Annotated in this window: 220 protein-coding genes, 3 tRNA genes and 1 pseudogene (1 of these 224 cut by a window edge); 125 read left to right on the top strand and 99 right to left on the bottom strand. The window is 36.8% G+C overall.

Translation table 11 applies throughout. The features are described from left to right. Window positions 1–1,418, bottom strand: the 5' portion of a protein-coding gene (locus T432_RS0101125; RefSeq protein ID WP_028883831.1) for a Sau3AI family type II restriction endonuclease. The gene continues 265 nt to the left of window position 1, outside the view; only the first 1,418 of its 1,683 coding nucleotides appear in the window; it begins with the start codon at window positions 1,416–1,418; its stop codon lies off the left edge, out of view. A gap of 35 nt (window positions 1,419–1,453) precedes the next feature. Here T432_RS0101125 and dcm (T432_RS0101120) point away from each other — a divergent pair, with 35 nt between their 5' ends. The 7 genes and pseudogenes from dcm (T432_RS0101120) to dcm (T432_RS0101085) all read left to right on the top strand — a co-directional run bounded on the left by dcm (T432_RS0101120) (window position 1,454) and on the right by dcm (T432_RS0101085) (window position 9,469). Next, window positions 1,454–2,737, top strand: a complete 1,284-nt coding sequence (gene dcm, locus T432_RS0101120) for a DNA (cytosine-5-)-methyltransferase (protein WP_028883830.1) — start codon at window positions 1,454–1,456, stop codon at window positions 2,735–2,737. 98 nt (window positions 2,738–2,835) lie between these two features. Continuing rightward, window positions 2,836–3,582 (top strand): annotated as a pseudogene (locus tag T432_RS08630) (alanine racemase). A 23-nt stretch (window positions 3,583–3,605) separates the two neighbouring features. Continuing rightward, window positions 3,606–3,920 carry an alanine racemase C-terminal domain-containing protein gene (locus T432_RS08625; protein ID WP_028883827.1) on the top strand — a complete coding sequence of 105 codons (315 nt, stop codon included), beginning with the start codon at window positions 3,606–3,608 and terminating at the stop codon, window positions 3,918–3,920. A 243-nt stretch (window positions 3,921–4,163) separates the two neighbouring features. Next, on the top strand, window positions 4,164–7,127 hold the full coding sequence (locus T432_RS0101100; protein ID WP_028883826.1) for a TonB-dependent receptor domain-containing protein: 2,964 nt from the start codon (window positions 4,164–4,166) through the stop codon (window positions 7,125–7,127). 48 nt (window positions 7,128–7,175) lie between these two features. After that, window positions 7,176–7,601: a MarR family winged helix-turn-helix transcriptional regulator gene (locus tag T432_RS0101095; protein WP_015551698.1), complete on the top strand. Its 426-nt coding sequence runs from the start codon at window positions 7,176–7,178 to the stop codon at window positions 7,599–7,601. Further along, window positions 7,591–8,475 (top strand): pirin family protein, encoded by an 885-nt coding sequence (locus T432_RS0101090; protein WP_028883825.1) that lies wholly within the window; start codon window positions 7,591–7,593, stop codon window positions 8,473–8,475. Before T432_RS0101095 ends, T432_RS0101090 begins: the two co-directional genes overlap by 11 nt. A 7-nt stretch (window positions 8,476–8,482) precedes the next feature. Next, window positions 8,483–9,469 (top strand): DNA (cytosine-5-)-methyltransferase, encoded by a 987-nt coding sequence (gene dcm / locus T432_RS0101085; protein WP_028883824.1) that lies wholly within the window; start codon window positions 8,483–8,485, stop codon window positions 9,467–9,469. Between the two features lies 1 nt (window position 9,470). Here dcm (T432_RS0101085) and T432_RS0101080 read toward each other — a convergent pair whose 3' ends face one another. Further along, window positions 9,471–10,292: a PDDEXK family nuclease gene (locus tag T432_RS0101080; RefSeq protein WP_028883823.1), complete on the bottom strand. Its 822-nt coding sequence runs from the start codon at window positions 10,290–10,292 to the stop codon at window positions 9,471–9,473. An 80-nt stretch (window positions 10,293–10,372) separates the two neighbouring features. Between T432_RS0101080 and tadA the strand changes: the two genes are divergently transcribed. The 4 genes from tadA to T432_RS0101060 are packed head-to-tail and all read left to right on the top strand — an operon-like array spanning window position 10,373 to window position 14,121. Next, window positions 10,373–10,840, top strand: coding sequence for a tRNA adenosine(34) deaminase TadA (gene tadA, locus T432_RS0101075; protein WP_028883822.1), 468 nt, complete (start codon window positions 10,373–10,375; stop codon window positions 10,838–10,840). A 1-nt stretch (window position 10,841) separates the two neighbouring features. Beyond that, window positions 10,842–11,918 (top strand): LD-carboxypeptidase, encoded by a 1,077-nt coding sequence (locus tag T432_RS0101070; RefSeq protein ID WP_028883821.1) that lies wholly within the window; start codon window positions 10,842–10,844, stop codon window positions 11,916–11,918. After that, the gene (locus tag T432_RS0101065; RefSeq protein WP_028883820.1) at window positions 11,915–13,519 is read left to right on the top strand and encodes an ABC-F family ATPase; all 1,605 of its coding nucleotides are present in this window, start codon (window positions 11,915–11,917) and stop codon (window positions 13,517–13,519) included. Before T432_RS0101070 ends, T432_RS0101065 begins: the two co-directional genes overlap by 4 nt. Further along, complete coding sequence (locus tag T432_RS0101060; RefSeq protein ID WP_028883819.1) at window positions 13,519–14,121, top strand: IMPACT family protein; 603 nt, start codon at window positions 13,519–13,521, stop codon at window positions 14,119–14,121. The genes T432_RS0101065 and T432_RS0101060 overlap by 1 nt, the downstream gene beginning before the upstream one ends. Here T432_RS0101060 and T432_RS0101055 read toward each other — a convergent pair. Next, entirely contained in the window at window positions 14,111–15,406 is a 1,296-nt protein-coding gene (locus T432_RS0101055; protein WP_028883818.1) for an NCS2 family permease, read from the bottom strand. The genes T432_RS0101060 and T432_RS0101055 overlap by 11 nt on opposite strands. Before the next feature lie 139 nt (window positions 15,407–15,545). On the opposite strand from T432_RS0101055, the gene tsaD reads away from it, so the two are divergent. Continuing rightward, window positions 15,546–16,580: a tRNA (adenosine(37)-N6)-threonylcarbamoyltransferase complex transferase subunit TsaD gene (tsaD, locus tag T432_RS0101050; RefSeq protein ID WP_028883817.1), complete on the top strand. Its 1,035-nt coding sequence runs from the start codon at window positions 15,546–15,548 to the stop codon at window positions 16,578–16,580. On the opposite strand, the gene plsY is transcribed toward tsaD, so the two are convergent. Beyond that, complete coding sequence (gene plsY / locus T432_RS0101045; protein WP_028883816.1) at window positions 16,564–17,151, bottom strand: glycerol-3-phosphate 1-O-acyltransferase PlsY; 588 nt, start codon at window positions 17,149–17,151, stop codon at window positions 16,564–16,566. The two genes, tsaD and plsY, sit on opposite strands and share 17 nt — an antisense overlap. A gap of 64 nt (window positions 17,152–17,215) precedes the next feature. Here plsY and surE point away from each other — a divergent pair, with 64 nt between their 5' ends. The 5 genes from surE to rlmD are packed head-to-tail and all read left to right on the top strand — an operon-like array spanning window position 17,216 to window position 21,600. Continuing rightward, window positions 17,216–17,986 (top strand): 5'/3'-nucleotidase SurE, encoded by a 771-nt coding sequence (gene surE / locus T432_RS0101040; protein ID WP_014111404.1) that lies wholly within the window; start codon window positions 17,216–17,218, stop codon window positions 17,984–17,986. After that, complete coding sequence (locus tag T432_RS0101035) at window positions 17,987–18,760, top strand: protein-L-isoaspartate(D-aspartate) O-methyltransferase (protein WP_028883815.1); 774 nt, start codon at window positions 17,987–17,989, stop codon at window positions 18,758–18,760. Between the two features lie 27 nt (window positions 18,761–18,787). Continuing rightward, complete coding sequence (locus tag T432_RS0101030) at window positions 18,788–19,477, top strand: LysM peptidoglycan-binding domain-containing M23 family metallopeptidase (RefSeq protein WP_014111406.1); 690 nt, start codon at window positions 18,788–18,790, stop codon at window positions 19,475–19,477. A gap of 56 nt (window positions 19,478–19,533) precedes the next feature. Then, window positions 19,534–20,235, top strand: coding sequence for a hypothetical protein (locus tag T432_RS0101025; protein ID WP_028883814.1), 702 nt, complete (start codon window positions 19,534–19,536; stop codon window positions 20,233–20,235). 42 nt (window positions 20,236–20,277) lie between these two features. Next, window positions 20,278–21,600, top strand: coding sequence for a 23S rRNA (uracil(1939)-C(5))-methyltransferase RlmD (gene rlmD, locus T432_RS0101020; protein ID WP_028883813.1), 1,323 nt, complete (start codon window positions 20,278–20,280; stop codon window positions 21,598–21,600). On the opposite strand, the gene T432_RS0101015 is transcribed toward rlmD, so the two are convergent. Then, window positions 21,597–22,316 carry a DNA alkylation repair protein gene (locus T432_RS0101015; RefSeq protein ID WP_028883812.1) on the bottom strand — a complete coding sequence of 240 codons (720 nt, stop codon included), beginning with the start codon at window positions 22,314–22,316 and terminating at the stop codon, window positions 21,597–21,599. The genes rlmD and T432_RS0101015 overlap by 4 nt on opposite strands. Window positions 22,317–22,401: 85 nt before the next feature. Here T432_RS0101015 and T432_RS0101010 point away from each other — a divergent pair, with 85 nt between their 5' ends. The 12 genes from T432_RS0101010 (at window position 22,402) to T432_RS0100955 (ending at window position 35,021) form a co-directional block, all read left to right on the top strand. Beyond that, the gene (locus tag T432_RS0101010; RefSeq protein WP_028883811.1) at window positions 22,402–23,184 is read left to right on the top strand and encodes an SDR family NAD(P)-dependent oxidoreductase; all 783 of its coding nucleotides are present in this window, start codon (window positions 22,402–22,404) and stop codon (window positions 23,182–23,184) included. A 134-nt stretch (window positions 23,185–23,318) separates the two neighbouring features. Further along, window positions 23,319–25,013, top strand: coding sequence for a gamma-glutamyltransferase (gene ggt / locus T432_RS0101005; protein WP_044970989.1), 1,695 nt, complete (start codon window positions 23,319–23,321; stop codon window positions 25,011–25,013). A 79-nt stretch (window positions 25,014–25,092) separates the two neighbouring features. Further along, window positions 25,093–25,626: a DUF2889 domain-containing protein gene (locus tag T432_RS0101000; protein ID WP_028883809.1), complete on the top strand. Its 534-nt coding sequence runs from the start codon at window positions 25,093–25,095 to the stop codon at window positions 25,624–25,626. 80 nt (window positions 25,627–25,706) lie between these two features. Next, complete coding sequence (sucC, locus tag T432_RS0100995) at window positions 25,707–26,867, top strand: ADP-forming succinate--CoA ligase subunit beta (RefSeq protein WP_028883808.1); 1,161 nt, start codon at window positions 25,707–25,709, stop codon at window positions 26,865–26,867. Window positions 26,868–26,880: 13 nt separating this feature from the next. Next, window positions 26,881–27,762: a succinate--CoA ligase subunit alpha gene (sucD, locus tag T432_RS0100990; protein ID WP_028883807.1), complete on the top strand. Its 882-nt coding sequence runs from the start codon at window positions 26,881–26,883 to the stop codon at window positions 27,760–27,762. Window positions 27,763–27,862: 100 nt separating this feature from the next. After that, the gene (locus T432_RS0100985; RefSeq protein WP_028883806.1) at window positions 27,863–28,600 is read left to right on the top strand and encodes a TerC family protein; all 738 of its coding nucleotides are present in this window, start codon (window positions 27,863–27,865) and stop codon (window positions 28,598–28,600) included. A gap of 12 nt (window positions 28,601–28,612) precedes the next feature. Continuing rightward, on the top strand, window positions 28,613–29,554 hold the full coding sequence (gene hemC, locus T432_RS0100980; protein ID WP_028883805.1) for a hydroxymethylbilane synthase: 942 nt from the start codon (window positions 28,613–28,615) through the stop codon (window positions 29,552–29,554). Then, window positions 29,529–30,311 (top strand): uroporphyrinogen-III synthase, encoded by a 783-nt coding sequence (locus T432_RS0100975; RefSeq protein ID WP_028883804.1) that lies wholly within the window; start codon window positions 29,529–29,531, stop codon window positions 30,309–30,311. The genes hemC and T432_RS0100975 overlap by 26 nt, the downstream gene beginning before the upstream one ends. A gap of 19 nt (window positions 30,312–30,330) precedes the next feature. Then, the gene (locus tag T432_RS0100970) at window positions 30,331–32,583 is read left to right on the top strand and encodes a uroporphyrinogen-III C-methyltransferase (RefSeq protein WP_028883803.1); all 2,253 of its coding nucleotides are present in this window, start codon (window positions 30,331–30,333) and stop codon (window positions 32,581–32,583) included. Between the two features lie 9 nt (window positions 32,584–32,592). After that, complete coding sequence (locus T432_RS0100965; protein ID WP_028883802.1) at window positions 32,593–33,927, top strand: heme biosynthesis HemY N-terminal domain-containing protein; 1,335 nt, start codon at window positions 32,593–32,595, stop codon at window positions 33,925–33,927. Window positions 33,928–33,935: 8 nt separating this feature from the next. Next, a complete protein-coding gene (gene ppa, locus T432_RS0100960) occupies window positions 33,936–34,463 on the top strand; it encodes an inorganic diphosphatase (RefSeq protein WP_028883801.1) in 528 nt (175 codons plus the stop codon). 129 nt (window positions 34,464–34,592) lie between these two features. Next, window positions 34,593–35,021, top strand: a complete 429-nt coding sequence (locus T432_RS0100955) for a DUF5339 family protein (protein ID WP_028883800.1) — start codon at window positions 34,593–34,595, stop codon at window positions 35,019–35,021. A gap of 45 nt (window positions 35,022–35,066) precedes the next feature. Here T432_RS0100955 and T432_RS0100950 read toward each other — a convergent pair whose 3' ends face one another. Next, window positions 35,067–37,937, bottom strand: a complete 2,871-nt coding sequence (locus tag T432_RS0100950; RefSeq protein ID WP_028883799.1) for a valine--tRNA ligase — start codon at window positions 37,935–37,937, stop codon at window positions 35,067–35,069. 99 nt (window positions 37,938–38,036) lie between these two features. Between T432_RS0100950 and ndk the strand changes: the two genes are divergently transcribed. The 16 genes from ndk (at window position 38,037) to dnaG (ending at window position 53,710) form a co-directional block, all read left to right on the top strand. Further along, the gene (ndk, locus tag T432_RS0100945) at window positions 38,037–38,444 is read left to right on the top strand and encodes a nucleoside-diphosphate kinase (protein ID WP_028883798.1); all 408 of its coding nucleotides are present in this window, start codon (window positions 38,037–38,039) and stop codon (window positions 38,442–38,444) included. A gap of 11 nt (window positions 38,445–38,455) precedes the next feature. After that, window positions 38,456–39,598 (top strand): dual-specificity RNA methyltransferase RlmN, encoded by a 1,143-nt coding sequence (rlmN, locus tag T432_RS0100940; RefSeq protein WP_028883797.1) that lies wholly within the window; start codon window positions 38,456–38,458, stop codon window positions 39,596–39,598. After that, on the top strand, window positions 39,595–40,077 hold the full coding sequence (locus T432_RS0100935) for a helix-turn-helix domain-containing protein (RefSeq protein ID WP_014111426.1): 483 nt from the start codon (window positions 39,595–39,597) through the stop codon (window positions 40,075–40,077). The genes rlmN and T432_RS0100935 overlap by 4 nt, the downstream gene beginning before the upstream one ends. After that, window positions 40,074–41,345, top strand: a complete 1,272-nt coding sequence (ispG, locus tag T432_RS0100930; RefSeq protein ID WP_028883796.1) for a flavodoxin-dependent (E)-4-hydroxy-3-methylbut-2-enyl-diphosphate synthase — start codon at window positions 40,074–40,076, stop codon at window positions 41,343–41,345. Before T432_RS0100935 ends, ispG begins: the two co-directional genes overlap by 4 nt. Further along, complete coding sequence (gene hisS, locus T432_RS0100925; protein ID WP_028883795.1) at window positions 41,338–42,672, top strand: histidine--tRNA ligase; 1,335 nt, start codon at window positions 41,338–41,340, stop codon at window positions 42,670–42,672. Before ispG ends, hisS begins: the two co-directional genes overlap by 8 nt. 2 nt (window positions 42,673–42,674) lie before the next feature. Further along, window positions 42,675–43,319 (top strand): YfgM family protein, encoded by a 645-nt coding sequence (locus tag T432_RS0100920; protein WP_028883794.1) that lies wholly within the window; start codon window positions 42,675–42,677, stop codon window positions 43,317–43,319. Beyond that, window positions 43,319–44,473, top strand: a complete 1,155-nt coding sequence (gene bamB / locus T432_RS0100915) for an outer membrane protein assembly factor BamB (protein WP_028883793.1) — start codon at window positions 43,319–43,321, stop codon at window positions 44,471–44,473. Before T432_RS0100920 ends, bamB begins: the two co-directional genes overlap by 1 nt. Then, complete coding sequence (gene der / locus T432_RS0100910; protein ID WP_028883792.1) at window positions 44,473–45,852, top strand: ribosome biogenesis GTPase Der; 1,380 nt, start codon at window positions 44,473–44,475, stop codon at window positions 45,850–45,852. Before bamB ends, der begins: the two co-directional genes overlap by 1 nt. 124 nt (window positions 45,853–45,976) lie before the next feature. Further along, the gene (gene hfq, locus T432_RS0100905; protein ID WP_028883791.1) at window positions 45,977–46,258 is read left to right on the top strand and encodes an RNA chaperone Hfq; all 282 of its coding nucleotides are present in this window, start codon (window positions 45,977–45,979) and stop codon (window positions 46,256–46,258) included. 54 nt (window positions 46,259–46,312) lie between these two features. Further along, the gene (hflX, locus tag T432_RS0100900) at window positions 46,313–47,380 is read left to right on the top strand and encodes a GTPase HflX (protein ID WP_028883790.1); all 1,068 of its coding nucleotides are present in this window, start codon (window positions 46,313–46,315) and stop codon (window positions 47,378–47,380) included. 12 nt (window positions 47,381–47,392) lie between these two features. Continuing rightward, on the top strand, window positions 47,393–48,712 hold the full coding sequence (hflK, locus tag T432_RS0100895) for an FtsH protease activity modulator HflK (protein WP_028883789.1): 1,320 nt from the start codon (window positions 47,393–47,395) through the stop codon (window positions 48,710–48,712). Between the two features lie 11 nt (window positions 48,713–48,723). Beyond that, the gene (gene hflC / locus T432_RS0100890; protein WP_015551660.1) at window positions 48,724–49,605 is read left to right on the top strand and encodes a protease modulator HflC; all 882 of its coding nucleotides are present in this window, start codon (window positions 48,724–48,726) and stop codon (window positions 49,603–49,605) included. Window positions 49,606–49,614: 9 nt separating this feature from the next. Beyond that, window positions 49,615–50,904 (top strand): adenylosuccinate synthase, encoded by a 1,290-nt coding sequence (locus tag T432_RS0100885; RefSeq protein ID WP_028883788.1) that lies wholly within the window; start codon window positions 49,615–49,617, stop codon window positions 50,902–50,904. Between the two features lie 2 nt (window positions 50,905–50,906). Further along, window positions 50,907–51,458: a phosphoribosyltransferase gene (locus T432_RS0100880; RefSeq protein WP_014111437.1), complete on the top strand. Its 552-nt coding sequence runs from the start codon at window positions 50,907–50,909 to the stop codon at window positions 51,456–51,458. Between the two features lie 171 nt (window positions 51,459–51,629). After that, complete coding sequence (gene rpsU / locus T432_RS0100875) at window positions 51,630–51,842, top strand: 30S ribosomal protein S21 (RefSeq protein ID WP_013522669.1); 213 nt, start codon at window positions 51,630–51,632, stop codon at window positions 51,840–51,842. Between the two features lie 86 nt (window positions 51,843–51,928). Then, on the top strand, window positions 51,929–53,710 hold the full coding sequence (dnaG, locus tag T432_RS0100870) for a DNA primase (protein ID WP_028883787.1): 1,782 nt from the start codon (window positions 51,929–51,931) through the stop codon (window positions 53,708–53,710). On the opposite strand, the gene T432_RS08620 is transcribed toward dnaG, so the two are convergent. After that, window positions 53,707–54,231, bottom strand: coding sequence for a hypothetical protein (locus T432_RS08620; protein ID WP_028883786.1), 525 nt, complete (start codon window positions 54,229–54,231; stop codon window positions 53,707–53,709). The two genes, dnaG and T432_RS08620, sit on opposite strands and share 4 nt — an antisense overlap. Here T432_RS08620 and rpoD point away from each other — a divergent pair. Further along, the gene (gene rpoD / locus T432_RS0100860; RefSeq protein WP_028883785.1) at window positions 54,197–56,518 is read left to right on the top strand and encodes an RNA polymerase sigma factor RpoD; all 2,322 of its coding nucleotides are present in this window, start codon (window positions 54,197–54,199) and stop codon (window positions 56,516–56,518) included. The two genes, T432_RS08620 and rpoD, sit on opposite strands and share 35 nt — an antisense overlap. 9 nt (window positions 56,519–56,527) lie before the next feature. Here rpoD and T432_RS0100855 read toward each other — a convergent pair whose 3' ends face one another. Together T432_RS0100855 and T432_RS0100850 are read right to left on the bottom strand one after the other, a co-directional pair. Then, window positions 56,528–57,142, bottom strand: coding sequence for a tetratricopeptide repeat protein (locus T432_RS0100855; protein ID WP_028883784.1), 615 nt, complete (start codon window positions 57,140–57,142; stop codon window positions 56,528–56,530). 5 nt (window positions 57,143–57,147) lie between these two features. Further along, window positions 57,148–57,224 (bottom strand) — tRNA-Val (locus T432_RS0100850). A 34-nt stretch (window positions 57,225–57,258) separates the two neighbouring features. On the opposite strand from T432_RS0100850, the gene ung reads away from it, so the two are divergent. The 12 genes from ung to rplS all read left to right on the top strand — a co-directional run bounded on the left by ung (window position 57,259) and on the right by rplS (window position 67,832). Continuing rightward, window positions 57,259–57,936 (top strand): uracil-DNA glycosylase, encoded by a 678-nt coding sequence (gene ung / locus T432_RS0100845; protein WP_044970983.1) that lies wholly within the window; start codon window positions 57,259–57,261, stop codon window positions 57,934–57,936. An 87-nt stretch (window positions 57,937–58,023) separates the two neighbouring features. After that, window positions 58,024–58,335: a Flp family type IVb pilin gene (locus T432_RS07845; protein WP_014111442.1), complete on the top strand. Its 312-nt coding sequence runs from the start codon at window positions 58,024–58,026 to the stop codon at window positions 58,333–58,335. Continuing rightward, on the top strand, window positions 58,335–59,609 hold the full coding sequence (locus T432_RS0100835; RefSeq protein ID WP_028883781.1) for a Tad domain-containing protein: 1,275 nt from the start codon (window positions 58,335–58,337) through the stop codon (window positions 59,607–59,609). Before T432_RS07845 ends, T432_RS0100835 begins: the two co-directional genes overlap by 1 nt. A gap of 2 nt (window positions 59,610–59,611) precedes the next feature. Next, window positions 59,612–60,232 carry a hypothetical protein gene (locus T432_RS0100830; RefSeq protein WP_248646249.1) on the top strand — a complete coding sequence of 207 codons (621 nt, stop codon included), beginning with the start codon at window positions 59,612–59,614 and terminating at the stop codon, window positions 60,230–60,232. Then, window positions 60,219–60,896, top strand: coding sequence for a hypothetical protein (locus T432_RS0100825; RefSeq protein ID WP_028883779.1), 678 nt, complete (start codon window positions 60,219–60,221; stop codon window positions 60,894–60,896). The genes T432_RS0100830 and T432_RS0100825 overlap by 14 nt, the downstream gene beginning before the upstream one ends. 8 nt (window positions 60,897–60,904) lie before the next feature. After that, entirely contained in the window at window positions 60,905–61,885 is a 981-nt protein-coding gene (gene cpaB / locus T432_RS0100820) for a Flp pilus assembly protein CpaB (RefSeq protein WP_028883778.1), read from the top strand. Then, window positions 61,875–63,386, top strand: coding sequence for a type II and III secretion system protein family protein (locus T432_RS0100815; protein ID WP_028883777.1), 1,512 nt, complete (start codon window positions 61,875–61,877; stop codon window positions 63,384–63,386). Before cpaB ends, T432_RS0100815 begins: the two co-directional genes overlap by 11 nt. Beyond that, window positions 63,383–64,972 (top strand): TadA family conjugal transfer-associated ATPase, encoded by a 1,590-nt coding sequence (locus T432_RS0100810; RefSeq protein WP_014111448.1) that lies wholly within the window; start codon window positions 63,383–63,385, stop codon window positions 64,970–64,972. Before T432_RS0100815 ends, T432_RS0100810 begins: the two co-directional genes overlap by 4 nt. Window positions 64,973–64,974: 2 nt before the next feature. After that, complete coding sequence (locus T432_RS0100805) at window positions 64,975–65,820, top strand: type II secretion system F family protein (RefSeq protein ID WP_028883776.1); 846 nt, start codon at window positions 64,975–64,977, stop codon at window positions 65,818–65,820. A gap of 71 nt (window positions 65,821–65,891) precedes the next feature. Beyond that, complete coding sequence (locus T432_RS0100800; protein ID WP_248646248.1) at window positions 65,892–66,620, top strand: type II secretion system F family protein; 729 nt, start codon at window positions 65,892–65,894, stop codon at window positions 66,618–66,620. A 4-nt stretch (window positions 66,621–66,624) separates the two neighbouring features. After that, on the top strand, window positions 66,625–67,035 hold the full coding sequence (locus tag T432_RS0100795) for a DUF192 domain-containing protein (RefSeq protein WP_028883774.1): 411 nt from the start codon (window positions 66,625–66,627) through the stop codon (window positions 67,033–67,035). Window positions 67,036–67,451: 416 nt separating this feature from the next. Continuing rightward, on the top strand, window positions 67,452–67,832 hold the full coding sequence (rplS, locus tag T432_RS0100785) for a 50S ribosomal protein L19 (RefSeq protein ID WP_028883773.1): 381 nt from the start codon (window positions 67,452–67,454) through the stop codon (window positions 67,830–67,832). Here rplS and rsgA read toward each other — a convergent pair whose 3' ends face one another. Beyond that, window positions 67,833–68,753: a ribosome small subunit-dependent GTPase A gene (rsgA, locus tag T432_RS0100780; RefSeq protein ID WP_028883772.1), complete on the bottom strand. Its 921-nt coding sequence runs from the start codon at window positions 68,751–68,753 to the stop codon at window positions 67,833–67,835. Between the two features lie 39 nt (window positions 68,754–68,792). On the opposite strand from rsgA, the gene orn reads away from it, so the two are divergent. The 7 genes from orn to T432_RS0100745 are packed head-to-tail and all read left to right on the top strand — an operon-like array spanning window position 68,793 to window position 74,882. Further along, a complete protein-coding gene (orn, locus tag T432_RS0100775) occupies window positions 68,793–69,338 on the top strand; it encodes an oligoribonuclease (RefSeq protein ID WP_015551014.1) in 546 nt (181 codons plus the stop codon). Window positions 69,339–69,340: 2 nt separating this feature from the next. Continuing rightward, window positions 69,341–69,754 carry a holo-ACP synthase gene (gene acpS / locus T432_RS0100770; protein WP_028883771.1) on the top strand — a complete coding sequence of 138 codons (414 nt, stop codon included), beginning with the start codon at window positions 69,341–69,343 and terminating at the stop codon, window positions 69,752–69,754. Window position 69,755: 1 nt separating this feature from the next. Further along, entirely contained in the window at window positions 69,756–70,814 is a 1,059-nt protein-coding gene (gene nagZ / locus T432_RS0100765; RefSeq protein WP_028883770.1) for a beta-N-acetylhexosaminidase, read from the top strand. Beyond that, window positions 70,780–72,603, top strand: a complete 1,824-nt coding sequence (gene uvrC / locus T432_RS0100760; protein ID WP_028883769.1) for an excinuclease ABC subunit UvrC — start codon at window positions 70,780–70,782, stop codon at window positions 72,601–72,603. The genes nagZ and uvrC overlap by 35 nt, the downstream gene beginning before the upstream one ends. A gap of 3 nt (window positions 72,604–72,606) precedes the next feature. Continuing rightward, on the top strand, window positions 72,607–73,185 hold the full coding sequence (gene pgsA, locus T432_RS0100755) for a CDP-diacylglycerol--glycerol-3-phosphate 3-phosphatidyltransferase (RefSeq protein WP_028883768.1): 579 nt from the start codon (window positions 72,607–72,609) through the stop codon (window positions 73,183–73,185). Window positions 73,186–73,203: 18 nt separating this feature from the next. Further along, a complete protein-coding gene (locus tag T432_RS0100750; protein ID WP_028883767.1) occupies window positions 73,204–73,953 on the top strand; it encodes an electron transfer flavoprotein subunit beta/FixA family protein in 750 nt (249 codons plus the stop codon). Further along, a complete protein-coding gene (locus T432_RS0100745) occupies window positions 73,953–74,882 on the top strand; it encodes an electron transfer flavoprotein subunit alpha/FixB family protein (RefSeq protein WP_028883766.1) in 930 nt (309 codons plus the stop codon). The genes T432_RS0100750 and T432_RS0100745 overlap by 1 nt, the downstream gene beginning before the upstream one ends. A gap of 15 nt (window positions 74,883–74,897) precedes the next feature. Here the strand turns inward: T432_RS0100745 and T432_RS0100740 are convergent, their stop codons facing one another. Next, entirely contained in the window at window positions 74,898–75,665 is a 768-nt protein-coding gene (locus T432_RS0100740; RefSeq protein ID WP_028883765.1) for a BPSS1780 family membrane protein, read from the bottom strand. Window positions 75,666–75,671: 6 nt separating this feature from the next. Beyond that, window positions 75,672–76,652, bottom strand: a complete 981-nt coding sequence (locus T432_RS0100735; RefSeq protein ID WP_028883764.1) for a homoserine kinase — start codon at window positions 76,650–76,652, stop codon at window positions 75,672–75,674. 72 nt (window positions 76,653–76,724) lie between these two features. On the opposite strand from T432_RS0100735, the gene T432_RS0100730 reads away from it, so the two are divergent. The 5 genes from T432_RS0100730 to yfaE all read left to right on the top strand — a co-directional run bounded on the left by T432_RS0100730 (window position 76,725) and on the right by yfaE (window position 83,419). Next, on the top strand, window positions 76,725–78,491 hold the full coding sequence (locus T432_RS0100730; protein ID WP_028883763.1) for a chloride channel protein: 1,767 nt from the start codon (window positions 76,725–76,727) through the stop codon (window positions 78,489–78,491). Further along, window positions 78,488–79,468 (top strand): tRNA dihydrouridine(20/20a) synthase DusA, encoded by a 981-nt coding sequence (gene dusA / locus T432_RS0100725; protein WP_028883762.1) that lies wholly within the window; start codon window positions 78,488–78,490, stop codon window positions 79,466–79,468. Before T432_RS0100730 ends, dusA begins: the two co-directional genes overlap by 4 nt. 252 nt (window positions 79,469–79,720) lie before the next feature. After that, complete coding sequence (gene nrdA / locus T432_RS0100720) at window positions 79,721–81,997, top strand: class 1a ribonucleoside-diphosphate reductase subunit alpha (protein ID WP_028883761.1); 2,277 nt, start codon at window positions 79,721–79,723, stop codon at window positions 81,995–81,997. A gap of 23 nt (window positions 81,998–82,020) precedes the next feature. Continuing rightward, on the top strand, window positions 82,021–83,154 hold the full coding sequence (nrdB, locus tag T432_RS0100715; RefSeq protein ID WP_028883760.1) for a class Ia ribonucleoside-diphosphate reductase subunit beta: 1,134 nt from the start codon (window positions 82,021–82,023) through the stop codon (window positions 83,152–83,154). Window position 83,155: 1 nt separating this feature from the next. Then, window positions 83,156–83,419, top strand: a complete 264-nt coding sequence (yfaE, locus tag T432_RS08245; protein WP_081462454.1) for a class I ribonucleotide reductase maintenance protein YfaE — start codon at window positions 83,156–83,158, stop codon at window positions 83,417–83,419. On the opposite strand, the gene T432_RS0100710 is transcribed toward yfaE, so the two are convergent. Next, window positions 83,390–84,733 carry a YihY family inner membrane protein gene (locus T432_RS0100710; RefSeq protein WP_028883759.1) on the bottom strand — a complete coding sequence of 448 codons (1,344 nt, stop codon included), beginning with the start codon at window positions 84,731–84,733 and terminating at the stop codon, window positions 83,390–83,392. The genes yfaE and T432_RS0100710 overlap by 30 nt on opposite strands. A 60-nt stretch (window positions 84,734–84,793) precedes the next feature. Here T432_RS0100710 and T432_RS0100705 point away from each other — a divergent pair, with 60 nt between their 5' ends. The 9 genes from T432_RS0100705 to T432_RS0100665 all read left to right on the top strand — a co-directional run bounded on the left by T432_RS0100705 (window position 84,794) and on the right by T432_RS0100665 (window position 93,124). After that, window positions 84,794–85,225: a DUF2069 domain-containing protein gene (locus T432_RS0100705; protein WP_049959884.1), complete on the top strand. Its 432-nt coding sequence runs from the start codon at window positions 84,794–84,796 to the stop codon at window positions 85,223–85,225. After that, the gene (leuC, locus tag T432_RS0100700; protein WP_028883757.1) at window positions 85,218–86,639 is read left to right on the top strand and encodes a 3-isopropylmalate dehydratase large subunit; all 1,422 of its coding nucleotides are present in this window, start codon (window positions 85,218–85,220) and stop codon (window positions 86,637–86,639) included. Before T432_RS0100705 ends, leuC begins: the two co-directional genes overlap by 8 nt. A 10-nt stretch (window positions 86,640–86,649) precedes the next feature. Beyond that, window positions 86,650–87,297: a 3-isopropylmalate dehydratase small subunit gene (gene leuD / locus T432_RS0100695; protein ID WP_028883756.1), complete on the top strand. Its 648-nt coding sequence runs from the start codon at window positions 86,650–86,652 to the stop codon at window positions 87,295–87,297. Next, window positions 87,290–88,378, top strand: coding sequence for a 3-isopropylmalate dehydrogenase (gene leuB, locus T432_RS0100690; protein ID WP_028883755.1), 1,089 nt, complete (start codon window positions 87,290–87,292; stop codon window positions 88,376–88,378). Before leuD ends, leuB begins: the two co-directional genes overlap by 8 nt. An 8-nt stretch (window positions 88,379–88,386) precedes the next feature. After that, a complete protein-coding gene (gene asd, locus T432_RS0100685) occupies window positions 88,387–89,508 on the top strand; it encodes an aspartate-semialdehyde dehydrogenase (protein WP_028883754.1) in 1,122 nt (373 codons plus the stop codon). Continuing rightward, window positions 89,508–90,314, top strand: coding sequence for a tRNA pseudouridine(38-40) synthase TruA (gene truA / locus T432_RS0100680; protein WP_028883753.1), 807 nt, complete (start codon window positions 89,508–89,510; stop codon window positions 90,312–90,314). The genes asd and truA overlap by 1 nt, the downstream gene beginning before the upstream one ends. 69 nt (window positions 90,315–90,383) lie before the next feature. Beyond that, entirely contained in the window at window positions 90,384–91,415 is a 1,032-nt protein-coding gene (locus tag T432_RS0100675) for an ABC transporter substrate-binding protein (RefSeq protein WP_028883752.1), read from the top strand. Window position 91,416: 1 nt separating this feature from the next. After that, complete coding sequence (locus tag T432_RS0100670; protein ID WP_028883751.1) at window positions 91,417–92,346, top strand: ABC transporter permease; 930 nt, start codon at window positions 91,417–91,419, stop codon at window positions 92,344–92,346. Next, on the top strand, window positions 92,339–93,124 hold the full coding sequence (locus T432_RS0100665; protein ID WP_028883750.1) for an ABC transporter ATP-binding protein: 786 nt from the start codon (window positions 92,339–92,341) through the stop codon (window positions 93,122–93,124). The genes T432_RS0100670 and T432_RS0100665 overlap by 8 nt, the downstream gene beginning before the upstream one ends. Here T432_RS0100665 and abc-f read toward each other — a convergent pair. From abc-f to T432_RS0100615, 10 genes are all read right to left on the bottom strand, one after another. Next, entirely contained in the window at window positions 93,113–95,026 is a 1,914-nt protein-coding gene (gene abc-f, locus T432_RS0100660; RefSeq protein WP_028883749.1) for a ribosomal protection-like ABC-F family protein, read from the bottom strand. The two genes, T432_RS0100665 and abc-f, sit on opposite strands and share 12 nt — an antisense overlap. Further along, a complete protein-coding gene (gene prmB / locus T432_RS0100655) occupies window positions 95,010–95,927 on the bottom strand; it encodes a 50S ribosomal protein L3 N(5)-glutamine methyltransferase (protein ID WP_028883748.1) in 918 nt (305 codons plus the stop codon). Before prmB ends, abc-f begins: the two co-directional genes overlap by 17 nt. Beyond that, window positions 95,927–97,072, bottom strand: coding sequence for a succinyl-diaminopimelate desuccinylase (gene dapE, locus T432_RS0100650; RefSeq protein WP_028883747.1), 1,146 nt, complete (start codon window positions 97,070–97,072; stop codon window positions 95,927–95,929). The genes prmB and dapE overlap by 1 nt, the downstream gene beginning before the upstream one ends. Before the next feature lie 3 nt (window positions 97,073–97,075). After that, window positions 97,076–97,891, bottom strand: a complete 816-nt coding sequence (gene dapD / locus T432_RS0100645; protein ID WP_028883746.1) for a 2,3,4,5-tetrahydropyridine-2,6-dicarboxylate N-succinyltransferase — start codon at window positions 97,889–97,891, stop codon at window positions 97,076–97,078. A gap of 94 nt (window positions 97,892–97,985) precedes the next feature. Beyond that, entirely contained in the window at window positions 97,986–98,759 is a 774-nt protein-coding gene (locus tag T432_RS0100640; protein ID WP_015551040.1) for an acetoin reductase, read from the bottom strand. 16 nt (window positions 98,760–98,775) lie between these two features. Then, window positions 98,776–99,774, bottom strand: coding sequence for a membrane protein (locus T432_RS0100635; RefSeq protein WP_028883745.1), 999 nt, complete (start codon window positions 99,772–99,774; stop codon window positions 98,776–98,778). Window positions 99,775–99,784: 10 nt separating this feature from the next. After that, entirely contained in the window at window positions 99,785–100,237 is a 453-nt protein-coding gene (locus T432_RS0100630) for a hypothetical protein (RefSeq protein WP_028883744.1), read from the bottom strand. Between the two features lie 2 nt (window positions 100,238–100,239). After that, window positions 100,240–101,124 carry a DUF3298 domain-containing protein gene (locus tag T432_RS0100625; RefSeq protein ID WP_028883743.1) on the bottom strand — a complete coding sequence of 295 codons (885 nt, stop codon included), beginning with the start codon at window positions 101,122–101,124 and terminating at the stop codon, window positions 100,240–100,242. A gap of 218 nt (window positions 101,125–101,342) precedes the next feature. Beyond that, window positions 101,343–101,427 (bottom strand) — tRNA-Leu (locus tag T432_RS0100620). Between the two features lie 98 nt (window positions 101,428–101,525). Further along, on the bottom strand, window positions 101,526–102,689 hold the full coding sequence (locus T432_RS0100615; protein ID WP_014111486.1) for an AI-2E family transporter: 1,164 nt from the start codon (window positions 102,687–102,689) through the stop codon (window positions 101,526–101,528). A gap of 54 nt (window positions 102,690–102,743) precedes the next feature. On the opposite strand from T432_RS0100615, the gene T432_RS0100610 reads away from it, so the two are divergent. The 3 genes from T432_RS0100610 (at window position 102,744) to T432_RS0100600 (ending at window position 107,102) form a co-directional block, all read left to right on the top strand. Beyond that, window positions 102,744–103,340 (top strand): transglycosylase SLT domain-containing protein, encoded by a 597-nt coding sequence (locus T432_RS0100610; protein WP_014111487.1) that lies wholly within the window; start codon window positions 102,744–102,746, stop codon window positions 103,338–103,340. 83 nt (window positions 103,341–103,423) lie between these two features. Then, entirely contained in the window at window positions 103,424–104,404 is a 981-nt protein-coding gene (locus tag T432_RS0100605; protein WP_014111488.1) for a TAXI family TRAP transporter solute-binding subunit, read from the top strand. An 88-nt stretch (window positions 104,405–104,492) separates the two neighbouring features. Continuing rightward, the gene (locus T432_RS0100600; RefSeq protein WP_028883741.1) at window positions 104,493–107,102 is read left to right on the top strand and encodes a TRAP transporter permease; all 2,610 of its coding nucleotides are present in this window, start codon (window positions 104,493–104,495) and stop codon (window positions 107,100–107,102) included. 34 nt (window positions 107,103–107,136) lie between these two features. Here the strand turns inward: T432_RS0100600 and lexA are convergent, their stop codons facing one another. After that, on the bottom strand, window positions 107,137–107,838 hold the full coding sequence (gene lexA, locus T432_RS0100595; protein ID WP_028883740.1) for a transcriptional repressor LexA: 702 nt from the start codon (window positions 107,836–107,838) through the stop codon (window positions 107,137–107,139). A gap of 105 nt (window positions 107,839–107,943) precedes the next feature. Then, window positions 107,944–109,140 (bottom strand): amino acid aminotransferase, encoded by a 1,197-nt coding sequence (locus T432_RS0100590; protein WP_028883739.1) that lies wholly within the window; start codon window positions 109,138–109,140, stop codon window positions 107,944–107,946. 76 nt (window positions 109,141–109,216) lie between these two features. Between T432_RS0100590 and uvrB the strand changes: the two genes are divergently transcribed. Beyond that, on the top strand, window positions 109,217–111,229 hold the full coding sequence (gene uvrB, locus T432_RS0100585; RefSeq protein WP_028883738.1) for an excinuclease ABC subunit UvrB: 2,013 nt from the start codon (window positions 109,217–109,219) through the stop codon (window positions 111,227–111,229). On the opposite strand, the gene T432_RS0100580 is transcribed toward uvrB, so the two are convergent. After that, complete coding sequence (locus T432_RS0100580; protein WP_248646247.1) at window positions 111,221–111,727, bottom strand: hypothetical protein; 507 nt, start codon at window positions 111,725–111,727, stop codon at window positions 111,221–111,223. The genes uvrB and T432_RS0100580 overlap by 9 nt on opposite strands. After that, a complete protein-coding gene (locus tag T432_RS0100575) occupies window positions 111,708–112,619 on the bottom strand; it encodes a recombination-associated protein RdgC (RefSeq protein ID WP_028883736.1) in 912 nt (303 codons plus the stop codon). Before T432_RS0100575 ends, T432_RS0100580 begins: the two co-directional genes overlap by 20 nt. Before the next feature lie 111 nt (window positions 112,620–112,730). Between T432_RS0100575 and recA the strand changes: the two genes are divergently transcribed. From recA to T432_RS0100560, 3 genes are read left to right on the top strand one after another with little or no spacing between them, the layout of a single operon-like run. After that, window positions 112,731–113,795 (top strand): recombinase RecA, encoded by a 1,065-nt coding sequence (gene recA, locus T432_RS0100570; RefSeq protein ID WP_014111495.1) that lies wholly within the window; start codon window positions 112,731–112,733, stop codon window positions 113,793–113,795. Window positions 113,796–113,798: 3 nt separating this feature from the next. Next, window positions 113,799–114,227 (top strand): regulatory protein RecX, encoded by a 429-nt coding sequence (locus T432_RS0100565; protein WP_028883735.1) that lies wholly within the window; start codon window positions 113,799–113,801, stop codon window positions 114,225–114,227. A 1-nt stretch (window position 114,228) separates the two neighbouring features. Then, window positions 114,229–115,332, top strand: coding sequence for a glycosyltransferase family 9 protein (locus tag T432_RS0100560; RefSeq protein ID WP_028883734.1), 1,104 nt, complete (start codon window positions 114,229–114,231; stop codon window positions 115,330–115,332). On the opposite strand, the gene argH is transcribed toward T432_RS0100560, so the two are convergent. Continuing rightward, complete coding sequence (gene argH, locus T432_RS0100555; RefSeq protein ID WP_028883733.1) at window positions 115,304–116,710, bottom strand: argininosuccinate lyase; 1,407 nt, start codon at window positions 116,708–116,710, stop codon at window positions 115,304–115,306. The two genes, T432_RS0100560 and argH, sit on opposite strands and share 29 nt — an antisense overlap. A 71-nt stretch (window positions 116,711–116,781) precedes the next feature. Between argH and T432_RS0100550 the strand changes: the two genes are divergently transcribed. The 4 genes from T432_RS0100550 to T432_RS0100535 all read left to right on the top strand — a co-directional run bounded on the left by T432_RS0100550 (window position 116,782) and on the right by T432_RS0100535 (window position 120,212). Beyond that, a complete protein-coding gene (locus tag T432_RS0100550) occupies window positions 116,782–118,419 on the top strand; it encodes an NAD+ synthase (RefSeq protein WP_028883732.1) in 1,638 nt (545 codons plus the stop codon). A 2-nt stretch (window positions 118,420–118,421) separates the two neighbouring features. Then, window positions 118,422–118,760: a P-II family nitrogen regulator gene (locus tag T432_RS0100545; RefSeq protein WP_015551057.1), complete on the top strand. Its 339-nt coding sequence runs from the start codon at window positions 118,422–118,424 to the stop codon at window positions 118,758–118,760. A 1-nt stretch (window position 118,761) separates the two neighbouring features. Continuing rightward, window positions 118,762–119,487 carry a pseudouridine synthase gene (locus T432_RS0100540; RefSeq protein WP_015551058.1) on the top strand — a complete coding sequence of 242 codons (726 nt, stop codon included), beginning with the start codon at window positions 118,762–118,764 and terminating at the stop codon, window positions 119,485–119,487. A gap of 92 nt (window positions 119,488–119,579) precedes the next feature. Continuing rightward, window positions 119,580–120,212, top strand: a complete 633-nt coding sequence (locus T432_RS0100535; RefSeq protein ID WP_028883731.1) for a SecDF P1 head subdomain-containing protein — start codon at window positions 119,580–119,582, stop codon at window positions 120,210–120,212. A 4-nt stretch (window positions 120,213–120,216) separates the two neighbouring features. Here the strand turns inward: T432_RS0100535 and xth are convergent, their stop codons facing one another. The 4 genes from xth to T432_RS0100515 are packed head-to-tail and all read right to left on the bottom strand — an operon-like array spanning window position 120,217 to window position 123,960. Then, entirely contained in the window at window positions 120,217–120,996 is a 780-nt protein-coding gene (gene xth / locus T432_RS0100530) for an exodeoxyribonuclease III (RefSeq protein WP_028883730.1), read from the bottom strand. Further along, window positions 120,990–122,297, bottom strand: coding sequence for a sigma factor (locus T432_RS0100525; RefSeq protein ID WP_028883729.1), 1,308 nt, complete (start codon window positions 122,295–122,297; stop codon window positions 120,990–120,992). Before T432_RS0100525 ends, xth begins: the two co-directional genes overlap by 7 nt. A 5-nt stretch (window positions 122,298–122,302) precedes the next feature. Beyond that, the gene (locus T432_RS0100520) at window positions 122,303–123,271 is read right to left on the bottom strand and encodes a Bug family tripartite tricarboxylate transporter substrate binding protein (RefSeq protein WP_028883728.1); all 969 of its coding nucleotides are present in this window, start codon (window positions 123,269–123,271) and stop codon (window positions 122,303–122,305) included. A gap of 2 nt (window positions 123,272–123,273) precedes the next feature. Continuing rightward, window positions 123,274–123,960, bottom strand: coding sequence for a hypothetical protein (locus tag T432_RS0100515; RefSeq protein ID WP_028883727.1), 687 nt, complete (start codon window positions 123,958–123,960; stop codon window positions 123,274–123,276). A gap of 91 nt (window positions 123,961–124,051) precedes the next feature. Between T432_RS0100515 and T432_RS0100510 the strand changes: the two genes are divergently transcribed. From T432_RS0100510 to T432_RS0100485, 6 genes are all read left to right on the top strand, one after another. Then, window positions 124,052–124,981, top strand: coding sequence for a DMT family transporter (locus tag T432_RS0100510; protein WP_014111508.1), 930 nt, complete (start codon window positions 124,052–124,054; stop codon window positions 124,979–124,981). A 3-nt stretch (window positions 124,982–124,984) separates the two neighbouring features. After that, window positions 124,985–126,073 carry an efflux RND transporter periplasmic adaptor subunit gene (locus tag T432_RS0100505; protein WP_028883726.1) on the top strand — a complete coding sequence of 363 codons (1,089 nt, stop codon included), beginning with the start codon at window positions 124,985–124,987 and terminating at the stop codon, window positions 126,071–126,073. An 11-nt stretch (window positions 126,074–126,084) separates the two neighbouring features. Beyond that, a complete protein-coding gene (locus T432_RS0100500) occupies window positions 126,085–129,159 on the top strand; it encodes an efflux RND transporter permease subunit (RefSeq protein ID WP_028883725.1) in 3,075 nt (1,024 codons plus the stop codon). A 1-nt stretch (window position 129,160) separates the two neighbouring features. Further along, window positions 129,161–132,247 carry an efflux RND transporter permease subunit gene (locus tag T432_RS0100495; protein ID WP_028883724.1) on the top strand — a complete coding sequence of 1,029 codons (3,087 nt, stop codon included), beginning with the start codon at window positions 129,161–129,163 and terminating at the stop codon, window positions 132,245–132,247. Continuing rightward, the gene (locus T432_RS0100490) at window positions 132,231–133,622 is read left to right on the top strand and encodes an efflux transporter outer membrane subunit (protein WP_081799287.1); all 1,392 of its coding nucleotides are present in this window, start codon (window positions 132,231–132,233) and stop codon (window positions 133,620–133,622) included. The genes T432_RS0100495 and T432_RS0100490 overlap by 17 nt, the downstream gene beginning before the upstream one ends. Before the next feature lie 64 nt (window positions 133,623–133,686). Next, window positions 133,687–135,135, top strand: coding sequence for an NAD-dependent succinate-semialdehyde dehydrogenase (locus T432_RS0100485; RefSeq protein ID WP_028883722.1), 1,449 nt, complete (start codon window positions 133,687–133,689; stop codon window positions 135,133–135,135). Window positions 135,136–135,293: 158 nt separating this feature from the next. On the opposite strand, the gene T432_RS0100480 is transcribed toward T432_RS0100485, so the two are convergent. Genes T432_RS0100480 through T432_RS0100465 form a run of 4 tightly spaced genes read right to left on the bottom strand, consistent with a single transcriptional unit; the run spans window position 135,294 to window position 137,734 of the window. Continuing rightward, on the bottom strand, window positions 135,294–135,596 hold the full coding sequence (locus tag T432_RS0100480; protein ID WP_044970976.1) for a hypothetical protein: 303 nt from the start codon (window positions 135,594–135,596) through the stop codon (window positions 135,294–135,296). A 1-nt stretch (window position 135,597) separates the two neighbouring features. Beyond that, window positions 135,598–136,200 carry a nitroreductase family protein gene (locus T432_RS0100475; protein WP_081799286.1) on the bottom strand — a complete coding sequence of 201 codons (603 nt, stop codon included), beginning with the start codon at window positions 136,198–136,200 and terminating at the stop codon, window positions 135,598–135,600. 1 nt (window position 136,201) lies between these two features. Then, window positions 136,202–136,936, bottom strand: a complete 735-nt coding sequence (pdxJ, locus tag T432_RS0100470) for a pyridoxine 5'-phosphate synthase (RefSeq protein WP_028883719.1) — start codon at window positions 136,934–136,936, stop codon at window positions 136,202–136,204. 6 nt (window positions 136,937–136,942) lie between these two features. Then, window positions 136,943–137,734 carry a class I SAM-dependent methyltransferase gene (locus tag T432_RS0100465; RefSeq protein ID WP_248646246.1) on the bottom strand — a complete coding sequence of 264 codons (792 nt, stop codon included), beginning with the start codon at window positions 137,732–137,734 and terminating at the stop codon, window positions 136,943–136,945. A gap of 47 nt (window positions 137,735–137,781) precedes the next feature. Between T432_RS0100465 and T432_RS0100460 the strand changes: the two genes are divergently transcribed. From T432_RS0100460 to mnhG, 6 genes are read left to right on the top strand one after another with little or no spacing between them, the layout of a single operon-like run. Continuing rightward, a complete protein-coding gene (locus tag T432_RS0100460; RefSeq protein WP_028883717.1) occupies window positions 137,782–140,634 on the top strand; it encodes a monovalent cation/H+ antiporter subunit A in 2,853 nt (950 codons plus the stop codon). Window positions 140,635–140,643: 9 nt separating this feature from the next. Beyond that, window positions 140,644–140,976 carry a Na+/H+ antiporter subunit C gene (locus tag T432_RS0100455; RefSeq protein ID WP_014111520.1) on the top strand — a complete coding sequence of 111 codons (333 nt, stop codon included), beginning with the start codon at window positions 140,644–140,646 and terminating at the stop codon, window positions 140,974–140,976. Window positions 140,977–140,979: 3 nt separating this feature from the next. Beyond that, window positions 140,980–142,644 carry a monovalent cation/H+ antiporter subunit D gene (locus T432_RS0100450; RefSeq protein WP_014111521.1) on the top strand — a complete coding sequence of 555 codons (1,665 nt, stop codon included), beginning with the start codon at window positions 140,980–140,982 and terminating at the stop codon, window positions 142,642–142,644. Continuing rightward, the gene (locus T432_RS0100445) at window positions 142,644–143,129 is read left to right on the top strand and encodes a Na+/H+ antiporter subunit E (RefSeq protein WP_028883716.1); all 486 of its coding nucleotides are present in this window, start codon (window positions 142,644–142,646) and stop codon (window positions 143,127–143,129) included. Before T432_RS0100450 ends, T432_RS0100445 begins: the two co-directional genes overlap by 1 nt. Continuing rightward, window positions 143,126–143,410, top strand: a complete 285-nt coding sequence (locus tag T432_RS0100440) for a K+/H+ antiporter subunit F (protein ID WP_014111523.1) — start codon at window positions 143,126–143,128, stop codon at window positions 143,408–143,410. Before T432_RS0100445 ends, T432_RS0100440 begins: the two co-directional genes overlap by 4 nt. After that, window positions 143,407–143,727: a monovalent cation/H(+) antiporter subunit G gene (gene mnhG, locus T432_RS0100435; protein WP_014111524.1), complete on the top strand. Its 321-nt coding sequence runs from the start codon at window positions 143,407–143,409 to the stop codon at window positions 143,725–143,727. Before T432_RS0100440 ends, mnhG begins: the two co-directional genes overlap by 4 nt. A gap of 13 nt (window positions 143,728–143,740) precedes the next feature. Here mnhG and T432_RS0100430 read toward each other — a convergent pair whose 3' ends face one another. The 5 genes from T432_RS0100430 to mltG are packed head-to-tail and all read right to left on the bottom strand — an operon-like array spanning window position 143,741 to window position 147,882. Continuing rightward, the gene (locus T432_RS0100430; RefSeq protein WP_014111525.1) at window positions 143,741–144,397 is read right to left on the bottom strand and encodes an ankyrin repeat domain-containing protein; all 657 of its coding nucleotides are present in this window, start codon (window positions 144,395–144,397) and stop codon (window positions 143,741–143,743) included. Between the two features lie 8 nt (window positions 144,398–144,405). Then, the gene (locus tag T432_RS0100425; RefSeq protein WP_028883715.1) at window positions 144,406–145,182 is read right to left on the bottom strand and encodes a TatD family hydrolase; all 777 of its coding nucleotides are present in this window, start codon (window positions 145,180–145,182) and stop codon (window positions 144,406–144,408) included. Window positions 145,183–145,191: 9 nt separating this feature from the next. Continuing rightward, window positions 145,192–146,232, bottom strand: a complete 1,041-nt coding sequence (holB, locus tag T432_RS0100420) for a DNA polymerase III subunit delta' (RefSeq protein ID WP_028883714.1) — start codon at window positions 146,230–146,232, stop codon at window positions 145,192–145,194. A 5-nt stretch (window positions 146,233–146,237) separates the two neighbouring features. Then, window positions 146,238–146,852 (bottom strand): dTMP kinase, encoded by a 615-nt coding sequence (tmk, locus tag T432_RS0100415; RefSeq protein WP_014111528.1) that lies wholly within the window; start codon window positions 146,850–146,852, stop codon window positions 146,238–146,240. 1 nt (window position 146,853) lies between these two features. Continuing rightward, window positions 146,854–147,882 (bottom strand): endolytic transglycosylase MltG, encoded by a 1,029-nt coding sequence (gene mltG / locus T432_RS0100410; protein WP_028883713.1) that lies wholly within the window; start codon window positions 147,880–147,882, stop codon window positions 146,854–146,856. A gap of 113 nt (window positions 147,883–147,995) precedes the next feature. Here mltG and ygfZ point away from each other — a divergent pair, with 113 nt between their 5' ends. Continuing rightward, complete coding sequence (gene ygfZ, locus T432_RS0100405) at window positions 147,996–148,883, top strand: CAF17-like 4Fe-4S cluster assembly/insertion protein YgfZ (RefSeq protein WP_028883712.1); 888 nt, start codon at window positions 147,996–147,998, stop codon at window positions 148,881–148,883. Here ygfZ and T432_RS0100400 read toward each other — a convergent pair. From T432_RS0100400 to ppsA, 6 genes are read right to left on the bottom strand one after another with little or no spacing between them, the layout of a single operon-like run. Then, window positions 148,880–149,215: an RnfH family protein gene (locus T432_RS0100400; protein ID WP_081799285.1), complete on the bottom strand. Its 336-nt coding sequence runs from the start codon at window positions 149,213–149,215 to the stop codon at window positions 148,880–148,882. The genes ygfZ and T432_RS0100400 overlap by 4 nt on opposite strands. Continuing rightward, window positions 149,196–149,639 (bottom strand): type II toxin-antitoxin system RatA family toxin, encoded by a 444-nt coding sequence (locus T432_RS0100395; protein ID WP_014111532.1) that lies wholly within the window; start codon window positions 149,637–149,639, stop codon window positions 149,196–149,198. Before T432_RS0100395 ends, T432_RS0100400 begins: the two co-directional genes overlap by 20 nt. Before the next feature lie 7 nt (window positions 149,640–149,646). After that, complete coding sequence (smpB, locus tag T432_RS0100390) at window positions 149,647–150,096, bottom strand: SsrA-binding protein SmpB (protein ID WP_014111533.1); 450 nt, start codon at window positions 150,094–150,096, stop codon at window positions 149,647–149,649. Further along, the gene (locus T432_RS0100385) at window positions 150,096–151,031 is read right to left on the bottom strand and encodes an SPFH domain-containing protein (protein ID WP_014111534.1); all 936 of its coding nucleotides are present in this window, start codon (window positions 151,029–151,031) and stop codon (window positions 150,096–150,098) included. The genes smpB and T432_RS0100385 overlap by 1 nt, the downstream gene beginning before the upstream one ends. A gap of 11 nt (window positions 151,032–151,042) precedes the next feature. Further along, window positions 151,043–151,486, bottom strand: a complete 444-nt coding sequence (locus tag T432_RS0100380; protein ID WP_081799284.1) for an NfeD family protein — start codon at window positions 151,484–151,486, stop codon at window positions 151,043–151,045. Between the two features lie 2 nt (window positions 151,487–151,488). Continuing rightward, on the bottom strand, window positions 151,489–153,858 hold the full coding sequence (ppsA, locus tag T432_RS0100375; RefSeq protein WP_028883709.1) for a phosphoenolpyruvate synthase: 2,370 nt from the start codon (window positions 153,856–153,858) through the stop codon (window positions 151,489–151,491). 152 nt (window positions 153,859–154,010) lie between these two features. On the opposite strand from ppsA, the gene ppsR reads away from it, so the two are divergent. Then, window positions 154,011–154,841, top strand: coding sequence for a posphoenolpyruvate synthetase regulatory kinase/phosphorylase PpsR (gene ppsR / locus T432_RS0100370; protein WP_014111537.1), 831 nt, complete (start codon window positions 154,011–154,013; stop codon window positions 154,839–154,841). Here ppsR and T432_RS0100365 read toward each other — a convergent pair. The 17 genes from T432_RS0100365 to rpsB form a co-directional block, all read right to left on the bottom strand. Next, window positions 154,831–155,553, bottom strand: coding sequence for a TrmH family RNA methyltransferase (locus T432_RS0100365; RefSeq protein WP_248646245.1), 723 nt, complete (start codon window positions 155,551–155,553; stop codon window positions 154,831–154,833). The two genes, ppsR and T432_RS0100365, sit on opposite strands and share 11 nt — an antisense overlap. A 119-nt stretch (window positions 155,554–155,672) precedes the next feature. Further along, on the bottom strand, window positions 155,673–156,779 hold the full coding sequence (locus T432_RS0100360; protein WP_028883707.1) for a fatty acid desaturase: 1,107 nt from the start codon (window positions 156,777–156,779) through the stop codon (window positions 155,673–155,675). 112 nt (window positions 156,780–156,891) lie between these two features. Beyond that, complete coding sequence (rnhB, locus tag T432_RS0100355; RefSeq protein WP_028883706.1) at window positions 156,892–157,530, bottom strand: ribonuclease HII; 639 nt, start codon at window positions 157,528–157,530, stop codon at window positions 156,892–156,894. Then, window positions 157,520–158,701: a lipid-A-disaccharide synthase gene (gene lpxB / locus T432_RS0100350; protein ID WP_028883705.1), complete on the bottom strand. Its 1,182-nt coding sequence runs from the start codon at window positions 158,699–158,701 to the stop codon at window positions 157,520–157,522. The genes rnhB and lpxB overlap by 11 nt, the downstream gene beginning before the upstream one ends. Before the next feature lie 3 nt (window positions 158,702–158,704). Continuing rightward, entirely contained in the window at window positions 158,705–159,499 is a 795-nt protein-coding gene (gene lpxA / locus T432_RS0100345; RefSeq protein WP_028883704.1) for an acyl-ACP--UDP-N-acetylglucosamine O-acyltransferase, read from the bottom strand. Between the two features lie 9 nt (window positions 159,500–159,508). Continuing rightward, window positions 159,509–159,961: a 3-hydroxyacyl-ACP dehydratase FabZ gene (fabZ, locus tag T432_RS0100340; protein ID WP_028883703.1), complete on the bottom strand. Its 453-nt coding sequence runs from the start codon at window positions 159,959–159,961 to the stop codon at window positions 159,509–159,511. Window positions 159,962–160,005: 44 nt separating this feature from the next. Next, entirely contained in the window at window positions 160,006–161,130 is a 1,125-nt protein-coding gene (gene lpxD, locus T432_RS0100335) for a UDP-3-O-(3-hydroxymyristoyl)glucosamine N-acyltransferase (RefSeq protein ID WP_028883702.1), read from the bottom strand. After that, window positions 161,127–161,756 (bottom strand): OmpH/Skp family outer membrane protein, encoded by a 630-nt coding sequence (locus tag T432_RS0100330; protein WP_028883701.1) that lies wholly within the window; start codon window positions 161,754–161,756, stop codon window positions 161,127–161,129. Before T432_RS0100330 ends, lpxD begins: the two co-directional genes overlap by 4 nt. Window positions 161,757–161,774: 18 nt before the next feature. After that, window positions 161,775–164,159 (bottom strand): outer membrane protein assembly factor BamA, encoded by a 2,385-nt coding sequence (gene bamA, locus T432_RS0100325; RefSeq protein ID WP_044970974.1) that lies wholly within the window; start codon window positions 164,157–164,159, stop codon window positions 161,775–161,777. Window positions 164,160–164,224: 65 nt separating this feature from the next. After that, the gene (gene rseP, locus T432_RS0100320) at window positions 164,225–165,559 is read right to left on the bottom strand and encodes an RIP metalloprotease RseP (protein ID WP_028883699.1); all 1,335 of its coding nucleotides are present in this window, start codon (window positions 165,557–165,559) and stop codon (window positions 164,225–164,227) included. Then, window positions 165,559–166,743 (bottom strand): 1-deoxy-D-xylulose-5-phosphate reductoisomerase, encoded by a 1,185-nt coding sequence (gene dxr / locus T432_RS0100315; protein WP_028883698.1) that lies wholly within the window; start codon window positions 166,741–166,743, stop codon window positions 165,559–165,561. Before dxr ends, rseP begins: the two co-directional genes overlap by 1 nt. Window positions 166,744–166,746: 3 nt before the next feature. Beyond that, entirely contained in the window at window positions 166,747–167,655 is a 909-nt protein-coding gene (locus tag T432_RS0100310; RefSeq protein WP_081799283.1) for a phosphatidate cytidylyltransferase, read from the bottom strand. Window positions 167,656–167,658: 3 nt separating this feature from the next. Next, window positions 167,659–168,405 (bottom strand): polyprenyl diphosphate synthase, encoded by a 747-nt coding sequence (gene uppS, locus T432_RS0100305; protein WP_028883696.1) that lies wholly within the window; start codon window positions 168,403–168,405, stop codon window positions 167,659–167,661. Between the two features lie 4 nt (window positions 168,406–168,409). Continuing rightward, window positions 168,410–168,970, bottom strand: a complete 561-nt coding sequence (gene frr / locus T432_RS0100300) for a ribosome recycling factor (RefSeq protein ID WP_028883695.1) — start codon at window positions 168,968–168,970, stop codon at window positions 168,410–168,412. Window positions 168,971–168,982: 12 nt separating this feature from the next. Then, window positions 168,983–169,696: a UMP kinase gene (gene pyrH, locus T432_RS0100295; protein ID WP_014111552.1), complete on the bottom strand. Its 714-nt coding sequence runs from the start codon at window positions 169,694–169,696 to the stop codon at window positions 168,983–168,985. A 113-nt stretch (window positions 169,697–169,809) separates the two neighbouring features. Beyond that, window positions 169,810–170,688: a translation elongation factor Ts gene (gene tsf / locus T432_RS0100290; RefSeq protein ID WP_028883694.1), complete on the bottom strand. Its 879-nt coding sequence runs from the start codon at window positions 170,686–170,688 to the stop codon at window positions 169,810–169,812. A gap of 103 nt (window positions 170,689–170,791) precedes the next feature. Continuing rightward, entirely contained in the window at window positions 170,792–171,583 is a 792-nt protein-coding gene (gene rpsB / locus T432_RS0100285; protein ID WP_028883693.1) for a 30S ribosomal protein S2, read from the bottom strand. 238 nt (window positions 171,584–171,821) lie between these two features. Between rpsB and map the strand changes: the two genes are divergently transcribed. The 5 genes from map to ocd all read left to right on the top strand — a co-directional run bounded on the left by map (window position 171,822) and on the right by ocd (window position 177,606). Continuing rightward, entirely contained in the window at window positions 171,822–172,622 is an 801-nt protein-coding gene (gene map / locus T432_RS0100280; protein WP_028883692.1) for a type I methionyl aminopeptidase, read from the top strand. Between the two features lie 3 nt (window positions 172,623–172,625). Further along, window positions 172,626–175,178: a [protein-PII] uridylyltransferase gene (gene glnD / locus T432_RS0100275; RefSeq protein WP_028883691.1), complete on the top strand. Its 2,553-nt coding sequence runs from the start codon at window positions 172,626–172,628 to the stop codon at window positions 175,176–175,178. 14 nt (window positions 175,179–175,192) lie between these two features. Beyond that, window positions 175,193–175,870 (top strand): MarC family protein, encoded by a 678-nt coding sequence (locus T432_RS0100270; RefSeq protein WP_028883690.1) that lies wholly within the window; start codon window positions 175,193–175,195, stop codon window positions 175,868–175,870. A gap of 28 nt (window positions 175,871–175,898) precedes the next feature. Continuing rightward, a complete protein-coding gene (locus tag T432_RS0100265; RefSeq protein ID WP_015551102.1) occupies window positions 175,899–176,399 on the top strand; it encodes a disulfide bond formation protein B in 501 nt (166 codons plus the stop codon). 112 nt (window positions 176,400–176,511) lie between these two features. Beyond that, entirely contained in the window at window positions 176,512–177,606 is a 1,095-nt protein-coding gene (gene ocd / locus T432_RS0100260) for an ornithine cyclodeaminase (RefSeq protein WP_028883689.1), read from the top strand. A 71-nt stretch (window positions 177,607–177,677) separates the two neighbouring features. Here ocd and purF read toward each other — a convergent pair whose 3' ends face one another. From purF to aceE, 8 genes are read right to left on the bottom strand one after another with little or no spacing between them, the layout of a single operon-like run. Next, the gene (purF, locus tag T432_RS0100255; protein ID WP_028883688.1) at window positions 177,678–179,135 is read right to left on the bottom strand and encodes an amidophosphoribosyltransferase; all 1,458 of its coding nucleotides are present in this window, start codon (window positions 179,133–179,135) and stop codon (window positions 177,678–177,680) included. Between the two features lie 8 nt (window positions 179,136–179,143). Further along, a complete protein-coding gene (locus T432_RS0100250) occupies window positions 179,144–179,653 on the bottom strand; it encodes a CvpA family protein (RefSeq protein WP_028883687.1) in 510 nt (169 codons plus the stop codon). Further along, window positions 179,653–180,486 carry an SPOR domain-containing protein gene (locus T432_RS0100245; protein ID WP_028883686.1) on the bottom strand — a complete coding sequence of 278 codons (834 nt, stop codon included), beginning with the start codon at window positions 180,484–180,486 and terminating at the stop codon, window positions 179,653–179,655. Before T432_RS0100245 ends, T432_RS0100250 begins: the two co-directional genes overlap by 1 nt. 6 nt (window positions 180,487–180,492) lie before the next feature. Further along, window positions 180,493–181,773 (bottom strand): bifunctional tetrahydrofolate synthase/dihydrofolate synthase, encoded by a 1,281-nt coding sequence (folC, locus tag T432_RS0100240; RefSeq protein WP_028883685.1) that lies wholly within the window; start codon window positions 181,771–181,773, stop codon window positions 180,493–180,495. Window positions 181,774–181,811: 38 nt separating this feature from the next. After that, window positions 181,812–182,375: a cytochrome b gene (locus T432_RS0100235; RefSeq protein ID WP_014111565.1), complete on the bottom strand. Its 564-nt coding sequence runs from the start codon at window positions 182,373–182,375 to the stop codon at window positions 181,812–181,814. Window positions 182,376–182,424: 49 nt separating this feature from the next. Next, on the bottom strand, window positions 182,425–184,245 hold the full coding sequence (lpdA, locus tag T432_RS0100230) for a dihydrolipoyl dehydrogenase (RefSeq protein ID WP_028883684.1): 1,821 nt from the start codon (window positions 184,243–184,245) through the stop codon (window positions 182,425–182,427). A 9-nt stretch (window positions 184,246–184,254) separates the two neighbouring features. Next, the gene (gene aceF / locus T432_RS0100225) at window positions 184,255–185,667 is read right to left on the bottom strand and encodes a dihydrolipoyllysine-residue acetyltransferase (protein ID WP_028883683.1); all 1,413 of its coding nucleotides are present in this window, start codon (window positions 185,665–185,667) and stop codon (window positions 184,255–184,257) included. An 11-nt stretch (window positions 185,668–185,678) separates the two neighbouring features. After that, window positions 185,679–188,363 carry a pyruvate dehydrogenase (acetyl-transferring), homodimeric type gene (gene aceE, locus T432_RS0100220; protein WP_028883682.1) on the bottom strand — a complete coding sequence of 895 codons (2,685 nt, stop codon included), beginning with the start codon at window positions 188,361–188,363 and terminating at the stop codon, window positions 185,679–185,681. A 196-nt stretch (window positions 188,364–188,559) separates the two neighbouring features. On the opposite strand from aceE, the gene T432_RS0100215 reads away from it, so the two are divergent. From T432_RS0100215 to T432_RS0100195, 5 genes are read left to right on the top strand one after another with little or no spacing between them, the layout of a single operon-like run. Beyond that, the gene (locus T432_RS0100215) at window positions 188,560–190,224 is read left to right on the top strand and encodes a PAS domain-containing sensor histidine kinase (RefSeq protein WP_028883681.1); all 1,665 of its coding nucleotides are present in this window, start codon (window positions 188,560–188,562) and stop codon (window positions 190,222–190,224) included. A 3-nt stretch (window positions 190,225–190,227) separates the two neighbouring features. Continuing rightward, window positions 190,228–190,848 (top strand): response regulator transcription factor, encoded by a 621-nt coding sequence (locus T432_RS0100210; RefSeq protein WP_028883680.1) that lies wholly within the window; start codon window positions 190,228–190,230, stop codon window positions 190,846–190,848. 9 nt (window positions 190,849–190,857) lie between these two features. Beyond that, window positions 190,858–191,733 carry a bifunctional methylenetetrahydrofolate dehydrogenase/methenyltetrahydrofolate cyclohydrolase FolD gene (gene folD, locus T432_RS0100205; RefSeq protein WP_028883679.1) on the top strand — a complete coding sequence of 292 codons (876 nt, stop codon included), beginning with the start codon at window positions 190,858–190,860 and terminating at the stop codon, window positions 191,731–191,733. Next, window positions 191,733–193,799, top strand: coding sequence for a M3 family metallopeptidase (locus T432_RS0100200; RefSeq protein WP_028883678.1), 2,067 nt, complete (start codon window positions 191,733–191,735; stop codon window positions 193,797–193,799). Before folD ends, T432_RS0100200 begins: the two co-directional genes overlap by 1 nt. Then, entirely contained in the window at window positions 193,796–194,416 is a 621-nt protein-coding gene (locus tag T432_RS0100195; protein WP_028883677.1) for an SCO family protein, read from the top strand. The genes T432_RS0100200 and T432_RS0100195 overlap by 4 nt, the downstream gene beginning before the upstream one ends. Window positions 194,417–194,510: 94 nt before the next feature. On the opposite strand, the gene T432_RS0100190 is transcribed toward T432_RS0100195, so the two are convergent. The 8 genes from T432_RS0100190 to xseA all read right to left on the bottom strand — a co-directional run bounded on the left by T432_RS0100190 (window position 194,511) and on the right by xseA (window position 202,524). Continuing rightward, window positions 194,511–195,212 carry an ABC transporter ATP-binding protein gene (locus tag T432_RS0100190; RefSeq protein ID WP_015551116.1) on the bottom strand — a complete coding sequence of 234 codons (702 nt, stop codon included), beginning with the start codon at window positions 195,210–195,212 and terminating at the stop codon, window positions 194,511–194,513. Window positions 195,213–195,215: 3 nt separating this feature from the next. Next, window positions 195,216–195,983 carry a high-affinity branched-chain amino acid ABC transporter ATP-binding protein LivG gene (livG, locus tag T432_RS0100185; RefSeq protein WP_028883676.1) on the bottom strand — a complete coding sequence of 256 codons (768 nt, stop codon included), beginning with the start codon at window positions 195,981–195,983 and terminating at the stop codon, window positions 195,216–195,218. Continuing rightward, window positions 195,980–197,212, bottom strand: coding sequence for a high-affinity branched-chain amino acid ABC transporter permease LivM (livM, locus tag T432_RS0100180; protein ID WP_028883675.1), 1,233 nt, complete (start codon window positions 197,210–197,212; stop codon window positions 195,980–195,982). The genes livG and livM overlap by 4 nt, the downstream gene beginning before the upstream one ends. Then, on the bottom strand, window positions 197,209–198,135 hold the full coding sequence (gene livH, locus T432_RS0100175) for a high-affinity branched-chain amino acid ABC transporter permease LivH (RefSeq protein WP_014111577.1): 927 nt from the start codon (window positions 198,133–198,135) through the stop codon (window positions 197,209–197,211). Before livH ends, livM begins: the two co-directional genes overlap by 4 nt. A gap of 2 nt (window positions 198,136–198,137) precedes the next feature. Then, window positions 198,138–198,959, bottom strand: coding sequence for a pyrroline-5-carboxylate reductase (proC, locus tag T432_RS0100170; protein WP_028883674.1), 822 nt, complete (start codon window positions 198,957–198,959; stop codon window positions 198,138–198,140). 90 nt (window positions 198,960–199,049) lie between these two features. Further along, window positions 199,050–200,156 carry a high-affinity branched-chain amino acid ABC transporter substrate-binding protein gene (locus T432_RS0100165; protein ID WP_014111579.1) on the bottom strand — a complete coding sequence of 369 codons (1,107 nt, stop codon included), beginning with the start codon at window positions 200,154–200,156 and terminating at the stop codon, window positions 199,050–199,052. Window positions 200,157–200,424: 268 nt separating this feature from the next. After that, on the bottom strand, window positions 200,425–201,009 hold the full coding sequence (locus tag T432_RS0100160) for a superoxide dismutase (RefSeq protein ID WP_028883673.1): 585 nt from the start codon (window positions 201,007–201,009) through the stop codon (window positions 200,425–200,427). Between the two features lie 48 nt (window positions 201,010–201,057). After that, on the bottom strand, window positions 201,058–202,524 hold the full coding sequence (xseA, locus tag T432_RS0100155; protein WP_028883672.1) for an exodeoxyribonuclease VII large subunit: 1,467 nt from the start codon (window positions 202,522–202,524) through the stop codon (window positions 201,058–201,060). A gap of 386 nt (window positions 202,525–202,910) precedes the next feature. On the opposite strand from xseA, the gene lpxK reads away from it, so the two are divergent. The 6 genes from lpxK to rpsT all read left to right on the top strand — a co-directional run bounded on the left by lpxK (window position 202,911) and on the right by rpsT (window position 207,565). Then, the gene (gene lpxK / locus T432_RS0100150; protein ID WP_028883671.1) at window positions 202,911–203,966 is read left to right on the top strand and encodes a tetraacyldisaccharide 4'-kinase; all 1,056 of its coding nucleotides are present in this window, start codon (window positions 202,911–202,913) and stop codon (window positions 203,964–203,966) included. Then, window positions 203,963–204,133, top strand: coding sequence for a Trm112 family protein (locus T432_RS08240; RefSeq protein WP_081799282.1), 171 nt, complete (start codon window positions 203,963–203,965; stop codon window positions 204,131–204,133). Before lpxK ends, T432_RS08240 begins: the two co-directional genes overlap by 4 nt. After that, entirely contained in the window at window positions 204,133–204,894 is a 762-nt protein-coding gene (gene kdsB, locus T432_RS0100140; RefSeq protein WP_028883670.1) for a 3-deoxy-manno-octulosonate cytidylyltransferase, read from the top strand. Before T432_RS08240 ends, kdsB begins: the two co-directional genes overlap by 1 nt. Window positions 204,895–204,925: 31 nt before the next feature. After that, window positions 204,926–205,576, top strand: a complete 651-nt coding sequence (gene adk, locus T432_RS0100135) for an adenylate kinase (protein WP_028883669.1) — start codon at window positions 204,926–204,928, stop codon at window positions 205,574–205,576. After that, complete coding sequence (gene murJ / locus T432_RS0100130) at window positions 205,573–207,198, top strand: murein biosynthesis integral membrane protein MurJ (RefSeq protein WP_028883668.1); 1,626 nt, start codon at window positions 205,573–205,575, stop codon at window positions 207,196–207,198. The genes adk and murJ overlap by 4 nt, the downstream gene beginning before the upstream one ends. Before the next feature lie 103 nt (window positions 207,199–207,301). Further along, the gene (gene rpsT / locus T432_RS0100125; protein ID WP_014111587.1) at window positions 207,302–207,565 is read left to right on the top strand and encodes a 30S ribosomal protein S20; all 264 of its coding nucleotides are present in this window, start codon (window positions 207,302–207,304) and stop codon (window positions 207,563–207,565) included. A gap of 70 nt (window positions 207,566–207,635) precedes the next feature. Here rpsT and T432_RS0100120 read toward each other — a convergent pair whose 3' ends face one another. After that, window positions 207,636–207,944, bottom strand: coding sequence for a DUF3579 domain-containing protein (locus tag T432_RS0100120; RefSeq protein WP_015551126.1), 309 nt, complete (start codon window positions 207,942–207,944; stop codon window positions 207,636–207,638). A gap of 99 nt (window positions 207,945–208,043) precedes the next feature. Here T432_RS0100120 and argF point away from each other — a divergent pair, with 99 nt between their 5' ends. Further along, window positions 208,044–208,979, top strand: a complete 936-nt coding sequence (gene argF, locus T432_RS0100115; RefSeq protein ID WP_028883667.1) for an ornithine carbamoyltransferase — start codon at window positions 208,044–208,046, stop codon at window positions 208,977–208,979. A gap of 3 nt (window positions 208,980–208,982) precedes the next feature. Then, window positions 208,983–210,203, top strand: a complete 1,221-nt coding sequence (locus tag T432_RS0100110) for an argininosuccinate synthase (protein WP_028883666.1) — start codon at window positions 208,983–208,985, stop codon at window positions 210,201–210,203. Window positions 210,204–210,307: 104 nt separating this feature from the next. Here T432_RS0100110 and T432_RS0100105 read toward each other — a convergent pair. The 10 genes from T432_RS0100105 to T432_RS0100060 all read right to left on the bottom strand — a co-directional run bounded on the left by T432_RS0100105 (window position 210,308) and on the right by T432_RS0100060 (window position 222,493). After that, a tRNA-Val gene (locus tag T432_RS0100105) sits at window positions 210,308–210,383 on the bottom strand. 98 nt (window positions 210,384–210,481) lie between these two features. Then, window positions 210,482–211,918 carry an efflux transporter outer membrane subunit gene (locus T432_RS0100100; RefSeq protein WP_028883665.1) on the bottom strand — a complete coding sequence of 479 codons (1,437 nt, stop codon included), beginning with the start codon at window positions 211,916–211,918 and terminating at the stop codon, window positions 210,482–210,484. A gap of 5 nt (window positions 211,919–211,923) precedes the next feature. Beyond that, window positions 211,924–213,045 carry an ABC transporter permease gene (locus tag T432_RS0100095; protein WP_028883664.1) on the bottom strand — a complete coding sequence of 374 codons (1,122 nt, stop codon included), beginning with the start codon at window positions 213,043–213,045 and terminating at the stop codon, window positions 211,924–211,926. Then, a complete protein-coding gene (gene rbbA, locus T432_RS0100090) occupies window positions 213,046–215,778 on the bottom strand; it encodes a ribosome-associated ATPase/putative transporter RbbA (RefSeq protein WP_028883663.1) in 2,733 nt (910 codons plus the stop codon). It abuts the gene before it with no gap. An 11-nt stretch (window positions 215,779–215,789) separates the two neighbouring features. Further along, window positions 215,790–216,773, bottom strand: a complete 984-nt coding sequence (locus tag T432_RS0100085) for an HlyD family secretion protein (protein WP_028883662.1) — start codon at window positions 216,771–216,773, stop codon at window positions 215,790–215,792. A gap of 77 nt (window positions 216,774–216,850) precedes the next feature. Next, window positions 216,851–217,132, bottom strand: coding sequence for an HU family DNA-binding protein (locus T432_RS0100080; protein WP_014111595.1), 282 nt, complete (start codon window positions 217,130–217,132; stop codon window positions 216,851–216,853). A gap of 78 nt (window positions 217,133–217,210) precedes the next feature. Further along, window positions 217,211–218,452 (bottom strand): cystathionine gamma-synthase family protein, encoded by a 1,242-nt coding sequence (locus tag T432_RS0100075; protein ID WP_028883661.1) that lies wholly within the window; start codon window positions 218,450–218,452, stop codon window positions 217,211–217,213. Between the two features lies 1 nt (window position 218,453). Then, window positions 218,454–219,191 (bottom strand): 23S rRNA (guanosine(2251)-2'-O)-methyltransferase RlmB, encoded by a 738-nt coding sequence (rlmB, locus tag T432_RS0100070; RefSeq protein ID WP_028883660.1) that lies wholly within the window; start codon window positions 219,189–219,191, stop codon window positions 218,454–218,456. Next, window positions 219,191–221,665, bottom strand: coding sequence for a ribonuclease R (gene rnr / locus T432_RS0100065; protein WP_028883659.1), 2,475 nt, complete (start codon window positions 221,663–221,665; stop codon window positions 219,191–219,193). Before rnr ends, rlmB begins: the two co-directional genes overlap by 1 nt. 63 nt (window positions 221,666–221,728) lie before the next feature. Further along, window positions 221,729–222,493 carry a TSUP family transporter gene (locus T432_RS0100060; RefSeq protein WP_014111599.1) on the bottom strand — a complete coding sequence of 255 codons (765 nt, stop codon included), beginning with the start codon at window positions 222,491–222,493 and terminating at the stop codon, window positions 221,729–221,731. A 74-nt stretch (window positions 222,494–222,567) separates the two neighbouring features. Between T432_RS0100060 and T432_RS0100055 the strand changes: the two genes are divergently transcribed. Continuing rightward, on the top strand, window positions 222,568–222,954 hold the full coding sequence (locus tag T432_RS0100055; RefSeq protein ID WP_028883658.1) for a SirB2 family protein: 387 nt from the start codon (window positions 222,568–222,570) through the stop codon (window positions 222,952–222,954). A 1-nt stretch (window position 222,955) separates the two neighbouring features. Here T432_RS0100055 and T432_RS0100050 read toward each other — a convergent pair whose 3' ends face one another. After that, a complete protein-coding gene (locus T432_RS0100050; protein WP_028883657.1) occupies window positions 222,956–223,408 on the bottom strand; it encodes a GNAT family N-acetyltransferase in 453 nt (150 codons plus the stop codon). Further along, entirely contained in the window at window positions 223,375–225,186 is a 1,812-nt protein-coding gene (locus T432_RS0100045) for an ABC transporter ATP-binding protein/permease (protein ID WP_028883656.1), read from the bottom strand. The genes T432_RS0100050 and T432_RS0100045 overlap by 34 nt, the downstream gene beginning before the upstream one ends. 130 nt (window positions 225,187–225,316) lie before the next feature. Here T432_RS0100045 and T432_RS0100040 point away from each other — a divergent pair, with 130 nt between their 5' ends. Next, window positions 225,317–226,105, top strand: coding sequence for a ferritin-like domain-containing protein (locus T432_RS0100040; RefSeq protein ID WP_028883655.1), 789 nt, complete (start codon window positions 225,317–225,319; stop codon window positions 226,103–226,105). A gap of 2 nt (window positions 226,106–226,107) precedes the next feature. After that, on the top strand, window positions 226,108–226,602 hold the full coding sequence (locus T432_RS0100035) for a TM2 domain-containing protein (protein ID WP_014111603.1): 495 nt from the start codon (window positions 226,108–226,110) through the stop codon (window positions 226,600–226,602). Between the two features lie 8 nt (window positions 226,603–226,610). On the opposite strand, the gene T432_RS0100030 is transcribed toward T432_RS0100035, so the two are convergent. The 6 genes from T432_RS0100030 to T432_RS08235 all read right to left on the bottom strand — a co-directional run. After that, window positions 226,611–227,063 (bottom strand): ExbD/TolR family protein, encoded by a 453-nt coding sequence (locus tag T432_RS0100030; protein WP_028883654.1) that lies wholly within the window; start codon window positions 227,061–227,063, stop codon window positions 226,611–226,613. Window position 227,064: 1 nt separating this feature from the next. Further along, on the bottom strand, window positions 227,065–227,784 hold the full coding sequence (locus T432_RS0100025; protein WP_028883653.1) for a MotA/TolQ/ExbB proton channel family protein: 720 nt from the start codon (window positions 227,782–227,784) through the stop codon (window positions 227,065–227,067). Window positions 227,785–227,802: 18 nt separating this feature from the next. Further along, a complete protein-coding gene (locus T432_RS0100020; protein ID WP_028883652.1) occupies window positions 227,803–228,783 on the bottom strand; it encodes an energy transducer TonB in 981 nt (326 codons plus the stop codon). 212 nt (window positions 228,784–228,995) lie between these two features. Further along, window positions 228,996–229,610, bottom strand: a complete 615-nt coding sequence (locus T432_RS0100015; protein ID WP_014111607.1) for a nitroreductase family protein — start codon at window positions 229,608–229,610, stop codon at window positions 228,996–228,998. 46 nt (window positions 229,611–229,656) lie between these two features. After that, complete coding sequence (locus T432_RS0100010; protein ID WP_028883651.1) at window positions 229,657–230,130, bottom strand: thermonuclease family protein; 474 nt, start codon at window positions 230,128–230,130, stop codon at window positions 229,657–229,659. A 115-nt stretch (window positions 230,131–230,245) separates the two neighbouring features. Then, the coding region (locus tag T432_RS08235; protein ID WP_169735853.1) for a YadA C-terminal domain-containing protein at window positions 230,246–230,686 on the bottom strand (441 nt) is incomplete at its 5' end.

Raw genomic sequence — 230,686 nt, 5'->3', positions numbered from 1 at the left:
ATTCTATTGCCGTTTTCCCCTTTTACGACTCTAAAAATATCATTTTGACCTAATATGGTTTTAACACTTTCCCAATCTCTTTTAAGTCCATCCTCTAATTGTTCAGGAAACCCCCAGAAAAATACATGCTTCAATATATATTTATCTTGTTGACTATCATCCTGCACAAATAAAACGAACATTATTCGTTTTTGATATATTTCTGTATAAACCTGTGATTGCTTCCATTTCTTTTCTTTATACAAAGTTTTAAAACGAAAAACTTTGAATGGTGAATCTTCTTTGGGCAATAAATTAGGTTTTACTCTTATAACTCTAAGTAACATATTGGATTTTTGGAACTCTTCTGAAAGTTCGATATTTTCTTTAAGATTAAAAATTTTTCGGATTAAAAGATTAGCTTTATTCTTAGAATTTTCTCTTATCTTAAATTCTTCTAATAAGTTATCTAAAGTTTTACCAAAGTGAGGTTGAAATTTCTCTACAATTAAATCTTCAAAGGGCTTAGATTTTTCTTTATCATTTTTGGCTATAGATTCAAATTGTGAAGTAATTTTGGGGATTGTTGATACATATCCATATAGCTTTTTATTTCTTTCATGCTGAAGGTTTTTAAACTTATTATTTAGTAAATAATTCAAGTATTTTGGTTTTAGTGACCAACATCTTGGCTTAGCTGGTATAACACCGAATCTTTGTTTTGTTAAGCAATTCCCGTTTTGACCTTTTACTGAAGCTGCAAGATAGGTGGTGTCGCTTTCAGATATCGTATGAGCCTTACCCTCCAATATTTTATTAGAAATTGTTTCATAATCCCTTATGATTTGAGGCAAATCTTCATTAAGCCAATCATAAAAGCCAATGTAATTAATAGTGCTTTTCAGTATGTTTTCTTTTGAGACATGTTTATAAAATAGGATTATTATGTTTTTACATTTTTCATACAAAGGGGACTCTTCAAATTTTACTTTTTTATAGTTTTTATAGTTAATCATACATAACGAGAGTCTCTCTTTAGCTTTTAAAGTTATTTCAGGGGTATTATTAGAACAATTTTTTTCTATTTTTGATTTTTTTTTAGTTGAAACGTAGGGGGTAACTTTAATCTCAAGAGGTATGTCCGTAAAATCAGCAGTTTTTTTATTGTTGAGATTATATCCATAAAAACATTTTTCTATTATTTGTCCAACTTTACCTTTGTTCTTCTCATCGAACTTTTGTTTAACCTCAGAAGAATTATTAACGATTTTTTTGTTTAGGTAATCGTCCCTGGATTTGTAGCAATTTTTGTCGTATTCAGATATTATTTGTTCTAAACTTTTATCTAATATTCTTTTTGAATATTCATACATGCTTTTTAAATCGCTATCATCGTAACTAAAAAGTTCTTGGGATTCTTTGAGTTGGGTGCTAGACATAATTAATCCGTATTTATACTTACTACAAACATTTTATGAAAAATAAGTCGATGCTCAAAATACTGGAACTATTTGCTGGAGTAGGTGGTTTTAGAGTAGGACTTGAAAATTCTGATTCGTCATTTTTTCAAACTCATTGGTCAAATCAATTTGAACCCTTAAGAGTCTCACAAGATGCCTTTGAGGTTTATAACTATCATTTTCCAGATTCTGAGAATATAAATATTGATATTGCAAAAATTCCTGATAGTAAGTTCTTATCAATGGATGTTGACCTGATTGTGGGTGGTTTTCCATGCCAAGATTATTCAGTTGCAAGGAGCAAAAAAAATGAGTTAGGTATTGAGGGTAAGAAAGGGGTTTTATTCTGGCAAATTATTCGAGCAACCAAATTAACTAATCCTCAATATTTGATATTGGAAAACGTTGATAGACTTTTAAAAGCACCCTCAAAACAGCGAGGTAGAGACTTTGCTATTATGATGTCAGCGTTTAATTCTCTTGGATATTCATTAGAATGGAGGGTTATAAACGCAGCCGATTATGGTAGAAGTCAAAAGAGAAGTAGAGTTTACATTTTTGTATTTAAAAACGATTCAAAATATTTTAAAAAATTTACATTATTTAAAAAATCTAATCTAGAAGAAACAAGACTAATTAAATTAGCAAAACTACATCTAAAAAAATTTGGACTATTTGCAAGACAGTTCCCAGTTAAAAATGAGTTGAATAAAAATAGAATATCGTACGGTAAGCTTTCCGACGATATATTGGATGTTTCCAATAATTTTGTGGGTAATTTCTGGAATTCAGGAATTATGACTCAGGGTAACTTTGTTTCTTTAGAATTAAATTCTAATTATGAAGGTAAACGTTTAACTCTTAGAGACATAGTTCAAAAAAATTGTGAAATACCAAAAAGGTTTTTCATAACAGATGATTTAACGATTCGAAAATTTAAATACCTTAGAGGACCAAAGAAAATTGAAAGAACCTCTTCAGACGGCTTTAAATATATGTTTGCTGAGGGTGGAATGTCTGAAGTCGATGACCTTGATTCACCAGGAAGAACTATGTTAACTTCAGAAGGTTCAATAAACAGATCAACACATTTTCTTCAAGTAGATAACAAATATAGACTATTGACACCCATTGAAGCTGAGAGGCTACAAGATTTCCCTGACAATTGGACTAAGTATAAAAAAACCTCTACTGGAGAGGTAGTTGAAGTTTCAGACAGAATGCGCATGTTTTTTATGGGTAATGCTCTAGTCACAGATATTGTCAAACAAATTGGTGATTATTTAAAGAAAATTTAAAACCCTAAATTTGTATAGACATTAGGATTTTCCCTCTGAATTATCTTGTATTTCTTAACTTATGATGAAAGTTCCAACACTTTTTGAGGTTAAGAAATATGAAGTTCCCACTTAAATCATTAACAATTATTATTGCTTCACTTTTTGCTGCTCAAAGTAACTCTGCTCCTGTACTAAGTACGGATGATGTGAAGGTTAGTCAATTGTCAGAGTTCTCTGCTAATGCGTGGATAGAGGTTGATGTTCATGCCTTCGAAAGCAATATTGCTGAACTCCAAAGATTACTAAATGGTAAATCTAAAGTTTGTGCAATTCTAAAAGCTGATGCATACGGACATGGTATTAATCTTCTAATGCCGAGTATAATAAAAATGAATGTACCATGCATAGGCATTGCCAGCAATGAGGAAGCCAGAATTGCAAGAGCCCATAAATATGAAGGTACCATTATGCGTGTGAGGGCGGCTTCTATTAATGAAATCAAAGATGGTATTTAATATGATATGGAAGAGCTTGTAGGTGATGTGACGCAGGCTCAAACCATTAAAGATTTGGCTAAGGAAGCAGGTAAAGATGTGCGAATTCATATATCTTTAAATTCTGCTGGTATGGATAGAAATGGTATTGACATGACTACTGAAAAGGGCAGGTCAGAGGCACTGGAACTTACAAAGTTCTCTAATTTAAAGGTAGTTGGAATTATGACCCATTATCCAGAAGAGGATGAAGAAGTAATTCGTAAAGATTTGGCTAGATTTAATGAAGACACTAAATGGCTTATTGAAAATGCTGGTTTAAAACGTGACCAAATTGTCTTACACACCGCAAATTCTTATACTACCTAACTGTACCTGAAGCTCATTTTAATATGGTGAGGCCTGGTAGCTTACTATATGGTGATTCTAGACCTACGAGAACTGAATATAAACGCATTTTCTCGTTTAAATCGAGGGTGGCTAATATCAATCATTATCCAAAAGGCTCTACCGTTGGGTATGACAGAACATTCACTTTAGAAAGAGATTCTATGTTAGCAAATCTGCCGTTTTGGTATTCGGATGGTTATAGAAGGGTGTTTTCTAATAAGGGTTATGTATTAATTAATGGTCATAAGGTTCCAGTTGTGGGCAGATTTTCTATGAATACAACTATGGTGGATGTCACAGATTTCCCTGATTTTTAGAGGGTGCTGAGGTAGTAATATTTGGAACTCAGGGTGTTGCGAAAGTTGAGCATTCCGTTATTGAAGAGATAAATGGTGCTTTATTGGCAGACCTTTACACTGTGTGGGGGAATTCAAATCCAAGGATCGTGAAACCAACCAACTAATTATTTTACAAATGCTAATGATAATTATTATCATTAGCATTCAATTTATGATATCCTTGCATTCTGGTACTAATTTGAAACAAATTATGGGGATAGGATGCAAAAAGTTTTCACATATACTGCGGTTATGTTGCTTTGCGTGCAGGGTTCGGTTGCATTGCCACAAACAAATTCCATTGAAATCGAGGATATTGATGTAATCTCTGATGCTCAAGAGTCGACTTCAAAGCAAAGTGTTTATATTGCTCCTAAGGCGACGTCGGTGCGTGTGATAGAAAAAAATAACACTAAGTCTGTGGATGATATTATGCGGTCGGTGCCTGGGGCTTTTACGAATATCGATAAAACTTCAGGGGCCGTGAATGTAAATATTCGGGGTATGAGTGGCTTCGGTCGTGTCAATACGATGATAGACGGTGTGTCTCAGACGTTTTACGCTGCATCGTCAGACAATGGCTCTAAGGCAGGCGGTACGTCTACTTATGGCAGTCTTGTTGATCCGAATTTTATTCGAGGAATTGATATTGAGAGGGGCGGCTTCTCGGGGCGTGGTGGTGTTAATGCTTTGATGGGTTCTTCGAATTTTCGCACTGTGTCTGCAGATGACATTGTGCAAAATGGTCGCAATTTTGGTATTCAGTTAAGCGGTGCGAAAGGGAATAACGGTATCGGTCCTAATTTTGCGGCTATTGGGGCGTATAGACGTAATGTTGGGGAGAGTGGATCGCTTTCGTTCTTGTATGGTGTTTCGCTTAGAAATACTTCTGAAGATTTTAAGGTAGGTGGCAATGTTCAACCCCGCGTCTACCATAAGACGAATCGCAAAGGCTACAACACGGTTCTCCGAGTAATTGAAGTCGAAAATGAAAAGGGTCACTTAGAAAAGAAAACTGTTCAAGTAACAGTTCCATATGATGTATATGAAGATCAATATGGAAATTCATACGATCATGACCCAAGTGCTTTGGATAAATCATTAAAGCAGACTCCACTCAGTCACATTGCCAAAATTCAATATCAAAATGATATGTTAAGCACAGCTTTGCAGTATCGAGATTACAAGACGGAACTCTCAGGCCGTATCATAAGGCAAAACACATATCAATTCGATGCGAATATTCATCCAGAAGATAACAATTTAATTGATTTCAATATCTTGGCTGCACGCACTATAGGCAAACAGCACTTCGATAAGGCTGCAAGATTCCAGAGCTTTAAGTTATTAAAGGATTTGGATTTAAAAAATACTGCGGATACGATTGATTTAAACAACACGTTTAGAATGAAACTAGCTGACAATGCGAATCTACGCACAACAGTAGGTTTTAATATGCTTAAAAATAAGTATGAGAGAAATCGAAATCCGTATGAGATCAACTACATTTCCAACTCAAATAATCTCCTATATGACACTGCTTTATTTGATGGTAACTATATGGTAGGCGGTCGTCTTTCTAATACGGTTCAGCCAGAGGGTGCTCAAGAATTTCAATCTGTATATCTTGATAATACTCTAAACTGGGGTATCTTCAGTCTTGATGTAAATCTTAACTACACGAAAGCTGATCATAAGGGTAAGGTGTATATGTACAAGGGGTTGAATGGGCCTTCTCGACGTGCATGGCTTAAAGAGAAATATTCAAAAGATATATTTGCCGTAGTGGCTAATCCAAGCTTTACAAAAGACTCATATGCGGGTTCATTTGCAAATCCAGAATATGAAAAAATTATTTCGAATAACCTAATCTATGAATTCGATGAAACCTTGGACATTGCTGGAGGTACGGAAGAAAATGAAGATGGTGTTATGCCAGATGGAGTTATAGACAGAAAAGATTTCGATGCTCTTAAACAAAGAAATATGTATTCATTTGCTGAATTAGGAAAACTTAAAAAACGTCTTAAACGTGAGGGTTTATCGAACGAGGAAATTAATAAACGCATTGATCAAAGATGGAATGAAATGGTTCAAGATATGACGGAGGATCTTTTTAATACAGTTTCCTCTGATCCAAAGGATTGGAACTATGAAGAGATTCAAAAGGGTTCGAATCGATATCTAAACTACCACATAGGTTTGTCAGCAAATATAAGTGATTGGTTTACTCCTTTTGTCAATATTTCCAGAACGCATAGAGCTCCAAATGTGACGGAAATGTATTTCTCCGAATTGGCTGACTCAGGTGTGGATTCAAACATGAAACCAGAGATTGCAAAAACTACCCAAGTAGGGTTTAATACGTTTAAGGAGAATATTTTTAAAGAAGGTGATTTTCTAGGTCTTAAAGTCCTTGCTTATAAAACTGAAATCGAAAATTATATCTATAACATAAAAGGTAATAGACATATAGGAGAGGATGCTTACAACAAATATGGCTTTAACTGGTATATCTACCATAAAAATAGCCAAGTGCCTGTAAAAATTAGAGGTTTTGAGATTGAACTGAATTACGATTCGGGTAATTTCTTTGCAAATCTATCTTATGCACGTCAAAAAACGAATCAGCCATTAAACTTTACGGATGCGAGTCCAGATATTGATTCTAAAGATGGGCGTGAGCGTTATTTTCAAGGTTATGGCCTTACAAAACTGACTATGCTTCCTCGTGATTACGCATCTATAGAGTTGGGAGGGAGATTCTTTAATAAGAAATTGGTACTCGGGGGCATTGCCAAATACTATGGGCCAAGCAAAATAAGCAAAGCGTATGATGCGATTCCGATGGATTGTAGCGGAGAGCCAGCTGTTCATGTGGTCTTGCCTGATGGAAGCTCATATTGGAAGACGAACCATCTCTGCGGTTTTACAAAAAGAGAGGGCACGCTTAAAAAACAACCTTGGATTTTTGATATATATGCTACTTATCAGCCAAACGATAATTTAAGTGTTAAGCTTGAAGTGCAAAACGTGTTTAATAAAGGATATATAAACCCTCTTGACGCTGGCAATGATTCTGCAAATCAATTTTTATTTCAATCTGGTGCAGGGGATTATGCACATATGGGCGATAATTATGCAAGAGGTCGTACGGCGATATTAAGTATTGATTATAGATACTAGATCATTGCCATCTAGAGTATATAATCATATTAATTTTAGGGAATTTGAATGGATGAAATCGATAATTATTTGATTGTATGTCTTAGATTTAATTTGCATTTTTTGAATAAGAGGATTCAAAAGGTAGCAAAGAAACAGAATCTTGCATTGAATGAGTTTGACCTTTTGCATCTCTTATATTGCAATGGAGAGATAGGTGTAACCGAATTAAAAAAATGGATACCGATAGGTCCTAGTTATGTCGACATTATTCTTAAGAAACTCTTAGTAGGTGGGTATGTAGATCGCCGAAGGAATCCTACTGATCGCAGAGAGGTTCTTTTTAAATTAAGTGAGCAAGGCATGTTTGTTATGGATAGTCTTATAGTGGATTATCAAAAAAGTATAGCTAAGTCCTTTGCAATACTTACTGAAGACGACAAATATAATCTTGTTAATCTATTGAAGAAATTAGGGAGGGGGTATGACCTGTAAGGTTACAAATATGCAAACTGGATTTGCTACTAAAGACGGTGCTGGTGTGAGTTTGATTCGTGTTTTGGGACATGATACGGTCAAAATCTATGACCCGATACTTATGCTTGACTCTTTCGATAGCACCAATCCAGACGACTACACTGCTGGATTTCCTATGCATCCACACAGAGGAATTGAAACTATATCTTATGTGTTCAGTGGTGGCATGCAACATCGAGATAATCTTGGATTTGTAGACACAGTATCTAATGGTGAAGTTCAATGGATGACTGCTGGGTCTGGTATTCTTCATGAAGAAAAAGTACCAGCTGCGGATAGATTATTAGGTGTCCAACTTTGGTTGAATATGCCTGCGGCTAATAAGATGAATGACCCTGAGTATCATCCTATTAAGAACTCTGATATTAAAGAGATTGAACTAGATGGAGCCAAGCTACGTCTTCTTGCAGGTCGATTTCCAATAAAGAGCTTTGATGAAGAGGAATCGAACGATCAGCAAGTCGCTAAAGGATTCATATCAAAGTATTCTCCATTGAATTATTATGATGTAAGTATGGAAGATGGTGCTGTGGTTGATATTCCTGTTCCGACCGATGCTTCTGTAATGATTTTTACCCTGCTTGGTTCTGTAAAAGTAGGTGATACTGTAGTTAATCCTAAAACTGCCGCAAAAATCTCTTCTGATGGAATATTAAAGCTTGAGGCTACTGATGGGGAAAATAAAGTCTTAGTAATGATTTCTAAAGCTTTAAATGAGCCAGTTGCTTGGGGTGGTCCTATTGTGATGAATACCCGAGATGAATTGGATCTTGCCTTTCAAGAATTAAGAAACGGTACATTTATTAAATCTAAGATGGCTATAGAGAAATAACTTATCCATGATTCTAATCAGCGAACCTCTACTTAAGGGCTTCACATTTATTGACCTTTTTTCTGGAATAGGTGGCTTTAGAGTTGCCTTGCAAAGTCTCGGTGCAAAGTGCTTATTTTCTAGCGATTGGGATAGATACGCTAAAGAGACTTATTGGATAAATTTCAAAGAACTTCCTCACGATGATATTACTAAAATAGATCTAAAGTTTATACCCGAACACGATATATTGTGTGCGGGCTTTCCTTGTCAGGCTTTTTCAATCAGTGGGAAAAGATTGGGATTTGAGGATAGTAGAGGGACTTTATTTTTTGATGTTGTACGAATTGCTGAGTCAAGACGTCCTAAAGTTATATTTTTAGAAAACGTAAGGAATTTTGCTAATCATGATAGTGGACGAACTTTGAGGGTAGTTAAACAATCTCTTTTGAGACTCGGTTACAGTTTTGACTGGAAGGTTTTGAATTCTTCAGATTATGGGATTCCTCAAAGTAGAGCGAGAGTATTTATGGTTGCATTCCGTGAAGATCTTAAACATTTAGAGTTTAATTTTCCTCCGCCAATGAAATTAAATAAGTATGTAGAGGATATTTTATTACCTGATTCTGAAACATCTCACTTAGTTCGAGAAAGAGAGGATATAAATTTATTTAGAGATGAGCCTGAATTAAATGTTGATGAAACTTATAGAATTGGTATAGTTGGTAAAGGTGGTCAGGGTGAGAGGATATATAGTCCAAAAGGCTTATCTGTTACTTTTTCTGCAAATGGTGGCGGGCTTTTCGCTCACACATGTGGCTATTTAATAAATGGTAAAACTAGAAGATTGCATCCTAGAGAGTGTGCTCGTTTAATGGGTTTCCCAGACGACTTTAAACTGAACCCCAATGAAAAGCAGGCTTACAAGCAACTAGGAAATTCTGTAGTTGTTGATGTAGTTCAAAGTGTCGCTCAAGAGATAGGTAAAACCTTATCTCTTGAGTATGAGAAATAATTTAAGAAGTTAATTTCTTAAGTTCTATATCAGCTTGAACTAATTTAGACTCCATTGATGAATTAAGTGGTTTCAGTGAAATTGAAAAAATAATATTGGAATTATGAGTATTTGATAGTTGTCTTACTCTGTAAGCACCCCTGCCTAATTCTAGATTTCTTTTAAGCATAAATCTTCTACCATTAGCTTCTAAAACCAATTCGTTATAGTTAGTATCTGAGTCAATAAAAAGGTTTTTATCTTTTATTTCAACATGCTTATTAGATGGTTTTATGTAATTTTTAAAAGTTTCTAAAAAAGCTTTCTCATGGATAGTGCTTATTGAATTTGACCCACTTGTTTTCTGACGATATATAGCTTGAACATTAAAAAAGTATTTTAAGTCTTCACGCTTAAAAACTAGAAATTTAGTTTTATCATTTACTGTTGTTGCAGTAATAATAAATTTCACATTCTTGTTGCGCATTGCTTCATTTATCCAACTATAGATATAATGCGGATCTATTTTTAACTTAGCACCACTAGTCCCCGCATTTGAATATGCATCATGTTCATTATTCATGGTCTCAACCATGAACCTAGATAATAAGTTATTCGGATTTCTATTCATTTCTGAGTAGACAAATTTTCCATTCTTATCTTTCACTACAAATTGGCCACATTGAGCCTGACCCATTTTGCATTCGATATAGAAATTACCTCTCCTAAAAGATATATCGCTAACAGTTGAATTTGATCCGCCAACACATTTAAAGCTGTTGCCGCATTCGTAATTTTCATTTAGATATGTCGCACAAGCCTCTTCAAAATCACTCCAACTCATATTTCCCCCTAATTAAATATAAAATAGATGGAATTTATGTTAATTAAATTTAGTTAAATTTGTGTTACTAGATAAAACAAATGTTTTCAAATCAATACTTTATGAAAATTGCTCTGCAAAATGCAGAGAAAGCATATGAAAATGGTGAGGTTCCAGTCGGTGCGGTGATAGTGGGCCCAAATAATGAAATTGTAGGGCAAGGATTTAATCAAGTTATAAGTAAAGCAGACTCTACTGCCCATGCGGAAATCGTTGCTTTAAGAGAAGCTAATAAATATTATAAGAATTACCGACTCCCTAAGGGTTCCTCCCTTTATGTAACCCTAGAGCCTTGTATAATGTGTCTCGGAGCTTTGTTGCATGCCCGACTTGAAAATTTAATCATTGGGACGCGAGACTATAAAACTGGTGCTTGCGGTGGAAATTTATCAATCCATTCATCAGATTTAAATCATCATATGAATACTAGTGTCGGTGTTATGGCTGAAGAATGCTCCGAAATTTTAAAAAAATTTTTTCGAGAAAGACGCATCGTAAAGGATATTTAGCATGATAGACTCCCTAAAAAAATCCGACGAACACGAATTAGAACAATTAGTTAATGATGCCCAAATACTCTTTGATGAAGCAGATGACGTACCGTTGCAAGTTAGAGAATATGAAAAAAAACTTGGCATTTACCTAATTTCACCTTCAAGCTATTTAGCAGACCCAAAAAGAATACAAGTTGCAAAAACAAATCTACAAAGCTTCGGCTTTAAAGTAAAAGTCGATAAATGTGCAACTGAAAAATATCTTAGATTTGCTGGTACCGATATACAAAGGGCGAAATCATTCACTCGTGCTATTAAGGAGTCGAAAGCACCCATAATTATGCCTACTCGTGGTGGGTATGGATTAACAAGAATATTGCCACTTATAGATTGGAAGCTGCTAGCAGAAAATCCTCGCACTTATTGCGGATACAGCGATTTCACGGCATTCAATCTTGCTTTACTTGCTAAGACAGGATTGCCTAGTTTTACAGGACCTAATGCTGTAAGCGATTTTGGTTCAGATAAACTCGATGAACTAACTACCGAAATCTTTGTCGAGATGATGCGTGGGGAACTTGAAATTCTTAGTTTTGTATCTGAAGAGTCCGACTCCGTGGATGAAACAGGTGTTTTATGGGGTGGTAATCTTGCATTGCTCACAGCATTACTTGGAACGCCATATTTTCCAAAAATCAAAAAAGGTATTTTGTTTTTAGAGGATGTAAGCGAACATCCATATCGAGTAGAGCGTCTACTTATTCAGCTGCACCAGGCGGGAGTTTTAAAAACACAAAAAGCAATTGTCCTTGGAGATGTGTCTGACTATCAATTAGTGGATAACGATAATGGTTTTAGCCTGATTTCAGTTATTGAATGGTTACGCAAGACAGTTAAAGTGCCCGTTGTGACTGGACTTCCGTATGGACATGGGGAGGTGCGGGTAACATTGCCAATAGGGAAAAAAGTTGGACTTGCAACTGAAGATGGCATGGCACATTTAGTCATCGATAAGCATAATCACTCAAAAGATGACTCTGACCATCATACAAATTGTCTAAATCTTGAAAAATATAAGAGAAAAAATAAGTGATCCAAACTTCAAATCTAACTATTCAATTTGGTCCAAAGCCGCTCTTCGAGAATGTATCGGTTAAGTTTTCTGGGGGCAATAGATACGGACTTATCGGCGCTAATGGTTCGGGCAAATCAACATTAATGAAAATTCTTGGAGGAGAGCTTGAGCCTACCTCAGGAAATGTATCCTTAGACCCAGGCCTTAGATTAGGAAAGTTGCGTCAAGATCAGTTTGCATACGAAGATAAGCGAGTTTTGGATGTGGTCATTATGGGCCATAAAGAAATGTGGGATGCGATGACCCAAAGGGATGCGATTTATGCAAATCCTGATGCCAGCGAAGATGATTATATGCGTGCTGCTGAACTTGAAGCCAAGTTTGCGGAATATGATGGTTATACGGCTGAAGCGAGAGCAGGTGAATTACTACTGGGTCTTGAAATTCCTATTGAAAAGCATAATGCTTTAATGAGCGAGATTCCTCCTGGATTGAAACTTCGTGTTTTACTTGCTCAAGCTTTATTCTCAAACCCTGATGTGTTGTTGCTTGATGAGCCTACGAACAACTTAGATATCAATACAATTCGTTGGTTGGAAAACGTGCTTAATCAATATGAGAGTACGATGATTATTATCAGTCACGATAGGCATTTTTTAAATCAGGTTTGTACTCACATGGCCGATCTCGATTATGGAGAATTGCGTATCTACCCTGGTAATTACGATGACTTTATGCTCGCTTCAACTCAGGCTCGTGAACGCATGCTGGCAAATAATGCAAAGGCTAAAGAGCGAGTTTCAGAGCTTCAAGACTTTGTTAGACGATTTGCGGCTAATAAATCAAAATCTCGTCAAGCAACCTCTCGTTTAAAGCAAATCGATAAGATTAAGGCCGAGCAGGTAGAGATTAAGCCATCCTCTAGACAAAATCCTTTTATTAGGTTTGAGCAGAAAAAACCTTTGCACAGGCTTGCATTTGAGGCAGATAAAATTTCTAAGTCCTATGATTTGCCTGTAATTCGTGATTTCAGTGCCATGGTTGAAGCTGGACAAAAAATTGCCATTATCGGTGGCAATGGTGTCGGGAAAACTACTCTATTGCGTATGCTCGCACTCGATTTAAAACCTGATTCTGGTTCTCTTAAATGGTCAGAAAATGCAGATATTGGTTATATGGCTCAAGATGTATCCTATGCTTTTTCTAAATCCTCAAATTTATTTGATTGGATGTCTGAATTTAGGCAAGAGGGTGATGACGATCAACAAATTAGGTCTGTATTAGGCCGTTTGCTTTTTTCAGCAGATGACATTGTTAAAGATGTTAGTGTTTTATCGGGCGGTGAGAAAAATCGTATGTTTTTCGGCAGATTGATGCTTGGAAAACACAATGCTTTATTACTTGACGAGCCTACTAATCACCTAGATATGGAGTCAATAGAGTCTCTTCAAATGGCTTTAGAGAAATTCAAGGGAACTGTTGTCTTTGTTTCTCATGACCGAGAGTTTGTTAGTGGGATAGCCGATAGGATTATAGAAATATTTCCTGATGGACAAATAATTGACTATCAAGGAAACTATGACGATTATCTGCGTTCTAGACATATAGAAGAAGATTAATGTCTTCAAAAATCTATAGAATTCAATCATATCAGTATTTCGAAGAGCGAATTAAAAATAGTCTTTTTATTTGCCATTGTGCTCCTGTTTTTAGTGCAGAAGAGGCATTTGATTTCTTCAATAAATACAGCCAGTCTGATGCCACTCATAATTGTTGGGCCTACAAATTAATTGATTCATATAGGTTTAATGATGATGGAGAACCAGGTGGAACAGCTGGAAGGCCTATGCTTCAGGCTATTGAGGGAAAAAATCTAATCAATGTTGCTTCATTAGTAATTAGATATTATGGTGGCATAAAGCTAGGTACTGGTGGACTAATGCGTGCTTATGGCGGTGTGACGGCTAAATGCTTGGACCAAGCAACATTGATTGAAGTCGTTCCAACTAAGAAAATAATTTGCAAAGTGCCATTCAGTGACATTGCCATAGTGAAGTCAAAATTCACTCAAGGAATAAGTGTTGTGGAAGAGAATTTCACTAATGAAGGTGTAGTTTGGCAACTAGAAGTAGAGGAGAACTTAGTGTCAAATCTTGGTCAGACTGTAATAAATCTGACCAAGGGTAAAGGGGTATGGGAATTCCCTGAAATTAAGCAATAGCAAATCTAAGCACAAACAGAGCGGCAATTAAAATTGTTGCTAGATGCAGCTCTTTAAATCGGAATGTGAATGCTTTAATAATTACATAACTGATAAAGCCAAATGCCATACCTTCAGCGATAGAGTAAGTGAAAGGCATAGCAATCAATGTAATTGCTGATGGCACAACCTCTGTCATATCATTCCAATCTATCTCAGTGATTTCTCTAAGCATTAAAAGTGCAACATAAATCAATGCGGGAGCAGTGGCATATGCAGGAATAACTCCAGCTAGTGGCGATAGGAATAACACTAACAAGAATAAAATTCCAATAACAAATGCTGTTAAACCAGTGCGACCACCTGCCTGAACACCAGACATACTTTCCACATATGCTGTAGTACTTGAAGTACCAATTAGAGAACCAGCTAATATGGCAGCAGAGTCGGCCATGAGTGCTTTACCTAAATTGTTTTTGCGATTAGGTCCAACATCTATAAGATTTGCTCTTTTTGCTACACCTATCATAGTCCCAGTGGCATCAAAAACTTCGACCAATACAAACACAAGTAATACGCTAATTAATCCTTTTTCCATAACACCAGGAATATCTAGTGCGAGAAAAGTAGAGCTAATAGATGGAGGCGTTGAAATTATGCTTGCAGGTACAGGTGTAAAGCCGAGGATAATTGAAAGAGCTGAGACAGCTAAAATCCCTATAAGAATGGCACCACGTACTTTTAAGCAATCAAGAATTACTATTATGAAAAATCCGAGAATGGCTAATTGGACTTGGTGGGATCCGAAATCTCCGTGACCCGTGAGTGTAGCTGGGTTATCTATAACAATACCTGATGATTGGAATCCAATAAAAGCCAAAAATAGACCAATACCCGCAACAATCGCAGATCTTAAAGATTGAGGGATACCATCAATTAACCATTTGCGAGCACCAGTTAGTGTAAGAATGAAAAATATCACACCAGAGAGGAAAACTGCGGCTAAAGCTTGCTGCCATGTATAACCCATAGCACCAACCACACCAAATGCAAAGAATGCATTAAGGCCCATTCCAGGAGCCATACCGATTGGCCAATTAGCAAGAAAGGCCATAATAAATGAACCTACGGCAGCAGCCAAGCAGGTGGCAACGAACACCGCACCTGTATCCATTCCTGTAGTTCCTAAAATATTAGGATTAACAAATATAATGTAGGACATGGTTAGGAATGTTGTGATTCCAGCAAGAACTTCAGTTCTTATATTTGAATTATGTTCAGAAAGTTTGAACATCCTCTCAAACATGATAAAACTCCAAATGGTGTAAGAATGCGTCATTTTAATTCCTAAACTATGAATTACATGAATTGTGAAAAGTCTTATATATTAAAATTTTATTTAAACCCTTTATTTACCTTAAATTTGTTTTTTTATAACAACAGATATGTTAGTACTCGGTATTGAAAGCTCCTGTGATGAAACTGGATTAGCCCTTGTTGACACGCAAGATGGATTGCTTGGTCATACATTGCATTCTCAGATTAAATTGCATGAGGAATATGGTGGAGTAGTGCCAGAGCTAGCATCTAGGAATCATATAAAGAATTTATTGCCACTTTTACATGAGCTCCTTTTAAAAACCAATAAAAGTTTAAAAGATATTGACATTGTTGCTTATACTGCTGGCCCTGGTCTTCAAGGGGCTTTACTGGTGGCTTCTTCATTTGCACATGGTTTTGCATGGAGTCAGGCTCTACCACTTATACCCATTCACCATCTTGAAGGGCACCTGCTTTCTCCGATGCTTTCTGAGCCTAAGCTGGAATTTCCATTTGTAGCTCTGTTGGTTAGTGGTGGACACACTCAGATAATGCAAGTAAATGGGATAGGGGACTACAAACTCTTAGGTGAAACATTAGATGATGCGGCTGGTGAGGCTTTTGATAAAACCGCAAAAATTTTAGGTTTACCTTACCCTGGAGGAGCACATTTAGCAAGGTTAGCAAAAGAAGGGGATGCATCGGCGTATGCATTGCCACGGCCAATGAAGCATAGTAAGGATTTAAACTTCAGTTTCAGCGGCTTAAAAACAGCTGTTATGAACCAATATAACAAACTAGCTGCTAGTGAAATTACTCAAAAAAATCTTGCTGATTTAGCTGCCGCAACCCAAGAGGCAATTGTTGATGTTTTAGTCCATAAAGTAATAGAAGCTCTAAAAATGACTGACTCTAAAAGGCTTGTTGTTGCAGGAGGTGTTGGAGCGAATCAAGAATTACGTAGCAGACTTAAAAGCGAAACTTCTAAGCTTGGGGTTGAAGTATATTTTCCTCCGCTAGAATTTTGCACCGATAACGGAGCAATGATTGCAAATGCTGCTAGTGAAAGAATTAAGGCTGGAAAAGTAAAACTCTATAAAAACTACAACCAGCCTGTAAGAGCGAATTGGCCACTTGAGGATATCAATTCTTTTTATTAATGAGCTTATCAATATTGGATTTGTGCTTATATAAAAGGAGTGTCGCCATAACAATAATTGCAGCAAAGATTGGCCAAACTATATAAGAACTCATATGTATAAATAGGTATATGAAGGGTGCTGCCAATGCGGTGATTATAGCGGCCAATGCAGACACTCTAAATAGCACAACAACAAGTATCCATATACCAAGCAATATCAAAGCAAAATTAAGATCTAATGCTAAAAATATACCGAAGGAAGTAGCCACACCTTTTCCGCCTTTAAAATTTAAAAATGGTGAAAACAAATGGCCCAGAAATGCAGCTACAGCTACTAAAGCTATGATTGTTGCCGATATATGCGGAAAAATCTCTAAGGTTAGTAATATGGCAATGGCTCCCTTAGCAGCATCTCCAATAAATGTTAATGCTGCGGCTACTTTATTTCCGCTTCTTAAAACGTTTGTGGCACCAGGATTTCCCGAGCCATATTGTCGCGGATCTTTTAAGCCGAATAATTTGCTTACAACAATAGCAAAGGGGATTGAGCCTATAAAATAAGCAATTGGGATGGCTAAATATTCGTACATTTGGTTCCTCTTTAAGTTTTTTTTATATATTAAAATAAATCACATTTAATTTCGAAGGTGTTCTATGACTACAAAAATCCTCTTGGCTAACGATGACGGCTATTATGCTCTTGGTTTAGAAAAACTTTATGATGAACTTTCTAAATGGGCAGAGGTAGTGGTATTCACTCCTGAGATCAATCATAGTGGAGCTTCTAATTCATTATCTATTAATAGACCTTTAAGCTTAAAAAAATCTTCTAAAGGTTTCAATATCATAAATGGTACTCCAAGTGATTGTGTCCATGTAGCGTTAACCAATTTTTTGGACTTTGTTCCTGATATTGTTGTGTCTGGTATAAATAATGGTGCAAACTTGGGTGAGGATACTCTATATTCAGGTACGGTTGCTGCAGCAACTGAAGGGTATTTATTTGGTTATCAGTCTATAGCTTTTTCTTTAACTCACTACAATTGGCCCAATATTGATGAAGCTGCAAGCATCGCTAATGAATTTGTGAAATTAATTGTTGCTAATCCCACTGAAACTAAAACATTACTAAGTATAAATATCCCACCTAAAGACTCCTATAGTATTAATGATTTTCGTGTTACTAGACTAGGTCGACGTCATCAATCTCAACCAGTTGAAAGGACCAAAAGTCCATTTGGACAGGAGCTATTCTGGATAGGTGCCTCTGGTGAAATCATGGATTTTGGCGAGGACACAGATTTTTATGCGGTGGATAATGGTTATATTTCTGTTACTCCTATCCAATTGGATATGACTCATTACAAGAAATTGGAATCTACTAAATCCTGGCTCAATAATGTAGTCAAAACTGTTTCGGAATAAATGATAAAAAAACAGATCATTTCCACAAATAGTAATACTCGATTATCTTCAGGGTCTAGGAATATAGGGATTAAAAGTCCATCCCCTGAAGTTAAATTAAGGTTTCAAAAAGCCTTGGAACTGAATTCAGGCCTTAATTCCGATATTCACAGAATCAGAATGGTTGAGGCGTTGCGGGAATTCGGAATTACTTCTGATTCCAGAGTTTTGGACGCAATGGTTAGAGTTCAAAGACATGTCTTTATGGATCCTGGTACAAGAAGTAGAGCTTATGTGGACGAAGCATTGCCAATAGGATATGGGCAAACAATCTCTAAGCCTTCAGTCGTTGCACGTATGATTACTTTGGCACTTCAAAATAATCGCCAAAATAATGTGCTTGAAATTGGTACGGGGTGCGGATATCAAGCTGCAGTTTTATCTTGTATCTATAAATCTGTGCATTCCATTGAGAGAATAACTGGTCTTTACAATTTAGCTTTAAGCAATATAAAGCGAATATCTGATTTGCCATCAATTGATATAGTTTTAGGGGATGGTATGTTAGGTTTAACTAAAGCAGCCCCCTATGATGCGATTATTCTAGCTGCAGCAGGGCTAGAAGTACCAAAAACATTATTAACCCAATTAGATATTGGAGGGATATTAGTTGCTCCAGTAGGTGGGGCTAATCAGAAGTTAGTAACATTTAGAAGGATTTCTAATAAAAATTGGATTAACTCTGAGTATGAATCAACAAGGTTTGTGCCTTTGAAATCTGGAATACAAGTATAATAATTGGGAAATATTAGGATAGGGTTTATGTTATTAAACAAGCAATCAAAGTTACTTACTGTTTTATTTGTATCATTACTAGCTGCGTGTACCACTTCTCAAAATGCACCAGTAGACGATTACAATCAAGGGTTTCCTCCTCACACTGTCCAAAGAGGAGAGACATTAAGCCTTATTGCTCGTAAATACAATACAACTGTTGAAGAGTTAGCTCGTTTAAATAATATTAATGATATTAGCCGAATCTTTCCTGGGCAGGTTTTACGTATTTCAGCTAAATCTCATATTAGAAAAACCGTCGGCGGAAAAGGAAGTTCGGGTTCAGATCCTGTCACAATTGGTAGAGCTTCAGATGCGGGCTTGATTGATTGGACTAAACCAACTGCTGGAAGGGTTATAGCAAACTATACGAATGAAACAAGAGGCATTGATTTTGGTGGTTCAATTGGTGACCCAATATTATCTGCCGCTGATGGTACTGTTTCATATACGGGTAATGGTATTCGCGGCATGGGCAATTTAATTCTTATTGCACATAAGAAATCATTTATTTCTGCGTATGCTCACACAGATAAAATACTTGTAAAAGAGGGTCAAAAAGTTAAAAAAGGTCAACAAATTGCTACCTTAGGATCATCAGATACGACTTCACCAAAACTTCATTTCGAAATTAGGCGAGACGGCAAACCAGTTAATCCTGCTGCCTACTTGCCATAATAAAATTTTATTTTTTTTCTACTTACTTTAATTACTTCACTTACAGGGAGCAATCTATGTCAGTATTGAATAAATTTTTTGCAGCTTCAGTTTTGTCTTTAGGAATCGCTGGATTTGTTATAGCAGCACCAGAAGAGTTTGATCACTATAAAAAAGGGAATACTCATAAATCTGCACAACATAAGTCATTTCACCATAACTCTGTAGCATTTCAATTATTAAATCCAAAAGTAGTTAATAATGAAATCACTTTGAACAATGAACAAAAATTACTTTTCAAAGATGCATTAGATTTTCATAAATCCATGAATAAATCTGTTAGAGACAGAGCAAAAGAAAATCATAAAGCTCAATTGACTCTTATAACTACTAACACCCCAGATTTAGAAGCAGTCTTTAAAGCAGATAACCTAGCTATGGAAGATTTTCTTTTAAAGACAAAACAGTATCAAGCTAAATTACTAAGATTTTGGAATTCATTAGATAAGAAACAGAAGGATAAATTAATTAAAGCTTATCAGGATAGACTTGATGGAAAAAAAAGACGTAATGAATCTGAGAAAAAAACAAGTTTACGAGATCATGAATTCATGAAAGGCTATGTTGATAATATGGATGAGCATAAGAAAACTAGACATGATCAATTCTATTCAAATCAGAAAAATACCATCGAGGGTCAAATGAATAAAATTGAGAATCAGATGAAAGAGATGGATAAAGCTTTTGATAATTTGGGAAAATCCGATTCTCAATTCTAAACTTGCATTCGTTATAATTGTTCACTTTATTTAAGGTGAGCAATGTCAGAAATTATAAAGATTGATTCAATCGATAATAATGGTCGGGGAGTGGCACGCAGAGACGGTAAAGCAATTTTCGTTGATGGTGCCATTCTTAATGAAACAGTCGAAGCTAACATATATCAGAAAAAGGATTCTTTCGAGGTCGCAACAGCAACCCGAATTCTTAAAGAATCTTCTGCAAGAGTAACTCCAAGATGCCCAAATTACGGCGTTTGTGGGGGATGCTCTATGCAACATATAGACCCATCTACGCAAGTCGCAGTTAAACAAAGAACACTTGAAGATAATTTGTGGCATATAGGCAAAGTTGAGAAAGCGAAAGTATTGCCACCAATACATGGGCCATATTGGGGGTATCGTTACCGTGCACGATTATCTGTACGATATGTAAGAAAGAAAAATGATGTATTAGTAGGTTTTCGTGAGAAAAAGGGCAGATTTGTAGTCGAAATGGACACCTGTCCTGTACTAGCTAAAAGGGTTTCAGACTTGCTTCCAAGCTTGAGGGCTTGTTTGAACAATCTTTCGTGCCGTGAGGATATACCTCAAATTGAGGTGGCTGTGGGAGATGAGACAGTCGTTTTAGCTTTGCGTCATATGGTTCCATTGTCAGATGAGGATACGCAAAAACTGCTTGATTTTGCTAAAAAACACGATATTGTGTGGTGGACGCAATCAAAAGGATTGGATACTCTAAAACCATTGCTTACGAACTCTTCGGATAGTCATAAACTTTACTATGATATACCTCAGTTTGGTTTAAGAATGTTTTATGAGCCAAGTGATTTTACTCAGGTCAATCCGTTTATAAATCGCACATTAATCCACAGAGCCTTGAATTTACTTGAGATTGAGAGTAGTGATAGGGTGGCAGATTTATTTTGTGGGCTAGGGAACTTTACATTGCCACTTGCTACGATGGCCAAAGAAGTTATGGGCTTTGAAGGAAGTGAAACTTTAACTGAACGTGCAATGCAAGGTGCGAAGATTCATGGCCTTGAAAATAAAGTCAGTTTTACTACTCTAAACCTATTTGATGTGGATAAAGAATGGCTGGAGAATTTAGGATTTTTCGATAAGATGCTTTTGGATCCACCACGAGACGGGGCATTAGCTGTGTGCAAGGCTCTCACAGAGATGAATCCGAGCCTAAGGCCTAAACGAATCGTTTACGTCTCCTGTAATCCTAGTACTCTCGCACGAGACGTGGATGTTCTGGTAAATTCAGGATCATATAAGTTACTATGTGCGGGCGTAATCAATATGTTCCCTCATACAGCTCATGTTGAATCCATAGCAGCTTTTGATTTGATTGGCTAAGAATCGGCTTTTGTTATTCTTGAGATGCCTCGGAGAAAATCCTTTTTATCTTCAGTAAGCCTTGTAGAATCCTTGCATTTCAAAATTATATGGTTGTGGATTAGTTTAGGAAGCCTTTTTTCAGTTAGGTATGGCAATGTTTCCTCCCACTTAAAAATTAGTGCTGTTGCGAAAAACCAAGCAACTGCAGATCTCAAATATAAGTCTTCCGTTGCATTAACTGCTGCAATTGCATCTAAGTGTTTTACATCAAATCTATCTTCCAGATAATGACGTAAAGTTGAGACTATGCCAAATCTAGTTGTGTAAAGATCATCACTATTTAGCCATTTTTGAATATGCTCTTGTAGAAATGCATCATGTGCATCATCTAATGGATGAGCAAGTCTAATGATATCGCAAGTCCACCAATTGTCTATTGTAGGCAGAAATACATCCAATTCTCTGTATTGAACTTCTATGTCTTCTATACAGTTAATAATGTATGAGTGCACGTTCTCTTCTTCAATAAAATAATGCGGTAAATCATCTAAGAAGAAACGTAATCCCTCTAAACCTCTTTCGTAGTACATATCATGTGCGGCTTCTTTTACATCGTCCGATTTCACCCCAATAATTCTGTCAGAATCAACATCAGGAATGAGTTTCTCCATGTAATCTTTTTGTTTTTTTGTTGCGTAACTTCTTAAATATTTTGAAATGATTTCTTTGCTCATATTTCGTAACGACTCATCTTGCAAAAAAATTGTTTATGTTAACGGTGGTTAAAATAAAAATATATATTAAAAGGAGAATATTGTAATGGACTTGAATCTTAAAGATAAAGTAGTTTTAATTACTGGTTCGACAGGCGGAATTGGAGCGGCTGTTTCCAAAGCTTTTGCAAAGGAAGGAAGTAAATTAGCACTTTTTGCTTTTAAACAAGAGGAATTAGATGAATTTATACCTACACTTGGCTTAGATGACTCTCAAGTGCGTGGTTATGTAGCAGACGTTACTAATGAAGAACAAATGAAGGAACATATTGAAAAAGTTGTTTCTGATTTTGGAGGCATTGATGTTGTTGTACCTAACGCAGGTATTAATGGAGATTTTGCTGAAACAAAAGATGCCAACATCGAAAACTGGAAAAAAACATTCGAAGTAAATGTGTATGGTGTTTTATTTACTATGAAATACACTATTCCATATTTGCTTAAAAAAGGTAAGGGTTCCATAGTTACTCTTGCATCCGAAGGTGCTTATGTTGGTTCTGCTGGTATGGGTCACTATTGTGCTTCTAAACATGCAGTTGCAGGTCTAGTTAAGTCGGCTGCACATGAGTTGGGATCAAAAGGGATACACTGCAATTACATTGCCCCTAGTGCTGTAGACACTGATATGATGCGTCGGATCGAGAAAAATACTTTTGGGGATTCTAAAACTCCAGAAGAAGCAGAAAGATTTTTTGCAGATGCAACGCTAGATAAACGTTATGCTAAACCTGAAGAGGTTGCAGCTGCAGTGGTTTACCTTGCTAGTGATGTGGCTTCTCATATTATGGGTTGGGGGATTCGTATTGATGGCGGAAAACATATACAGTAATTTTTTTTTGTAATTTCACTTAGCCCTTATTACTTTGTAATAGGGGCTTTTTTTTGGTAATAGCAAATTCCCTAATTGTGTGATTTTTACAAATTGATAATCTATAAATTCTTTTAACTTATATTGGATTGATTATGAAGACCTTACTTAAATCGCTCTCCTTAATCACAGCTTTAAGTTTGCCAGCAATTTCTATTCAAGCAGCTGTTAAGGATCCTATAAAAGATACTACTACTGGTATAGTTTTAAGCACACATGAATTAGCTAATGTTGTGGGTAAAAACGTTCTCAATAAAGGAGGAAATGCTATTGATGCTGCTGTTGCAGTAGGCTATATGCTTGCAGTTGTCCATCCAGCTGCGGGTAATATAGGAGGCGGGGGATTTGCACTCGTACACACAGCCGATGGTAGACAAATTGCTCTAGATTTTAGGGAAATGGCCCCCAAAGCTGCTACTCGTGATATGTATTTAGATGAACAAAAAAACGTTGTAGATGGGCTAAGTGTTAGTGGTCATTTGTCGGCAGGTGTGCCAGGCACAGTAAGAGGGATGAGTGAATTACTGAATAAGTACGGCACGATGTCATTGCCAGAATTAATTCAACCTGCTATTGATACAGCAAGAAAGGGCTTTAAATTGACTGCACGTCAAGCAGAATCCTTTGAAGAAGAGAAGGAGCGAATGCTTAAATATGCCGCAACGAAAAAATACTTTTTCAAGGAAGATGGCACTGCTTATAAAGAAGGAGAAATATTAGTTCAAGAGGATTTAGCTAGGACCCTAGAGAGAATTTCTAAAAATGGTCCTGATGAATTCTATAAAGGAGAGACTGCTGATTTAATTGTTAAAGATCAGGAGGCCAATAAGGGTCTAATAACTAAAGAAGACCTTGCAAATTACAAAGCAGTATGGAGAGAACCTGTCAAGGGCACATATAGGGGTTATGACATTATTTCAATGTCTCCTCCTTCATCTGGTGGAACGCATATTATTCAAATTCTGAATATTATGGAAAACGCAAATATTGGGGAGCTGGGTGCACTTTCAAGTTACACCATACATTTGATGGCAGAAGCTGAAAGACAAGCATTTGCAGATCGCTCTGAATATATGGGTGATCCTGATTTCGTAAAAGTTCCAGTCGAAAAGCTAATTGATAAGTCTTATGCTAAGAAAATCTATGAACGCATAATGGCACAAAAGGGTGAAGCAATTTCTAGCGATAGGGTTAAGCCAGCCCTTGATATGCCATATGAATCAGATCAAACAACTCATTACTCTGTGATTGATTCAAAAGGCAACGCTGTATCTGTGACCTATACGATAAACTGGTCCTTTGGTTCTGGGGCGGCTGTTGAAGGTGCAGGATTTTTACTTAATGATGAAATGGATGATTTTTCCGCTAAACCAGGAGTACCTAATTTATTTGGAGCTGTAGGTTCGGATGCAAATGCAATTGAGGGAGGGAAACGTCCTTTATCTTCTATGTCACCAACTCTAGTTTTAAAAGACGGACAAATTTTTATGGTTGTTGGTTCGCCAGGTGGAACTCGAATTATAACTACAGTACTTCAAGTTATATCTAATGTAATTGACCATAAGATGGATATACAAAAAGCAGTTGCACACCCTCGTTTTCACATGCAATGGTTACCAGATGAACTTCGTGTGGAAGATTTAACTCTAGTTAAAGATGTTGAGATGAATCTTAAAAATAGAGGATATAAAATCACTGAAAAACCTGATATGGGTGACGTTAATGCCATTATTAAAGATCCAGGAACTGGAATTTTTTATGGAGGTAAAGACCCTAGAACAGAGTTTTAATTAGCAACTAAGCAAAACCCCAGTCTTTAGACTGGGGCTTTTTTATACAATGTAGAGTATTTTATTTTTTCTTTTAATTATGAATCGTAAACCAATTCACACTAGACGCTATGAAGTAAATTCTTTTCAAAGAGATGATGGATTATTTGATATTGAAGCTACTCTGTGGGATGAAAAGGCTTATGACTTTACAAAATTAAACAACGAAGTTCACAAAGCTGGCGTACCCATTCATCATATGACCTTAAAAATAACCACAGATATTGATGGATTAATTCATCATGCAAGTGTTGGTCACGGTGCTGTACCCTATGGCCAAGAGTGTATGGATGTAGCTCCATTTTATAAAGGCTTGGAGGGTTTGCATTTATTACAAAAATTTATCCCAGCGGTACGCGAAAAATTTGCAAATATAAAGGGCTGTACTCACATTACAGAGATGTGTTCTTTATTGCCAACTGTATTTGTACAAACAACCTCTGGCCTTAGAAACTATAGAGAATCGCACTCTGATAAGAGGCCATTTCAATTAAATAAATGCTATTCGTTAAGACTTAATTCTGAAGTAGTTAAGGAACATTACCCTCAATGGTATAAAAAAGATGAAATGTGAAAAATATGACAATGAAATAATTTCAAAATACGAAATCATATAAAATACCCATTTCAGTAACTAGTTCAATAAGGTTTTCAATGAAAATTCATGAATATCAAGGTAAAGAAATTCTGAGAAAATTTGGGGTTAATGTCCTAAGAGGCATTCCAGCATTTTCTGTAGAAGAGGCAGTAAAAGCTGCAGAAGAGCTTGGCGGAAACATTTGGGTAGTCAAAGCACAAATTCACGCTGGTGGTCGCGGTAAAGGTGGTGGCGTTAAACTAGCTAAATCTATTGATGAAGTTAGAGAAATAGCTTCAAAAATGCTAGGAATGCAATTAGTTACTCATCAAACCGTACCTCAAGGTCAAAAAGTAAACCGTCTTCTAATTGAAGAGGGTGCAGATATTAAAAAAGAATATTATTTAGGTATTGTGACTGACAGAGGTTCTCAAAGAAACTGCATTATGGCATCAAGCGAGGGTGGAGTAAATATTGAGGAAGTCGCTCAACAAACACCTGAAAAAATTATTAAAGTTTTCATTGACCCTGGTCATGATGTTTCTTATGAGCAAGCTTTACAACTAGTAAAAGGAATTGAAATTCCAGCTGAACTTCAGGATCAAGCAATTGATTTAATTCAAAAACTTTATAAAGCATATTGGGAAACAGACGCTACATTGGCTGAGATTAACCCGCTTATCTATACAGGCGACGGAAAAGTTATTGCACTTGATGCAAAATTCAATTTTGATTCAAATGCATTGCCACGCCATCCTGAAATTGTTGAATATCGCGATCTTGATGAAGAAGATCCAGCTGAAATTGAAGCAAGCAAATATGATTTAGCTTATATTCAACTTGACGGTAATATTGGTTGCCTAGTTAATGGTGCCGGTCTAGCAATGGCTACTATGGATACTATTAAGCTTTTCGGTGGTGAACCTGCTAACTTCCTAGATGTAGGCGGTGGTGCTACAGCGGAGAAAGTGACTGAAGCTTTCAAAATTATGCTTAAGAGCGATAACGTTAAAGCAATACTAGTGAACATTTTCGGCGGTATTATGCGTTGTGATGTGATTGCTGAAGGTGTTGTAGCGGCTTGCAGAGCTGTGGATCTAAAAGTGCCTTTAGTGGTTCGTATGAAAGGAACTAACGAAGATTTAGGTAAGAAAATTCTTGCCGAATCTGGTCTACCTATTATCAGTGCTGACACTATGGCTGAAGCTGCTACTAAAGTAGTTGAAGCTGCTAATTAAGAAGGAATTTGCAATGTCGATTTTAATTAATAAAGATACTAAGGTTATCACTCAAGGTATCACAGGAAACACTGGTGCTTTCCATACTCGTATGTGCCGTGATTATGCAAACGGTAAGGAATGTTTTGTAGCAGGTACTCACCCAAAGAGAGCTGGTGAGGATTTTGAAGGCATTCCTATTTTTGCTAAAGTAAAAGAAGCTAAGGAAGCTACTGGTGCAACTGTTTCAGTAATTTATGTTCCACCTATGGGTGCTGCTGGAGCTATTATCGAGGCTGTAGAAGCTGAATTGGATCTAGTAATTTGTATTACTGAAGGTATTCCAGTAAGAGATATGCTTATGGTTCGCCAACGCATGAAAGACTTAGGAAGTAAAACTCTTCTACTAGGACCTAATTGTCCTGGATTAATCACTCCTGATGAAATCAAAATTGGTATTATGCCAGGTCATATTCACCGTAAAGGAAAAATTGGTATCGTTTCACGCTCTGGTACTCTTACTTATGAGGCGGTAGCTCAAGTTACTGAATTAGGTATGGGTCAATCCTCTGCTGTGGGTATTGGTGGAGACCCAATCAATGGTCTTAAACATATTGATGTTTTAAAAATGTTTAATGAAGATCCAGATACTGAAGCAGTTATTATGATTGGTGAAATTGGTGGTCCTGATGAAGTAAATGCTGCTGAGTGGGCTAAAGATAATATGAAAAAACCAATCGTTGGCTTTATTGCTGGTGTAACTGCTCCTCCAGGAAAACGTATGGGTCATGCAGGTGCATTGATTTCTGGTGGTGCAGACACTGCTGATGCTAAATTGGAGATTATGGAAGCTTGCGGTATTAAGACTACTCGTAACCCATCTGAAATGGGGAAACTTCTTAAATCAATTCTTTAATTAATCACATTTAGTATCAATAGATTAAAACCGCTAATGTAGACATATATTAGCGGTTTTTGTTATTATCGTAAGCTTAAGTATTACAAAGGCAAAAATTATGTTGGAATGGTTTGAGACTATTAACTGGGCTGCAGTTGGTAGCATTATTATGATTGATATCCTTTTAGGTGGGGATAATGCGGTAATTATTGCATTAGCATCTCGTAACTTACCTAAAACTAAGAGAATGCAGGGTATTATCTGGGGTACTGTCGGTGCGATTGTGATGCGTGTCGTGCTTATTTTCTTTGCCATGCAGCTATTGGATATACCATTTTTAAAAGTTGTTGGTGGACTTTTACTTATATGGATTGGTATTAAATTAATCATTCCTCATGATGATGGTCACGACAATGTGAAAGGTGGAGAAACAGTATTATCGGTAGTTAAAACAATCTTGATTGCCGATTTAGTTATGAGTTTGGATAATGTGATTGCAATTGCTGGTGCTGCGGGCACAACAGACCCAGAACATCAGATGTTTTACGTTATCTTTGGTTTATTGCTTTCAGTTCCTATCATCATTTGGGGTTCAACTTTAGTTCTTAAATTAATTGATAAATTCCCAGTAATCGTTATTTTTGGTGCAGGTTTACTAGGATGGATTGCAGGACATATGATTATTACGGATGTTACCTTCGATAAATATATTCTTGACGGTCAACCACCTAGTACCACTCTTGATTGGAGTGCAAAAATTATAGGAGCACTTATTGTTATGGGTGTTGGCTTACTTCTTAAAAAGCAAAAAGAGAAGAAAGATCTATTAAATAAAGACACTCAAATCTCAGGATAAGAATCTCAACTTATGGTATTGAGCATAAAAAATTTAAGAATAGCTACACGCGAAAGTAGGCTTGCTGTTTGGCAGGCCGAATTCGTTAAACAAAGGTTAACTTCAGTATTTCCTCACCTTAATGTCGAACTCGTTAAAATGACGACTAAAGGGGATAAGATCATAGATAGGTCACTATCCAAAATTGGAGGTAAGGGTTTATTTACTAAAGAGTTAGAAAATTCTCTTTTATCTGGAGAGTGCGATTTAGCCGTTCATAGCCTAAAGGATGTTCCAGTTGAAATGCAAGATCATTTTGAGATTGCTTGCATCATGAAAAGAGAAAATCCAATGGATGCCTTTGTATCAAATGTTTATAAATCGTTATATGACCTTCCAGCTGGATCAATTGTTGGAACTTCCAGTTTAAGACGTGAGTCTCAAATTAGGGCAAAATTTCCTGATCTTCAAGTAATGCCATTACGTGGAAATTTAGATACTAGGATTCGAAGACTAGATGAAGGCATGTATTCAGGAATTATTCTTGCTGCTGCGGGTCTAAAAAGACTTGGAATGATGAACCGAATAAAATCGTTTTTGTCGATTGACGAATCATTGCCAGCAGTAGGTCAAGGTGCATTAGCTATTGAAATTCTTAAAAATAAATATGCACTAAAAGAGATGCTTTCTTACTTGCATGATGATGAAACAAGTATATGTGTCACTGCAGAGCGACTTGTATCGGAATCTTTGGGTGGGTCTTGTCAAGTGCCTCTGGCCGCTCATGCATGGATTGTTCATGATACTCTTCATCTACGAGGCTTAGTTGCAAAAAGCGATGGATCTAAAGTTGCTTACACTGAATGCGAAGGGCCGCCTGAGGATTATAAGGTAATAGCTCAAAGAGTATCGATGGAATTGAAAAATCAAGGAGCACAGGAAATAATCAATGCTTCACTTGGTATTAACGAGTAATTCTGAGCGTAATTCTGAATTAATTTCTGCATTAAAACCTTTGATGAGTGCAACGTTTCATAATATGCCCGCACTCAAAATAATGCCGTTAATACCTCCTCAAGATATCCTATCATTGGATTTAATAAGTTCACTGCAATATATTTTTTTTGTAAGTAAAAACGCCGTAGCAATTTTTTTTAAAAATTATGAGAAATATGCAAAGGCATTGCCAACTCAAATTAAATTTCTATGCGTAGGCCCTGGGACGGCAAGTGAAATAAGAAAATATTCTGCAGCAGATGCGCAAATTATTTTCCCTGAAAATGATGTTCATGATTCTTATTCTTTATATTTAAAAATCCATAAACTTGTCAGACCCAATAGTAAGATTCTTATCGTAAAGGGAGAGGGTGGTCGTGAATTCTTTAAAACTGCTATGTCAAAAGACTCTCATGAAATCTATGAACTAGAAATTTATAAAAGACTTAGCAAGGACTATTCGGGGCATGAAATGTCAATTTTTTCTAATTTGGACTCTCAAGATGATTTAGCTATTCTGTTTACGAGTCCAGATGGGATTAGGGGGCTGATGCCACAATTAGAGAAATACTGTGAGCCTGAATTGCTTAAAAGAACCCTATATCTTGTTTTGCATGAAAATCATAGGGACTTCTTGCCAAATAAAAAATGTGAAATTGTGAGCCTAGAAGCAAATATAATTCATGCAAAATTGGCCTCTATATTCGAACCTATGAAGTACAATATAAAACATTAAAATTCCTGAGAGTGCATCAATGAAAGATAAGTCATTTGAAGATGTTGAAGAGCTAACTCAAATTGAAACCAAAAAACGAGACATTGAGGATGCTGAGATTTTGGACTCGGAAATTGAGACTGAAAGCGAGTATGAGGATACGATTTCGCATCAGGAAAGCATTGACATGAGTGAGTCAGCTGAAGAAATTGATGATTTGTCTGATACTCCTTATACAGAACCAGAAACTGTGGAAGTTACTGACCTTGAGGAAGAAGTTGTTGAACCTGAAGTTACAGAGTCTAAAACTAAGGGGGGCCCAAGCCCATTAATTTGGGTTCTTGTTCTGGCATTGCTTGGGGGCGGCGGTTATTTTATTTACGAAAATTATTTGAATAAACCTAATGCTGTTGTAAGTACTGAATCAAATGAATCGCAGAATCAAATGGAACAAAATAATGATTCTAATTTGTCTGCGATTTCCGAGTCTCCAAACACAAATTCTACTGAATCTGAGAGTTCGGCTACTGAAAATTCTGTATCTGACACGTCCATTGTTGATTCAAATTCATCTGAATCAGTTACAGAGGATATTCAATCAGAGGCACCTACAAGCGACGTACCGTCTATAAGCACTGTTCCACCAACTGAAGATAAAAATGAGCTTATATTAGATGAAAGTAGCAATACTGAGAATTCTAAATTGGATAGTGTTTTATCTGAGGCTGAACAAAAAGATTTAGATCAAAATCAAACACAAACACAAACTCTAACGCAAGAATCAGCTGAAAATATTAATCAAACTGATGGTGCTACAGAGCCTAAAGCTGTAACTCCTAACGAAGAATCTAGCAAATTAGATCCAAATTTATTTGGTCAAAATGAATTTCAAAATCCAGATGAAACTGATAGAAAACCTGATGTTGTAGAGGTGTTTGAAATTCCACCGGATCAGTACAAAAGTAATCAAATAGATACTGATATTGAAACAGATTCGAAATCTAAATCGGAATCGGGATCTGATTCGGATTCAAAATCGGAAACGGTATTGGAATCGAAACAGGAGGGTACCGACTCATCTGATACTATGCTGGGCGTTGTACCGTCAAATTCTGAAGGGTCGTCTAATGAACCCGACATTGCAGTTTCAGAAAATATTCTACCAAGAGATCCAATTAAAGTTGTGGACCCTGTTAGTTCTCCTGTAATGACTGGCGTTGAGCCTGAAAAACAAGCACAATCCGAGCCTGAATCGCAGCCAGAAACAGGAGCCCAATCCGAGCCTAAATCTCAGCCTGAATCAGTAACACAGCCTGGGTCGGAATCAGGAACACAGCCTGGGCCTGAATTTCAAAATAAGCCTATAGACATTGTTGAGCCTACTGGTCCTGCAGAGCCTTCTGAACTAGAGGTTCCAGTGATTGTGCCTGTTGAGCAAAAACCAGTTCAACCATCAACACCTGTGCAATCAGTAGATACTAAAGGGCCGACAGCATTGCCACCAGAACTAGATCCTATTTATAGACAGAAGGTTGCACAAATTAAATCAAGAATCGACCAAGCAAATAACTATTTGCTCGTATCTAGGGATAGACCAAAGGCTTTAAGTGTTATTGCTCTATTAAGCTCCGAGGACCTAGATCCGAAGCTCCAAGAAGCTATCGATAAAGACAGAAAGAATATTGAATCAGTTCAGGGTATGGATCAAGCACGCATTGCCAGCGTAACTAAGGACCTTCAGAAGCTTATCTATGATTTGCCATTTAATAGTGCAGATAAAAAATCTGACCTAAATTCTCTTGAGACTTCTAAAGCTATGAATGCTGATACTGCACCGTCGGAATCTGAGGCTAAGGTAGATGAGAAGCCTAAAGGGAATTGGTTTGCCCGTCAGTGGAATTCTGTAAAAGAAATCCCTTCCGATATATACAATGGTGTAAAAGAGGACATTCAGTCATTAGTCAAAGTGGAAAAATTTGACGACATAAGTTCGGCCACATTGTCTATTGAAGAGGTCAAAACGCTGAAATTATCTGCGATAAACCATTTGAATTTTGCTCAATCCGCCCTTAATAGTGGAGATGGAGAATATTGGAAATCTTCATTAAATGAGGTTAAAACTATTATCCAATCAAATACCAATCCTGAGTCGCCTGAAGCCGCTCACGTGATAGCTGTATTGGATAAGCTGATGGAAGAGCCTATTGCTACTAAATATCCAATAATGACAGAGACGCTCCGTGTGTATAAAGAGCTGTATCCAATTACATCTGAGATTAAACCGAACAATTAGGACCTAACAATGAAAGCTTTAATTAAATTAATAATTTTTTTAGGACTTGCGATAGGTCTAGTGCTATTGTTTAAAGATAGTAATGATGTTGTTATGATTGTCACTGGCAATGAACGCCGGACCGTCTCACTTCTTACTGCAGTCGTCGCTCTTTTAATTGCATTCATTGTCTTATATCTTTTATTCAGACTTATCGGTTGGATTCTCTCAAGACCTAAGGCCGTAGTAGATTGGTCTGAAGAACGTCATCACAAAAAAGATATTCGTTTGCTTGAAAGAGGGTGGGTTGATCTTCTTGAGGGCAAGCATTATGACGCTGAGAAAAATTTCACAAAGCTTACATATCACACTAAAAACGTCGATAGGCATATATTAGCTAATATCGGGGCGGCTAGAGCGGCCCATGCTATAGGAGATTATCCTAAAAGAGATCTTTTGCTTAAAGATGCTAGAAGACTTAGTGCGGATAATCCTAAATTAGATGCTGCTGTAGTGGCTGTTCAAGCGGATTTGCTTATTGAACAGGGTCAAGCTCATAATGCTTTAATGTATTTGGAATATGCAGATTCTGTAGATAATAAGCAACTTCATATTAAACATCAATTACTAAGAGCTTATGAACAAACTGACCAAGAAGTTAAATTAATTGACACCGCTAAATTCTTATATAAAAGAAAATCTATTTCCAAAGAGGAATACTTAGGTTTAATGAGAGAATTCGGCCCTAAATTAATTTCAAGGGCCAAGTATGATGATGCTGTTAGTTTCTATAATTCTCTACCTAAAGAAGAGAAGCAGTTCCCTGATATTGCTTTAGCTATTTCTAGGAGATTTGATCAATTAGAAGAATATAGTAAATCCTCTCAAGCTTTAGAGACTTCAATTAATAATAAGCTAAATTCGGCTGTTTTGGCATATTACGCCAGAGCTCATGAATCTGTAGTGAATGAAAGACTTCATAAAGCTCAAAAATGGCTTACAACAGACCCTAACAATCATGAGCTATTACTTGCCCTTGGCCAATTATGTTTAGCAAATAGTTTGTGGGGTCAGGCTGAGAAATATTTAACTCAAAGTTTGAAAATTAAAGATAATGAAAGAGTTCATGCACTCTTGGGAGTTCTTTATGATAAACAAGGAAATCATAACCAAGCATTAACACATTGGAGAAAGGCTTCCTTAATTAATACTGATTTTACAAATCAGGATCATCTTCTTTTTATAGAGCCAGCTGATTTGAGTAATGATCCAATTACTCCTCCAGATGTTAAAAATCTTGAAAAACCAGATGATCACTTTTTAGAAGATAATGTTCAATCCTACAAAGAAAAACCATTAAATTAGGAGATTATATGAGTCTTAAAGATGTTAAGGCAGGGGATAAGTTACCAGAGGAATTCAATGTAGTTATTGAAATTCCAATGAATTCAGATCCTGTTAAATATGAAGTTGATAAAGAAACAGGGGCTGTAGTTGTTGATAGATTTATGCTTACTGCTATGTACTATCCATATAACTATGGTTATATACCAAAAACCCTTTCTCCTGATGGTGATCCAGTAGACGTATTAGTAAAGACTCCATATCCAATTATTGCAGGGAGCTTTATCAAATGTAGACCTCTAGGTGTCTTAAAAATGGAAGATGAATCTGGTTTGGATGCTAAATTAATTGCTGTTCCAGTTACAAAGTTATATCCTCCATATGCTCAATTTAAGGATATTAATGATTTGCCGCAACAGGATTTAAATCAAATCAAACATTTCTTTGAGCACTATAAGGATTTAGAGGAAGGTAAATGGGTCAAAGTTACAGGTTTTGAAGGAATTGAATCTGCTAAAACTGATGTACTAGAGGCTCAAAAATCTTACAAAGAGTAAATTTTGTTTGTTTCAGTTACTTAATTTGCTGAAATTAATTGGTTATATAAAATTTGTAATAAAATATTAACATTGTGAATTTAATATTTCACAAAATAATCCAATAAATTTTAAAGGAGTTTGGATATTATGAAAAAATCATTAGTTCTAGCTACACTTTTCTCTGCAGTTGTGCTTGCAGCTTGCGGTGATAAAGAAGAAACTAAAGTTTCTGAAACAACGACAACAACTACTACAACTGCACCTGCTGAAACTACAGCTCCTGCAACAGAAACAACTACAACTACTACTGAAACAACTACAACAGCTGCTGACGGTACTTTACCTCAAGAATGTGAAGATTACTTCAAAAATATAAATGATTATTTAGCTAAATTGCCTTCAGATCCTTCAATGCAACAAATGAAGGATTCTTTCAAACAAGCTGAAGAGCAAACTCGTGCTTCTTTGAAAAACTATAACGATCAAGGTCAAATGGCTTCAGCTTGCAAACAAGCTAATGATCAATTTAATCAAATGAAAGAACAAATGAAAGGTATGCCAGGTATGCCTCAATAATTGGTTGATTATTGTTTTATTAAGCCTCCATTTAGGAGGCTTTTTTTATTTTAATCTTGAGAGTTGTTCTTTGACCTTTATTAATAAATCAGTGAAATGTGCAACTCTAGATTTCTCTTGCTCTATTACTTGTTCTGGAGCTTTTTCTACAAAATTAGGATTATTTAGCTTATTTTGAGCTTTTTCGATTTCCTTAGACAAATTTGCAATTTCTTTATTTAATCTTGCCGTTTCCGCCTCAATATCGACCTTCACATTAAGCATAAGCGAACAGTGAGTAAGAATCTGGCTCGGTGCTCCTATATCTGGCAATGCATCTACTATCTCTATATTCTCTACCTTAGCCAAAGCCTTTATGTATGGAAAATAATCAGCCATATCATAGGATTGAACTAAATAGAGATCTATTTTCTGAGCAGGTGAAATTTGCATCTCTCCTCGAAGTGCACGAATTGCCTCAATAGTGGCTTTAATTTCCTTAACCTCTACCATTGCATCATCATCAATTAAATATTCTTTTGGCAATGGATACGCCTGATGACACAGGAATACGGGCTCAGTATTTTCGGTATTAAAATACGATCCTGAAACTTTAGACACTTTCTGCCATAGAGTTTCCGTAATAAAAGGAATAATCGGATGGGCAACCCTAAGTATTCCTTCCAATATATCTATTAGTACACGTCTGGTAATAGGTTGTTCGTCCTCATCTCCTGTGTTTAGTAATATTTTGGAGAGTTCAAGATACCAGTCGCAGAATTCATCCCACACAAACCTATATATATTATTTGCGATATTATCGAACCGATATTCCTCAAACCCTTTACGAATCTCAGAGACAAAGCTTTGAAACTCACTAATAATCCATTGATCAACGATCCGAATATCTTTTGGATCAAAATCAGGTGAGAAAATTGATGTTTCATAAATTGGCTTGCCCTCAACATTCATAAGAACAAATCTCGTAGCATTCCATAGCTTATTGCAGAAATTTCTATAACCCTCGCAACGCTTTAAATCAAAATTCATATTACGACCAAGCGTAGCATATGTGGCCATCGTAAATCTTAAAGCATCTGCCCCATAGCTGCTTATGCCATTTGGATAGTCTTTACGAGTATCCTTTTCAATTTTGCTTGCTTGTTTAGGATTCATCAATCCCTGAGTACGTTTTTTAACAAGTGTTTCTAGATCAACCCCATCAATTAAATCCACTGGGTCGAGTGTATTTCCTTTGGATTTACTCATTTTTTGACCATGGGCATCTAAAATCAAACCATGTACATAAACTACTTTAAATGGAATTTGACCTGTTAAGTGCATAGACATCATAATCATTCTAGCAACCCAAAAGAAAATAATGTCAAACCCAGTTACCAAGACACTTGAGGGTAAATATTTTTCGTAATCTTCACTAGGTTCGGGCCATCCCATAGTTGTAAATGGAACAAGGGCAGAAGAGAACCAGGTATCAAGTACATCTTCATCTCTTTTTAAACTACCAGAATATCCAGCACTCGCAGCTTTCTCTTTAGCCTCAGCCTCATTTCGTGCAACAAAAATTTCCCCATTTTCGCCGTACCATGCAGGAATTTGATGCCCCCACCATAATTGCCTTGAAATACACCAGTCTTGAATATTTTCAAGCCATTGATTGTAGGTTGTAGTCCAATTCTCAGGATAAAACTTAATATCGCCGTTATTAACTACTTCTAGTGCAACTTCAGAGATTGATTTGCCTGGATTAAATGTGCCGTCTGGAGCAGGCTTAGTCATGGCAACGTACCATTGATCCGTAAGCATAGGTTCAATGATAGTTTTGGTTCTATCGCCTCTTGGAACCATTAATTTATGTGGCTTAATTTCTTCTAAAAGCCCTTGTGCTTCAAGATCAGCAACGATTCTTTTACGTGCTTCAAATCTATCAAGCCCAACGTACTGACTAGGGGCGTTTTCGTTTATTTTAGCGTCCAATGTCAATACATTAATTTGCTCAAGTCCATGTCTTTGGCCGACTGCATTGTCGTTAAAATCATGAGCTGGAGTGACTTTTACGACACCAGTTCCAAATTCCATATCCACATATTCATCTGCGATTATTGGAATTTGCCTGTTTGTTAGTGGCAATGCTACCGCTTTCCCAATCACCCCCTTAAATCTCTCATCATCAGGATGCACCATTACTGCAACATCCCCAAGCATAGTCTCTGGACGTGTAGTTGCTACAACTAAGTATTTATGCTCTTCTGTAGGTTCCACTAATGGATATCGTATGTACCACATAGAGCCATCTTCTTCAGTGCTTTCCACTTCCAGATCAGAAATTGCAGTACCTAAAACAGGGTCCCAGTTGACAAGACGCTTCCCTCTATAAATTAGCCCTTGTTCATAAAGTTTAACGAAGGCTTCTACTACTCCCTGACTCATCTGATCATCCATAGTGAAATATTCTCTAGACCAGTCTGCAGAACTACCTAAACGTCTAACTTGCTTATGAATTGTGCCACCCGAGAGATTTTTCCATTCCCAAACTTTTTCTAGAAATTTCTCTCTACCTAGATCATGGCGAGAAATGCCCTCAGCGTCTAACTGTCTTTCAACTACAATTTGGGTGGCAATGCCTGCGTGATCTGAACCTGGAATAAATACCGTATCACTTCCGTTCATACGATAGTACCTAGCCAAGCCGTCCATTATGGTGTTATTAAATGCATGCCCCATATGCAAAAAACCAGTAACGTTTGGGGGAGGGAATTGGATTGTAAAAGTTTCACCAGATAGAGGTGAATCTGTTTGAACGTACTGGCCAGCTACAAATGCGTTATTGGATTCCCAAAGTTGGTAAATATTAGATTCTAGAGAATATGGACTATAGGGTTTATTTAAATCGAATTTGTCTGTATCAAAATGGGACATTATTAAAAGCAAATTGGAAAATGATTATTTTAATATAGTAAGAGAATGAAGCCTTAGAATGTTAAAATAATCGACTAAATTATTTTCCTAAGGATTTATATGTCTATTGAACGAACTCTATCAATCATTAAACCAGATGCTGTTAAGAAAAATGTTATCGGCGAGATAATTACTCGCTTTGAAAAAGCTGGTTTAAAAGTAGTTGAAGCAAAATTAACACAACTAACTCGTGAACAAGCTGAGGGCTTTTATGCTGTTCATAAAGAGCGTCCATTCTTTAATGATTTAGTTGAATTTATGATTTCTGGTCCTGTATTTGTCCAAGTTCTAGAAGGCGAAAATGCAATTGCAAAAAATCGCGAACTTATGGGTGCAACAGATCCTAAAAAGGCTGAGCCAGGTACTATTCGTGCAGATTTCGCTGAAAGTATTGACGCTAACGCAGTTCATGGTTCTGATGCTGCAGAAACAGCTAAAACTGAAATCGAATACTTTTTCGGTAAATAATAAATTTTCCCGTGACCAAATCTGAGAAAATTAATTTAATTGGTCTCGATAATGTGTCCCTCACTGAGCTAGTTGCTAAGTGGGGGCATAAGCCTTTTAGGGCTAAACAACTTATAAATTGGATTCACCAGAAGGGTAAATCTGATTTTTCGAATATGACAAACTTAGCAAATGATTTTCGTAGTCATTTGACAGAATACTCAGTCATTGCCACCCCAAAAGTTATCACTAAGCAAGTTTCATCGGATGGGACAATTAAGTGGCTTTTTGATGTTCAAAATAATAATGCTATAGAAACAGTCTATATACCTGAAGATGATAGGGGTACATTATGTATTTCTAGTCAAGCTGGATGTACCGTAGCCTGTAGATTTTGTTCTACTGGGCATCAGGGCTTTAATAGAAATCTAAGCACCTCTGAAATCATTGGACAAGTATGGTGGGCTCGAGATGAAATTAAAAAAAGTCTCAATACTGATAGCGGATTAGAAGCAGAAGATGATAGGGTTATTACAAATGTAGTTTTTATGGGTATGGGAGAGCCGCTACTTAACTATGATCAAGTATTGCCAGCAATTAAATTGCTTATTGATCAAAATGCATACGGTCTCTCAAAACGAAGGGTGACTGTCTCCACTTCAGGTGTTATCCCTTTTATGGATAAACTCTCTCAAGACTGTCCTGTTGCTCTTGCGGTATCACTGCATGCACCTAATGACGAATTACGAGACCAATTGATTCCATTAAATAAGAAATATCCTTTAAGGGAATTGATGGATGCTTGTAATCGATATATTGAATTTGCACCTAGGGATTTTATAACCTTTGAGTACATTATGCTCGATGGGGTTAATGATACAGACGCACATGCAAAGCAATTAATAGATATATGTCGCGAAGTAAAAAGTAAAGTTAATTTAATACCTTTTAATCCGTTTCCTGAATCAGGCCTTAGGAGGTCAAGTCACGAAAGAGTTAGGGCATTTTCTGCTATTCTTAACGATGCAGGGATTGTAGCAACAACTCGAAAAACACGAGGAGACGATATTGATGCTGCATGTGGTCAACTTGCTGGAGATATTAAGGATAAAAGTAAAATATCCGAATTAATGAGGAAAAGGAAATCCATTCCTATCAAAAAGGAAACATTATGAATAATGAAATTAAACCTGAATTAAGAGAGTCTTCTAATTCAACATTATCTAGTGACTCTGTTGGTGCCTACCTGCATAAAATCAGGACTTCTAATGGAATTGATTTTAATGAGATCAGCGATAAAACTAAATTTAGTACTAGTCAGCTTAAAGCAGTTGAACAGGAGCAATGGTCAGCATTGCCAGATGGCTTTGTTTTGAGATCATTAGTTAAAAAATTTGCTTTAGCTATCGGAGCTGACGATAAGATAGCTCTTCAAAAATTAGGACAGGCAACAGGAAACATTGCACCTTCAACGGTGAAAAATTTAAGAACAGTTCCTACTTCTGAATTAAATGAATCTATGCCTGATACGGAAACTCCGAGACGTACTGGAGGTTCTTTATTGTGGATACTATTGATATTAATTGTTTTAGGAGTTGTTGCGTATTTGGCTTATAACCAAGGTATGTTCACTCTTGAAGATTTAGGTCTATGAATTCAACTCTACCTGATAATCCATATCCTATAGGTCCGAGCCCCAAGAAAAATACTCACAAAGTTGAAATAAATTGGGGGCAGAGATCTGTTTTTGTGGGCGGAGATTCACCCGTAGTTGTTCAATCTATGACTAATAAGGATACGGCGGAAACCATTGCCACAGCTATACAAGTTAAAGAGCTGGCATTGGCAGGATCTGAATTAGTGCGTATCACGGTAAATTCTCCAGAAGCCGCTGAGGCTGTACCTGCTATCAGAGATCAGCTTGATAAGATGGGTATAGATGTGCCTTTGGTAGGAGATTTCCATTTTAATGGGCATAAGTTATTAGCTGGATATCCTTCATGTGCACAGGCATTGTCTAAATACCGAATAAATCCAGGAAATGTTGGTGGCGGAAAGAAAAGGGCAGATAATTTTGCTCAGATGATTGATGTGGCTGTGCGTAATAATAAACCAGTTCGTATTGGCGTAAATTGGGGTAGCCTTGATCATGACTTAATGGCTAGATTGATGGATATTAATAATTCTCAAACTAATCCTTGGTCTGCTCAGGATTTAATGCGAGAGGCTCTTGTAAAATCGGCCATAGATAACGCAAATTATGCAATAGAGCTTGGGATGAAACCTGAGCAAATCATACTATCTTGCAAAGTTAGTAATGTACAAGATTTGATTAGTGTTTATAGAAATCTTGCAAGTAGATGTGATTTTGCACTGCATTTAGGTTTGACTGAGGCTGGTATGGGTAGCAAAGGTATAGTTGCATCTACAGCTGCTCTTGCGGTATTGCTTCAAGAGGGTATTGGAGACACTATTCGTATATCCCTTACACCAGAGCCTGGCGGTGATCGAAGAAAAGAGGTTATTGTAGCTCAAGAGATTTTGCAAACTATGGGGCTTAGAGCGTTCACTCCGATGGTTGTGGCTTGTCCAGGATGCGGAAGAACATCGAGTACATTTTTTCAAACATTGGCCGATGATATTCAATCTTTTTTAAGAACTCAAATGCCAGTATGGAAAGAAAAATATCCAGGTGTTGAAAATCTCAATGTTGCCGTGATGGGTTGTGTAGTAAATGGTCCAGGAGAAAGTAGGCACGCAGATATTGGAATAAGCTTGCCTGGAACAGGAGAGGTTCCTGCTGCCCCTGTATATGTAGACGGTGAAAGAACCGTCACATTAAAAGGCGAGAACATTGCCACAGAATTTCAACAAATCGTTCTAGATTATATACATCGCAGATTCAGCAAAGATAATGACTAATAATAAATTAGAAAAAATAAATGCCATTAGGGGGATGAATGACATTCTTCCTAAAGAATCATTTCAATGGCTTCGATTAGAAAACATTCTACATAATCTTATGGCTGCTTATGGATATCTCAATATCCGAACTCCTATACTAGAACAGACAAAACTCTTTGCTAGAGGTATAGGAGAGGTTACAGACATTGTAGAAAAAGAAATGTACACATTTTCTATGAGTCAGGACAAAACGGACATGCTTACGATGCGACCTGAATTTACAGCTGGTATAGTGCGTGCTGCGATCGAACATAGTTTGACATTTGATAGACCTCAAAGACTGTATACTATGGGGCCAGTTTTTAGGCATGAGCGTCCGCAAAAGGGTAGATACAGACAATTTCATCAAATATCTGTGGAAGCGATGGGTTTTGCTGGTTCTGATATTGATGCCGAACAAATTATTTTATTGAACAGATTATGGAAGGATCTTGGCCTTGAGGATATTCATCTTGAATTAAATTCTCTTGGTCAAGTCAGTGAAAGATTAGCCCATAGAGAGGCATTAATTAAGCATCTTGAAAAGCATCTTGATATTTTGGATGAAGATGCAAAGCGTCGCATGTATACTAACCCTTTGCGTGTTCTTGACACAAAAAATCCTGATTTACAGAAGATGGCTAATTCTGCACCAAAATTGTTTGATTTTCTTGGTGAAGATTCTTTAGGGCATTTCAATGAAATCAGAAAAAGGCTTGATGAGGCTGGTATAGAATACACAATAAATCCTCGTCTCGTAAGGGGACTTGACTACTATAATCTGACAGTATTTGAATGGGTGACAGGTAGTCTAGGTGCACAAGCAACTGTTTGTGGTGGTGGTCGTTATGACGGCTTATTTGAGCTTCTTGGTGGTAAACCAACTCCATGCGTAGGTTTTGCAATTGGGCTTGAAAGATTATTAAGTCTTGTGATTTCAGACTCTAAAGACGAGACTATTAAAAATTTGTTTACTGATATGGGGCCTGAAACTGATATTTATTTTATTTATCAAAATGAAGAAGCTTCTCGCAAATGCTCTCAACTAGCCGAACTTTGCAGAAATAATGGTTTTAAAGCCATTGTTCACGCAGGTTCTCAAAACTTTAAGAATCAATTCAAAAGAGCGGATTTCTCTGGTGCGATGTATGCAATAATTATTGGAGAGTCTGAACTAGAATCGAACACTGTTTCAATCAAGCAATTGCAACTGAATCCTGATGGTAGTTCGATAGAGCAAACTACAATTCCAACATGTGAACTTGTGGATTTTTTGACTAAGCTTACAAATAAAAAGGATGCATAAAAATGGCTTATGACTTAGAAGAACAAGAAAAGATAGACCAGATAAAAAACTGGTGGGCTAGATACGGTAATCTGGTTACGTCTATTCTTACAATTTTGGCAATTGCTTATTTGGCCTACCAAGGGTGGCAATGGTACGAGAACAGACAATCTCGTAAAGCCCTAGGGTATTATGATATTGTCTATAGTGTTTCTCAAAATCCAAATCCTCAGCAATCAGATATTCAGAGATTAACAGAGGCTTTGAGCGTGCTTAAGGAAGATTTTAGTTCATCTGCTTATACTGACAGAGCTACTCTTATAGCTGGAGAAATCTTCTATAAAACTAAGGACTTAAAAGCTTCAAGAGAGAATTTAGAATGGGCCATTTCAAATTCAAAAGATAAAGGAATAGTATCAAGTGCATCTTTAAATTTATCCGCTATATATCTTTCGGAGGGGGATAAAAATAAAGCTCGAGAATTATTGAAAAATCCAGCTGAAAGTTTTGTGCCTTTATTTAAGGATAGAGAGGCAGATATATTGATGGCTGAAGGTCAACGTGAGCAGGCCTTTACGATATGGAAGGAACTTGCAAAAAACAAAGATCTCAATCCAAGTTTTCTTGAAGTGATTAATATGAAATTAAAAGTATACGGAGCTGAGTGATGAAACTTACATTAAAAAGAAAATTTATAGCTGTATTAGCTTTAACTAGTCTTTTAGGTGCATGCAGCCTGTTTAAAAATGAGAGAAGATTCGAGCCCGCTAAACTTGCTGATATTAAACAGTCTATTGTTGTGAATACCGTATGGCAAACAAGTATTGGTTCTGGTGGTTCAGCTGGATTTGCACCAGTTTACGCAGATAATTCAATTTTTGCAGCCACACCAGACGGCACTGTAGTCCGCGTGAATGCAGAAAACGGTAATATTGCTTGGTCGACTAAATTAGATACGAAACTCACTAGTGGTGTTGGGGTAGGTGATGGTTTAGTTATTGTGACTGATCGTAAAGCTAAAGCTTATGCTCTTAATGCTCAAACTGGGGAAAAGGTTTGGGATACTGAGTTATCTACCATATCAACCATGCCTCCTATCGCTGGTTTTGGAAAAGTAATAGTTAGGGCAGATGATTTCCGTGTACAAGCATTTGATTCTAAGGACGGGAAATTACATTGGAGTTTTGTTCGCACTAACCCTATCCTATCTCTTAAAACAAATTCTAGAATGGCTTTAATAAATAATGCCGTAATTGTTGCTGTTCCTACAGGTAAACTAGTATCTCTTAATTTAAATGATGGCACTGTTAATTGGGAAATCCATTCAGCTTCTGCTAAGGGACCAAGCGATATAGACAGCGTAACAGATGTGGTAGGGCAACCACTAGTATTTAATGACGGGGTTTGTACGTCTAGCTATCAAGGTAATATAACTTGCTATTCTATTAAAAATAGTAGATTGACACCTGTTTGGTTTGAACCGTTTTCATCTGCTGTAGGCCTAGGGTACGACAATAATATTATCTATGGTGCATCTATTGATGGAACCGTAGCTGCTTTCTCCTTAGCAAACGGACAAATTGCATGGTCTGATCAAACATTAATAAATAGAGGACTCACAAATCCAGTTGTTTATCAAAATTATTTATATGTGGGTGATTTAGCTGGCCTCATCCATGTTTACGATACCAAATCGGGGTCTCTTGTTGGACGATTTTCTGCAGGTTCTAGCAAGGATATAGTATCTCCACTATTACCAACGGATAAAGGTGTAGTCGTTCAAAATGGTAGTGGAACCTTGATGTTAATTAGAGTAAATTAATGGTCTATAAACCCGTAGTGGCGTTGGTAGGACGTCCGAATGTCGGCAAATCAACTCTATTTAACAGGCTTACTAGAAGTAGAAATGCAATAGTGGCTGACTACTCTGGACTCACTCGTGATAGGCATTACGGAGAAGGTCGCGTAGGTGATAGACCATTTCTTGTTATTGATACTGGTGGTTTTGAGCCAAAAGTTAAAACGGGTATTATTAAAGAGATGGCCCGACAAACTGAGCTGGCTATATCTGAAAGTGACGTGGTCATTTTTTTGGTAGATGCTCGCTCGGGTATAAATGCACATGACCACGAAATTGCTGTAAAGCTTAGAAAGGTTGGTGTACCTGTTATTCTTGCTGTAAATAAGGCTGAAGGATTACAAGCTTCTCAGGCTTCAGCCGAATTCCACGAACTAGGTTTGGGTGAACCATTAGCCATATCTTCTGCTCATGGTGATGGGGTAGCTAATTTAATTGAAGTTGCCTTATCAAAAATACCCCAAGTCGAAGACGAAACTTCTATTTCTTCAGAAGATGAGGTGGATTCAGATTCAAATGAAACTGAATTCAAAGACCACAGAATTAAATTAGCTGTAGTCGGTCGTCCAAATGTTGGAAAATCTACTCTCATAAACTCTCTTTTAGGGGAGCAAAGAGTGATTGCTTTCGATATGCCAGGTACGACTAGAGATGCAATTGAAATTGATTTTGAGAGTAACGGCAAAAAATACAAATTAATCGACACTGCTGGGTTGCGAAAAAGAGGGAAAGTTTTTGAATCTATTGAAAAGTTTTCGGTGATTAAAACTTTGCAAGCCATTGAAGCATGTAATGTTGTGGTTTTGGTTTTAGACGCCCAAAGTGAAATATCTGAACAAGATGCTCACATTGCAGGATTTATTTTGGAATCTGGAAGAGCTTTAGTAGTAGCAATTAATAAATGGGATGGATTATCTGAAGATAAGCGTGAGTGGGTTATAAGAGAATTCGAACGAAAACTTCGTTTCCTTTCATTTGCGAAGGTGCATTATATTTCCGCTTTAAAGGCTCACGGAATAAAATCATTGCTTAAATCTGTAAATCAAGCACATGAAGCAGCATTTAGGAAATTAGCCACTCCTAAACTTACCCGTGAACTTCAATCGGCCGTTGAACAACAACCACCTCCAAGAAAAGGTATTTTTAGGCCTAAGATGCGTTACGCACATCAAGGCGGTCAAAATCCACCATTAGTAATTATTCACGGAAACGCACTCGATGCTATTCCCGACTCATATAGACGTTACTTGGAAGCTAGGTTTAGAAAGGCCTTTAAGTTGGAAGGCACACCTTTGAGAATTGAATTTAAATCAACGACCAATCCATACTTAGAAAGATATTGAACTGTAGTATTTTTACAAGATACCCTTATTGTCTTGTTTGTTAAATTTATAATCGTTAATATGTTTGATGTGGATTCTTTATCTACAACTTGCTTTTATATAAAAACAACACGGAGCACTTCAAATGAGTTTTAAAGGACAATCACTACAAGATCCTTTCCTTAATGCCCTTAGAAAAGAGCATATCCCAGTTTCAATTTATCTAGTTAATGGCATAAAGTTACAAGGTCAAGTCGAGTCATTTGATCAGTATGTTATTTTGCTTAGGAATACCGTCACTCAAATGGTTTATAAGCATGCGATTTCTACTGTAGTTCCTGCAAGAGCAGTACCTTTTCCTAGTGAATTGTCAGAATTTACAGAAGAACAACAAATCTCTTCAAATTCACTCGATACACAAGAGTAGTTATTTCTCCATAACTTTCCCGTCCTGGCTTCAGCGACGGGTTATCCTTATTTAATGAAAGCAGTTGTTATCAGCGTAAACTTTAATGACCCTAATTTCGACTCTCATTTAAGCGAGTTTGAAATGTTGGCTACAGGTGCTGGAGCTGAAATCCTTGAAACAGTAGTTGCTAAACGGGATAAACCAGATGCAAAATATTTTATTGGAAGCGGGAAGGTTGAAGAAATAGTCGAACGCATTGCCACTTTAAAACCTGATATTATCCTTTTTGATCGGGCTTTAAGCCCAGCTCAGCAAAGAAATTTAGAGAGGGCTTTCAATCTTCGCGTTATAGATAGAGTTACGCTTATTTTAGATATATTTGCTCTCAGAGCAAAAAGCCACGAGGGTAAGCTTCAAGTAGAACTTGCTCAACTTCAACATTTGATTACACGACTAACTAGACTATGGACCCACTTGGAGCGACAAAGAGGGGGTATTGGTATGCGGGGACCAGGTGAATCTCAATTAGAGATGGACAGGCGAATGATTGGAGATAAGGTAAAGGCATTAAAAGAGAGACTATCTAAGCTAGACACTCAGAGGCTTACTCAACGGCGGGCTAGAGCCAGATCAAATATGCTCTCTGTATCTCTTGTGGGATATACGAATGCAGGAAAATCAACATTATTTAATGCATTGACACGTGCAGGTACGTATGAAGCCGATCAACTATTTGCGACTCTTGATACTACTACAAGAAGAATTTGGATAGAAGATGTGGGACAAGTTACAGTTTCGGATACTGTAGGATTTATCCGAGATTTACCTACTACGTTAATAGCCGCTTTTAAAGCGACTCTTGAAGAAACTATACATGCAGATTTATTATTTCATGTTGTGGATGCATCAAATCCACAAAGGGATGAACAAATTGCAGAAGTTAATAAGGTTTTGAAGGAAATAAATGCCGATGAGATTCCTACTTTTCTAATCTATAACAAAATTGATTTATTGAAACAAGAACCTAGAATAGAGAGAGATGAACAAGGTAAAATAAAACGAATTTTTGTTAGTTCTAAAACACGCGATGGCATTAATTTGCTACGCGATGCAATCGCTGAATTTAAAAATAATTTATAGGGAATATATCCATTGAAAGATAATAAAATCATGAATCTAAATGATCCTGATTGGGGCAAAGGACAGCCCTCCGACAATTCAAAAGATAGGCCTAAACAGCCACCTTCAAGTGATGATTCTCCACCAGAACTTGATCAGGTGTTTGGCGAATTAGCTAATAAACTAAGAGGAATTTTTGATAAGGATTCAAAAAATCGTAAGGGTTTTGGGCAGACTCCACCTCGTGGACCTAAAAAGCCGAACAGAATTTTTTCAAAAATTGGTCTTTTTGTAATTATTATTGGTTTACTTATAGCTTGGCTAATTAGTGGATTTTATATTGTTAGAGAGGGTCAAGTAGGGGTAGTTACTCAGTTTGGGAAGTATTCTAGAACTGTAGCTCCTGGTTTTCAATGGCATATTCCTACACCTATAGAATCTGTAGAGATAGTTGATATTTCACGTGTTAGATCCTTTTCAGTTGGATATAGGGATAATGCGAGAAATAAAGTATTGCCAGAAGCTTTAATGCTTACTGAGGACGAAAATATTGTGGATGTTCAATTTGATGTCCAATATCGTCTTAAAGCTGATATGCAAGGTTCGAATGGAAAAAATAGTCCAGCAGCTAACTATTTATTTGAGACTCGTGCACCAGATGAATCTGTAAGGCAAGCAGCAGAGACAGCTATGAGAGAGATTGTAGGTAAGCAATCTATGAATAAAATCCTTTACGAAAGTCGTACTCAGGCTGCGATTGATGTCAGAAAACTTATGCAACAAATTCTTGACCGCTATAAGACAGGTATTGAAGTCATAACTGTTGCCATCCAAAATGTACAACCTCCAGAACAAGTTCAGGCAGCATTTGAAGATGCGATTAAAGCTGGACAAGACTATGAACGTCAAAAAAACGAAGGTTATGCTTATGCTAGTAAGGTAATTCCTGAAGCTCACGGTCGGGCATCTCGTATTCAGCAAGAAGCGGAAGGTTACAAAGCAGTAGTAACGCAAAAAGCTACTGGTGAAGCAGATCGCTTTTCTAAGATTGAAACTGAATATTCTAATGCTCCCGAAATTACTCGCGAGAGGATGTATTTGACTGCTATGGAAAGTCTTCTTCAATCCACCCCTAAGATTTTTGTTGATTCAAAAAATAATTCTCCACTTCTGTATTTGCCTATTGATAAATTACCTAGCTCAAACACTATAAATAGCCAAACAAATAGGGAAGAGTATGTAGTCTCAGGGGATTCCATGCAAAATACAATTACTGATCAGGTACGCACCCAAAGTAATGAGCAATTACAAAACAATCGATCACGTGTTTTAAACCGTAATCGCCATCAGTAGAGGGGGGAAGTATGAATCGGTCTATATTAGGAATTATATTTTTAGCTGTTTTAGCTTGGTTTATCTCTTCTACCTTATTTATTGTGGGAGAGCGAGATTATGCACTTGTTTTTAAATTAGGTGAATGGCAAAGAACCATTAGTGAACCTGGTTTGCATTTTAAATGGCCATCACCATTTCAAAACGTTATATATCTAGATAAGCGAATTCAAACTATTGAATCTGGTGATACAGAGCGTATCCAAACTTCAGAGAAGAAAAATCTGATTATTGACTCTTATATTAAGTGGAAAATTAATGATCCTTTGAGATTTTATATTTCATTTGGACCAAATGCGGAAAATGCTCAATCACGTTTAGGTGCTCAGATTAGAGATGCCCTAAATGCTTCAGTTAACACTAGAACAGTTCGTGCAGTTATCTCACAAGAGCGTGATGTTGTGATGGCTGAAATTCTTAAGAATGTTGAGGAAAGAGCTAAACCTCTTGGAATACAAGTTGTAGATGTAAGGCTTAAAAGAATTGAGTTTTCTCAAGAAGTCTCTGATTCAGTTTATAACCGTATGCAAGCTGAACGTAAAGAAGAAGCCAATAGTCTTCGAGCAAATGGTTTTGCTGAATCTGAAAAAATCAGAGCTGACGCAGACCGACAAGTTAAAGAAATCATAGCTAAAGCACAGGCCGATGCCGAAATAACTAAAGGTACAGGGGATGCTATTGCTACTGAAATTTATGCAAAAGCTTACGGAAAAAACCCTGAATTCTATAGTTTCTATAACAGCTTAAATGCTTATAAAAACAGTTTTACATCCAATAAAGATTTGATGGTTATTGACCCAAGCTCAGATTTCTTCAAATATCTAAAACAACCTAGTCGAGGAAGTTCTAATTAAGGTGAGCATATGAAAAATGTTGTTGTAATTGGAACTCAATGGGGCGATGAGGGAAAAGGTAAAATAGTCGACTGGCTCTCTGAAAACGTCTTTGGTGTTGTTAGATTCCAGGGCGGTCATAATGCGGGTCACACTCTATGGATAAACGGCAAAAAAACTATTTTGCGATTAATTCCATCTGGGATTATGCATCCTAAAACTCAATGTTTTATAGGAAATGGTGTAGTACTAAGCCCAGAAGCAGTATTGTCTGAAATAGCCGAATTAGAAGATGCGGGAGTTGAAGTTAGATCTCGATTACACATATCCGAGGCGGCTACGTTAGTATTGCCATATCATATTGCTATTGATCAAGCCAGGGAGCTAGCCAGGGGCGAAAACAAAATAGGCACAACAGGTAGGGGCATTGGCCCCGCTTATGAGGACAAAGTTGCCCGTAGAGCTCTTCGTATTCAAGACTTATATGATGAAGAAGTACTTGAAAAGAAACTGAAATCTGTTCTAAGTCTTCATAACTTTATTCTGAAAGAAAGATACCAGCTGGATGAAATTGTTTTTGAAGACCTTTTAGCTCAACTTAAGGACTGGGCAAAAGAACTTAAACCAATGGTTTCTGATGTTTCTTATGATTTATACAATCATCTTAAAGAAGGAAAAAATTTTCTTTTTGAAGGTGCTCAAGGTTCTCTTTTGGATATTGACCATGGAACTTATCCATTTGTCACTAGTAGTAATTGTGCCGCAGGAACGGCTTCCGCTGGGGCTGGTATAGGTCCCCAGCATCTGAATTATATTTTGGGTATCACCAAAGCGTATACCACTAGAGTTGGTTCAGGACCATTTCCAACAGAACTTACTGACGAATTAGGTTCTCATATTGCCTCTGTTGGACAGGAGTTTGGTTCGGTGACTGGAAGACCTCGACGTTGTGGTTGGTTTGATGCCGTTGCATTAAAAAGAAGCGCTATATTTAATGGTATTTCAGGTCTATGCGTTACAAAGCTTGATGTTTTAGATGGACTCAAGGAAGTAGGTATTTGCGTTGGTTACGAATTTGAGGGTAAAACAATAGATGTTCTTCCTTATGGAGCTTCCAAAGTATCTAAAGTTAAACCTATTATTGAGATGTTACCTGGATGGAATGAATCAACTAAAGGCGTAACTAATTACGATGACTTACCTTCTAATGCAAAAAAATACCTCAAATGCATGGAAGAAGTTAGTGGAGTTCATATTGCTATGATTTCTACTGGTCCTGATCGAAATGAAACTATTATGATTAAAAATCCCTTGGAATAGATATGAGTTCTAATCTTCCTGAAAGTACAGATACTGATTTATGGGTTTCTTGGGATGAATATAATCATCTTATAGAAAAATTAGCTTTTGAAGTTTACAAATCTGGCTGGAAATTTGACCAAATTATTTGTTTAGCACGTGGTGGGGTAAGAGTGGGCGATGTTTTGTCTAGAATTTTTGATGTTCCATTAGGAATATTAGCAACAAGCTCGTACCGTGAGGCTGCTGGCACTGTTCAAGGACAACTTGATATTGCGAAATTTATAACTATAACTAAGGGTACTTTACAAGGTAAGGTTTTGCTAGTAGATGATATGGTTGATACTGGACTCACTTTTAGTAAAGTTCAGGAACATTTGAAAAAGGAGTTTCCTAATATTGAGGAGATGAAATCTGCTGTATTATGGTTTAAGGGTCACTCTAGCATAACCCCTGATTACTACATAGATAAACTTCCTAACAATCCTTGGATTCATCAACCCTTTGAGGAATATGACTCTATTCGTCCTCATCAGTTAGAGGCATGGATTAGAAAAGGTAGTTCAGCTAAGTAGTTTTTAAGATACAACTTGTCGTAAGCTATTGACTCTAAACAAGATTTGAAATTATAATAATAAACTTTATAAATTTTGAATTACCCAGCAATTTTAGGTGGTGAAATTTTTTTGTTGGGCTTTTTTAGCTTTTGAATCAACTATTTATTAATTTAAGGAATTTTAATTTATATGCCTAGTGTTCGCCTTAAGGAAAATGAACAATTCGAATCAGCTCTACGTCGTTTTAAACGCACCATCGAAAAAACTGGTTTATTAACAGATCTTCGTGCTAGAGAGTTTTACGAAAAACCAACAACAGAGCGTAAACGTAAACATGCTGCCGCAGTAAAACGTCATCACAAACGTATCCGTAGTCAGCAGCTACCTCCACGCTTGTACTAATTTGTTATCATATCGGTACACTTAGTACCTTATAAATTTCATATAGCAGCTAAGTTTTCTAACTAGCTGCTTTTTTTGTCTTTATTATGTCGGATACTTTTACTAACGAGCTTATTGAGAAAACTGATATTGTTAGTGTTATTGGTGAATATGTTCAGCTAAAAAAAGATGGCTCGGGATACTCTGGTCTATGTCCATTTCATAATGAGAAATCACCCTCATTCAAAATAAATACTACTGGTCAGTATTTCCATTGTTTTGGATGTCATGCAGGGGGAAACGTTATCTCATTTTTAATGAAACATAATCACATGACATTTAGAGAGGCTCAAGAATTCTTGGCTAAGCGATTAGGCATTCCAATTCCATCATATTCAAAATTAACACCACAACAGATACAAGAGAGAAATTCAGCCAAAACTAAACAGGAGCTTATGTATGAATGTTTAAGGCAAGCACAAAGTTTTTATATAGATATGTTTGCGAAAAGTCATGAAGCTAAGTCATATATAGAAAAAAGGGGATTGAGTGATGAAACTATTAAAAAATTCGGAATCGGATGGAGTGGCTCAGAATATAGAAACCTAGCCCATAAATTTCCAAACTACGACGATAAAATTTTGGTAGATGTGGGTTTGGTAATTCAAAAAGAAGATTCAAGTAAATATGATAGATTTAGAAATCGAGTCATGTTTCCTATACTTAATGATAGAGGGCAAATTATAGGTTTTGGCGGTCGCACATTAGGGGATGAGAAACCGAAATATCTTAATTCACCTGAGACTGAAGTTTTTCATAAAAGCGATGAACTCTATGGCCTTTTTGAAAATAAAAAAGGTATAAACACAAGCAAAAAAGCACTTGTTGTAGAAGGGTATATGGATGTTATTTCCCTGAATCAACATGGAATAGACTTTGCCGTTGCCACCTTAGGTACAGCAACAAGTCAATCTCATCTACGTAAGTTATACAGATATACATCAAAAATTATTTTTTGTTTTGATGGAGATGAAGCGGGAAAGAATGCGGCATGGAAAGCATTAAACGAGTCTTTGCTGGTTTTAGATGAGAGGCATGAGCTTAGATTTTTATTTCTACCTAGTGATCATGACCCTGACTCGTATATACGAGAGTTTGGTAGATCCAAGTTTACAAAATTTATTGAATCTTCATTATCGCTGACCAAATTTTGGTTAAATGAGCTCAAAAGTAGGTTTAGGCTATATGAGGCCGAAGGCAGAGCTAGTTGTATTAACTTTGTGCGTCCTATGCTTAGAAATGTTCGCAAATCTGCTATGAAAACTCAGATTGAGAGGGAGATAGCTAGTCTTTTGCAGCTAACTCATGAGGAGTTTTTAAAAGATTTGGGCATTGATTTTGAGGGGGCAAAAAAAACTTTTCCTGCACAGATTTCTAAACGTTCATTTTCTCAACCTAAGGTTAGAAAACAAGTTGAATCTTTGGAGCGAAAATTTATTAAGTTGGTGGCAATGAAACCGTCTATCACCAACAAAATTTCCTCAAATGTACTTGTATTTTTAAATCTACTCCCCAAATATAGATTAGTCTATGAATTAATCACTTTGATTCGTAAGCACAATATTGAAGTTTTTAGTCAATTGTTCAATATAAATGAAATCAGCTCTGATTTAAAAATAGTTCTTGAGAGTATTATTTCTAATGAATTCGATGAAATCGAGGACGAAAATTCTGAAAGTTTGCTTCAAAGTATTCTAATCAAAGTTGAATTGGAATTACTGGATAGTCAAATACAGAAATTGGCTAGTAATAAAGATATGGATGACTCGAAAAAAACTCTGCTATTACAAGGCCTTAGTCAGCGATTTAATTTTCTTAAAAATCATTAATTTACGTTATAATAATTAGTTAATTTTTTAGTTAAGGGATAAGGTCTAAGCGTGAAAAAGCAAGTTAAAAAAGAGAGTTCTAAAGTTTCTACTAAAGCTACTAATACAAAGACTTCAGCGACTGCGACTAAGAAAACTGCACCTATAGCAGCTGCAGTGAAGTCAGCATCTAAGGCCGTCCCTAAAACCACTAGTAAGCGAGTTAACACTAAAACTAAGGCGGTCACATCAAAGCCTGCTGTTAAAACTTCAACTAAAACCGTTGCTTCTAAATCAGCAAGTTCTAAAACGAAGGCTGTTGCCTCTAAGCCTGCAGCTAAATCTATGACTAAAGCCGCTACAAAGCCTGCTACTAAAGCTGCTACATCAAAATCAAGTACTAGATCAACTACTTCTAAATCTACTGCTAGTAAATCAGTGGCCAAAGCCAACACTAAATCTACTACTAGAGCGGCTTCAAAATCGACTTCAAAATCAGCTTCAAAAGTGGCTTCTAAAACTGCTTCTAAAGCCCCAACCAAACAAACTAGTAAGGGCGTAACTAAAGTAAGTTCTAAAACTGCTGCTAAGAGCACGCCTAAAACAGTTGTTAAAGCAACATCTAAAACAGCAGCTTCAAAATCTGCTGCTAAAGCTAAAACTCGTACCGCTAAACAATCAAATAAAACATCGGCATCTAAGACTAAATCTGAAGTTGTGAAATCAACTAAAAAGCAATCTACACCAAAACCGACACGTCAAACTGTAAGTAGTTCCGATATTGATGATTTATTAGCTATTACTAATGAAGACGACGATTTCATGCCTAAAATATCTCGTCGCGGTCGTAAGCCTGGTAGTAAAAATGCCCCTAAAGCTCAATCAAAAAATGCTGACGATTTGGATTTAGTAGATCCATCAGATGATGATTCAGAAAATATAGATGATATAGACGAGTCCGTTGCCAGAGGAGCTAAAGGCTCACGTAGTAGAGCAGAAAACAAAAAAATTATAGACGAAGAAAGGCGTCAACTTATTCGTTCTTTAATTAAGCAAGGTAGAGATCAGGGCTATCTTACATATGCAGAAATTAACGATGTTCTATCTGATGATATCGTTGATACAGAACAGATGGAGTCTATGGTCACCACACTCGGTGATATGGGCATTCCAGTATATGAAGAAGCACCTAATGCTGAGGATCTCATTCTAGCCGAGCCGTCAAATATCAACGATGACGATGATGTGGACGATGAAGCTGAGGTTGCATTAACAACAGTGGACTCTGACTTTGGTCGTACTACAGACCCAGTACGTATGTATATGCGTGAGATGGGTTCAATCGAATTATTGAATAGATCTAAAGAGATTGAAATTGCGAAAATGATTGAAGAGGGCCTTAAACATATGGTTATGGCTATTGCATCTTCACCTACGACAATTCATGAAATTCTCGAACATATTCAAAAAGTTAAAGAGGGTAAAGCTCAGATTGAAGAAATTGTTGATGGTCTTATGACCGATGATGGCGAAGAGTATGCTGGCTCTGGTGCATCAGATACAGATGAAGATACTGAAGAAGCTCAAACAGGTGGCATGAGTAGCGGTCAAATTGAAAAATTACGTGAAGAGTCATTAGCTAAATTTGATCGAGTTCAAAAAGCCTACGATAAGATGATGAAGGAATACGAAAAAGGTCGTTTCCAATCTCCTGCATATAACAAGGCTAATCAAGAAATTCACGATGAAATATCAGGTGTGAGATTCACCGCCAAAATGGTAGAAAAATTAGCTGAGAAACTTCGCAAGCAAATTGAAAGAGTACGTTCTTTAGAAAAAGATATGCTTAAAGTTTGCGTGGACAAGGTAGGTATGCCTCGTGAGCACTTTATTGATTCATTCCCTGGAAATGAAACTAATTTGGATTGGGTAAATTCTGAGCTTAAGAAAAAACCTAAATATGCTGAAAAACTTGAGAGATCTGTTCCTGATATTCATGAAATTCAGCAGAAGTTCATTGATCTAGAAAAAGAAGTTATCCTTCCTATTAAGGAGCTTAAAAACGTTAATAAACGCATGGTAAATGGCGAAGCTAAAGCGAAAAAAGCTAAACACGAAATGATTGAAGCAAACTTACGTTTGGTTATTTCAATTGCTAAGAAATATACTAATCGTGGGTTGCAATTCTTGGACTTAATCCAAGAAGGAAATATCGGCTTGATGAAAGCGGTGGATAAATTTGAATATCGTCGCGGTTATAAATTTTCAACATACGCAACATGGTGGATTCGTCAAGCTATTACCAGATCCATTGCCGACCAAGCGAGAATTATCCGTATTCCAGTTCATATGATTGAGACAATTAACAAAATCAATCGTATAACCCGTCAAATACTTCAAGAGACTGGTGTGGAGCCAGATTCAGCTATGCTTGCTGAAAAAATGGATATGCCAATTGAGAAAATTCGCAAAATTCTCAAAATATCTAAAGATCCTATTTCTATGGAAACTCCGATTGGAGATGATGATGATTCACATCTTGGAGACTTTATTGAAGATACATCGACCCTATCTCCAGAAGAGGCCGCTTTACAACGCTCTATGACAGAAGTATTTGATGAAGTAATTAACTCACTTACCCAGAGAGAAGGTAAAGTTCTTCGCATGCGCTTTGGTATTGGTATGAGTTCAGATCAAACCCTCGAAGAAGTAGGTAAGCAGTTTGATGTTACACGTGAAAGAATACGTCAAATCGAAGCTAAAGCGATACGCAAGCTAAAACATCCTAGTCGAGCAGATAAGCTTAGAAGCTTCTTGGAAAATAATTAATTTTTTGGGTCAGTCTTTCTGACCCTTTTTTATTTCTTCTAAAAGTCTAGATGCGGGTTCATAGCCCTTTTGACTCGATGCTTCTAAGTATTGTGTGGCAATGCTCACGTTTCTCTCCACTTTTTTCCCTTCATTGTAAAGAGTGCCCATCAAGTACTGTGCTTTAACAATGCCCTCATCTGCTGCTTGTTTTAAAAAATGTATGGCTTCTTTAGGTTTAGATTCAGTGCCAATGCCCTCTAAGAGCATATACCCCCACACTCCCTTTGCACTGGAATCATTACGATAAGCAGCATTTTCGGCCCAATTTGCGATTTGTTCAGCTAATTCAGATTTGGGATGTTTTGCTGCATCTGACAATAGTATCTGAGAGAGTTTACTTTCAGCTGGAACATAGTATTGATTCGCTGAGAGGACCAGCCACTTTAAACCAGTTTCTTCATCTTTGCGAAAATAATGCCCTGATAAATATGCTAGGCCAAGTGAATACTGAGCTTTAGGATCACCCTTAGTAGCTTGCTCACAAAGTTCCTCCATATTGTAGTCTAGGGCCTCTAAACCATGAGGCTCAGCCATAGCAAAATCAGTTATAACTTTTAAAAACTTTTTGAAGAATTTGGACATTTAATTGGTAGGCGATACTGGAATCGAACCAGCGACCTCTACGATGTCAACGTAGCGCTCTAACCAGCTGAGCTAACCGCCTGTAAAATAGATTGGTATTGTATTGTAAAACATCTATGAATATCAATAAAATCCATCCTAGTTGGCAAAGTTTTTTTTACGAAGAAATGACAAAACCCTATTTCAAGTCTCTTCTTCGCAACATCGAGCAAGCAAGACAGAAGTGCATTGTCTATCCGCCTGAGGAGAGCGTATTTTCAGCTTTCAAGCTAACTGCCCTCGATCAAATAAAAGTCGTTATTCTGGGTCAAGATCCATATTTTAATGATGGCCAAGCGCATGGATTAGCGTTTTCGGTGCAGAAAGGGGTAGCATTGCCACCTTCATTAAAAAATATTTTTCAAGAACTTCAGCAATCCATCCCAAACTTTGTTTTACCTACTCACGGATGCCTTGAAAAATGGGCTTCTCAGGGCGTTATGCTTTTGAATGATGTGCTTACTGTAGAGCGGGGCAAACCAAATTCGCATAAAGGTTTTGGTTGGGAAATATTCACAAAAAATGCCATATTAAAAATTAATTCCGAATGTGAGAATGTAGTTTTTTTGCTTTGGGGTGGCAATGCCAAAGCTAAGTCTCCGCTACTAGATAACCATAAACACCTAATTCTTGAAAGCCAGCATCCATCGCCATTATCGGCTTATCGTGGTTTTCTTGGTAATATGCATTTTGCTAAGGCTAATACTTACCTTGAAGCACATAATAAGCAAGCCATTGACTGGTCTTTGGAGTAGGACATTTTTATCCATCATCATTGTTACGAATTGGCAGTGTTCAATAAATAATTCAAACTGTAGTCACCTTTTTAACAGGAGACTACTATGCAAATTGTTTTACAAAATCCACAAAAACCTCTCGTAAAAAAACAGAGTCTTAAGCGGCGTTTAGGTCAAGGTATGACCGAATACATTATTATCGTCGCTTTAGTATCTGTTGCAGCAATTGCAGTCTATCAGCTATTTGGTCAAGTAATTCGCTCTCAAACTGCTGCTATGGCCAAAGAGATTGCAGGAGAGGATGGTACTGCTCAATCGAAAAAAGCTCAAACTGCGGCGAAAAAAGCAGAATCTCAAACTTCTGCTAAGTCACTTAAAACTTTCACGGGTAATGCTAAGCAGGCTGGTGGCAGATAATGTTTGAATTGCCTTTGGGCAATCGCAAAGGTCAAGTCTTGGTGCTTGGCCTTGCATTGATTGCCATTGTTATTCTCAGTTTTCTTGGTATGTATAGAAATGGTCAGATCATTTCTAAGCGAACAAAATTAATACATGTTGTTGATCTTGCTTCATATTCAGGAGCTGTAGCCCATGCACGAGCTCTTAATATGCAAAGCTATATCAATCTTGCACAAACGGCAAATCAAATCGCTTTAGCACACTTAATTACACAAGGCTCATGGGTACAGTGGGGCCAAAATATGGGTAAGCGAGTCACGAAACGAAACCCGCAATCTGAATTAATTAATCGTTTTTTTGGCTCTAAATATTCGCAAGCTTATATAGCAGGAAAAAAAGCCCAAGTCGGAGCTAGTGCCCAAATTCAGGATTTAAAAGCTCAATTTGAAAAACATCAAAAAGTTATTAATGAAGTTTTATATAAAACAAGCATTGCCATACACGAAACCCAATTAGATATGAGGCGTCAGGCAATTAAGGAAGTAATTGAAGCTAACTTTAGCCCTTCAGAATTAAAAAGTATTTCTTGGAAACTTGAAAATATAGAAAACGAAGATATTTCAAGTGTTTTTAACCCTAAAGGGGAATATTTAAATTTCGTTCGCAATGTAAGTAAGAAATACAAATTTCTTAAACCTAGATATTTCTTAAAAAGTAGTCGGTTAACTCCAGTTTATAAGAAATGCCCAACCCTAAGACATCGACTAATTCGTCGAGGAGAAACAACTTTAAATAAAAATGGTGATTGGGAATCCATTGACACACAAAGCTTTCATTCATTGAGGAAGAGATTGAAACTCTCATGCTATTACCGCGAATATCCGATGGGATGGGGATATGCAGAGCATGACACCAGTCACATTGGTGATAATTTACCTCATGTTAAGGATCCTCCATCTGATTTTTCAGCAATAACCTTTATCAAATGGATTGATGAGAAAACTTCTGGATGGAATATTTTCGATACTTCAGAAAATGGTTTGGCAAATTCATATGCTTTAAAACAAGGCTTGAAATGGACTTCTGGAGGTTTAGTACCTTTTGTTGATATTACAAAAAAGAACAAAAAAAGTTCTTTTTTTAGATTAAGCATTAGAGATAGTGATGTTTTGGGGCATTCGGTAGAAGCTATATCAGCAGCTGAAGCGTATTTTGCTCAGTTTAGGAGAGATGATGAGTACCCAAATTTATGGCATCCGAATTGGCTAGCGAGGTTAAGGCAATGGAAATAAGAATGCGAAGGGGTCAGGCTTTAGTAGAAAGCTTTGTGTTTTTAATTGTTATGTCACTGTTTTTTATTGGAATTCCTTTCATAGGTAAGTTGGCAAATGATAAGCAATCTCTTCAAAATGAGAGTAGGTATATGGCTTTTCAATACGCCATTAGACTTGGAGAGGGAGCAAAAAGTATTTATGACTCAAGCTATAGCAACATAAAAAAACTCACCTCAAATGCCCAGCCTGGACAAGATTTAGCTAAATCAGAAATATTAAGAAACGAGTGGCAAATCGATGATAAGGGAATAATTAACTCCATAAGTCAGAAAAAAATCGTTGATAAAGCGAAAAGAAAGTTTCTTATCTCAAGCTTGGTTTTAGAGGAAGAAGCAAAATTAATCTTTGATACTGAGTATGAAATCAATGCCAAATTAGCACATAACAGATCGTCTCAGAGTAATACTGCGTGGAAAAAAGAAAATTCAAAAACACAGTCATTAGCAAAAAAATCGAACTCTTTATTAAGTCCAGTTGATAAGCCACTTAAAAGAACTCTTCCTGGGTTTGATTCTTATAAAGAATGGATTGGAGAAATACCAAGTAATCACAAAAAGGGGTTGCTAAATGTCTTTAATTAAACATTTTTTTATAACTCTTCTTTTGTCATTCATAAGCCTTTTATTGCTTATAAGTACGGCGTATTCCAGAACCATAGATGAAATTAAGTGGTTAGAGTCTAGTGTCACAAAGTCAGAACTAAAACTTAAATCGTCTCAAAATGGAATTGCTTTAAGTGTCTTTGAAATTGATTTAGATAAATCTTTAAACCAAATTCTAGATATTGTTTTAGATAAAGATATAGAAATTCATGCCATAGACAGTGATTTATTTCTTATCTCACCAGAGAACTCACTTTCAGAAATACTTCTTATTACAGATTATGAAAAAAAGATTGATCAGAACAGCAATCTTAAAAGTGTTTATTTAAGTCGCATAACAAATCAAATTAGCAAATCAACTACTAAAAAAAAAGATTTCTTACCAGACTTTGAAATTCTATTTAGCAGTGTATCGAATCAATATGAAATTTATGTCTATGAAATTAATGGAGAGAAAAATATGAAAAATTACTTTGAATATCTGGCTTCAAGTGGATGGTTGGAGAAGTACAAGAAAACATTGCCACATAAAGACCTATCGGTTTGGCAAAGAAAGATTAATTCATCTAACGATACTTTATTTGTAGGAATGTTCAGAATTCGAGACCGAAAATATTTGTCGGTCGGAAAAATGACAAATTAGGTGCACCTATGATTCGGATAAAAAAGTCTTGGTATATCTTTGGATTTGCAGTAGGGGCGGGGCTACTGGCCACATTCTCTGCAAGTAAATATATGAAAGAGAAAATATCGCAAATTGAAGCAAATCATAGACAGGTCATGGTGCCGAGAATTGTTGCAGCTCATGATTTAAGTGTTGGTACTTCAATAGATTCAGCGGTATTAGCCGTACGAAAGATTCCTGAAACATGGATTAGTAGTGATAGTTTAAGTCCTGATGAATTTGAGAGAATTGAAGGGAAGGTTATAACTAGTCCATTGATGGCAGGTGATCCAGTTCTATGGGCTCATACGAGCACTATTAGCAGAAGGCCATTTTCTGAAAAGGTTGGGTTGGGACGAAGAGCAGTGACCATGCCAGTGGATACGATTAATTCGGTCTCTGGATTGATAGTGCCAGGAGATTTGATTGATCTATATGTATCTTTTAAATATAAGAATCGTGATATTACAGCTCCATTGCTGCAAGGGGTTTTGGTTTTAGCAACAGACAAAGAATCAAAGTTAACAAACGATGGAACCGAAAGAGAGTTTTCAACAGTTACTTTGGATACCTCGCCAGAAGAAGCAGCCAAATTAGTGGCTGCACGGCAGGATGGCGTTATTACGGCTTTCTTAAGAAACCCAGATGATAAGGAAGCAAGCCAGAAAGGTGTAAAAGGAGATTTGGCGAGTATCTTGGGCATTGCCACCAGTGGGCCAATTGTTAGGAAAAAAGCCTCTGTTATTTACGGAGATCAGGGTACAAAGAAAATGAGCGAAATAGCTCAGGCTGATGTAGAGCAAACACCAACAAAAGAAGAACTCTTGCAACAGGCTTTGATTGAACTTCCAGGCCAAAAAGATATTGTGAGTGCATGGATTAGTGAAAACTCTAAAAAAACAGAGATAGCAACCCCTCAGGATCAAAATATCTCATCAAAAGAGGAGGATCTTGAAAATGAGGAGTAGATTTAAAAATGTACTTGTAGGCCTTTTATTAGGGGCTGTAAGTGTTGTACAGGCTCAAGTGTCACAGAAAGCAAAATCCATAAAAATGGAAATTGGGCAAATTGAGGTACTTAATTTTCAGAGTATTGGTAGAGTTGCAGTTGGGAACAGTAAGCTTTTAAACGCAACTACCAGTGACGATAAAGAACTCGTTTTATTTGGATTAAGCGAAGGGTTTACTACGCTTCAAGTGTGGGATAAAAATGGAACAAGCAATAGCTATAGAGTGCTTATCGAGTCTGCGAATCAAAACAAAATGCTTCAAGATATACAGAAGATTTTGCGAAAAATTCCAAATGTACGAACTTCGATAATAGCCGATAAGGTGATTGTTGAAGGCGATAAGCTTTCTGATTTTGACAGACAGAAGGTTGTGCAACTAACTAAGCACTATCCGCAAATTATCGATATGTCGAGCCAAGTTGGGTGGGATGAGATGCTTATGATAGATGTACAAATTGTCGAGCTTCCGCGACAGTTTGTGCAGCAACTGGGGCTTAAATGGGGCACTTCGGCTGAAGGTGGCGTGCAGTTAGGCCTTACCTTTGAGGGCTCTTCGGGTACTAAAGCATCAGCATATAGGAGTAACTTATTGGCTTCTTCTCTTTCTAACGCAAATGCCATTGTCAATCCAGCTTTATTTGGTGGGATTAATGCTTTCTTGAATGCAAGTATAAATGCGATGGCTGTTGAGGGGCAAGCAGTAGTTTTAGCACAACCGCAATTGACAGCAAGAAATGGTACTACTGCAGAATTTCTAGCTGGTGGTGAAGTTCCTTATACGATGATTGATGATAAGGGGCAAACACAAACAGTTTTTAAACCTTATGGTGTTAGTTTAAATATCACACCAATTATTCAAAGAGATGGAACAATCAGATCAAAAATAAATGTTGAAGTTAGTGCCGTAGATACATCTATGAATCTAAATGGTGGTCCTGCTTTAAAAACTAGACGAACATCTACAGAATTTAATTCTAAGTCTGGTGAACCTATAGTTATCTCTGGGTTCATATCAAGAGATCAGATGCAGAGTATGTCTAAACTTCCTGGTATTGCAGAAACTCCCATCCTAGGTGAATTATTCAAATCAAGGAATTTTCAAAATAATGAAACTGAGCTTGTAATTATAGTTAGGCCTTATGTAGTAAAACCAAACGACAAGACTATGCAAAGACGTGTTCATAGGACGAAGACTATTTTGGATTCTTCATTTGAGCAAAAACCAATTTTAAATATTCCAATTGAGGCTGATGCAGAAAGACATTTCAAACCTAATACCAAAAAAATTAAATATATAAAAATGCAATCTAAAACGCATTATTTGCCACCAGTGGCACGAATACCCTTAACAAGACCATTTCCAGATAGATATTTAGAAGGTCCAAAGCCCACAAAAATGAAATTTCCTAAAAAAAATAAACGAGTTAGCCGAAGAAAATCAAGGGGGCGACGAAGATGATTGAACTAGATGTTACGTATGAAAACGGGACGAAGAAAAAGGTTATATTGCCACCTCCAATAAAAATAGGAAAAGGAGAAGAAAACGATCTTGTAATTAAATCATGGAGGGTATCTAAACATCACGCCACCATAACAAGAGACGATGGATTTGCTTTTATCAGCGATAACTACTCGTTACTAGGCGTATTTTTAAATGGCAGAAAAATTCAAACGCAGCAGAAATTAAAAATTGGAGACGAAATAATAATTGGACCTACAAAAATGAAGGTCTTACAAGTTCCTAAGAAAGAGCAAATCTCTAGATTAGAGACAAATCCTAAAGTAGAACCGATAAGTACTGCGAGAGAACAAGTTCCAAATAATATTCTGCGAATCCTACATGGAGAATTAATTTCTGCGATGGATTTACGAAAGCTCAAATCTACTCACGGTTCCACAAATGAATTACGACAAAGAGCCGATGAAGTTTTAGACCAAATAATTGAAGAAGGAACTGAGAGATTTTCATCGTTTAATAAAGAGGAGCTTAAAAAACTTGTTATTGATGAGGCGTTTGGTTTGGGGCCTTTAGAGGATTTGCTCAAAGATGAAGAAGTAAGTGAGATTATGGTCAACTCTCATAAAGATATATATGTTGAGAGGAGTGGGAGATTACAAAGAACAGATGTGTCCTTTTCAGGAGAGTCTGCTGTTTTAAGTGTAATAGATAGGATCGTTTCACCTTTGGGTCGAAGAATCGATGAAAATTCGCCTATGGTAGATGCAAGACTTAAGGATGGTTCACGTGTAAATGCCGTAATACCGCCTATTGCCTTAAAAGGTGCAAGCATAAACATACGTAAATTTTCAAAGAAAATTCTTGGTGTAAAGGCTTTGATTGAAAAAGGAACATTGACTTCCGAGATGGCAAGTTTTTTGAATTTTGCTGTTCTCAATAAGATGAATATTCTAATTTCTGGTGGTACAGGCACTGGTAAAACTACTGTATTAAATATTTTGACAGCGGCCATTCCTCACTCAGAGAGGCTTATTACGATTGAAGATGCAGCAGAACTTCAATTACAGCATCCTCACACAGTTAGTCTAGAAGCACGACCAGCTAATGCTGAGGGGCAGGGGCAGGTTACGATTCGAGATTTACTTCGAAATGCACTTAGAATGCGTCCCGATAGGATAGTTGTTGGAGAGTGTAGGGGGGCTGAGGCCTTTGATATGCTTTCTGCCATGAACACTGGACATGAGGGCAGTTTATCAACATTGCATGCAAACAGTCCACGAGAAGCTCTTAATAGACTTGAAACTATGATTCTTATGGCGTCTATGGAATTGCCATTAGCGGCGATACGAGAGCACATTGCCAGTAGTGTAGATTTTATTGTTCAACTCACAAGACTAAACGATGGACGCCGCATTGTTTCTAGCATTGTTGAAGTGGGTGGCGTGGATTCGGGCATTATTCAGCTTCAGGAGCTTTACACCTATAAGAAAGCCACAAATACATTTTCTTATTCAGGATTGATGCCTTCATCATTTGAAATTCTTCGTGAAAATGGTCAACCCATTCCTCAGACTATGTTTATATAAATATGGAATACTTTATTTTTATATTGGCGATATCTCTTGTATTTCTGTTTGCAGTTCTATTTACAATCGGATCAAAATACTTAGAGAAATACAAAAAGACATTCGATGTATCGATAGGTCAGAGTCTTTGGGAAAGCTTCATACTAATTCCAAGTGGCAAAATTTGGACAATGGCTGCTGTCATGGCTGTAGCTTTAGGCTTAGTTCTAATTTTATTAAGCGGATCGTGGTTATTGGCGGCTATCGTTTCAGTCGCAGTGTTATTTATCCCACCATTTGCTGCCAAAATGCTAATTCGAAAAAGACAGAAAAAGCTAATTCACCAATTTCCAGATTTCCTGCTTTCCCTTTCAAATGCCTTGAGATCTGGTGCAGGCCTTCAACATTCGATTAAGTTAATAAATGAGACAAGCGAAAAACCTATTTCACAAGAATTTGGACTTTTTTTACATCAAATAAGATTAGGAAGCACCATAGAGGAAAGTCTGACAGACCTACAAATAAGAAACCCTTCAATGAATATGAGCCAGTTTGTCACCTTAGTCAAAATTTCGTATAAGACAGGCGGGAATTTAGCTTCTATGTTGGAACTTCTTTCAAATAATATGCGTGAAAATAATCTTTTATTAAAAAAGATAGATGCCCTGACTAGCCAAAGCAGAATGCAATCTTGGATTATGTCTTTGCTACCCATATTCCTTCTTTTGGTATTGACAGATGTTGCCCCTGATTTAACGGACTACTTTTTCAAAAACAAATATGGTTACTTTGCTTTGTTTCTTATTTTTCTGATGGAAGTAGGCGGTGTTTTAACAATGCGTAAGCTCATGAAGATAAAGGTCGTATGATGTGGATGTCCTTAACTATTTTGATGGGCCTCTTTTGCTTAGCCGCATTATTCGTTGTTCTAATAGGAGATATGAGTCTTAGCGGTATTGGCTCTAAAGTTTTGAAATTACTGGGTTGGCAATTTGGGGCAGGATTAAATATATCTCTTGATCGCTCTGGACTAAGTTCGAAATGGTCTCCAGAAAAACTCGTTGGTATAGATACGGTAGTGATTATGCTTGAATTACTCCTGGCTCTATGGGTGCTTTTGTCTGGATTGTCATTGATATTTCTTTACTCGATTGCTATTTTGGTATTTGTCACCTTACTATGGCCAAAAGCCTATATAAAACGATATATATCAAGACGTAGAACAGAATTAGCTGAAATTTTTCCTTTCTTTTTGGACGTTTTAAGCGTAAGTTTATCTTCAGGACAAAACTTTACGATGAGCTTGCAGTATGCTTTAAATTCTATTCCTAATGGCGTGCTTAAAGATGAGTTGAATTTTACTATCCGAGAGATGCAGGCAGGGAAAGCAAGAATTGATGCTCTTGAGGATATGGCTGAAAGATCCGACCTACCAGTCGTACGCCAGTGGGTTAATAATATAAAGCAAGCAGATCAACTTGGCTTACAACTAGCTAGTGCATTTAGATCTCAAGCTACTTATATAAGAAAACAAAGATATCTAATGGCAGAAAAATTAGCTTTTGAAGCACCCGTAAAAATGCTTTTTCCTTTAGTGTTTTTTATATTTCCTTGTACATTTATTGTGCTTTTATTTCCTGTATTTATGCAGATTGCGGAAAGTTGGTAGTTTTATGAACTTTAAAAGAGTATATAGCTTTTGTTTAGGTGGCAATGTTCTCCGTATAGCTCTGGCCACTTCTTTTAAAGAAAGATTGGTTGGTATGATGGGTAGGTCAAAAGGAAGGAATTTTGATTTTCTTATATTTGAAAATTGCAATGCCATACATACTTTTGGAATGACAGAGTCTATTAGAGTAATTTTTTTAAATAAAGAACTAAATATAGTTAAAGAAAAAAACAAACTAGCTCCATGGAGGACCCTGATTTGTACGTCTGCTAGTTATGCAATCGAGGGTCCCCCATATGCCAGTAAGCACACCCAAATGGAGTCGGATTTTGTGGGTGTTTGGGGTGCTGGGTTCTGCTTAGAGAATGCAGAAATCATTAATTTAGTAAGAGCAATATTAAAAACTAAGAGTTAATGTAGGCCAAAATACTTATACATAATTTAGTTCCATAATGTATGCCTGGGATGACACAAGCCCACAAAGCTATAATCAAAAAATCTTCATATTTATGTAGAAATCTACCAAAATTAGAAGTAGTTTTAAGCGATTTTTTCTTGTAATTTAAATCAGTCATTTTAAACCCTGTATGGATTAACAGTGTTTTAATACTGTACATCTTTACAGTATTAATATCAACTGATTTTTTTAAAACTGCTGTAAATATTTACAGTGTGCCGAGTGTGGTTATTTTGGGTATAAATTATTGAATTTAATATAAAAACTAATTAAAATATATGGTTTATCATCCTCTTTAAGGGTTAAAAGATTACATGGGGTAATTTTAAAATTTTAGAAAAACATACCCATAAATGATGATTAAGGGATAAAAAATGAACTTATTACAAACTTTAGAGCAAGAAGAAATTGCTCGTCTTACAGGCGATAAGCCAGTAGTTGAATTTGCTCCAGGCGATACTGTAGTAGTAAATGTGAACGTAGTAGAGGGTAACCGCAAACGTGTTCAGGCCTATGAAGGTGTCGTAATCGCTAAAAGAAACCGTGGATTAAATTCAGCTTTTATTGTACGTAAAATTTCATCAGGTGAAGCTGTAGAGCGTACATTCCAACTATATTCTCCTCAAATTGCATCTATCGAAGTTAAACGTCGTGGTGCTGTGCGTCGTGCAAAACTTTACTACTTACGCAATCGTTCAGGTAAAGCTGCTCGTATTAAAGAGAAACTAGTAAGAAAAGCTACTGATAGTAATTAATTAATATCTCTCAGGAGCATTAATTTCAGCCAAGATGCGGGTATATAAATCATATCTCTCTTGGCTGATTTTCTTTGCATCTTTTGCCTCCAACAAAGAGCAGTTAGGCTCATTTAAGTGTTGGCAGTTATAAAACCTACAATTTCCAACAAATTCTTTAAATTCTGGAAATCCATCTAAAAGTTCATCTTGATTTAAGTGTTTAAGACCGAATGATTGAAATCCAGGTGAGTCTATAATTCGTCCTTCAAAATCCGAGATTTCATACATCTGAGTTGAGGTGGTAGTATGCTTACCGCTACCTAAAGCCTTCGAATGTTCTTGTGTAAAAGCTGAAGCCTCTTTTACAAGAATATTAAGTAAACTTGATTTGCCCATTCCACTTTGTCCAAACAATATAGATGTTTTTCCTTCAAAATAAGGCTTTAAAGATTCGATAACAGATTTAGGGGCTTTTTTTGATGTTTCTACAATATCAATTCCTAAGTTTTTATATAAAGATAGCTTCTCTCTAATGGTATCAACCCCATCTAGATCGATTTTATTTAGAATGATTAACGGATTTATCCCTTCGCTAAATGCAGCAATTATTGAGCGGCCTAGTAAATCAGTACTAAATTCAGGCTCAACACCTACTACTATTGCAAGTACATCTATATTGGATGCAAATAGTTTAGATCGCATATCATCCGAGCGATATAAAAGATTTCGTCTATCATGAATATTAGATATGACCGCTTCCTCGGAATCAGCACCCTCAGGAAATTCAAGATCAACAAAATCACCTACACAAATTCCTGATTTTTTACCTTTAACATAGCAATGAAAAATTTGCTCAACACCTTCGAATTTGGCTTTTACTTTAAAGTTTTTACCAAATGCAGATATGACTTGAGCCTCAATGGCATTATCCATTTTCATCGCTTAAAATATTTTGAATTTAAAGAAAAGGTTATTTTAATGCCAAATAAATCAAATCGTATGGTATGGCTTGATATGGAGATGACAGGCCTAAATCCAGATATCGACAGGATATTAGAAGTTGCTGTAATAATAACGGAAGACGATTTATCTGTAGTAGCAGAAGCTCCAGTCTACGTTATTCATCAAGACGATGCTTTACTAAACTCTATGGATAACTGGAACACCTCCACTCATACGAAATCAGGGCTAGTAGCTAAGGTTAAGGAATCTAAATTAAATGAGGCTCAAGTAGAAGAAGCTTTACTTGATTTTTTTAAAAAGCATATTCCCGAGGGCACCGTGCCACTGTGTGGCAATTCTGTGAATCAAGACAGACGTTTTATGTTCAAGTATATGCCACGTCTGGAAAAATATTTGCACTATAGAACTGTGGACGTATCAACTTTCAAGGAATTAGCAAAAAGATGGAAACCTGATGTTTACAAAGCCTTTAAAAAGAAAAGTAAACATGAGGCTCTAGCAGATATCTACGAATCGATAGAAGAACTTAAACATTATCGTGAGCATTTTATAAAGGAATAGCATTGCCAACTAACATAAGTGCTATTGCGGGTATAGGAACCGATATTATTTACATGTCTCGCATCCAAAATACATTCGAGCGATTTGGTCAGAAATTCGTAAAGCGTATTTTAGGAAATCAAGAACAAGAGGTGTTCAAAAGTAGGTATTCAAGAGATCGTAAAAGAGGCATTCGATATATAGCAACTAGATTTGCGGCAAAAGAAGCATTTTCAAAGGCTATAGGTTTGGGTATACGTAGTCCAATGGCATGGACTCGGGTTCAAATTCTTAATGCATCAAGTGGAAAGCCTTCATTAACTTTTAGTGAACCGTTGAAATCCTGGTACGAAGAGCGTTTTGGGCTTGGTCATGTATCACTTACGGATGAAGCGGATATAGTAATGGCATTTGTAATTTTGGAGAGAAAGGTTTGATATGGCAGGTCCTGTAATTGTTGATATTGAGGGTTTTGAATTAAATGACCGCGAGAGAGTACGCCTGCAGCATCCCCTTGTTGGTGGGATGATTTTATTTTCAAGAAATTATAAAAATCCAGGCCAGTTACAAAAATTAACGTCTCAAATACGTGAAGCCAGGGCTGCAGCCAAAGATCCTAAAGTGAGTAGATCTAAGATTCTTATAACCGTTGATCATGAGGGTGGTAGGGTTCAACGATTCAAAACAGAAGGGTTTACACATATCCCAGCTATGGCTAGCCTAGGCTGTATCTATGATCAAGATCCTTTAAGGGCCATACGCATTGCCACAGAAACTGCATATGTAATGGCTATAGAGTTGTTATCATGTGGCGTCGATTTTTCCTATACTCCTGTATTGGATTTAAATTATGGAGTTAGTTCGGTAATAGGGGATAGGTCATTTCATAGAGATCCAAAAATTGTCTCGATATTATCGCGTGCATTTGTGCAAGGGCTAGCTAAAGCAGGAATGTCTTGCTGTGGGAAGCATTTTCCTGGGCATGGCTTTGTAGAAGCGGATTCACATATCGCCATACCTGAAGATAATCGCACACAAGATGAAATTTTGGGTGAAGACGTGAAGCCATATGAATGGCTGGGCGACTTGGTATTGCCATCAGTAATGCTTGCTCATGTAATCTATAAAAAGGTAGATAAGCACAATGCATGCTTCTCAAAAGTTTGGATACAAGATATTTTACGCAGCAAGCTTGGATACGATGGTTTGATTTTTTCCGATGACTTAACTATGGAAGGTGCAAGTTATATAGGAGATATTACAGCTCGCGGGCAAGCAGCATTGGATGCAGGGTGTGATATGGTTATGGTATGTAATAAGCCTGACTTAGCCGATGAATTGCTTGCTAATTTGAGATATAACCCTAATCAAAATCCCCATTTAGAGCGAAGATTAGAAGAACTTTATCCCAAATATAAAGTTTGTAGTTGGGAAAACTTAGGGCAAAATGTAGCTTATAAAAATGCAAGATCCGCAACAGATAAAGTCTTTTCTTAAAGAACTTCCAGATTTGCCTGGTGTTTATAGGCATATCGATGCAAGTGATACAGTTCTATATGTAGGAAAGGCAAAAAATCTTAAGAAAAGAGTTAGTCAATATTACGCTAAAACCATTCAAAGTCCCCGCGTAGCCTTAATGATGGCTAAGGTGGTGCGTACTGAATATACTATTACGAATTCAGAATCAGAAGCACTAATTCTCGAAAATAATCTAATTAAAAGCTTGCATCCTCGATATAACATTCTATTTCGTGACGATAAAACTTATCCATTTTTAAAGTTTAGTGCCCATGATTTTCCTCAGATATCTTTTTATCGTGGTGCTACAAATAAACCAGGTAAATACTTTGGACCTTATCCTAATGGATATGCTGTAGGGCAAACGATTGAAGTACTCCAAAGAGTTTTTAGGCTAAGAACGTGTAACGACAGCGTTTTTCAGAATCGCTCACGACCTTGTATGCAATACCAAATAAAGCGCTGCTCAGCCCCTTGCACTGGATTTATAACTAAAGACGAATACGAAAATGATATAAAAAATGCGATCGATTTTTTAGATGGCAAGGCTCCCGAAGTTCTCAAAAATATTGAAAGCAAAATGATGATGGCTTCAGATATTATGAATTATGAGCTAGCCGCAATTTATAGGGACCAGATTAAAGCTCTAGGTACTGTTATGAATTCGCAATCTATGGAAGTTAATCCAAAGATTAATTGCGATATCATTGCCATCGAACAAATTGAAGGGAAGGTTTGTATAAATCTTGCCATGGTACGCAAAGGAAGGCATCTGGGAGACAAATCCATGTTTCCAACGCAAGTTAATGCAGATGAAGCATCGACCATACTTGAGGCGTTTATAAGCTCGCACTATCTTAGTCACGAAATTCCATCTATGCTTGTGTTGTCACATGAATTGATGGATAGGGGTGTAATAGATATTTTTGAAGAAAAATATCATAAAAAAGTACGTGTTGTCGCAAGGCCAAATGCTTTGCAAAAATCGTGGCTTGAGCTGGCCATTAAAAATGCTCAGTTAGCATTGTCGCGTGAAATAAACGAATCGACCAAGGCTGAAAAGAGGACATTGGCACTGGCGGAGACTTTGGGGTATGCAACAGATTCAGACGCACTAAATTCACTATCGATTGAATGCTTCGACATAAGCCACACATCGGGTGAGGCGACGCAAGCCTCATGTGTTGTTTATCAATTTCATGATATGCAATCATCAAGATATCGTCGATACAATATTCACGGCATTACAGAGGGCGATGATTACGCGGCCATGGAGCAGGTTTTGACACGCAGGTATAGCAGTTTTTTAAAAGAGGGTGTTGATTTGCCTGATATTGTTCTTATTGATGGAGGTAAGGGGCAAATTGGTGTGGCTAAGCGAGTGTTTGAGGACTTGGGACTAGATTTAAGTAAAATTGTAGGGGTCGCAAAGGGAGAGGGGCGTAAAGTGGGCCTTGAGACACTTCATTTTGTTGATGGAAGAGCTCCGCTTGAACTTGGGGTACAATCGATGGCCTTGATGCTTATAGCCTCTATTCGTGATGAAGCACATCGCTTTGCGATTACGGGTATGCGTTCACGTCGTGCTAAGCAGCGCAATGTATCCAGACTTGAGGATATTGATGGGGTCGGTCCTAAGCGGCGTCAAAAGCTTCTTGCGAGATTTGGTGGGTTTACAGAGGTGTGTAATGCTAGTATTGCAGACTTACAGTCTGTGGATGGTATCTCTCGTGAGATAGCCGAAAAAATTTATTATGCTCTGAGGTAGTTAATGAAAAATATACCAATGGCTCTCACGTGGATGCGAGTGTATTTTATTCCATTGTTTTTGCTTTGCTATGTCCTACCAATTGATTGGTTTGGGACGAATCAATCCTCTTTTATTATCCGCGACTCAATTGCTACGGCTTTATTTGTCATTGCCTCACTAACTGATTATCTTGATGGTTATCTTGCTCGCAAATGGAATCAAACTACATCTTTCGGAGCGTTTCTAGATCCAGTAGCAGATAAGCTTATGGTTTGTGCGGCATTGCTTATTTTGTTATTTTTAGGGAGAGTATCAGTACTGATCGTATTCGTGATCATTGCCAGAGAGATTATTGTATCGGCCCTAAGGGAGTGGATGGCCCAAAGAAATGCAAGAGATAAGGTTGCCGTGAATTCATTGGGTAAATGGAAGACTGCAACTCAAATGATGGCAATCCCTATGTTACTTTTAGGCTCTTTTGGTTATCATTGGATTCATTATGTAGGGCAGGTTTTAATAATTTGTGCCACAATTTTAACTATTGTCTCCATGTGGGTTTATCTTAAAGCTGCATGGCCAATTATGAAAACTAACAATTAAATTTGCTAGGAGTATTAAATGAAAGTTTTAGTCCCTGTAAAAAGGGTAGTCGATTTCAATATTAAAGTTAGAGTTAAATCGGATAACTCTGCAGTTGATACAGAAAATTTAAAAATGTCTATGAACCCTTTTGACGAGATAGCTGTTGAAGAAGCTTCACGACTTAAAGAGGCGGGAAAAGTTTCCGAAATCGTTGCTGTTACTGTGGGTATCGCTCAAGCTCAGGATCAGCTTCGCTCAGCTATGGCCATGGGAGCAGATAGGGGCGTTTTAGTAGAAACAAACGAAGATGTTCAACCACTAGGAATCGCTAAACTTCTGAAGGAAGTTGCTACTAAAGAAGATGTAAAACTAATTTTATTAGGCAAACAGGCTATCGATGATGATTCAAATCAAACTGGTCAAATGTTAGCTGCTTTACTTGATTGGCCTCAAGCTACATTCGCAAGCAAAATAGAACTATCGGACGATAAGGCAGTAGTTACACGTGAAATAGATGGTGGGCTTGAAACATTAGAGATTGCTTTGCCAGCGGTAATTACTGTGGATTTACGTTTAAATGAACCACGGTTTGCTACTCTACCTAAAATTATGCAAGCTAAGAAAAAGCCGATCGATAAATTGACTCCTGCAGAATTATCTGTTGATGTTACGCCTAAAGTTAAAACAATTAAGGTTACTGAACCTGCTACTCGTTCGGGTGGAGAGATACTCCCAGACGTTGCCACTTTAGTTGATAAATTAAGAAATGAGAAAAAGGTGATTTAATGAAAGTATTAGTTGTAGCGGATTTCGAGCAAGGCACCCTTAAACCATCTACTTTATCTACCATCGCTGCCGCTCAAAAAATATCAAGCGAAATTGATTTGCTTATTGCAGGAAAGGGCGTTGAATCTGTATCTTCAGAAGCTTCGCAAATTCAAGGAATCTCTAAAGTTTTGATTGCAGATGGGGATTCATTAGCGAATTTGTTAGCAGAAAATTTAAGCAAACAAGTTATATCTATTGCTGATTCTTATTCTCATATTCTTTTTTCAGCTAGCTCTGTAGGAAAAAGCACTGCACCAAGAGTGGCTGCAAATCTTGATATTCCTCAGGTATCAGAAATTACGGCGGTGCTTGATGCCCAAACATTTGAGAGACCGATTTACGCCGGAAATGCTATAGCAACTGTTCAAACAACTGAGCCAAAAGTAGTATTAACTGTTCGTTCAACTGCATTTGATGCGGTACAAGCCACTGGAGGTTCTGCTTCTGTAGAAAGTTTGCAAGCAGTTGAGGCTGATGCTCGCGTAAAATTTATATCTCAAGAGATGACTAAAAGTGAACGTCCAGAACTCTCAGATGCAAAAATTGTTATCTCTGGTGGTAGAGCTTTAGGAAGTGCCGAAAACTTTACGATGCTTTATGACCTTGCAGATAAGTTAGGTGCCGCAGTAGGTGCTTCACGTGCAGCCGTTGATATGGGATTTGCCCCTAATGACCTTCAAGTTGGTCAGACTGGGAAAATCGTGGCCCCACAACTTTATATAGCTGTCGGAATCTCAGGAGCTATCCAGCATCTTGCGGGCATGAAAGATTCTAAAGTGATCGTTGCTATAAATAAGGACCCTGAGGCACCAATCTTCAATATAGCTGATTATGGTCTAGTTGGGGATTTATTTGAAATAATCCCACAACTAAACGCTTCTCTTTGATTCTCCTTATTCCTATTAAGACCCATCTACTACGGAAGTAGTGATGGGTTTTTTCATAAATATATCTTTATAAGCTGCAAAGGATGCAACGTATACAAGAATATTTAAAAATAACATTAGGAAAAGAGCTGATAGTTCAATAATCCACGAATAGGGCGTATTAACTAGTACTATAGTCAATGTTATGTTGATACCAATAATCAACATAAACATTAATGTTAGAGGAAGAAAGTTTTGTAACGTCCCCTTAAACGAGAGTTTTAAAGCCTCTATAAAATCCATATCTTCCCAAGCTGTTAGAACAGGTATCCATAAAAAGAATACGAAAATCAAGTAAGCCATAAGAATTGGTGAAACCAATCTTGAGAGATTTCTTGTAAAAAAGTCCTTAGGTACATAGCCTTCAGACATTAGAGTATTTGCTTGAATGAAAATACTATCGTTCAGAATGCCTACTATATACAATGACCCTATATATAAAAGTCCAATAAATATGAATCCTTGAATGGCATTATTCGTAGTTAGTTTCTTAAATAAATCACCCCATACCATTTTTTTATTTTTGTATATGCTGTACGAGGCATTAAAGTAAATCATCTGAATTACCGCAATAAGAAATGATACAAACATTATTGTTCCGGAGAACATAAAGAATAGTAAAACAATGGTTATCAAAAAATTTAGAGCTATAAATGAAAATGGGTTAGTAGCAGCAATATAAAAGCCTTCAGCTAACCATTTAAATCCAGATTTAATACTATAAACATTAAAATTTTTGTTCATTTTTGATTAAAAGAGTGATAGTGAAATTTCCTTGTTAAATAGAAGTTTTTTTAAAATTTTCTCAAAGTGAGTTGGGTCGTGAGGTTTGAGATTTTCTGCATCTCGAGGTAGATATAAATCATAAAGTCTTGAAGTCCAAAATCTGAGGGCCGCTGCTTGAAGGGCATATGGCCAAAGATCCACTTCATCGCTTGTTATTGGTCTGATTGAAGCATATGAATCAATCCACTCCTTAGCCAATTCTGGAATTAAATCCCCCGTAGTCCTATCTATACACCAATCATTTATAGCCACGGCTAAATCAAAAATTAGGGCGTCATCCCCTGAAAAATAAAAATCGATAATGCCGCCGACAGAACAAGTGTCTGAATCTGGATTAATAATTAGAACATTATCCCTAAACAAATCGCAGTGACATGCACTTCGCGGAATTACCTCTTTCCATTTATAAGAATTTTGAATCTCTTTTTGAATTGAAAGTGCTTTCTCATAAAGAGAAATTTGAGATTCATTTAAAAATGGTTTAATTGAGGGCCAAACTTCCTCCCACCAAGATAGGCCTCGCAGATTGTTCTGTTTGAATTTAAAATCCTTAGAAGCAATATGCATTTGAGCTTGAGCTTTAGCTACTATGTGGCAATGCCTCCGAGTAGGCTCGGTTATATGTTTTCCACCTTGCTTTGTGGCAATAATAGCTGGCTTCCCTTTTATATTTGAAATAAGTTCTCCAGCTTTAGTCCTTTGAGGTTTAGGCACAGCTACACCTTTGTTTGCTAAGTGGAGCATAAACTCAATATAGTAGGGCAGTTGAGTAAATTTAAGCACTTCAAATATGGTCAACACATAAGATCCTGTGCTCGTCTCAACAAAAAAATTTGAATTCTCAATTCCAGCAGATATACCTTCGAATTTATTTAAAATTCCAATTTCGTATTCGCTAATAAATTTTTCTAATTCTTTGCGTGTAATAGCGGTAAATACAGCCATAGATATAATATTGCTAGATTGCTAAAATAGGTTTCATTTTAGCAAAGTAAGTCTTAAACCCACTGAGTCAAAGTGCGATTCAAATTTAGTTATTCAAATTTATTTAATAAAGTTCAACTCTTCTCTGAACCTGCCATTATATTATGGGCAGCAATTTTAGGTGTAAGCGGCGGGCTTACAACTGTAGCATTTCATGAATGCGTGAAACTACTTCAAACACTGCATTCAAATGTATATGGTGATGTTGTACAAATTGCTTCAAATTGGAACATTTGGGAAAAATTATTAATACCTACATTAGGCGGTTTAATTGGTGGTTTGGGGCTATATTTTGCTTCGAAAATAAAAGTTGATGCTAACTCCGATTATATGGAAGCAGTTGCAATAGGAAATGGTCATTTATCAATAAGACAAGGCTTGTTGCGTATTGGTTCCGCTCTAAGCGTTTCAGCTACGGGTTGGTCATTAGGTCGTGAAGGTCCTATTATTCATCTTTCTTCAATGGTTGGATCGGCATTAGGTAGAGTGAATAAAATTGAAGGCAATTATTTACGAATACTTGTTGCATGTGGTGCGGCAGCTGGTGTGTCTGCAGCATATTTTGCACCTATTGCTGGGGCCTTATTTATTGCAGAGATTGTTCTTGGAAGCATGGCCAGTCACGTACTTGCTCCATTACTTATAGCCTCATCTTCTGCTTATATAACAATCACCATCTTGGGTTACGAACCTTGGCTCTATCAGCTTCCACCTATATATCTGGTTGGTGAATTTGAGTTGTTACTATCAATAGTGATAGGAATATTCTCTGGTTTTGGTGCACCATTATTCTTAAAACTTTTATCTCTAACTCGTGACCTTTACGCAAAAACAGGCATGATTTTGCCTATACGTATGGCTTTAGCTGGTTTTCTATTAGGCTGTATATTTTTAATTGAGCCTTCAGCTGCAGGTAAGGGTGATACCTTAATTCACTCATTTATGTTAGATGATTCGTGGATTATCGAATCACTTATTTTGATTCTAATCATTAAATTGATTTCGACTAGTGTAAGTGTGGGCTCCGGTGCCGTAGGTGGTGTGATTACGCCAATTATGTTTATTGGTGCTAGTACGGCTATGATTCTTACTCATGCATTTGCATTAATAGAACCTAGTGTATTGCATTTCACTCCGGTTTTTGTTTTAGTTGGAATGGGGGCGTTTTTAACAGCTGGAACATCTGCGCCTATAGTAGCTATAGTTTTACTAATGGAGATGACTAATAGCCTTCAGATTGCAGCCCCATTAATTTTTGCATCGGTAATCTCTTTTTATATCTCTAGGCTCTTTACTGGTACAGTAATGTTTGGCATTACAAGTAAACGTGAAAAACAAGACCTAGTAAGCTTAAGAATTTCACAACTAAAAGTTAGAAATCTTTTAAGCCCAGTAGATACAACAGTAAACCCAACACAAACTCTTAGAGAGGCCCTTGAAATATTCGCAAATACTGGGGTAAAAAATGTATTTGTTATCGGTGAAGATCAAGAATATTTAGGCATACTAACCAACAAAAATTTAACCCATGGAATCATGTCTAGTAGCCCATTAGATGAGCCTATACCAGCGGATTTTGTTCAAAGAAGTTTTGTAGACCCTTTGCAATTGGATATGAATCTTGATGAAGTACAAAACAGATTTTTCTCCTATAATGGCGAGCGTCTTCCAGTAGTAGACTATAGTGAGAAACCTAAGTTAGTAGGCCTGGTATACAAATCTGATTTATTAAGAAAATTATCAGAAATTAAGAAAATTGAAGACAGACGTGGAAGTAAATCCGTAGATATCCGCAGATGAATAAAAATTCTAAATTATCTAAGGGCAGGCGTTTATCGGTCGCACCAATGCTTGACGTTACGAATAAACATTGCCGGTATTTTCACAGACTTTTAGCCCCACAAGCACTCCTATATACAGAAATGGTTACTACTGGTGCACTGATTTATGGGAATATACCAAGACACCTAGACTTTAATACAGAGGAGCATCCGGTCGCACTTCAGCTTGGAGGCAGCGATCCTAAGGATTTGGCCCACTGCACTAAGCTTGCAGAAGAATGGGGTTATGACGAAGTAAATTTAAATTGTGGCTGCCCATCTGAACGTGTGCAAAAGGGGGCTTTCGGTGCATGTTTGATGCTTGAGCCTGAATTGGTAGCAGATTGTTGGGTGGCAATGTCTGAGTCATGCTCCTTGCCAATTAGTATTAAACACCGTTTAGGCGTAGACAATCATAATGACTATGGTTTTACTTTTAACTTTGTATCAAAGCTATATGATGTAGGTTGTAGGGAGTTTGTCACTCATGCAAGAAATGCAATCCTAAGTGGCTTAAGCCCTAAAGATAATCGAAAAATTCCTCCTCTTAAATATGAATACGTTAATAAGCTCAAAGCAGATTTTCCTGATGCAAATTTTGTTTTAAACGGCGGAATTTCAAATTTTGATGATGCGATACGGCTTGCTCATGAATTTGATGGGATCATGATTGGTAGACTGGCTTGGCATGAACCGAGGGTATTCGGGGACATTGCCACCCATATATTTGGAAATGATACTAGCTTTGATTTTAAATTTATTAGAGATTCACTAATTGATTATGCCTTACAAAATATCGGGAGAGGGGGTAACCTTAGAGAAGTGGTCAATCCTGTTTTAGGACTTATGAATGGATTGAAGGGAGCTAGAAGGTTTAGGCAACTTTTGTCTGACCCTAAAAATCTTAGGTCAAATGATATTTCTGTAATAGCAGAAGCTTTCGAACCATTTTGTTAATGTTTGTTACTTGTAATAAAGTGCTATTACATTTGAGTTTAATCAAAAAAACTACAAATTTTTATTCATAGTAGGTTTGCTAGGAAAGTAAGATATATCAAGGTCCTATAAAGGCGTTCAAATTTTACCTTGACTTGAGAGATTTAATTTATTTAGATACTATATATTGTGCCTTGAGCACTTAAACAATACTAAATATAGATTTTACTAAGAGTCTATATTTAGTCCTGTAAAATCTTTGCTGGACTATTTATGAACACTAACACCATCTCCGTTATCAAGCGTGATGGGCGCTCTGAGCCTATCGACCTTGAGAAAATCCACCGCGTTATCGACTGGGCCGCAAAAGGTTTAGAAAATGTATCCACATCACAAGTTGAATTAAATTCTCAAATTCAATTTTATGATGGTATTCAGACTCAAGATATTCAAGAGACAATCATTAAAGCAGCTGCAGACTTAATTTCAACTGAAACGCCAGATTATCAGTTTTTAGCAGCTCGTCTTGCAATGATTCATATACGCAAAAAGGCTTATGGAGATCATGTGCCTCCTCACTTATATGACCATGTATCCAAATTGGTTGAAAAAGGGGTATACGATAAAAACCTTCTCACAGATTACTCTAAAGAAGAGTTTGATGAGATGAATGGTTATCTTGTGCACGATAGGGATTGGGATTTTTCATATGTTGCTGTTATGCAGATGCAAGGTAAATACCTTGTTCAAAATCGAGTAAACGGGGATATCTACGAAACTCCACAATTTTTATATTTATTAGTGGCCGCTTGCTTATTTGCAAAATATCCAAAAGAAACTAGGCTTAAATATATAAAAGAGTTCTATGATGCTACATCGACTTATAAGATATCATTGCCAACCCCAATTATGGCTGGTGTTAGAACTCCAACAAGGCAATTTAGTTCATGCGTGTTAATTGAGTGCGGGGATAGTCTAGATTCAATTAATGCTACAAGCTCTGCAATTGTTCGATATGTTTCTCAAAGAGCTGGAATAGGTATAAATGCAGGTCGAATTAGGGCTGAGGGAAGTCCAATTCGTGGCGGAGAGGCTAGACATACAGGGTGCATCCCATTTTATAAACATTTTCAAACTGCTGTTAAATGCTGCTCTCAAGGGGGTGTGCGCGGAGGTGCTGCTACTCTTTTTTATCCAATATGGCATCTTGAAGTTGAATCCTTATTAGTACTTAAAAATAATCGTGGTGTAGAAGCCAATCGTGTACGTCATATGGATTATGGTGTTCAGCTCAACAAACTGATGTATGAAAGGTTGGTAAAAGGGCAAAATATAACTTTATTTTCTCCTTCTGATGTTCCTGGCTTATATGATGCCTTTTTCGAAGATCAAGAATTATTCGAACAACTCTACACAAAATACGAGCAAGATCCTAGCATACGCAAACGTCAGGTTAAATCTAATGATTTATTCTCTATGCTTATGCAGGAGAGGGCTAGCACGGGACGTATCTATATACAAAATGTAGATCACTGCAATACACATAGTGCTTTTGACTCTAAAAAGTCTCCTATCAGACAAAGTAATCTTTGCTTAGAGATTACATTGCCAACAAAACCACTAGATGATATCAATGATGTCAAAGGTGAGATTGCTTTATGCACTTTATCTGCGTTTAATCTTGGTGCGATTGAAAATTTAGAGGAACTTGAACACTTAGCCGATTTGGTAGTACGTGCCTTAGATGCCTTATTGGATTATCAAGATTATCCAATTAAAGCTGCTCAAATTAGTACTATGAATCGCCGCTCTCTTGGCGTGGGTGTTATTAATTTTGCATACTATCTAGCTAAAAACAATGCAAAATACTCTGACGGTAGCGGGAATGCTTTGACACATAGAACATTTGAAGCTATCCAGTATTATTTATTGAAAGCTTCTATGAATTTGGCTATAGAGTTTGGTCCTTGCCCAGCATTTAACGAGACTAAATATTCTCAAGGGCTATTGCCGATTGATACATACAAAAAATCGATAGATCAATTTTGTGATGAAACTTTGCATTTAGATTGGGAAACGTTACGAGTTGAGATTATGAAAAATGGTCTTAGAAATTCCACTTTAACAGCACTTATGCCGTCTGAGACTTCTAGTCAAATTTCTAATGCTACCAATGGAATCGAACCTCCTAGAGGTTTAATAACCGTAAAACAATCAAAGGATGGAATCCTAAAACAAATAGTTCCAGAATATAAAGAACTTAAAGATAAATACGAAACTTTATGGCAGTTACCTAATATGGAAGGTTATTTCCAAATCGTAGGTATTATGCAGAAATTCGTTGATCAGTCTATATCAGCAAACACTAACTATGATCCTAAAAAATTCCCAAATGGCTTAGTCCCTATGCAACAATTAATTAAGGACCTTCTTAAAGTTTATAAGTACGGAATTAAAACTCTGTACTATCACAACACTAGGGATGGATCGGATGATATTCAAGATACTGCAAAAGAAGATGATTGTGCTGGAGGGGCATGCAAAATCTAAAGGCATGCACATAGAGGAAAATTATGAAATATAGTACATTTTGCCAAACACCAAACAATGCTTTAAAAGAGCCTATGTTTTTTGGTCAACCCGTAAATGTTGCTCGATATGATCAGCAAAAATATGAAATTTTTGAAAAATTAATCGAAAAGCAATTGTCTTTTTTCTGGAGACCAGAGGAGATTGATGTCTCACAAGATCGTATTGATTATGCAGGTCTACCAGAGCATGAAAAACATATATTTATTAGCAATCTAAAATATCAAACTCTTTTGGATTCGATTCAAGGCAGAAGTCCTAATGTTGCCTTTTTACCCCTGGTCTCTTTACCCGAACTTGAAACTTGGATTGAAACCTGGTCTTTTTCTGAAACTATTCACTCTAGATCCTATACACATATCATTAGAAATATATCAGTCGATCCTAGCTCTATCTTTGATGATATTGTTCGAAATAAACATATTCTAGAGAGAGCCAAAGACATTTCCAAATACTACGACAATTTAATTGAATTAACTCAGTATTATGAATTGTTCGGCGAAGGTACTCACAACATAAACGGCAAAGAAGTTGAAGTGAGTATTAATGAGCTTAAGAAACGTCTTTATCTTTGCTTAATGGCAGTTAATGTTTTGGAGGCCATTAGATTTTATGTAAGTTTTGCGTGTTCATTTGCATTTGCAGAACGCAAACTTATGGAAGGTAACGCAAAAATCATAAAACTTATTGCACGCGATGAAGCACTTCACCTTACAAGTACTCAACATATGCTCAATATAATGCGTTCTGGAGAAGATGATCCAGAAATGGCTGTTATTGCTAAAGAATTAAATGAAGAGTGTTTTGAGTTATTTAAAAATGCTGCTGAACAAGAAAAAGCTTGGGCTGAGTATTTATTTAAAGATGGTTCTATGATTGGGTTAAATAAAGACATACTAATCCAATACGTTGAATACATCACAAATATTCGAATGCTTGCTGTTGGATTGAGGGAGGCCTTTCCGAATTCTAAACAAAATCCTATTCCATGGATTAATACATGGCTAACTTCGGATAATGTTCAAGTTGCACCTCAGGAGGTTGAGCTTACTTCATATCTTGTTGGTCAAGTAGATTCTAATCTGGATATCGATGAATTGAGCGCCGACGATCTATAGGATGGCCTATGTAATTACTGAAAGCCTTGGCTTTCATACGTTTGAAAACGAGACGCTATTAGAGAGCTTGGAACGAACAGGTCACAATGTTCCAAGCCATTGCCGTTCGGGGTTTTGTGGCACATGTAGAACAAAAATAATAACTGGTGAGGTTGATTATTTAATAGACCCTCTAGCTTACATAGGTCCTGACGAAATTCTACCTTGTTGTTGTAAAGCTAAAGGATCAGTGATTTTAGACTGTAGTACTGATATCAGAGATTAGTAAATTTTGCTTTGTTGGTAGGCTTTCTTTTCTTGTATTTGATGGTATTAATTCGCCAAGTGTTACATGCTCATCGAGTATTAGACGGGCCATCTGTTTTTTCATATTGTTATCAACCTTATCATTGATTGATTTATTCAGAAGAAACATATCCTTAAGTTTGGACATGTCCATATCATAATCACTAGCTATAACCCATCGTTCAGAACGCTTGCCGTCTGTATTTACAATATATCCCAAAGTTTTTAACTTATCTAAAAGCATAAGAGTATGTGCAATTTCTCCATGGACTTCATGAACAATTGTGTTGGTGCTTTTTCCCGGGGGATTGTCGTTTCTTGAATTATTTAATAGTCTTAAAATCCTTACCGATTGTGTGAAATCAGCACCGATTTTATTGTATGTGTAATCAAAACCATACCTAAGTTGTGGAAGTAGAGCTACCAGTAAGGCTCCAGCGAGTATGATAATCCATGAAATATAAATCCATAATAAGAATAATGGTATGGTGGCAAAGGTACCGTATATCAGGGTGTAAGAGGGAAATTTAGTTATATAGTATGTAAATCCGAATTTCAGTCCTTCAAATAGCAAAGCTGAAGTAGCTCCGCCAATCAGTGCATCTTTCCAATGAACTTGTCTATTTGGAACGATTTTATAAATCAATGAGAAAGAAATAAAAGACAAAATAAATGGAAAAATAGTACCAAATAGGTTTTGTATAACACTTAAATCCATACCAACGCCAAGCTTAGCTCTAGTAACATAAGTGCTTGCCCATATGCTTGCTCCAAACACAAATGGGCCAACTGATAATACAGCCCAATATATAAGAATTCGAATCCATAGTGGCCTTTGTTTAGTAACTCTAAACATTTTATTTAATACTTCATCTATAGTTTTCATAAGCATAATGGAGGTTATGACTAGGAAAACTGAACCAACAACAGTCATACCTCTTGCACTTTCAGCAAACTGATTTAAATAATTCATTATTTGATCAGATAGACTCTCAGGCATAAGATTGCTTGTCATGTAAGTTTGGAGATCACCCTGTATGGTGTGAAACATAGGAAAAGCTGTGAATAGTGAGAGAATAACAGCTAATAATGGGACTACAGCAAGTACAGTTGTGTAAGTAAGAGTGCCAGCAACTTGAGTTATATTTTCTTTAAGAACTCTATTGTAGATGTATGAAACAGTTTCTTTAAATGATTTTTTAGATTTCTTGTCTTCAAGACTGCTATGCTCTTGAAGTTCATGAGCATCTTGAATGTCTTCTAATTGTTCATCTTCATCTATAAGGACTGACATACTTACCCCGAAATATAACATTGTGTAAGTATAACAATCTTAGGAATAATTTAGATTAAAATGGAAAATTACATTTTGACTTTAAGCCATTTTAATTTAGTGAATAACCCTCAGAACAAATTAACAAAGAAAATAATATTCATACTTTTATCAGCACTTATTCTCTTAAACGTTCTGTGGGAGTTGTGGTTAGATCCATTGTTACCAGGCGGCAGCTTATATGTTTTAAAAATTATGCCACTGTTTTTTTTGCTGTATGGCACATATAAAGGGGATATTTATTTATTGCAATGGCTATCCTTAGTAATTCTTTTATATGTAATGGAAGGCATTGTCAGAATGATGTCGGATACTACAGAAACATCTAAATTTCTCGGTTTGATAGAATTTTTATTAGCTACGGGAATTTTCATATTTTCTCTTATATATTTAAGACCAGCTAAGCAAGCGTTCAAAGCTCATAAGAAAAAAATAAGGAGTACAAATGAATAAAACTTTATACGATAAATTATGGGATGCTCACGTAGTGAGTAATTCTGATGATGGTACCTCTCTTATTTATATTGATAGACAGCTTCTGCACGAAGTGACTAGCCCGCAAGCTTTCGAGGGCTTGAGATTAAATAATCGTAAGCCTTGGAGAATTGAGGCAAATCTTGCGGTAGTGGACCATAACATACCTACAAAAAATATAAAAATGGGGATAGACGAGCCCATTGCCAAATTACAAGTGGATACACTTAGAAAAAATTGCGAAGCCTTTGATATTACTTTTTTCGACGTAAATGATATAAGAAACGGTATTGTTCATGTGGTTGGACCTGAGCAGGGAGCTACATTACCAGGAATGACAGTCGTTTGTGGTGATTCGCATACTAGTACTCACGGGGCGATTGGGGCATTGGCATTTGGAATTGGTACTTCTGAAGTTGAACATGTATTATCCACTCAGACTTTGATTAAAACTAAAGATAAAAATATGCTTATTCGTGTTGATGGTAAGCTTCCAGATGGCTGTACATCAAAGGATTTGATTTTATATATTATTGGTCAAATTGGTACAGCAGGTGGTACAGGATATGCTATTGAATTTGCAGGTTCTACCATAAGCGATTTATCTATTGAGTCTAGATTAACGATTTGCAATATGGCCATTGAAGCGGGAGCTAGATCAGGTTTAGTGGCTGTAGACGATAAAACGATTGATTATTTTAAAAACAAACCATTTGCCCCTAAGGGAGCGGAATGGGATATGGCCGTTGAATATTGGAAAACACTTAATTCAGATGAAGGTGCTCATTTTGATAAAGTTATCAAAATAGATGCTACTAAGGTAGTACCTCAAGTGACATGGGGTACTTCTCCTGAAATGGTACTCGGAGTAGGGGATCGAGTTCCAAATCCGTCGGCTGAATCTGATTTAACAAAATCACAGGGCATTGCCAGAGCTTTGGAATATATGGGCTTAGAGCCGAATCAAAAAATAACTGATATTTTTATTGATAAAGTCTTTATTGGGTCCTGTACGAATAGTCGAATAGAAGATATTCGAAGTGCAGCAGAGGTAGTAAAAGGCAAACGCATTGCCAGCAATATTAAATTAGCTATGGTCGTGCCAGGCTCTGGTCTTGTGAAAGAACAAGCGGAAAAAGAGGGACTAGATAAAGTTTTTACTGATGCTGGCTTTGAATGGAGATCGCCAGGATGCTCTATGTGTCTTGCTATGAATAACGATAGATTATCTCCTCAAGAACGCTGTGCATCTACCTCAAATAGGAATTTCGAGGGACGTCAGGGGCATGGAGGGCGCACTCATCTCGTAAGCCCTGCTATGGCTGCGGCTGCAGCAATTGCTGGACATTTCGTGGATATCCGTGATTATAAAAATCTAAACTCTCAAATCTAAGGAGTGAGATATGCAAGTGTTTACTAAACATAAAGGTCTAGTTGTTCCTTTGGATAGGGAAAATGTTGATACCGATTTAATTATTCCAAAACAGTTTCTTAAATCAATCTCAAGGACTGGGTTTGGTCCTAATGCATTTGATGAACTAAGATATTTAGATCACGGCGAACCAGGAATGGACAATTCTTCAAGACCACTAAACCCTGATTTTGTTTTGAATTTTCCAAGATATAAGGATGCAAGCATTCTTTTAGTAAAAAGCAATTTTGGATGTGGCTCCTCTCGCGAACATGCACCCTGGGCTTTGTTGCAAAATGGGTTTAGAGTAATTATCGGCTCTACTTTTGCTGATATTTTTCATAACAATAGTTTTAAAAATGGTTTGTTACTAATAAAATTGGATGCGAATATTGTTGATGAATTATTTAAGGAAGTTTCTGAGCAATTAGGGTATACATTGACCGTTGATTTAGAAAACCAAAAAATCATTAAGCCTAATGGTAGTGAAATTAATTTTGAAATAGATGAATTCAGAAAATATTGTCTATTGAATGGCCTAGATGATATTGGAATCACTCTAAACAAAACTGAAAATATTAAATCATTTGAACAAAATCGCTTAACTGAGCATTCTTGGCTAAGGGGTATGCATGGATAATTTAGTAGCTGTATTGCCAGGGGATGGAATTGGCCCTGAGATTGTTACTCAAGCTGTTCGGGTACTTAAAAGTTTGGATTTAGATTTGGTTTTTGAGGAGCAGCCTGTAGGCGGTGCAGCTTATGATAATTCTGGATATCCTCTTCCAAAACAAACTTTAGATCTTGCAAAACGCTCTAAAGCAGTTTTATTTGGTGCTGTTGGAGACTGGAAATATGATTCTTTAGAGAGGGAATTTCGGCCTGAACAAGCGATTCTTGGGCTTAGAAAAAACCTTGGTCTCTTTGCAAATCTCAGACCAGCTTTCTTATTTCCTGAGTTGTCAGATGCCTCAACTCTTAAACCTGAGATCGTTTCTGGGCTAGATATATTAATTATTCGTGAGCTAACTGGAGATGTATATTTCGGAAAACCTAGAGGGTTAAGAGAAATTCCTGAAGGTGAGTTTGCTGGTGAGCGTGAAGGCTTTGACACTATGTGCTATCGCGAGGGTGAGATAAGACGAATCGCTCATATTGCTTTTAAAACAGCTAAACTAAGAAACAAAAAATTATGCTCTGTAGATAAAGCAAATGTACTAGAAACATCTCAGTTATGGAGAGATATTGTTATTGAAGTAGCCATAGAATATCCAGATGTTTCACTTTCGCATATGTATATCGATAATGCGGCTATGCAATTAGTTAGGGCACCTAAGGAGTTCGATGTTATTCTTACAGGAAATTTATTTGGAGATATTCTTTCAGATGAAGCCTCTATGCTCACTGGATCGATTGGAATGTTGCCATCGGCATCTTTAAATGCTAGTTCTCAAGGTCTATATGAACCAAGTCATGGGTCAGCTCCTGATATTGCTGGGAAAAATGTGGCCAATCCTTTAGCCACTATATTGTCAGCAGCTCTTATGCTTAGATATAGCTTTGGCTTGGAGGAACAAGCAAAAAGAATAGAGAGTGCTGTTGCTGGGGTCATAGCTGAGGGATATAGGACTGTAGATATATTGAGTGATTCAAATAATCTAAAACGTGTAAGCACTTCTGAAATGGGTGATGCTGTAATTAATCAACTTACAAAACAATAAGGAACAATATGAAATTAGACGTAGGAATTATTGGTTATCGTGGTATGGTTGGCTCTGTCCTTATGCAAAGGATGAGAGATGAGGGTGATTTTGATAGGATAAATCCAGTATTTTTTTCTACAAGCAACCCAGGTGGAGATGCTCCAAGTTGGTCTAATGCTGGTCCTCTTGAAGATGCCAAATCTATCGACGCATTATCAAAATTACCTGTGATTCTGACATGTCAGGGTGGGGATTACACAAAAGAGATTTATCCAAAACTTTGTAATAATGGATGGAATGGATACTGGATTGATGCAGCTAGTGCACTTAGGATGGATGATAGTTCCGTTATTGTTTTGGACCCCGTTAATCGTGATGTAATTGATAAAGCCCTACATAATGGAGGTAAGTTATTTACTGGCGGTAATTGCACTGTTAGTTGTATGCTTATGGGATTGGCAGGCCTATTTAAAGAAGGCTTGGTGGAGTGGATGACCTCAATGACTTATCAAGCCGCTTCTGGAGGAGGTGCTAAGCATATGAGAGAATTGCTCACTCAATTTGGAGATCTTAATTCTGAAGTAAAAAATTTGCTTGATGATCCAGCATCTGCAATTTTAGAAATCGATAAGCAAGTTTTAACTAAACAAAGAGGTGGCTTAGATACTACACAGTTTTCCGTTCCATTAGCTGGAAATCTAATTCCATATATTGATACACAATTAGAAAATGGTCAGTCTCGTGAAGAGTGGAAGGCTCAAGTTGAGACTAATAAAATCTTAGGTCGCTCTGGAGATGCGATTATTCCTATTGATGGTTTATGTGTAAGAATTGGGGCTATGAGATCACATAGCCAAGCCCTCACGATCAAGCTTAACAAAGATATTCCTATTGAGGATATTGAATCTATTATTTCTAATTCAACTGAATGGTCTAAGTTTATTCCTAATAATAAAGAGGAAACAATTCAAAAACTAACACCAGTAGCTGTGTCAGGCACATTAGATATTCCTGTGGGACGTATTAGAAAATTAAATATGGGACCTACATATATATCGGCATTTACAGTTGGAGACCAATTACTTTGGGGGGCGGCCGAACCACTTCGACGCATGCTAAATATTATTCTAGACTTTAAAAACTCGTAATGTCTTCTAGAGTTGCTTTAGGAATCTCCTATGATGGACGGGATTATCAAGGTTGGCAAACTCAACCAAATGGTTTAACTATTCAAGATTTTCTTGAAGCAGCTCTCTTTAAATTTACAAATCATAAAGTAAATACAATTTGTGCAGGTAGAACCGATACTGGAGTTCATGCTATTGGACAAGTTGTGCATTTTGATACAGAAGTATCAAGAGAACTGGAGTCCTGGGTTAGAGGAGTAAACGCTCATTTACCAGATTCAATTAGAGTAAGATGGGCTCGAGAAGTACCAGATGAGTTTAGTGCACGTTTTTCAGCTACGCACAGAACCTATGTTTATTTATTAAGAAATGAGAGGGTTATGTCGCCTATTTGGAGCGGTAGGGCGGGTTGGGATTTTCATAATCTTGATATTGAAGGCATGAACATTGCCACCCAAAGTTTTATTGGTACGCACGATTTTTCAAGCTTTAGGTCATCTCAATGCCAAGCCTCAAGTCCTATTCGTTCCCTAGACACGCTTAAGCTTGAAGCAAAGGGACCATTTCTGATTTTTACACTTCGAGCAAATGGCTTTCTGCATCATATGGTTCGAAATATTATCGGAGCTTTGTTGTATGTGGGCATGGGCCGTTTTAAGGCGGAATATATAAGTGAATTAATCGATGCTAAAGACAGAAAGTTTTCTGCACCAACTTTTATGCCAGATGGTTTATATTTTGCATGCGTAGATTATCCTGATAAGTACGATATACCACAGAATTTTGACCCTAATCATCCATTTCAAAGCATCATTTATTCAATTTAGTAGACATATTAAAAAAATTGATTAGAATAAAAATTCACTCTTATTATTAAATTTTAGGGATTAATAAAAATGAATATATTAAATAAAAGAGTCACGAATTTACTAATGGCATTGATAGCTACAAGTGCTATCGTGGCATGCGGAGAGAAATCCGACACATCAACATCATCAGAGTCATCTTCAACAAATACTGAAGCACCAGCGAAAAAATTTAAAATTGGTGTAGTGCAATTTGCTGAACATGCGTCATTGAAAAACTGTCATGATGGCTTCCTTTTGGGCCTAAAAGAAGCTGGATATGAAGACGGTAAAAACATTGAAATTGACTATCAAGTAGCACAAGCAGATACTGGACTTACAAACCAAATTGTTCAAAATTTTGCAAGCAATAAGGCTGATCTGATCGTGGGCATTGCCACTCCAGCTGCTCAAGCAGCATATAACGAAGGTCGTAAAAGTAATATTCCAGTTATTTTCAATGCTGTGACTGACCCTATTTTAGCGAAGCTTCAAAATGAGGATGGATCAAATAAGGAAGGTGTTACAGGAACAAATGATCGTCTTCCAATTAAACAACAGCTTGCGATGATTAGGGCATTTTTACCTGAAGCTAAAAAGATAGGTATTATGTACAATACTGCAGAGGATAATTCTTTAGCTTCAATCAAAATCTATGAATCATTAGCACCTGAATATGGATTTGAAATTGTGACTCAAGCAATTACAAACGCAGGGGACGTGCCATTGGCTGCTCAGGCTTTGATTTCAAAAGTGGATGCATTGACAAATTTGACCGATAACATGGTTGTTCAAAATATGCAGGTTATTATTGAAAAGGCAAAAGAAGCAAAAATTCCTTACTTCGGATCTGAGCAAGAGCAAGTTACTTTAGGTTTAGTTGCGGCTGAAGGGCTAGATTATGTTGCTCTTGGAAAAACTACAGGTAAGATGGCAGCTTCTATCATTGAAGGAAAAAAAGCTGAAGAACTTCCAATTCCTGAGATTTCAGAATCAAGCCCATTTTATAACTCAAAAACTCTTAGCGAATTAGGATTAACTCTTCCTGAAAGCTACAAACACGCTAAGGACTTAGCAAAATAAAATGCAGTATTTAGCAATTTTTTCTGACATATTTGAGCAAGGTTTAATCTACTCTTTGCTTGCATTAGGTATCTACATAAGTTTTAAGGTCTTAAATTTTCCTGATTTATCTGTAGATGGTAGTTTTCCATTTGGTGCTGCTGTATCAACTTGGGCACTTATGTCAGGCCTTGATCCTTGGACAGCTCTTGTTTTAGCTACTTTTGCGGGAGCTATTGCAGGTGCATTTACAGGGTTCTTGCATGAAAAATTGCGTATCAATGCACTGTTTGCGGGCATAATTACTATGACCTTGCTCTACTCAGTGAATTTATTAGTTGTGGGAAGAGCAAATCAATCTATATTCGATAAGACTACAATTTTTAAGGGTGCACTTTCTAATTTATCTATTTTCGATGGCAATAGAAGCGTGCTCATCCTTACTGTTGTTGGTATTATCGTTTTGATTATTAAATTCGCATTAGATTATTACTTTAGAACCAAAGCAGGTCTATTGCTTAGGGCAACAGGGGATAATGAACAAATAGTTAAATCACTAGCTGTTAAGCCTGGTTCAATGCGTATTATTGGGCTCTCCCTAGCTAATGCATTAGTGGCATTATCTGGTGCTGTTTTATCGCAGCAACAAGGTTATTTTGAAATAAGTATGGGTACTGGGGCTATGGTCACTGGTTTAGCTTCATGCATAATTGGGTTAGTTATTTTTTCAAATATCAGATTTTTAAAAGTAACAACGCAAGTTATATTAGGCTCAATTGTGTACAAAGCTTTAGTGGCACTAGCAATTAATTTAGGTACTCCTGCTTTCCTTCTAAATATGGTTAGAGCATTGTTATTTTTGTTGATATTAATGAGCGATCAAGTACGTATTCCGCTTATGAAAAGTATAAAGATTAATTCTCGTACTAAAGGGAGATTAGAAGATGTCTAACTTTCTTGAGATTAAGAATTTAAATAAAAGCTTTCATAAAGGTACTCCTGATGAAGTTAGAGTTTTTAACGACTTTAATTTGAGCACTAAAAGAGGGGAGTTCATATCAATAATTGGCTCAAATGGATCTGGTAAATCTACCTTATTGAATCTAATATCTGGCTCATTAAAACCCGACTCTGGAAAAATCATAATCGCAGATAGGGGAGATACTAGTAAGATTTCTGAATCTTCAAGATATAAGACCATGGGGCGAGTTTTTCAAAATCCATCTATGGGTACTGCAGGTAATTTGACTGTTTTAGAAAATTTAGCTTTAGCCGCAAATAAAGGAAAATTTTACGGCTTGGGGCTTGGCTTTAATTCTAATGATAGAGCTTATTTTGCAGAATCCCTTAAAAAATTAAACATGGGTTTGGAAAATTACTTAGACCAAAAAACAGGTAATCTATCAGGAGGCCAAAGACAAGCACTAGCATTGTTTATGACTTCACTAACTGAAGCTAGTTTAGTTTTACTTGATGAGCACACAGCAGCATTGGACCCTAAATCATCCGATAGGATTATGGAACTTACCCAAGAATTGGTTGATACAATGAATTGCTCTGTTCTTATGGTTACTCATAATCTCAGATATGCGATTGCATACGGTGATCGCATAATTATGATGCATCAGGGAAAAAACGTATTAGATAAAAGTGGAGAGGATAAAAAACGTCTTCATCTAGATGACATAGTTGGCTTATTTGCAGATATATCGATAGAACTAGGAAATTAGCCCTTTTTCGATTTCTTCTAATTGGCCTAATATTTCAATCCACTTATTTTCGGACTCTTCTAATTTTTTTGTGGCTGACGCATGGTCTTCCAAAGTTTTAATTCTAAGAGTCCGATTTGATTCTTCATAAAAACTCTCGCTAGCAATCAATTGATCGTATTTAGCGATTTCCGCTTGTAATGAGGATATACAAGCTTCGAGTTCAGCAGCCTTAGATTCAAGCGGCTTTTTAAGCCTCGATTTTCTTTGACGCTCCTCTGCTTCAAGACGTTTTTGAGTTTTTTTATCAACTTCAGCTGAGGCTGTCGACGAACTCTCTTTTGAAATCGATTGAGATTTATCTTGTAGCCAAATTGCGTAATCGCTCAGATCGCCGTCGAACTCGGAAACATTGCCATCAAAAACAATCCAAAATTTATCGACCGATGTTTTAAGCAATTGACGATCATGCGATACCAATAGCATACTGCCCTCAAATTCAGCCAAAGCCGCAGCCAAAGCCTCTCTCGTAGCAATATCTAAGTGATTGCTCGGCTCATCCAGCACCAGCAGATTCGGCTTTTGCCATACTACTAAAGCCAAAGCCAAGCGAGCCCGTTCGCCTCCAGAAAAGTTGACAATGCTCTCGTTTACCATATCCCCACTAAACGCAAACTGCCCCAAATAATTCCGCAACACTTGCTCGCTCACACTCGCACCAGCAATCCGCTGCATATGTAATAGGGGAGAAGCACTATCATCAAGCATATCAAGCTGATGCTGTGCAAAATAGCCAATCTTCACGCCCTTCGATGAAGTGAGTTTTCCGCCTAACAGAGGCAACTCCTCAACAAGAGATTTCACCAATGTGGACTTGCCCGCACCATTAGCACCGAGAATCCCAATTCTATCGCCCCCGCGAAGCATTAGATTTATATCATGCAGCACACAAGTTTCTCCATATCCTGCACTAGCATTTTCAAGAATAAGAAGAGGGTCGGGCATGTTAGTATTGTTTGGCAATGTTATGTGAACCGCTCCTTCTACCTGAAGTGGAGCTAATTTTTGCATGCGGGCGAGCGCTTTTACTCGGCTTTGTGCTTGTTTAGCTTTTGTAGCCTTCGCTTTAAAGCGATCGATAAAGCTTTGCAGTTTCTCGCTTTCCCTTTTTTGACGCTCAATTGCTGAAGCAAGTTGCTTTTGCTTTTCTGCTCTCTGAACTACATATTGGTCATAATTACCGCGATATCTGATTAATTTCCCATTTTCAAAGCTAAGAATTACCTGTGCGATTGAATTGAGAAAATCTATATCGTGGGAAATAGCAATCACTGTGCCATCATATGATTTAATCCATTGCTCAAGCCAGAGCATCGCATCTAAGTCGAGATGGTTTGTTGGCTCATCTAACAAAAGTAAATCAGAGGGCATCATAAGTGCACGTGCCAATGCCAATCGCATCTGCCAGCCGCCTGAGAATTCTTCAATAGCCTTGGTCCACTCGCTTTGATGAAACCCAAGCCCTGCCAATAATTGCTCAGCCCGAGACTGAGCCGTATATTGACCCGCTTCGTCTAAAGCAAGCTCTAATTCGGATAGACGCACACCATCATTTGGGTCCGTAGCCTTAAGTTGAGCTTGAAGAGAGCGAAGATGCACATCACCGTCAATTACAAATTCCGTGGCTGACTGCTTTCCGACTAAAATATCTTGCTTTACGTGAGCTATACGCCAATTTTTTGGGATGGCAATGTCCCCGCTATCCTGATCAATCTGCCCAAGCAAAAGGGCAAACAAACTCGACTTTCCAGCTCCATTTCTCCCAAGAATTCCAACGCGCTCTTTAGGATTAATAGTGAAGGATGTATTTTCAAGTAAAAGCTTAGTTGAGCGTCTTAAACTTAAATTAGAGGCTTGAATCATTTAGGTCGCGACTATTGATGAGAACGACATTATCCACGGTAGTTTGAGTCTCTAAGCACACATGGTTTAAATCTGGAAACGCACGGATGAAGTTAACGTATTCATTGCCAATTTCAAGAATAATAGAGCCATCAGCACTTAAATAATTACGTGCCTCACTCAGAAATCTTCTAACGATATCCATGCCATCTAGACCACCAGCTAGAGCTAGAGCGGGTTCTGAACGATATTCGATAGGAAGTCTTTGTATAGAATCGTCGTTAACATAGGGTGGATTACATAGAACCAAATCGTATTTATACTTAGGGGCAAAGGCAAACAAATCACTCTCGAAAATTTCTATATTTTGGATGCGATGATATTTAGCATTTCTTTTGGCAATGTCCACGGCACTGCTCGATATATCCACACAATCAACAAATGCCTCTGGAAAAGCCATAGCTGCCAATATCCCCAAACACCCCGAACCTGTGCACATATCAAGAATATGTAGCGGCTCCTCTTCGATAATTTGCTGCTCAAGAAGATCGCTCGCAATTAGCTCTGCGATAAAAGAGCGGGGGATAAGGACATCGGGAGAAACTTCAAATCTCACACCCTGAAGCCACGCAAACCCCGTAATATATGGCAATGGTATTCGCTCCGACACTCGCTTTTGAAGATATTCGAAAATTTTTTGCTTCTCAGATTCTAGTACTTTAGCATCGAGGAATAAATCGATATCTGTGGGATTAAGATTTAATGCTGCAAATACCAGATGAATTGCTTCATCAGTAGGGTTATCATTTCCGTGCCCAAGGAAAATATCGTGTTCTACGAATTTGGTGACACAAAGTCTAACGAGATCTCTAATACTAGTAAGATCCTTCAAGTGGGAAGAGTCGAGATTTAGGCTTGTCATTATGCAAGAAGTTTTTCTAAAACTTTAACGTATATATCTTTGCTTTTCTCTAAGTCATTAATATCCACATGTTCATTGATTTGATGAATGCTTGCATTTATTACACCAAATTCAAGAATTTTAGGTTTGGGATTCATCTTAGCGATAAAACGTCCATCAGATGTGCCTCCAGTCGTGCTTAACTCAGCATCAACTCCAGTGACTTCTTTGATAGAGTCGACCATCGCATTAGTAAGATCCTCAGCTTCAGTCAAAAATGGCTCGCCTCCAAGAATCCATTCAATCTCATAGTCAAGATTATATTTTTTTAGAATATCTTCAACACGAGTCTCGAGAGATTCAGGCGAGCTCTCAGTGCAAAATCTAAAATTAAATTCTATCTGAGCTAATCCAGGCACTACGTTCGCCGCGCCAGTTCCTGCACGATAGTTAGAAATTTGAAAAGAGGTAGGTGGAAAGAATTTATTACCTTTATCCCATTCAGTAGCACATAATTCAGCTATAGCTGGAGCAGATAAATGAATTGGGTTTCTAACTTTATGGGGGTAGGCAACATGTCCTTGCTTACCCTTAACTGCTAAAGTAGCACCTAAAGAACCTCTACGACCAATTTTAATAGTGTCACCTAAACGCTCTGCACATGAGGGTTCAGCAACAATACAGTAATCAATTGCATCGCCGCGATTTTCAAGCTCCTCACAAACGCGAACGGTACCATCAATTGCAACACTTTCTTCATCCGAAGTAATCAACAAGGCTATAGAGCCTTTGTGATTTGGATTAGCTTTTACAAATTCAAGGCAGGCAATGGCACTGGCTGCGACTCCACCTTTCATATCTGCAGCTCCACGACCATATAGTTTGTTATCCCGTATGGTAGGTTCAAAAGGAGGAGAGTCCCACAAATCAGACGGTCCTGGAGGAACCACGTCTGTATGACCTGCAAATACTACTAACGGAGCATGACTTCCACGACGAATCCAAAGATTGCGAACATCTCCAAATTGCATAAACTCAGGTACGAAACCGTGCTCAGAGAGTAGCTCTACAAGTACATCCTGACATCCAGCATCATTTGGCGATATCGATTCACGTGAAATTAACTCTTTCAATAACTCAAGTGTGGAAATGTTTTTGTTATCCATAATTTAATCTCTTAGTAAATCGTTAATACTTGTTTTAGAGCGAGTTTTTTCATCCACTCTTTTAACTATTACAGCACAAGCTAAGCTATGTGTGCCGTCTTTGCTAGGAAGGCTACCTGGAACTACAACGGATCCAGATGGAATTCGTCCATAAGATATCTCGCCTGTTTCTCTGTTGTAGATTTTTGTACTTTGTGACAGATAAACTCCCATTGCTAATACGGAATTCTCTTCAACTATTACACCTTCTACTATCTCAGATCGAGCACCTATAAAACAGTTATCTTCAATTATTGTGGGGTTTGCTTGCAATGGCTCTAATACGCCACCAATCCCAACGCCACCAGATAAGTGAACATTTTTTCCGATTTGAGCACAAGACCCTACAGTTGCCCAAGTATCGACCATAGTTCCTTCCCCTATGTAAGAACCAATATTTACGTAAGAGGGCATAAGCACTACGTTTTTATCTATAAATGAACCACGTCGAGCTACAGCAGGCGGAACCACTCTAAATCCTGCCTTCTTAAAATCTTCAGATGTGAAATGTTCAAATTTTAGAGGTACTTTATCGTAGAACTGTAATGGAACTTCGTTCATCACTTTATTGTCGCGAAGTCTAAATGAAAGCAAAACAGCTTTTTTAACCCACTGATTTACATGCCATTCTGAACCTGTTTTCTCTGCTACACGAATAATGCCATTGTCTAAACCATCGAGAACAGTTTCAACAACTTCAATAAGATCTGAATTATTTGGATTGATTTCGCTTTTATTTTCCCAAGCTTCGTTTATTAAATCTTTTATTTGAGGTGACATGAGATGAGATATGTAAAATTAAACTATTATATATGAACAAAAATTCCCCCTATGAACTAAAGTACAAAGGGGGATTTGGTGGATTTACTTAGAATTATCTAAATACCATTCCGCCGTCAGTTAGGATTGCTTGCCCTGTTATGTAATCTGATTTTTCAGATGCTAAAAAGGAAACCAAATTCGCAACATCCTGTGGTACTTGAGGACGGCCAGCCAAAATTGGAGCTGTGAACTCATTCCACGCTTGTTTAGGTTCATATCCTTTATGTTTTACAAATGCTTGGTCAATTCGCTCCCACATTGGAGTGTCAGCTACGCCAGGGCAATATGCATTTACTCGAATATTGTATTGAGCTAGTTCTTTTGCAGTAGATTGAGTAAAAGATCTTACTGCATATTTAGAGGCGCAATAGGTGCTTAACATTTCATAAGATTCATGTCCTGCAATTGAGCAAGCATTAATAATTTTTCCTATGCCATCTTGTTTTTTCATTTGTTCTGCAGCCGCTTGAGTGCCAAATACAACGCCTTTTACATTTATATTAAATACGCGATCAATCTCTTCTTCTTTAATCTCTAAGAATGCTTCCACGGATTCAACCCCAGCATTGTTTACGAAAACGTCGATGCGACCAAACGCTTTAACAGCTTCATCTACTAATCTGAATTGATCATCTCGCTTAGATACATCTCCTACAACCGCTATGGATTCAAATCCTTGAGAATCAAATTCTGCTTTTGCCTTATTTAGATTCTCTTCATTAATATCATGCAAAACAACTTTAAATCCGTCTTTTGCTAACTGAGTGGCAATGCCATTGCCCAATCCTACCGCAGATCCTGTAACGACAGCAACTTTCTTATTCATACGTTTCTCCTATAAATTAATCACTAGTTATATAATCAAAATAGCTTAAAGTAGCAGCACTCGGTTCTTTATTTGCATATGAGGTCATGTATTTTTCAATATGCATAAATTTAGCTTGTGTACTATCTTCAGGTAAATAAAGTACTGGTCTCCTGTCTAACTCAAATTTATATAGGTCGTTAAACGGAACTAATTCTTTAATTGTTACAAGTCTTTCTATTCCGTTTTGATCTTTAAATTTAACATCAAATTTCATCAAAGGAACATTCATAACAATTGTCCCTGTATGGTCTCTATTGATTATTTCCCCATCTGCAGATTTTCCATAAAGAGCAATTTTGTTTGATTTAATTGAATTACTACCTCGAGCTATAGTTCTATCAACTAAACTAAATACAAATGTGCCTAGAATCCCTATTAATGGAGCCCACACCCACGGATGCCACAGTGATAGAAATCTCCAGCCATCTTTTTCTGAATAATAAAAATAACATACTAAAAAGAAACCTAATGCATAGGTTGCGATAAAGATTAGATAAATGAATCCCTTAATATTAATGGCACTGGGAACATCCCTATTATTATCATCAATTATAAAAGGAACATGTGGATTATCACTTTTATTTAAAAGTAACGATATGTTTTGCCCTTCGTAAAAGTTATATTTTCCTTCTTTATCGTCTATGTAGGCGTTAACTTGAGTACCAATAAAATTAGGGAAAGAAAATAAGTAAGCCTTATTTATTTTAGATCCTTTGGTGATGTCAAAAACTTTAAGCACCTTACCAATTGTATGATGCGTATTGTTATAAATATTTTTTATTTCAGCATTTACTTTAATAGGGTTGAGAATTACTCTTTTAAACTCTTTATAAATAAACCATAGCCACAACACAATTCCAACTACAAGAGCTATTGTGGAGTGCAGGGCTGAACTTTTCCAAATACCTGCATAAATAAAAAATAGGGGAAATATAAAAGTAAAAACCGCCATATATAAGCGCCAAAAAAACATAAATATCCCCTTAATTAGTTAACACAAATATATTCGGATCCAATCTTAGATATATCAACGGCTGTTTAACAAATAGTTTTCTTTGCTGATATGACAAGTCAGTTTCTAGAACTTTAGAATCTATTATCCTTCCGTCTTTAGTTTTAAAGATTATATAGTAGTCATCTAGTCTCACATCATTTATTACTGTACCTGAGAATTTTATTTCATAGAAAACCCCAACAGAACTTTCTCCATTTTGAATTAAGTATTTTTTGGTTAAGTTTAGAACTGGGTTGATTTCTGTGAGACTAAGAATTGCTTTAGCTACAAGAAGTATAACAGTAGTAATAAGAGCAAAATAAAATCCCGCACGCCTAAAGAGTAAAGAAAAAATTATTAGAAGAATGACAAAAACTGAAATGCCGAAAAAAACATAAGAGTTAAGGATGAAAATTAAATATTCATATATAGGGTATTGCATGTTTAACGCCTATCAAAAACTTCACCTGTACCGTCGTGGTTAACTTTATATTCGTAATCACCACGATCTCCTTCAATATCCCATTCCCATACCTGAAAATTGTCTTTGTAGACTTTCACACGTGTAGAGGCACTAAGTTTTCCACCCTCTACCTCTTTTGCTTTGACTAAAGCAGAATCTCTTGATCTACTTAATCCAGCAAAATCAACTTCAGTAAGGGGAATGCGTCTTTTAGCTAGACTTTCTAGATGATATTTAGATAACTTAACAGGTTCATTTTTAGTCCAGACTCCATCAGTATAACTATAACGGTCAACATAGTCTTTATTTACAGGGTCGTTTAAGCTTAAGTGAATCCTATTGAAGTAAAAATAAATATAATCGTTATCTAATACGAAAGGAGTCTTCCCATCAAACATTTTTAATAAATCTGTTTGAATGTTTTTTAAATCTGCTTCTGACATATTTAAAGGTGAACTTTCCTGGGCTTTAATTTCTCTTTGAATTTCCTTTAAAACGGGTTCTAAATAATTTCGGTTTGGTGCAGATTTAACTCTTTCGATTAATCTTTGGTGATCAAAATTATTGTCTATTGGGTATTTGTTCTTTAATTCAGTGATTTGAGCTACTAATTCATCGATTTCGCTCTGATTAGGTTTCTGAGATTTATATCTAGGGTCATCCTTAGATATATTTTGCTCAATTTCCTCGTTTGGAATCGCTTGTCCCGAAGCTCGAGCGAATGCTTCGGCATATTTAGCTTCTAAATTTACTTGGGACTCAGATTCGGGGTGAAAGGTTTGGTTATAAGCTTGTTTAATGTCGTCACATGCAGATAGTGACAACAATAGCAATAGGGTGGCAATGCCTTTGTATTTTCTGAACATAGGATTTACTAAAATTATTTTTACTAAATTTTACAAATCTTATATTAAATATGTTTGTATCTTTGAATAAAGCAAAAAAAGAGTCCTTTAAGGACTCTTTATATTCTTTGAAACAGCTTTAGGGTAATGTATGGTTTAATAGATGTATAAGAGGTCTATAAGAGATATAAAAAGAGGTATCTAAAAAAGCCTTTAACACAAGCATTCAAAGATATTTATGGTGCGAGCGGAGAGACTCGAACTCTCACACCTCTCGGCGCTGGAACCTAAATCCAGTGCGTCTACCAATTCCGCCACGCTCGCTAATAAAGAAAATAATTCTACACCACAATTATTAAAGTTTCAAATACATTACAGGGTAATTGATAAATATTTGCAGTGAAGTTGTTTTAAAACACGAACTATTTTTCCATTTTCTTCTCTAATGCTTCAACTGTCTCTTCAGGGTGAGTTTCTGAAAGAGCAATATATTCTTCATGGTTACTTTCAATAGCAGCAACGTCGTCCTCTTCGAGCAAACCCACGGCGTTTGGAAGCTCTCCCCAAAAGGTGATAAATAAGGCGGCTAGCAATGGGCCAATTACAAATCCATTTAATCCAAAAACAGCCAAGCCCCCAATAGTAGTTATTAGGATTAAATAGTCGGGTAATCTAGTATCTTTACCTACTAATATAGGTCTAAGTAGGTTATCAGACATACCAATAACCACCACGCCCCAAACTATCATAATAATACCTTCAATAGTAGATCCTGATACTAATAGATAAATAGCAACTGGTAACCAAACTAAAGCGGCACCAATAGCAGGAAGTAGAGAAAGGAATGCCATGATTACACCCCATAAAATAGGTGATGGAATACCAAGAATGGCAAAAATAATCCCTCCTAACGCACCTTGAGCTATAGCTACAAGCATATTGCCTTTTACAGTTGCTCTCACAACAGTCAAAAATTTACTGAAAAGTTTGATTTTGTGATTGCCACTTAAAGGTATGAATCTTTTTATATATTCCTTTATGGATTCACCGTCTCTAATAAAGAAATACATTAAATAAAGCATAATGCCCAAATCCATAATGAAAGTGAACGTGTTTTGAGATATGTTCACTAACTCAGTAGCCATAAATTTAGAGCCTTGATTAAATAGTTGCAAAAGCTTCTCTTTGAAGCTGAACTCACTTGTGATATGGAATCGCTCAAGGAAAGAATGAATAGGTGATGGCAAATTGTTATATACCAAATCTAAATATTCACCAATATTTAATTTCCCTGATTCTATCTGCTCATATAAATCAACAGCTTGAGTAGTAAGAGAAGTGGCAATGATACTTATAGGAATTATTCCTAAAAGAATCGCTAATATCAATGTAAGTAGAGCTGATATGTTTTTCCTTTTCGGCATTTTATTAAGTAATTTTAAATAAATTGGCCTAAATAAAACTGCAAAAATAACTGCCCAAAAAAGTGCCGAGAAATATGGACTTAGAATATAAATAAAGCCTATGGTCACTAAAAGGAGGAACCCCATATAAAAGCCATAAAATACTCGGTTTTTACTTTGCATTACCTTTCCTTAAGAATAAAATAATCTGATTATACAAATAATATAAGAACTGAGATGATAAATTTTTACAAATTTTTATCATTTGTTATTGTTTTTGTGATTAGTGCATGTGCCTCCAGAAATGTTGTTAGCACTAATCCTCCATCCAATTCAAATGATATGTGTTCGATACTAACTGAGAAACCCGAATGGCGAAAATCTTTAATTCAAGCAAAAGATAAATGGCAAGCACCTCCGCAAATCGTTATGGCTATCATTTATCAAGAATCTAAATTTATTCACAATGCTAGACCAGCTAAAAGATGGGCATTAGGTTTTGTTCCTTTAGGCAGGCCAAGCGACGCCTACGGTTATCCTCAAGCAAAAGATGATGTCTGGAGAGACTATATTAGAGAAACAGGGAATAGTGGAGCAAAGCGAGATGTTTTTCATGATGCTGTAGATTTTATTGGTTGGTATATGGCTAAAACTTACAAAGTAAATGCCGTTGGACGATGGGATACATATAATCAATATCTGAATTATCATGAAGGGTGGGGAGGCTTTTCAAGAGGCACATTTGAAAATAAGGAATGGTTAAAAAATATAGCTAATAAAGTTGCTTCCAGGGCCGAACTTTATGGTTCCCAATATTTATTGTGTAGGGAATAATCTTAGGGATATTCCTATTTCATTCTGTAACCTATATTTGTTATATATATAGGCAATTTTTAATTACATAGATAGGTGTTACTATGAAAATCCTTAAAAAATTATCCTTAGCTGTAGGAACTGCTGCGTTACTATCTGCATTTACTGTATCTCCAGCTTCAGCAGCTGAACAGAAATTCGTTAGTATAGGTACTGGGGGTGTTACTGGAGTTTATTATGCTGCAGGTGGAGCTATCTGCCGTATCGTTAATAAAGATCGCAAAGATCATGGTATCCGTTGCTCAGTTGAATCTACAGGAGCTTCTGTTTTCAATGTAAACACTATCAAAGCAGGTGAGTTGGATTTAGGCTTTGCTCAATCTGACGTAGCTTATAACTCATACAAAGGAGAGGCTAACTTTAAAGAAGCTGGTCCATATCAAGATTTAAGAACGGTATTTGCTCTGCATCCTGAACCGTTAACTATCGTAGTTTCTAAAGATTCTGGGGTTAAGGGTTTTGAAGACCTTAAAGGCAAACGTTTTAATATAGGAAACCCAGGTTCTGGTAACCGTGCATCTTTGGAACAGTATTTAACTGAACTTGGTACTGACAAATCATATTTCTCAGTTGCATCTGAATTAAAAGCTGACGAACATGGCACAGCTCTATGTGACGGTAAGATTGACGGCTTCATCTACGGTGTTGGACATCCATCAGCTAATATTCAAGATCCAATCACCACATGTGGCGCTAAACTAATGCCACTTACTGGTGAAGTAGTAGACAAAATCGTTGCCAAATTCCCTTACTACGCAAAAGTTCAAATTCCAGCTGGTATTTATTCAGGAAACGAAGCAACAGATACTTATGGTGTTACCGCTCTTGTAGTGGCTTCAGCAAAAACTGATGAAGAAACAATTTACAAAATCGTTAAGGCAGTATTTGAAAACTTCGATGATTTCAAAAAACTTCATCCAGCTTTAGCTAATCTTACAAAAGAAGGTATGATTACAAACGGTGTTACTACTCCACTTCACCCAGGTGCTGAAAAATACTATAAAGAAATCGGTTTAATCAAATAATTTTTAAACTTTTTTTCAAATTTTTTTCAATCAAACCGCTAAAGACACAGGTCTTGGCGGTTTGTTCATAATTATTATTAGGACTTATATGGTTACGGACGCAAAAAAATTAGCTGAATTGGAGAAAATGGTCGCTGATGTCGACCGTGGTGGAAGAAAAGTTGAAGGTGCTGCAAGGCATGTATTAGCCATTGGTGCATTACTTTGGACCTTATTCCAATTATGGATTGCGTCTCCCTTACCTTTTGAATTTAACTTCGGAATTTTTAACGACACAGAAGCCAGATCAATTCACTTAGGCTTTGCTATGTTTTTAGGCTTTTTGGCTTATCCCCTAGGAAAAAGTCACTCCCATAAGATGCCAGCATATGATTGGATACTAGCCTTATTAGCAGGATTCTGTGGAGCTTATTTATATCTCTTCTATCAAGAACTTTCTACAAGACCTGGAATACCTACTACATTGGATATTTTTGCTGGAACTCTAGGTGTTTTACTTCTTTTAGAAATTACTAGACGAGCTTTAGGTTGGCCTATGACAATTCTCGGTATAGTTATGCTGACCTATGTTTTTTTAGGCCCTTATTTTCCTGACGTTCTCTCACATAAAGGAGCATCTATTAATCGTTTAGTCGCTCATATGTGGCTTGAAACAGAAGGAGTTTTCGGCGTTGCACTTGGTGTATCAACATCATATATTTTCATTTTTGTTCTCTTAGGTTCATTATTAGATAAATGTGGAGCAGGGAACTATTTAATGCAAGTCTCATTTGCGATGTTAGGTCATTTAAGAGGTGGTCCAGCAAAAGTAGCCGTAGTATCTTCAGCAGTAAACGGAATCGTTTCTGCTTCTTCAGTAGCAAATGTAGTAACTGGCGGAATTTTCACTATACCGCTAATGAAGAAGGCTGGTTATGGTGGCGTAAGAGCAGGTGCGATTGAAACTTCATCTTCCGTTAATGGTCAAATTATGCCTCCAGTTATGGGTGCAGCTGCATTCCTTATGATTGAATATGTCGGCGTACCATATACAGAAATTATTAAAAACGCATTCCTTCCCGCAACTATTTCCTATATTTCCTTGTTTTATATAGTTCATCTTGAAGCACTTAAGCTTGGAATACAGCCTATGATGGCAGCTAACCAGAATCGCACTTTTTCTCAAAAGCTAATTAGCTACCTTATTGGTATATCTGGTACCCTTGCGGTTATGGGGGCGTTCTATTACATAGGTACTGGTGTTCAAGCTATTGCTGGTGATGCAGCTATTTGGATTTTAGTTGGCTTATTACTCGCTTTATATTTAGGCCTAGTTTTTGTAGCATCAAAATACGAAGACCTACCAAATGATATTAATATTACCAGCCCTGTTAAGCCTGAAACTTGGCCTACTGTTAGGGCAGGTTTGTTTTATCTAATTCCAATAGCTATTTTAGTATGGTGTCTGAGTATTGAAATGCTTTCAGCAGGCCTTTCAGCTTTCTATGCGGTTATATCTTTAATTGTTTTAATGCTAACTCAAAGACCTCTTATGTCCTTATTTAGAAAAGAAAACCTCTCTGGTGCAATTAATAAAGGATATATAGAAACTGTTCAAGGATTAGAAGAGGGTGCTAGAAATATGATAGGCATTGCCATCGCCTGCGGAACGGCTGGTCTTATTGTAGGTGCAATTACTCTTACTGGTCTAGGACTTCGAATGACAGCATTTGTAGAGCTTGTTTCTATGGGAAATGTCTTAATAATGTTGTTCTTTACTGCATTTGTATGTCTGGTTCTTGGCCTTGGTATGCCCACAACAGCAAACTACATTCTAATGGCTACATTGATGGCCCCTGTAGTGGTAGAACTAGGTGCACAAAATGATCTGATAATTCCATTAATTGCCGTACACTTTTTTGTGTTTTATTTTGGGATTATGGCCGATATAACCCCACCAGTGGGTTTGGCTACATTTGCTGCGGCCGCCATTTCGGGTGAAGATCCTATTAAAACAGGGGTTCAGGGAGTAGTGTATGCGATGCGTACAGCTATATTGCCATTTATATTTGTTTTTAATCCTATGCTACTACTAATAGGGGTTGATTCTACTCTCAATTTAGTGATTGTCATATTTGGTGCAATTGTTGCTTCAATGATATTTGCAGCTTCAACTATGTTGTTCTTTAGAGTTAAGAGTACCTTACTAGAATCTCTCATTTTATTAATTGCAGCATTTATGATGTTTAGACCTGATTGGTATCTAAATAGAATGTATCCAGAATACGAAGTGAAACCCTTGGCTGATGTTTATAAGGTAGCAGCTCAAGTACCCGATAATGGTCGATTTGTAGCTAAAATTCAAGGCATGACACTTGAAGGAGATGATTTAACAAAACTTGTCTCCGTCAATCTTAAGGATTTAGAAAACACCGAAGGCAAAAATGAAGTTCAAATCGGTAAAGAGAAATTACGCAGAGCAGGCTTAACATTAATGCCTTTGGGAGATCAAGTTCAAGTAACTCAAGTTAAATTTGGTTCCCAAGCTTCTAAGGCCCGTTGGGAAAATCAGTGGGATATAGTTGAACTTATGGTTCCAAATAGAAATAGACCTAATGTCGCTATTATGTTTATACCAGCATTCTTACTTATAGGATTGGTTTGGTGGATTCAAGGTAGGAGAGGTCGTAAGCAGGGCGTCTTAGTAAGCAAAAAATAGAATTAAGGGGGTATATTAATTTCACCCCCTTAATTTAATTCAGAACATGATTTCTGATTAACCCAACTGCCAATCCTTCAATTTTAAAATCTTGTTCGGGACTAACTTTTATAACAGAATAAGAAGAATTTTCTGGAATAAGTTCAATACGGTCTTTTAATTTGTGCAATCTTTTAACCGTAACCTCACCGTCAAGTCTAGCCACAACAATTTCATTATTATGGGCGTCTTGCACTTTTTTAACGGCAAGTAAGTCACCCTCCATAATTCCTATGTCTATCATGCTATCGCCCCTCACTCTAAGTAAATAATCTGGAGTTTGAGAAAACACAGATGAGTTAATAATTATTTGATCCTCATGATGTTCAATAGCCTCTATTGGATTTCCTGCTGCGACACGTCCGACTAAGGGAAGATTTAATAGATCATTTGAAGCGATAGAATCTTCGAAATTTAAGCGTTCATCTTCTATATCAGAATTAGTTGAAGACATAACTGCATCTTCTTTATTAAAAATAAATTCAGGATTGATTTTTAAACCTCTAGAAGCCCCAGGCAAGGTAATTAAAGCACCTTTTTTAACTAAAGCCTTAATATGCATCTCAGCTGAATTAAGAGAGTTAAACCCTAAAGCAGCAGAGATTTCAGCTCTAGTTGGAGGAAAACCGTGTTTCTTAATAAAAGAATGTATTAGATTTAGTACATCAAGCTGTCTAGAAGTAAGTTTAATGCTCATATACAACCCTATAGTGTATTTACTAACATATTGTAAATTCATACACCATAATAGTCAATAAAAAAGGCCTACAAGAGGCCTTTTATTCAAATAACGATAATCAATCTAGGCTTTAGCCAAAGCATTTGCGACATAATCGATATTAGAGTCATTGATGGCGGCAACGCATATGCGTCCAGATCCAACAATATATATATGGTCTTGATCTTTAAGTTTTGCAACTTTTTCCTTATCTAAACCAGTGTAAGAAAACATACCTTTTTGTTTAACTACAAAATCATAAGATCGACTAGATCCAGCCTCCATAACTTTTGAAGCAAGTGATTTACGAACGTTAAGAATTCGCTGTCTCATAGACTCTAGTTCAACTCTCCACATTTTATTAAGCTCGGGGTCGTTTAAGACAGTAGATACTATAGTAGCCCCAAAGGTAGGTGGATTAGAGTAAAGAGATCTGATTAGGACCTTAACTTGGCTTAAAACAGGTTCAACTTCAGATTCATCTGAACAGAAAATGGTTAGTGCACCTATGCGTTCACCGTATAGAGAAAATATTTTTGAGAATGAAGTGGTAACGAGAACTTCAATTCCATGTTTAGCAAAGATTCGAATAGCTTTTGCATCTTCTTCTAAACCATCACCGAAGCCTTGATAAGCTGTATCTAGAATAGGTATTAAATTTTTAGATTTAATAACTTCAGCAATCTGCTCCCACTGCTCAATGCTAGGGTCTACGCCAGTAGGATTGTGGCAACATGTGTGAAGCACTACAATGCTTTTTTCCTCTAGCTCTTTTAATTTATTGATCATGGATTCAAAATCTAAATCCATAGTCTGATCGTTGTAATAAGGATATTCCTCAACCTTAAATCCAGCTAGTTGAAAGATAGTTTTGTGATTGGCCCAAGTAGGTTTGGATACATAAATAGTAGAAGAGGGAGTAAGTTTATACAAAAAATGAGCCGCAAGCATCAAAGCACCAGTTCCTGCTAAGGTTTGAATAGTGCAGCATAGCTTATTTTTAGAGTCGTAAAGTTCTTCGCCAAGAATCAGTTTCTTAACGGCATTTGTGTAATCTGGTGTCCCATTCATAGCTCGATAAGCAAATGGTTTGTGAGATTCTATAAATCTTTCTTCAGCGATTTTTACAGCTTTAAAAATAGGTATATTACCGTTTTCATCGTAATAAACCCCAACACCTAGATTAACTTTTTTTGAATTTTGATCGGCCCTATATAAGTCAGTAAGCCCCAAAATAGGGTCACTCGGGGCTAGCTCTATATTTGTAAATAATTTAGACATTTATTGAAAATTTTTTAATTATTGATTACTAAGTATAAAATAAAAAGTTTATATTTACATAAGCATTGCCACATTAATGTCTGAAGTTATTCAATATCCCAACAGTCCCTTTCTTCTACATCAATCATGGGAACCATCAGGAGATCAGCCAGAGGCCATAAAAAGTCTTGTACAAGGCGTACGTGATGGTCTAATGCATCAAACCTTGCTTGGGGTAACAGGGAGTGGAAAAACTTTCACAATGGCAAATGTGATCGCCCAACTTGGAAGACCAGCATTAATTCTTGCTCACAACAAAACGCTAGCGGCTCAGCTTTATGCCGAAATGCGTGAATTTTTCCCAAAAAATGCGGTTGAATACTTTGTTTCTTACTATGATTATTACCAGCCAGAGGCTTATGTACCAAGCCGAGATTTATTTATAGAGAAAGATTCAAATATCAATGAACATATTGAGCAGATGCGCCTCTCAGCTGCTAAAAGTCTGATTGAGAGAAGGGACACGATAATAGTTGGAACAGTGTCAACTATATACGGTATTGGTGATCCAACTGATTATCAAGCTATGGTCCTAATTCTCAGAACAGGAGATAAGATTTCGCGTGAGACTATTTTAGAGAGACTTGTATCTATGCAATACGAGAGAAATGATATGGAATTCTCTCGTGGACATTTTAGAGTGCGAGGAGATTTAATTGATATATTTCCTTCAGAAAGCCCTGAATTAGCTCTTAGAATAACTTTGTTCGATGAAGAACTTGAGAAACTTGAGCTTTTTGACCCATTAACTGGGAAAATTCGGCAAAATATTATTCGCTTTACTCTTTACCCGTGTTCTCTTTATGTGACTCCGAGATCTACGGTTCTCAGGGCAATTGAAAGCATAAAAGCTGAACTTAAAGACAGAGTAAAAGAATTTATGGATAGAGGCGAACTTGTATATGCTCAAAGAATTGAACAAAGAACAAGATTCGATTTAGAAATGCTTCATGAATTAGGTTTTTGCAAGGGAATCGAAAATTACTCGCGTCATCTTTCGGGAGCTAAAGCAGGAGATCCGCCACCAACATTAATTGATTACTTGCCTGAAGATGCGTTGATGTTTTTTGATGAGAGCCATGTAATGATGGGGCAATTGCGCGGTATGTATCGAGGAGATCACTCTAGAAAAGCTACATTAGTGCAATTTGGATTTCGTTTACCATCGGCCATGGATAATCGACCACTAAAAATGGATGAATTTGAATCTCGCATGAAGCAATCAATTTTCGTTTCCGCTACACCTGCAGAATATGAGTTGGAACGCTCGGATAATATTGTGGAGCAAGTCGTTAGGCCGACTGGCCTTGTTGACCCAACTGTAGAAATTAGACCAGCACTCACACAGGTCGATGATTTATTGGGTGAAGCTAAGAAATGCATTGCCAAAGGGGAGAGGGTGTTGGTCACTACCTTAACCAAAAGAATGGCAGAGGATTTAACAGAATATTTATCTGAAAATTTCTTAAAGGTTAGATATTTGCATAGTGATATCGATACAGTGGAGCGTGTAGAGATAATACGTGATTTGAGATTAGGTGTATTCGATGTGCTGGTAGGTATTAATTTACTTCGTGAAGGCTTGGATATTCCTGAAGTCTCTTTAGTGGCAATATTAGACGCCGATAAGGAAGGATTTTTACGGTCAGAGAGAAGTCTTATTCAAACTATTGGTCGTGCAGCTAGGAATATAAATGGGAAAGCTATCCTTTATGCGGATAAGGTTACAGATTCCATGAAAAAGGCCATTGAAGAAACTGAACGAAGAAGAAATAAGCAAATTACATATAACGAAGCTCATGGAATCACTCCTCAATCTATTAAAAAAGCTGTAAAAGATATTATCGATGGTGTTCTTCATGATTCAGTAGAGGTGATGAACGAAACAATTGATATGTCTGAGCTTCTGAACGATGAGAAAAAACTATCTGCAGAAATCAAAAAACTTGAAAAACAAATGCTCGAGCATGCACGGAATCTAGAGTTTGAGCAGGCAGCCAAGGCTAGAGATCAGTTAAATAAATTGAAAGAGCGATATTTATTACTTTAATTTTTTAATATTTAAACTGAATTCTTCATATCTATCAGAGGATAAATTAAATTCAATATTTGGTTTAAAGAACACTCTTAGTTCATATATGCCCGCTTCAGGAGCTACAAATTTATCCGTATTTTTAAGTGTGTAAGCTTTGGAGCCATAAATCATCATCTCTAAGTCCTTATGAGCTGTCAGCTCCAATTGTATTGCTTCATTAAAATTCATATAGAAACTGAAACTTGAGTAACTTATTCCCTGAATAAACCCACTAAATTTATATTCTTCATCGCTAAGAAAAAATGTCTCCGTCACATTGGTAAGAGATTTCTTAAGATCTGTACTCTTTGTACCATTCAGGTCTTTAGAACCTGTTTTATTGGATAAATTAGATGTATGAATATCCTCCTTAGAATTATCAGGCGGACGGGCACTAAAAAATAGAGTCCCCGTCACTATAAAAATAATAACTAAGGCGATCTTGGATTCTTTTCTAAGCTTCATTGTGCTCATCGCTTAAAGCCAAAGATAGATCATTGATCATATTAGATAACTCAGAAACCATAAGTGCAATCTCACTTAAGAAAAGATCATATTTATCATCTGTTTCCTCTAAGTCATTCTTAATATTTAAAACAGTGATTTTTTTAATATCAAGCGATTCATTAAGAGTGAAGATAATTTTATCGTCCCAATTTAATGACAATCTCGTGCAAATCTTTCCATTATTTAGATGATTTCTAACTTCAGCTATATCAGGTGAGTGATTTGCATATTTAATAGAAACTTTGCTGTCCAAAATGCCTTTCAATTCTGTATCTTGTTCAGTGCTAAATGGAGATGGAGCCCCTTCGACCACCCATTTTGTCATAGCTGTAGTGGGTGAAATGGCTGTCTGAAAATTTGATAGTGGCAATGGATTCGTGCACTTCGATAGTAGTGTGACTATATCATCTGCAAGTGAAGTAGAGGATGTATCCATCCAAAATAAAGAATTTTCTATATCGAAAACAACTAAAACCTCTTTGAATACACTAAATGCTTTGGGTCTTAGCTTGTCTGTGACGCTTTCTTTTAATTCTTTAAGTTTCTTTTTAGACAGTATAAAGCCTTGTTGATCTTCAATTTCTTGAGCCTTTTCTTTTGTATATTGGTTAATTACTGCAGCTGGCAATAATTTCTTTTCATACTTAAATTTGGCAATAAGATGAGAGCCTATCTCAAGTACGAGTTGATGATCTGATTCATATTCATCGTGAACTTTTTCCCAACCTACATTCGCCAATCCTGAATCAGAAAAATTTGATTCAACGAAAGCAAAAGCTTTTAATTCCTTATGTAATTGCTTTGCTGATGGTGTCCAATTGGGGTTTAATTTATATAATTTTAAATTTTTAAAAATCATTAACTTTAGCCGTTTTAAAATTTCCAATATTGTAGTTCAAAAAATCTACTGTATGGACATACAGTGTTTTTAATGGCATAATACTCTTAACTACAAAAAAGGAGTCGATTTATGGAAGATAAAAATAACAAAGAGAGAGCTAAAGCTCTTAGTGCAGCATTAGCCCAAATCGAAAAACAATTCGGTAAGGGATCAATTATGCGTTACGGTGACGGTGAGGTTGAGCATGATATACAAGTGTTTTCTACTGGCTCACTTAGTCTTGATATCGCATTAGGTGTTGGTGGTTTACCACGAGGCAGAGTTATAGAAATTTTTGGTCCTGAGTCATCAGGTAAAACTACATTGACTCTACAAGCTATTGCTGAGATGCAAAAGATTGGCGGTACTTGTGCTTTTATTGATGCTGAGCATGCATTAGATGTTCAATATGCTTCAAAATTAGGAGTAAAACTCGATGAGTTATTAATCTCTCAACCAGATTCAGGTGAACAAGCCCTCGAGATTACTGATGCTTTAGTTAGATCGGGTTCTATTGACCTTATAGTGGTCGACTCCGTTGCCGCATTAGTGCCTAAAGCCGAACTCGAAGGGGATATGGGAGATAGCTTACCTGGCCTCCAAGCTAGGCTTATGAGTCAAGCATTAAGAAAACTTACAGCATCCATTAAACGAACTAACTGCACTGTTATATTTATTAACCAAATTCGTATGAAAATTGGTGTTATGTTCGGTAGCCCTGAAACCACTACAGGCGGGAATGCACTTAAATTCTACACATCAGTTAGATTAGATATTAGAAGAATCGGCTCTATTAAAAAAGGAGATGAAGTAATCGGAAACGAGACTCGGGTTAAAGTCGTTAAAAATAAAGTCGCACCTCCATTTAAGCAAGTTGAATTCGACATTATGTATGGTTCTGGCATATCTAGAGAAGGTGAGATAATTGACCTAGGGGTAAAAGCTGGTATCGTCGATAAAGCTGGTGCTTGGTTTTCATATAACGGCACTAAAATCGGTCAGGGAAAAGATAATGTTCGGGAATATTTAAAAGCTCACCCTGAATTAGCTCAAGAAATCGAAGGTAAAATCCGTGCTGCTATGGGTGTAGGTGGGGCAGATAAATTGCTTGATGTTGCTCCTACAAATGATGAATTGGAAGATACTGAAGAGTAATATTTGGAAGTTAATTTAAAGCATAAAGCTATTGCTCTCTTGTCTAGAAGAGAGCATTCGAGTTATGAATTAGCTCAGAAACTTTCTAGATATACACAAGATTTGAATCTTATTAATGAAACGATTGCATTTCTTAAGGAAAAAGATCTACAGTCAGATTTAAGGTTTCTTGAGTATTTTGTACATTCCCACTCAAAAAAATGGGGAATTAACAAAATTTTTCTATCTCTTAAAGAACATAGACTTGATGACTCGGTTCTATCAAAAATTCACGAGTTTATTCAAACTGATGAATCTGAATTAGCCCGTGAGATTTGGGAGAATAAATTTCACGGAATCAAGCCTTCAGATCTAAAGCAAAAAGCTAAGCAATATAGGTTTATGATTTCTCGAGGATTTAAGCCAGATATCATTAGAAAAATAATTGATTAATATGAATTTACTCGTAGTTAGAAATGATAAATTAGGTGATTTTGCACTTATCTGGCCCGCATTAAAGTTATTAAAATCGTCTATACCCAACCTACGTATTTCTGCCCTTGTATCAGAATACACTTCACCTCTAGCTTCGATATGCCCTTATATAGACGAAGTAATAGTAGATATTTCAACTGACGGAAAAAAACTAAATCCAAATCTTACTGAGGAACAGAAGAAAAAATTTTTAAAAGCATTGAAAGCACACAAATTTGATGCTTCTATTTTGTTTTACTCTACTTGGCACAACACAAAACTAATTAGAAAACTAGATATTCCTCATAGATTTACTCCTGCTACAAAACTTTTTCAAATATTTCATAATCACAGGCTAATCCAAAGACGTTCACAGAATTTAAAACCTGAATACGAGTACAACATCGATTTGGCCAAGTACTATATTAAATTTTTAAAAAAGAGAGGTCTCTCGCTTCATTCAAATAGTGAGAGTGCAATATTAGAGAGAGCCTTAATACCCCCTTATTTGTCTTTTTCAAAGGAATTTTTATATCCACATAAAGATACGATACTAGAGAGACTCTCTTTAGATAGAAACCTTATAAGCGATCCTTGGGTTATGGTTCATACGTCTACTGGTGGTACAGCCTCTACATTAAGTCCACATCAAGTAGCCAATCTAATCCAACACATAAACAAAGATTTTAAAACTCAAATTTTCTTAACTTCAGGTCCAAATGAAGCTAAGACAGCTTTGGATATCTTGAATATCTTAGAGCCTCAAATTAAAAATAGAGTCCATTATTACGAAAGTAAGTATGGCTTAGTTGACTTTGTGCATACTATAGCTTGCTCGAATTTATTTATTGCTGGATCCACTGGGCCATTACATATTGCAGGTTTATTAGACATACCTACAATAGGTTTTTATCCAAATTTTAAATCTAGTAATTCTTTAAGATGGCAGGCTTGCAGCTCTGAACAAAACAGGATGGTTATATCACTAAACTCAGAGCAGGGTAACGATTTCTCAACACTTGATATGGATAAATCCTACTTAAAATCTAAAGATTTTATCTCTCGCCACTTAGTATTGCGTTAGCCTGAGCCAGTACATTTTGAAATGAAGTACCGCCGATTGTTTTTCTAGAATTAACAGATCCTTCTAAAGTAAGAAAATCATATATATCAGAATCAATCATAGTATTCATATTTTTAAATTCTTCTAAACTTAAATCAGATAAGTCCTTAGATTGAGCTTCGCATTCTTTTACAGCTTTAGCTACCACTTCATGGGCATCCCTAAATGGCAAACCTTTTTTAACAAGATAATCAGCCAAATCAGTAGCGGTAGAAAACCCTTTTTTCGCAGCATTGCTCATATTTAAAGCATTAACTTCAAGCCCTGAGATCATCTCAATAAAAATTGTTAGAGTATCTCTTAGAGTATCTGCGGCATCAAATAATGCCTCTTTGTCTTCCTGATTGTCTTTGTTGTATGCCAATGGTTGCGATTTCATAAGTACAAGCATAGACATTAAATCGCCGTACACACGTCCAGTTTTACCGCGAGCTAGCTCAGGCACATCAGGGTTTTTCTTCTGAGGCATAATAGAACTACCTGTGCAAAACCTGTCTGGCAATTTAATGAAGCTAAATTGCTGGCTCATCCATAAAACCAATTCTTCGGATAATCTTGAAATATGCATCATGGCAATGCTTGCGACTGAGCAAAATTCAATTGCAAAATCTCTATCGGACACAGAGTCTAAAGAGTTAGTAGTAATGGAATCAAAATTAAGAATCTCTGCGACTTTTTCTCTATCGAATGGATAGCTAGTACCAGCAAGAGCAGCTGCCCCAAGTGGCAATATATTCGCTCTTTTTCTGCAATCTCTTAGCCTCTCCAAATCTCGTCCGAACATCTCCGCATAAGCCAACATATGATGTCCAAAACTAACAGGCTGAGCAACCTGAAGATGCGTAAATCCTGGCATAACTATATCGTGATATTTAATTGCTAATTGGGCCAGAACTATTCTTAAATTTTTAAGAAGATCAATATCGGTATCTATTTCACACCGAAGCCAAAGTCTAATATCGGTCGCAACTTGATCGTTCCTAGAGCGTCCAGTGTGAAGCCTTTTACCAGCATCTCCTATAAGATCTACTAGACGTTTTTCTATATTTAGATGAACATCTTCTAAATCCAGGGACCAGGTAAATTTACCTTCACGTATCTCTTCTAAAATTTGATTGAGGCCTTTTTGAATATTTTTAAAGTTCTCTTCACTTATAACGCCAACATTAGAGAGCATTTCAGCATGGGCAAGAGATCCTTCAATATCAAAAGGTGCTAGCCTTTGTTCAAAAAATACAGAGGCCGTATATCTTTTAACTAACTCAGACATCGGCTCAGAAAAGCGAGCGGACCAAGCCTTATTTTTATTGTCAAATTGGTTTTCTGTGTTGTTAGACATATGTATACCCTGTATAGACTCATGAACTGTCATTATAATTGTGTGGTCAAAATAATATATAAGGATTATGCATGTTTATCCGTTTTGGTCTTGCCCAATTCAATCCAATAACAGGGGATTTCGATGGCAATGAGCTCCTTATGACTCAATACCTCGAATCTGCAGAACAAGAGGGGGTAGATATCCTCGTATTTCCTAAATTTGCCTTTTCTGGCTTTGGTTCGGACGGCCTTTATTTAAGAAGTGATTTCGTTAATAAAGAACATCAAATAGTTGAACATTTTGGCAAAGAAGTGTCCGACAATTTCAGTGGAACTATTTTCGCAACTTCCTTTAATAACGAGAACAATTGCGTTTATTCAACTTTAAAGGTAGTTGAAAGTACGCCAAGCCTAACATCCAAACACATTAAAGGCTACGATGAACATATATTTATCTCTTCTACAGAAGGGGATAAAAGAGTTGGATATGCTATTTTTTCTGGGGATGATTGGAAAAACCCTGCACATATTGAGAAATCTCTTTCTAAAGCAACTCAGTTTGCAATAATTCTCGATGCAAATCCATACCATTTAGAATCATTTTCTGAGACCCTTGAGTTATTAAAAACGAATATCGCATCTAAGGGTATAAAAGTTGTGTATTGCAATTTATTGGGCGGACAGGATGAACATGTGTTTGATGGTTTAAGCTTTGCCTTAGATGAAGGTGGCAATATTCACGCTCTCGGCCCTCGTTTTAAACAAGGCCTAAATATCTTTGATTTATCCATTTATGAAGAAGAGAGTAAAAATCAAAAATTCATCTCCTTTAATAAAAATAATCTAGATTCTGAAAAGACCTATGAGTTAACCTCAGGGGAAGCGGAGATTTGGTCCGCATTGACCCTAGCAACTAATAATTACATTAGAAAAAATGGCTTAAAGGAAATCGTCTTAGGTTTGTCAGGCGGGATTGATTCTGCAGTAGTGCTCGCAATAGCCTCTGATGCGATTGGTGCTCAAAATTGTCATGCTTTATCCATGCCATCAGAGTTTACTGCTCAGATGTCAAACGATGATGCAAAAAAAATGTGCGACACTCTTAATGTAAAGTACGATATAGTTCCTATAAAACCTATGTATCAAGGTATATATGATGCAATTAAACCAATTCTTAATTCGATAGAACCTAATTCTAAAGATGTAACTCTTGAAAATCTGCAAGCACGAGTTCGCGGGGTCATACTTATGGCCATAGCTAATCGTAAAAACGCCCTAGTTCTTAGCACAGGAAATAAATCTGAATCCGCAACTGGCTATTGTACACTTTATGGGGATATGGTTGGAGGGTTCTCAGTAATATGTGATGTTCCAAAAACACTAGTCTATGAATTAGCTAAATGGAGAAACACTCAGTCTGAGACCATTCCAGAACGAATTATACAAAGAGCTCCTAGTGCTGAACTTGCACCAGGGCAGGTGGATCAGGATTCATTGCCACCTTATGATATTCTTGATCAAATTATAGAAGCCATGGTAATCAATGATAAGTCATCAAATGAGATATCCGCTGAGAGTGGATTAGGCAAAGAAGAAATTGAAAAAACTTCACGTCTATTAAAAATAAGCGAATTCAAAAGAAGACAAGCGGCTCTAGGGCCTAAAATATCTAAACGTTCCTTTTTTAGCGGATGGAATGTACCAGTCACCCATAAATTTAAGTATTAATTATGAAACTTGTTACTGCAATTATTAAACCATTTAAATTAGATGAAGTCAGAGAGGCTTTAGGCGAGGTCGGTATTACAGGGCTTACAGTCACCGAAACCAAGGGATTTGGAAGACAAAAAGGCCATACAGAGCTATATCGAGGAGCTGAATATGCCGTAGATTTTTTGCCAAAAGTAAAGATTGAACTCTTGGTAAAAGATGATGAAGTAGACTCTGCACTAGAAGCAATCGTTGAAGCTGCCAAAACTGGAAAAATAGGAGACGGAAAAATTTTTGTCACTAATGTTGAGCAAGTTGTTCGAATTAGAACAGGTGAAACTGGAGAAGCTGCTATTTAATATGGATAAGGTTAGGGTATCAAAATTACTTAGCGAACAGGGGCTTTGTTCAAGAAGAGAGGCTGATGTTTTTATCGAGAGAGGCTGGGTAAAGGCTGATGGGAAGGTCGTATCATTAGGAGATAAGGTATCACCCTCAGCAAAACTAACCCTCGATAAAAAAGCTTTAGATTTGAAATCTAAGCAGGTTACTATAATTTTGAACAAGCCTGTTGGTTATGTCTCATCTCAGCCTGAGAAAAATTATAAATCTGCTCTTATGCTTATAAATAAAGCGAACCAATTTGACAGAGCACATAACGAATTTTCACCCGACCATCTTAAAGGATTAGCAACTGCTGGTCGATTAGATATTGAGTCTCAGGGCTTGCTTGTGATGACGCAAGACGGAAGCATTGCCAAACAACTAATAGGAGATGACTCTGAAGTTGAAAAAGAGTATATTGTGCGCGTCGAGGGAAAGCTTAGCGATAGGGGATTGCAACTTTTAAATCATGGCCTAAGTTTAGATGGTCAGCCACTTCGAGAAGCTGAAGTCGAGTGGGTCAATGATGATCAGCTTAGGTTTATTCTCTGGGAAGGTAAAAAAAGGCAAATACGACGCATGTGTGAATTAGTAGGCTTAAAAGTTGTAGGGTTAAAGCGTGTTCGTATGGGAAACGTAGCATTAGCAGACCTTCCTACAGGAAAGTGGCGCTATCTTAAGCCATTTGAGCGATTTTTGTAATTTATTTTCTAAAATTAAGCTTTAAAATTCTAAATGCAATACTTATTTACATTTACAATAAGACAATCCACTAATTTTTCTACGAGGTTTATATGAACTATAAAAGTTGTTTTATAGCGTTGGCAGTACTTTTATCTGGATGTGAAACAATAGATAATATGTTGGGTGAAACTCCTCAAACACCTCAAGTTCAAGTACCGCAAGTTAATACGCCTCAAATTGCAACTCAAGTACCAAACGCTAATCTCCCAGCTACTAATATAGATAGTTTAGGGCAGGGAACTGCTGTACCGCAATTTCCTCAAGCAAGCCAATCTTTTACACCGATTACACAAGCACCACCTGCTAAATCATCATCTACTTTTGTGATTTATGTAGGTTCTACAGAACCTGTACCTGGATTCACTCCTGTTGCTCAGGAAAACACTACTGTTTATGTTGATCCACGCCAAACTATTGTATATAGTGATTTGCAAGATGCATTAGCTGTTGTAGATCAGTACAACAGACCACACGTTAAACTTCAATTAAACGATACTGGGGCACGCAAGCTTAGCCGACACAGTGCAAACAATATAGGCAAATTCTATATAGCAACTATTAAGCAGAAATTAGTTTCTATTTTCCCAATTGATCAAATGATTTCTAACGGCTCTATAGCGATTCCTATGAAGAGTGCAAGTGCAGCACAAACTCTTGAACGTAGAATCCTAGACGGAGATTAATTTTTTAATCAAATTCTGCGATTACGGGGGCATGGTCGGAAGGTCGTTCATGCCCCCTTTGATTTTTATCGATCCAACTTTTGGTACACAAGTCTTTTAAAGCATTACTGATTAGAATGTGATCAATTCTAAGACCTGCATTTCTTTTAAAACCAAATTGTCTATAGTCCCACCAACTATAGGATTTAGGTTCTTGTTCAAACAATCTGAATGAGTCGTTTAAACCTAAACTAATAATCCTGTTAAAGTGTTCTCTTTCTTGTGGAGATATCAGTATTGGTCCTAAATATTTATTATGAATATCTTCATCTTTTGGGGCAATGTTAAAGTCACCCGTCAAAATTAGCCTTTTATAAAGTTTTAGTTGTTGCTCAACATAGTCTGATAAGGCCTCAAACCAACGCATTTTATATACAAATTTTGGACTCTCTAAATCACTACCATTTGGACAATATACATTGATAACTCTTAATGGTTCGCCTTTATATTCATAAGTAGCGGCTAGAAGTCTCTTTTGATCATCTTCGAGGTTTGGTAAGTTTTCTTGTATATCTCTAATAGGAGATTTACTTACTAATGCAACGCCGTTATAGGTTTTTTGACCCAATGAATATATTTGATATCCGATTTCTTCGAAAAGAGTAGGGTCAATTTTATGAGATTCAAGCTTTAATTCTTGGAGACATAAAATCTCGACATTACTATTTTGTAACCAATCTAAAACTTGATCTAGTCGAACGTTAAGAGAATTAACGTTCCAACTTGCAATTGAAAAATTTACCATTTAATAACTTTACCGCTAAATAAAGTAGGCCCAGGAGGGGCACTGATTTGAGCTGATTGTGATGAAGATATCGATTGTGCAACTGATTTTACGGCCGATTTTGGCTCTAATGTAATAAAGAGAGTATCACCGACAGAGATATCAAAATCATTTTTAATTTTGCTAGTAGAGTTAGGCGACAATAAACCAACTCCCGAAATCAATCCAGCTTTGTTTGTATGCCAAAGTTTGAGATCGCTTTTAGAATCTATATTTTGATTTACAGAGGGTATCACCTCAATAGTTTTATTAATTTTTATAAGATATGCTACTTGACTAGAGTTAGTTTGATTTAATACAGAAATCATCTTAGCTGGAGTGGCAAATGGATTACTAATAATGACCCATATGCACAAAGCTAATAATAGTAAAGATGCTAGTCTCCAAAAATTTCTACTAATCCAGCATTTTTTTAGAATAAATAGTAGTTTTGATCCAAAGCTTCCTTTAGTTTTTGTGTTCGAGTCATTTAACTCCAAGTTATCGTCCAATTCTTTAATCGCATCTGGATCAGCTTTCTCATTTTTAATAAGTGATTTTTGAATTTTTAACCAGAGATTTCTTGGTGTTTTTTTAGTTGAGATTTGCTTAAGGAATTCTAAAAAAAGATTTTCCCATTGATAAGTAAATTGATCAGCTTCAGGGTCAATAGCAATTTTTTTATTTAATTCTTGCTCTTCCCCCTCAGACAAGGTACCTAAAATTAGCTCACCTATTTTGTTGTTAAGGGGATGTGTATTATTAAAATCATGTATATGAGCTGATAGATGTTTTACGCCCATTTTTATTGAGTTTCTTAATTCTTCTTCACCCATACTTAGAGCATTAGCTACATCCTTAATATGGTGCGGAGAAAAATAAAGAGTCAAAAAACTAGTTTGAGTATGTAGAGGCAACTCTTCAAATACCCTATAGAAAGAGCCGTCTGAATTAAATTGTGACATCTCTCTTTGAATATTGTGAACTACTGTAGGAGAGGGGTGAAGAGACTCAATATGAGTTCTAGCAATTTGATTTAGCCCATATCTAAATATGGTGTAAATCCATCCACGTGCATTTAATTTTTCATTATAAAAATTTGCATTATTCCAAATCGCTGTAAATACATTAATTACAGCTTCTTGAGCGAGCTCATCTTTACCAAGAACTTGCAAAGCAAATGAATATAGAGAATCAGACTCTTCTAAATAAATATTTTTTAGAGCTTTGCGGTTGCCTTGAGCAACTGCAATAAGCTCCTTACCTAAATGATTACCGTTCATGGAAACTATTTTTTAAGATTTAATTTTTCAATAATTGGCTTCCATTTTGCTTCTTCAGACTCCATTTTCTTGCTGAATTCTTCTGGAGAGCTAGGAATTGGAGTCATATATTGAGCCTCAAGTTTTTGTGCAATTTCTGGTTTGCTTAGGGCATCGAACAAAGCTTTTTGAAGTTTAGATTTGATTTCAGGATCAACCTTACTTGAGATTACGTATCCATTCCAAGCTTCACTTGTGATATCGCCAGCACCAGATTCTTTTATAGTTGGTAAATCTGGCAATGTTGAACTTCTTTTATCAAATGCTTGTGCCAAAACCACTAGCTTTCCATCTTTAACTAAAGGCATAACAGATGGAGGATTCATAGCAGCGAATTGAGTATCTCCAGCTAAAAGAGAGTTAACTGCGTCGGGAGAGCCCTTGTAATGAATTGCTACAGCCTCTGTACCAGTACCTTTCAGAAATAATTCGCTTGTTAAATGAGATCCAGAACCCTTTCCTACAGTAGCAAAATTATATTTACCAGGCTCAGCCTTAAGTTTTTCTATTAGTTCAGATAATGTACTAACTCCCATAGATTTACTTGCAACTATGAGATTGGGTTGCGTAACCGCCAAAGTGAGAGGGGATAAATCAGTTTTAGAATTAAATTTAAGATTATCGTAGATATATTGGTTATACACTAATGGCCCATTAATACTCATACCAAAGGTGTATCCATCGGGCTTAGCATTAGCGATTGCTGCGGTGCCTATATTTCCGCCAGCTCCAGGCTTATTTTCAACCACTATGGTTTGACCCAATGTTTTACTTGCTTCAGAGGCTACCATTCGTGAGATTTGATCGGGGTTTGAACCAGGACCAAAAGGAACAATTAGATGAAGCTCTTTCGAAGGCCAGTTATCTGCCGCAATAGCAATGCTCGAACTTAATAATAAAGCCGATAAGCTTATAATTTTCTTTATATTTTTCATATTCATTCCTCTGGAGTTGGTATTCCGTACATAGTGTTGTAGTATAAATTTTTATTCAAATCTCTAGAATAATTAAATTTTGCTTGAATAAATTCCTTAAATGATAGAGTATTTTTTAAGTAGTTGTACCTATTTTCACATATTTTGAATTGATCTTCTTGAGCGGGAAACTCTTCGTAATTCTGTCCATAAATATAGACCATACAAATATAAGTGGCAATGTACTCGTCTATTTCTCGGTAATCATCTGACTCAACAAAATATTCTTTATAATTTGCGGGATCAAAAAAAGAGGGCACACTTACCTGAAAAGCAGAATCACTAGAAGCGTCTTTGAAGATTGTTGAATTCATAACAGAGAAAATCGACTTATTTGATGGAGACAAATTGCTAAATAAATCATAATTTCTATATTTATGAGAATATGCTCTTTTAAAGTTCTCATATAAATCTAGATAAAACCCCTCAAAAGCATCATAAGATACTGAATTTTGAAATTCTAGAACTGCCGACCTACATAATTTTTCCGCACTAGCTGGCGTTAGCTTATCTGAGGCTGGCCTTGATAAATAACATTGATCAAACAATTCCTGAGATATATCTGGAGGATAATGTTTGCTGAATAGGTTAAATACTAAGGTTGCAATTACGGCAATAATAATCGAAATAATTACTCTTTTATATTTCATGTTAAGGAGATTTAATGGTTTTACATCTTTAAATATATATATCAAAAGAGTAGAATATTTTGCTTGTTATTTCTACTAAAAGGACGTATTTGTGTATCAACCGCTAGCTGGATTAATATTTACTCTAGTTACTGTTACCTTATGGGCTGTGCTTCCGATTATTCTTCAGGGGCTGCTTCCAGAGATGAACGCAGAAACCATAGTGTTCTTTCGATTTTTGACAGCATCAATTGCCTTATTTTTCATACTCCTTTTTTCCAAAAAACTTCCTAACCTTAAAAAATTAAATAAGAATGATTGGCTAATTCTTATTCTTGGTGTTTTATCTCTATCCGGGAATTTTTTCTTATTTAACTACGCCTTAAACTATATTTCTGCTGCTACAAGTCAAGTTATCAATCCTCTTAACTCATTTTTCATGATATTCGCAGGTGTAGTAATCTTTCATGAAACTATTAAAAGATCAAATATTATTGGTCTGTTATTTGTAATCGTAGGTCTCGCACTGTTCTTTAACCAAAGATATCAAGACTTTTTAAACTTTAATGATTATGCCTTTGGTATATTTATTTCGCTTTCAGCAACTATGATTTGGGTTGTTTATGCGATGGCTCAAAAGATATTACTAAAGGTTTTAAAATCTCAACAAATTTTATTCTTAGTCTATACTGGATGTTTTATATGTTATTTGCCTATAGCAGATTTTGAGCAAGTTAATGGTCTTTCAACTTACGGTCTTTGGGCTTTAGTATTTTGCTGTCTTAATACTATCTTTGCTTATGGAGCTTACGGAGAAGCTCTAGCCCGATGGGAGGTAGCTAAAGTTAGCACTATACTTACCTTATTGCCTATTGCCACCATTATTGCCGCTCATATAGCTTCATTTATAAATCCTTCTAGGTTTCCTGCACCTGATTTAAATTTTCTAGCTTATGTAGGTGCCTGTTTGGTGGTTATCGGGGCTTTTCTTTCTGCAGTAGGGGACTATATTGCAAGACATTATCGAATCAAAAGGACATAAATTGTGATACGTAGGTTTTTATTACTCGTATTCTTCTGTACATTATCTTTAAACTCCTATTCACAAGACAAAAAACGTCCACAAGTAGCGACCAAAGTTTCAGTTGAAACCGTTATTAAAACCGAACTTAACTTAATTGTTGATTCCTTGGGTACAGCTGTTCCATCCGAAACCGTAATCGTTAGGCCTCAAATATCAGGTCCAGTAACTAGAATATTTTTTAAAGATGGTGCTCAGGTTGAAGCTGGAGAGCCCCTTTATGAGATTGACCCATCTTCACTGACAGCTAAACTTAATCAGATAAGATCCCAAGCCGTTATTAGTGAATCAAAGCTTTTAACTGCTCAACAAGATTTAAAAAGATATAAAACATTATTTAAACAGGATTCTATTGCCAGACAACAAGTAGAAAAACAGCAAGCCTTAGTAAATCAGCTAAAAGCAGAGCAGATAGGACTAAAAGCCCAAGTGGATCAAGCACAAATAAATCTAGACTACAGTATAGTAAAAGCACCAATAAGTGGTCGGCTTGGAATATCGACGATTGATGTAGGGAACATTGCCACAACAAATAGTCAGGAAGGTCTTGTGAGCATTATTCAAACTAATCCAATGGAAGTTGAATTTTCTCTTTCTGATAAATTTATTTCTAAGGTTGCCCCAAAATTTTATAAAGGTGAAAAGCTCAAGGTAACTCTTATAGATAGCACAAGTAAGGAATCATATGCTGAGGGTGAGCTTGTGTCATTGGATAATCAAATCGATACTAAAACGGGCACTATTAAATTAAAAGCGAGTTTTGATAATTCTGAATATATTCTTTTCCCTAATCAATTTGTAAACGTTAATCTCTACGTAGAGAATTTTAAAGATGCTTTAGCCCTAAAATCTGAGTCTGTTCAGTACGGTAAGGACGGACCTTTTGTCTTTAGAGTAAAAGCAGACAGCACTGTTGAGATGGTTCCCATCAAATTGGGAATTGTAGATAAGGGCTTAACTCAAATTGTCTCGGGTCTTGAAGAAAATGATAAAGTTGTGCTTGAGGGAGTGGATAGACTTAAGCCAGGCTCTAAAGTCGAAATAATCGAATAGGGTATTGGCTTATGAACTTCTCGGAAGTATTTATACGAAAACCCATTGCTACCACATTAATAATGATAGCTTTGCTCTTGGCAGGGCTATTTTGCTATAAACAGCTTCCAGTTTCTGCACTTCCTGATGTCGATTATCCTACTATTCAAGTTACAGCTCAATTTCCTGGAGCTAGTCCTCAAACTGTTGAAAAACTAATTACATCTCCCCTTGAAAAGCAATTGGGTCAGATGGCTGGGATCGAACAGATGATTTCCAATAGTATGGCTGGAGCTTCTGTTATTACCCTTAAATTTGGACTCGATATTGAAATGAGTGTAGCTGAGCAGGAGGTGCAAGCAGCACTTAATGCTGCTTCAAATAGTATTCCTGATGAACTACCTATGCCTCCCGTTTATAACAAAGTTAATCCTGCGGATACTCCTGTATTAACTATAGCGATAACATCGGAAACATTGCCACTACATGAAGTCAGAGATTTGGTAGAGACGCGGATTCTTCAGGATATTTCACAAATTTCTGGAGTAGGTTTAGTTAATATTTCAGGCGGGCAAAAACCTGCTTTTCGTATTCAAGTTAACCCAAATGCACTTGCTAGTAGTGGTTTGACTTTTTCTAATCTTCGTTCTGCTATAGATCAAGCCAATATCAACACACCATTAGGAACTTTAAATGGTGAACAGAAATCCACGACTATTCATGCTCAAAGCCAACTTCAGACTGTGGAAGACTATGAAAATTTAATTATTGCTTTTCAAAATAATGCACCCCTTAGACTTAAACAAGTCGCTAAGGTTGTTAGGGATGCAGAAAATATCTATCAATCCGCTTGGATTAACGATAAACAGGGCATATTACTTAATGTTCAAAGACAACCTAGTGCAAATGTAATTGAGGTTGTAGATGAGATTTATAAAATTTTGCCTGATTTACGTGCATCTCTGCCTCAATCTATAGATTTAGAAATAGTAGGGGATAGAACGGAGTCCATTAGACTATCTATTGATCATGTTAAGAATGAACTATTATTGTCGGTACTGCTCGTTGTTTTAGTAACTTTTGTATTTTTAAGAAGTCTCACTGCTACCTTTATTCCATCAGTAGTTGTGCCTCTTTCTTTGGTTGGCACCTTTGTAGTGATGTATTTTTTAGGGTATAGCCTAAATAATCTGACTCTTATGGCCTTAACCATTGCCACAGGGTTTGTTGTGGATGATGCCATTGTAATGATTGAGAATATCGCTAGGCATGTCGAAAACGGAGAAACGCCATTTAATGCGGCCCTTAAGGGATCTAAGGAAATTGGTTTTACCTTGATTTCTTTGACATTTTCACTAATTGCCGTGCTCATTCCCTTACTATTTATGGGAGATATTTTAGGGCGATTATTTAGTGAATTTGCAGTAACTCTTGCTGTTGCTATCGTTATATCATTGCTTATCTCATTGACACTTACACCAATGATGTGTGCAAGACTATTAAATAGTAAGAATAATTTGTCTGAGAGTAAGCAATATAGAGGGTTTCATGGACTGACTACCAAAATTATTGATTGGATTATTGATTTATATGCAAGAGCACTGGAAGTAGTATTAAGAAATCAATTCATAACATTAGTCATTGCCATCTTAACGCTTCTTATAACTATTTTCTTATATTTATATATACCAAAAGGTTTCTTTCCAGAACAAGATACAGGGCTAATTCAAATAGTATCATTAGCTGATCAATCATCATCATTTGAAAAAACATCTCAAGCACAACGGGAATTGATGATTGATATAAAAGCAAATCCTAATGTTCAAAGCGTAACTTCATACGTTGGAGTGGACAGCACAAATTCGACCATAAACAAGATCAGGATGCAGGTAGTTTTAAAACCTCACTCTGAACGCTCAAGTGTAGATACAATCCTTGGAGAATTAGATGAAATCGCCCAAAAACATCCAGGATTAAAGACTTATATATTGCCAAGTCAAGATTTAGCCCTAGATACAGCTGTATCTCAAAGTCGATACCAGCTTACATTGTCTTCAATAGATAAAGAAGAATTAAGCGAATGGATTACACCATTTATGAATAAATTGAGTTCTATCGATGGAGTTAAGGACGTAGTTAATAATTTACAAACCAATGGTCTTGAAGCAAGAGTGGTTGTTAATAGAGATTTGGCTTCTCGCATGGGAATTACTATAGGTCAGATTGATGAAGCGTTATATGATGCATTTGGCCAAAGACTAATTTCAACTGTGTTTACTCAAGCCAATCAATATCGAATAGTGCTTGAAATAGACCCAAATTTAAGTAAATCTCCAAGCGACCTATCAAATATCTATTTGAAATCAAATATAAGTGGCAATTTGGTTCGTCTTACTGATATCGCAAATATTGAAATAGGGACCACATCGCTTGAAGTTCAAAGAGTCGATCAATTTCCTTCTACATTAATTTCATTTAATCTTAAAGATGGATTCGCTTTATCTGACATAATCCCCCAAGTCACGGAAATTCCGTCGCAAATCAATATGCCAGAAAGTGTTTATTTGGATTTGCAAGGCTCAACGGCGGCCTACACATCATCCCAAGCAAACACATTATGGTTATTGCTTGCAGCTATATTTGTTATGTATATCGTCTTAGGCGTTCTATATGAAAGCTTTATACATCCTATAACAATTCTCTCTACACTTCCTTCAGCCACAATTGGAGCTTTATTAGCACTTATATTCGTGGATATGGAGCTTGATATGGTGGGGATAATTGGGATTATTTTGCTTATTGGTATTGTGAAAAAAAATGCGATTATGGTTATCGATTTTGCTTTAATTGCAGAAAGAGAGCAGGGGCTGTCTCCTAAGGATGCAGTAAGGCAGGCCGCACTTATAAGATTTAGGCCTATTTTTATGACCACATTGGCAGCACTTTTTGCTGCTATTCCTTTGATGTTATCTACTGGAGTAGGAGCGGAACTTCGCACACCCCTTGGCCTAACGATGGTTGGTGGTTTGATGTTAAGCCAAATTCTCACCCTTTTTACGACGCCCGTAATTTATCTATATTTCGATAGATTGACGAAGAGATCATAAGATGAGTATATCGAGTCCATTTATAAGCAGGCCTATTGCCACATTACTATTGGCATTGGCTCTGGCCGTGGCTGGAGTCGTAACTTATTTTCGCTTGCCCGTAGCACCGCTTCCTAATATGGCTATTCCAGCTATTTTTGTATCTGCAAGTTTGCCTGGTGCGAGCCCAGAAACTATGTCCTCTAGTGTGGCAATGCCTCTGCAAAGAGCCCTTAGTTCTATTTCCGGCGTGGATCAAATTACATCCAGTAGTTCTTCTGGTAGAACAACTGTCTTTGTTATTTTTAAGCTATCTAAAAATGTAGACGATGCGGCACGTGAGGTACAAGCAGCCATTAATAAAGCTAGTCCACAATTGCCATCAAATATGCGTACCCCTCCAATCTATAGGAAGCTAAACCCATCATCGATTCCAATAATGGTGTTAGCTTTAAGCTCGGATACGATGGATTTAAGCGGATTATACGAGGTTGCCTCTAATGTCCTAGCCCCTAGGCTCTCTCAAGTCGCAGGTGTAGGCGAAGTTGATGTAGGAGGGGGGTCTATGCCCGCAGTGCGTATTGAGGTGAATCCTAAGCAACTTAGCTCCTACGGAATCAGTCTTAATGAGATTCAAACTGCAGTATCGACTTCAAACATGATATATCCTCGCGGATATATTGCTAACAACAATAATCAATGGCTTATAAATACTTCAGGGACCTATAAAAAAGCCTCAGATTTTCAGAACATTATCGTCAAATGGAATGGGAATAATGCTGTACGTCTTAAAGATGTGGCCCATGTTTTTGATTCTGTGGAAAATGAATACAATCACGGTTTTTACAATAAAAAGGAGGCCGTGACATTAATTATTCGCAAGCAAGAAAATGCGAATGTTATTGAAACAGTAGATTCTATTAGAGAGCAAATCGATGATTTGGCTGTGTCATTACCTGATTCGGTGGATCTAAATATATCCCAAGATCGAAGCCCAAGTATACGTGCCACTTTGCATGAAACTGAGCTAACGCTAATGATTTCAGTGTTTCTAGTCGTTCTTATCGTACTATTGTTTTTGCGAGATTGGCGCGCGACATTCATACCTGCACTGGCCGTCCCTATCTCATTATTTGGTACATCTGTGTTTATGTACTTTATGGGATTCTCTTTAAATATTATCTCATTGATGGGACTTATTGTTGCTACAGGCTTTGTTGTGGACGACTCCATTGTAGTTACGGAAAATATAGCTAGATATATCGAGAAAGGCTTGCCGCCTAAGGAAGCGGCTAGGTTTGGAGCACGAGAAGTTGCTCCTACTGTAGTAACAATGAGCATTACATTGATCTTGGTTTTCATGCCGTTGTTAATATTAGATGAATTGCTTGCTCGTCTATTTTTTGAATTTTCTTTTAGTCTTTCATCTGCTATTTTGATTTCGCTTTTGGTTTCATTGACACTTACGCCTATGCTTTGTGCCCATATTCTTCAGGGAAAAAATGATAACGATCGTAAGCAAAATTTAGTTTTCCGTTTATGTGGCAATATTCTCGCATTCGCTTTATCAATTTATAAGTGGACTCTTAAGATTGCTTTAAAGATGCGTTTTGTGACTTTATTAATTTTGATAGGGGTCATTGTTTTAAATGTATTTTTATTTGCATCTCTGCCTAAAAGCCTATTCCCAGAACAAGATACTGGCGTAATAATGGGTTTTTTTAGGGTCGACAAGGGTACTTCTTTTCAGTCCATGATTCCTAAGCTTCAAAAGTATCGTGATATTATTTTGGATGACCCAAATGTTGAAAGTGTAAGTGGCTATGCTGGTGGTCGAGGCGGTGCTTCTAGCAGCTTTCTCTCCATACAGCTTAAACCATTTAATGAGCGTACTCTTAATGCAAAAGAGGTGGCAGGAAGATTAAGCAAAAAGTTAGTGGGCGTATCAGGGGCCCGAATGTTTCTCGTTCCACAGCAAGATATAGGTGTAGGAGGGGGCTCGCAGTCTCAAGAAGCCGTGTATGAATATTCTTTAAGAGGCTCTGATTTAAAACTGCTCGAGAAGTGGTCTGATCGTGTTAGAGAAGCATTTAAGAAAATGCCTCAGCTGAAAAATGTATCAGATGGTAGGGAAAATAGGGCTTTAGAAGTTGAAGTAGTGATAGATAGGGAAAAAGCTAAACAGCTTGGTGTTGATATGCGATTACTCACTAGCACAATTAATAATTTATATGGTTCTCGCCCTGTAAGTACTATTCATAGCGATTTAAATCAGTATAAGGTTATTCTTTCAGCGGCCAAAGAATTTGCTGAGGATACAAGTGTGTTGCAGGATTTATCGCTTATTACGAAAAGCGGAGATTTAGTTCCTTTAAGTGCTTTTACAAAATTAGAAACTAGAAATACATCTACAAGAATTCGACAAACCGATGGGATGCTTTCTCAATCAATTACTTTTGATTTAGCAGATGGTGTCACATTAGATGAAGCAACTAAGGCTATTGAAGATACTATCCAATCTCTTAAACTACCTGCACGTGAGATAGAAGCTAAATTCGCTGGCACAGCCGATAAATATAGCAAGGTTTCTGGCCAGCAACCGCTTGTACTCATGCTTACGATAATTATGCTTTATATCGTTTTAGGAATTTTATATGAGAGCTATGTGCATCCGATAACAATACTATCAACATTGCCATCAGCAGGTGTTGGGGCTTTCCTTGCTCTTCATCTAGCAGAAATGCAATTTTCAATAATCGCATTAATAGGGGTATTTTTACTGATAGGTATAGTGAAGAAGAATGCCATAATTATGATTGACTTTGCCCTTCAAAAGCAAAGAGGTGAGGGGTTAGGGGCAGTAGATGCGATTTACGAAGCGTGTATAGTTCGATTTCGTCCGATTTTGATGACTACATTTGCGGCGATTTTTGGAGCATTGCCACTTATACTAGCTACAGGTGCAGGGGTTGAGATGCGTCAGCCACTAGGAATTACAATTGTAGGTGGGCTAATAATGAGCCAGATACTAACGCTTTATACTACTCCAGTTATATTTATATATCTTGATAAATTATTCAATAGGAAAAAGAATGCTTCTAAGGCATAAATTAACAGGTTTTGTTTCGGTCGTTTTGCTATCTGCCTGTAGTATGGCACCAGAATATAAGGTGCCTGATATATATGTGTCTGAGAAATATAAAGCGACTAAGATTAATACTAGTGCTTGGGTTTCATATGATCAAATTCCTAAGATCAAATCAAAAGAAAATTGGTGGTCCATATTTGATGACCCAGTTTTGGATTCGCTTATCAAAAAATTAAACGAAAGAAACTACACACTTGAACAATCATACGCAAAATATCAAGCATCGCTATCACAAATCCAATCTGCTCAATCATCATACTATCCCAACATAGGTGCAGACGCATCTGCAAATCGCTCTGGCGGCTCTAATCGCAATGTAAGTGAGAGAGTAAGCTATGGAGCTAATCTTAAATGGGAAATTGATTTGTGGGGTAAATTTAGTGATCGTGAAAATATCGCAAGATTAGGCAGTGAAATGCAAGCATTAATGCTTGAGCAAACCAAATTAAGTCTACAAGCTCAATTGGTTGACACTTATTTTATGCTTCGAGTTACAGATTTAAAGATTGATGCTCTCAAACAGATAATTTCTTATCTTGAAAGATCTCATCAGATAAATATTAATCAATATAATCAAGGAGTTATAGCAAAAGCTGACGTTATTTCTAGTGAAATGCAGCTTTTTAATGCAAAGGCAAACTTAATTTCTACGCAATCGAGTCGAATTTTGCTTGAAAATGCGATTTCTACATTAATAGGTTTAACTCCTGCTGAATTTAATTTGATGCCTACAAACTATAAATTTAAGCCTATTTCAATTCCAGTAGCATATCCAAGTGTTTTATTGGCCTTAAGACCAGATATTCAAATCGCAGAAAAAAAAGTTCAAGAGGCAAATTATAAGATTGGAACCGCTAGATCGGCTTGGTTTCCTAACTTAACCCTTAGTGCAAGTGCTTCAAATCAAGGAATTAACTTAACAGAGCTTTTAAGCTCTCCAATTTCAGTGTGGTCCTTAGGACCAGCTATAGTCTTATCCATATTTGATGGTGGTGCAAAACAAGCCGCTTTAAATTCAGCCAAAGCCGAATATAGATCAAATGTGGCTGCATATAAAGACACTGTAATTAAAGGGATTCGTGAAGTCGAGGATGCATTATCAAAAATTGAGATGACTTCACGAGAATTGAATATTCAATCTAAAGCCTTGAGTTCATCTAGAAAATCTTTAGAGATTACAAATAATCAATATAAAGCTGGTTTGGTTAGTTATTTAAATGTTATACAAGTTCAAAATAGCAATATAAACTCTGAGATACAAAATCTAAATTTAAAGTTAAAGCTCGTACAGAATCAAATAGAATTAGTTAAGGCTTTAGGTGGAAATATAAAATAATTCGTATACATTATTCGCATAATGTATATTATGTAAAGTTAATTATAGATATCAAAACTGATACATGGATAAGCTAAATTACAAAGACCTCTTTCGTACAGAATCTTATATAAACGGCAAATGGATAAATGGGATTGATACTTTTGAAGTAATTAATCCTGCTGACAGCAAATGCATTGCCAACGTGGCGGATTGTTCTACTGAGCAAGCTCATTATGCGATTGAATTTGCTCATAAAGCACAAAAGACATGGAAAAAATCAATAGCAAAAGATAGATCTAAGTTATTGCGCAAATGGTACGAACTTGTATTAGAACATATTGATGATCTAGCACGAATTTTGACAATAGAGCAAGGGAAACCATTGGCTGAGGCTAAGCGTGAAATTCTATCGGGGGCGGCTTATATTGAGTGGTTTGCTGAAGAAGCTAAAAGAATCTATGGGGATACGATACCCGGACCCACAGATGATCGTCGTGTGATTGTGACTAAAGAGCCTATTGGATTATGTGCGGCTGTGACACCATGGAACTTTCCTTCATCCATGATTTTACGAAAAGCGGCTCCAGCTCTGGCTGCGGGATGTGCTTTTATTTTACGCCCCTCCTCTAAAACCCCTCTTTCAGCTTTGGCTTTGGCGGAATTGGCATATAAAGCAGGTTTTCCTGAAGGCGTTTTTAATGTAATTACGTCGAAAAGCCATGACATTGCCAACATACTAACTGAGGACGATCGCATAAAGCATTTTAGTTTTACTGGATCAACCGAAATAGGTAAGAAACTAATGGCACAATGTGCGAGCACTGTAAAACGGGTCTCGCTTGAATTAGGCGGAAATGCTCCTTTTATTATTTATGATGATGCGAATCTAGAAAAGGCTCTAGATGGCATTGTTGTAAGCAAATTTAGAAATGCTGGGCAAACTTGTGCATGTGCGGATAGGATTTTTGTACAAGATGAGATTTATGAGGAATTCTTAAGTGGATTTAAAAAACGTGTTAAGGGCTTGAAGCTTGGCTCTGGGCTTGATGCATCTACAACAACTGGTCCGCTTATAGATCAAGCTGCATTAGTAAAGATTCAAAAAAATATGGAAGATGCGGTTTCAAAGGGTGCACATATTGAAATTGGCGGAAAGGTGTCAGAACTAGGAGGCTTGTATTTCGAACCAACAATTCTTACAAATGTCACTGAGGATATGCTTGTCGTCAAGGAGGAGAATTTCGGCCCTTTAGCTGCTATTATCCCATTTGATGATGAAGACGAAGTCATTGCCATGGCAAACAATACTCCGTATGGTCTCGCCTCTTACGTCTATACCAACGATTTAGGGCGCATTGTACGCACTTCAGAAAAATTGGAATATGGAATGGTAGGTATAAATGCGGGCAATTTCTCAAACGAAACCGCCCCTTTTGGTGGTGTTAAGCACTCGGGATTGGGCCGTGAGGGTTCTAAATATGGCATAGAGGACTATGTTGAGATTAAATTTATATTAGTCTCTGGAATATAAACCAGCCAATTTTGTAAGAAAATGCTTATAGCTATTAAAGAATGAATCTGGGTCTTTAATAATAGGATTTCGTTCTCTTGAAGTATTAGGGCCCACGTATATTTTAACTAATTGCGGTTTTAGTGGAAATGAATCCGCTATTTTCGTATATATTTCTCCTACTTTATCAGAGTCAAGAAAAGTCCACCATCCAATTTTAAAAAATGACCTGCATCATAAACTTCTTCATCATGCCATAATTCGTCTTTAAGATACGCACCTACAGTAGCATTCCAATGTTTATCTAAATCTTCATATATTTTAAGTGGATTGGTTTTATACAATTCTTCGTAGTTAACCTTCCTAAGTGCAAGCACTGCTACTTCAGTTTTACGAATTTTTTTATGGTGTTTATAAGCTCTAATTCCAAGCAATATAGCCAAAATGACAAATATAATGACAACAAATTTAATCGCTTTCATATTAAATTATTTCAAAATTACCGTCCCAAATATCGACATGAGCATTAATGTCTGGTCGTTCTTTTAAAGCCTTTGGAGCAGTTGGAGTGCCCACAAGTATCATACCCATATATCGATAATCCAAAGAATTGAATCCTATAGCGGCTTGAAATTCATCCAAATAGGTTGCAACTCCAGTAGACCAAAATAAACCATAGCCCATACTTTCAAGCGAATTGATTAAATTCATTGCAGAGCATGCGGTGGCAATGACTCTCTCTTCCTCAGGTATTCGTGTGTTTTGATAATCCATATGGCAAGCCACTAATATAATCATAGGAACTTTTTCGTACATAGCTCTAAGATTCAAGACCTTTTCTTCAGGTAATGGATTATCAGAATTTTGCCTAAGGTCAATAGCATATTCTGTAAATTTATGAATATTCTCTGACCCTTTAATTATTCGATATCTCCAAGGTCTAAGTTTCCCATGGTCTGGAGCAGACATAGCCGCTTTAAATGCCAATTCTAAATCCTCTTCGCTAGGACTTGGATATGAAATTGCCTTAGTTGATGAACGATTGATAATTGATTCAATTAAATCGTATTTTTGAGTATCTTTCACCCTATCCCCCATTTACTCTAATCAAAGCTACCATATCACTTACCGCCTTATACAACCCGTCAAATACCGATTGAGCAATGATGGCATGACCAATATTTAACTCAGATATGCCTGGTATCTTAATTATTTCTTGAACATTTTCGTAGTTTAATCCATGTCCTGCATTTACTTGCAGTCCTAAATTTATAGCAATCGATATTGCAGATTCTAATCTATTTATTTCCTCTGTCGCTTTGTCCGATATATTTGAGTCTGCATATTGAGCGTAAGCCCCTGTATGTAGCTCAATTATCCCAGCCCCAGCTTCACTAGCGGCTTTAATTTGTTCAGCTTCAGGATCTATAAATAATGAAACTGAAATCCCCTCTTCAGTCAATTTTTCAACGGCCGATTTCACTAAATTAAATTGCGAAACTACATCCAAACCACCTTCAGTAGTCAATTCTTCCCTCTTTTCAGGAACAAGGCAAACATCTTTAGGTTTTACTCTTGTGGCAATGCCTATCATCTCATCTGTAATAGCACATTCAAGATTCATATGGGTCAAAAGCCTATCTCTCATCTCAAACACATCTTTGTCCTGAATATGCCTTCTATCTTCTCTTAAATGTAGAGTAATAAAATCTGCACCAGCTGATTCAGCTAGGAGAGCTGCCTTTATCGGGTCTGGATATTTAGTGCCTCTTTGCTGTCTTAATGTAGCAATGTGGTCAATATTTACGCCTAATTTAATCATTTAAAATCACGCCCCATCGATAAAAAAAGATTTATTGGATTTTCTGATTTCTTTCACCATTTCTACAGCTTCCAATTCCGTGTTATTTTGAATAACTTTAGCCCTTTGCATAATTTCATCGAATGTAATAGATAGTTTAGGCCCTTTGAAACCAAGAACAATCCTATTACCGTCTTCTGTTTCTTTAAATTCAATAACAAAATCAAATATATCTTTAATTCTTTTTACATTTTTCTTATAAGTTTTATGATATCCAAAGAGATTGACGGCCATAATCCCAATATCATTTAAATTTTTATAGCAATGTCTATAAAACCGTTTATCACCTGCTACAGGCCCCTCTCCTTCATAATTGTACAAATCAACGAGTAGAACTTCACATTTGTGATGGTCAGCCTTAATCCACTCTCTTGCATCTGCATGTATAACTGTAATGCGATCAGAATTTGGTAGCTTAAATTCTGAGATAGCACATTGTGTAACTTGAGGATTCCATTCTATGCAATTGAAATTCGTTTTCCTGTGGCAATATCTAAAGCAAGATTTAAGAAGTGTTCCAGCCCCTAATCCAAGCAAATTTACAGTGTTTACATACGAAGTAGGCAAAAAAATCATCCAAGCTATCATTTGCCTTGTATATTTAAAATACAAATGATTTGGATGCGAAAGCTGCATTGCACCTTGAATATACCTGCTTCCAAAATGAAGGAATTTCATACCATTTTCAATGGAGATACTAGGCTCATCGTAAACCGGATGCGGTTCTAAAATTTTCTCTTTCTTTTTGCTCAATTTCATCTCCATTCTTATAAAATACAATTATAAAAAATCTACTTATTCCCGTTATGTCTTTATCGAGCCTGATAATTGTTCCTCTAATAGCTAGTTTAATAGCAATGATGTTGCCATCTAACGCACGCAACAGAGAAGCCTGGTTATCAGGTATAGTGGCATTTTATTGTGTTGCAAACCTAATTTATTACGCCCCTACTATTTTTGAAGGCGAAGTAATCATTGAAAAAATTGATTGGCTTCCTTTCCTAGGCTTAAATTTCATTTTTCAACTAGACGGGTTCTCTTGGGTTTTCTCTCTTTTAGTATCTATTATGGGCTTTCTGGTTGTTATCTATGCCCGCTATTACATGGATCCCGCCGATCCAGTTCCTAGATTCTTTTCATTCTTTCTGATTTTCATGGCTTCTATGATTGGAGTCGTGATTTCAGGGCATTTAATTCAGTTAGTAATCTTTTGGGAGATGACTTCCTTAAGCTCGTTTATGTTAATCGGTTACTGGCATCATAGATCAGATGCACAGCGGGGTGCACGTATAGCACTTACAGTAACAGCTTTGGGCGGATTTAGTTTACTTGCTGCCATGCTTATAATTGGAAATGTTGTCGGATCCTACGAGTATCAAGCTGTTTTAGATTCTACTGAACTCATAGCTAATCATCCCTTTTATCCAGTTATATTAATTTTGCTAGTTATTGGTGCATTAACTAAAAGTGCACAATTTCCATTTCACTTTTGGCTTCCAAATGCAATGGCTGCTCCTACCCCTGTTTCAGCTTACCTGCATTCAGCGACACTCGTTAAAGCTGGAGTTATATTATTAGCTAGATTTTGGCCTGTCATGGCTGGAACTGATTTATGGTTCTGGACTGTAGGTCTTTCTGGATTAATCTCTTTGACGCTAGCCGCATACATTGCCACCTTTCAAAGGGATATGAAATCTGTATTGGCTTATTCCACCATTAGCCATTTAGGACTAATAACTTTATTGCTGGGACTAAATAGCAAACTGGCTTTAGTGGCAGCGATTTTCCATATGATAAACCATGCTACCTTTAAGGCCTCACTATTTATGGCGACGGGTATTGTTGACCATGAGACTGGTACCCGTGATATGTCTATATTAAGCGGTTTACGTAGATATATGCCTTTGACTACAACTCTTGCTGTCGTAGCGGCTGCAGCTATGGCTGGGGTCCCATTGCTTAATGGATTTATTTCTAAGGAGATGTTCTTCTCAGAAACACTGACCTCAAATGATGCAAAATCATACATTCTTCCAATATTAGCTTTAGTTGCAAGTATCTTTAGTGTCGCTTATTCATATAGATTTATAGTTAAAGTTTTCTTTGGGCCTGAACCCAAAGCTTTACCAAGAATGCCACATGACCCGCATAAATTCATGCTATTGCCTAGTGCGTTTTTAGTTTTTATGTGTATTGTTATTGGTATTTTTCCAGGATATATTGTTGAGCCTATCTTAAAAGTTGCTATGCGGACTTTACTGCCGTATGACAATTTTGATTTTAGTCTTCATGTTTTCCATGGATTTAATATTCCTTTAGTAATGAGTATTTTGGCTTTACTATTTGGATTTATTGTTTATCTAATAGTTAGACCATATAACAGAGTATCGCTTAACAATCCAATTGGTTTAAGAAAAATAGAAGGCCGAGATATTTTTGATTGGATATTAGATAAAATCGATAATATCGCCTACACCATTATGGGATATATTTCCTCGAATCGATTGCAATCTCAAATTTTTGCAATCATTTTTGTATCTGTAGTAGTAGCAGCATTGCCACTACTTCAATTTGAAAATTGGTATAGGCTACCTGCCCTAAATTTTGATTTACCATTTGCATTAATGTGGATTGCAGGATGTGCCTGTGCAGTTGGGGCTGCTTATCAAGCGAAATATAATCGATTTAGGGCAATCGTATTAGCTGGTGTGGCTGGTGTGATTACTTGTGCGACTTTTGTATGGCTTTCTGCACCAGACCTAGCTTTGACTCAATTGGTAATCGAAGTTATAAATGTAGTTTTACTTCTTTTAGGACTAAGGTGGCTTCCTCGAATTTCCAGAAAAGAAAAAATTGAAGCCTATACAGCTAAACATTTAAGATATATAAGAGACGGTGCCCTAGCAACCACTGTTGGCTTAGGGTTAGCATTCTTAACATATCAAATAACAACGCGTGAGACAGTTCCATCAGTTGGAAAATTCTTTTTAGATAATGCTCTTTCATTAGGTGGCGGAACAAATGTGGTCAACGTAATATTGGTGGATTTTAGGGCCTTCGATACTTACGGTGAAATTACAGTTTTAGGGATTGTGGCTTTAACAGTATATGCATTATTGCGTAGATTTAGGCCCCCTAAAGAGACCCTTCAAGAGTCCAAAGTAACGCATAAACAACTCTCACCTGATATCGTACCCATTTCAGAAGATAGATATCTTCCAAATGGCACAATGCTTGCACCTACAGTACTAGCAAGGCTAATCATGCCACTTATCAGTGTCATTGCCTACTTTTTCTTCTTCAGAGGTCATAATTTGCCTGGTGGCGGGTTTATTGCAGGCGTTATTTTTGCAATTGGCGTAATTATTCAATATATGATAAGTGGAATTCGTTGGGTTGAAGAACTCTCACGAATCCGACCACATAATTTGCTATCGGCAGGTTTGTTGTGTGCCGCAATTGCTGGTATTTATCCTATGTTTCATGGCTTACCATTCTTATCAGCAATGGCATATCATTTTTATCTCCCCCTAATAGGTGAGATTCATATTTCGAGTGTTCTTTTATTTGATTTGGGTGTGTTTATGCTAGTGATTGGTGCTACCACATATATGCTTGTAGCGCTTGCTCACCAATCGCTCAGGTCTAGTAAATCTTAGGGAGTATATATGGAACTTATTTATTCAATCGCCGTCGGGATATTAGCTGGCTCAGGTGTTTGGCTCCTTCTTAGACAAAGAACATTTCAAATACTTATCGGAATTAGTTTGTTATCTTATGCCGTAAATTTATTTATTTTTGGAACTGGGCGTCTTGTTATTGGAAAGGCACCGCTTTTACAAAAAACTGGAGACTCTTTGGTTTATGCCGATCCTGTTCCACAATCATTAGTTTTAACGGCTATTGTTATCGGATTTGCCCTAACAGCTTTAATTCTAGTTATGATTCTTGCTCAAAGAGGTTTAACTGGTTCTGACCATGTAGATGGTCAAGGTGAATAAAACATGAGAGATTCTCTTCTTTTCCCTCATCTACCGCTTTTATGCATTTTGATCCCCATGTTCTCTGGGGCTTTAATGCTATATCTGAAGGAAAAGAGGAGGCCTTTAAATAAAATCATTGCCATTATCTCCAATATTGCATTGCTATGGGTTTCTATTGTTTTAATGCAGCTTGTTAGTGGCAAGTATCCTGATCTAGCCCCTAATAATATTTACGTATATTTATTAGGAAATTGGGAGTCTCCTCACGGGATCTTGCTTGTCGTTGACCGATTATCCGCCTTAATGGTTACTCTAACTAGTTTTCTTGGCCTTATGTGCATGATATATGCAACATCGCTATGGGACAGAGCTGGAGTACATTTTTACCCCCTCTTTTCTTTTATATTAATGGGGGTTAATGGGGCATTTTTAACTGGCGATTTATTTAATTTATTTGTTTTCTTTGAGATTTTCTTATCCGCTTCTTATGGCCTTTTGTTGCATGGCCCTAATCAAGCTCGCGTCACATCTGGTTTTCAATATATAGTTATAAATTTAATAGGATCTTTCCTATTACTTATCGGTATTTCGATGATATATTCTGTGACTGGCTCACTAAATATAGCTGATATAGCTCTTAAGGCTGGCAATATGTCCTCAGACTATCGCTCTCTTTTTGAAGTTGCATGTGCGATTCTGGCGACCGCGTTCCTGATTAAAGCAGCTGCATGGCCTTTATCCTTCTGGCTCACAAATGCCTATTCGTCTGCTGTTGCACCTGTAGCCGCTTTCTTTTCGATAATGACTAAAGTAGGTATTTACTCCCTATTAAGAGTTGGATCCTTATTATTACCAACAGGAGCTCCTGGTGCATTTGGTGGTCAATGGCTATATTTCATAGGTCTTGGAACATTGATTTACGGCTCTTTAGGGCTTCTATCTGAGAAAAAATTCTCAAGAATGGTGGCCTTTTGCGTAATTATCTCTTCGGGCACTTTATTAACAGCACTAGGTATGCCAGGAGTTGCATTAACTGGCCCGTCATTGTATTACCTAGTTAGTTCTGTAATTGCTGTTGCTATTGCATTTTTACTAGTTGAGATTATTGCTCGCACAGAAAATACCCCTAAAAACATACTTGCAACCACATTAGAAGCATTCGGTTTGGATGATAAGGAAAAACAATCGGATTACTCAGGTGAAGTTGTGGGTGTATCCATACCTGCAGCTTTAGCATTTTTAGGCTCAGCTTTTGTTCTATGCACTCTTGTAATTGCTGGATTACCGCCATTTTCAGGGTTTATAGCGAAATTTGCCCTACTATCTCAAGCCGTTTCTCTGACTAGTTCAGAATCTGGATCTGCTTCAATATATGCATGGTTCTTAGTTGGATTTATGATTTTCTCAGGAATCGTGACAGTAATTGTGATGAGCCGAACTGGTATACGAGTTTTTTGGGCAAATAGTAGTCTAAATCTACCAAAATTGAGCATTAGGGAAGCATTGCCAATAGCGTTATTAATTGGATTATGTTTATACATTACTATATTTGTAAATGATGTTATGGTGTATATGAATGCCACCGCAAAATCCTTGGATAATCCAGCAGAGTATGTTGAGGCCGTCTTTTCGAAGCGATCTGTTAAGCAAACTGCTGGTTTTTATAGTTACGAAGGTGAGCACTGATGAGTAGATTGTTTTTTTGGGTACCGCTTACTATTTTTCTTACGATAGTATGGGTATTGCTAGCCAAGTCGGCCGACTTATCTCAAGTGCTATTAGGAGGCCTGGTCAGCATGATTATTGTTATGCTGTCCTTAAGAATGCGACCTCATCTAGCATATCCTAAAAACATATTTAAGATTATTAAGCTTAGTTTTATCGTGCTTTACGATATGACTTTCTCAAACTTAATCTTAATTAAGCAAATATTATTTAAAAGTAAAGAGGTAAATCCTGGTTATGTCTATATTCCTCTAACTATAAGAGACCCTCACGCCATAGCCTTTTTATCTTGCATTATTACCTACACGCCTGGAACTGTTTGGGCAGGCTTATCTGAAAAAGATTTTATTCTCAGATTGCATGTTCTCGATTTACACGATGAACATATTTGGTATGAGACTATAAAGACAAGGTACGAAAAGCCATTAATGGAGATTTTCGAATGAGTTGGACAATTATTTATTATGCAATTATCTATTCATTAATATGTTTAACTTTCGGGTGCATTGCCAGTTCAATAAGAGTATTCAAAGGCCCTAGTCCAGAGGATAGAGCTTGGGCTCTTGATGCAATATATATTAATTGCATGCTTATTATTGTGATTTTAGGCATGTTATTTAAATCATCTTGGTATTATGAGGTGGCATTTCTTATGGCATTACTAGGATTCGTTGGAACCGTAGCTCTAGCTAAATTCTTGCTCAGAGGTGAGGTAATTGAACCATGAATGACATACCTGTTTGGGTTGCTGTTTTAATAGCAATTTTTCTTGTTTTCGGAAGTACTATTACGATGATAGGATCGATTGGATTGGTTCGATTTAGAAGTTTTTCAAGCCGGGTTCATGCTACTGCCTTAGGAAGCACCTTAGGTACATTGCTTGTGATGATATCTTCTATGACTCTATCATATTATTTACACGATAGAGTATTTTTTCACGAAATTATTTTAGTGCTTGTTTTGTTCCTCACTTCCCCTATCTCTACATCACTTATGCTCAGGTCATACACTCTTAGAATGGAGAGATTGGGGAATCACGAATAATATTCTTTTAAAATTATTTTTGAGGTTTTATTCCCTTTCTTGGATCATACTGAAGCATAAGTTCATATATAGATTTAAGGTTTTTCTCCTTAGCATAATCCAAGGCACTTTTTCGGCTTTGATCTATTGCTTTAGGGTCTGCACCCGCCTCTAATAATACTTTTACTGTTTGAATATTGCTTGCTTTAACCGCCATTATTAGTGGTGATGCTCCATTTGGTGCTGGTGCATTTGGGATAGCCCCTTTAGAAAGCAATAGTTGAGCCATATCTGATTTTCCAGTAGAAGCAGCATAGTGTAAAGGTGTCCATCCGAATTTATTGATTTTTGCTCCACGCTTAATAAGGTAATGAGCTAATTCCATATTTCCAGAAATGGCTGCATACATCAAAGGAGTTTCACCAAAGCTATTCTCGTGATTAACGTTAAATTTAGGGCTTTTTGCAATCAAATTTGCGGCCTCTAAATTGCCTTCTCTAATTGCTAGGATAAATGGAGAATGCCCTTGCATATTTACAATATTAGGATCTTGTCCAGCATCCAATTGTTTTTTAATTGCTTGAACACTATTGTTCTCGACCGCTTTGAAAATCGGGGCATCAGCAGCCAAAGCCGCTGTAGAGGCAGTAAATGCTAACAACGAAGCTAAAAGAAGTTTATTGACTCTCATAATTCCTCCTAAGAATTTGATTTTATTTTTGGAAATAATTTATAAAAATTTGAAGTTGTTTGCCTACCAACTTCATCTAAAGAAATTCCTCTAAGCTCAGCAATTTTTTCTGCAACATGCATAACATATGATGGATCATTTCTTTTCCCTCTATAAGGGACAGGGGCTAAATATGGTGAATCGGTTTCAATCAAAAGTTTGTCTAGAGGAATATTTTTTGCTACTTCTTGGACTTGTGTAGCATTTTTAAAAGTAACAATCCCAGACATCGAAATATAAAAACCTAAATCTAAAGAGGCTTCGGCCATTTTCATATCTTCAGTAAAGCAATGCATAACTCCACCACAACGCTCAGCACCCTCTTCTTTTAAAATCTTAATTGTGTCCTTAGGGGCTTGACGAGTATGTATCACTAAAGGAAGGCCCGCTTCTATAGCCGCTCTAATATGTACTCTAAATCTATCTCTCTGCCACTCAAGAGGCTCAGCCAAACGATAATAATCCAACCCACATTCGCCAATTGCTACTACTTTAGGGTGTTTGGCGTAATTTACAATATCTTCTACTGTGGGTTCCGCAGTATCTTCGTAATCAGGATGAACGCCAACAGAAGCGGACAAATTATCGTATTTTTCAGTTAGATTGATTACATTATCCCAGTCAGGCTTATTCACATTAATACAAAGTGCATGTTCAACCTCATTTTGTTTCATCTTTTGCATAATGCTGTCAAGGTCAGAAATAAGCTCTGGAAAATCTAAGTGACAATGCGAATCTACAAACATAAAATATCCTTATTTATTTAAGCTTAAAAACACTCTTTGTAAGCATGAATGAATAAATAATTTAGGGTTCAAAGGGTGTCTTGCTAGTTTTTGTCTATCTATTAAATAATCCCATAAATATAAAAGCCTTTGAATATTACTTTTAGTGGCAATGCTTCCGATTTCATCCCGCAATGAATCAAAAAACCTAGGGTTTAATCCTTGTTTGGTCAGAATTAAGTCAGTAAGCAAAGCTTGTAAACTTGCAATCCATTGGTTGTTTGGAATGGATTCGAGTTTCTCCACATATACATCATAATTTATAAGTGAACCAGAATTTAGGTCTTTGACAAAATCTGAAACCCAATATTGCACAGGCTGATAAGAGGATTCATTTAATTCCAAGGCCTTTAAAGGAGCTCCAGAAGCCATAGATAATAGCTCCTTAGGATTTTTTACGCCCTTAGATATAAGCCACTCTGTTGATAATTCCATATTTGGAATTGGAAGTGGTAATCTTTGGCATCTTGATAGTATTGTTGGTATTACCTTTTGTATTGCGTGCGTAAAAAGCAAAAATATAGTGTCGCCCAAAGGTTCTTCAAGAATTTTAAGCAATGAATTTGATGATGCTTGGTTTAAGGCCTCTACAGGCCCTAATATAACCACCTTAGTTTTGCCCAAAGAAGGACTAAGTGTAAAAAAATTCTCTAGTTCTCTAACTTGATCTATTTTTATTTCATTAGATGGTTTAGAGCTTGTTGAACTTGATGATGTGTATTCCTCAAGTTCTTGCTGATTTAGATTGTAGTGATCACGAAGTGCTTCTGGTACCACAATTCTAAAATCAAGGTGATTGCTTTTATCCATTAAATGGCAGGAATTGCACTCATTGCAAAAAAAGGGTTGTGGGTTATGACAAAGAAAAGATTTTGCAGCAGCAAGACAAAAATCGAACTTACCAATTCCTTCTTGCCCGTAAACTAGCCAAGCATGTGAAAATCTATCAGTTGATGATATCCACTTTTTTGCTAAATCTTTGTGCCAGGGGTAAAAAGACTTTATTTCCACTTTCTTTAAACACCAATAAAATCCATTAAAGCCTGATAAACAAGCCTTCTAACAACAGTGACAGGATGACTCGAATCAATTACTTTAAACCTATTTGGTTCATAGTTTGCCATGCTCAAGTATTGTTTGCGAACTCTATTAAAAAAATCCCCATCAAGGGCTTCAAATTTATCAGCTGAGCGACCTTTACTTAATCTGTCGCGTGCAACTTCAAGGGGAACATCAAAAAGAAGAGTCAAGTCTGGAGTTAAATCAGGGTGAACTATATTTTTTAGGTCATTTATAACGTCAATTGAGAAGTTTCGTCCTCCCCCTTGATATGCCAATGTAGAGTCCGTAAATCTATCTGATATTACAATCTTTCCTTCGGCTAAGGCAGGCATAATTATGCTACATACACTTTCACTTCTAGAAGCAAACATAAGTAAAACTTCAGTAAGAGAATTCATATGTTCTGTTAAAAGCAAAGTGCGAAGAGCTTCCGAAAGAGAATTGCCCCCAGGTTCTCGAGTAACTACAACTTCTCTACCAAGCCTTTCAAAAAATTCAACTATGAAATCAAGGTGTGAACTTTTGCCTGCTCCGTCAATACCTTCAAGAGTTATGAAATATCCTTTCATATTATTTTTTCTTCAGAATATATTCATTTACATTTTTATTATGCTCTGCTAGAGATTTGGCAAATGCACTTGTTCCATCTCCCCTCGATACAAAGTAGAGATATTCATGTTCTTCAGGATGCAGAGCCGCTTGTATTGATTCTAAACCAGGGCTGGCAATAGGTGTAGGTGGCAATCCTTTCCTTGTATAAGTGTTCCATGGTGTGTCAGTTTGGAGATCAATTTTTCTTATTTTGCCTTGATATTTATCACCCATACCATAGATAACTGTAGGATCAGTTTGAAGAAGCATATCCTTATTTAATCTATTGATAAAAACGCCTGCTATACGTTTTCTATCGGAAGACTTACCCGTTTCTTTTTCAATTATCGAAGCAAGTATCAAAGCTTCGTAAGGGTTTTTTAGAGGAAGGTTTGGAGAACGACTCTCCCATTCTTTATTGAGTAGTTCCATACCTTTTTTATAAGCAACCCTAAGAATATCAATATCCATATTTCCTGGAGTATACATATAGGTATTAGGGTGTATTAATCCTTCGAGGGATTTTATATATTGGGGAGCACCAAATAACTTTAAAATCTCTTCATCTGATTTATAAGGTAAATTTTGTTTTAAGTCCGATTTAGAGGCAAAAGCACTCTTTATCTGCTTTAAATTCCAACCTTCAATAAGCAATATTGAACTATAGTATCTATCACTATTATTGAGTTTTTGAATAAGATCGACAACTGAATCTCCCTTTTTAATTTCATATGCTCCAGGGTGGATTACTAAAGGTTTATTTTGTAATTCTTGGATTTTTGAATATAACCTAATAAATGTGGGATTTATGGAGGACTGAGTGTTTTGGCTAACAATATCAGAAATTTGAGATAAATATGTGTTCTCTGGGACTGAGATAATTAACTTCTCGCCTTCAAACTCTAAAGGACTAGTTAGCGTTTTATTGATGTAATATCCCCCTGCCCCAACAATTACCAACAGAAGAATTAAAACAATTAGAATCGATTTAAAGAGAAATTTAATCATAAAGTCTGCTAGCAAAAGTTTAGTTTTTTATTTTAACGTATTAACTTAGGGATAATTGATATAAATAGTCAATTCAAGTAAGCTTATAAAGTCTAACTAAAACATTTCATACAATGATTAACCACTTTGCTTTAATTAAATTCTCTGGTTCAGATGTAAGGAATTTTCTTCAAGGCCAAATTACTCAAGACATAAATAGAGTCTCTGCTGGTCAAGCCCAATTTACAGCTTATTGCAACCATCAAGGTCGTCTTCAAGCAACTGGTGTGTTATGGTCTGATTCAGCTGATAGTGACAGAAGCGATGAAAATATTTATTTTTTAGTTCACAGAAGCATTGCCACAGACATAGCAAAAAGATTATCAATGTATGTTTTAAGGGCGAACGTCAAAGTAAATATTGCCAAAGCATTAATCGCTCCTAGCTATGAGAACGAAAATGATTTAACCAACGGAGGGATTCCTCATTTCCCACTCCTACATTGCGACTCCAAAGAAGGCCTTTTCTCAATAGGATTCCCAAGTCCAGATTCAAACAAAAACCGCAAACTAACTATAAAAATCGCCCAAGAAGGTCAAGTGCAAACGGACGAGAATGAACAATTAAGCGAAGAAAGTTTAAGATGGATATCCGAGGATATTAGAAGTGGGCTTGCATGGGTCACTAAGGATATATACGGACTATTTTTAGCTCAAAATTTAAATCTTGACTCTATTAATGCGATAAGTTTTTCTAAGGGCTGTTATACGGGGCAGGAAGTCATTGCAAGGCTTCATTATAAAAGCTCGCCTAAAAAAAGAGCCTACCCTCTTAAAATCAATAATCTAGATATTTGCGATGGACAGGATTTATCTATAGATGGCACTCTCTTGGGCACTGCTATCAATTCTGTGACTTATGATAGGCAACAATTTGTGCTAGCCGAGATGCCTATTGCATACTTAGAAACATTAGAGGCGGGCGATAATTTTGAGCTTTTGCCCTTGCCCTACCCGCTTTAATTGGAGTCGAACACGACTTTTCGTCTTCTTTGAGCCTCTTTTTTAAGAATACCCATTTTAGCTACTTGAGCACGACGTTTTCTGGATTCCATGGGATTAAAACTCAAGGGCCTACAAATTTCGATTCGATCAGCATTTCTAAGCACATAATTTAGTGGAACTTTTTTTCCATACACTGATATACCCCTATTTTTGATATCAAACGGGCTTAACTTCAGTGCATCAGAAAGCAAGGTGCCCTGCGGGAATTGTGTCTCATGGCTTTGTATGTGGCCAAATTCGTCGGCAAAAACAAACTTAATGATTATATGATTAGAGGTTGGATTCGCCATACTTTGCTTTTGCCCTCTTTGTAAATGAATCGATAAAAGTACTGGCAATCGTATTAAAAACTGGGCCCACAACAAGTGCTAGAGCACGATTTTTAAAATCGTATTTAAGGTCAAACACTACCTTACAGGCATTTTCCGATAAAGGAATAAAATTCCATTCCCCTGATAATGAGGAAAATGGCCCATCTACTAGTGATAATTTTATATTTGTAGGCTTGTTATTTATATTTTTTGTTGTAAATGATTGCTTAAGGCCTGCAATACTAATTATTATGGTGGCAATGAGCGTGGATTCAGTCCTTTCAATTATTTTTGAGCCACCACACCAAGGCATAAAATCAGGATATTCTTCTACGGAATCAACCAAGTCGAACATCTGAGCAGCTGAATACGGCACTAGTACAGATTTATTTATTACTGGCATTTTTAATTTATAACCTATTGGTTTTCATTATTCTTTCTTTTTCACGCTGCCAATCTCTTTCTTTAAGCGTGTCTCTTTTATCGTGAGCTTTTTTACCTTTGGCCAAACCAAAATCTAGTTTAATTTTTCCTGATTTGTAATGTAGATTTAGTGGAATTAATGTGTAACCTTTTTGCTCAACTTTTCCAATTAATCTATTGATTTCTCTTTTATGCATCAATAGTTTTCGAGTTCTATTTGACTGGGGATGAACATGTGTGGAAGCGGAGAGCAAAGGATTTACATGCATGTTCAAAATATAAAGTTCACCATCTTTAACTATAACGTAAGTATCATGAAGTTGAACTTTACCTGCTCTAATGGCTTTTACTTCCCATCCTTCTAAAACAAGACCCGCCTCGAATCTATCTTCTATAAAATAGTCGTGACGGGCTCTTTTATTTTCTACTATACTCATTAAGAATTAATTTTGTTTTGTTTATGAGTGTCCAAAATTGTTAAAGCTGAAGCAACTAAGCCACCCATATCCGACATATTGCTAGGTAGGATTAAAGTAGTACCTTTTTTAGCTAATTCTCCAAAAGCTTCTACATAACGATCTGCCACTTGAAGATTTACTGCTTCGCGACCACCTGGCTGATTAATAGCATTAGCCACTTCAGAAATAGCTTTAGCAGTCGCCTCAGCAATTCTTCTAACTGATTCAGCTTCAGCCTCAGCTTTATTGATTTGAGCTTGCTTTTCACCTTCAGAACGATAGATATCAGCAGTTCTTTGAGCTTCTGCAATATTTACTTTCTCTCTACTTTCACCTTCAGAAACAGCAATACGAGCCCTTTTATCGCGTTCAGCTGTAATTTGTTGTTGCATCGCTTGCAAAATAGCGGTTGGAGGTGTTAGGTCTTTAATTTCGTAACGCAAAACTTTAACGCCCCATGTAGTTGCAGCTTCATCTAGTACAGATACAACTTCAGCATTAATGACTTCACGCTCTTCAAATGTTTTATCTAATTCCATCTTACCTATAACTGAACGCAAGGTTGTTTGAGCTAGTTGAGTAATTGCCGAGATATAGTTAGAAGAGCCATAGGAAGCCAATTTAGGATCAGTAACTTGGAAGTACAAAACCCCATCGACTTGTAGTTGAGTATTATCTCTAGTGATACAAATTTGTGATGGAACGTCTAATGGAATTTCTTTGAGCATATGCTTATATGCTACTTTCTCAACTAGTGGAATTACAAATTGAGGACCTGGAGTTAGAACCCTATCAAATTTACCTAGTCGTTCAACTACCCATGCGTGCTGTTGGGGTACAATCGCCACCGACTTAAATACTAAAATAATCACTAGAATAATTAAAATTATCCAAAAAATCTCTAAAGCCGACATTCTACTCTCTCCTAATCTACTTTAAATCCTACGGGTTCTAAAACCAAAACCAATCCATTAATGGCCATTATTTTATAGTATCCACTTGACTCTGGTATGGTAGTAATATGGTCAGCCAAAATAGCTTGCCATTGAGCTCCACGATAATTGACTTGTGTACGTCTATTTCCGTTCCAAGAATTTACAAAAATAGATGTTCCGATATCCAAATTAACATTTTTGTCCTGAGCTGCTTTTTTAGCAGGTGACTTTCTAATACCAAAAACTCTAAGTAAAAATATACTTGATAGAGTGATTATGGCAAAAGCTCCTAAAGACCAATATATATGCAATTCAAAAAATGAGAGAATCCCTGCTGCAAATAGCCCTAAAGATATAAAGAGTAGAAAAAATCCACCCGTCATAAGCTCTACAATTAGGCACACTGCTGCTAATGCAAACCAAACCCACATCATAATCACTCTCCGAGTTTTTGCCAGGTTTCAACAACAGTATCTGGATTTAAAGATATTGATTTAATACCTTTTTCCATTAACCATTTTGCAAAATCGGGATGATCTGAAGGGCCTTGGCCACAAATACCAATATATTTGTTTGCCTTAACGCAGGCTTTAATTGCTTTTTCTAGAAGATATTTAACCGCAGGATCTCTTTCGTCGAAATCCTTAGCTAATAACTCCATTCCTGAATCTCTATCTAGACCCAGGCTTAACTGAGTCATATCATTAGAACCAATAGAGAATCCGTCAAAATATTCTAGAAATTCTTCGGCAAGTATGGCGTTACTTGGTAGTTCGCACATCATAATAAGTCGAAGTCCGTTCTCGCCTCTTTTAAGACCATTTTCCGCCAATATATCAACCACACATTTTGCTTGATTTACAGTGCGGACAAATGGAATCATTACCTCCACATTAGTCAATCCCATATCTTCACGCACCATTTTTATAGCTTCACACTCCATTTTGAAGCAATCACGGAATTCATCCGCTATATAACGAGAAGCCCCTCTAAAGCCTAGCATAGGATTTTCCTCATCTGGCTCATAACGAGTTCCGCCTACAAGTTTCCTATATTCATTAGATTTAAAATCCGAGAGTCGCACGATTACAGGTTTTGGATAGAATGCACTGGCAATGGTTGCGATACCCTCAGCCAGTTTCTTAACAAAGAATGCACGTGGACTTTCATATCCTCTTGCAGCTGATTCGACTGCTTTCTTAAGATCTGAATCTACATTTGGATAATCTAAAACTGCTTTAGGGTGAATATTAATATTGTTATTGATTATGAATTCAAGCCTAGCAAGCCCAACACCCATATTTGGAATTTGTGCAAAGTCAAATGCCAATTGAGGATTACCCACATTCATCATAATTTTTACTGGAATTTCAGGCATATCGCCTCTAACCACATCCTCTACTTCCGTCTCAAGAAGCCCATCATATATTTTTCCTTCATCTCCTTCAGCACACGATACAGTTACCTGCATATCATTTTTGAGAACTTCTGTACCATTTCCCGTGCCTACAACAGCTGGAATCCCTAGTTCTCTGGCAATGATTGCGGCGTGACATGTACGTCCCCCACGATTAGTAACAATGGCTTTTGCTCTTTTCATAACCGGCTCCCAATTCGGGTCAGTCATATCAGTTACTAATACATCACCCTCTTTAACTTCATCCATTTGGTCTAAATCGTGAATAACTTTAACTTTACCGACACCCACTTTTTGACCAATTGCTCGACCGGTACAAAGAATTTCACCAGTAGCTTTTAATTTATATCTTTGTTGAGCTGTACCATTAGAACCTTCAGATGATTTAACCGTCTCGGGTCTTGCTTGCAATATATAAAGTTTTCCATCAATACCATCTCGTCCCCATTCCACGTCCATGGGTCTTTGATAATGTTTCTCGATAATCAATGCATATTTTGCAAGTTCGATGACCTCATCATCTGTAAGAGAAAATCGATTTCTTTCAACTGAAGGAACATCAACGGTTTTTACGGCTGCTTCACCAGGCTTACGCTCATCATTAAATTCCATTTTGATGAATTTAGAGCCAATCCTTCTATTTACAATCGGGTATTTTCCACGGTTTAAAGATTCCTTAGAGACATAAAATTCATCTGGATTTACAGCTCCCTGTACTACTGTCTCCCCTAAGCCGTACGATGAAGTGATAAATACTACTCCTGGGAATCCAGACTCAGTATCTATAGTAAACATTACACCTGCACTTCCAAGGTCAGATCTCACCATTCTCTGAATCCCTGCTGACAATGCAACATCCGAGTGTTCATACCCTTTATGAACACGATAAGAAATCGCCCTATCGTTATATAGAGATGCAAAAACATGTCGAATTTTATCTAGAACGTCTTCAATACCAGTAACATTTAAAAATGTCTCTTGCTGACCAGCAAATGAAGCATCTGGAAGGTCTTCGGCTGTGGCAGATGAGCGAACAGCAAAACTACCTTTTCCGTCAGTATCAAGTTTGGCAAATTCATCACGAATTGCTTTTTCAAATTCATCAGAAAATGGTGCTTCAATAATCCAATTGCGGATCTCCTGACCTGCAGCCGCTAATTCTCTAACATCCTCGGGATTAAGAGTTTTTAATTTCTCAGCGATTTTAGTGTCTAGTCCAGATGATTTAAGAAAATCCCTGAAGGCTTGAGCTGTAGTGGCAAAGCCGCCAGGGACTCGAACACCTGCAGAAGATAGTTGGGAAATCATCTCACCTAGAGATGAATTTTTACCCCCAACAGTATCAACATCTTGCATACGAAGATGCTCAAAAGGAACAACGTAAGACATAAGTCTCTCCAATAATAAAAAAAGCCAATTTATTAGAAAATCTATGAAAAATTTTTAAATAAATGAGCCTTAATACCAATAGTTATTTATAATTTAGGTGCTTTACATTGTAAACCTTTTGAAAACTAAATGAAATGCAATAAGGATAGTAAATGACCTTGCCTATTAAGACTGTTTTCTTTATTTCTGATGGCACAGGCATTACTGCTGAAACCTTCGGTAATTCTGTACTTAGCCAGTTTTTGCATCATTATCGTTTTAAGATGGTCCGAGAACCTTTCATTAAAACAGTACCTCAAATAGAAGATATTATAAGAAGGATAGATGAGATTGCTGTAACGGATTCTCCTCCCATTATTTTCAGCACCTTAGTTCAAGAGGAAATCGTAGAAAAAATTAGAAATTCTAAAGGAATTTTCCTTGATATTTTTACCGCCTGTGTAAATACCTTAGAACTCTCGCTCAATGTTAAATCTCAACCAGCTATAGGATTATCTCATCATAATGTAGGTTCGGATGCTTATAGAAAAAGAATTGAAGCCATAAATTTCACGCTTGCACATGATGATGGTCAATTTGTGCATGGGCTTGAGCAATCTGATGTGATTCTAGTCGGAGTTTCTCGCAGCGGAAAAACTCCTACTAGTCTATATCTTGCAATGCAATATGCCCTAAGAGTCGCTAATTTTCCATTAATTCCTGAGGATTTTGAGCGAGGTCAACTTCCAAAAACCATACAACCTTATAGACATAAATTATTTGGTCTTTCTATACATCCCGATAGATTGAGTGAAATCAGAAGTGAGCGCCGCCCAAATAGCAAATATGCCTCTATTGAGCAATGTAGATATGAGGTGGCCGAAGCAGAAAGACTTCTTCGCATGGAAAATATTTCCTGGCTCTCCTCAACCACTAAATCTATTGAAGAAATCTCTACTCAGATACTTCAAATTTTGAAAATAGATCCTAAGACTATTGGCTAAGTTTCTGCCTATATTGCTCATAAAGACATACACTTGCAGCGACCCCCACATTTAGCGATTCTATTTCCGATTCCATGGGGATCATTATTGAGGTATCAACTTTAGAGCAGACCTCTTTTGAGATGCCCGCACCTTCATTGCCAAATATCCAAGCTATCTTTTTATTTAAATTCAACTTATATAGAAACTTGGCTTCCTCACTAATTAGGGTGGCAATGACTTCGTATTCATCCCTAATCTTAGGTAATTCAATAATCTCAATTAGATTCAGTCTATAAATATCTATAAATGCATGTGCCCCTTGAGCACTTCGGATCACTTTACTTGACCAGGCATTAGCACATTTGTCGTTCATTATTACTTGATGAATATTCACTGCTAGGCAGGTTCTTAAAATTGTTCCTATATTTCCTGGGTCTTGTACTCCATCAAGCATAACTATAGATTGAGTAAAATCTAAGTCATTTTTTTTACCAATAGAGTATTTAACAAGAATCATCAGACCTTGATTTGAAACGACATCACTAAGTTGCGAAAATAAGGCATCACTTACACATCGCACCTCTGATTTGAAAAATGATAGGAATTTAGAATTTTTTTCTATAAAGCTCTCAGAACAAATAATGCATTCAATAGGTTTATTGCTAGCAACCCATTGTTCATATAGATGCGGTCCCTCCAACAGAGCATATTGAGGCACCTTAGAGTTCATAATTTTTATAAGATTTTTATAAAAAGTATTATCCTTAGATTTTATTATTTCCATGAATACAAATAAAAAAAGCCTTCAAAGCGTTTTAACACAATGAAGGCAATGGGGGTAATTAAAACTTAAACTTGATGCTTAGTAATAGGATTACCGTCAAAATCAGTCCAAACTTTATTTTTATAGTCGTATAGTTTGCATGCACCAGCTGTTCTGAAATACCATCCCCATGAGAATGGTTGAATTACAATACGCTCAGGCAATATATGTTCCAATTTAGCTTGTGCAGACTTTAAGTGATATAGAGGAATAGACATATCAACGTGATGGGCAGTGTGTTCAAAAATATGATGAACTAAAGAACCCATGTTGTAGTTGAAAGTCAAGTGAACAGTAGTTGAAACAAATGGCTGTGCTGCCGCCCACTCTTTTTTATCATCATGCCAAGTGATTTTAGTGTGAGTGTGGTGAACATAAACCACAAATCCAATCATGTAAAACCACATCAATAACGGCAAGAACCAAGAGAAGAACAATAAGGTTAGTACTGACTGTCCAGTCGCATAAGCCGCCCATACAACAACACCAGCCCAAGCTAAACCAAATGCTGCACATAATAGGCTATCCCAGAAGAATATTTTTCTTTGAGTAGGCATCTCTTTTTTTGATGGAAACATCATTTTTTTCCACCAAATTTCAATTATGTAGTAGATACCAGAACCTAGACCACTTCTGTAGATTCTCTCAAGGAATTTTCTTCCAGAACTCATCTCTTTGTACTCTTCTGGAGATTTTGGCTGCCAAACAAAGTCAACATCTTTTAGATTTGTATATCCGTGATGAACAACGTTATGACCAACATCCCAAAGACTATAAGGAGATACTGAAGGCAAGAAACAAATCCTACCAAAGAAATGATTCATCTTACGACTCTTGAAGTAAGCTTGATGGCATAAATCGTGTCCAATAACAAAGATTCTACCAATCCAAAATCCAGCCAAGAGTGCGAAAATTAGCTTAGCCCACCATGCATAAAAATGCACAGTTCCAAAAAGCAAGGCACCTAAGATAACAAAATCAAGTGCAATTAAAAATAATCCCCAAGCCATATTTTTAGAGGCAAAGGGCTGAGTCCAACTGCGAATTACTTTTCTGTGAGGAAGTTGTTCATTCGGAGTTAATGGACGTGGATCTACATTAAGACCCATATCTAGAGATTTTTCAGGTGTCATATTAAAATAGTATTTAAAACCGTGTTTAAAAAATTGTTTTTATATTAACATTTAAAATTCAAACAGTGTAAGAATTTAAACGTTTCTGTAATTAATTGTGGTATTTAAGTTTTTAAAATAATGTTTTTTGAAGCATAGTTCGCACAGGATTAAAGCTTTTTCGATGAAATTTGCTAGGTCCGTACTTTTCTAATAGCTCAATATGCATTGCCGTTCCATATCCTTTGTGGAGATCAAATCGGTATTCTGGAACAATTTCGTGAAGTTGAAGAATATGAGAGTCACGGGAAGTTTTAGCTATGATAGATGCTGCTGAAACGGCGGGAACTGTTAAATCCCCTTTTATTTTTGATATAACATTTAATTTGAAATTTTTGTAATATATGGGTGCCTTGCCTTTTAATGATTTTGGAATTTGGTTCCCATCTATTATTACAGTTAATATTTCGTCCTTATATTTTGGTGGCAATGCTTCCAAAACCTCATCCAGTGCCCTATTCATGGCCAACAATGTAGCATTCAATATATTTATTTCATCAATCTCCTCTACACTACTTTGGGCAACACTGTATCGTATTGATTTTTCGTGAATTATTTGAGTTAACTGCTCTCTTTTAATTGCGGTCAATTTTTTTGAGTCAGTAAGCCCCTCGATATGTATAGAACCAAATAGGACAGCGGCTGCAAAAACATTGCCAGCAAGGGGGCCTCTTCCCGCTTCATCAATACCAATAATTAAATTATCTGACATAGGAAGCGACCACGTCAGCCACTATCTGTGGGGTATTTAAGCTTAAGGAACTATGAAGCTGCTCAAATTTTGAAACTAGTTGGGTTTCGTCGGCTGAGCCGATTTTTTCTATCATATCTAAGCAAGCATGTAATAGATTTTGTACCGTAGCATCATCTTGGAGCAGTTCTGGGATGGCAAACTCTCTCAATAATATATTCGGAAGACCAACCCAAGGAACAAGGGGCTTGGATTGCCCTGATTTCCATTCCATTATCTTCTTCATAAATGGGGTCAGCTTATAAGAGATAACCATAGGTTTTTTGTGCAAAGCAAGCTCTAAAGTTGCTGTTCCACTAGAGGCTAAAGCACAGTCAGATGCTTGCATAACAGCCCATGATGCGGGTTTGGAAGGGTCGATAGGATTTTCAGTGATTAGATGTAAATTCTTTATATTATGGTGCTCAAGTTCTTGGGTAATCAAAGATTTACATGAATCATTAACTACTGGCAGGAGAAATTTTATCTCTGGATACTTCTCTTGGATTAATGCAGCTGTACTGAAAAATAAGCCAGATAATTGCTTAATCTCAGAGAGGCGGCTGCCCGGAAGCATTGCCAAAATGATATCATTTTTATCTAATTCAAGACCCATGGCTTGTCTTGAAGCGATTTTATCAATTGATTTAGGTATCTGGTTGGCCAAGGGATGCCCAACATAAGTCACAGGAATATTTTCTTTCTCGTAAATTTCAACTTCAAAGGGAAATAATACGAGCATATGAGTGACAGATTCTTTTATTTTATAAATACGCTCATAACGCCAAGCCCAAATTGAAGGCCCTACAAAATGCAAGCTCGGGATACCATTTGCTTTTAGGTGCTTCTCAAGCCTTAAGTTGAAATCGGGTGCATCGATACCGATAAAAACATCAGGTCGATTATTAAGAAGCGTCCTTTTTAGGCCTTTATATGTTGATAATAGCGAAGGGAGTCTCTTTAGGGCGTCCACATACCCGAAAACGGTTAATAAGGACATGGGATAGAGGGATTTAAACCCCTCGGAGATCATATTTTCCCCTCCTATACCATAGGTCGATAAATTAGGGAATTTTTCATTTAGACCTCGAATAATTCTAGAGGCCAACAAATCTCCTGATGGCTCTCCTGCAACTATTGATATCGAGGTCATATTTTAAGTCTCTTTGGCAATGCCTCTGGCACTTGTCTCTAAAAATTCTATAAACATTTGAATGTACTCTTTAGCTGAAATGCTATTTTCTTTAAGTACTTCAAGTTCTTTAGTAACATCGGTGGCTAATAAGTCTTTAGAGAAAATAATTTTGTATGCTTCTTTTATGTCTTGGATTTGCTCATTTGTGAAGTCTCTTCTTCGCAATCCAACTGAATTTATTCCAACCGATTTGTATGGTTGCCCTGCACCTAAAACAAAAGGTGGAATATCTTGTCTTATTGCAGACATACCACCTGTCATAGAATGGGCTCCAATATGGATGAATTGATGAACTGCCGACATACCGCCGACAATGGCCCAATCGTTGACGTGAACATGTCCACCAAGCTGAACAGAGTTGGCTAAAATCGTGTTGTTTCCAATTTGGCAATCGTGGGCAATGTGTACGTAAGCCATAATCCAATTATTATGACCAACTCTAGTTATGCCTACATCCTGAACTGTTCCAGTATTAATGGTGACAAATTCTCTGAATGTATTTCCGTCACCTATTTGTAATTTCGTATCTTCTGCATTGTATTTTTTATCTTGAGGCATACCACCCACAGAGCAAAAACGATAGAAATTATTATTCTTTCCTATTACAGTTTGACCATCGATTACACAATGTTCCCCAATGCGTGTACCCTCTCCAATTTCAACATTTGGGTACACAACCGCATAAGCTGCTATTTCAACAGAGGGATGCAATTTTGCTCCTTCGTAAACTATAGCAGTAGGATGTATATTAGCCATTTAAGACTCCTATTCTGTTACTTTTCTAACAGCGCACATCAATTTTGCTTCAGCGACTAATTGGTCATCAACATAAGCTTTTGCGTCATACTTACACATAACTTTAGAAATGCGAATGGCATCCACCTCAAATCTTAATTGATCACCTGGAACAACTGGTTTACGAAAACGTGTCTCATCAACTCCAACTAGGTAATATATTTCTTCTTGTTTTTCAACTACACTGGAATTTGGTTTTGCAAAAGAAAATATAGCTGCACATTGAGCCATAGCTTCAATTATGAATACTCCTGGCATAACAGGCATATCAGGAAAATGGCCAGTAAAAAAAGGCTCATTAATAGTTACATTCTTAATAGCGACAATTCTTTTCGCAGGTATCATTTCGAGAACCCTATCAACTAAAAGCATAGGATACCTGTGCGGAATCCTCGACATAATTTCTTGGATATCCAATTGCATTACATTTTCATCTGACATTATTCAACCTATTATTTTTTTCAAATTTAATCTATATTTGATATTACGGTAATTTTCATATTTTTTTCAAGTTCTAAAACCCTCTTTCTTAAGTCATATAAGGATTTCAGAGTTGCTGCATTTTTTTGCCACTCTTTATGAGGCTCAATAGGATATAAGCCTGTGTACCTTCCAGGCTCTGAAATATCATTCATAACGCCAGTGCCTCCAGAAATATGAATATCATCTCCAATAGTTAAATGCCCAGAAACCATAGAAGCACCTGCAAGTGTGCATCGATCACCGATTTTTGTTGATCCTGCAACGCCAACACAAGCAGCCATGGCTACATTTTGGCCTATGTCGCAGTTATGTGCAATCATAATTAAATTATCTAATTTTGCACCTTTTCTTATAATTGTGTCTGAAAGGGCTCCCCTATCAATACAGGTATTAGAGCCTATCTCTACATCATCCTCAATGATTACAGATCCAAATTGATGAATTTTTGACCAAGCACCTTTAGTTTCAGAATTATCTGGTGCAAATCCAAAACCTTCTGAGCCTATAACGGCACCACTATGAATAGTGCATTTTGAGCCGATGGAAACGTTAGGATATATTGTTACATTAGGATAGATAACGGTTTCATAACCTATAGTAGCCCCCTTACAGATTACAGATCCTGCCCTTATTTGAACTCTATCCCCTATTTTTACATTATCCTCTACCACTACATTAGGGCCAATCACTACAGAATGGCCAAGTATTGCTTCAGTGGAAATAACCGCTGAAGGATGAACATTAGCTTCAATATGTGCATTCTCTTTGTTGTAAAACCACTGAGTTAAACGAGAATACATAAGATATGGATTCTCGCAAATGACAACTGCAAAAGGAGGCTTGCTTGGATTGATATTAGGTAATTTGTCTAAGGCTTCAAGAGCAATACTAGGCATGACAACTGCACCAGCCCTAGTGGTTGAAAGTAAATTAAAAAACTTTGGGTTAGAAAGAAAGCTTATATCCTTCTGTTGAGCAGCTTCTAAAGAAGCAATGCCCGAGATAGAGGGGTCCTCGTTTGTAAATAATTCAACACTACGAGGTAACCCCTTATCACTGATCTCAGAAATTAATTTAGTTAATTTGACGCAACTATCTTTATCGATCATTTCTTAGTTTCAAGAGCTTTTATAACTTTATCAGTAATATCCACTCTATCACTAACAGCTACTGCTTCTTGAATAATAATATCGTAATCCTCTTCGGATGCAATATCTTGAATTGCACGATTTGCTTTATCTACAATTTGAGCAAATGCGTCTTGACGTCTACGATTAAAATCTTCCTGGAATTCACGTCTTTTTCTTTGAAGATTTGTATCTAAATCAGTCAACTCTCTTTGAGCTTTAGCTCTGTCTGAGTCAGTCATGACAGGTGCGTTTTTATCGAAATTCTCATACTTAGTTCTTAAGTCATTTGCTAACTTTTGAAGTTCAGTATCTCGTTTTTTAAACTCCTCTTCAATTTTTCTTTCTGCTTCCTTAGCTGGAGCAGATTCGGAAAGAAGTTTATTTGTATTAACGAATCCAATTTTTGGCACAAATGCTTTTTGTGGAGCAACTTTCTCGGCATCAGCAGGTTTGGCAACATCTGCTGGTTTAGCTGCTGGAGCTGATTTAACTTCATTTGTTTTTGGAGCTTGAGCTTGGCCTTGAGTTTGTGCTTGTGCAAATGTAGACGTGCTTAAAGCAAGTGTTAAAGCAGAAACTGATATTAATGTATTAATTTTTAACATAATAAATCCTTAAAACTTTTAGAAAGATGCACCAATTTGGAATTGGAATCTTTGTTTTTTATCGCCTTCTTTACTCTTAAGTGGATAAGCGTATGAGATTTGAAGAGGTCCTATTGGAGACTGCCATGACAAACCTACACCTGCTGAATAACGCCATCCGCATGGGTCATCAACTACACCACCATAACTAGGGTTACCTGCAGAACACTTCATGTCCCCACCAGTAACACCAACTTTTCCGGCATCCGCAAATAAGAACCAACGTAAAGATCGGTCATTTTGAGTACCAGGGAAAGGTAAATACAACTGTATATTACCTACGATTTTAGTATTTCCGCCCAAATAGTCACCAGTTAAAACATCTCTTGGACCTAATGAGGCTCCTTCATATCCCCTAACAGAACCGATACCACCAGCAAAAACATTTTTAATTACAGGGTATTTCTTAGCTGAACCATAAGTCCTACCCCAATCAGCAGCGAGGTTAAAAGCCAAGATATAGTCTTTGCTTAATGGCAAGTAATACTGTTGTTGAGCTGAAAGTTTATAGTATTTCAAATCACCAAAAGAAGCTAAAACACTAAGACTAGTTAAATAACCCTTGGTTGGGGCTATAGCATTATCGCGGGTATCTTTTGACCATCCTAGACTAAGAGTAAAAGAATTATTTTTCTCGCCGTACTCTTTAACAAAGTCCCTATAAGCGGCTGGAATTAAGAAACCACTTTCAACAGAAGGAAGTATAGTCTCATTCCTTTCAAAACCAAGGCCCAAAAATATTCTATCGTATTCTGAAATAGGTACGCCAAAATTCATATTAAGACCTAGTCCACGAACTTGATAAGTATCTTTTTCTTGATTTACAGCATTACTATAAGGCTTATCTAAACGATAATATAAGCTTGTTGTTCGACTAATGCCGCTACTAGTCCAATAAGGATCAGTATGAACAATAGAGAGATTTCTATTAGTTTTAGCTGTGTTAAACGAAACGGCTAAATTGGTACCTGAACCAAAAATATTATCCTGACTTATACCAGCCTGAAATGATAATTTATCTGTAGAGCCATACCCAACACCAACGTTAATAAGACCAGTAGGTTTTTCTTTAACATCGATGTTTACATCCACCTGATCATCTGTACCCTGAACAGGGGCTTGAGTCATTACAACATCATTAAAATAGCCAAGTCTATTTATACGATTAACTGATAATCCCAGACGTTCAGCATCATACCATGCACCTTCGTCTTGACGAATTTCACGACGAATAACTTCATCCCTAGTCCTAGTATTTCCGCCGATATTTATACGTCTTACATACATTCTTTTGCCTGGATTAATAAAGAATGTAAGGTCAACTTCTTGAGTGCCTGATATAGGAGTAGGAATCGGATTAACCTCTGCCAAAGCATATCCAAGACTACCAAGATATAATTTAATATCATTTACAGATGCTCTTGCTTCCGAAATCTTGAAGGTTCTACCCTCTCTATTGATTACACGGTCAAGAATTTCATCATTTAAGCCCATGGTATAACCCGATAATTTAATATTACGGATCTTATAAGGTTTACCTTCGCTTACAGTGAAATTGATACCTATATCCTCAAGGTTAGGAGAAATATTAACTTGTGGCGGATCTATGCGAACATCTAAATATCCACGGTCTATATAGTAATCACGTAAAATTTCTACATCATTTGCGAGTTTTTCACGTGAAAATTTATCAGTACCCGTATACCAAGTCATAAAACCTGGAGTTGTTAAATTCATTTGGCTTCTTAATCTAGAAGACGAGATTTCAGAATTACCTACAAAATTAATATCTCGAATTTTAGATTTACGCCCTTCTTTAATCTGAAAATTTACACCTACGCGGTTATTAGGAAGTGGTGTAAATATTTGCTTAATATCTACACTGTAGTTACCCACATTAACGTATTGATTTCTAATTTCGCCAACAGCTTTATTTAAAAGTGATGGGTTAAGTGGCCTTCCTTCACCAAATCCTAAATCACTTAGACTTTGAGTGATTTGTTTTGGATCAAAAATATTCATTCCGTCGAATATAACGGATGCAATTACAGGCCTCTCAACAACATTGATATAAACAATACCGTTTTTATGAGTGACCTTAATATCCTCAAATAGGCCTGTGGAGTGCATACGTTTGATAGTATCGCTTGCAACTGCAGGGGTAAATGTTGAGTTCACCCTAGCTGGTATAAAACCAAACACAGCTATGGCTTCAGTATTTTGAAGACCTGTGACAATAATGTCTTTAACTTTAAATGGCTGGAATTGAGCATAAACACTTGAAAAAGAGGTAAGTGCTGTAAGAACAAATCCAGATAAGATAGATGCAAATTTTATTTGTTTTTTTTCTGACGAAGAGGACATAAATAATTCCAAATCTTTATAATAAATTTAACTATATATTCTAGCATTAAAGCTAATACTTATAACTAGTTAATTAGCCTTAAAATATCATTCCTAAAAGCTATAAACATCAATCCTAATAATAAAGCATATCCAACGGTAACGATTCCTCTCATAAACTTTTCTGAAAGTTCTTTACCAGTAATGCCTTCAACCGCATGAATCAACATTTGACCGCCATCAAGCCCAGGCACTGGCAATAAGTTTAGTAAACCAATACTTACGCTTATTAGGGCTATAAATTGTAAGAAATTCATAACTCCAGTCTGAACTACCTGACCTGAATATTGTGCAATAGATATAGGACCAGATAAATTAGTTATTGATAAATCTCCAGTCACCATACGACCAAGTAATTTCAATGATATATAAGCCGTAACCCAAGTCTTCCGAACAGCCTTAAAAACCGATTCTATAGGCCCATAAGAGACATCAACTGTTGGAAAATCACCTCCTAACTGAGCCCCAATTCTGCCTATAGTTCCGCCTGATTCAGATTTGACCGAATCAGGTACTATAGAAATCGTTAAATCTGTACTATTCCGCTTTACCTGTAAAGTTAAGGTTTTATTAGCTGAGGATTTAATTATTTCAATAAGCTGACGACTATCTTCAACTTCAATACCATTTACTTGCTCAATTAAATCACCCTCGAGCAAAGCAGAACGTTGAGCAGCACCATCAGGAATTATTTTTATAATTTTTGGTTTAGGAAGTTTAAGCATCAAACCTGATACACCAAAAATATCATAATTCTCAAGATTGCCTTTGGCTGGTGGAAATGTCAGAGCAATAGTTTTCTCCACCCCATCACTACTCAATAATTTTATTTCTACTCTCTCACCTAGAGTAGCTGGCCCCAAGAGCTTCTCCATAGCTTGATTCCAGCTTAATATTTCAGAACCATTTACGGACAGGATCTTATCCCCTTTTTCTACGCCTGCACTATAAGCTAAAGTATTGATATAAGGCTTAGCAAGCAAAGGAGCAGGCTCTTTAACTCCCAAAATAAAAATAAAAGTATAAATAATTATGCCAAGCAAAAAACTAAAGAAAGGACCTGCAGCATAGATAAGAAATTTCTGAAATGGAGATTTCTCTGAAATACTACTCCCTTTCTTATATTCTGGATCCTCAAATTTAGGTTCATCCAAGGGTTTAACATACCCGCCTAGAGGCCATAGCGATACAGCCCATTCCGTACCCTTAGAATCTACTTTAGATATTAAAGTTCTACCAAATCCTAAAGAAAATTTCTCAACAAACACACCGTTTGCCCGTGCCACTAAATAGTGTCCCCACTCATGGAACACTACAACAATTGAAATAGTTATTATGAAAGCAACTAAACTTATAAGCATTAATTTATTGTTAAAGAAGTCAATTCTCTGATTCTAAGGTCAAAATCGATAATATCTTCAATATTAGTTAATTTTGTTTGAGAAATAGTTTCAAGCTGTTTGGCAATGATTTTGGAAATATCCATATATTTTATTTTCCCCTTAATAAATGCATCAACAGCTATTTCGTTAGAAGTATTAAAAATTTGGCAAGCCGCATTTCCTTCTGAAAGGGCTTCATAAGCCAATTTTAAACAAGGAAATTTTCTAAAATCTGGCTCCATAAACTCTAAACCTAAAAGTTTTGAAATATCAAATTGAGCCGCATTATGGCTAATTCTATCGGGATAGGCTAAGGCATATGAAATCGGAATTCTCATATCGTGATGCCCCAACTGGGCAAGCAAGGATCCATCAATATACTCAACTAATGAATGAATAATACTTTGTGGGTGTACCAACACATTTATTTGACTAAGATTTAAATCAAATAAATATTTTGCCTCTATTACTTCAAGACCCTTATTCACCATAGTTGATGAATCTATTGTTATTTTCTTACCCATCGACCAATTAGGATGCTTAGTGGCCTCATCTAAAGTAATTGTGTCGAATGAATCTAAAGGCCTTTTAAGAAATGGTCCGCCCGAAGCAGTAATATGTATTTTTTTTAAATGGTCTATTTTTCTAAGTCTAAAAGAAGTTTCAGAAGGTGGAAGACATTGAAATATAGCATTATGTTCACTATCTACAGGTAATAGCTCTGCCCTATTTTTAACAACAGTTTTCATGAAAAGCTCACCTGCGGTAACTAAAACTTCTTTATTAGCTAAAAGAATTTTTTTGGAATGCAATGCTGCTTCATATGCACTCTTAAGCCCAGCCGCTCCAACAATTGCACATACTACTATATCTACTTCAGGCATAGAACTAGCAGTACAAAAACCTTCATCCCCGACTAAAATTTCATATTTATATTGAAGGGGTGGCAATGCCTTAAACTCATCCAATTTTTTTTGGTTTGCAACTACGATTAAACTAGGACTAAATTCTGAAGCAATTTCGTGAAGCTTAGTTATATTGTTAAACCCACTTATGGCAAAAACTTCGTATCTATCAGGATTGCTCCTGATTACATCTAAAGTACTACTACCAATAGAACCAGTGGCACCAAGTATAGATATTTTTTGCCTAGGACTGCTCATAGCCTAAATTACAAGATGAAATATAAAAACAAGAGTCATAGAGAATGACATTACTGGAATAATAGAGTCTAGCCGATCCAAAAGCCCCCCATGGCCAGGAAGAAGGGATCCAGAGTCTTTCAAATTTGCCCTTCTTTTAAGAAGTGACTCATACAAATCACCTATCACAGAAAGAACCGCAAAAAGTGCCCCAATTAATGCTAATGCAAATACACTTAACTCTTTTGATAATGAGTATGAAAATGTGCCTTCAATATAGTAGCTTACGGCCATCCATACAACCGAAGCTAAAAGACCACATATAAATCCAGAATTAGTTTTAGCTGGACTAATCATGGAATTTAATTTCTTTCCGCCAAATAATTTACCCCCAAAATAAGCAAATATATCCGTACAAAATACTGACATTAATATGCTTAATAAATACCACGACCCTCTAAATTCATATATGGTCAATGCACTAATCCAAGCACCTGTACATGCTAAAACTGCAAACACTTGATGGAAAAGTCCATTATTTGATATCTCTAATTTTGGTTGATATAAATGAATTGGAACTAAAAATAACCAGGTAAAGCTTATGAAAAATTGCAATGTCATAAGCAAAGCAAAAACACCTGTGCTCCAGGGATAAGTATTGAAAATTTTAGGATGAGTTAAAGCATGTATTATTTGATTATCTTGAAATATCAAACAGTAAAGAAATACAAATAATGCCAAGCAAAAAATAGTTAAGGACAGAGCATTAGATTTTCTATTTTTGGATGAAAATAGCATCTTTAACCATTCATATAGTCCAATACATGATATGAAAGTTAAAAAGATAGCAAAATAAAGATTGTTCTCTGTAGTAAGAACAAAAAAGAGGACTGCAAGAAATATTATCGATGTTATGGTTCTAGTAAATAACATTTTCTAAACTTGATCAGAAGTCATACCAAACCGTCTCTCCCTGGATTGAAAATCTTTGAGAGCCTCCTCAAAATCAGAAACCTTCATATCGGGCCAAAACTTATTAGTGAAATATAATTCGCTATAAGCCGTCTGCCACAAAAGAAAGTTCGAAAGCCTATATTCTCCCCCTGTCCTAATGCACAAATCTGGCTCTGGTATATCATTAAGAGCTATAAATGGGGCTAGATCTTCTTCCTTAATTGGTTCAGTATTAAATTTATAGTTATTATGTTTAATCAAATTATTTATGGCATTCAAAATATCCCATCTACCGCCATAATTCGCACAAATATTTACGCATAAAGTAGAGTTATTTTGAGTCAATTCCTCAGCTTTTTGCATAAGAGTTTGTATATCATTAGTAAATGCAGTTCGATCTCCAATAATCCTAAGGCGGATATTATTTTTATGAAGTTTTGAAACCTCATTAGTAAGCACTTTTTTAAATAGCTTCATTAATAAATTGACTTCATTTTGAGGACGACGCCAATTTTCAGAGCTAAAGGCATAAATAGTTAAATAAGATACACCAAACTTAATACAGAATTCAACAGCATTTCTAACAGACTGCACGCCCTTCACATGACCTGAAGTTCTTGGTAGATTTCTGTTTTGAGCCCATCTGCCATTGCCATCCATTATGATGGCAATGTGTTTGGGTATTCTATTTGAAGTTGGGACTTGGAGAGTAGAACTTTGATTTAACATTAGGTTAGACTTTCATAATTTCAGCTTCTTTTTCTGAAATTATCTTATCAATCTCACCTACATATTTATCAGTCATTTTTTGAATGACCTCTTGTGCACGACGATCATCATCTTCAGAAATTTCTTTATCTTTAAGAAGCTTTTTAAGCGTATCGTTGCTATCACGACGCAAATTACGTATCGCAACTTTTGCATCCTCGCCTTCAGCTCTAACCACTTTAGTAAGATCTCGACGACGCTCTTCTGTGAGTGCTGGCATAGGAACACGAATAGACTCACCTAAAGTAATAGGATTCAAACCTAAGTCAGATTCTCTAATCGCTTTATCGATAGGACCAGCCATATTTTTCTCCCATGGCTGAACGCTTAAAGTTCTTGCATCAACTACAGAAACATTCGCTACTTGAGAAATTGGAACTAATGAACCATAGTAATCTACGGATACATGATCAAGAATGCCTGCATGTGCACGGCCAGTGCGGATTTTTGAAAGATTCGTTTTTAAACTTTCAATAGACTTGTTCATTCTAGATTCGGCAGAAGCCGTTATAGAAGTAATACTCATAAAATCCTCTGATTAAATGTGAACCAAGGTACCTTCATCTTCACCGAGAACAACTCTTTGAAGAGCACCAGGTTTGTTAATAGAAAAAACTTTAATAGGAAGTTTCTGATCACGACATAATGCAAATGCAGTCGCATCCATAATTTCTAGCTTTTTAGATAAAGCTTCATCAAAAGTTATGCTTGAATATCTAGTTGCAGAAGAATCTTTCTTAGGATCAGCAGTATAAATCCCATCTACTTTTGTTGCTTTCAAAACGATTTGAGCACCTATTTCAGCTCCTCTGAGAGCAGCAGCCGTATCTGTAGTAAAAAATGGATTTCCAGTTCCTGCGGCAAAAATTACAACTTTTTTCTCTTCTAGATATCTTAGAGCTTTAGGCCTAATATAAGGTTCAATAACTTGTTCTATATTAAGTGCTGATTGAACTCTAGAGACTACTCCGAAGGATTTAAGTGCATCTTGTAGTGCCAATGCATTCATAACAGTTGCAAGCATACCCATATAATCAGCTGTAGCTCTATCCATTCCTTGAGCCCCTGGGGCAATGCCTCTAAATATATTTCCCCCACCAATAACTATGGCCAATTCCACTCCAAGTTTAGTAACTTGAGCAATTTCTTCGGCCATGCGGGAAATGGTGGACCTATTTATTCCGAAAGAATCTTCTCCCATCAAAGCCTCACCAGATAGCTTCAATAGAACACGCTTAAATTTATCCGCCATATGACTAATTCTTGAAAAAAATTATCTGACATTTTAACAGTTATACATTGCGATTGCATATAAAAATCCCCCAGTAAATCTGGGGGAGAAACATAGCTATAAAGTGGCAATGCTTACGATCTAGTCATTGAAGCAACTTCTTCAGCAAAATTAGTTTGAGCCTTCTCAATTCCTTCACCAACGATAAATATATTGTATGACTTAATTGAAGCACCCTTCTCTTTAAGCATTTGCTCGACAGTTTGCTTATCGTTTTTAACGAAAGGTTGACCTAAAAGTGTATTCTCTTTTAAGAATTTAGTAATGGCACCTTGAACCATTTTTTCAACAATTTCAGCTGGTTTACCAGACTCTTGAGCTTTTTCTGAAGCTACTTTACGCTCTGATTCAAGATCTGACTCATTAATACCTGATTGATCTAAAGCTTTAGGTTTAGTAGCTGCGATATGCATAGCAAGATCTTTACCCACTGAATCATCACCTGAATATTCAACCATAACACCGATACGGCCACCGTGGTTATAAGTGGCAATTTTATCATTGGTTTCTACTCTGTGAAATCTACGAATAGTCATATTCTCGCCGATTTTACCTACTAAATCTGTGCGAGTAGATTCAACTGTACCGCTGCCAAGTTTAAGATCATTTAATGCAGAAACATCTGAAGGGTTTTCAGTAGCAACTAATTTAGCTAAATTTTGAACGAATTCAATAAATTCAGGATTTTTAGCTACAAAGTCAGTCTCACAGTTAACTTCCACTTGAGTACCAACATGACCATTTTGGCCATCAGTTACGTATTCACCAATTAAGCCCTCTGCAGTAACGCGTGAAGCTGCTTTAGTAGCTTTATTACCTAATTTGACGCGAAGAATTTCTTCAGCACGTGCCATATCCCCATCAGCTTCAGTAAGGGCTTTTTTGCACTCCATCATAGGTGCATCAGTTTTTTCGCGTAGGTCTTTAACCATACTTGCAGTAATTTCAGCCATATATACTCCAATTAATTTTCTAGTGTTTTCTTAAAAATATCGGCTACCAATGATAGCCGAATATTATTACTTTTTAGTGTTAGTCAAAATTCTTTAACAGAACTTATTCAGCATCTGATGATTCAGAATTTTCCTCAGAATAGTCCTCTGAGTTAGTCTCAACTGGTTCTTCAGAATCAAAATCCTCAGATTGAATCTCTTCAACTACTCCATTTAATCTTTGCTCACGACCCTCTAAAACTGCATTAGCTACGCCCTCAGCATAAATTTGAACAGCCCTAGAAGAGTCGTCGTTTCCTGGGATAATAAAATCAATACCCTCAGGTGAGTGGTTAGTATCAACTACAGCTACAACAGGTATACCCAAAGTGCGAGCTTCTTGAATTGCAATTTTATGATAGCCAACGTCAATAATAAAAAGTGCTGATGGCAATCTAGCCATATCTTTGATACCGCCTATGGATTTGTTTAATTTTTCCAAATCACGATTGAAATCTAAAGCTTCTTTTTTAGATAGTCTTTCAAGAGAACCGTCATTTTGAGCGGTTTCCATATCTTTTAATCGTTTAATAGAGCTACGAACAGTTTTGAAATTAGTCATCATGCCACCTAACCAACGATTATTAACGTATGGCATACCAGCACGAGTAGCTTCCTCAGCGATAATATCCTTAGCTGAACGTTTTGTACCAACAAATAGAATATCCTCTCCCCTAGCCGCTGTTTTGCGAATAAAAGCTAGTGCTTCTAGGTATTTTTCAATTGTTTTTTCTAAGTTGATAATGTGAATTTTGTTACGTTGACCAAAGATGAAAGGAGCCATCTTAGGATTCCAGTAACGTGTTTGGTGGCCAAAATGAACACCAGCTTCAAGCATATCACGCATAAGTGACATAAATTTCTCCTAAAGGGTTATAGGATTACTCAAGGTTTGGAATTTTAATTTTTATATCAAACACCCTTAAGATTGAGTAGATCCGAGTTAAATAATAAAATCAAAAAATCTAAAAATACGTTTAAATTTAAGTTTAATTCCTTTTATATCCCTAAACTTAAACCTAAAATTTTTATGTATTTTTAAAAAATTAAAGATTATAATTTTCTCATAATTTTCTATAAAAATCAAGCTTTTTATGCAAATTCTACTTGAACACTCTGATATTTCTGGCATGAAAGCTGCGTGTGAAGATGCGGCTAAAATACTTGACTTCCTAACCCCTTACGTAAAGGAAGGTGTTACAACAAAAACTTTAGATAATCTTACTATAGAATATATCAACGATGTTCTTCATGTCCAATCTGCTACCATAGGTTATGGTCCAAAGGGACACCCACCTTTTCCATCAAGCATATGTACATCGATAAATAATGTAGTATGTCACGGAATTCCAAATGAAAAGCAACTTAAAAATGGAGATATTATGAATATAGATGTCACCATTATTAAGGATGGTTGGTTTGGTGATACAAGTAGAATGTTCTTAATAGGTGAACCCTCTCTAAGAGCAAAATTGCTATCTGAGACTGCATTTGAGGCTATGTGGTTAGGTATTAGTCAGGTTAAACCTGGTGCTCATTTGGGTGATATTGGTTTTGCAATTCAAAATTACGTTCAATCCAAAGGATTTTCTGTGGTCAGAGATTATTGTGGCCATGGTGTTGGTAGAGTATTTCATGATGACCCTATGGTTTTGCACTACGGCAAAAAAGGAACTGGAATAGAACTTGTAGAAGGACTTACCTTTACAATCGAACCAATGATTAATGCTGGGGCGTATCAATGCAAAGTATTATCTGATGGATGGACTGTCGTTACAAAAGATAGAAGCCTATCAGCCCAATGGGAACACTCAATTAGAGTTACTAAAGATGGATATGAGGTTTTAACCCTATCCGATGGGGTACGCCCTCCTCCTGAATCTATTAAATCTTGATTTATGGAACTGCTTAAGAAGCGTGAAACATTAGATTCTAAGTTTCTTAATAAGGACTTAAGCCCAAAAGAATATCTATCTCTTTGGTCATCACTAATCGACCAAGAGATTTTGCATATTGCAAATGAGAAATTAAATCCAAACGAATATACAGTATTAGCCGTCGGGCGCTATGGAGCGGGCGAATTATTTCCATTTTCAGATATTGACTTATTGATACTAGTTCCAGAAGAATCTATAAACCAACAACAGATAGAAAATTTTTTTTCTGAAGTATGGAACTTAGGAATAAAAATTTCGCCACTAGTTCACACAGAAAAGAGTGTTCACGAGAGTATTGCCACAGATAATATGCTTGAGACTAGTATATTAACTGCAAGATATTTATACGGATCAACTGAAAAATATAAAAGTGTTAAATCCAAAATCCAAAATGGACACGATTCGAAGAAGTTTTTTTATAAGAAAATAATTGAAAGAAATCGCCGTCACGAAAAATACGATAATTCACCATATGCTTTAGAGCCAAACTGTAAGGATGCACCTGGAGCGTTGCGTGATCTTGATTTAGTTAAATGGCTTGCATTATCTAATGGACTCAAACCAGATTGGGACGCATTGGTCGAGGCCAATTTGCTATCGAGCAAAGAGGCAAAAGTTTTAGCGATATGTGAGGAAGATTTTAATAGGTTAAGAATATTATTGCACCTTTTAAACAAAAAAGCAGACGATCGGTTGCTATTTCATTTGCAGGATGAGGTGGCTATTTTCTTCGATAAATTACAAGAAGGCAGGCGCCCTTCAGAACCCTTTATGCAATCCTACTATAAGGTTTCTTCACAGGTAATTTTAATTACAGAATTTTTTATTAAAGCCCTAGAACTTCAAATTAATGAATCAGAAGAAAAAGAAGTTATAAGTTTGGATGAAAATTTTGTACTTGAGAATAATTTTCTTAAATTGAAACATGCAGATACCTTTAAAAAGGTTCCTGAACTTATTCTTAAGGCATTTTATTATTTACAAACAAAGGCCGATATTAATGATTTTTCTCTTGAACTACAAAGACAGATTTGGAGTCATAGAAAATTAATTGATGCTGATGTTATAGAAAGAAAAGATATAAATCAGATTTTTATTCAAATCTTAAGTTATCCAGAAGGCATTGTAAGAACAATACGCAGGCTAGATAAATTTAAAGTTCTTCACAGAATAATACCTCAGTTCAATAATATATCTGGACAAATGCAATACGACTTATATCATGCATACACAGTTGATCAGCATACTTTGCAGGTAATTAAATTTTTAAGACGTTTTACTATGCCAGAGTACGACAACGACCATCCATTGGCAGCAAAAATAATGCGAGATTTTTCTAATTCTTGGCTACTTTATATTGCCGCTATTTTTCATGATATTGCTAAAGGTCGAGGCGGCGACCATTCAGAATTAGGTGCACAGGATATATCTGAATATGCCATTCGAATTGGATTAGATGAAGCTGATAGAGAACTATTGGTTTTTCTTGTTCGCAATCATTTATTAATGTCAACTTATGCTCAGAAAAAGGATACAAGCCACCCTGAAATAGTACTTGAATTTGTAAATTCAATAAAAAATATTCGATATTTAAATGCTCTATATTTGCTGACCATTGCGGATATAAAAGGCACAAATCCTAAGCTTTGGAATAGCTGGAGAGCCAATCTTATCGATAAGCTATATGAGCAGGCATCGCAATTTATTCATAAAGAGAGCGAAGAAGTTGAGGGCGGGAACATTGCCACCAGAAAAAATGAGGCTTTAAATTTTATAGATTTTGAATCTGAAGACCAAAATTATAAAAAGAGTATCCAAGAATTATGGGGCAGTTTTGGGGCGGATTATTTCTATCGCAATGAAGCTCAAGTTATTGCATGGCACGCAAATTCAATTCTAAATGCAAAATCGAAGGCACTGCCTCTTGTATTTTGTGAATCATTGTCAGATGATCATTTCAGGGTCGGTATTTGGGCTAAAGATAGACCTCGCCTCTTTTTAGATATTCTAGGCTTTTTTCATAAACATAAGATAAATATTCTTGATGCAAAAATTCATACGTCTACAAATGGCTTTGCATTAGATACTATTATTTGTGAATTTGGCCCTTATACTGAGATGTACAGGGATAAGGTTAAATTTATAGAAGAGGCCTTAAGCGAGGATATTGCCACTTCAAAGGATAGTGTTATACCTGAGCAAAGTTTACCAATTAATAAAGAGATGCGACGTATGAAGGTCTTTCCAATACGTCCAGAAGTTAATATTGAGCAAAAAAACGATAGTTCATCGTTCGTAATGACTATAATTTCAAACGATAGGCCAGGAATTTTGTATCATATTGCCAAGCTGCTCGATTCAAACGAAATTAACCTCGAGATGGCCAAAATTTTAACTTTGGGCCAGAGGGTGGAGGACGTTTTTCTAATTAGCAGCGAGAAACTTTATGAAGAGTCTTTTAGAAATAAACTTATTGATGAAATATACCTATACCTTCAATCTATTATTCCCTAGCTTAAAACAAAGATATGTTTAGTATTATTCTTGGAAGCTTTTTGTTAGTTGTGGGTACGATATTGCCCATTGTAAATCCGCCTGGGGTTGCTCCTATTTTCTGGTCTCTTACTACTGGTGCGAGTAATAAAACTCGTAAAATCTTAGCCAAAAAAGTTGCAATCAATGCCATATTTATCGTTGTTGTGGCTACGTTTCTCGGGAAATTGGTTTTATTTGCACTTGGAATTTCTATTCCAGCTGTAAGGATTGCTGGTGGTTTACTTGTTATTGGTGCGGCATGGAAGTTATTAAATGCTGAAGACCCTGACACAGGTATTCATGATATTTCTGCTGAAACATACACTTTAGATAAAGCTAAAAGCAACGCATTCTACCCTCTTACATTTCCAATTACTTGTGGACCAGGATCCGTTGCTGCGGCTATCACATTAGGTACTTCATTTTCATATTCAACATTTGATTTGGTGCTTCTGGCTAATATTATTGGAACTATATTGGGGGCCGTAGGCGTAGGATTGGCTATTTTTGTTAGTCTTTACTTTGCTGCAGAATTACTTCATAGATTAGGTAATCAAGGTACAGTAATTTTTATGCGCTTAAGTGCGTTTATACTTTTGTGTATCGGCGTTCAAATCTTGTGGACTGGATTACACGAATTTATCCTAATATTGAATAATGATATACAATAGATAAAACATTTTTAATAAAACATTAATAATGAGAACACGCAGCATCCTAAATATAATTTCTATTTTATGCGTCTTATCCGTGGGTTTTGCTCTTTTTACTCAGTACTACTGGGACATGCGTCCATGTGCGTGGTGCGTTTTAGCTAGACTAATATTCATATTAATATTTATATTTGCTGTTGTATTTAATTTTTTCTCATCTCATGGGGCTAAAAAATTCGGAACATTTATGACATTTGTATTGGCTGTACTCGGGGTCATTGCCACCGTATATCAATATACAGTCGCAAATAAGTCATTCTCATGCGATTTAACCCTTGCAGATAAGATTGTGTCACAGTGGCTTGGTCTTGATAAGTTGCTACCTGAGGTATTTGGTATTTATGCTTCATGCCTTGACGCTAGTGTGGATTTATTTGGAATTGAATATGTCCTATGGGCTTTGATGGTTTTTGCACTTATAGCACTACTATCTTTAGCTGGAATATTTAGTAAGCGACGTCTACCAAATAGGGCACTTTTCAAATAGTCATACTATATAAATTGATTTAAATCAATCTTGTCTAATCAAGATTAATACTAATGTTAATTTGAATGTTAGATAATTAAAATTTCCAAAGTCTTTTTTCAATTGGTGTTTTATGTCTAATCAAACAATTACTGAAACCTCTAAAGTATTAATGAACCCTCAAGTTGAACAAACTGGTATTGAGGGCAGCTTGCCGAGCTATCATATTAGTCCTCAAGACATAGCTAAAATCATTCAAGCTCAAGGGTTGAAAGCAACATTTGAGGGCATGTTAAAGTACATGTACGATGATTATCTCAAATGGGAAGAATTCGATAAGATTGCTCGAGTAGGAAACTATGCAAAAAATGGCGTTTTAGAGCTTATGCCTATCGCTAATAATGAGCAATATAGTTTTAAATATGTTAACTGTCACCCTACCAATCCAGCTAAAGGTCTTTCAACGGTTCTTGCTTTTGGAGCTTTAGTCGATTCAGAAACTGGACAACCAGAAGTCATTAGTGAATTTACCCTAACTACAGCATTTAGAACTGCAACTATGTCAGTGTTAGTTGCAAAATACCTTGCTAGAAAAGATAGTAAGAGAATGGCAATTATAGGGAATGGATGTCAGAGTGAATTCCAAATTTTAGCCTTCCATTTCATCTTGGGTATATCAGAAGTTGCTCTATTTGATATAGACAGAAATGCTAGTGAAAAGCTCGCAAAAAACCTAGAGAAATTTGGAATTAAAACTGAAATTTTTGATAACGTAGCCGATTGCGTTAAAGGGGCTGATATCGTCACGACGGTAACTGCAGAATATTCTAAAGCTCATATCCTTAAAGATGAAATGATTGAACCAGGAATGCATATTAATGCTGTGGGAGGTGATAGTCCAGGCAAAACTGAACTTGATCCAGCGATTTTAGATCGTACTACTACATATATCGAATTTGAGCCTCAAACACGTGTAGAGGGCGAAATTCAAAACAAAGGCGATGACTATAAAGTCAACTACGTTTCTGAATTATTCAAAAACGATAAATATGCACGCAAATCAGATGATGAAATTACACTTTTCGATTCTGTGGGCTTCGCACTAGAAGATTATTCTGCGATTCGTTATATGAAAGATATCGCAATGAAACTTGGAATTGCGAAACCTCTTGCTGTGGTACCTGATTTAGAAGATCCTAAGGACCTTTTCGGTTACCTGAAAGCTTAATTTGTAAAGTTTAACTCCTAGCCCGCCTCTTCTATAACATTTGTTATGTTGGGGCGGGTGATTTTTTTTACTTAACTACTTCTACTTTCGCTAAGTTTTCTTAGAAATTGCTCATCAACATCACCAGTGACGTATTTTCCATCAAAACAAGAAGCGTCAAAGTTTTCTATATCAGGATTAATATCATTTAAGGCAGAAATTACATCCTGTAGATCTTGATATACCAAGGCATCAGCCCCTATGACATCTCTAATTTCCTCTATGGACCTATTATGTGCAATTAATTCTGCTTGCGTAGGCATATCTATGCCATAAACATTTGGAAATCGAACAGGAGGTGCTGCAGATGCAAAAAACACCTTTTTAGCTCCAGCAGCTCTTGCAAGTTCAACAATCTCTCGACTAGTCGTACCCCGAACTATAGAGTCGTCAACAAGTAAAACATTCTTATCTTTAAACTCAACACCCATAGGATTTAATTTTTGACGAACAGATTTTCTGCGTACCGCCTGACCGGGCATAATAAATGTTCTGCCAACATATCTGTTTTTTATAAATCCTTCTCTATTCGGTAAACCCAGTCTAGAGGCTAATTGCATAGCCACAGGTCTTGATGTATCAGGAATAGGCATAACAACGTCAATTTCTTTTATATCAAGCTCGGATTGTACTTTTTTCGCCAAGTACTCTCCCATTTTTAATCTTGCGTTATAAACATTAATTCCATTTATTGTTGAATCTGGTCTAGCAAAATAGATATATTCAAAAATACATGGACACAGCTTTGCGTTTTCCGCACATAATTCGCTCACAGGCTGACCATCATCACCTATAAATACCGCCTCTCCAGGCAATATATCTCTCACAAAAGAAAATCCAATACCTTCCAAAGCAACTGATTCAGATGCAAACATCCACTCAGTCCCTTCATCTGTTTCAAATTTTCCAAGGCACAGTGGCCTAATACCATATGGGTCCCTAAAAGCCAGCATGCCAATACCAGATATTTCAGCTACAACTGCATAGGCACCTCTAGCACGTTTATGAACTGCTTTTACCGCCCTAAAAACCATATCGCTATTTGATTTTGCTACTGGAATTGAGTTTTGCAATTCATGTGCAAACACATTCAAAAGCACTTCTGAATCTGAGTTAGTGTTTATATGTCTGCGATCTACTTTAAACAACTCTTCTCTTAAAGCATCTGGATTTGTGAGATTGCCGTTATGTGCAAAAACAATACCAAACGGAGCATTAACGTATAGAGGCTGTGCTTCTTCTAAACTAGTGCTTGAGCCTGATGTAGGATATCTAACTTGCCCAATTCCTGATAATCCGTTTAGAGTGCGCATATTTTTAGTCTGAAAAATATCTCGCACATAGCCTTGTTCTTTGTGAACATAAAATCGTTTATTTTCTATGGTGGCAATGCCCGCCGCATCCTGCCCTCTATGTTGAAGCAAAAGCAATGCGTCATACACTCTTTGATTTACTGGATTTAATCCATTAATGGCAACAATTCCGCACATATCAAATCCTAATTAACAAAATTATTTTCTCCATATGGAAGCGAATTCGAATATTTTTCTGGAAGCATATCTTTGAGTTTTAATACAGCCATTTCTGCTTTGGATGAGAATTTGGCATTTTGCCACCAAGTCTCCTTAGGTAAATCTGTATAACCAGCCACAATAACTAGCAAAATTACTATGGCTAGACCTCTTAAAACACCAAATAAAAGACCAACAAAGCTATCAGCCCCACCTAATCCTGTGTAGCTAATCATTGAGCTTATAAAACGATTTATAAACCCGACAAGAATTAGAAGCAGAATAAACAATAAACAATAAGTGGCTACATACGAAGCATAATAATTTTCGAAAATATCGTATGCATATGGCAATAAATATGGACCAAATCTCAAGGTCCCAAATGCCGCAGCTACATATGTAAGTAATGAGAAAACCTCTCTTACAAAACCACGAAAATACCCAAAAATCGCTGACAACACAACGATTGCAATAACAACATAATCGAATTCAGTCATTATTTATTAGCTATATAACCGTCTGAATATCCCAATGCTCTAAGTCTAGCAAGAGCTGCTTGAGCAGATTCTTTTGTCGCAAAAGGGCCGACACGAAGTCTATAAGTCTGTTTACCATTTACTGATGCCGTTTGAATAAATGTATTACTCACACCAGATTGAATTAATTTTTCTCTAAGTTTACGAGCCTCAGACATATTGTTTAGGGATGCCACTTGAACAGAATAATTTCCGCTACTAGCAACATTTTTTTGAGTTTTAGTATCATTTTTCTTTGTATCATTAGAAGCGGTCTTAGGCGGTTCTTTTCCTTGCAAAATTGCCCTAGCCTTAGAACCATCATCTGTTCTTGTAACCTTGGTATCCTTTTTAGTATCTTTTTTAGTAGCAACTGGCTCTTTAGGCTCTTTAGGTTCTTTTGGCTTAGCTGGCTTTGTGTCTACTATAGGCTCTTCAATATTAGGGGGTTCAGTAGTTGTAGTACCCTGAGCTATAGATTGTCCGCTTGGACTAGTAGTACCTGTGCTCGGTGCAGGTTTTACTACTGTGCCCTGTGCTTCATTCGATGTATTGTTAGATGGTACAACCACTTGTACTGGTTCCTTAGGACCTGTTCTTACAGGTGGTTCTAATGGAGCAACTTCTCCATTAGTATTTATGGGCTTATCGTTAGAAAATATCATAGGTAATACAATGATTGCAATGATAGCTAAGAATAGTGCTCCAATTAATTTACTTCTTGCTCTATACTTCATATCATTAGATTGTTGCTGAGCAATTTTAGATTTCTGTATAGGATTTCTTTGATTACCTGATGACTTAAATATACCCATTTGTACTCACTTATCAATAAACTCTTTAATTTCAGAGACTGTTAAAAAAGATCCAAACACTACAATTCTATCCTCTTTCTTAGCATTAGATTTTACTTCTTTATAAGCCTGAATTGGGGATGAAAACGTAAGAATTTTTGGAAGTCCTTCCGCATCAGGTGGCAATAATTTCCTAATCCTCTCAGCCACCTCTATAGCCTCACTCCCCCTAGGCCCATCCAAATCACATAAATACCAATAATCAACGATTCCTTTAAAGCACTTTACAATACCTTCAAGGTCCTTATCTTTTAAAACTCCAAATACTGCATATGTATAAGGAAAATAGGACATGCTTTTAAGGTTATGTGCCAAAGCAGATGCAGAATGAGGATTATGGGCTACATCGATCACCGTTACAGGTTGACCTGGCAATATTTCAAATCGCCCAGATAAAGAGGCATTTACTAAACCAGTTTTTATATACTGAATTGGAACGGGTAGAGCCCCTTTTAGAGCGTCAATACAAGCAAGAGCTGCAGATGCGTTAAGTAGTTGGTTTGCACCTCTTAAAGCTGGATGTGGCAATGCATGTTTTTTTCCCTCTCGAGATGCAAATGCCCACTGAAGTTTATCTGCAGAATAATTAAAATCTCTATTAATCAACCACAAGTCACACCCAATTTCTTGAGCATGGTCTAAAACAGACTGAGGTGGCAATGGATCCGATACTATCCCTGGCTTATCTTTTCTAAATATGCCAGCTTTCTCAAACCCTATTTTCTCTCGTGTATTTCCCAAATACTCGGTATGGTCAATATCAATACTAGAAATAATACTAGCATCTGCGTCAATTAAATTTACCGCATCTAGCCTACCACCTAAACCAACTTCAAGTATCCATAAGTCCAAATTTGCATTTTTAAAAATATAAAATGCAGCTAAAGTTGTGTACTCAAAATAACTTAAACTAATATCTTCTTTTATTAACTCTATATGTTCTAAAGCTTCGATAATTAATTCATCCGAGACTTCTTGCTGATTTATACGAATTCTTTCATTGAATTTAATAAGATGAGGTGAAGTATATTTACCTACGGAGAAGCCTGCAGCAGAATAGATTGATTCAAGATAAGTACAGGTTGAACCCTTTCCGTTTGTACCGCCTACAACAATTTTTATTGATTGAGTTTCCGAGATCTTTAGTCTATTGAAAACTTCTCTTATTCTATCTAAACCTAAATCAATACTTTTGGAATGAAGGCCCTCAATATAAGAGAGCCAATCGCTAAGATTTTTTTTTGACATATTAAGATTAAGGCCCCTCTAAAAGATGAGGGTATAAATTATCTTCTGTTTTCTACGCCTTTATAACCACGAAGCATACGAATTAAGGTAGCATCTTTTTGAATCAAGTGATGATAATATGCCCCAACCACATGCAGTATAAAACTAACACTAAATACCCAGAACATAGTTGAGTGAACGGTATGGAATGTTCCAGCTAATTGACCATCAATAGGTGTCGGTCTGCCATTTGAACCCATAGGTTCTGGGGCAATAATTTCGAACCCGACTAACTCTAGCCCACGTCCACCGTAATATCCCATTAATAAGCCTGATAGCGGGAAAATAATTGTAGATAGAAGAAGGATCCAGTGAACAATTTTTGAGATTACGATTAGTAGTTGATATGGTCTAGTCGATATATCTTTAGGCCATCCTTCTATAAAACGATTAATCACTCGCACAAGAGAGAGAATTAAGACCAAAGACCCCAACATTTTGTGATATGGAAATGGAACACCCATATCTTTTAAAAATAGCGGAATACAGAATACAAATAAAAATAGTATTGCAATAATCCAATGCATAGCCCTTGAGAATGCTGAAATGTTTAAGTTATTCATAACTATCCTTCTTAAAAAAAAGCCCTAGAAACGCGGCTAGGGCAAAAGCTTATTTTTTGCGTTTTGGAGGTAAATCTGTGCAACTACCGTGAGCAACTTCAGCAGCCATGCCCACCGATTCACCTAATGTTGGATGTGGGTGGATGGTTTTACCTATATCAACCATATCAGCACCCATTTCAATAGCCAAAATTGCTTCTGAGATTAAGTCGCCTGCATTGGTTCCGACTATGCTAGCACCTAAAATCCTGTGCGTTTCGGAATCGAAAATTAATTTTGTAAAGCCTTCATCCCTACCGTTTGCAATTGCTCTACCTGAAGCTGCCCAAGGAAACAACCCTACTTCTATACTAATGCCCTCTTCTTTAGCTTTTTCTTCAGTTAGTCCAACCCAAGCAATTTCAGGGTTAGTATAAGCAACGTTTGGTATTACTCTTGCATCAAAGGCAGTTTTTAAACCAGATATCACCTCTGCAGCTACATGACCCTCATGAACAGCTTTATGTGCAAGCATAGGTTGTCCAACTATGTCTCCAATAGCAAATATATGACTTATATTAGTACGCATATGATCTGTTACTGGAATAAAACCTCGATCATCTACTTTAACTCCAGCTTTTTCAACATTAATTAGTTTCCCATTAGGTATTCTTCCAACCGCCTGCAAAACCAAATCGTATTTTTGCGGCTCTTTTGGGGCTTTATCACCTTCTAAAGTAACATATATTCCATCTTTTTGGGCTTTAGCTGAAACTGTTTGAGTATTTACAAAAATATTTGCAAACCTATTTTGGTTGAATTTTTGCCATACTTTAATAGCATCTTTATCGGCTCCGCGCATAATAACATCGCCCCTCTCTACAACATCTACTTTTGAACCAAGCGATGAGTAGACAGTGCCCATTTCTAAACCAATGATACCAGCCCCAATGATAAGCATACGTTCTGGAATAAATGGAAGTTCCAACGCCCCAGTTGAATCTACTATTCTTTTATCTTTAGGCAAAAATGGAAGTTCAAATGATTCACTTCCAGCTGCAATAATGCAGTATTTGAAGGAATAGATTTTGTTTTCGCCAGAATTTAAAGAGACTTCAAAACTATGTTCGTCATTGAATTTGGCAGTCCCATTGATAATATCAACTTTGCGTGCCTTAGCCATACCAGATAATCCTGTAGTAAGCTTTTTGACCACATTATTTTTGAAAGTTCTAAGTTTATCTAGGTCAATTGAAGGTTCACCAAATGTAATGCCATTTGATGCAAGGTGTTTAGCCTCCTCCATAATAGCTACACTATGGAGCAATGCTTTTGATGGAATACATCCCACATTTAAACAAACACCGCCCAAAGTTGGGTCGCGCTCAATAATCGCAGTTTTAACACCTAGGTCAGCTGCTCTAAAAGCAGCAGAATAGCCTCCTGGACCAGCACCTAAAACAATCAATTCATAATCAAAATCGCCTTCGGGCTCGGGATAGTCTGAAGCACTATCTGAACTTTCTTTGGATTTTGATTCTTCTGTATCTTTATTTATATCATCAGATTTTTCTTCAGCTTTTTTAGGTGTATCCTGTGATTTTGAGGTATCTGAAGCCTCTTTAGAATCCTTTTCTTTTTTAGAAGATGAAGTAGTATCAGCATCAATCTCTAAAATTACATCACCTTGATTTACTTTATCGCCTAACTTTACTAAAACCTTTTTTACAATACCAGCTTGTTCAGAAGGAATTTCCATTGAAGCTTTATCAGATTCAACTGTTAGAAGACTTTGATTTTCCTCAATTCTATCTCCCTCATTTACAATCAGTTCGATTACAGTAACATCCTTAAAATCACCAATATCAGGAATTTTTACTTTTTCAGACATATTACTTCCTTAAATCAAAGCTCGTCTAAAGTCAGATAATAGCTGACTTAGGAACGCATTAAATCTAGCTGCCGCTGCACCATCAATAATTCTGTGATCGTAAGAAAGCGAAAGCGGTAAAGTTAATCTTGGTTTAAATTCCTTCCCGTCCCAGACAGGTTTTTGATAAGAACGGCTAACACCCAAAATAGCAACTTCTGGAGCATTGATAATTGGTGTAAAGTGAGTTCCGCCTATGCCACCCAAAGATGAAATCGTAAAACATCCCCCCTGCATTTGAGTAGGACTTAATTTTCCATCTCTAGCAAGTTTTGCTAGTTCAGCAGTCTCTTTAGCTATATCCGATACAGATTTTTTATCTGCATCTTTAATTACTGGAACTACCAAACCATTAGGAGTATCGGCCGCAAAGCCTATATGGTAGTATTTTTTATAAACTAAATTTTCTCCGTCAATAGACGCATTAAATTCAGGAAATTTCTTAAGGGCTTGTACAACTGCTTTAAATATAAATGCAAGCATCGTGAATTTAGTGCCAGCTTTTTCATATTCCTTATTAAGCTGAACACGGAAAGCTTCCAAATCCGTAATATCCGCCTCATCATTATTAGTAACATGAGGGATCATTACCCAGTTTCTATGAAGGTTTGCACCTGAGATTTTTTTAATCCTTGATAATGGCTTAGTATCGACTTCACCAAATTTAGCAAAATCCACTTTTGGCCAATCAAGCAAAGATAAACCACTACCACCTAAAGTAGAAGAGCCAGTAGTAATCCCTCCAGGAGCTGAGAGAGCAGATTTTACGAAGTTTCTAACATCATCTAAAACAATTCTACTCTTACGACCAGTTCCCTTAACTTGACTTAAATCTACCCCAAGTGATCTAGCAAACTGCCTTACTGAAGGTGATGCATGTGGAAGATTTCTAATTTCTTTGCCTGAAAGTGCAAATGCAGCTGTTGGTGATTCTTTGGTCTTTCCAACCTTATCCCCCGCATCAGAACTTTGAGCGACATAAGTTTTAGAACTTTGTTTATGTTCACTTTCAGGTGGCAATGCAGTTGCTTCTTCTTTTGATGATTTTGACTTAGGTTCAGTTTGTTCCTTAGGCTCTTTAGGCTCTGAGGCGGCTTCAACCTTTGGCTCCTCTTTCGTATCCTTACTTGAATCATCTTTATCAGAAGGTTCAAGAGTAAGCAATACTACACCTTCACTTACCTTGTCCCCAAGCTTTACACGCATCGATTTGATAACCCCCGATGCACTACTTGGTATTTCCATAGAAGCTTTATCAGATTCGACAGTTATTATGCTGTCGTTTTCCGAAATTGAATCACCCTCTTTAACTAAAACTTCGATAACTGAAACATCATCGAAATCACCTATATCTGGAACTTTTACTTCAACTAATTGACTCATATTTATTCCTATTAAGCTCGTTGAGGATTGACTTTATTGATATCAATTTTGTATTTCTTGATGGCTTCAGAGACTTTTTTAGACTCAATAGAACCTTCATCAGCTAAAGCTTTTAATGCAGAAAGCACTACAAAGTAACGATCTACTTCAAAAAAGTTTCTAAGCTTATGTCTAAAATCTGAACGTCCAAAACCGTCGGTGCCAAGAACGCGATATGTACGATCTGCTGGTATAAATTCACGAATTTGATCAGCAAAAGTTTTCATATAGTCTGTAGATGCAATGATAGGACCTTGTGTTCCTTCAAGCATTTGAGTTACATATGCTTTCTTAGGCTTGCTAGTTGGGTTTAAAAGGTTATAGCGATTTACGTCCAATCCATCTCTACGAAGTTCAGTAAAGCTTGGGCATGACCAAACATCAGCCGAGATTTTCCAATCTTTTTCAAGCAAATCCTTAGCAGCTTCAACTTCCCTAAGAATGGTGCCCGAACCCATTAATTGAACTTTTAATTTTGATTTAAGATCAGATTTTTTAAGTAAATACATACCTTTTAATATGCCTTCAATATCTTCTTCCCTTAAACCTGGTTGTGGGTAACTTTCATTCATTAAAGTTAGGTAATAGAAGACATTTTCCTGGTCTTCAACCATGCGTTTTAAGCCTCTTTGCATAATAACTGCTACTTCATGAGCATATGTTGGGTCATAAGAAACGCAATTAGGAATTGTTGAAGCCATTAGATGACTATGACCATCTTCATGCTGCAGACCTTCACCATTTAATGTTGTGCGACCAGCTGTACCTCCTAGTAGGAATCCACGAGCCTGCATATCCCCAGCAGCATAAATAAAATCCCCAACCCTTTGGAATCCAAACATAGAATAGAAGATAAAAAACGGAATCATTATTCTATTATTTGTAGAGTAAGATGTAGCAGCCGCAATCCAAGAACACAACGCCCCTGCTTCATTAATACCCTCTTGCAAAAGCTGACCATCTTTCTCTTCGCGATAATACATCACCTGAGCTTTATCTACTGGGATATATTTTTGGCCTTCATTAGCGTAAATACCAATTTGTCTAAATAAGCCTTCCATACCAAATGTTCGAGATTCATCTGATAGGATTGGTACCACACGCTCACCTAATTTTTTATCTCTAAGTAGCTGATTTAAGAATCTTACAAATGCCTGAGTTGAAGAGATAGAGCGACCTTCAGCGGTAGCCTCATATACTGATTTAAATGCATCAAGTTCAGGGGCTTTAAATTTTTCATCTGAAGTAATACGACGTTTAGGATAATATCCGCCAAGTTTTTCTCGATGCTCTCGAAGATACTTCATTTCTGGTGAATCTTCAGAAGGCTTGAAATATGGAACATCATCTACTTGATCATCAGGAATTGGAATATTAAATCTATCTCTAAAACCTCTAACATCATCTGCACCTAGTTTCTTTTGTTGGTGAGCAGGATTTTTTCCTTGGGCAACGTGTCCGAGACCGTATCCCTTAATGGTTTTAGCTAGAATAACTGTAGGTTGACCCTCTGTTTTCATAGCAGCATCAAAAGCAGCATACACTTTATTTGGGTCATGACCACCGCGATTAAGTCTCCAAATTTCTTCATCACTCATGCGGCTTACCATCTCTAGAGTTCTTGGATCTTTTGCAAAGAAATGCTCTCTCACATAAGCCCCATCGTTTGCCTTATAGGCTTGGTACTCGCCATCTACAGTTTCTTCCATAATTTTTAGAAGAGCACCATCTTTATCTCTAGCTAGTAATGGGTCCCAATAGCTACCCCAAATTAATTTAATAACATTCCAACCAGAGCCTCTAAACTCTCCTTCAAGTTCTTGAATAATCTTACCGTTACCGCGAACCGGACCATCTAATCTTTGTAGATTGCAATTAATAACAAAAATCAAATTATCTAATTTTTCACGTGAAGCAAGACCAATAGCACCCATAGATTCAGGTTCATCCATCTCGCCGTCACCGCAGAAACACCATACTTTACGTTTTGATGTATCCGCAATTCCACGTGCATGGAGATATTTAAGGAAACGAGCCTGATATATAGCCATCATTGGGCCAAGACCCATAGAAACCGTTGGGAACTGCCAGAATTCAGGAAGTAATTTTGGATGAGGATAAGAAGGAAGACCATTACCGTCTACTTCTTGGCGGAAATGTTCTAGTTGCTCTTCAGAAATACGACCTTCAAGAAATGCACGAGAATAAATTCCAGGAGATGAATGACCTTGGAAATACACTAAGTCTCCACCGTGGTCTTCAGTCTCAGCATGCCAAAAGTGATGTTGACCACAACTAATCATAGTAGCCAAAGATGCAAAAGAAGCAAGATGGCCTCCTAATGTCCCGCCATCGCCTGGGTCCAGTCTATTAGCTCGTATAACCATAGCCATTGAGTTCCAGCGAACGTAAGCTCTAATTCTGGCTTCAAGTTCTAAATTACCTGGATATTTAGGCTGTAATCCTGGTGGTATTGTATTTACGTAAGCAGTCTGAGGATTAAAAGGAATATTTGAACCAGATCTTCGAGCTAGTTCTGTAAGTTGTTCAATAAGGAAATGTGCTCTTTCAGGCCCGTCGCGATCTAAGACAGATTCAAGGGCTTCGAGCCATTCCTTAGTTTCGGTCTTATCAATGTCGTTTTGCTTAATAGTCATATAAAACACATCTCCTATATATTCATGAGATTAATGAAATTCTGTAATTTTAACGGATTTTACTATTAAACTTTTTAATAAAAGTTACCAATCAGATAAAGAAATAGGTAAAATCTCTTGTCTCTTAAATTTAGTAAGTATGTACGATAATACTCAATTTTTAAGTCAAAATTTCACCCCTAAAAAGCGCTCAAGAATGCTTCCTTGGGTAGTTTTGTTTGCAATAGTTGTACTCTTAATACTTATATTTCTCTCTGTTCTTGGTTACCAAGACCTTAGGAATTATATAAATTCTTACTCACACGAAAATGGCTTAAAAAATCATCAAGATTTACTTTTCTTTATTATTCTGCTTCTAGCTGTGTTTATTCTTTTTATCTTCACTTTAATGTGGAAGGATGCACGCAAAAGATATAGAACAGAACTAAAACTAGAAAATGAAATTTTATTCCGAAGGGCTATGGAAAACTCCATGTCCACTGGTATGCGAGTAATTGATCTTAAAGGACAAATACTTTACGTTAATCCAGCCTTTTGTAGACTTATCGGATGGGATGAAAGTTCATTAGTTGGCACATCCCCACCTTATGCATATTGGATTCCAGGAAATCATAAAGAACACATTCGCTCAATGGATATAGTTTTAAGTGGTAGAACACCAACTTCTGGCATTGAAATAGACGTACAAAGACGTGATGGCTCACAATTTACAACTTGCTTATACGTCTCCCCTTTGAGAAGTCCAAACGGTGAGCAAATGGGATGGATGACCTCAATGACTGATATTACTGAGTCTAAGCGATCGCGCCTAGCTTTGTCTGCAGCTCATGAACGCTTTATGACAGTACTAGAAAGTATGGATGATGCTATATCAGTTTGCTTTAAAGGAAATAAAGGACTTGAACTCTTATTTGCAAATCAAAAATATCGAGCTTTCTTTGGCAATAGTCCTCAAGGACATCAGGAATTATCTGATACTCAAAATATAAATTTTGAACAAACTAATCTATATAAATCCCCTTCGCTAAATTCGTGGTTTGAGGTTAATTCTAGATCCTTAACCTGGACTGATGGAAGAAAAGTGACACTTCAAGTTGCACGAGACGTTACTGAAAAACTTAAAAACGAAGAAGCGTATAGAATGCAACAAGAAAAAATCGAACTCACCAGTAGATTAACAACTATGGGTGAGATGGCCTCCATGCTAGCGCACGAATTAAACCAACCTTTAACAGCAATTGTTAACTACAATTCGGCCATCTTAACTATTCTGAGAGAAGATGAACATACCCATCCAAAAGTAATTGAGGCATTAGAAAAATCTGCCAAACAAGCTGAGAGAGCGGGTAGGATTATTAGTCATATCCGAGCATTTGTAAAAAGACATGAAGCTAGACATCAGACATCAGATATAGCAAATATAATAGATTCTGTATGCGATTTGGCAGAAATTGAAGCTAAAAAAAATGGTGCAACTCTTGATATTGTTATGGATAAGGACATTCCAAAAATTCTTGCTGACCCTATTCTTATACAGCAGGTAATTTTAAATTTAATCAAAAACGGTATCGAAGCCATGCAAAATAGCAAGGAAAAACTCATAAGAGTTATCGTTAGAAAATTAGAAAAAGATTTACAAATTCAGGTTGTGGACCACGGAAGCGGATTGAAAAATCCTAATAGAGTTTTTGAACCATTTTTCAGTACTAAAGAAAAAGGTTTAGGTATGGGGCTAAATATTTGTAGAACAATTGTAGAGGCTCATCATAGCAAGCTCATTGCCATCCCAAATCCTAAAGGTGGGACGATTTTCCAATTTTCCCTACCCTACGCAAATTCATTTTTACAGTCAGAGGAGTAATTCATGTCAAGCTCGCAAACTACTATCTATATTGTGGACGACGACAATGCGGTACGCGATTCTCTTAGGTTTTTACTTGAAACTAATGGATACATTGTCGAGACCTTTCCAAGTGGAGAACAATTTTTAGAATCTTACAAACCTGATTCTGTAAGTATTTTAATTACCGATGTTCGTATGCCTGGTATGTCAGGTTTACAACTTCAAGAAGAAATGAACAGTAGAAAAATTGATATTCCTATAGTATTTATTACTGGACACGGAACAGTACCAATGGCTGTGTCTACTATGCAAAGAGGTGCTGTTGATTTCATCGAAAAACCATTTAATTTAACTCATATTCAAGAAGTTATTTCTCGCCTCATTAATGTTGCTCAAGATCGAGCTGAAAAAACTAAAAATCAAAAAGCAAATGATGCACTTTTAGGCAAACTTACTAGTAGAGAACAACAAGTTCTAGAAAGAATTGTTGCTGGCCGTCTTAATAAGCAAATTGCCGATGATTTAAGTATCAGTATTAAGACTGTAGAAGCTCACAGAGCTAACATTATGGAGAAGCTTGAAGTATCTAATGTTGCGGACCTTATTAAGGTTGCACTTAAATCCTCTAACATTCATAACTAAGAGATATACATGTCAGAAATTATTGATGGCAAAGCCTTGTCAGCTCAAATAAAAGAAGGACTTTCAGATCGAATTAACACTCTCAAATCAAAAGGAATTACTCCATCGTTAACCGTGATTTTAGTGGGAGATGATCCAGCATCTGCAGTCTATGTAAAAAATAAGCACCAAACATTTATAAATCTAGGACTTGTAAGCGAAGTTGAGCGACTTCCCACAGAAACAAGTCAAGAAGAGCTTATTAAGCAAATTGAGAAATTAAACAAAGATGATACTGTACACGGGATATTGATACAGTTGCCATTGCCACCTCATTTAAATAGCCAAATTGCTATATCTTCTATTGACCCATCTAAGGACGTTGATGGATTTCATATAGAAAATGCGGGGGCATTATTGACGGGAAATCCTAAATTTATACCTTGCACTCCTTACGGTGTTATGCGGATGCTCAAATCTAAGGATATCAATATTCGTGGAGCGGAGGCTGTTGTTGTGGGGGCAAGTAATATTGTTGGCAAACCTATGGCCCTACTTCTTCAATTGGCTGGTGCGACAGTTACCATTTGCAACTCAAAAACACGTGATTTAGCCGCTCAAACCAAAAGAGCCGACATTCTCGTGGCGGCCGCTGGCAAACCGCATCTTATTAACGGCGAAATGATAAAAGATGGAGCTGTTGTTATAGATGTTGGAATCCATAGAAAAGAAGATGGAAAATTATGCGGTGACGTTGATTTTGAATCTGCTTCTAAAAAAGCCTCTTTCATAACTCCAGTACCAGGCGGGGTCGGACCCATGACTATCGTGATGCTTCTAGTAAATACAGTAGAAGCCGCTGAACGCAAAGCTGGAATTACTCCTCAAAGAGAAGGAATTATTTAATGCTTACAAACAATCCTTTATTAGTCGGTATCAATGAGTTTATTGATTACAGTGCAGTAAAAGCTGAACATATTGAGCCAGCAATTAAATTTTTAATAGATGAGAATAAAAAATTTGTTGATGAATTGGTAGCTGCTCCAACACCATTAACATGGGAGACATTTATTCATCGCCTAAACGAAAACTCAGCTCAATTAGGAAGAGCTTGGCAAGTAGTGGGACACCTGAATTCGGTTGTAAATACGCCAGAATTGAGAGAAGCTTTTACAAAAACATTGCCACTTATAGTGGAACATTCAACTTTAATGGGCCTAAATAAAGACCTATATAAGCACTATAAAGCATTAGCTGATCAAGATTTGAACCCAGAATATGCTTCATACTCAAAAGAGCAAAAAAGAATTCTTTATCTTGCTCTGCAAGCATTTAAATTAAGTGGAGTTGAACTTGAGGGAGAGCAAAAGCAAAAGTTTATTGAAATTTCGGACAAGCTTGCTCAGTTATCGCAAAAATATTCTGAAAATTGTTTGGACTCAGTTGATAAATGGTCCTACTATGTTTCAGATATAAATGAGCTTAAGGGGCTGCCTGAGGATGTTATTGCTTTATGTAAGGAATTAGCAGTTGCTGAAGGAAGGCCTAATGAATGGAAATTAGTTGTGCAAATTCCTGTATATGTGCCAGTAATGCAATATGCAGAATCTGAAGATATAAGAGAAAAACTTTATCGTGGCTTTAGCACTATAGCTTCGGAAAACGGCAAACCTGAATTCGATAATTCATCCAATATTGAACAAATCTTGCATCTTAAAAATGAATTAGCAAAAGTTTTAGGATTTAAAGATTATGCGGACCTTCAACTTGAAACTCGCATGGCTAATGATTCTCATGAAGTAATGAATTTTTTAGATGATTTGGCTAAACGCTCAAAACCTTTTGCACAAAGAGATTTAGATGAGCTCAAAAGCTTTGCCAAAGCTGAATTTAACAAGGAATCCCTTAACCCATGGGATATTGCTTATTATTCAGAAAAACTTCGTAAATCTAAATATTCTTATTCGGATGCAGAGCTTAAGCCCTATCTTCCTGTAGATTCAGTATTCTCTGGCTGGAAAAAAATTATTTCTGAACTTTTTGGTGTTACCTTAAAAGATATTCAATTGCCTAAATGGAATAAAGATATAGTTTCATTTGAAGTCACAGATACCAAAAGCGGAGAACTATTAGGACATCTTTATGTTGACCTATATGCGAGAAATGGAAAACAAAGCGGTGCTTGGGTAAATATAGAACGCAATCGCATGAAAACCGAAAATGTTTTTAGTACTCCGATTGTTTATTTAACATGCAACTTTATTCCACCCGTTGATGGAAAGCCTTCGCAACTTACACATGATGATGTAATAACACTGTTTCATGAGTCTGGGCACGCATTGCATGCTTTATTAACCAAGGTTGATGAAGTTGATGCATCGGCATTCAGTGCAGTTGAGTGGGATGCCATAGAGCTTCCATCACAAATGATGGAAAATTTTGTGTGGGAGGAAGATGTAATGAATCTCTTGAGCTCGCACATTGCCACCAAAGAGAAACTGCCACCAGAATTATTTGAAAAAATATATAAGGCTAAGAATTTTCAAAGTGGCATGTTTAATGTGCGTCAACTTGAATTTGCCCTATTTGATATGACTCTTCACATTGGTATGAAGGATCTTAAAATTGCCGATGTTATGCGAATTTTAAAAGAGGTTCGCGAAAAAGTGGCTGTTGTGATTCCACCAGACTGGGCTCGCTTCCCGCATAATTTTTCTCATATTTTTGCAGGCGGTTATGCGGCAGGCTACTACAGCTACAAATGGGCAGAGGTTCTTTCATCTGATGCTTATAGTTTATTTGAGGAAAATAGGCTTGCAGATGGTTCAACACTAAATCCTGAAATTGGTTTGCGTTATAGAGAGCGGATTCTTGAGGTGGGCGGTTCTAAGCCTGCTGAGGAATTTTTCAGAGATTTCAGAGGTCGCGATCCTCAGCCAGATGCAATGCTTCGACACCAAGGATTGATATGAAAAGATTGATTTCAGCATTAGTGATTGGGTGGGGTTCGTTGGCATTGCCACCTGTATTAGCGGGCGTAAACACCGCACAATTAGCTCAAACTGATACGACGGTATATCCTATCAAAGGGAATCTTCCCGATCTTAAATTTGAATTAAATTCAACGGATAAATCGTACACAGAAGAGGATTTTAAGGGCTATGTGACCTTAATCACATTTGGATACGCATCCTGCCCCGATATATGTCCAACAACATTAGCTGAGCTAAATATTCTTCAAAATTCATTGTCACCTGAGCAAGCTGCGAAAGTGCGTGTTATTTTTATTTCTGTGGATCCGTATAGGGATACGCCTGAGCTTTTGAAAAACTATGTCAGTGCATTTAGCGATAGGATATTGGGTTTGACTTCGGACGAGAAAACTATAGCGAAATTAGCGAAACGATATCGTGTGGCATATCAAATCGAAAAGCCGAAAAACGATGATCCAAATGCGTATTATGAAGTTATGCATGCGCGGGGTATATATATTTTCGATCAAGATTTGAATGCAAGATTTTTAGCGACAAATGCGATTGAGACGGATAAGCTTCGCAGCTCTGTGATTAAGCTTATAGAAGGAAAATAAAATAAAGGCCATCGAATTAACGATGGTTTTTTTTGTTTGATTTGCGGACCCGCCCTTATATTGTGGCAATGTCCACGTACCTCATCCTCTTATATCAATGCCCTAAATAAGCTTTTCTTACTGCATCGTTTGATAGAAGATTTTTTCCCGTATCTTCTAAGACAACCTTGCCTGTCTCAAGAACATATCCTCTATCTGCCACTTGCAATGCTTTATTTGCATTTTGTTCCACTAAGAAAACGGTCACACCAGATTCTCGTATGGTTTGAATAATTTCAAAAATCTGAGCGATTATTAAGGGAGCAAGCCCTAAAGTTGGCTCATCCAAAAGCAGCAATTTTGGTTTACTCATAAGTGCACGACCGATAGCAAGCATTTGTTGTTCGCCTCCAGACATAGTGCCTGCCCTCTGCTGTGCCCTCTCTTTTAGTCGCGGAAATAAATTAAAAACGTGTGAGATACCCTCTTCAACTTCGCTTTGTGATTTGAAAAAAGCCCCCATCTGCAGATTTTCATTTACAGTCAGACCAGGGAAAACACGTCTCCCTTCAGGAGATATGGCAATGCCCTTTCTCATAATCTCATGTGTTTTTAATTTCGTAATATCCTCGTTTTGAAATAGCACTTGGCCGCTAGTAGCGTGGGGATCTCCGCATACTGTTTTTAAAATAGTAGTTTTGCCCGCACCATTTGCCCCAATTAGAGTTACGATTTCACCTTCGTTTACGTGAACCGATACGCCATGCAATGCTTCAATCGCCCCATAATGCGTAAAGATATTCTTTAATATAAGCATGTTCTACTCCCCTAAATATGCTTTGATAACTTCAGGATCATTTCGCACTTCGTCAGGGAGTCCTGTAATCAACGGTTTACCCATCTCCATAACCATTATTCGATCTGATATATCCATAATCAAACTCATGTCATGTTCGATAAGTAGAACTGAAAGGTTGTATTCTTCTCTAAGTTTATTAATCAGAGATGATAGCTCTTTTTTCTCTTGTGGATTTAGTCCTGCAGCAGGCTCATCCAAAAGCAATAGTTTTGGTTGAGTAATCATGCAGCGAGCTATTTCTAATCGTCTTTGATGTCCATAGGCTAAGTTACCTGCTTCACGATTTGCATATGCCCTAAGACCCATAAAATCAAGCCATTTCATTGCGTTATCTAAAGCAATTTTTTCACTTCTTTTAAAAGATGGTAATCGCAAAATCCCAGACAAAAAACTAGCCGATAATTTATTGTGTTGAGCTACTAATAAATTTTCTAAAACTGAGAGGTTTTTAAATAGTCGCACATTTTGGAAGGTTCTAATAAGTCCATAATTAGCAACTTGATGACTAGATTTTCCAGTGATATCTTCTCCAAAAAGCTGAACTACACCTTCAGTAGGAGTATAAAACCCACTTACACAATTAAATACAGTGGTTTTCCCAGCCCCGTTAGGACCGATAATTGAAAATACTTCGTTCTTATAAACATCAAAGCTTACGCGGTCTACAGCTAATAGACCGCCAAATCGCATCACTAAATCTTTTACTGATAATACGATTTCGTTTTTCATGCAGAAACCTCCACATGAGGTCTTTTAACTGGAAATAATCCCTGTGGTCTCCAAATCATCATAAGAACCATAACTAGACCAAAGATTAGCATCCTATATTCAGCAAACTGTCTAGCCAGCTCTGGTAAAACGGTCAGAATAATTGCAGCAAAAATAACCCCGATTTGAGAACCCATACCACCTAAAACCACGATAGCAAGAATCATAGCCGATTCCATAAATGTGAATGCTTCTGGATTCACTAAACCCTGACGAGCAGCAAAAAATGCACCCGCAAAACCTGCACACATCGCACCCAATGTGAATGCCGATAACTTAATTTTAGTAGGATTTAAACCTAATGATTTGCATGCAATTTCATCTTCTCGCAATGCTTCCCAAGCCCTACCAACAGGCATCCTAAGCAAGCGATTAGATAATAAAAGAGTAAGAATCGCTAATATCAAAGCTAGCAAATATAAATAAATTACAGAGTCCATAGAATCAAACTTCCACCCCATTAATTGATGGAATGTCTCTTGACCTTCAGGAGCTCTTCTTTGCATTGGATAGCCAAAAACTGTAGGCTTTGGAATGCTCGATATGCCGTCGGGACCCCTTGTGATACTCACTAAATTAATAAGCAGAAGACGAATAATTTCTCCAAAACCAAGAGTCACAATCGCAAGGTAATCACCCCTCAGACGCAACACAGGAAATCCTAACAGAAATCCAAATCCAGCTGCAAATAAGCCTGCAAGTGGCAATGCCTGCCAAAACGACCAATCAAAATAATAAAACAATAATGCGTAGGTATACGCTCCAACCGCATAAAATCCAACAAATCCTAAATCGAGTAAGCCAGCAAATCCAACAACAATATTTAGACCTAAACCAAGCATTACATATATAAGCACTAAAGTGGCAATATCTACTGAAACTCGATTTCCGAAAAATGGCCAAACAAACAATGCTACTAAAATCAATAACAGTATGATATTCATCTGAATTGGTTTTAGATTTAGGTTTATAGGCTTCCCATACTTCCCTTTGAGATTTACTTTTTTAAGCAATGGAGTCACAAATAGCTGCACTAAAAAGACGATTACGCAGCCCCACAAAGCGAGCTTGAAATCAGGATCAATAGCTATAACACCATTTTCTCGCGTAAGTTTAAGACCTAGAATAGGCACCGCAAGTAGAGCCGTTAAAATCGCGGATAACACCGCATTTTTCAAAGCATGCGTCATACTTTTTCTACCTCCGGCTTACCTAATAAACCACTTGGTTTAAATAAAAGTATTAATACAAGCAGCCCAAATGCAACAATATCTTTATATTCAGATGCTATATATGCCGCAGCCATAGTTTCTGTTACGCCAATAATAAGTCCGCCCAATATAGCCCCAGGCACGCTTCCAATTCCCCCAAGAACAGCAGCTGTAAATGCTTTAATACCCGCAATAAATCCTATGAATGGATTAAGTTTACCTATTGTGATGGCAATGAGCACGCCTCCAACCGCAGCAAGTACCGCCCCCAAAATAAAGATTACAGATATCACTTTGTTTGTATCTATACCAAGCATATTAGCCATCTGTATATCTTGTGAACAAGCCCTAGATGCTCTCCCCATACGGGATTTTTTAATAAACAGTGTAAGTGCTACCATCAAAACAAATACAACCGCAATGATAAGAATTCTTGCGTAAGAGATGACAATCGTAAAATCATTTGAAAATGTGAACTCAAAAGCCCCTGGCAGTATATTTGGAACTGCAACGTCTTTTGCTCCCTGACCTAAGGCTACCCAGTTTTGCAAAAAGATAGACATAGCAATTGCTGAGATTAATGAAATTAGTCTAGGACTGTTTCTTAGAGGACGGTATGCCACCCTCTCCACAGCATAGCCGTAAACACCTGTCACAAGAACAGATACGACAAGCATACACGCAATTAAAACGGGAACAGGAATAGAACCATCTACCCCGAGCACAGCTAAAGTAATTAGACCAACATAAGCACCAATCATATAGATTTCGCCGTGTGCAAAGTTAATCATACCTATAATGCCATATACCATCGTATATCCGATGGCAATAAGTGCGTAAATCGCCCCTAATGACAGTCCATTAAAGAGTTGTTGAAAAAATTGAGGTAAAAAATCAGCCATTATTAATTATTTTCTTTTGAGAATTGCTCAGATCTATTTCGAGCAGCTTTCATCGCTTCTTTTACGATTTCTTTAAAATTATGTTTTTCAAATACATCCAAGGCCGCCCTTGTTGTGCCTCCTTTAGATGTGACATTTTCTCTAAGCTTAGATACAGGAATATCAGAATTAGATGCTAATAAACCTGCACCTATAACAGTTTTTATTGCAAGTTCCTCAGAAGTATTTCTATCCAAACCTAGCTCAACACCACCTTCTACAAGAGCCTCAATAAAATAGAAAATGTAAGCTGGGCCACTTCCTGATAGGGCTCCTACAGAATCCATTAAAGACTCATCTTGTAATTCAATTGTTAAGCCAGTAGTCCTAAGAATAGACTTAATCATTGAATACTCTTGTTCTGACACACTCTTTGGTGCAAATATACCAGTCGCCCCCATACCTAAAGAAGTTGGCGTGTTCGGCATACATCTAACAATTTTTTTATGCCCTGAAAGCCAACTAGAAATTACTTCCGTTGATAACCCTGCTGCAACACTTAAAATAAGAGTATCCTCACGTATATATTTGGCAATGCTCTCGCATAACTCTCTCATATTCTGAGGCTTTACAGCCAAAATCCATAACTTAGTATTTGATAGATTTTCCTGTACATTTAAAAAACCTGAAGCCCCAAGTGAGGCCCAAATTTCTAATTTATCTTTATTTTTATCGAAAACATCTACATTAAGCTGAGGCAAATCTCCAGATTTTATGCCTCTATTAATTCCGTTCATTATGGCAGAAGCCATATTTCCGCCACCTAGAAAAGCAATATCGCTCATAGACTTTCCAATAAAAAGCCCCCATTTTAATCAAATTCTTATCAAAATGTTTCGATTTTGAAAAAATTGGATTTATGGGGACCGAAGTAACTATTTAACTGAGGTTTTAGAGCCGTCTTTTTTCCATTGAACTACATCAAAATCAAAAGACTTAAGGTCTCCAGATTCCTGCCATGATAGATCACCAACTACAGTTTTAACAGAGTTTGCGTGCAACCAGTCTGCAACTTTTTCTGGATCCTCGCTCTTAGTAGCTTCAATAGCTGCAACTAAAGCTTGGGTTGCTGCATATGAAAGCAATTGGAATGCACCACCAGCGTCACGTTTTTTCTCATTGAAATATTTAACAATTTCTTCGTTACCTGGAAGAGTCGTATAGTTTGGCGGGAAAGTCATGTATAGACCGTCTACAGCATCTCCTGCGATAGCAACGATTTCAGGATTCCCTGAACCTTCAGGTCCCATAAATTGAGCGTCAAACCCTTGCTCTTTAGATTGTCTTAATAACAAACCTAACTCAGGATAATAACCACCAAAATAAACAAAATCTACACCTGCAGATTTGAATTTAGTGATCAAAGCTGAATAGTCAGTATCACCTGCGTTAATAGATTCATCAAAAGCAACTTGCATACCAAGTTTTTCTAATTCGTTTTTAACTGAAGTAGTAACACCTTTACCGTATGCTTGTTTATCATTAACTAAAGCAATTTTCTTAGGATTTTTAGATTTAATGAATTTTGCAGCTGGTGGACCTTGTTGATCGTCACGACCAATAGCTCTAAAGAAGAAATGATAGTCTTTTCCGTCTGTAATTGATGGAGAAGTACCAGATGGAGTAATTGCAACTACACCCTCTTCGTCTAGAATAGGAGCCGCACCATTAATAGGGCCTGAGCAAGTAGGACCAACTACAAATTTAATGTCTTGGTTAACAATAGAGTTTGCTGCGATTGGACCTTGTTTAGGTTCACAACCGTCATCTACTACTACAAACTCAATAGTTTTTCCGCCTAAAACACCACCTTTAGAATTAATGATTTCGGCAGCTGTAATAGCACCTTCCTTAACCATATCTCCATATTGAGTGTTAGGGCCTGTAGTAGGAGTAACAAGACCAAATTTAATAGAGTCAGCTAATGCAGTTGCTGATAATACTTGCAAACCTAATGCAAGAGCTAAAAGAGAACGTTTCATAAAAACTCCAATAATGGGTAATGGATTTAGGATAATCCAATAGTCTCTAGGATAAAAGAACTAATTTATAGGGGAAAATACTAAATTGTAAGCATAATTTGTAACTAGATGTTACCGATTTTCGTTTTTCCCTTTATTTTTGGGATTTTAAAGCAAATAAAATTGTAAATTTTTAGTAAGAAAGCGTTTTGAGTATGTTGTTTTTAGACAAATTAAACGCCCCAAACCACGTATAAATTGGTTTGGGGCATATGTAACAAAATATTTGTTATTTGTTGAATCGAGTAGCAACAGCCTTCCAATCAACGATTTCCCAGAAACCTTTTAGGTAATTAGGGCGAGAATTGCGATGATCGATATAGTATGCGTGCTCCCATACATCACAGGTTAGTAATGGAGTACCTGAATCCTCAGAAATTGGGTTTTTAGCATTGCTAGTATTAACGATATCTAGTGAACCATCCTTAGCTTTAACAAGCCAAGTCCATCCAGAACCGAAATTACCCGTAGCATTCTTATTGAATTCCTCTTTAAAGGATTCAAATGAACCCCATTTTTTGTTGATAGCTTCAGCCAATTCACCATCAGGTTCTTTTTGACCGTCAGGAGAAAAGCCAAACCAATAGAAAGTATGATTCCACACTTGAGCAGCATTATTAAATACGCCACCTTCAGCTTTTTTAATGATTTCTTCTAAAGTTGAATCTGCAAATTTAGTACCTTCGATTTGTTTATTCAAATTGTCTACATAAGTTTTATGGTGTTTACCATAATGGTACTCAATAGTTTCAGCTGAAATATGTGGGCTAAGTGCATCTTTTGCATATGGCAATTCTGGTAGTTTATGTTCCATAATAATCTCCTTTTTGGAATACTCACTTCATTTTAATTCATATTCCCTTCAATTATTTTTCGAAATAGCTTCAGCTTGTAACTCAGAGTCCACAAATTCGATTTTTATTAAATCTCCTATCCCCACCTCATGGGCAGACTTTATTAATTTGCCTTCTGAATCATAGACAATTGAAAACCCTCTGCTGAGTACCCCTTTTGGATTGTATGCCTTTAAATTTGAAATTAATTGGGTGGCAATGTTCCTGCAAACCATCAATTTTTTTTCAAACTCAGAATTTAATTTTGTAAACACACTTTTTAATCTACTCATATGAATAGACCTATGTTTATCATGTAGTAACTGTAGCTGACTAACAAGGCCATTTAATTTTTCATTGTTCTGTGCATAAATTGAAGATGGGAATATTAACCCTGAAACAGCTAAAGCCAATCTTTTTGAAAAATCTCTTGTTTTTGTTTGTATTTCAAAATTCAAATCTTTTTGCAGGTCCTTTAATTGCGTTCTTTTTTGACTTTCAATTTTAGAGACACGCTCTATAAGTGACTGCTTTAGAGACAGAAGATTATGAGTTTGAATTTTTAGATAAATTTCTGGGGATACTAATTTTGCAGTAAGAATATCTAATTTTTGATACCGGTTATTAATTTGATTTTCCTTAAACTTATGTAAAGTATTAATTAAAGTACCAATATCATTAAAATATTGCATGGTCGACTGGCTAACAATTTCTGCAGCAGCCGTAGGGGTTGGTGCTCTATGATTAGCCACTAAATCTGAAATCGTGAAATCTACTTCGTGGCCAACGCCAGAGATAATAAATGTTTTTAATTCGGAAATAGTGCGTGCTAATTTTTCATCATTAAATGCCCATAAATCTTCAATACTTCCACCACCACGAACAAGCAAAATAGCTTCATGATTTTCTTGATCAGCCCTCAATAAAGCTGAAATCAATTTTTCAGGGGCCATCTCACCCTGCACTAAGCTTGGATAAATCGTTATATTTATATGGGGAGTTCTTCTCTTAAGAGTCGTTAATACATCGTGTAGGGCTGCTGCACCTAGAGATGATACAACTCCTACTGATCTAACAAATGGCAATGGCAGAGGTCTATCTTGTTTTTTATTAAAAACACCCTCAGAGTCAAGTTTTCTTTTTAAAGCCTCAAATTGTTCATACAACGAGCCCCTACCGTGTTCAGTTATTTTGCTAACTACAAGTTGCAAATCTCCCCTTGGGAAATAGATATTTGCCTCAGCATTGATTGAAACTTCAAGCCCATCTTTTGGGACAAAGTTAACGCCTCGTTTATGGAAATGGAACATTACGCATTTAACCAAAGCATCTGATTTATCCTTTAAGGAAAAATATGCATGGCCTGAAGAATAAACTTTAAATCCAGATAATTCTCCGACCACTAAAATATCCTTAAAATTATTTTTAAGAGATAAATTTAATTTATTAAGCAATTCGGATACCGTGATGGGCTCAAGCTGTTGGTTTTCAGGCATAATTGTTTCAAAATCCTCATTATATGGAGAAAAATACTGAAATTTACTATAGAAAATCTAAAAATTTTTTAATATTTATCCCAAATCAAATTTTTCGTAAACTCTAAAGGAAACTTCTATAAGTTAGGTCAAATTTGTATAATATGACTTTAAGAAATACTCATAACATATTGATTTTAAATATAATTTTTATTACAAGCAAATTGCACACTTTTTAATCATGACCACCTAGAGACTTACAAATACGTCATTAAGATGAGTTATCCACAGGATTTTCCACAAAAATTTTGGATAACTACATTTAGTAACAATTTGCTCCTTCCTTGTTTCAATTTCTAGTCATTAATATAAAATATTTCCTAAAGTATATAAATTTTCTCTACGATATGGGTGCAAATTTTCGCCTTAAGGTTGAATCTTTTCTATTAAAAAACTGGCAGGACAAAACATTTTTTTATTATGTTCTCCTTCCCTTTTCCTATGTTTATAAATTTATATCTAAAAGTAAAAAGATTACCCAAACACCCCATCAAAGTAAGATTCCAGTTATTGTAGTAGGAAATATTTTTATTGGTGGAACAGGAAAAAGTCCGATAACAAAAAGCATTGCCACCTACTTAAAGAACAAAGGTTTAAAAGTAGGAATTATAAGTAGAGGTTATGGGATTGATATCGACCCAAAAAAACCAAGATATGCATCACCTGAGAGCGATATCCAAAATCTTAATCTTTTTATTGGAGATGAGCCAAGTGAGCTCGCCTCGGTTGCTCCAATTGCCGTAGGTCCTGATCGCAATGCTGATATAGACAAATTACTAAATGAGAACCCAGATATCGACATAATAATTTCGGACGATGGGCTGCAAAACACTTCTCTATTTAGAGATTTAGAAATTATTGTTTTTGATGATCGGGGGGTGGGAAACGGTCAAGTACTTCCATCAGGTCCTCTTAGAGAACCAATAGAGAGAATTAAAAAAGCAGATTTTGTTGTTATAAATAGTGATAAACCTATTCAGATTCCTTATGCATTGCCATCTCAAATAGTTAACAGTAAGATGCTTATTTTGGATATAGAAAATTTGCGATATGGGGATACTTTTAATCCCGATATTGCTGATAGTCTTGAAAATCCAAAAATAGCTATGACAGGTATTGGTAATCCTCAAAAATTCTTTAATACTCTAATAAACGCGGGGATAAAGATTGATAAATTTATTCCTCTAAATGATCATTTTTCTTATGATATAAACTATCTAGACGACTTAGAAAAAGCTGTTTATTTTGTTACTTCTAAAGACGCTTCCAAAATTAGGCCTCTAATTAAAGATAAAAATCTTAAGGCTATGATTTATTGCGTTCACGTGGAACCTGAATTTGAACCAGCTGATTTTTTAGAAAGACTCTATAGTAAAGTTATTGAACTTAAGGATAAGAAATGAAATTTGAAAATCTCGTTTGCCCAGTCACAAAAACTCCACTTAGATACGATGAAAAAAGACAAGTATTGATTTCAGAAGAAGCAAAATTAGAATACCCTATTCGCGATGGAATTCCAGTATTGCTTCAAAATGAAGCTACCCCTATTAAGGAAGCTCAAGAGAAATAATGTTTCATATAATCATTCCCGCAAGACTTCAGTCTACACGTCTTCCACGTAAAATGCTGCTAGATTTAGGCGGTATCCCTATGATTGTTCGAACTGCTCAAAGGGCTATGCTTTCAAATCCTAGCTCTCTCACAGTTGCGACCGATAGCGAAGAAATTTTTAATATTTGTCAGTCATACAAAATTAATTGCCTAATGACTAGAGAGAGTCATAGTTCTGGTTCGGAGCGATTATCTGAGGCGGTAGAAAAATTAGGTTTTAGCGATTATGAAGTTGTGGTGAATGTTCAAGGCGATGAACCTTTTATTGATCCTGAAATTATCTCTAGTCTTGCGGATATATTAAATGAAAGCAACTATTGCTCCATAGCAACTTGCGGTACACCTTTTAGTGATGGATATGATTTTATTGACCCAAATAACGTTAAAGTTATCTTCAATAAAAACTTTGAGGCACTATATTTTTCAAGAGCCCCTATTCCATGGAATCGCTCAAAATGGGCGAATGTAGCATCTGTCACACCATATATATCTTCTAGTGCTTTACATCACATAGGCATATACGCCTATAAAGTAAGTTATCTGAAAGAATTTAAAACATTGGAACCAAGCGAATTAGAAACTGTAGAATCGCTTGAACAATTGAGAGCTTTGTATCATGGGCATAAAATCAAAGTGCTTGAGTGGCGGAAACATTGCCACAAAGGAATTGATACTGAAGAAGACCTTGAAAAGGCTCGACAAATAATTTGTAATTTATAATAATTCTCTTAAATTTAAATCAAGGTAGCATATGCGTCTAATACTTCTTGGACCGCCTGGAGCTGGAAAAGGCACTCAGGCCAACTTTATCAAAAATAAATACAATATCCCTCAAATCTCTACAGGAGATATGTTGAGAGCAGCCGTTAAAGCGGGTTCAGAGCTTGGTCTAAAAGTTAAATCTATTATGGAATCTGGTGGGCTTGTATCGGACGATATAATTATCAATCTTGTAAAAGAGCGTCTTACAGAAGATGATTGCAAAAAGGGTTATTTATTTGACGGCTTTCCACGCACTATTCCACAGGCCGAAGCTCTTAAAGAAGCTGGAGTTGACCTTGATTACATTATCGAGATTGATGTACCTCAAGATGAGATTATTGATCGCATGAGTGGGAGAAGAGTTCACCCAGCTAGTGGTCGTTCTTATCATATTAAATTTAATCCTCCAAAAGTTTCGGGAAAAGATGATGAAACTGGAGAGGATTTAATTCAACGGGACGACGATAAAGAAGAAACCGTGCGTAAAAGACTGCAAGTTTACGAAGATCAAACAAGACCACTTGTAGACTACTATTCAAAATGGGCTGAATCTGGTGATCCTAAAGCACCAAAATATATACAAATCAATGGTGTCGGAGATGTTGACTCAATTTCACAATTGATCGTAGACTCTCTATGAGTTTGCTCAAATCCGCTGTCACAATCTCAGGATTAACTTTCTTATCTCGAATTACTGGTCTAATTAGAGATATTCTTATTGCACGAACATTTGGTGCATCTGGTTTAACAGATGCCTTTTGGGTTGCTTTTCGCATACCTAACTTATTGAGGCGTTTATTTGCTGAAGGGGCGTTTTCTCAAGCTTTTGTACCAATCCTAGGTGAACAAAGGGCGAAATCTGATCATGGTACGGTTAAAGGGCTTATCGATAATGTAGCGATTATTTTGTTTTTAGCTCTTATCGTAACAAACATTGTGGGCATTATAGGTGCACCCATAGTTGTCTATTTAATCGCAAGTGGATTTCACGATGACCCCGTATTAATGAATGATGCGGTTTGGATGACACGAATCATGTTTCCATACATTGTTTGCATGTCACTTATTGCCCTAGCCTCTGGTGTTCTTAATACATGGAAGAAATTCGCAATTCCAGCTTTCACACCCGTATTACTTAATTTAAGCATGATTTTCTCATGCTTTTTCTTAATTCAATATTTCACGCCTCCCATCTATGCTTTGGCTGTAGGTGTGATGATTGGCGGTGTTGCACAGCTTTCAGTTCAGATGCTTGCTCTTGCGAAAATTGGCCTTTTTCCCGATATTAGAAAAAGTGCACGCAAGGCATGGAAAGATCCAAACGTACGCAGAATAATTCGTCTAATGGGGCCTGCGATTTTGGGTGTGTCTGTTGCTCAGATATCAATATTAATTAACACGAATATTGCTTCTTGGCTAACCCCAGGGAGTGTCTCTTGGTTATCGTTTGCAGACCGAATTATGGAATTTCCGACAGCTTTGCTTGGCGTTGCTCTTGGAACAGTATTATTACCGAGCCTAAGCGAAAGCATTGCCAAAGACGATAAGGAAAATTATGTGAGGCTCCTTAACTGGGGGTTGAAACTTACATTCTTGTTAGGCATTCCATGCATTGTAGGCATGTCTCTTCTTGGTGAAGGTCTTATTTCCACTATGTTTAACTATGGGGCTTTCGGATTTGATGATGTACGCATGACTAAATATGCTGTTACTGCTTACGCCGTCGGTTTGCTAGGAATACTTTGCGTGAAAATATTAGCTCCTGGCTATTATGCTCAACAAAACATTAAAACGCCCGTAAAAGTGGCTGTAGTTGTGCTTATAGCTACGCAAATATTTAATTTGTTTTTCGTCCCTATTTTTGACCATGCTGGTTTAGCCCTCTCCATTGGTCTTGGTGCAATATGCAATTCAACTTTGCTTTATATTGGACTACGTCGTCAGTTTCCTATTCATGTTAAGGGGATTTGGCCTAGATTTTTCTTGCGCGTCACACCTGCAGTTATTCTTTTATCCTTATGGCTTTGGTTTGCTGATACCAATGTTGACTGGACCATGCAATCTACTGAGGGATGGAATTACTATATAGCTCTAAAACTTAATACTCTATTTGGATTAGATCTGGATTTTAGAAACAATGCTCACATATTAGGTAGAGCTATTGTTCTTGGATTTATCATACTTGTAAGTATGGTGATATATTTTGTAGCTCTCTACTCATGTGGGTTTAAAATCAAAAATCTTAATAAAAACAACGCTTAACTGTTGCTTATTGAGCAAATTTACTTGAATCGCTTTTTCAAACTTATTAAAATAATAGTCTTTTATTAGAAATTTTAAGATAAGGTTAAGGATAAATCTTTATATGGCAAATACAAGTCAAGCTCGTAAGCGCGCACGTCAAGCAGTTGCTTTAAATAAGCATAACTCTAGTCTTCGTTCATTACTTCGCACATCTATCAAACGAGTGCGTCAAGCTATCGAAGCGGGCGATAAGGAAAAAGCTAACGAGGCTTTAAGCAGTGCTACAAGCGTAATAGACCGTGTAGCGGATAAAAAAATCATTCATAAAAACAAAGCTGCTCGTCACAAAAGCCGCCTTTCAGCTGCTATTAAAGCTCTAAATTAATTCTTATCTTTTATAAGATTTTGATGCCATAAAAAAGCACTACTTAAAGTAGTGCTTTTTCTGTTTATGTCTATTCAGTAGGTCTATCTTTTAAATCACAGGAATTATCCATAAGTTCCGTCTGAAGATTATTATCTGCAGCAAAATCATTTACGAACTTCCACCCCTTAGGCTCAAGGGTTTTAAGTCTAGTATCTACAATAACGCACTTATTTCCGTTGATTATATTAGGCACAACATAAGGTGAATAACATAAGTGACCGCCTCTAAAACCTTTAGGTTTGAAATGAGCCATAACCCCTGCTAATCTTTCAGCCCAATCACTTGGTCTAAACTTTTGACCACTCTTTGTTAAACCATAAATTATTAAATGTTGCATCTTAAAGTATAGTTGCGATGATGTAGTGAATATTTTAACTTATACTAAACAAAATAAAATCATTAGCTATAATTTAAAATTAGTTTCAAAAATTTACCCATGAACCAGATTAGCAAACCCATTGCCAAAAGGCATTTTCTTCAATTAAAAGATTTTACAACTGAAGAAATTTTATACATTTTAGACAGAGCAATAATTCTTAAAAAGAAATTCAAAAATTACGAACCTCACACTCCCTTACTTGATCGTACTCTTGCAATGGTATTTGAAAAAGCTAGCACAAGAACGCGAGTTTCATTTGAAGCTGGTATGTATCAAATGGGTGGTTTTGTAATTAATCTTACCTCTAGTGACTCTCAACTTGGTCGCTCGGAACCTATTGAAGATACGGCTAGGGTTGTATCGCGAATGGTCGATATAGTCATGATTAGAACTTTCGAGCAGACTCGATTAGAAAAATTTGCTGAACATTCTCGTGTTCCTGTAATTAATGGCTTAACAAACGAATATCATCCATGTCAAATTCTCGCTGATCTACTTACTTTTATTGAGTATCGTGGCCCTATTCAAGGCAAAACAGTTACATGGATTGGGGACGAAAACAATATGTCTTATACATGGATTCAAGCCGCTGAATTACTTGATTTCACACTTCATTTCAGTGCTCCAAAGGATTACCAATTAAAACCTGAACGAATTGCAGGTGTTTCTGATAAACACCTAAAGGTTTTCGATGATCCTATGGAAGCTGCACATAACTCTGGTTTAATTACTACCGATGTTTGGACTAGTATGGGTTATGAAGAGGAAAATGCTAAACGCAAAACTGCTTTTGAAAAATGGCAAGTCAACGAAGAAATGATGAAAGTAGCTAATAGTGATGCGTTGTTTATGCATTGCCTCCCAGCACATCGTGGAGAGGAAGTGACGGCTGGAGTTATCGATGGGCCTCAAAGTGTAGTTTGGGATGAGGCTGAGAACCGCATGCACGTTCAAAAGGCGGTTATGGAATTTTTATTAACAGGTAAGCAATAAAAAATGAGTGATATTAAAAAAGTTGTACTCGCCTATTCAGGTGGCTTGGATACTTCAGTAATTTTGAAGTGGCTGCAGGATACATATAATTGTGAAGTTATCACCTTCACAGCCGATATAGGGCAAGGTGAAGAGCTTGAGCCAGCTAGAGCAAAAGCACTTAAATTTGGTATTAAACCAGAGCATATTTTTATCGATGATCTTAAAGAGGAATTCGTACGTGATTTCGTTTTTCCAATGTTTAGAGCGAATACTGTATATGAAGGGGAATATCTTTTAGGAACCTCGATTGCACGCCCTCTCATTGCCAAAAGGCAAATAGAAATCGCAAAAGAAGTTTCAGCTGATGCAGTATCTCACGGAGCTACAGGTAAAGGAAATGACCAAGTGCGATTTGAACTAGGGTATTACGCACTTAATCCAGAGATTAAGGTTATAGCTCCATGGCGTGAATGGGATTTGCTTTCACGCGAAAAATTACTAGCTTATGCGGAGAAAGCTGGTATTGAAATTGATATGAAGCACAAACAAGGTGGGGCACCATATTCTATGGACGCAAACCTACTTCATATAAGCTACGAGGGTCGTCATTTAGAGAATCCCGAAGCGGAGGCAGAGGCGTCTATGTGGCGTTGGACTGTGTCCCCAGAGGAAGCTCCTGATGAAGCTGAATACCTTGACTTAGAATATAAAAACGGTGATATCGTGGCTTTAAATGGTAAACAAATGTCTCCAGCTGCTGTACTAACAGAGCTTAATCGTCTAGGGTCTAAACATGGTATCGGTCGACTAGATTTAGTAGAAAATCGTTATGTAGGTATGAAATCTAGGGGTTGTTATGAAACCCCAGGCGGAACAATTATGCTAAAAGCTCATAGAGCAATTGAATCCATTACTTTAGATCGGGAAGTGGCACATCTTAAAGATGACCTAATGCCACGATATGCAAGCATGATATATAACGGTTACTGGTGGTCTCCTGAACGCAAAGCTCTTCAGGTATTAATAGACCATACACAGAAAAACGTAAATGGTGTCGTAAGGCTTAAGTTATATAAGGGAAATGTAATAGTAGTATCTCGTGATTCATCAACTGATAGCTTATTCGATAAGACAATTGCTACTTTCGATGATGACGGTGGAGCCTATAACCAAGCTGATGCTGAAGGATTTATTAAGCTTAATGCATTAAGAATGCGTATCGGAGCTAAAGCAAAAAGATAATAGATTTCTTCATTAAGCCTAAAAGAAAAATCCCACTTATATAGTGGGATTTTTACTAATCATCCATAGGAGGTTATGAGTAGATGAAACTTTTAACTGTATCTTGGTGGGTGCTACAGGGGTCGAACCTGTGACCTACGCCTTGTAAGGGCGCCGCTCTACCAACTGAGCTAAGCACCCAAGATATCTAAAAGATAAGAAATTATTATATTTAGTTTTTATTTCAATCTCAAGATTTTCAATGTAATATTTTTTATTTCGTAGTGAATTTCAAACAACTACCAACCACCACCAAGTGCCTTATAGAGACGAAGCAAGTTTTCAGCCTCTGCTAATGAGGATTGTAAAACCTTCTCTTTAAATTGATTGGCCTCAATTTTTGATTGCAATACAGCATCCAAAGTTTTATTTCCAAGCTTATACATTTGATTTAATTGATAAGTTTTCCTGTTGTGAGTACCTACGGACGCGGACAGAAATTTGTTTTGCTCTTTAAGGGCAAACTGGGCCTGATAAACTGAATCTACCTCATTGAGAGCCTCTAGGACCTTCTTGTCGTACTCAAGCACAGCTTGTTTAAGCTTGGCGTCCTTAGCTTCTATATTGCGTTCAATGCGGCCATTTGTAAATATAGGCAATGAAACACCAACACTAATCAATCCACCTAATGCCGAAGGATTAGCTAAATAATCTGAGTTAATTTCAATCCTACCATTATGTCCCAGAAAGCGAATACTCACTCTAGGATATAGATCAGCTTTTGCACTAGCAACTTGTGCGGCCCTAGCTTTGATATTAAGCAATGCCGCCCTCAAATCTGGTCGTCGCTCTAAAACATTAATAGGGTACTGACCTGATGGCGGCGTTGGAATATTATTAAATATATTACGTTTAGAGTCCGCAATTGCAAAACCTTGAGGTTTCTTTCCCAATAAAACAGCAATAGCTCTTAAATGTCTATCCCTTTGAGCTGGCAATGTTTTCGTTTGTGCTCTAAATGCTTGAATTTTAGAATCTAAATCAGTAAGTAACTCAATTCCTACATGACCAACATCGAATCTCCCTTTTAGATAGCGACGCATCTCCCTCATGCTCGCAAGAATTTGATTCGAAATCACAATTCTTCTTTGGTTGTATCTGTAGTAAATGTAATTAAGAGCAATATCACTACTGGTTAATAAATAGGCCCCATGCACTCCTTCTTCTTGAGCATATGCCCCATATTCAGCAGCTTGAGCATCACTCGCTTTAGCTCCAAAAAAATCAGGCTCCCAAGATGCGGCAGCTCCCACAAAACCAATCGTGCCTGAAGTATCAAAATTATGTGAAGCAGGTATATGGAATTTTGTTAAAGTTGGCTCAAGAGGGTTCGCGAGAGTCGTAGATTGAATACCACCATTAGCCATTAATCCAAAAGTGGGTCCCCTATTTGCCTCAGCTAAATTTGCTGTCGCCCTGGATTCTAATAATTTCGCACGTGCGATGGCAATATCATAATTCGATCTCAATCCATCTTCTATTAAACTTGTAAGAATAGGGTCATTCCAAGATAACCACCACTTTTCTAGATCCACAATAGCAGTAGCTTTCTTTGTCTGCTCAAATTCATGGCCTATCAAATCCACATTCGATTCAGGTATATCAACCTTAATCGGTGCACATGCTGCTAAAACGCACAAAGAGAGTATTGATAATTTTCTTGAAATTTTAAGCATATAGATTAACCCTGCCTAGCAAGCATAGAGCGAAATTTAGATAAAGCAAAAATAAAAAATGAAGTTCCCATAATTGTAAGAATAACAATCTGCGGCCACACAATATCAATTCCAGCATCTCTAAAAAGTACGGCTTGAGAAAAAATACTAAATTGCGTAACTGGAGATAAATGTGATACTTTTTGAATTATAGGCGACATACTCTCAAGAGGTGTCTCAAGACCTGATAACAATCTACTTACAATATAAATTGGTATACAAAGCAAACCAAATTGTGGCAATGTTGGAGCCAATGTCGATAGCCATAATGCTAGAGAGGCCATCGTATACACATATACAATAAGTCCAACAAAAAATAGTGGCACACTTCCATTAATAGGAACCTCCAGAAGTAAATGCACCACAAAAAACATAGATAACATAGCGGCAATCATAATCATACCGCCATTAGTGATAATCTTAGATAAAGCAATTTCACTAGCTTTTACAGGCATCACAAGCAAATGTTCTATTGTTCCGTGCTCCCTTTCCCTAATAATAGCCGCTCCCACCAGAATCATAACTAGTAAAGTAACATTTCCTAAAACTTGTGTTACACCGATAAACCAAACTGTATCCTGATTCTGATTGAAAAGCGTGTGGATTACAGGTTCAAAAAACGGATTCATAACAGAGGTGTCTACGTTTAAAAAATCCAAAATTTCATTTGTAATAATTCTTTGAACATATACCCCACCTAAGCCTGCAACTGTAGCAGCCGTAGCATCAATCAAAACCTGGATTTGAGGTTTACTTCCAGCTAAAAGATCCTTTTGGAAATTAGGAGGAATATCTACTACGAATACAAACTTGCCTTGGTCCATAAGTGCATCCCTTTCGGAATATGATATGACCTTGGACTGCTTAAATTGCGGTGCTAAAAAGGCGTCTCGAATTTTATAAGATAAACTAGAATGATCATTATCTATGACGGCAATGGATGCGTTTTTTACTTCTGTAGTAACACCCTTAGATACGGAATAAACTGCCACAGTGAACACTACAATAACCAACCCAACTAGCGGTATGTCGCTAATTACACTCTTTATCTCTTTAAGTATTAAATACCATATATTTTTAAAAGACATCTATTTCTCCTGCTTTTTGAGAAACAGACTAGCAACTGTTAAATAAACAGTGGTGAATCCTATCAGAGCTAGATACGGTAATATGAAATGGGAAAAACTTAATCCTTTTGTAAATGCACCAATACTGATAAGTTGATACCATGAGGTCGGGAATGCACGTGCAACTATAGCTGCAAACCCCGTTAAATTAGAAACTGGAAATAAAAGTCCCGAATAGTTTAAAGATGGTATTAGACCCAATATCGCAGTTGCAAATATAGCTGCAACTTGAGATGACATAAAGCAAGATACCAAAAGACCAAATGAAGTAGAAGCAAAAATCATAAGTAGAGCACCCAATGCCATAGCAAATAGATTACCTCTGATAGGAACGCCTAAAACAAAATAAGCAAGTGCTACCATAACAAAAAAACTTACAAAAGAAACGGCAACATAAGGCAACTGCTTTCCTATTAAAAATTCAAGTTTGCTTGCAGGCGATCCGTATAAATTCATGATTGAGCCAATTTCTTTCTCACGCACAACACCTAATGCAGTCATAACTGCAGGAACCATCATAAGGGCCATCATAATCATGCCAGGTGTGATGGAATAGATACTCTTAAAGTCCTGATTGTAAACATATCGAGGCTCAATATTAAATGGCAATGAAAGATCAATGGGCAGTGTCGATAATCGCTCCTGTACATAATCATTTAGAATGCCTTCAATATAACCACGAATATTACTAGCAAAAAATGGGACGGCCCCGTCGATAACAAAATTAATCTCTGGCCGCTCACCTCTTAAAACTTGCTGCCCAAATCCTTCTGATATATTAATAACCAGACGTGCCTTCCCTGCCTTAATAACTTCCTGAACTTGCGATATATCGGAAATTTCAGGGATATTTATAAAATATGGAGAGCCTTCAAAACGCTCCACTAATGCTCTACTCTCTGTAGTTCTATCCTGATCAAGAACAGAAAATTTAATATCATGAATATCAAAAGAGATACCAAGTGAAGCTCCTACCATCAAGAAAATTGGTCCAAAGACTGCAAAGAAAAGTCGAATCTTATCGCGCAATAGTTCCTTACCTTCTCTTATTGCAAATGTTTGTATTAATGATAAGGCTCCAAAAGGATTGAATGATTTTTTTGGCTTATCTGGTGCCGTAATCATCTCAAACTCTTCTGAATGAGCAACTGAATCTTTTTCGTTAGAAGCCTGAGCTTCAATCAAATATTGAATAAATGCTTGCTCAAGATTCTCCGCACCCTTAGAATCAATAAGCTCTTGGGGAGTCCCCATAGCAAGCACCTCGCCTTGATTCATAAGCGATATCCTGTCGCATCTTTCTGCTTCATTCATAAAATGGGTAGAAACGAAAATAGTCATCTGCTTATCACGAGACAGATGTATAAGTTGCTCCCAAAACATATCTCTTGCGGCAGGATCCACTCCCGACGTAGGTTCATCCAATATAAGCACATCAGGTGAGTGTAATATAGCGGCCGCCAATTGTAATCTCTGTCTAATACCTAACGGCAAATCTGATGGTTTTGTATTAGCTACTTCACTAAGCTGATAGTCACGCAATGCCTGCTCGATGGCTTTTTTACCCTCTTTTGAACCCATCTCATATAATCTTGCATGTAAAAGTAAATTTTCGTGTACAGTTAACTCTTCATATAAAGAGAAGGATTGAGACATATATCCCACTCTTTTACGTGTAGAAATATCATTTGGATCAATTTCATGACCCAACAGATAAGCCGTGCCGCTTGTAGGCTCCACTAAGCCCGTGAGCATCTTCATCGTTGTGGATTTCCCGCATCCATTAGCCCCTAAGAAGCCAAATATCTCTCCCTTGTGAATTTCAAAATCTACATCATTTACAGCAGTGAAATTTCCGAATTTTTTGGTTAAATCCTTCGCCTCCATCACTAGAGGCTCGTTTGGATCAATCTGAAGAGGTGATTTTTGAATAAGGTCTGGATTAGTTTGTTTTTCTGGTGGCAATAAACTTATATACTTCTCTTCTAAAGTACTATAACCCCCATCAGCTAATACATCTGCAGTTTTTTCTGCTACAAGTACTTGTCCATCGTCCATGGCCACCAAATATTCAAATTGTTCTGCTTCATCAATGTAAGCCGTAGATACTAATACGGTCATATCTCCTGAGTTAGATCGAATATTCTCAACCAATTCCCAGAATTGCTGCCTCGATAGAGGATCAACTCCAGTAGTTGGCTCATCTAAAACAAGCAATTTTGGAGAATGCACAAGTGCACAACATAAACTTAACTTTTGCTTCATCCCACCAGATAGCTTACCTGCTGGTCTATCTGAAAATGATGCAAGGTTAGTAGCCTGCATAAGTTGCACAATTCTTTGATGTTTGTATTTTCCACGCAAGCCATACAATCTTGCATGAAAATCTATGTTTTCATAAATGGATAGGGTTGGATATAAATTATGCCCTAGACCTTGGGGCATAAAAGCTATATCGTGTGAAAGCTCGTCTCGTACAGAGCCCTTTGAAATATCACGACCTAAAACTTGCGCGCATCCATTTTGGATTTTCTTTACGCCTACTATCAGACCCAATAAAGTAGATTTACCCACTCCATCAGGGCCAATCAAACCTATTGTGCAGTTTGATGGTAAGTCAAGGTCTATGCCTCGCAGTGCCTTAGTTTTCCCGTAATTATGGACTAAGTTTCTAATCGAGACAGAAAATTCCATTAGTCTCGTCCTTAGTTATTTTGTAGAGGAGGATTTTTTAATTCTAGTTCTGCAGGCCAATTTGATGAGTCAACAAAGTTAAAGTAAGCAACACCAGTAAGACCACCTTTTAAATATTTTTCCTGTTCTACTGCAAGCTCAGCAGGAATCTGAAGCTTAACTTTATACATTAATTTATCACGTTCACTTTTGGTCTCTACATACTTAGGAGTAAATTGAGCTTTTGGTGAAATATAAGTAATTGTTGCTGGAAACACAGCATCTACCCCATCTAACACAATTCTTGCTTCAGAATTTAATTTTAAGTTGGCAATGTCTTGTGTAGGGAGAAATACATTCATATATATATCAGTCGGATCCAACAAAGATACCACTTTGCTACCAGCTCCAATAACATTTCCCTGTTGAACGATTACAAATTCAACTCTTCCATCAATAGGAGCACGCACTACCATATCATCGTCAGCTGATTTAACGGCATTAACTTGAGCTTGAGCTTGATCAACTCCAGCCTCAGCCTCTGCCAAACCTGCTGATGCTGCATCAACTGCAGCTTTTGCTGTTTCGTAATCTAATTTTCTACGGGATAGTTCAACTTGAGAAATAAGTCTTTGGTTATAGAGTTTTTGAGCATTTGAATACTCTAATTCTGCAACTTTTAATTGTTGAGTTCTGGCATCAATCTCCGATTTAACTCTCTCAGTAGCAACTTTCGCTCTATTTTGAGCGGCTTCAGTAGCCGCAAGTTGGGATTTAGATTGCTCAGAAGATAAAGAGACTAGAATTTGATTTTTCTTAACATTCTCCCCTTCAATAACATGAATTTGATGAACTCTACCAGGATACAAACTAGCCAAATCCATACGATCCATTACTAGTCGACCATTGGTAGATACAATCCCCTCTGGCAATGATTTCTTTTCTTTAGTGAAATACCAATATACACCGCCAGCTATAGCAGCCAGAACAATAATAACAACGATTATCTTTTTCATAGCCAAATATTATAGAAACAAAAAAGCCTGATACAACAGGCTTTTTTAAAAAATGAAACAAATGGAATTGAAATTAATTATTTTCCACCGTTAACGATTTCTTTAAGAGCTTTACCTGGAACAAATTTAGGTACTTTAGCCTTTTTGATTTGAATAACTTCTTTAGTGCGTGGATTGCGTCCTTTACGAGCGGCCCTAACATTAACGCGGAAAGTGCCAAAACCTACCAAAGTTACTGGTTGACCTTTCTTCAATGAAGCTTTGATAGCCTCGATAGTAGCATCAAGAGCACGACCAGCAGCCGCTTTAGATAAATCAGTCTTATCTGCAATTTTTTCGATTAATTCGGTTTTATTCATTTGGACCCCTATGTGTACTAAAGAAAAAATTATAAGTGTTTACTTACAAAACGAACCTAAATAATATTAGGATTAAAGTCAATGAGCTTCTACTGCTTGCTCTATGTCTTTTATTATATCCAATAATAACTCAATTCCAACGGAAAAGCGTAAAGTATTATGGCTTATATTCATGTTATTGAGGGTTTCTTGAGACATTTCATAGAAAATTGTCTGGGCTACGGGTATACAAAGCGTACGATTGTCCCCTAAATGCGATGCCAAAATAATGGTTTTAAAATTATTCAACACCGCTTTCATATCAAGATTTTCTGATAATTCAGCAGAAATGAGGAATCCGTAGGCATTGCCACCAGTAAGAGAGCTTGCAAGTTCATGCTGCGCATGCGATTTAAGCCCAGGGTATTTGACATTTTTAAAATATGGACTTTGCTCTAAATATTTAGCCAAACCCAATGCATTCTCGTGAGCACGCTTAACACGCAGCTCCACTGTCTCTAAGCCTACAGAAATTTTATGAGCTGAATCAGCAGAAAGGGTCGCCCCCATATCGCGCAAATACTTTTTCTTAATCTGCGTAATGGCCCATTTTTTACTATCGCCTTTACGATATCGCTCTTGAATATTAGGGTAATTCGACCAATCATATAAACCCGTATCCGTAATAGATCCGCCTAAAGCATTTGCGTGACCGCCCATCGATTTTGACAATGAATGCATTACAAGGGAGGCTTTCACATCGCTACCCTTTAACACAACAGGCGTTAGCATGGTGTTATCTAGAAAAAATATAAGCCCGTGCTTTTCGCAAAAATCGCCTATTCCTTTTAAATCGCTCACTTGCGTCATCGGGTTGGCAATGGATTCGGAAAAAACCAATTTTGTATTTGGCCTAAGTGCTGCTTTAAGATCATCAACTCTAGTAGTATCTACAAAAGTCACTTCCACACCAAAACGCATTAATGTGCTAAAGAAACTATTTGTATTTCCAAAGATATAATGGGAGCAAATAAAGTGGTCACCAGCTTTTAGCAAGGTTAGAAATACACCTGCAATAGCCGCCATGCCAGAAGAGCAACAAACTGTACCCACTCCCTCTTCCATTGCATTAATCTTTGTCTCTAAAGCCGTAGTTGTAGGGGTCCCTTGCCTAGAATAGGCATATCCTGGCTTACTTTGAAATGTAGCGATTAAGTCCTCAACTTTATCAAAAGCATAATGAAGGGTCGCATGAATTGGATATTGAACAGGACGGGTATCGACTTCTAATTTTCTGTCCGAATGTAAAACATTGGTTATAAGAGAGTTTTCATTATTCATTTTATTGAGACCTTTGACGCAAAGTTTCATATAAACACACAGCACTCGCAACGCTTACATTTAGACTCTCTACTGAGCCCATCATTGGAATGCTTACAAGTTGATCACATGTTTCTGAAGTTAAGCGACGCATGCCATCGCCTTCAGCCCCCATAACCCATGCAGTGGGTAATTTTGCATCTATGTCGTAAATACTTGAGTCAGCCGCATCAGTTGTACCTATAAGCCATACTCCTCTCTCTTTTAGTGATCGCATAGTTCTTGCTAAATTCGTAACCATGATATATGGCACCGTTTCCGCCGCGCCACATGCGACCCTTTGAACTGTAGCATTAAGACCTACCGACTTATCCTTAGGGGCAATAACCGCATGTACACCCACTGCATCGGCTGTTCTTAGGCATGCACCTAAATTGTGCGGATCCGTTACCCCATCCAAAATAAGCAAAAAAGCGGGTTCAGTGATTACATCCAAAACATCGTCCACGTTAACAGCAAGCTGTTGAGTAGTGGCAATTGCAACTACCCCTTGATGTTTGATCCCTTTAGCCAAGGAGTCGAGCCTTTGAATATCCACGCCATAAATTTTTAGATTGCACTCCCTTGCTTTATCGAGCAAAGACTGCATGCGTACATCCCTTCTGCTTGAATCAAAATATATTTCTTTTACCGAGTCGGGGGCATGTTTTATGCGGGCATTAACCGCATGGAAGCCCGCTAGTAATTGAGTATTTGACATTATTTCCTTCTTTTACGCGAGGATTTTTTTGTATTAGATTTTTTGAACTCATCTCTTTGTTCTCGTTTCTGCTTTGCACGTCTTTGATGAGCTGTCATGCCTTTTAATTCTTGAGGCTTAGTTTTTGCGGCCTTTTTTCTATAACTTTTTGAGGTGGCAATGGCCTCGTCCATCGCCGCTAATTCTTTTTGAACATTCGAATAAGTCATCCCTTTCACGGGTAGGAAATCAATTTTACGTGCTTCTAAATTAACGCTTGCAACCTGCACATGCAAAGAATCTCCAAGCTTATATCTTTTACCAGTCCTCTCACCGATTAATTCTTGAGTAGCCTCATTGTAGTGAAAGAAATCCGCCCCTAACTCTGAAATATGGATTAATCCATCTACATAGAGAGTATCGAGGGTTACGAATAATCCAAATGGTGTAACAGAGGAGACTTTTCCACTGAAAACTTCACCCGTACGCTCGCGTATAAACCAGCATTTAAGCCATGATTCAACATCTTTTGAGGCTTCATCAGCTCTGCGTTCCATAGCAGACATCTGAATTCCTAGTCTCTCCCATACACCATGTTCATAAACCTTTTGAGGCTCTCCCTTAACTCTCTCATATCCCTCAATACTCGGGCTATATTTTTTCCCCGATAAAATTCCCTTAATTACTCTATGCACAAGCAAATCTGGATAGCGTCTAATAGGAGAGGTAAAGTGTGTGTACGCCTCATAAGCTAAGCCAAAATGCCCTACATTATCTGGACTATATATAGCTTGTTGCATAGAACGTAAAGCTAGGGTTTGAATAATTTGAAAGTCTGGTCTCGCTTTCGCCGATTCAATCATCTTTGCATAATCTTTTGAATGAGGCTCTGCACCACCTTCTAGAGTCAATCCAATATTTCTTAAGTAGCTTCTTAGAGATTCTAATTTTTCGGTCGTAGGTCCTTCATGAATACGGAATAGACCTTGATTCTTTTTTGAGAGAATAAAATCAGCGGCACAAGTATTTGCTGCAAGCATACACTCTTCAATCAATTTATGAGCATTATTTCTAATAAACGGTACGATTTGCTCAATCTTACCCATATCATTACTAATTATCTTAGTCTCAACGGTATCAAAATCAATTGCTCCACGAGCTTGACGTTTAGAATGAAGCAATTGGAATAATTGATATAAATCCATCACATTTGGACGAATATCTTTAAATTTTTGAGATGATGGACCAGCCTCATTTTGAATCATATCCCAGACTTGAGTGTATGTCGTGCGAGCGTGCGAATGTATTACGGCACTATAAAATTGATATGCAGAGACTTCACCTGCCTTGACTCCTGTTTCGGGAATGACCATATCACAAACCAAAACTAAACGGTCGACTTCAGGATTTAACGAACAAAGACCATTAGAGAGCACCTCAGGGAGCATAGGAATCACACGTCGAGGAAAATATACTGAAGTGCCTCTTTCCTGAGCGTCCGAATCTAAAGCATCTTCAGGCTTCACGTAGTGTGAAACGTCTGCTATAGCAACAAGAAGACGCCAAGCCAATCTTTTGCGTTTTTCAGATCCTATATTTACTAATTCTGCATATACCGCATCGTCATAATCACGTGCATCCTCTCCATCGATTGTGATGAAAGGCACATCACGTAAATCAACTCTATTTTTATAATCAGATGCCCTTAATTCTTTTGGAAATGTTTTCGCTAATTTCTGCGTCGCTTCTGAGAATACCGCTGGAACATCAAATTTACGTATAGCAATTTCAATTTCCATGCCTGGGTCATCAATATCACCTAAAACCTCTATCACCTTTCCAATCGGTTGAGAGTATCTAGTAGGTTGTCGGACTATTTCAGTAACCACTACATTTCCGTGACGAGCTGACAATATATCTGCACTAGGAATAATAATGTCATGTTTAATTCTTTTATCTTCTGGAACAACAACCCACTGCCCTTGTTCTTTTAAAAGACGTCCAACTAATTTTTCCGTACCCCTTTCAAGAATCTCAAAAATAGCACCTTCAGGACGACCACGGTTATCTCCAACAACTCGAACAGTAACTTTATCGCCATGCAGAACCTTAAGCATCTCTCGCTCAGGAAGATAAATATCCTCGTTGCAGTCATCTGGAATCAGAAATCCATAACCATCTCTATGTCCTTGTACGGTTCCAGTAATAAGATCATCTAAATTGTCGTTTATTTTGTAACCCTGTCTAACTGATACAAGTTGAGTATCTCTGAGCATAGCCGATAGACGCTTTGCTAAGCCTTGAATGGCAGAATCACGAGTTAGTTTAAAGTGACGTGAAAGAGCATCTAAGCCAATTTGTTTTTTATGCTCGCGCATAAATTTTAAGATTTCTTCGCGGCTAGGAACATCGGGGTCATATTCAATGCCAGTTTCTAGGGCGAGATTATTTGGAATGTCCAATGGGGCATTTTTTTTATTTTTGTTTGACACCATTTACGACTCCTAAATTTACAGTGAGTTTATTTTAACTAGAAAGTTTTTTAATTATTTTTCATATTAGAAAAATTGTTCATATAGATAACGTGCCACCATTAAAAAGCACATGACCACTACCATAGGCCTAATCCACGATGCACCTTTTTTAATAACCACAAGAGATCCTAAGTAAGCTCCGATAATTTGACCTATGGACATTACTATGGCAATGCTCCAGATAGCATATCCACCTAGGACAAATACCAACATCGAAGCTACATTACTAGCGAAATTTAAAGCCTTAGCCGAGCCAGTAGCTTGAATAATATTTTTTCCTCGCAGCAAAATATAAGAAAGAGAGAAAAAAGAACCAGTCCCAGGGCCAAAAGCGCCATCGTAAAAACCGATACCAGGCACTACTGTGCTGTTAAATAAACCTTTAGACATACGCGGTTCAGAATCCACACTCCCTATAGAAGGAGTGAGCAAATAATAAAATCCTATTCCTAAGAGCACAATTGGAATTACTATACTTAGAGCCTTATCATTAAGAAATTGAATGGCAATGGCCCCGAGAACAGCCCCTGTCAATGACGCCATAAATGGTATCCGCATCTCTTTAAAATTAATTATCCCCTTTCTAAGCATCGTGAAAGTGGCTGTCGATGAACCTGCTACACCCTGAATTTTATTTACTGCAAATACTGAAAGCGGAGGAATATTTGAGAGCATAAGAACTGGAATTGTTATTAATCCACCTCCCCCAGCTATAGAATCAATAAAGCCAGCAACAAGCCCCACAGCCAACAGCAATAACAAGTGCAATAAACTAAAATCGAGTTCCATAATCCCTATAAATTAAAAGGTTAGCGTTATTATTCCTACAAAAAGGTATATGATATTTTATTTTTATACTTAGTATGCTTGAGTATTATCAAAACATAAAATTCATTCATGAACATGCAGCTTATCTTAGCATTTCACTGTTCATATTCAGAATAGTTATTTCCTATATAAAGCCTCATTTACTTCAACAAGCATGGGCTAAATATTTGCCGCACCTAATCGACTCGGTCCTTTTTATATGTGCCTTGATGTTAGTTTCAATTTATGGACTAAATCACTGGTTTATCATTTGTAAAATTCTTCTTTTAGTTCTCTATGTTTTGCTTGGACACAAAGCACTTAAAAAGTCTAGATCTTCAAAACAAAAAACAGCCTATTCAATAGCGGCTGTTTCTGTATTTGTATGGATAATTGGTATGGCTAAATACAAATCTCCGCTTGGATGGGCTTTAATCTTTTAAGCTAAATAAGCTTACACATCATCTTATGAGGAATATTTGCATCGTAAAAAATTTCAGCATTTTCTACTAATTCAAAACCTGATTTTTCATAGAAACCAATTGCTTGTAGTTGAGCCGCTAGGCAAACTATTTTATACCCTGCATCTTTAGCGGCATCGGAAATAAAATTTAAAACCATTGCTCCCACGCCCTTTCCTCGATACTCTTTTAAAACAGCCATACGACCTATATGCCCATCAGGGGTTAGTCTTGCGGTTGCAACTGGTTGTTCATGGTCATTAAAAGCAACAATATGAATACAGTCTTTATCTAATTCATCGAGTTCTAATTCTTCTGGAACATTTTGTTCCTCGATAAAAACAATGCTTCTTATAGGTATGGCAAAGGATTTTAGTAAATCCCAGGGACCAATCTGAAGACTTAATCCATTTGATTCAATTCTTTTAAGTTCCAATTCCCTTCTCCAAGAAGCTCAAGTAAATGTGTGTGATGCTGAACAAGTGTTGACCGGTGACCCACACTGATAATCTTAGAATCAGACATTTGTTCCCTCAGCATTTTATACATGTTAAATTCTAGGCCCTCATCCATTGCGGATGTAGCTTCATCTAAGAAAATAACTTTAGGTTGATTGATTAAAATTCTGGCTAAGGCAATGCGTTGTTGCTCTCCTAAAGATAATGTATGAGACCAATTCCCCTCTTCTTGTAGCCTTCCCTTTAAATGTGGCAATGCCACCATATCCAAAATCCTCTCTATTTCTTCACTCTTATAATCACTTACAGGATTTGGATAATATAGGGTATCAATCAAAGCACCCTCGGGCAAGTATGTTTTTTGAGATAAAAACATAACATTATCCTTAGGGACTGTAATCACACCGTTACTATATGGCCATAAGCCTGAGATGCATCTAAACAAAGTAGTTTTACCTGCGCCTGAAGCTCCCTGAATTAACAGAGCTTGACCATTTTGTAATTCAAAGCTTAGATCTTCAACTAATAATTTTTGGGAAGGCGTAAATATATCTACACCCTTTAATAGCAACTTTTCACCATCATGATTCAGATTTGGTTGAGGTAATTTTTCTGCATTAAATATATTGTTATAAAACCCTGTGAGACGATCAAGAACTGCTTTAAATGCAGCAAAATTGTCGTAGATTTCACGGAAGAATGATAATGAGCCACTTAGGGTTGAAAACGCCTGGGCTGTTTGAACCATATCACCTAATTGAATTTTTCCAGCAAAAAAACGCGGTGCTTGGATAATAAATGGAATAACCACCGAAGCTTGAGAAACTACTAAATTAAAACCTTGAAATTTAAGATTTCTAAAAATGATGTCCCAGAAATTCTTGATAACTTCCTTAAACCTTTTTTGTAATTTTTTAAGTTCAAGTTTCTCACCTGCGTAAAATGCAATGCTTTCTGCATATTCACGAATACGTACTAATGAATAACGATAGTTCGCATTTACTTTTTCACTAATAAAATTTAATCGAATTAATGGATGTCCAATCTTAAATGCGACTACTGTGGTGATCAAAATGTAGATATAAATAATAAACACCATAGCACGAGGAATAGTGAAACTTGAGAATTCTATAGGTCCTGACAGATTCCACAAAATAACCGTATAGGCGATGATAGAAACTACAGAACTCAATAAACCTAATGTCAAATCAAGGGCATAAGTAACAAATGATTGTATGTCTAATTGAATCCTTTGATCGGGGTTGTCTATGGGTTCTGAAAGATAGAAACTTCTTAGATAGCTTCTATTTCCCAACCATTTAGAAAGTAAATCATCATTAAGGTTTTCTCTCCATCGAATTCTGAATTTATTTGATAAATAATAAGCTATTAATGCTCTAATAACATGTATAGTTGCCAAGATTGAAAAAACCCCCATCTGCAACCAGAAAGTAGTTTCGTCTACTTTTTGAAGGGCATCATACATGTTCTTATACCAATAGGAAAATAAAACTCCTAGACGGACTCCCAACATGTCCACAAATAAAATAATAGCGAACCCAATGAGGGGATAGTATTTAAATTTATAGCTAGTAAGTCTTGGGTCAAGGAATTTTCTAGCTAAAAACCAGAACTGATTTCCCCAAATAGTAGTTTTAACTATAATGAACCCAACCAAAGCAAGAAAGATTAGGCAGAATAAATAATACCCTGCTACCCATTGCAGGCTATCTAATAGCTCTTTTGACCAATTCATCGTTTGAAATTAAGAGAAATAAGGCTCAATATTTGTTATTTGTTTTTTTTGCGAATTAGTATTATATAAAGTATTAAGATTTATGAAACGTTTTTGAAGTCAAAACGTAATAAAACTGTAAGGATATTTGATGCCCAATTTGCGCAAGCTCGCCTTAGAAGCATTAGAAGAAAATAACATAGATCGTAAATGTGAGCTAACTCGGGCTATATGCGGGGACATTGCCACCTTAGATGTGCAAGAGGTTTTAACACCTTCTTCAAACCTTCCAGGTAGACCTGATAAGCCTGTGCTAATTGACCCTAAAGAAGTTGCTCATAGAACAGCGGGGTCTTTAGCAGGACGAGCTAGCCTTCTTCACTCCATAGCACATATCGAGTTTAATGCAATTAATTTAGCCCTTGATATTGTATGGCGTTTTCCCGATATGCCAAAAGAGTTTTATTCTGACTGGCTTCAAGTGGCTCGAGAAGAGGTTTATCACTTTGGACTTGTTCGTGATCATTTGAAGACCTTAGATTGTGATTACGGAGATATTCCTGCTCATAGTGGATTATGGGATATCTGTGAGAAAACTGCGGATAATTTAAAAGCAAGACTTGCTCTAGTTCCTGTGACTTTGGAGGCACGTGGACTAGATGTTAATCCAGCAATGCAGGATAAGTTGCGTCAAGCGGGAGATATGCGGGCCGTTGAGATTTTAGGAATTATTCTAAGAGATGAAATTGGTCACGTGAAGTTTGGTACTAAGTGGTTTAACTATGTTTGCGATTCTGAAGGAGTCGATCCGCTCAAAACATATCAAGAATTGCTAGAGAACTATGGAATGAAAAAACCTAAGGGACCATTTAATCTTGATGGTAGAAAAAATGCGGGTTTCTCTGATGAAGCCCTGAATTGGTTGAAAAATTTGGAGTAACTATGCTGCCTATATTTATTGGTGTAATTGTATTTTTAGCGGCCATTCTCGCCTTATATTTAGGTGAAGGGTTATTCTCAAGGATTGTCGATTTATTAGATTATCTCTTTGGTGGTTTGTACGATTTTATCGTGTACTACTACAGGGCTCTTTATAATTTTATTATTGATAATCCTTGGAAACTGGTCATTGCGGCTATTATTGCAGTGATAGCTACTATATGGATTGTCAAAAGACAGTCAACCGTCAATTCGAATGACCCTAGGTCTCAAGTAAGCAATGTAAACCGTAAGCGCATGGCCATCATTCTTGCGTTATTAATTGGTTGGCTTGGGGCTCACAGATTCTATCTTAGACAGGTAGGTTATGGGGTACTATATTTAATTCTTTCCTTAATATTTGCACCTTTAGTAGTGCTTATCGGAATATTTGATGCTATTAGGTTTGCCTTTATGTCCGATACTGAATTTAATATTAAATACCCCAGTGCCTCTTAATATTGATTTTAGTTTTTAGCTTCCGAAACTGGTTTCGCATCCTCTTGTTGGGTGACGAAACCAACCTTAGCAATACCAGAATTCTTAGCCTTGCTTAGTGCTTTTGCTACGAATTCATATGGCACCGATTTATCAGCCGCAATAGCTAAAACCACATCAGAATTTTCCTTGTGAGCAGCAACTAATTTAGATTCTAAATCATCTTCAGAATCTAAAAGCTCTGATCCTAATGCATAATTCCCATCTTTGTCGATTGATAGCCTCAACGGCTCCTTAGGCTGCACATCAGAATTAGAAGATACTACTGGCAACTGAAGGGGAATTGAGTGCGTAAGCACTGGCATAGTTATCATAAATACAATAAGTAGAACAAGCATAACGTCCACTAGGGGCGTAACGTTTATGTCTGCTAATGGAGCTGAATCGTCCCCATCTCCTGAACCCATAGATCCGAATGCCATATTAAAGCTCCTGATTTATTACTTGTTGATTAGATGCATGCACATTATTTTGTTGGCAATAAATCTGTGCCCTAGAAATTATTTGCGGATAAAAATCATGGGCAAATGCGTCTAAGTCTTGGTGTAGTGTTTTATTAGAACGTACCAAAGCGTTGTAGACTAGTACCGCAGGTATTGCCACAAAAAGACCAGCAGCAGTCGCAACCAATGCTTCACCAATAGGGCCTGCAACCGCAGCAATACTCATCTGCCCTTCTTTACTTATATTTATAAGAGCGTGATAAATACCCCAAACTGTACCAAATAAGCCTATAAATGGAGCTGTTGCACCGATAGATGCCAAGGCTGTGAGACCACCTTCAAATCCGCGCATTGTTTGCTTAATACTATTGCGCAGACCACGTCCTACAAATTCATCTAATGAAATTTCACGGCCCAAGAAATTTCCATCTGAACTTGTATGTTTTTTCATGGCAATGATTCCATCCTCAGCAACCCTAGAAACTGAAGAGGAATCTTTATTTACGAATGATTCAACTTCATTCATATCACGTGAAGACCAAATTTTAGAGAGAGCCTTTTTGTTTTTTCCTTTCACGACAAGTAGCTTTATAGCTCTCACTATGATCACTGTCCACGTGATTATGCTCATAAGAATCAAAATTAGGAAAACCGCTATCAGTACAGGGTCTCCTTGTTTGAAAACTAATGTTAAATCCATAATTTCATCCTCTGATATTTATCTTTTATTTAGCTTAAAGTTAATTGAAAACGTGTATGTATACGGAATTGCCCTTCCGCCTTGTTTTGCAGGTGAGAATCTATATTTCTCAACCGCCTTCTTAGCAGAATTATCTAGACGTGAGTAACCACTACTTTTAACGACCTGCACATTAGATGCACGGCCATCTGCAGTCACTTGTACCCTCAATCCGACGGAACCTTCTTCTCCTCGCATTTTTGATGCTTGAGGATAAGGAGGTTTTGGATTATTTAAATGCCCGCCAATATGAGTTGCAGGTGTAATAGACCCAGCAGTATTTCCGCCCTCTTTAGTTGCATTACCTACTCCTGATCCCTTACCTTTATCTGAAAGACCTTTGGCTTCAGAACCAGTGTTTTCAGATGGACCTGTAGTTTTTCTAATGGTGCTTACGGGCTCCTTAGACTTCGGTTGTTGCTTAGGCTTTGGTTGTGGCTTAGGCTTTGGTTGTGGTTTTGGTTTTGGTTTTGGTTTTGGCTTAGGCTTTGGCTTCGGTTTCGGCTTAGGCTCTGGTTTTGGTTCAGGCTTAGGTTCAGGCTTAGGCTCAGGTTTTGGAGGGACCACTACATCTGGCTTAAGCTCTTCCTTAATAGGCTTTGGTTCAGGTTCTGGCAATGGAGGTATCTCCATTGGTTCAGGAATAGGTACTGGCTCAGGTTCAGGTTCAGGTTCAGGCTCTGGTTCTGGCAGTGGAGGTATTTCTGCCGGTTCAGGTATAGGCTCAGGCTCAGGAGGCACCATACTTCCAGTAACTTCAGGTAATTCAGCAGGCTCACCACCTGCCGAAGTTCCTTCCATAGACAAACCTGATAAGTCTACATAGGCTAGACTATCTGTACTTAAATCCAATTTAGGAGGGTTTACTTTCAAAAATCCTGAAAATCCAAGTATATGGGATACTGTAACAAAGGCAAATACAGCCCCTGTCAGAAAATTGTCTTTGTTCTGCTTTTTCATTAATATAATTATTCTAAAACGTTAATGATAATAATTCGCATTAACGTTTGAGATTCTATCAGAAAATTTTGAATGTGCAAATAAAATCTTTTTTATTGCCCAAATAATAGGCTTTTATTGTTAAATTTTTATCGTTCGAGGGTTTTTGAAAATGTAAAAAAAAGTAGGAATTTTGATGAATTCCTACTTAATTTTTGAGGTTTATTACTAAATTATTTAATCTCTTTAATAATATCTTGGATAGACCTTCTTGTTTTAGGTTTTTTTGAAAGCTGATTATAGTCATCATCACTTCTATATCCTAATGCAACTGCAACTACTGGTATATACTCACTTTCACCCTGATATTTGTATAGTACCTTAGCCCAATTTTCATGCTCAATTCCTTCCATAGGCGTAGAATCAATACCTAATGAGGCAATTGCTGGGAGAATATAACCTAGAGCAATATAAACCTGTGCCATCATCCAAATTTGAAGCATTTGATCACCCTTAGGCTTCGCCCTCTTTTCATAATACTCAATATGATTTGGTGCTAAGTAATTTGGCATGTTTTTCTCAAGCGACTCTACAGATTTATAAACTGACATTAAAAGGATATGACTGCAATCTGTAACCCTTGCATCATTGTGAAAAGAATAAGGTGCTAGCTCTTTTTTAAGTTCTTGATTAGAAATAAAAGTAAACTGCCACGGTTGACTATTAATAGATGACGGTGCGAGTCTCAATATCTCTTTAAGTGTATCGATATCAGTATCAGAAACCTTTTTAGTAGGGTCATAGACTTTTGTTGTGTATCTTGATTGAGCTAATTCTAAATAATTCATGTGAGACCTCTAAAACAAAATTTAATTATAGTAAACGTATATGAATTTAAAATTTTCTTTTTAGTTTTCTGTAATCGCTGGGATATATCGGGTCTTTTTCACTCCATATTCCAATCCCCTTTTCTTTGGCAATGCTCTCCGCCTCCACCAAATGTGGATCTTTATTAAATTTCCTAAATACCCAGGCATATCCAGATTGAACCATTACTAAATTAATATATTTCATATCGGAGTAAATATGTCCTAGAACTCTGCCAAACTTATCAAAATTTTCGTACTTAATTTGAACATCTTTTTTAAAGATCAGATCTGAGAGTTTCTCTTTTGATTTTGTCCCATATGGCTGACTTTTTTCAGGTGCATCTATGCCTTCTAATCTTACCTTATATCTATTTTTCTCTTTAGTAAGGCATGTAAATGTATCCCCATCGGCAACTCCAACAACTTTACAATTAAGTAACTTTGCGTCGGCAATCTGTAAGCAAAAGAAATAAAGGAACATAAATAAAATATTTTTCATATGCGTCTCCATTGCCAAAGTTTCTATTAAAAAAACATCAAAATCAAGTTATGGTGGACAAAAATAGCATAAAAAAAGGTGGGCCAAAACCCACCCCTTTGCTAATTAGAAAAAATTACCAAGTGTATCCAGCACCAACGCCGACACTGACATCTCCGCGACCATTGCCAGAGACATTTCCTTTCAGTACCCATTTTCCACTATCAGAAATAGTAGAAAATCCAAGCGCCACAGCTGATTGTCCCTTATGAGACCCCCCCCCAATAGCAACCATATTCTGGCCTGGAGCGTAAGCTTGAGGAAGACTTGCAACAGCTACTGCATTTGCTGTGCCCGCATTCATTTCACCTCTGATTTCGTCAATATCCTTTTTGAGATCTTGTATCTCTCTTGTATTAGAAGCAATTAGGCCACTAAAGCCATCGACTTTTTGATTTAGATTGCTAATTGCTTCTGTATTAGTTTGGATATTTGCAGTGTTATTATCTATTTTTTGTGTTATGGCAGTAAGGTCAACTCCACCACCAGTTTTGATTGCAGCAATATCATCTATATT

The organism is Taylorella asinigenitalis ATCC 700933, assembly GCF_000687755.1.
GTDB lineage: Bacteria > Pseudomonadota > Gammaproteobacteria > Burkholderiales > Burkholderiaceae_B > Taylorella > Taylorella asinigenitalis.
The sequence above is the reverse complement of the archived record's forward strand: the minus strand, read 5'-3'. Positions and strand labels throughout refer to the sequence as shown.

Excerpts from the sequence above, each read along its gene's own strand:
- lpxA (WP_028883704.1), bottom strand. The coding sequence starts at position 159,499 with ATGGCTAATATACATCCTACTGCTATAGTTTACGAAGGAGCAAAATTG.
- T432_RS0100195 (WP_028883677.1), top strand. The coding sequence starts at position 193,796 with ATGAAAAGATTGATTTCAGCATTAGTGATTGGGTGGGGTTCGTTGGCA.
- T432_RS0100040 (WP_028883655.1), top strand. The coding sequence starts at position 225,317 with ATGCCCAATTTGCGCAAGCTCGCCTTAGAAGCATTAGAAGAAAATAAC.
- dcm (WP_028883824.1), top strand. The coding sequence starts at position 8,483 with ATGATTCTAATCAGCGAACCTCTACTTAAGGGCTTCACATTTATTGAC.
- lexA (WP_028883740.1), bottom strand. The coding sequence starts at position 107,838 with ATGAGCATTAAACTTACTTCTAGACAGCTTGATGTACTAAATCTAATA.
- T432_RS0101055 (WP_028883818.1), bottom strand. The coding sequence starts at position 15,406 with ATGTTTGAGAGGATGTTCAAACTTTCTGAACATAATTCAAATATAAGA.
- pyrH (WP_014111552.1), bottom strand. The coding sequence starts at position 169,696 with ATGGCGGATAAATTTAAGCGTGTTCTATTGAAGCTATCTGGTGAGGCT.
- T432_RS0100855 (WP_028883784.1), bottom strand. The coding sequence starts at position 57,142 with ATGTCCAAATTCTTCAAAAAGTTTTTAAAAGTTATAACTGATTTTGCT.
- T432_RS0100080 (WP_014111595.1), bottom strand. The coding sequence starts at position 217,132 with ATGAATAAAACCGAATTAATCGAAAAAATTGCAGATAAGACTGATTTA.
- T432_RS0100200 (WP_028883678.1), top strand. The coding sequence starts at position 191,733 with ATGCTTACAAACAATCCTTTATTAGTCGGTATCAATGAGTTTATTGAT.
- T432_RS0100735 (WP_028883764.1), bottom strand. The coding sequence starts at position 76,652 with ATGGCTGTATTTACCGCTATTACACGCAAAGAATTAGAAAAATTTATT.
- T432_RS0100045 (WP_028883656.1), bottom strand. The coding sequence starts at position 225,186 with ATGAATTGGTCAAAAGAGCTATTAGATAGCCTGCAATGGGTAGCAGGG.
- T432_RS0101090 (WP_028883825.1), top strand. The coding sequence starts at position 7,591 with ATGACCTGTAAGGTTACAAATATGCAAACTGGATTTGCTACTAAAGAC.
- T432_RS0100805 (WP_028883776.1), top strand. The coding sequence starts at position 64,975 with ATGGAATACTTTATTTTTATATTGGCGATATCTCTTGTATTTCTGTTT.
- bamA (WP_044970974.1), bottom strand. The coding sequence starts at position 164,159 with ATGTCCTCTTCGTCAGAAAAAAAACAAATAAAATTTGCATCTATCTTA.
- T432_RS0100635 (WP_028883745.1), bottom strand. The coding sequence starts at position 99,774 with ATGTTTTTTTGGCGCTTATATATGGCGGTTTTTACTTTTATATTTCCC.
- T432_RS0100625 (WP_028883743.1), bottom strand. The coding sequence starts at position 101,124 with ATGTTCAGAAAATACAAAGGCATTGCCACCCTATTGCTATTGTTGTCA.
- rpsB (WP_028883693.1), bottom strand. The coding sequence starts at position 171,583 with ATGTCACTTATGCGTGATATGCTTGAAGCTGGTGTTCATTTTGGCCAC.
- T432_RS0100575 (WP_028883736.1), bottom strand. The coding sequence starts at position 112,619 with ATGATTTTTAAAAATTTAAAATTATATAAATTAAACCCCAATTGGACA.
- sucC (WP_028883808.1), top strand. The coding sequence starts at position 25,707 with ATGAAAATTCATGAATATCAAGGTAAAGAAATTCTGAGAAAATTTGGG.
- T432_RS0100460 (WP_028883717.1), top strand. The coding sequence starts at position 137,782 with ATGTCTTTATCGAGCCTGATAATTGTTCCTCTAATAGCTAGTTTAATA.
- T432_RS0100270 (WP_028883690.1), top strand. The coding sequence starts at position 175,193 with ATGTTTAGTATTATTCTTGGAAGCTTTTTGTTAGTTGTGGGTACGATA.
- T432_RS0101025 (WP_028883814.1), top strand. The coding sequence starts at position 19,534 with ATGTCAGTATTGAATAAATTTTTTGCAGCTTCAGTTTTGTCTTTAGGA.
- T432_RS0100525 (WP_028883729.1), bottom strand. The coding sequence starts at position 122,297 with ATGAACGGTAATCATTTAGGTAAGGAGCTTATTGCAGTTGCTCAAGGC.
- dxr (WP_028883698.1), bottom strand. The coding sequence starts at position 166,743 with ATGAGCAGTCCTAGGCAAAAAATATCTATACTTGGTGCCACTGGTTCT.
- T432_RS0100815 (WP_028883777.1), top strand. The coding sequence starts at position 61,875 with ATGAGGAGTAGATTTAAAAATGTACTTGTAGGCCTTTTATTAGGGGCT.
- sucD (WP_028883807.1), top strand. The coding sequence starts at position 26,881 with ATGTCGATTTTAATTAATAAAGATACTAAGGTTATCACTCAAGGTATC.
- plsY (WP_028883816.1), bottom strand. The coding sequence starts at position 17,151 with ATGTACGAATATTTAGCCATCCCAATTGCTTATTTTATAGGCTCAATC.
- asd (WP_028883754.1), top strand. The coding sequence starts at position 88,387 with ATGAAATTAGACGTAGGAATTATTGGTTATCGTGGTATGGTTGGCTCT.
- T432_RS0100745 (WP_028883766.1), top strand. The coding sequence starts at position 73,953 with ATGAAAGTATTAGTTGTAGCGGATTTCGAGCAAGGCACCCTTAAACCA.
- uppS (WP_028883696.1), bottom strand. The coding sequence starts at position 168,405 with ATGTTAAATCAAAGTTCTACTCTCCAAGTCCCAACTTCAAATAGAATA.
- T432_RS0100035 (WP_014111603.1), top strand. The coding sequence starts at position 226,108 with ATGCTGCCTATATTTATTGGTGTAATTGTATTTTTAGCGGCCATTCTC.
- kdsB (WP_028883670.1), top strand. The coding sequence starts at position 204,133 with ATGTTTCATATAATCATTCCCGCAAGACTTCAGTCTACACGTCTTCCA.
- dcm (WP_028883830.1), top strand. The coding sequence starts at position 1,454 with ATGAAAAATAAGTCGATGCTCAAAATACTGGAACTATTTGCTGGAGTA.
- T432_RS0100580 (WP_248646247.1), bottom strand. The coding sequence starts at position 111,727 with ATGAGCACAATGAAGCTTAGAAAAGAATCCAAGATCGCCTTAGTTATT.
- T432_RS0100490 (WP_081799287.1), top strand. The coding sequence starts at position 132,231 with ATGCTTCTAAGGCATAAATTAACAGGTTTTGTTTCGGTCGTTTTGCTA.
- T432_RS0100425 (WP_028883715.1), bottom strand. The coding sequence starts at position 145,182 with ATGTTTGTAGATTCGCATTGTCACTTAGATTTTCCAGAGCTTATTTCT.
- truA (WP_028883753.1), top strand. The coding sequence starts at position 89,508 with ATGTCTTCTAGAGTTGCTTTAGGAATCTCCTATGATGGACGGGATTAT.
- T432_RS0100250 (WP_028883687.1), bottom strand. The coding sequence starts at position 179,653 with ATGACTGAATTCGATTATGTTGTTATTGCAATCGTTGTGTTGTCAGCG.
- tmk (WP_014111528.1), bottom strand. The coding sequence starts at position 146,852 with ATGAAAGGATATTTCATAACTCTTGAAGGTATTGACGGAGCAGGCAAA.
- T432_RS0100800 (WP_248646248.1), top strand. The coding sequence starts at position 65,892 with ATGAGTCTTAGCGGTATTGGCTCTAAAGTTTTGAAATTACTGGGTTGG.
- xth (WP_028883730.1), bottom strand. The coding sequence starts at position 120,996 with ATGGTAAATTTTTCAATTGCAAGTTGGAACGTTAATTCTCTTAACGTT.
- leuD (WP_028883756.1), top strand. The coding sequence starts at position 86,650 with ATGCAAGTGTTTACTAAACATAAAGGTCTAGTTGTTCCTTTGGATAGG.
- T432_RS0100235 (WP_014111565.1), bottom strand. The coding sequence starts at position 182,375 with ATGAATAACTTAAACATTTCAGCATTCTCAAGGGCTATGCATTGGATT.
- ispG (WP_028883796.1), top strand. The coding sequence starts at position 40,074 with ATGAATTCAACTCTACCTGATAATCCATATCCTATAGGTCCGAGCCCC.
- nagZ (WP_028883770.1), top strand. The coding sequence starts at position 69,756 with ATGGCAGGTCCTGTAATTGTTGATATTGAGGGTTTTGAATTAAATGAC.
- tsf (WP_028883694.1), bottom strand. The coding sequence starts at position 170,688 with ATGGCTGAAATTACTGCAAGTATGGTTAAAGACCTACGCGAAAAAACT.
- argH (WP_028883733.1), bottom strand. The coding sequence starts at position 116,710 with ATGTCTAACAACACAGAAAACCAATTTGACAATAAAAATAAGGCTTGG.
- T432_RS0100110 (WP_028883666.1), top strand. The coding sequence starts at position 208,983 with ATGAGTGATATTAAAAAAGTTGTACTCGCCTATTCAGGTGGCTTGGAT.
- mnhG (WP_014111524.1), top strand. The coding sequence starts at position 143,407 with ATGAATGACATACCTGTTTGGGTTGCTGTTTTAATAGCAATTTTTCTT.
- T432_RS0100400 (WP_081799285.1), bottom strand. The coding sequence starts at position 149,215 with ATGGCGAATCCAACCTCTAATCATATAATCATTAAGTTTGTTTTTGCC.
- folD (WP_028883679.1), top strand. The coding sequence starts at position 190,858 with ATGTCAGAAATTATTGATGGCAAAGCCTTGTCAGCTCAAATAAAAGAA.
- T432_RS0100360 (WP_028883707.1), bottom strand. The coding sequence starts at position 156,779 with ATGACACCTGAAAAATCTCTAGATATGGGTCTTAATGTAGATCCACGT.
- rplS (WP_028883773.1), top strand. The coding sequence starts at position 67,452 with ATGAACTTATTACAAACTTTAGAGCAAGAAGAAATTGCTCGTCTTACA.
- smpB (WP_014111533.1), bottom strand. The coding sequence starts at position 150,096 with ATGAGTATAGTAGAAAATAAAAGAGCCCGTCACGACTATTTTATAGAA.
- ggt (WP_044970989.1), top strand. The coding sequence starts at position 23,319 with ATGAAGACCTTACTTAAATCGCTCTCCTTAATCACAGCTTTAAGTTTG.
- T432_RS0100265 (WP_015551102.1), top strand. The coding sequence starts at position 175,899 with ATGAGAACACGCAGCATCCTAAATATAATTTCTATTTTATGCGTCTTA.
- T432_RS0100935 (WP_014111426.1), top strand. The coding sequence starts at position 39,595 with ATGAATAATGAAATTAAACCTGAATTAAGAGAGTCTTCTAATTCAACA.
- lpdA (WP_028883684.1), bottom strand. The coding sequence starts at position 184,245 with ATGTCTGAAAAAGTAAAAATTCCTGATATTGGTGATTTTAAGGATGTT.
- T432_RS0100710 (WP_028883759.1), bottom strand. The coding sequence starts at position 84,733 with ATGTCAGTCCTTATAGATGAAGATGAACAATTAGAAGACATTCAAGAT.
- uvrB (WP_028883738.1), top strand. The coding sequence starts at position 109,217 with ATGTCTGAAGTTATTCAATATCCCAACAGTCCCTTTCTTCTACATCAA.
- T432_RS0100160 (WP_028883673.1), bottom strand. The coding sequence starts at position 201,009 with ATGGAACATAAACTACCAGAATTGCCATATGCAAAAGATGCACTTAGC.
- leuB (WP_028883755.1), top strand. The coding sequence starts at position 87,290 with ATGGATAATTTAGTAGCTGTATTGCCAGGGGATGGAATTGGCCCTGAG.
- lpxK (WP_028883671.1), top strand. The coding sequence starts at position 202,911 with ATGGGTGCAAATTTTCGCCTTAAGGTTGAATCTTTTCTATTAAAAAAC.
- T432_RS0100395 (WP_014111532.1), bottom strand. The coding sequence starts at position 149,639 with ATGCCAGTAATAAATAAATCTGTACTAGTGCCGTATTCAGCTGCTCAG.
- T432_RS0100495 (WP_028883724.1), top strand. The coding sequence starts at position 129,161 with ATGAGTATATCGAGTCCATTTATAAGCAGGCCTATTGCCACATTACTA.
- T432_RS0100675 (WP_028883752.1), top strand. The coding sequence starts at position 90,384 with ATGAATATATTAAATAAAAGAGTCACGAATTTACTAATGGCATTGATA.
- T432_RS0100020 (WP_028883652.1), bottom strand. The coding sequence starts at position 228,783 with ATGAAAAAGCAGAACAAAGACAATTTTCTGACAGGGGCTGTATTTGCC.
- T432_RS0100540 (WP_015551058.1), top strand. The coding sequence starts at position 118,762 with ATGGATAAGGTTAGGGTATCAAAATTACTTAGCGAACAGGGGCTTTGT.
- T432_RS0100450 (WP_014111521.1), top strand. The coding sequence starts at position 140,980 with ATGAGAGATTCTCTTCTTTTCCCTCATCTACCGCTTTTATGCATTTTG.
- glnD (WP_028883691.1), top strand. The coding sequence starts at position 172,626 with ATGGAACTGCTTAAGAAGCGTGAAACATTAGATTCTAAGTTTCTTAAT.
- proC (WP_028883674.1), bottom strand. The coding sequence starts at position 198,959 with ATGAGCGATATTGCTTTTCTAGGTGGCGGAAATATGGCTTCTGCCATA.
- T432_RS0100465 (WP_248646246.1), bottom strand. The coding sequence starts at position 137,734 with ATGAAATTGAGCAAAAAGAAAGAGAAAATTTTAGAACCGCATCCGGTT.
- ppsR (WP_014111537.1), top strand. The coding sequence starts at position 154,011 with ATGACCTTGCCTATTAAGACTGTTTTCTTTATTTCTGATGGCACAGGC.
- T432_RS0101100 (WP_028883826.1), top strand. The coding sequence starts at position 4,164 with ATGCAAAAAGTTTTCACATATACTGCGGTTATGTTGCTTTGCGTGCAG.
- prmB (WP_028883748.1), bottom strand. The coding sequence starts at position 95,927 with ATGACAAGCCTAAATCTCGACTCTTCCCACTTGAAGGATCTTACTAGT.
- T432_RS0100430 (WP_014111525.1), bottom strand. The coding sequence starts at position 144,397 with ATGAGAGTCAATAAACTTCTTTTAGCTTCGTTGTTAGCATTTACTGCC.
- hisS (WP_028883795.1), top strand. The coding sequence starts at position 41,338 with ATGACTAATAATAAATTAGAAAAAATAAATGCCATTAGGGGGATGAAT.
- livH (WP_014111577.1), bottom strand. The coding sequence starts at position 198,135 with ATGGCTGATTTTTTACCTCAATTTTTTCAACAACTCTTTAATGGACTG.
- T432_RS0100670 (WP_028883751.1), top strand. The coding sequence starts at position 91,417 with ATGCAGTATTTAGCAATTTTTTCTGACATATTTGAGCAAGGTTTAATC.
- dusA (WP_028883762.1), top strand. The coding sequence starts at position 78,488 with ATGAATAAAAATTCTAAATTATCTAAGGGCAGGCGTTTATCGGTCGCA.
- mltG (WP_028883713.1), bottom strand. The coding sequence starts at position 147,882 with ATGATTAAATTTCTCTTTAAATCGATTCTAATTGTTTTAATTCTTCTG.
- T432_RS0100825 (WP_028883779.1), top strand. The coding sequence starts at position 60,219 with ATGTCTTTAATTAAACATTTTTTTATAACTCTTCTTTTGTCATTCATA.
- T432_RS0100705 (WP_049959884.1), top strand. The coding sequence starts at position 84,794 with ATGGAAAATTACATTTTGACTTTAAGCCATTTTAATTTAGTGAATAAC.
- T432_RS0100560 (WP_028883734.1), top strand. The coding sequence starts at position 114,229 with ATGAATTTACTCGTAGTTAGAAATGATAAATTAGGTGATTTTGCACTT.
- T432_RS0100515 (WP_028883727.1), bottom strand. The coding sequence starts at position 123,960 with ATGAAATATAAAAGAGTAATTATTTCGATTATTATTGCCGTAATTGCA.
- der (WP_028883792.1), top strand. The coding sequence starts at position 44,473 with ATGGTCTATAAACCCGTAGTGGCGTTGGTAGGACGTCCGAATGTCGGC.
- uvrC (WP_028883769.1), top strand. The coding sequence starts at position 70,780 with ATGCAAGATCCGCAACAGATAAAGTCTTTTCTTAAAGAACTTCCAGAT.
- hflC (WP_015551660.1), top strand. The coding sequence starts at position 48,724 with ATGAATCGGTCTATATTAGGAATTATATTTTTAGCTGTTTTAGCTTGG.
- cpaB (WP_028883778.1), top strand. The coding sequence starts at position 60,905 with ATGATTCGGATAAAAAAGTCTTGGTATATCTTTGGATTTGCAGTAGGG.
- T432_RS0100010 (WP_028883651.1), bottom strand. The coding sequence starts at position 230,130 with ATGAAAAATATTTTATTTATGTTCCTTTATTTCTTTTGCTTACAGATT.
- T432_RS0100440 (WP_014111523.1), top strand. The coding sequence starts at position 143,126 with ATGAGTTGGACAATTATTTATTATGCAATTATCTATTCATTAATATGT.
- T432_RS0100880 (WP_014111437.1), top strand. The coding sequence starts at position 50,907 with ATGAGTTCTAATCTTCCTGAAAGTACAGATACTGATTTATGGGTTTCT.
- T432_RS0100165 (WP_014111579.1), bottom strand. The coding sequence starts at position 200,156 with ATGAAACGTTCTCTTTTAGCTCTTGCATTAGGTTTGCAAGTATTATCA.
- orn (WP_015551014.1), top strand. The coding sequence starts at position 68,793 with ATGCCAAATAAATCAAATCGTATGGTATGGCTTGATATGGAGATGACA.
- T432_RS0101070 (WP_028883821.1), top strand. The coding sequence starts at position 10,842 with ATGATAGACTCCCTAAAAAAATCCGACGAACACGAATTAGAACAATTA.
- nrdB (WP_028883760.1), top strand. The coding sequence starts at position 82,021 with ATGAAATATAGTACATTTTGCCAAACACCAAACAATGCTTTAAAAGAG.
- T432_RS0101060 (WP_028883819.1), top strand. The coding sequence starts at position 13,519 with ATGTCTTCAAAAATCTATAGAATTCAATCATATCAGTATTTCGAAGAG.
- pgsA (WP_028883768.1), top strand. The coding sequence starts at position 72,607 with ATGAAAAATATACCAATGGCTCTCACGTGGATGCGAGTGTATTTTATT.
- T432_RS0100455 (WP_014111520.1), top strand. The coding sequence starts at position 140,644 with ATGGAACTTATTTATTCAATCGCCGTCGGGATATTAGCTGGCTCAGGT.
- T432_RS0100190 (WP_015551116.1), bottom strand. The coding sequence starts at position 195,212 with ATGCTTATATTAAAGAATATCTTTACGCATTATGGGGCGATTGAAGCA.
- T432_RS0100920 (WP_028883794.1), top strand. The coding sequence starts at position 42,675 with ATGGCTTATGACTTAGAAGAACAAGAAAAGATAGACCAGATAAAAAAC.
- T432_RS0100740 (WP_028883765.1), bottom strand. The coding sequence starts at position 75,665 with ATGAACAAAAATTTTAATGTTTATAGTATTAAATCTGGATTTAAATGG.
- T432_RS08625 (WP_028883827.1), top strand. The coding sequence starts at position 3,606 with ATGGTGAGGCCTGGTAGCTTACTATATGGTGATTCTAGACCTACGAGA.
- T432_RS0100485 (WP_028883722.1), top strand. The coding sequence starts at position 133,687 with ATGGATAAGCTAAATTACAAAGACCTCTTTCGTACAGAATCTTATATA.
- T432_RS0101035 (WP_028883815.1), top strand. The coding sequence starts at position 17,987 with ATGATAAAAAAACAGATCATTTCCACAAATAGTAATACTCGATTATCT.
- purF (WP_028883688.1), bottom strand. The coding sequence starts at position 179,135 with ATGTGCGGAATTGTTGCCATTAATGGATTAAATCCAGTAAATCAAAGA.
- T432_RS0100795 (WP_028883774.1), top strand. The coding sequence starts at position 66,625 with ATGAACTTTAAAAGAGTATATAGCTTTTGTTTAGGTGGCAATGTTCTC.
- T432_RS0100310 (WP_081799283.1), bottom strand. The coding sequence starts at position 167,655 with ATGTTATTTACTAGAACCATAACATCGATAATATTTCTTGCAGTCCTC.
- T432_RS0100015 (WP_014111607.1), bottom strand. The coding sequence starts at position 229,610 with ATGAATTATTTAGAATTAGCTCAATCAAGATACACAACAAAAGTCTAT.
- T432_RS0100545 (WP_015551057.1), top strand. The coding sequence starts at position 118,422 with ATGAAACTTGTTACTGCAATTATTAAACCATTTAAATTAGATGAAGTC.
- lpxD (WP_028883702.1), bottom strand. The coding sequence starts at position 161,130 with ATGATCGATAAAGATAGTTGCGTCAAATTAACTAAATTAATTTCTGAG.
- ygfZ (WP_028883712.1), top strand. The coding sequence starts at position 147,996 with ATGATTAACCACTTTGCTTTAATTAAATTCTCTGGTTCAGATGTAAGG.
- T432_RS0100640 (WP_015551040.1), bottom strand. The coding sequence starts at position 98,759 with ATGAATAAGAAAGTTGCTGTCGTTACAGGATCTGCGGTAGGATTGGGC.
- T432_RS0100535 (WP_028883731.1), top strand. The coding sequence starts at position 119,580 with ATGAACTATAAAAGTTGTTTTATAGCGTTGGCAGTACTTTTATCTGGA.
- T432_RS0100215 (WP_028883681.1), top strand. The coding sequence starts at position 188,560 with ATGCTTCCTTGGGTAGTTTTGTTTGCAATAGTTGTACTCTTAATACTT.
- T432_RS0100120 (WP_015551126.1), bottom strand. The coding sequence starts at position 207,944 with ATGCAACATTTAATAATTTATGGTTTAACAAAGAGTGGTCAAAAGTTT.
- rnhB (WP_028883706.1), bottom strand. The coding sequence starts at position 157,530 with ATGTCAGATAATTTAATTATTGGTATTGATGAAGCGGGAAGAGGCCCC.
- T432_RS0100600 (WP_028883741.1), top strand. The coding sequence starts at position 104,493 with ATGGTTACGGACGCAAAAAAATTAGCTGAATTGGAGAAAATGGTCGCT.
- T432_RS0100025 (WP_028883653.1), bottom strand. The coding sequence starts at position 227,784 with ATGGATTTAACATTAGTTTTCAAACAAGGAGACCCTGTACTGATAGCG.
- bamB (WP_028883793.1), top strand. The coding sequence starts at position 43,319 with ATGAAACTTACATTAAAAAGAAAATTTATAGCTGTATTAGCTTTAACT.
- T432_RS08240 (WP_081799282.1), top strand. The coding sequence starts at position 203,963 with ATGAAATTTGAAAATCTCGTTTGCCCAGTCACAAAAACTCCACTTAGA.
- rlmD (WP_028883813.1), top strand. The coding sequence starts at position 20,278 with ATGTCAGAAATTATAAAGATTGATTCAATCGATAATAATGGTCGGGGA.
- dapD (WP_028883746.1), bottom strand. The coding sequence starts at position 97,891 with ATGTCACCTCAAATAAAAGATTTAATAAACGAAGCTTGGGAAAATAAA.
- lpxB (WP_028883705.1), bottom strand. The coding sequence starts at position 158,701 with ATGACCTCGATATCAATAGTTGCAGGAGAGCCATCAGGAGATTTGTTG.
- T432_RS0100665 (WP_028883750.1), top strand. The coding sequence starts at position 92,339 with ATGTCTAACTTTCTTGAGATTAAGAATTTAAATAAAAGCTTTCATAAA.
- rsgA (WP_028883772.1), bottom strand. The coding sequence starts at position 68,753 with ATGAAAATGGATAATGCCATTGAGGCTCAAGTCATATCTGCATTTGGT.
- T432_RS0100095 (WP_028883664.1), bottom strand. The coding sequence starts at position 213,045 with ATGTCTTTTAAAAATATATGGTATTTAATACTTAAAGAGATAAAGAGT.
- T432_RS0101015 (WP_028883812.1), bottom strand. The coding sequence starts at position 22,316 with ATGAGCAAAGAAATCATTTCAAAATATTTAAGAAGTTACGCAACAAAA.
- adk (WP_028883669.1), top strand. The coding sequence starts at position 204,926 with ATGCGTCTAATACTTCTTGGACCGCCTGGAGCTGGAAAAGGCACTCAG.
- T432_RS0100885 (WP_028883788.1), top strand. The coding sequence starts at position 49,615 with ATGAAAAATGTTGTTGTAATTGGAACTCAATGGGGCGATGAGGGAAAA.
- surE (WP_014111404.1), top strand. The coding sequence starts at position 17,216 with ATGACTACAAAAATCCTCTTGGCTAACGATGACGGCTATTATGCTCTT.
- T432_RS0100500 (WP_028883725.1), top strand. The coding sequence starts at position 126,085 with ATGAACTTCTCGGAAGTATTTATACGAAAACCCATTGCTACCACATTA.
- argF (WP_028883667.1), top strand. The coding sequence starts at position 208,044 with ATGAACCAGATTAGCAAACCCATTGCCAAAAGGCATTTTCTTCAATTA.
- T432_RS0100615 (WP_014111486.1), bottom strand. The coding sequence starts at position 102,689 with ATGCAAAGTAAAAACCGAGTATTTTATGGCTTTTATATGGGGTTCCTC.
- T432_RS0100970 (WP_028883803.1), top strand. The coding sequence starts at position 30,331 with ATGAAAGATAAGTCATTTGAAGATGTTGAAGAGCTAACTCAAATTGAA.
- T432_RS0100210 (WP_028883680.1), top strand. The coding sequence starts at position 190,228 with ATGTCAAGCTCGCAAACTACTATCTATATTGTGGACGACGACAATGCG.
- T432_RS0100835 (WP_028883781.1), top strand. The coding sequence starts at position 58,335 with ATGTTTGAATTGCCTTTGGGCAATCGCAAAGGTCAAGTCTTGGTGCTT.
- T432_RS0100060 (WP_014111599.1), bottom strand. The coding sequence starts at position 222,493 with ATGGAACTCGATTTTAGTTTATTGCACTTGTTATTGCTGTTGGCTGTG.
- murJ (WP_028883668.1), top strand. The coding sequence starts at position 205,573 with ATGAGTTTGCTCAAATCCGCTGTCACAATCTCAGGATTAACTTTCTTA.
- T432_RS0100445 (WP_028883716.1), top strand. The coding sequence starts at position 142,644 with ATGAGTAGATTGTTTTTTTGGGTACCGCTTACTATTTTTCTTACGATA.
- rnr (WP_028883659.1), bottom strand. The coding sequence starts at position 221,665 with ATGGTGTCAAACAAAAATAAAAAAAATGCCCCATTGGACATTCCAAAT.
- yfaE (WP_081462454.1), top strand. The coding sequence starts at position 83,156 with ATGGCCTATGTAATTACTGAAAGCCTTGGCTTTCATACGTTTGAAAAC.
- T432_RS0100985 (WP_028883806.1), top strand. The coding sequence starts at position 27,863 with ATGTTGGAATGGTTTGAGACTATTAACTGGGCTGCAGTTGGTAGCATT.
- frr (WP_028883695.1), bottom strand. The coding sequence starts at position 168,970 with ATGAGTATTACTTCTATAACGGCTTCTGCCGAATCTAGAATGAACAAG.
- T432_RS0100075 (WP_028883661.1), bottom strand. The coding sequence starts at position 218,452 with ATGAATAATGAAAACTCTCTTATAACCAATGTTTTACATTCGGACAGA.
- livM (WP_028883675.1), bottom strand. The coding sequence starts at position 197,212 with ATGACGCATGCTTTGAAAAATGCGGTGTTATCCGCGATTTTAACGGCT.
- map (WP_028883692.1), top strand. The coding sequence starts at position 171,822 with ATGCAAATTCTACTTGAACACTCTGATATTTCTGGCATGAAAGCTGCG.
- T432_RS0101095 (WP_015551698.1), top strand. The coding sequence starts at position 7,176 with ATGGATGAAATCGATAATTATTTGATTGTATGTCTTAGATTTAATTTG.
- T432_RS0100365 (WP_248646245.1), bottom strand. The coding sequence starts at position 155,553 with ATGAACTCTAAGGTGCCTCAATATGCTCTGTTGGAGGGACCGCATCTA.
- T432_RS0100605 (WP_014111488.1), top strand. The coding sequence starts at position 103,424 with ATGAAAATCCTTAAAAAATTATCCTTAGCTGTAGGAACTGCTGCGTTA.
- T432_RS0100030 (WP_028883654.1), bottom strand. The coding sequence starts at position 227,063 with ATGGCATTCGGATCTATGGGTTCAGGAGATGGGGACGATTCAGCTCCA.
- abc-f (WP_028883749.1), bottom strand. The coding sequence starts at position 95,026 with ATGATTCAAGCCTCTAATTTAAGTTTAAGACGCTCAACTAAGCTTTTA.
- rlmB (WP_028883660.1), bottom strand. The coding sequence starts at position 219,191 with ATGTCAAATACTCAATTACTAGCGGGCTTCCATGCGGTTAATGCCCGC.
- T432_RS0101010 (WP_028883811.1), top strand. The coding sequence starts at position 22,402 with ATGGACTTGAATCTTAAAGATAAAGTAGTTTTAATTACTGGTTCGACA.
- xseA (WP_028883672.1), bottom strand. The coding sequence starts at position 202,524 with ATGCCTGAAAACCAACAGCTTGAGCCCATCACGGTATCCGAATTGCTT.
- T432_RS0100590 (WP_028883739.1), bottom strand. The coding sequence starts at position 109,140 with ATGTCTAAATTATTTACAAATATAGAGCTAGCCCCGAGTGACCCTATT.
- rpsU (WP_013522669.1), top strand. The coding sequence starts at position 51,630 with ATGCCTAGTGTTCGCCTTAAGGAAAATGAACAATTCGAATCAGCTCTA.
- T432_RS0101080 (WP_028883823.1), bottom strand. The coding sequence starts at position 10,292 with ATGAGTTGGAGTGATTTTGAAGAGGCTTGTGCGACATATCTAAATGAA.
- T432_RS07845 (WP_014111442.1), top strand. The coding sequence starts at position 58,024 with ATGCAAATTGTTTTACAAAATCCACAAAAACCTCTCGTAAAAAAACAG.
- ndk (WP_028883798.1), top strand. The coding sequence starts at position 38,037 with ATGTCTATTGAACGAACTCTATCAATCATTAAACCAGATGCTGTTAAG.
- dapE (WP_028883747.1), bottom strand. The coding sequence starts at position 97,072 with ATGGATAACAAAAACATTTCCACACTTGAGTTATTGAAAGAGTTAATT.
- T432_RS0100245 (WP_028883686.1), bottom strand. The coding sequence starts at position 180,486 with ATGGGTATATTTAAGTCATCAGGTAATCAAAGAAATCCTATACAGAAA.
- hfq (WP_028883791.1), top strand. The coding sequence starts at position 45,977 with ATGAGTTTTAAAGGACAATCACTACAAGATCCTTTCCTTAATGCCCTT.
- T432_RS0100385 (WP_014111534.1), bottom strand. The coding sequence starts at position 151,031 with ATGTCGGCTTTAGAGATTTTTTGGATAATTTTAATTATTCTAGTGATT.
- fabZ (WP_028883703.1), bottom strand. The coding sequence starts at position 159,961 with ATGCAATTGGATATCCAAGAAATTATGTCGAGGATTCCGCACAGGTAT.
- pdxJ (WP_028883719.1), bottom strand. The coding sequence starts at position 136,936 with ATGATTAAATTAGGCGTAAATATTGACCACATTGCTACATTAAGACAG.
- ppa (WP_028883801.1), top strand. The coding sequence starts at position 33,936 with ATGAGTCTTAAAGATGTTAAGGCAGGGGATAAGTTACCAGAGGAATTC.
- T432_RS0100055 (WP_028883658.1), top strand. The coding sequence starts at position 222,568 with ATGCTTGAGTATTATCAAAACATAAAATTCATTCATGAACATGCAGCT.
- T432_RS0100810 (WP_014111448.1), top strand. The coding sequence starts at position 63,383 with ATGATTGAACTAGATGTTACGTATGAAAACGGGACGAAGAAAAAGGTT.
- T432_RS0100750 (WP_028883767.1), top strand. The coding sequence starts at position 73,204 with ATGAAAGTTTTAGTCCCTGTAAAAAGGGTAGTCGATTTCAATATTAAA.
- T432_RS0100955 (WP_028883800.1), top strand. The coding sequence starts at position 34,593 with ATGAAAAAATCATTAGTTCTAGCTACACTTTTCTCTGCAGTTGTGCTT.
- leuC (WP_028883757.1), top strand. The coding sequence starts at position 85,218 with ATGAATAAAACTTTATACGATAAATTATGGGATGCTCACGTAGTGAGT.
- T432_RS0100085 (WP_028883662.1), bottom strand. The coding sequence starts at position 216,773 with ATGAAAAAGATAATCGTTGTTATTATTGTTCTGGCTGCTATAGCTGGC.
- aceE (WP_028883682.1), bottom strand. The coding sequence starts at position 188,363 with ATGACTATTAAGCAAAACGACATTGATAAGACCGAAACTAAGGAATGG.
- dnaG (WP_028883787.1), top strand. The coding sequence starts at position 51,929 with ATGTCGGATACTTTTACTAACGAGCTTATTGAGAAAACTGATATTGTT.
- tsaD (WP_028883817.1), top strand. The coding sequence starts at position 15,546 with ATGTTAGTACTCGGTATTGAAAGCTCCTGTGATGAAACTGGATTAGCC.
- T432_RS0100830 (WP_248646249.1), top strand. The coding sequence starts at position 59,612 with ATGCGAAGGGGTCAGGCTTTAGTAGAAAGCTTTGTGTTTTTAATTGTT.
- T432_RS0101030 (WP_014111406.1), top strand. The coding sequence starts at position 18,788 with ATGTTATTAAACAAGCAATCAAAGTTACTTACTGTTTTATTTGTATCA.
- T432_RS0100965 (WP_028883802.1), top strand. The coding sequence starts at position 32,593 with ATGAAAGCTTTAATTAAATTAATAATTTTTTTAGGACTTGCGATAGGT.
- livG (WP_028883676.1), bottom strand. The coding sequence starts at position 195,983 with ATGAAAAACGAAATCGTATTATCAGTAAAAGATTTAGTGATGCGATTT.
- ung (WP_044970983.1), top strand. The coding sequence starts at position 57,259 with ATGAATATCAATAAAATCCATCCTAGTTGGCAAAGTTTTTTTTACGAA.
- rseP (WP_028883699.1), bottom strand. The coding sequence starts at position 165,559 with ATGCTTATAAGTTTAGTTGCTTTCATAATAACTATTTCAATTGTTGTA.
- T432_RS0100330 (WP_028883701.1), bottom strand. The coding sequence starts at position 161,756 with ATGTTAAAAATTAATACATTAATATCAGTTTCTGCTTTAACACTTGCT.
- ppsA (WP_028883709.1), bottom strand. The coding sequence starts at position 153,858 with ATGTCTTACGTTGTTCCTTTTGAGCATCTTCGTATGCAAGATGTTGAT.
- T432_RS0100380 (WP_081799284.1), bottom strand. The coding sequence starts at position 151,486 with ATGATGTGGGTTTGGTTTGCATTAGCAGCAGTGTGCCTAATTGTAGAG.
- ocd (WP_028883689.1), top strand. The coding sequence starts at position 176,512 with ATGTCTAATCAAACAATTACTGAAACCTCTAAAGTATTAATGAACCCT.
- recA (WP_014111495.1), top strand. The coding sequence starts at position 112,731 with ATGGAAGATAAAAATAACAAAGAGAGAGCTAAAGCTCTTAGTGCAGCA.
- T432_RS0100480 (WP_044970976.1), bottom strand. The coding sequence starts at position 135,596 with ATGAAAGCGATTAAATTTGTTGTCATTATATTTGTCATTTTGGCTATA.
- nrdA (WP_028883761.1), top strand. The coding sequence starts at position 79,721 with ATGAACACTAACACCATCTCCGTTATCAAGCGTGATGGGCGCTCTGAG.
- T432_RS0100100 (WP_028883665.1), bottom strand. The coding sequence starts at position 211,918 with ATGCTTAAAATTTCAAGAAAATTATCAATACTCTCTTTGTGCGTTTTA.
- T432_RS0100630 (WP_028883744.1), bottom strand. The coding sequence starts at position 100,237 with ATGCAATACCCTATATATGAATATTTAATTTTCATCCTTAACTCTTAT.
- T432_RS0100610 (WP_014111487.1), top strand. The coding sequence starts at position 102,744 with ATGATAAATTTTTACAAATTTTTATCATTTGTTATTGTTTTTGTGATT.
- hemC (WP_028883805.1), top strand. The coding sequence starts at position 28,613 with ATGGTATTGAGCATAAAAAATTTAAGAATAGCTACACGCGAAAGTAGG.
- tadA (WP_028883822.1), top strand. The coding sequence starts at position 10,373 with ATGTTTTCAAATCAATACTTTATGAAAATTGCTCTGCAAAATGCAGAG.
- rbbA (WP_028883663.1), bottom strand. The coding sequence starts at position 215,778 with ATGGAATTTTCTGTCTCGATTAGAAACTTAGTCCATAATTACGGGAAA.
- aceF (WP_028883683.1), bottom strand. The coding sequence starts at position 185,667 with ATGAGTCAATTAGTTGAAGTAAAAGTTCCAGATATAGGTGATTTCGAT.
- T432_RS0100550 (WP_028883732.1), top strand. The coding sequence starts at position 116,782 with ATGTTTATCCGTTTTGGTCTTGCCCAATTCAATCCAATAACAGGGGAT.
- T432_RS0100520 (WP_028883728.1), bottom strand. The coding sequence starts at position 123,271 with ATGAAAAATATAAAGAAAATTATAAGCTTATCGGCTTTATTATTAAGT.
- T432_RS0101000 (WP_028883809.1), top strand. The coding sequence starts at position 25,093 with ATGAATCGTAAACCAATTCACACTAGACGCTATGAAGTAAATTCTTTT.
- rpsT (WP_014111587.1), top strand. The coding sequence starts at position 207,302 with ATGGCAAATACAAGTCAAGCTCGTAAGCGCGCACGTCAAGCAGTTGCT.
- T432_RS0100950 (WP_028883799.1), bottom strand. The coding sequence starts at position 37,937 with ATGTCCCATTTTGATACAGACAAATTCGATTTAAATAAACCCTATAGT.
- T432_RS0100975 (WP_028883804.1), top strand. The coding sequence starts at position 29,529 with ATGCTTCACTTGGTATTAACGAGTAATTCTGAGCGTAATTCTGAATTA.
- folC (WP_028883685.1), bottom strand. The coding sequence starts at position 181,773 with ATGTCAAAAAAAAATCTTAGCGATTGGCTCTCTTATATTGAGGGCCTT.
- hflX (WP_028883790.1), top strand. The coding sequence starts at position 46,313 with ATGAAAGCAGTTGTTATCAGCGTAAACTTTAATGACCCTAATTTCGAC.